Here is a 229592-nt window from a genome sequence, read left to right as displayed (position 1 = left end):
TTTTTCCATGGCATGACATGCGAAGCGCGGGACGGGATGACGTCAACACATCTGGATGCCGCCATCACCTCGCTTCTGACCTTATGGGATGCCAACGTGCTGCTCACCACGCCGTGAAACGGTCTGCCAGACATTCTCGACGGTCATCAACGCGAAGTTTGCCATGCCCCTTTGGAGAAAAGGGCCACAGACGCTCCATCTATTCGTCCGTCAGCCAATACAGGGTGCTCATCTCAATGGGTACTGAACGATCACCTAGAACGGCGATCTTTCATTGTCGGCGACCGTTATACGATTGTGGACATGTCAGCATGGGGCTGGCTGGACCGGGCAGCACGGGTCATGAAAGGTAAAGACGAGCCACTTGAACGCTGGCCCAATCTTGCCCGTTTTATGGACATGATGAACGCTCGTCCAACAGTCGATCGTGCCCATGCCATCATGAACGGGCACGCGTTCAAGACCGTCGGATCAAGACGCGCGTCAGGCCATGTATCCGACCAGTTTCTCCCTGGTGTCAAAAGGAACAATCTCATGAGCGGACCCTCCGATTATACACCCCCCAAAGTCTGGACATGGACGGCACCAAGTGGCGGTAAATTTGCCAGTACGAACCGCCCGACTGCCGGCGCCACCCACGAGCAGACCCTGCCCGTTGGCCGACACCCGCTCCAGCTCTATTCCCTTGGCACACCCAATGGCGTCAAAGTCACGATCCTGCTTGAGGAACTGCTTGCTGCCGGTCATACGCAGGCCGAATATGACGCATGGCTTATTCGCATTGGCGAAGGGGACCAGTTCGGCTCCGGCTTTACGGAGATCAATCCGAATTCCAAAATTCCGGCCCTGGTCGATCATAGCGGCAATCAGCCTCTGGCCGTTTTTGAATCCGGGTCAATCCTGCTGTATCTCGCGGAAAAATTCGGTGCCTTCATTCCCAAAAATATCGTCCATCGGACAGAGTGCCTGAACTGGCTTTTCTGGCAGGTTGGCAGTGCACCTTATCTCGGCGGCGGATTTGGGCATTTCTATGCTTATGCGCCAGAGAAAATCGAATACGCAATCAATCGGTTTGCCATGGAAGCCAAGCGACAACTGGATGTCCTTGATCGGCGTCTCGCGGAAAGCCCTTTCATAGCTGGCGAAGACTATACAATTGCCGATATGGCCATTTTCCCGTGGTATGGTGGCCTGGTAGAGGGTTGGCTCTATAATGATGCTGCCACGTTCCTGAGCGTTCAGGATTATCCCCATCTCAGGGCATGGGCGGACCGACTTCTGGAACGACCTGCCGTTCAGCGTGGTCGTATGGTCAACCGGACATCCGGAGATCTCTCAAGCCAGCTTCATGAACGTCACGACGCTTCCGATTTCGAGACAAAAACGCAGGATCGTCTCGGCAGCAAGACATAGATCATCGACGTCCGGTTTCTTTCACGCACTTCCGAAACCGGACATGCCGCTTCCCCCTAATTCGACTGTCTGCTCAAGAGAACCAGAACAGACAGGCGGCAACTGCCTCATGCCAGACATGAGCATACCGATTGGAATGCCCAGAAGCGGACGTTTGCAGAGAGTTTGGCTGGCAGACATTGAGAGCCTGCACAGCGATCTCGCCTAACTCCTGATCTCTGGCATTGATCGAGGCATGAAAGACCTTCCCGGCATTATCATTCTCTTTTCGTAACAGACAAGCTTATGCTCCCCTGATCTCGAAGGCCTAGGCGAATGACGGTCATTGGGTCCTGGCTGTCCGCATGCCCACACTGTCGGGTATCGGCCGCATGCCGGGTCAGGTTCAAGTAAGGCTGTGCGCCTATGCTCGTGGGCCGAGATACGGAACCGAATACCGATAAGGATGCACGCCGCATGTTGCCACCCCGCCTTGATGGCCGTGACGCTAGCGTCGATCGGGGGGCAGCCGCGCCGCCTTCCTCTAAAGGAACTCCCGTCAGGGCAGACGCCGGGTCGGCAGATAAATTCGCCTTGATGATGAAGCAGGAGGCGCCCCTTTCTACGAGGGAGAAAATCGCGCGAACCGAACAGCAGAACCTGCACCAGACGCTGACTTCCGTCTCGGCAATGGTGCAACGGGAAACCACGAAGAGGACGCCGACGCTTTCGTTCCTCAACCCCGAATGGTCGGCGACGCAGCGCACGGCGGCGATAAACAGCGCCTTGTCCGGAAAGATGCACGACGTCGATGCTGGACAGACTTACGACAAGCTTACTCATGGGCAGATGCCACAGCATCGCGCGCAAGTTCTGAATTACTTCGGCACGATGCCGAAAATCGATCTGCAGAAACATACCGATCTCGATACGGCCGCCCCTGTCTTCGGTGCCTACACACGGGAGAAGTATGAGAATGTGACGGGTATTGCGAACAAATTTACCAAATACGACCGTACCACCAAACTGAATCGTCCAATGCAGCCTCATGAAATCGCCGACGGTGTGGCGAGCCTCAATTCTTTGAAGCAGCACTGGCACAGCATGCCCGCCTTCGAAGGAACAACTGTCCATCGCGTGGTCCACGCCGGCACCGGGGAGGACGCGCTACACGCGGGCGCGAGCTTGACCAAGCACAACCCGACCAGCACGTCGGTGGCAACCGATCTTAGTCGTCTCGGGCCGGACAAGGTCGCCGAGAAGATCAGGATCGTCAGGGACAAAGATGCGATCCTCCCGGTCGATACGCGGCCAGTCAGCACTTATACCCACGAAGGCGAGATCCTGCTGCCGCCGGGCACGCGGTTCAGCAAGATCAAGGACAGCGAGAACGGCGCGGCGGCCGAGTTCGAGGCCCACCTGCCCACACGCTTACCGCCGACTATTTCGGGACCGAAGCCCAGTCGGACGCCCTAGATGTTCAGAGCGGTTTCTGCGCGAACTGAATCGCAAGGGATTCCCAACCTGACGGTGATCTGATTCAAGATAACGGCCGAAATAGAGGCCGGCGCTGGATGTCATCACGTACGCTGTCTCTGGATCTACGTGCCGCCTGGCCGATGGTGGCGACCATGTCGCAGTCGGCACGCTGTGACGCTTTATCGCCCGGCACCAGATTACATGGAAAAAAGAAGTCCGCTCACGCCCTCATCTCGGGCATACAGGAAACTCGCGGCATTTCCTGAAAGCGGTTACCTGTCGTCGGTCATGACATTACTGCTCATCGACAAATGTTCCGACTATGAACAGCCATACAGCGCAGCCACGACCACAATATCGGGAAGAATTTTCTCAGCCTGTTACCAGTTTATGACAAATGCCCTCAAGCTGGCTGTTCGCACTCAGATAGCCTGGCCGCCGGAGACCTCGATCCGTTGTGCATTAACCCAGCGATTGTCCTCGGACAGCAGCGAGGCGATCATCGGGCCGATATCATCCGGCACTCCAGGGCGCCCAAGTGCGGTTGCTTCCGCGATGTGCCGGGCCACGTCCGGATTGTCCCGCACTACACCGCCTGAAAAATCCGTCTGGATGGCGCCGGGTGCAACTGTATTGACGGCAATACGGCGTGGGCCAAGTTCCTTTGCCATGTAACGTGTCATGACTTCCACCGCCCCTTTCATAGAGGCGTAGGCGATCCGGCCAGGGTAAGAGAAACGGGTCAGCCCGGAAGAGATGTTCACAATCCGGCCGCCATCCGCGATCAATGGCAGTAGCGCCTGCGTTAGAAAGAACGGGCCTTTCACGTGAACACGATAAGCTGCGTCGAGATCTTCCTCCGTCACCTCGCCGAACAGACCGCTATGCGACGTCCCTGCCATGTTGATGAGGTAATCGAAACGCTCAACCCCCCAGTCGCCCAACACACGTTGAATTTCATTGGCAAAGGGCGGAAAGGTATGAGTATCGCCAGTATCGAGTTGCAAGGCCACAGCGCGGGCTCCGCTGCGTTCTACGCTGGCGACAACCGCGTCAGCAGCAGCCCTGTTGGCGTGATAGGTGAAGATCGATGAAACACCGCGTCGTGCAAGCGCCTCGACCGTCGAACGCCCGAGGCCTCGGCTTCCACCTGTGACGAGGGCAATTGTTTTGACTTCAGGCATGGGACTCTCCGTTTGGTGGGAACCCCATATTGCTCATCCCATCGCCCGTTCGATAAGATCATCCTTTCCGAAAGCATTGTTTTGCATCATGGAACAATCCCATGGACAGGCTTGCCACGCTCGATCTTTTTATCCGCATTGTTGATCGCGGCAGCTTCAGTGCTGCGGCAGCCGCCTGTGGTGTTTCACGACCTGTCGCGACCGCTGCGATCAAGGCGCTGGAGAGCAGGCTTGGCACCCGATTGCTGCAACGTTCGACCCGGCACGTCCGGCCCACGGTGGAAGGAACCGCCTATTATCGGCGCTGCATCGCGATCCTGGCCGATCTCGAGGACGCGGATCGTGAAGCGGCTGGAACTGTTTCCGGCATTTTACGCGTGGACGTCGTCGGCTACCTCGCGCGCACCATCCTGCTGCCGGCGCTGCCCGAATTTTTCATGCGGCATCCCGCCCTGACCGTCCATCTCGGAGAGGGCGAACGGTTTGTCGATCTGGTCCGGGAGGGTGTGGATTGCGTCGTGCGGGCCGGCCCTCTTGCTGACAGCGACATGGTGGCCCGCCCCCTGGGGGTGATGGAAGAAATCACAGTGGCCAGTCCGGACTATCTGGCGCGGCATGGAATGCCCACGACACCGGAGGACCTTCAAGGCCATCAGATGATCGGTTTCGTATCGTCGCGCACCGGCCAGCCCCTGCCGCTGGAGTTCACGCGCGGAGACGAAGTGATCGAGATCATACTGCCGACGCAACTCCTGGTCAGTGGCGCTGAAGCCAGTGCCGCGGCCGCGCGGCAAGGCTTTGGCCTCGTGCAGGCCCCACGTTACCGCTTCATTGATGATCTTGCGACTGGCAGGTTGATTGAGGTTTTGACCGATTTTCCGCCGACACCCACACCGCTCTCGGTGCTCTATCCGAGCAACAGGCAACTTTCTCCGCGTGTACGTGTCTTCGTCGACTGGTTGGTGGAGATTATCGGCTCCGGGCTCCTTCCGAGCGCGTGAGGTCTGCCGCGAGAAGCCCGGCATCGACAAAATCAAACCTGATGTCGTCGACCACCGCTTTCCGGAAGGATCAGCCGTCTGTTGATCGGGTTAATTCTTCCCAATCCGCAATTTCCTTTTCCAGACGAGAAAGACGGTCACGCACCAGTTGCAGAGCATCGTTCCCCAAAAGGAGTTGAGGTGGAGGCGTGTCCGACGCAACCAACTGAAGCACTGCCGCGGCGAGTTTCGCCGGATTGCCCAGTTGTCTGCCGTTCTTCTCGTGTCGAGCAGCCCGGATCGGCTCGAACAGAGTATCATAGTCTCCGATCGAGCGCTCAGTCCTCACCATCGAACGCCCGGCCCAGTCTGTGCGGAATGATCCGGGGCACAGTGCGGTGACATGAACGCCGAAGGGCGCCATTTCCGTGCGCATGACCTCCGAAATGCCCTGCAAAGCGAATTTGCTACCACAGTAAGACGCCAAACCCGGCATGGTGATCAGACCACCCATTGATGTCACGTTCACAATAAACCCGCGACGACGTTCGCGAAAGTGGGGCAGGAAGGCTTTGGCGACTGCAACAGCTCCGAAGACATTCACGTCGAACTGGTGGCGCATTTCCTCTAAAGGGGATTCTTCCAGAATACCTTCATGACCATACCCGGCATTGTTGATGAGTACGTCAACCGGACCGTGATCTTCTTCTGCCTGTGCGACGATGGCGGGAATACGATCGAACTCGGTGACGTCACACAGGACCACGCAAACATCCGGCAGTTGCTCCAGTAACGACGCTCGTGCGGTTTGCGAACGGACTGTACCAATCACCCGATGACCTGCTCCAAGGGCAGCCTGTGCGATGGCCAACCCGAAGCCTGAATTGGCGCCTGTGATGAAAAAAGTCTGCTTTGTCATGGCTCTGCTCTGTTTGATTGCATTCATGCCTTGACCAATAATATTAAAATGGTGCGCCATCTATTGCGGTTCCTCTGATATTCTTGCCTGATTCTATGATCCCTCATTCCACACCCTCTGCTCTCCCTGTTCTAGCCGCCGCACTCGCACCGCGAACTGGTTACAACGCCACGCTTTTGCCCGGTATCCGCATCCTGCGTTCCGAGACCGTCCTTGAAGATGTGCCAGTCCTTTATCGCCCTGGTGCAGTCTTTGTATTGCAAGGGGCCAAACAAGGTTTCCTCAATAGCGAGGTCTACCGCTATGACGCCGACCATTACCTTGCAGTCTCGGTTCCCGTACCTTTTCGGATGGCGTCGCAGGCCAGCTCCGACCAACCTCTGCTGGCCATCTACTTTGATTTTGACCTGCATCTGGCCGCTGAAATTGTGAGAGCCCTGGAGGGACACGTTGGTCATGACGGGGGAGTGCGAGCAAAAAGCATGGTTTCAAGTCGGATGATGCCTTCCATTGCGGATGTGCTCCAGCGTCTGCTTCACGCTCTCCACCATCAGAAGGAACTTGCCATTCTTGGTCCGGGGCTACTCAGGGAATTGCATTATCGTGTCCTGATAGGTCCACAGGGGAACGCCCTGATGGCAGCGCTGCGTGGCAACGACACGACAGACAGGATCGTACACAGCCTGACACTGATCCGCGAACGTTATAATGCCAGACTGTCGGTACCAGAACTGGCTGCCGAGGCCGGTATGAGCGTTCCTTCCTATCACGCCGACTTCAAGGCCCTCACTGGAACAACTCCAATCCAATACATCAAGGCTTTGCGGCTACACGAAGCCCGGTTGATGGTTGCACGGCGTAAGAGTTCGATGGCCATGATTGCTGCCGAAGTTGGCTATGCCAGCCCCGCCCAGTTCAGTCGGGACTTCAAACGCCACTTTCATCGCACCCCAAGCGAGGAGGCTAAATGGATGCAAGAACATCTGGGAGAGCCGACACAGGCTCGGCGCCAAAATCTCGCACCCGAGATCGGCTGACTGTACACTGGCTCTTAGGCGGCGTGGACGAATTCTGGACCGGGTACCAGAATAAAAAGGACTGTTGTGGGCAATGAAAATTCCGAATTTCCAGAGCGCGCTTCATGCTCCGCTGAAATTGCGACTGGAACACGAATAGGGCTCGACCCCACCCATTCGTTCCAGCAACTCGTGGTTTTCACGCCCCAGGCCAAGAGCAGCCCTCTCCCACGCCTGAAACGCATAGCCAAAAAATATTCAAATCCTGTACCCCATCCTCCGATAGAGCCCGTTAATTACCGAAACACTGCGTCTCGCCTCGGCCAGATCCGGCGTTTCGTCCGTATTGTCGTAGCCGAACCCCATATCGTCACCCAGCCATTGGACAACGATGCCATCTCTTCGGGAAACGACATAAACATTCTCGAAACTCATGCTGCACAGCGCCTCCGGCTGGGGAATAAGCCATGCAATCTGTCCGCGCACGGGAACAATGCTGGTGTCATTCCAAAGTGCCCGCGCACCATACCCGGTACAGTTGATGAAAACCGGCTCCGGAAGAGCCGTCAGTTCCGACGGGTGATGAAGGGTCAGGACCTTGACCCTGCCGCCCCGCTCCAGAAACTGCCGCATCAGGTAATCCGAATAACTGGCCACATTGAAAATCAGATTGGGCTTTTTGTGTACTTCCGAATAGGGAAGCCGACTGTCGTCCACCCGGATCAGATCTCCCTGCGGTTCGATGTCCCGGATACGCTCGTCCAGTCTGGCAAAACCGATGGGATCGGCATGCGGAGCCGCGGGTTCACGGGAATGCAGTCCATAGAACGTATCCCATTCCACCGGATTTCCCGGCAGCCCCTGAAGGCTCTGGTAACAGGAGAACGAATACCGGGCCATGCTCTCCCAACGTTCGGCAAATTCCGGCGTAACGGCGTCTGCGCGGGCAATACGGGAGGAAGGCGTCCAGCTCCCGGACGCCCGTGACGAGCGGACGAACGGCGGCAGAGCCTCGGTATAGATCGTCACCTGCGCGCCAGCCTGTTGGGCAACGATGGCCGTCGTCAGTCCGATCGCGCCACATCCAATCACCCCGATATTGCGACTGACAGGCAATGCCCGCTCCACAGCCAGCTTCGCACTGCCCCAGGACAGCGACCAGCCGCTTCCCCCATGCCCGTAATTATGGACGACCGTCTTGTGTCCCACATGATCGACCTCCAGACGTGGCCCGGCAGCCCTGAACGGACGCAGACAAACCGTAATCCGGTCGATCCTGTCCGTCCGCGCCCGGATCACCGGAATGGAACGGACGTCAGCATCCAGATCAGGGTTGAAAAGAGGTCTGGTCGCGCAGGCGGAGAGGCTGGAAAGGCCGACAACGGACGCGCCTCCTGCCATGACATGCCGACGGGAAAGAAGAGGCATCGTAAAACCTTCCGGCTGGGACAGGGAGTTCATGAGGCAATGAGCATCAGGGAAGCCGGATGGAAATGGAATTCTCAAAAAACCCGCAAAGCATAGCCTCAGGTTATGGGCTTTGCTGAAGAATGCTCCCAGCCACATCTCCTTTTGCAAAAGAAACGTAAAAAGGGTTTCATTCATCCGGAAGGTTCCGGATGCCCCATCTGGTGGCGCCGCGAAACATTCAGAAACCCCGCCTTCAGAACAAGGACCGCCAATGCGCCTGCGCCAGATCGAAGTTTTTTATGCGATCATGACGACGGGTTCGCTGCGACGTGCCGCGGAACTGCTGCATGTCTCACAACCGGCCGCCAGCAAGGTCCTGCGCTACGCCGAGCAGTCGCTGGGATTTGCCCTGTTCGAGCGGGCGGGAGGACGGCTTGTTCCGACGCGGGAAGCCCGCATCATGCTGCCGCATGTCAACGCCATTTTTGAAAAACTGTCCGATCTCAAGCGCCTGACCGACAATCTGCGCTATGCGCGCGACGGACACTCGATCAGTATCGGATGCGTCCCAAGTCTGGGTCTGAGTCTGGTACCGCGCGTGGTGCAGCGTTACCGCAAGGATCACCCCGGCATGGAACTGACGATTGATGCCATGCACGGCACCGAAATCGTCTCACGCATCATGAACCATGACCTCGATCTCGGGATCGTCTTCGGCGACTACACATTCGAAGGGATGACGGCGCTGCATCTTGCGGACATCCCGCTGATGATGATCGACGGCGAGGACGGCGAAGGCCCCGTCAGCGTCACCGACATCAATCCCGAGCGCTATATCGGCTTGAGCGAAAACGATCCCACGGCCCGCATGCTCGACATGCTGCTCGAAGAAGCCGGCGTCCCGGCCAAAACCCATGTGCGGGTCCGGACCCATTTCATGGCCGCCGAACTCGTGCGCCTCGGGGGAGGATGCGCCATCGTGGATGCCGTAACGGCCCTGCACCATCCGGGACTGGCACCCCCCCGCCCCCTCTCTCCGCCCCTGAGCGTCAGCTGTACCGTCCTGTTCCGGGCCGATCATGCCCTGTCACATATTTCGCAGGACATCCTCGCCCTGCTCCGCAGCGAACTGGACGTCGATCTGCGCGCCCTGAAAAAATGACGGACGCCGCTTAACCCGGAGTTAAGGGCACCCCGCATCTTAAGGCAGGACAGGCGCAGCATTTCATGCTCTGAATCGGGCATCTTTCGTCACGGCTTCCGCCTGGTCGGGAGCCGGAAAACCGCACCCAGAGCCGTCCATGATCCAGCCTCTCCGACAGTCCCTCATGCGCGCCATCCCGGTAGCGCTCCTTCTTTGCACGGCATACGCCACCCACGCCGCAACACTACCGGCGGGATTGACCGAGCAGGTCATCACCAACACGGTGGAACGCGCCCGCTCGGCCTTTAACGTGCCTGGAATTGCAGTGGCCGTGGTGCAGGACGGCGAAGTCGTGTTCAGCCGCGGCTATGGACGACGCACCCAGGACAGCGCGAGCGCACCGGTCGACAGCCGCACGATGTTTGCCATCGGCTCCAACACCAAGGAATTCACTGCAACCGCACTGGCGCAACTGGTGGATCAGGGCAGACTGGGATGGAATGACCGCGTGATCGACCATATGCCGGAATTCCGCGTGGCCGACCCCGCCATCACGCGGGACTTCCGCGTCTCGGACCTGCTGACGCATCACAGCGGCATGGGACAGGGCGCAGGAGACCTGATGCTGTTTTCACACAGCACCTTCACCCGCCCGGAAATTCTGGCGGGCCTGCCCTTCATGCCCTTCACGGCCCCTTTTCGCAGCACATACGCCTACAACAATCTTCTGTACGTCGTGGCCGGCGCTCTCGTGGAACGCATGACGGGCCAGAGCTGGGAAGAGGTCGTCCAGAAGCAGTTGATTGATGCCGCGGACCTTCCCGCCTGTCAGAGCACACCGCCCGTCAAAGGGCAGACGAACGTGGCCATCGGCGAAGGCGAAAGCAGCATCCTGCCGGACCGCAGCGCCCTGCGCCTGCCCGGCGTGGCCCCGGCAGGCGGCATCTGGTGCAGCGCCGATGGCGTGACGCGCTGGGCCCAGACCTACCTCAATGGCGGCCGCGCCCCGAACGGCCGGCAGGTCTTCAGTCAGGCCAGCCGCGATGCGCTCTGGGCACCACACGGACTGCTGCCGCTGCCCGACACGGCAGAAGCCACACAGACCCATTTCCGCGCCTATGGTTACGGCTGGTTCATGGAGGATTTCTTCGGCCTCAAACGCGTCTGGCACACGGGCACCATCAGCGGCATGGTCAGCTATGTGACGTTCCTGCCAGAACGGAAATCAGCCATTATCGTTCTGACCAACCATTACAGTCATGCGGCCCCTTTCGCCATCGCGACGGAACTCAGCGCCTATGTGGCGAACGGCAAAAGTGCCGACTGGGTCACGTATTTCCAGAACGCACAAAATGCCAAAGAGGCGGCCGACAGGAAAAAAGCCGCCGAAACCGGCCCCGGCTCGCCCGCCCGGCCTTTCATCACCCTCTCGCATGAGGCGCAGCAGGATTATGTCGGAACCTATCGCGACGACTGGCGCGGCCCGATCACGATCAGCCGCCGGGGAAAGGATCTGCGGATGTCTTTCAGCCATGCTGATGGCCTGACCGGAACGCTCTCCGCCCTGCCACATGACCTGTTCACTGTCCGCTGGGATGACCGTGCGCAGGACGCTGACGACGATTCCTATGTCCAGTTCGAACGCGACCTGTCCGGTCAGGTGAGCGGTCTGAAAATGCAGGTCATCGGCTCCGATTTCAGCTTTGATGCTCAGGATCTTCACCCGAAAAAAATTCATCCCTCTCCGGAAGCGCCCAAACCCTGACTGCCTGTTCCCATTGCAAAACAACGCCTTAACCGCAGGTTATGGGAGGATGGCCTCTTTGCATTGGCCCGACCGGTTTGGGAAATGTAGGTTTTGGTCATGATAACGGCGCAGGAGACCGCAGCATCTCCCCGCGCCCAGCCTCTGGACGCTCAGGATTTTTATGGCCGGCAAACGGACCATCACCATCATCGGCGGAGGCGTTATCGGCCTGACAGCCGCCTACGCCCTCGTCCGGGAAGGACATGACGTCACCCTGATCGAACGCCGCGAGGACGTCGGGCAGGAAGCCAGCTTCGCGAATGGCGGTCAGCTCAGCTACCGCTATGTCAGCCCGCTGGCCGATGCCGGGATCGCGCGGGACGCCCTAGGCTGGCTTTTCCGCTCCAACTCCCCGATTTCCCTGCGACTGAAAGCCGATCCGTCCCAGTGGCGGTGGCTGCTCGCGTTCCTGTGCGCCTGCAACCGGCAGACAAACCGTCGCAATGCCGCAGTCCTGCTTGATCTGGCCCTCAGCGGACAGGCGGAACTTCAGACCTATCGCGAGGAAGGCTTACGGGACTTCCTGTGGCGGCGTCCGGGCAAGCTCGTCCTGTACCGCAACGCCGCCACCTTCCGCAAAGCCGCGAAATCCGTCAGCGATCCGGAACGCCAGCGCGCGCTCTCCCCTTCCGAATGCACCGATATCGAACCGGCCTTCGCAGGTCTGCGCGGACAGATTGCAGGCGGCATTTTCTCGCCTGAAGACGAAGTCGGAGACTGCTTCCTGTTCTGCGAAGCCCTGCGCGAAGCCCTCGCGGCGGCGCCGAACTTCCGTCTCATCCACGGCAACGCCGCGCTCACGGCCGGTTCGAAAAACCGCTGCGCCGTCCTGCTTGATGGCAAGCCATTCGAGACCGATCTCGTCGTTCTCGCAGCCGGGATCGCCTCCCGCAAACTGGCCCGCCCCTTAGGGATCGACCTGCCGCTTTACGGCCTGAAAGGCTACAGCCTGAGCACACGCCCGCGCCCCGGCCTCGTCCCTTCGGTCAGCGTAACGGATTACGATAACCGCGTGGTCTATGCCGGGCTAGGCGACCGTCTGCGGGTTGCCGCGATGGTCGATATCGGCGCGCAGGACACACATCTGAACCCCAAACGCCTCCGCGAACTCCGCACGCTCGTGAACGAAACGCTTCCGGGCGCGCTGGGCCAAGGCACAGGGGGTCAGGGCGACGATACGCCCTGGGCCGGACTGCGCCCCGCCACCCCCACCGGCGTTCCGATCATCGGCCGCACACGGTATGACAATCTTCTGCTCAATGTCGGGCAGGGCGCCCTTGGCTTCACACTTTCGGTCGGCTCGGCCCTGAGACTGAAAGAGATCGTGGCCGGGTGCAATTCCCGCGCCATCAGTTGAAAAAGGAACAGGCTCTTATGCAGGCCACCCGCCGCACGGTTCTTCTTGGCGGCGTCGCCGCCACCCTGTCCGCGCCGGGATGCAAAGCCCGTGCCGCAGCGCCTCTTCAGGGGCTGGCAGGCCTCGGCCAGCCGGTCGAAATTCTGGAAGACCGCTGGGGCGTCCCCCATGTCCGCGCCCAGAGCATCCCCGACGCCTTTTTCGCAGACGGCTATCTGATCGCCCGCGATCGCCTGTGGGAGCTGGATTTCGGCCATCGCCAGTCTCTGGGGCGTCTGGCGGAAGTCTTCGGCCCGGCCTTCCTGCCTTCCGACACCGCCAACCGACTGGTGCTGTTCCGCGGTGATGCCGAGGGCGAACTCGCGGCCTTTCCTCAACTGACCCAGGACTGCGCCCGCGCCTATGTCGCCGGGATCAATGCACGCATCGCGGAAGTCACCGCAACGCCCGGCCTGCTGCCTCCGGAATTCGGCATTTTCGCCACCACACCCCTGCACTGGGATGTGCTGGACCTGATCCGCATCCGCGCCGAAGTTACCGGCAACACCCGCACCGAAATCCGCCGCGCCCGACTGGCCGCTCGTGGAGCACTGGCTTACGACGCCCTCATCACGCCGCTGGAACCCGTCCATGACCTGCGGGTGCCGGATGGTCTGGACACAGCCGCCATCAGCGAAGCCGATCTCGGACTGTTCGGCGTGCTTCAGGCCCCGCTGCCCCGCCACGACATCCGCGCCGCAGCCGATGACGGCACGCGACGGCGGAATGAGGGCAGCAATGCCTGGGTCATCGCCCCCTCCCGCACCGCAACCGGCCGTCCCATTCTGGCCAACGACCCGCATCTGTCCTTCGGCGTGCCCGGCCCGCGTCACGTCATCCATCTGACGGCGCCGGGGCTGGATGTCATCGGTGGCGGCGGCGCGGGCATGCCCGGCGTCATGCAGGGCCATAACGCGACGATCGCCTTCGGACGGACGAATTTCCATATTGATCAGGAAGACCTGTTCATTCTGCGCACCAACCCCGCCGATCCGCTGCTTTATGCCCATCAGGGCGGCTGGAAACGCATGGAACAGGTCGAGACGCGGATTGCAGTCCGTGGCGAGGCCGAGCGCGTGGTGAGCCTGTTCTATTCCGTGCACGGGCCGGTCGTCTCGCGCGATCCGGCACGCAACCGCGCCACGGCGGTCTCCGCCACCTGGCTCGCCCCCGGTGCGAACGGGCTTCTGGCCAATATCGGGATCAATCTGGCCCATGACTGGCCCAGCTTCCGCGAAGCCCTGCGCGTCCATACCAGCCCGACCAATTTCACCTATGCCGACACCAGGGGCAATATCGGCTGGCAGGCCGCAGGCGGTCTGCCCCGTCGTGCACCGGGACATTACGGGCTGATGCCCGCACCGGGAGACGGGCGGTATGACTGGCAGGGCCTTCAGCCGCTCGAAGCCCTGCCCAGCAGCTTCAACCCCGCACGCGGCTGGTTCGGAACGTCGAATGAAATGAACCTGCCCCCCGGCTATCCGGTGGAGGAACGGCGCGTCAGTTTCGAATGGCGCGACGGCTTCCGACACGAGCGCGTGGCCCAGATGCTGGATGCAACCCCACGTGCGACCCTTGCGGACAGTGTAGCCCTGCAACACGACACATTCTCCGTGCTGGCCCTGCAAATGGTCCGGCTCTTGCCCGACGTGCCGCCTGACCTTGCCGCAGAGGCCGCAGTGCTCAAAGCATGGAACGGTCGCGTGGATGCTTCAAGCGCCGCTGCCGCGCTATATGAAGTCTGGTGGACGCGCCTGGAACGCGCCCTGCACGCGCTCATCATCCCGGCCGCTCTGCACGACTTGCTGCCGGGCCCCGTGAACGCCACGGTTCAGCTCTCCCTGTTCCAGTCTCCCGATGCCCGCTTTGGCGCAGATCCGGTGAGCGCGCGGAACAGGATGCTCGTCGAACAGTTCCGGGAAGCCGTTCAGGAGTTGCGGAAGCGCCTCGGCCCGCTCCCCGCCGCATGGCGCTGGGGGGCACTCCATACCATCACGCTGCGTCATCCGCTCGCTTCCGTCCCGGCCATCGCGGCGGCTTTCCCCACGGTCGGCGGCCCCTCGGCCCAGAGCGGCGGGGACCCCTATACCGTCATGGCCCGCTGGTACAGCCCCCAGACCGGCGGTCCCGACGCCTATGCCACGACCGGAGGTGCCAGCTATCTGATGGTGTGTGACGTCGGCCACTGGGACCGCTCGCTGTATCTCAACTTCCCCGGACAGTCCGCCGATCCGAAATCGCCGCATTACGCCGATTTCCTGCCCGTCTGGCTGCGCGGCGCCATGCAGCCGCTGTCCTTCAGCACCCACAGCGTCGATGCCGCCGCGGTCCGCCGTATCACGCTGCGGCCTGAGGCCCAACCATGACCGTCAGGCGCCTCACACTCGCCGCCATCGCCGTCCTGTCATCCGCAGCACACGCCCAGACACACGCCCAGACACATGCCCAGTCCGCCACCGAAACCACCCACGCGCTGGATCGCATCCTGACACAGGGCGAAGTCCGTCCGCTGGCCGCCATCGCCGCCGTCCGTCTGCGGCACGGTCGCGTCGTCTACAGCTATTACGGCGGATTTGCACGAAGGACCCCGGACGAAACGGTTCCCGTCGGACCACAGACCCTCTTTCGCATCGCCTCAATCTCGAAAGTCGTCACGACCATCGGGCTGATGGAACTGGTCGAGCAGGGCAAGATCGACCTCGATCACGATGCCTCGGACTATCTGGGCTTCCGGCTCCGTAACCCGGATTTCCCCCAGACACCCATCACGGTGCGGATGCTGCTCAACCACACTTCCAGCATCCGCGACGCCGATAGTTACACGCTCCCTCCTGACCAGAAAATCAGCACGTTCTTCGACACCACCCGCAAACCCGGCGACCCCGGCTACCATTTCGCTCACCGCGACGGACACGCGCCGGGCACATGGTTCAGCTACTGCAATCTCTGCTACGGCCTCATCGGCACGATCATGGAACGTGTCAGCGGCGAACGCTTCGACCGCTACCAGCAGACGCATGTGCTGGCCCCCCTCGGGATCGACGGCGGTTATAACCGCACGGCCCTGCCCCATCCCGAACGCCTCGCCACGCTCTACAGCCACCAGCCCAACGGATGGGAGGCAGAAACCGACACCCAGCCCCTGACCCCAAGCTGGAGCGCCGCCTCCCTCGCCCCCTACACGCCCGGAACCAACGGCACGCTGTTTTCCCCCCAGGGCGGCCTGCGTATTTCCATGGAAGGGCTGACCCGGCTGGCCCGCTTCATGCTCGGCCACGGCACGCTGGACGGCAGGACGCTGCTTTCGGCCCACAGCATCGCCCAGATGCAGACCCCCACCTGGCAGTATGACGGACAGAACGGCGACTGCCCCTACCCGATCGCCAGCTACGGCCTGAGCATGGCCCGACTGACCGGAGCGCGGGATTCTTCGGGCCGCGAAACCCGGCCCTATAAAGGCTATTCCGGCGATCTGGCCGGCCATCTCGGGGATGCCTATTCGCTGCATTCGGGCTTCTGGTACGACCCCGCAACCGGCGACGGCTTCCTGTTCGCCGCAGACGGCTTCCCCGACGCCGGACTGGAACGTCCGGGCACCTATTCATCATTCACCCGCGTCGAGGAAGAGATCTTCACAGCCCTCGCCGGAGCCGGGAAAGACATTCCATGACCCTTCGCCTGTCCCTCTTCGCCGCCTCGGCGCTCCTCGCCACCACAGTCTCTGGCGCAGTCTCCGGCGCAAACGCCGCCCCCACGCAGGACAAAACCCAACTGGGTGCCCTTCTGGCCATGCCCTATGCCAACGGCCTGACCGGCGCTGCGAAATCGGCGCGTCTGGCCTGGGTCGAACGTCGGGACGGCATCCGCAACATCCTGATCTCGGACGGAGGCGCTGCCCCCCGCCGGGTCACGGCCTATACGCAGGATGACGGGACCGATCTGTGGGGCCTCGCTCTCAGCCCGGACGGGCGGACACTGGCCTTCGTCGAAGGCGGCGATGCAGAATATCCCAACGACCACGCCCCCAATGCCGGCAACGCGGCCATCCCGGGCAAGGAAACCGTGCGTGTCCTCCTGCCCGATGGCCGGACCATCACTGCCGGAGAAGGGCACAGCCCCGTCTTTTCCCCGGACGGACGCCTGCTGGCTTTCATGCGCGGCAGTGCCCTTCTGGTTGGACAGCCGGGCCAGACGCCGCGTGTGGTCATGACCACGCCGGGCGAGATCACCGCCTTGCACTGGTCTCCGGACAGCCGCCGCCTCGCGCTCGAAATCGACCGTGGCTCCCACAGCCTGATCGCGCTCTGGGACACCAGAAACAGCAGCGCCGCACCCGTGTTCCTGCCCGCCGCACTGGGCCACGACCAGAACGCGACCTTCTCGCCAGACGGCCGCGCCATCGCCTTCGTCCAGGCCTATCACCCCCTGATGACGGCCGAACGCGGCAAGGGACATTTCTGGTCCCTGCAGGTCTATGACACCGCCTCCGGCGCGGAGCACACGCTCTGGACCGCACCGGAAGGCACGGGAAACCGCTTCTGGGCGCCCGAAGGCATGGACCTGACATGGACCCGCAGCGGACAGCTCCTGTTCCCCTGGGAAGGCAGCGGCTGGCTGCGCCTCTGCGCCCTCAGCGTCACCTCTGGCTCTGGCGCAACACCACGCTGCCTGACGCCGGATCAGGCCGAAATCGCATCCTACCGTCTGTCAGCGGATGAAACACGCCTCCTCTACACGGCCAATATCGGCGATCCGGATCACTGGCGCGCCTGGTCCCAGCCCCTCGATAACAGCCAGCCCATAACCCTCAGCGCACCCAACGAACAGGTCATGGACCTCACACGGGCGGGACCGGCCATCGCCATGATGGCCACAGGCACAAACCAGACCGCCCATCCGGTCGTGCTCCAGAACACTGTCCGGCACCTCCCCATAACCCCCGCCGCCCCGAACGGCTTCACATTCACGCCCCCTCAGGTCGTCCATTTCCGCAGCGAGGACGGCCGCGACATTCACGGACAACTGTTCCTGCCGCCCGCCGAAACACCCGGCCCGCATCCCGCGCTGGTCTTCGTGCATGGCGGCCCCCACCGCCAGATGCTCCCGGCCTTCAATCCGATGGGCTATTATTCCAATGCCTACGCCATGAACCAGTTTCTGGCATCGCGCGGATATGTCGTGCTGGCCGTCAATTACCGCAGCGGCACCGGCTACGGCGTGGACTTCCGAACCGCCCCCGGAATCGGCCGTTCAGGTGCGAGCGAATACAAGGACGTTCACGCAGCCGGACTGTTCCTGCGCAGCCGCTCGGATGTGGTCCCTGGCAAGATTGGCATCTGGGGCGGAAGCTGGGGCGGCTATCTGACCGCCCTCGCCCTCGCCCGCAACAGCGACCTGTTCGTAGCCGGTGCAGATTTCCACGGCGTCCATGACATGACGGAGCCAGATCATTCCGGCCTTTCCCCCGAAGAAAAACAGCGGGAAAAGGACAGCGAGTGGCGCTCCTCCCCGATCGCCGAGATCGCCCACTGGCGCTCACCCGTCCTGCTGATCCACGGCGATGACGACTTCAACGTCGAATTCGAACAGTCCGTCCTTCTGGCCCGCATGCTCGTCGAGCGGAACATTCCGTTTGAAGATCACGTCTTCCCCGGTGAACGCCACGCCTTCCTGCGAACACAGGACTGGTTGCAGGCCTATCTGTGGACGCTGCATTTCCTTGACGCAAAGCTGGACGTCCAGCCTCACTGACCTTCCTGCCGGATGGGGCCTCGGAACCACCCCATCCCCCCCTCATCCGGGAAATGTTGCCCTCATGAAACGTCAGGGGATGGCGCGCACATAACTTCGGGTTATATGGCGCGCGCAGTTTCGAAATCGACGCATGCATGACAGACATGCATATTAATTCGAAACCGAAACATCACCGCCCACCGGCGCTTATCGAGGGAACAAGGGTATGACGGCCAGACTGCCCCTGAAGTCTTATTTCCTGTCCTTTGCGGCCCTGTCATCGGGCGCAGCATTCCTGATGCCGCAGCAGGCCTGCGCAGCCGCAACAGTGACAGATCCCGCCCATTCCAAGGCGGCATCTTCCCAGTCTTCGAAGCCTGCTGCAAGTCACAAAAAGACACAGAAGCAGACCGACTCCAACCGGGAAGTCATTACTGTTACGGGCAGTCACATCGCGAACTCGCACATCAAGTCCCCGACCCCCATAAGCTCCCTCAACCAGCAGGAAATCCTGAACCAGGCGCCGAGCAATAACCTCGCCGATCTGATCAACCAGATGCCGCAGTTCGCAGGCAGCCAGACGCCCCAGAACTCCGCCTATTCGCTGAGTGACGGCACGGCCGGCATCAACGCGCTCAACCTGCGCAATCTCGGCCCCGTCCGCTCCCTCGTGCTGATGGATGGCCGCCGGATCACGCCTTCCGCCATCACCGGCATCGTCGACATCAACACAATCCCCCAGCAGCTCGTCAAACGCGTGGACGTCGTGACGGGCGGTGCGTCCGCGCAGTACGGCTCCGATGCCGTCGCAGGTGTCACGAACTTCGTGCTCGACAAGACCTATACGGGCCTGAAAGTCAGCGCGGATTCCGGCATTTCGGACTATGGCGACGGTGAGAACGAACACGCCGCCATCGCCGGTGGCTTCGGCTTCGCTCATGGAAAAGGCCATGTCCTGCTCAGCGGCGACATCGCCCATCAGGACGGCATTTTCCACGTCTCCCGCAGCTGGAACGTGAACGGCAGCCGCATCGTCGCCAATCCCGACTATGTCGCAGGAAACGGCCAGCCCTATTACCTCCGCGTCAGCAATGCAGGCACCAACAACGTCATGCCCGGCGGCATCATCAACGCCTCCACGGGCGGCGTGGCCAACTCCCTGCGCGGGATCTATTTCGGCCCTGGCGGCAGCGTCAATCATTACAACTACGGCTCGTTCTCAACGTCCAGTGTCTCGGTCGGCGGCGACCAGAACCTCGCCAACAACAACAAGAACATCGGCCTGGAGCCCCAGAGCGACCGCAAAAATCTCTTCGGACGCCTGAGCTACGACGTCGCGCCCTGGATGACCCTGTATGCGGAAGGCGCCTATAACGAGAGCGAATACGTCTACAACTCAGGCCCCCAGTATATCAGCTCGGTGTCCCTGAAAGGGACCAACCCCTATCTTGTCGATGCGCTCGGCGCAGCAGCCCTTCAGAACGTCTCGAACGTCACCGTCGGTACGACCGCCCTCGACATGCCCTATCGCCGGACCGACAACCTGCGCAACGTCCAGCGCTACACCTTCGGCGGCGAAGGCAATTTCGAGATGTTCGGCAAACGCGCCTCATGGAGCGCCTATGGCCAGTATGGCGTCACCCATACGCACGAGCAGATCTATAACGTCATGAACACGGCAAAAATCGCCAATGCGACCGACGCCGTGCGCAACTCCGCCGGACAGATCGTCTGCCGCTCGTCCCTGACCAATCCGGGCAATGGCTGCTCCCCGATCGACTGGCTGGGAACGGGCGTCATGTCTTCCTCATCCATCGGATACGTCCTCGACGCCCCGTGGCGCGACCAGCGGTTCCAGGAAATCGTCTCGGGCGTGAACCTCTCAACGATCCCGTTCGCAACATGGGCAGGCGACGTGAACGTGGCCGTCGGCGGCGAATATCGTGACGAACGCTCTTCAGGATATGTCCCGACCGAATACCAGTCGGGCTGGTCCGTCGGCAATTACCGCCCGACATTCGGCCATTACAACGTCAAGGAAGCCTATCTCGAAACGGCGGTTCCGCTGGCGAAGGGCCTGTCCTTCAACGGCGCCGTCCGCGGCACGGACTACTCGACCTCCGGCTATGTCACGACATGGAAAATCGGCGGCACCTGGCAGCCGGTCCGGGACGTGCTGTTCCGCGCCACGCAGTCGCATGACATCCGCGCGCCCAACATCAACGAACTCTACAACGCCGGAACGTCCCAGACGACAAGCGTGCTTAATCCGGCAACGGGCCTGACGAACACCGTTCTTGCCACCACAACCGGCAACACCAGACTGCGCCCCGAGACGGCCAATACGACCGTCGTCGGCGCTGTCATCACGCCGCGATACGTGCCCGGTATGGCGATCTCGGTCGACTGGTTCCACACCAAGATCAAGAACGCGATCCAGCAGTTCTATCCGCAGTCCATCATCAATGAATGTTACTCGGGCTACACCACGTTCTGCTCGGCCATCCGCCCCGACCCGACAGGCACGCGCGATCTCCTGATCAACGCCTCACCCTTCAACTTCGCCAAGCTCGAAACCAGCGGCATCGACATCGACGCCTCCTACACCTTCCCGCTCCGCCGCCTGCTGCGCGACGCCGACGGCAAGATTACCATCCATGGTCAGGCCACGAACTACCTGAAATATGTCTCGGACTCCGGCGTGGGCTATACGGTCGACACATCGGGCGACATCTCTTCCGGCCCGCCGCGCTGGATCTACCGTTTCTCTGCCACCTACAGCACGGCCCGGTACAGCCTCACGGCCATCGCCCATGGCATCAGCGCAGGCAACTATTCCAACAGCTACATCCAGTGCTCCGGAACATGCCCGGCGTATAACGCCAACTATCCCACGATCAACAACAACCGCGTCACGGGCATTTTCTACTTCGACATGAACGCGACCTACAATCTGCCGGTCGAGAAAATCGGCAAGATGCAGCTTTTCCTGACCGTCACCAACCTCGCAAACACATCCCCGATCCTGCTGCCGGAAGGCGGGCTCGAAGCCGACGAAACCTACAGCAACCTGCTGGGCCGGGCCTATCGCGGCGGTATCCGCATGGAGTTCTGAGCCAGCCTTTCCGCACCTGACCTGCCTACGAGGCTGCCTGTCTCCCCGACACAGGCAGCCTCATGTCTTTTCAGCTTCCAATCCCACTCAGCCAGGGCCTTCATGCATCAGATGTCCAGTTATCTTCCGCAGCGTTTGCCCCGGCTCTTCCACAAGCTGCTCTCCCGCATCGCCGCCGGATTGCCCGTCCTCCTGAGTGCCTGCGCCGTCCAGAGCACCCCGCCCCCGCTCGGCCCGCATGCCCTTGCGAAGCAACTCTCTCCCATCCTGCAACCCTCGCAGGATCAGGGCGTCCGATGGGGCATCGTCATTGCCACCCAGGACGGAAAAATCCTGTTCTCCCGCAACCCCAGCGGACGCTTCATCCCGGCCTCGAACACCAAACTGTTCACAACAGCCGCCGCCATGGCCGAGCTTGCAGAACTGGACCACGCGGCAGCCGCACACCCCACAACGCTCCTGCTCGCCCGCCGCCAACACGGAGCACCGGACCTCATCCTGCGCGGCTCGGGCGATGCCGTCCTGTCCGATGACGCTGCCTGCAAAACCGACTGCCTGAGAACACTGGCGGACGCCGTCTCCGCGAAGGGCCTCAGACATATCCACGCCATCATCGCCGATGACCGGCTTTTCGCCGACGAACGCTGGGGCGACGGATGGAGCTGGAACAACCTTCCAACCCAGTGGGGCACCGCCGTCTCGGCCCTGACGCTGAACGACAACACCGCCGAACTGACCGTCCAGCCCGGAACCCATCCCGGCGACCGCCCAACCGCCCACTGGTCAGTACCCGACGAAGGACTGTCCCTGCTCAATCAGGCCCTGACGGTCCCGGACGGCAAACCCGGACTGAGCCTTGAAAAGAAGCCCGGCGACAGCCGCGTCGTTCTGACAGGAACACTCCCGCTCACCGCCCCCGTCCAGACACTGCAAATCGGTCTGGACGACCCGGCCCTCTCAACCTCCCGTCACTTCAGATCCCTGCTGCGCGACGCAGGCATCCGGGTGCAGACGGTGCAGGTCCGACACCGTCTGACGAAAACTACCCCTGATACGCCCACACCAGACGCAAGCATCCTCGCCACCCTGCCCACCCCGGATCTGAAAGACGACATCCGTCACCTGCTCAAAGTCAGCCAAAACCTCCATGCCGAACTCATTCTGCGCCGTCTGGCGCTCGTGCACGGAAACGGTTCAGTCGAGGATGGCCTCGCGGAACGCAGCCGGGTTCTGACCGCTTTGGGCCTGTCTGCCGCGGGCGTCGCGCTTTACGACGGCTCGGGAATGTCTCCCTACAACCGCGTCACACCCCAGAGTGTCATCCAGCTTCTCCGTCTCGCGGACCAACAGCCCTGGGGCAAAGACTGGCGCGACGACCTTCCTCTCGCAGCACAGGATGGAACGCTGGCGCACCGCTTCATCGGCACCCCCGTCGCCGATCATCTGCACGCAAAAACCGGCACCCTCGCCGCCACGCATTCCCTGTCCGGCTATCTTCGAACCACGCGCGGCCAGACGCTCCTGATCGCCATCTTCGCAAACGACATCCCGGACGACCTGCCGCATCCGACCAGAATCATGGATGATCTCGTCACCGCCGTCGCCAAAGCCGAATAGTGCAAGTCGCGTAACAAATTCCCGGGAGCCCGTCTCACATGCCCCACCCTCCTTCTGCGCCTCCTGCCCGGAAAACGTCCCTCGGCCGCCGCACCTTCATGGGCCTGTGCGCGGGAACCGCCGCCACATCCGGGGCGGCCGCTTCGGGACTGGGCACCGGATGCTTCTCCCCGACCAAAGTCCGAACCGGCTATGACGTCCTCGAAGCCGATGGTTATCAGGCCCTCAAAGGCCGGAAACTGGGCCTGATCGCCAACCCCACAAGCGTGGACCGTTATCTGCGCCACATCGCAGACCGTCTGCACGCCGCCCCGGGCGTCAACCTGAAAGCCATTTTCGGACCGGAACATGGATTTCGCGGATCGGCACAGGCGGGTCATGCCGAAACGAAAAGCATCGACCCCCGCACGGGCATCCCCGTCTATGACATGTACACGCTCTCCGGCCCGAAGCTGGATGCGCTTCTGAAATCTGCGGATATCGACCTTCTCGTCTTCGACATTCAGGATATCGGCGCCCGGTTCTACACCTATATCTGGTCCATGTTCGACGCCCTCGCCGCCTGCGCCCGCTGCGGTATCGCGTTCATGGTGCTGGACAGACCCAATCCCATCACGGGCCTGCACCCCAGCGGCCCCAGCCTCGACCCGGCCTTTTCTTCATTCGTGGGCAGGGTTCCGCTTCTTCTGCGACACGGCATGACCGTGGGCGAACTCGCACGCCTGTTCAACAGCCAGTTCGTGCCCCAACAGGCAGGACGTCCCGCCCAACTCAGCGTCATTCCCATGAGCGGCTGGCGGCCGGACCTGTATCTGGACGAAACCGATCTCGTCTGGGTGCCCCCAAGCCCCAACATGCCCGACATAACCACAGCCCTCGCCTATCCGGGGACCTGCCTGTTCGAAGGCACAACCCTCTCGGTCGGCCGCGGGACGGCATCGCCCTTCCTCACACTCGGCGCGCCCGATCTGGACGCAACCCGCTGGGTAGACAGCCTCAACGACGCCGCCCTGCCGGGATGCATGTTTCGCGAAGACTGGTTCACACCTACAGCGGACGTCGCGAAAGGCCAGCTATGCCACGGGCTTCAGCTCGCCATCACGGACCGCAAATCCTTCGATCCATTGCTGACAGGCGTAACCCTGCTTCAAAGCGTCCTGAAAATATCTGACCGCCCGATCTGGAGAAAATCCGGCGCAACCTTCGACATCCTCGCCGGCAGCAACACCCTGCGCCAGCAGCTTTCCCGGAACGTATCAGTCACCGAGATCATGGCAGGCTGGAAACCGGATGAAGCAGCCTTCACCCGGCAACGCCGCCCCTTCCTGCTCTACTGACGCCACGTCTCCCCCAACGCTCTCCACGACGCCTTATCGCCCCTGATCCAGTGGCAGAAGCCCGGTCCGCCCATACCGCCGGGCATATAGCAGCAGCGCCAGATAAGACGGCAGAACCAGCAGGGCGAACATGCCCTGAAAGCCGACGAACGGCTTGAGAAGGACATAAATCTGCGGAATGATCGCCCCGCCACTATACGCCATGACCAGCAGTGCGGATGCGAGCGGCGTCCACGCCCCCGCACCCCGGATGGCGATCGGGAAAATCGAGGGCATCAGCATGGCATTGGCCGCCCCCAGCAGCGCCACGCACAGAACCGAAACATATCCCTGCGTCAGAAACGCCGCGACCGTCAGCCCACCGCCCAGCAGACAGGCCAGTTCCATGAGCCGCTCCTGCGTCACGAGCCGCGGCACGACCAGAAACCCGAGAATATATCCCCCCAGCATTCCGGCCAGCGTCAGGGACGTGAAAAAGCGTGTCTGGCTCAACGGCAGGCCAAAACCCTGCCCATAGGTCCCAATGGCGTCCCCGGCCATGACTTCCACGCCGACATACAAAAACATCACGATAATCCCGAACACCAGATGCGGCCGGAAAATACGCCGGCTCCCCTCCAGAGGTCCCGGCAGGGCTGGCGCCTGCAAATCCGGAAGCGGGCAGAGCGCCACGCCGATGGCCGTCAGCAGCAGAACAACCGCCATCGTCATGTAAGGCGCGTAAATCGCATGCACGAATCCCGACAGAAGCGCGTTGCGCGCCACAGGGTCCGTCGTCTCCTGCGCCCGCTGGGACAGCGTCCCAATATCGCCCATCACCACGGTCGCCAGAACGATCGGGGCCAGAATTCCCGCGCATTTGTTGCACACCCCCATGATGGCGATGCGCTGCGACGCCCGCTCGGACGGCCCCAGCAGACTGACCAGCGGGTTGATGACCACCTGCATCAGGGACAGCCCCGCCCCCATCACCAGCAACCCGGTCAGGGCCCCCCCATAAAGACGCATGGCAATGAACTGCCCGAACAGCGCCACGCCCGCCGCACACAACACGAGCGAAACAGCCAGCCCCCTGCGCAGACCCAGCTTCCGCGCCAGAAAAGACGCAGGCAGGGAAAACAGGAAATACGAAAAATAGAACACCATCGGCACGAGAAAGGCGCTCGTATCGCTCAGATCAAACGCAACGCGCACGAACGAAATCAGCGGACCATTCATCCAGGTTACAAAACCCATGATGAAGAAAATGGCCGCCGCCACACCCAGCGGCGCCAGTCCATAATCCCCGGTCAGCCCCCTGCCGGGCTGGACAGGAGCCGTCACGACGTCAGCCCCGCATCACGCAGTGCAACGGACACGCGCTCAATCCACGCATCATCCACGTCCCACCCGGCCAGACGCGCGGCACTGAGCAGCCCACCTCCGACAGGCGGAAGACGCGGCGATACAGGCGCACCATGCCGAACGGCGACGCCTTCCCGCAGAAACCGGCTCTGGAACGTTCCCCCCGCATAACTCCAGGGCAGCGATGTTTCGGGAAAATGGCGCTGGGCCGCCTCGATATGAGCACAGAGATGACCCGCTGCCTCACGCATCAGGCGTCGGGCCGGTTCCAGCCCGTCCTCGGCCAGATCCGAAACAATCCGCGCCAGAGCCGCAACACTGGCCCTCGGATGACGCAGCGTCCCATACCATTCCAGAAGCGCTGTCCCACACGCCTCTTTTTCAGTCGGAAGCCCCATTGCGGTTGCAAACGGCGCGAAAAACGCATGATCCGCCTGATTGCGTCCATCCAGAAGCGCCGTCAGCAGCCCCAGTGCCTGACGCCCGATCCAGAACCCACTGCCCTCGTCCCCGAACAGGCCACCCCATCCACCAATCTTGACCTGACCGCCCCGGCCATCCGTAGCCCAGGCCACCGACCCCGTACCCGACAGGACCAGAACCCCGGCCGCGCCCGCGAAAGCCCCGGTACAGGCCATCTCCACATCGCTGCAGATGCTGAAGGGCCCTGCAAAGGCGCTCCCCACAACTTCCATCTGTTCACGCCCCAGAACCCGCGTCTCTTCATACCCCGCAAGCCCCAGAGACAGCGCCGCCGTAGTGGAGGGGAGTTGCCCCAGCAAAGACTGCAACACTTCCTGCCAGCCGGTCTGGTCAAACGGATTGGACCCTTTCCCCCGAAGCACAGGCCCCAGCGATCCGTCCCTGCCCAGAACCGCCAGAAGCGTCTTTGTTCCCCCCCCGTCTATGGCGGCGATGCAGGGCTGATGATGAGGCTGTAGGACCGGAGAAGAGACTGTCATGTTTTGACGCTTCGCTTGAGACAACAGAGGCAGAAAGAAAGACGGGCGAGCATGGCGGACGAATGATCACATATCCAGCATCGTAATGATTTTTACCGCTTTTCAGGCCGCCCTGACAGAGGCTTTTCAGTTCCAGCCTCTCCCGATCCTTCGATTAGTCCTCTGACAGACCCTATGCTGATTGATATAGCATATTGCATATCATAACGCTGATGCTTTAAGTCTGACGCTGCCCCCTGATTCCGGGTGGCTGAACCCCACGCCGCAGGCCGCCCGCATGCATTCCAGCAAATATAGCAAATACTATAACATGATCAGTTTACTATCGCACCGAAAATGCTTCCGGACCTGCGGATGGATGGCCCTCAGCCTGACCCTCATCGGAACAGGCTTCGCAAACGACACCCCATCCAGACATAAACCCCGGACCGTCAAAAAAGCCGATCCCGCGAAAAAAGCCGCCCCTTCCGAACACATCAGCGTCGTCGGGCATCTCAACAGCGAACGCGCCCGCATTTTCCCGGGTCTCGGCGCCGTGGACTACACCATCGACCAACACCAGATCACCACCACCCCTGGCGGTCAGAACGCGGCCTTCAGCCAGATCCTCCTCCGCGTCCCCGGCGTGGTTCTCGACAGCTATGGCGAGGTCCATGTCCGCGGCGAACATGGCGGCCTGACCTATCGCGTCAACGGCGTGTTGCTGCCGGAAGGGCTGAATGGTTTCGGACAGGAACTCGACACCCGCATCATCCAGTCCGTGGACCTGCTGACCGGCACGCTGCCCGCCCAGTTCGGCTTCCGCACCGCAGGGGTGGTGGACGTCACGACCAAGACCGGAGACAGCCTCAAACACAACCAGGTCTCGCTATATGGCGGCAGCTACAACACGTTCGTCCCGTCCGTGCAGTTTGGCGGCCAGCATGGAAAACTGGACTATTTCACCACCCTGTCCTTCACCCGCAACAATATCGGCATCGAAAACCCGAGCAACACGTTCCGCGCCATCCATGACGTGACCGAACAGGAAAAAGCCTTCGCGTATCTGTCCTACCATCTCGACGACGCAAGCCGGATCACGCTGCTGACGAGCGCCTCCTACGCGGATTTCCAAATCCCCAACTCGTTCAAGACATTCGATACGACCAGCCCGGACTACACGACCCTGTACAACGTCGCAGGCGTCAATCCGCATGACCCGTCCATGAACTGGGCCAATCTGAACGACAGCCAGACCGAACAGAACTACTACGCCGTGCTGTCCTATCAGCGCACGACCGAAAAACTGAACCTTCAGGTCTCACCCTATTTCCGCTACGGCCGGATCGACTACACCCCGGACCGTGACCGCGACCTGATCTATCAGGGCGTCTCTGAACATGAAGTCAACGACTTCACGACCGGCGGCATGCAGGCCGACCTGTCCTACGATATCGCCCCCCATCACACCCTGCGGGCCGGTCTGCTGGGGCAGTACACGTCCGAACGTCTGGATACCAATACGCTGGCCTTCCCCGTGGACGAGGCCGGGAACCAGACGTCCGACATCGCCAAACGCATGATCGACAATACCGGCAATTGGTCCGTCGAAGCAGGCGCGTATATTCAGGACGAGTACAAAATCACCCATAACCTGACCTTCAATTACGGCATCCGTTACGACCGCTTCGCCTCGTCCTTCAACAATGAAGGACAACTCAGCCCACGCGCGAACATGGTCTGGAAACCCAGCCGCACCACGACGCTGCATCTCGGCTATTCGCGCTATTTCGCCCCGCCTTCCCCGCAATATGTCTACCCGTCCACACTCGCGCGCTTTGCAGGCACCACCAACGCGGCCGCGAACACGATCAACAGCGCCACAAAAGTCGAGAAATCGAATTACGTCGATGGCGGTATCCTCCAGCGCATCACCCCCGAATTCCAGATCACGCTCGATGCCTACGCCAAATGGGCGCATGACCTCACCGATCTCGGACAGTTCGGCCGCGCCGTCATCCTCGCCCCCTTCAGCTACAAACGCGGCCGCGTCTATGGCGCGGAATTCGGCAGCTCCTGGCGCCACGGCCCCTGGTCGCTGTTCGGCAATTTTTCCTACGTCAAAACCTCGGCCCGCGACATCAATTCGGCGCAGTACCAGTTCGATCTGGCGGAACTCGCCTATATCCGCAACCACGCGATCCAGCTCGACCATCAGGGCGAATTCACCGCCACCGCAGGCGCATCCTGGACCACGAAACACGACATGGCCTATGTCGATTTCGTCTATGGCTACGGCCTGCGCAGCGGCTTCGCCAATCTGGAAAAAGAGCCGGAATACGACGTCTTCAACATCGGCTACCAGCACACCTTCACGAAGGTCCCGGTCGGGCATGACATCAAAATCCGCGCGGACGTCATGAACCTGTTCGACAAACGCTACCAGCTCCGCAATGGCAGCGGCGTCGGCATCTATCAGGCCCAGTACGGCCAGCGGCGCGGCACGTTTTTCTCAGTCGTTTCGGAGTTCTGAACGGATGTAAGAACCCGGCCTCACACCGGCACAACCAGCCCCCGCGCAGGTTCCACCGCCGTGCCCGGAAAGACTGTTCCCACCGCATGCTGCGGCAGATGCAGATGATCGCACAGCACCCCCGCCACGACCGACCGCAGATCGGTCGTCGGCGCAAGGTCCCGGTTCTCGAACAGCTGCCCGGATCGCAGACCGGGCCAGGTCCCCCCGACCTTTCCGCCTGCAACCGCGCCGCCCGCCAGAAACGCGACCGTCCCCGTCCCGTGATCCGTCCCGCCCGTACCATTGATCCGCACGGTCCGCCCGAATTCCGTCAAAGCCAGAACCACGGTGCGGTTCCAGCTCTCGCCCAGCCCCTGACGCAGCGCCCCGATACCCCGGTCAAGCTGCGCCAGCGGTCCGCCCAGCCGCCCGAGCTGCCCGGCATGCGTGTCCCACCCCCCGATTTCCAGCGCCGCTACACGCGGACCATGCGCCGTCGCCAGCATCTCTCCCGCTGCCGTGGAAAGCTGCGTAAACGCGTCGATTTTTCGCGGCTTGCCCGCAGCATCCACGCCCGGCGCAGCAGCCATACCCCCTTCCGTCATGGCCGCATCCGAAAATCCCCGCGCTTTCAGAGCATTCCGCAACGCCGGTCCCGTCACTGGGTCGGACGCATTCAGCGCCAGAATCTGGCCATACAGATCCGCATCCGGGTGCTGGCTCCCCGCAGGCGCATAGCTCCCAACGCGCGCCGAACCGCGCAGCAGAAGCGGAACCGTCAGCCCCATCGCCAGCCCATACCCATCTGGCCGGTTCGCCTTGCCCTGAAGCACGGAAACAGCCCGGTTCAGCCATCCGCTCCCCAGACGCTCATCCGCCCCGCTCTCCAGATAATCCTGCGCCTCGAAATGCGACCGGCTGCGATAATGCCCCGCCACGGCATGGATCGGCAGCATCTGCCCCTGACCATACAGCCCATGCAGAGCCACGAGAGACGGATGCAGCCCGTAAAACCCACCCAGATCGAGCAGTCCGCCCTCCTGCCCCGGCTCGGGCAGAACCAGCGCCCGACGATACGACGCCAGATCCGGGTCTCCATATGGCGTCACAGCCGACAATCCGTCGAGCGCGCCCCGAAGCAGGATCACCACCAGACGCGGATCATCCGGCCCACCGGAAGAGCCCGCAAAAGCAAGGGAAGAACGCCCGAGCGTCCAGGCAGACGTCAGACCCAGCAGAGCGGTACGACGGGAAATCATCATGGCTCAGCGCCTCTGGAATTCAGGGGAGGAAAACAGCAGGGCCAGCGCATCCTGACGCGACCCGGCATGATGCATGGCCGTGCGGGTCTGCGGCCGCAGGGCCGGACCAAGGGCAATATCGGCAACATCCATCGGATCGCCGGTCCGGACATGCGCCGCCACGCGCCAGGCCCAGTCCGTCCGCGCCAGCATGTCCGCAGGCGCAGACCAGTCCGCCGCATCGTCGCTCCAGCCATTGGGCAGCGGCGCGGTCCACAGCGGCTGCCCGAGCGACGCAAAACCCGAAACCAGCTGATGCGCCGGAGAATGCGGATCGCCCGGCTGGCTGGGCGCGCCCCCCACGGACAACGCCCTCAGAACCGCCGTGGCATAATCCATGGGGGAGCGGAACTTGCCCCCGCCCAAAGCCGGTTCCGGCAATGCCCCCAGAGCCAGAGACGCCGCCCGCAGATCCCCGCCACTGGCCTGCAAAACACCCTCGACATGCCGCACGGAGGCCGGCGCTGGCATATCCGAAACGAAATGCCGGACCATCTGCGTCGCGATATGGCGGTAGGTCGCCGGATGCGTGCCCAGAAACTGCAACGCCTGCACGCCGCCCTCTTCGCCTTCGGGAAAAGCCTGTCCCATAAGCGTTTTCACACCCGGCTCATGCGCCTTTTCGCGGAACACGAACCCCGGTTCGTCGGCTTTCAGATCCACACCCCATCCCGTCAGGATCGCGGCAAAGGACGTCACATCCGCCTGACTGTACCCGGAAGCAGGCGAGACGGTGTGCAACTCCAGACATTCACGGGCCAGGTTTTCGTTCAGTCCGCGATGGCTTTTGCGCCCCGCCGCGCTGTCCGGCCCGATGGAGGACGCGTTGTCCAGATACATCAGCATTGCCGGATGCCGCATGACCGCCAGCAGCATGTCCGAAAACCGCCCCGTCACATGCGGCCGGATCGCCTCGCGCATATAGGCGCCCACAACGGCACGTGTACTGCCCTGCCGCAGACTGACCGTGAAATGATTGAACCAGAACCAGACGAGCCGCTCCCGGAACGGCTGCTCCGTCAGCAGCAGACTGTCCATCTGCGTCGCGACTTCGGCCTGAAAGATCGGTTTGACCAGCGGATCGCCCTGCATCCTGGCCTTCCGCTGTTCCCGCAGCGCAACCAGCCCGTCCGCACACGGCCCCACACCCGCAAACACGGCCCTGTCCGGCCCGGTCAACTGACCCGCCAGCCAGTCCTGAACGGACAGACCGGAACTGGAGCCATCCCGCTGGCCCCACCCAAACCTGTTGATTGCGCTGACTGATCGCATAGCATCCTCGCGAAACGGGGCGATAACGGGAGTCGACACCCTACAGAACGCTGGGCCGTCCATGTGGCGAAAGATGGGCCGTAACATGTGAAGTTTTTTAGAAACGCTTCTCCAGCACCGCGCGCCATCGCGCCAGCCTGCCCGGCGCTTCGCGCACCAGATGCGGCACGATGGGCGATGTATGGCGCACGATCGGGTCCGCACTCTCCCGCATCGTCAAACCCGCAAACCGCTCCCCCACGATCCACGCCCCGACCGATGCCGTCACCCCGTCGATCCGGTGATCAGCAAATTCCTGAAAAATTTTCGGATACGCCCCATATGTCCCGCCCTCGGCACAGACCGTCCGCCCCCCGGCAATAATGCGCACATTCTCCCCACCCCGGGCATGGATCGGTTTTTCAACGTAAGGCGCCCCGGCCTTCCCCCCACGCCTGCGACGCAGATCTTCGGGCGCATATCCCGCCGCCAGCAGGTTGGGATGCCCGGGATACCGCCGCCACAATGCGGGCAAAAGCGCCTTGTTCGACAAAAGCGCCGTCCAGGGCGGATTGAGAAACGTACAACCACACTCCCGCAGATGCCGCGCTCCGGAATCGCGGAACATCAACTCCCATGGATACATGCGGATCATGCTGCGAACGATCCGCCCCCGATGCAGAAGCTGACCATCCTGCGTCACCTCCAGATCCCGCAATTCACAGTGAACCGCCTCCAAGCCCGCCTGCTCGGCCCACTCCCGATAATAAACGGCATGCGTGGTGTCTTCGAGATTGTCGGGATAGGGCACGATATGCACCGTGTGCCCTATCCGCCCCGCACGCCTCAGTGCGGCCAGACGCTCCACCAGAGCGCGCACGTCCAGAGGCGCATGGTCATGAGAGCCGCCACACTGCTGGTGCCAGAGTTCCTGCATCCGCGTGCTTTCCGGCAGTGTCGCAGGCGTATCGGCATTATATTCAATCAGACGGGGCTGCCCCCCACACCAGGCCAGATCAAACCGCCCGATCAGAAACGGGTCCCCGCGCCTCCAGGACTCCCGCACCACATCCTGCATGGCAGCCGGAATATGAAACGCGTCCAGTCCCTCAGGCCGCCGGACGGCCTCGTCCACAACCTGCAGACAGAGCCGATGCAGCGTTTCGGCCACGTTCCGAACACGCGCCACCGCCTGCGCATCGAACTCGTAACGCACGTCCTCACGCCATGCGAAACTTCCATCCGTATTGCGATAATAATGATAACCGAGCCGATCGGCCTGACGCTGCCAGTCCGGTCTCGCACAGGATGTCAGGCGGCGGATCTGCCCCACGGACCGACCCTATTCGCCCCCGCCCGCATGTCCGCCCGCACTTTCCCCAAACCCGGCATGCCCTGCCGATTCCGCCTCGCTGTCGCCATGCGAAGCACGACTGTCACGGGATCTGGACCGGGGCACATAAACGAAATGCCCCGAAGAACTGTCCTGCTCCGGGCAGTTCTGGGGCCGCTTGTCGGACGCTGCCGCACACGGGTCCTGTGCGGCCTGGGGATGTCGCATCGTCAGGCCAAGAACGCCCAGCCCGACAACCAGAGCACTCGCCCCCACACCCCACGCAATACCGTTTTTCATCATTCATCTGCAGATATGTTTGCCTGATACCGACCGTAACACATCCACAGACGAAGATAAGAGCCCTCAGAGCGTGAAGTTCACACGCCCGTAATAATATCCACCCGTCATCGGCACCTGAGACGAGAACGTATCGTAAGGATTGCCGCCAAGCTGGTTCAGCTCACCCGGCAGCTTGCGCGGACGGATATTGAAGATGTTGTTCGCCCCCACCGCCAGATGCCAGCGCGAATTCACCCGATACCCGATCTCCAGATCCGTCAGCCAGCGCGGAGAGTTCTTGAACTGCGCAAAACAGCTGCTGGACTGCTGAAGCTGCTTGCCATCAATTGGACAGATCGCCGCCGTAGGCGTCCAGTCCTGATACGTCATCATACCTGTTGTCTCGCCATAACGGGTCTGGCGCAGGTTCACGTCCCATTTCCCGATTGTCCAGAACGCATTCAGAATGATCTTGCTGCGCGGATAGGCGGTCGTGAGGTAAGCAATATTCTGCGCGTTCAGCAGCGGCGACCCGGTGGAGGACATGCCGTTATGCGTCAGACGCGTCCTGTTCAGGTCCAGCGCCATCGACAGGTTCAGGTTGCCGAAGCGATGCATGCGGACCATGTAATCCGCCTTGATATCCAGACCCTGCGTGCGTGTGCTGGCGCCGTTCGTAAAATAATAGGTCTGCACCGCATTTTCCGAAAGCTGCGTCAGAGCCGGAAGCGAAACGCCCATGCCTTCAAGTGCGGCAATTGCAGTTGGTCCCGTTACGTTGCCACCCTGCACGACGCGATCGCGGATATTGATCTGATAGACATCGGCCTCAACATGGAAACCATCTACCGGCTCAAGAACGATGCCACCTGTTGCACTGGTCGAGCGTTCGGGCTTGAGGGGAGACGCCCCTGTCGCACGCGCTTCGGAAGACGAAACCGGCAACAGTCCCAGCACCGATGTCGGCCCGACATTGATGGCACTGTAATGCTGCTCGGCCATCGTCGGCGCGCGGAAGCCATTGCTGATCGTCGCCCGCAGGCCAATGCGCCTGGTGATGTCGTAACGCGTGGAGACCTTGCCGTTCTCGGTGTTGCCGACATCCGTGTAGTGTTCGAAACGGCCGGCGAAATCGAGGTTCCAGTTCTTCAGAAGGTGGAAGTCGCCATCCAGATAGGCCGCCCAGACATCACGGTCCCACTTGCCGGCGTCCTGCGGTGTCAGACCCGCCAGGGCCGAGGTGCCACCATATTCGTAAGATGCGGGTTCGCCCGCCAGAATGGTGTACTGTTCCAGACGATGTTCGCCACCGAAGGCCACCGTGACGGGGACCACATTGGCAATCTTGAAGTTCCGGCGCAGATCAAGATTGTTCGTCCACTGTGCCAGCCGGAAATTGGACGTCCGCACGGTCGTCGGTGTGTAGCCCGTGGCAGCGTACATGTTCGGATTGGTGGTGTTCTGGTTGGAGATCTTGTCCAGATCCTCACCCCAGGTGCTGCTCAGATCCCAATCAAAGCCCAGAAGATGGCCGCCTTTCAGACCCAGCGTCGCGGCATAATCATTCTCGTCGATCGTCTCCAACGGCGAATAGCCATATGGAAACAGCTCCGGATTGCTGGCGCTGGCGCCCGACGGGACGCGGTAGTTCTCATACGCTTCCGCATGACGGTGTGCATATGTGATCTGACCGTAAAACTGGATGTTCTCGGTCAGGTTCTTGCCGAAATCAATCCCAAGATTCTCACGCGTTTCTTCGGGCGTGCTCATGATCTTATTGGAGTTCTTGGGTACTTTGACAGACCCGGTATACAGCTCGTTCGCAGCCCCTGCCGGAACATAACCCGCCAGACGGTTATCAACCGTGTTGGTTACGAAATGGTCCGTATGGTAAACCTGTGCCGATATATGCGCATACCCGTCATTACCGAGCTTAAGACCGCCATCGGCGTTGAGCTGGTATTGCCAGCCATCGCCGTTATAGGCGTTCGCCCCCGTCTGGGCGCTCATGTTCAGCCCGTGATCCTGCTTCTTGGTGATGATATTCACCACACCGGCAATCGCATCCGAGCCGTACATCGCAGCCGCGCCGTCTTCGAGCACCTCGATATGGTCGATCATGTTGGACGGGATCATGTTCAGATCCACGGGCGTCGCACCAAAATTCGGCCCCGCATCGGCATTGATGTTGGCTGTGGTGTGCCGACGCTTGCCATCCAGCAGAACCAGCACCTGGTTCGGATTGAGGCCGCGCATCCGGATGAAGGACGTGAGTGCACCGGCGTCATTGCCCATCGTGCTCATGTTGATGGACGGATACGTCTTGGTCAGCGCATCGGCGAGATTCATCATGCCTGAGCGACGTAGCGTCGCACCGGACAGAACCGTGATCGGGCTGGTGCTCTGACGGGCGTGACGGTTGGACGCATGCGTTCCGGTGACAATTACGCCTTCTTCGCTCCCGGCGATGACATCCGCAGGCCGATGCTTCGCGGCAGACTGCGTGCGCGTCTTCGGAGTTATCGTTTTGGACGGCGTTTTGTGAACGGAAGCCTTCGCCGCCCCCGGTACGGCCTTTTCCGAGGCTGCAAAAACCGATCCACTACAGACGCTGACGGAGAGGAACGTAGAGTAAAGCGCAAGTTTCCTGATGTTCATAATCGGCTCCATCACCCTGGCGCAGCACAGGGGTTCAGTCAGAAACAGTCGGATCGCATAACGGAATTATGCGGGATTTTTATTCCTTGTTCGGAACTACTCGAATTCGGAACGTAAAAGACGGGAGAGTGCCATTGCGACAACCTTCGTCGCACGACGCATATCTTCCAGAACCACATGCTCGTTCGCACGATGACCATTGGCATCCTGAAGGCGACGCGGACCGGCCCCATACAGAACGGTCGGATAGCCCGCATTGCTGTAAATTCTGGCATCCGTGAACAACGGCATGCCCTTGACGGCAATCCGTTCCCCGAACACCGCTTCGGCAGCGTCCTGCAAGGCTCCGATCAAAGGGGCCTGCCCATCATCCGGAACCAGTGGCAGCGCCAGAAGATGCTGCGTTACGACGCAACTCACGCCCGGCACATCTGCCGCATTCAGAATAAGCTGTCGCAGATCCGCTTCGACCTCGGCCGCTTTTTCGTCCGGTAAAATCCGGCGCTCAAGCCGAAACGTCGCCTGTTCGGGCACGACGTTGGCCGCAACACCGCCGTTGATCGTTCCGATCACGAGCGTCGGCGATTCAATACCCGGGATGGAACAGACCGTCTTCGCCAGCCCGTCCCGGTAAGCGTACAGAGCCGTCACCACACGGCACGCCGCCTCGATGGCGTCGGCGCCCGTTTCGGGCCATGCGGAATGCGCGGCCTTGCCCGTGAAAGCCACATCAAGCTGAAGACTGCCATTATGGGCAATCATCACATCATAGGTGAAACCGGCACTGATGACGTAATCGGGGGTGCTGAGCCCTTCCGAGAGCAGCCAGCCCGGCCCGACATGACCACCGATTTCCTCGTCATAGGTCAAATGAAGCTCGACCGTGCCGGACAGGTCAGAACCGGCTTCCTTCAGCGCGCGCAGGGCAAAGGCATAGGTTGCAAAGTCGGACTTCGAAACCGCGGCACCGCGTCCATAAAGTTTGCCACCTTCAATGACGCCGCCATAAGGATCATGCATCCAGCCCTCGCCAGGGGGCACGACGTCCCCATGCGCATTGAGCGCAATGACGGGACCGCTACCATTTCCGAAACGCTCCCGGATGATCAGGTTCGTCGCGCTCTGCATACCGTGCCGTTGCACGAAGTCCTGCGGAACCGGATGGCATTCAACTTCAAAACCGAGAGCCCGCAGTCTGTCGGCGGAAAAACGGGCGTGAGGCGCGCAGTCACCGGGAGGATTGTCGGACGGGACGCCGACGAGTTCCTGAAGGAACGGCACCTGACACAGATCGAAGTCCCGGTCGACGACATGACCCAAACATTCGCTCGCCGTTTTCTCGCAACAGGAAGTCTTTTCCAGCACAGCGCCTTCTCCTACCGGATCGTCTTACCGTCCTCAGTTCATATTCTCTTTGTATACGAACTGAATTCGATCCTGAAGCGGAATGTTGCCTGTCGCGGAAAATATTTTCCCCTAACGGGAATGGGCCGCCTCAAACCGCAGAAAAGCCTGCGCTCTAGGCGAACAATGGCCTGCGAAGAAGTCCGGTGCCGGGCAGTCATCGACGATCTCGCCAGCATCAACGAACAGAATCCGCGTCGCGACCTGACGCGCGAATCCCATCTCATGGGTGACGCACATCATGGTCATGCCCTCGCGCGCCAGCTCGGTCATGACCTGAAGGACTTCCTGCACCATTTCAGGATCGAGCGCCGATGTCGGCTCGTCGAACAGCATCACATCCGGCTTCATCGCCAGAGCACGTGCGATCGCCGCCCGCTGCTGCTGGCCGCCGGACAAAGCAATCGGATATTTATCTGCATGCTGCTCCAGCCCGACCCGGCGCAGAAGCGTTTTCGCATGCTCGCGAAGTTCTTCCTTCCCCTGCTTCTGGACCAGACGCGGGGCCAGCATGATGTTGTCCAGAATGCTCAGATGGGAAAATAGCTCGAAGCTCTGAAAGACCATCCCCGCTTTCGCCCGCAGCGCTGAATGATCGGTTTTCGCGGAACGCACGGGCATGCCATCAACGTAGATCTGCCCACTCTCGAACGTCTCCAGCGCATTGATGCATTTGATGAGCGTGGACTTACCCGAACCCGAGGGGCCACAGACAACCACGACCTCCCCTCTGCCGATCTCCGCCGAACAGCCCTTGAGTACCTGAAAGGCGCCATATGATTTCGTCACGGTGTCCAGCGTGATCATGACGGATCTCCATAAAAGCGTGCGGGAGAAAAGATCTCCAGATCGGGACGTTCGGAGCGGCGCAGAACCATATCCGCGACATGCCGCCCCATGGCCGGAGCGAGCGTGACACCATTGGCCGTTACGGCCGTGAAAAAGCCCGGCACGTCCGGACTTTCTCCAAGGATCGGAGCCCCGTCGATATCAATGTTCATCGCAGCCCAGCTCCTGACGACATTCACGGCCCCCAGCGCTGGAACCAGCCTCTGCGCAACCCAGAGATTTCCTTCCAGATTTTCCCGCAGCGGTCGCGGATGCCCGTGTACCGGATCAAGCCCCGCACTCCATCCCCCGCCGATCAGCAGCGAGCCATTCGCGGCCTGTTTGAGCGTGAGATGCCGGCTTGCATGGGCCAGAAGCGAAAAGACCAGCGGAGCCACAGGCTCGGTCACGATCATCTGCAACGGGGCACCGAAAACCGGCAGGCGACGCCCGACCAGCCCAGCGACTTCTCCGGCGTAGGCTCCGGCCGCATTCACCACCGTTCCGGCCGACCAGCGCCTTGACCCCGCACTGACATGAAACCGTGTGCCGTCGGGCTGGATTACGGACAAAGCTGTGAGTTCCTCAACCCGAACGCCCGCGTGTCGTGCCCGCGCCAGAACAGCCTGCGTTGCGGCCATGGGATTTATCTTGCCTTCCTCGGAGCAATACGCCCCGCCCAGAAAACCATCTCTCAGATTGGGCTCGATCCCGCGTAATTCGTCCGATGCCAGAATCCGCGCGTCAACGCCAAGAGCCTGTTCGACCGCGACCTTGCTGCGCAGACGGTCCACGTCGGCTTCGGTTTCCGCCACCACCAGCCCGCCGCTGACCTTGATCTCCAGATCGCGATCGAACGTTGTGCGCAGCGCCTCCCACATGCGGATGGATTCCCGCTGCAAGGCCAGCGTTCGCGCAGGCATGGACGGTCCGTCCGTATCCGCGCTGGCGTCGAACGCCATGAGCTGCGCGTGCAGACTGCCCGCATTACCGCCCGAGGCCAGCGCCCCGGCCCGACCACGTTCGAGCACCACGACACTTTTCCCGGCCTCGGCGAGAAACAGCGCCGTGAAAAGCCCAACGATCCCTCCACCCACGACCACGACATCCACGGTTTCGACAGCGCCGGAAGCCGATGGCCCCGTCGCTCCCAGCCCCGATGGAATGGGAACACGGACATGCCCCCGCCATTCCGGCTTCTGCCGCGCGAGGGCCGCAACCGGAACCGGCCGCAGCGGGATCTGGGGAGCGGTAAAATCCTTTTCGTTTTTCGGGTCCGGAAGCATCTTCATCAGTGAAGCCTGGCAGAACCGCCCCTGACAGCGCCCCATGCCGGCGCGTGTCGTCCGTTTCAGCGTCGCCAGATCGGTGATCCCGTCTTCCGACACGCGTGCCAGGACAGTCCCTGCGGTCACGCATTCGCATCGGCACAGAATGGTCGTATCCTGAGGGGACGGCAGCGAGACAACCGGATCATACAGCTTCCACAGAAGCTCCTGAAAACGCGCATTATCGCGATACATCCGCCGACTGCGTTCCAGACCGGACGGGACCGGCTTTCCTGCCTTTTCCAGAAGTCTGGCCGAGCACAGCATCCCCTGGGCCTGCGCCAGAAAAGCGCCCCCAAAACGCCCGGCCTCACCAATAACGGACACGTCCGCCTGATCGGTCTTTCCGTCGGGTTCTCGGCCCGTCTCGGGATGGGTCACGGGCCAGTTCCGGATCTCCTGTCGGCAGCCCAGAAGCCGTGGCAGTTCGCTGGCAGGAACGAACCCGTCTCCGAGGCAGACAGTCTCCGTCTCGATCCAGCGTTCTGCGCCTCCCTGCTGGTTCACCGCCACCCGCTCGACACGATCCTCGCCTTCGATGCAGGTTACGACGCTTCCCCACAGCACCGGTACCCCGGCGCGGCGCAATGTCGCGAGATGCCGCATCCCGGCGAGCGCCAGTCGGGGGGATTCCGCTGAAAGCCGCGCGGCGAGAAGCGGCCGTTTTACGGGCGCGGGCGCTGAGTCCACGACGGCCACCACATCGGCGCCATGCCGGACCAGTTCCGCCGCAAGCTGAAGATTGAGCGGCCCGTTCCCGGCAATGACGATCCGCCCTGGCGCCACCGCTTCATAAGCGCGCAGCATTGTCTGTCCGGCCCCCGTCGTGATGACACCCGGCAGTGTCCAGCCCGGTCGGGCCGCAGGCGTTTCCTGTGCGCCTGTCGCCACGATGATGTGCTGGGTGCGGATATAGAACGCCTCACCATCCCGCAGCCCACCGATGACGAGTGCGCCCTCTTCGCGATGGGCGCTCCAGACGAGCGTATCGTGCCACAGCCGCGCGCCACTGACCCGCATGGTTTCAATAAGCTGTCGCCCCTTGCGACCCTGATCATCCTGCCGCTCCGGATGCACCGCATTCTGCTTGAAATACTGGCCGCCCGGAATATGCCGTTCATCCACGACGAGAACATCCATCCCGCCACGCGCCAGTTCGGTCGCCGCCACCAGACCCGCCGGGCCCGCGCCCACCACCAACACGTCGCAGGCATGTTCGGCCAGACGTGCCTCCCCCGTCGCCAGACAGGCTGAAACAGCCGCATCTGGAAGACGGTCATTGCTGCGGACCCGCATCCCGTCCCGCACGGGCGTCATGCAGCCCCGGCGGGACATCTGCCCGTCCACCTCCAGCAGACACTCCTGACAGGCCCCGATCCCGCAGAACGGACCACGCTCCGATCCATCCGGCGCCGTCCGGTGCGCGATGCAGCCTGCGGCCATCAGCGCAGCCGTCAGGGTCTGTCCGGGTTTTGCGGAGACGGTGGTGTCATTGAACGTAAAGTTCAGATGGTCCGACATCAGCGCGCATCCTGCGTCGTAGCGGGAAGTTCGATGGCCTCAACTGCTGCGGTTTTCTGCTGGCGACGATAGGGCCGTTCCGCATAATGCTCGATCCGCCGTTGCAGGAAGTCCCATGCCGTCGTCATCAGCAGGTAATACAGGGCCGCCACGGAAAACAGTTCCAGCACCATGAACTGGTCCTGCACCAGGATCTGGCTGCGCTGCATCAGCTCTTCCATGGAGATGACGGACGTTACGCTGGTCGTCTTGAGCAGACCGTTCACCGAATTGCCCAGCGGGGGGATGATGAGCCGGAACGCCTGCGGAAATGCGATCCGCCAGGCGATCTGCCGCTCGCTCAGACCCAGCGCCCGCGCCGCTGCGATCTGGCCGGTTGGCACGGCATTCAGCCCCGCACGGATAATTTCCGCGAGATACGCTGCCTCGTTCAGTGTCAGCCCGATGATCGAACATGCCAGAACACTCAGCCGGATATCCAGCTTCGGCAGACCGGTATAGATTACGACCAGTTGCACCAGCAGGGGCGTACCCCGGAAAAACCAGACATAGAAGCGCGCGGGCCAGGACAGCACACGGTGCTGCGAGCGTTTCATGACCGCAATCAGCAGCCCTAGAAGGAACCCCATCATCATTGAGACGACCGTCATGATGACCGTGATGAGCGCCCCGCGGAAAATATAGGGGCTGCCGAGATAGGTGAAGAAGCCGTGCCAGCTCCAGATCTGCATGTCGATGCCCCGCGTTCGTATCGTGTTCGTATCAGTGCATGTCGGATGGATGGGACGGCCCCGAGACCGTGATCCGTCCGGGAAAGGGGGAGACGCCATAGGGCGCCATGAGGCGTTCCAGCGTTCCGTCCTCACGCATGTTTTCCAGAACATCCGCCAGACGCTGCGCCAGAGCCGGGTCCCGCAGCGCCAGCGCGACGGGCGTGGGGTACAGCCCCTTCAGAATGGGCTTTACGCCACCCTGAAGTGCGTTGCGCCGTGCCACCGCATCAATGGAAAACACCGCCGTCACCTGCCGCGCGCGCAGGGCGGCAAAGGCGATGCCCACGTTCTGGAACGTCTTGATATCAAAGCCCGGCCGTCCGGCGTCCCGCAAGGCCTGATCGGCCTCGCGGGCATGGTGCTCCTCGATCCCGCCCATCTCGACCCCGATCGAAGAGCCGGACAGATCCTCTAGCCGAGTGGGGTGCCGGGCAGAATCGTCGTTGAGAGACACGCTGATCGCCTGAATCTCGTAGGGGATCATTTCCATCAGCCGGGCGCGCTGGGCGGTATAGAACATCCCCGTATTGATGACGTCCCACCGTTTCTCGAGCAGCCCGAGCGTGAGCTGCGCGAAGGACGTCGAGAGCGTGACCGGCTTCAGACAGAGCCTGCGGGCGATCTCGTTTCCAAGCTCGATCCGCATCCCGGCAATCTGCCCGTCCACCGTCACATATTGCAGGGGCGGCAGCGTCGGATTGGTCGCCATGACCAGATGCTGCGGGGAAATCAGTCCCTCAACAGCCTCCGGACACGGCGCGGCCTGCGCTCCAAAAGCGAGCACCGCACAAAGCAGCCCCGCCCCCCGGATCAGACCTGACACAGGGCCGCCCGCCATATCAGGCGCGCTCTTCGAACCGCAGGTCCAGATCGCGGACGATCTGAAGGGCGCGGGCATCATCCGCTTCCGGCAGCGGCAGACGCGGCGCGCGCGGACCACCGACATCGAAGCCCATGTGCTTCAGCAGGGCTTTCGTTCCCGAGACATAACCCTGCCCACCCACGAACTGGATCAGCGGCACATGGCGGAAATACATCTCGCGTGCCTTGCCGATGTCCTTGTAACCGTCACAGAGATTGAAAATCTCGCTCATGACATGCGGCGCTACGTTGGATGCCACTGCGACCCAGCCGATTGCGCCTTCGAGGAAGCTCTCGAAGCCCATGATGCCGCCAAAGACCGAAAGCCGGTCACCACACAGCCGGATGATGTCCCGCACGCGGGTCACATCCATCGTGGATTCCTTGATGAGGCAGCAGTTGTCGATATGGGACAGACGCGCCACGAGTTCAGGCTTCAGATCCACATTCGCCGTGGCCGGGTTGTTGTAGAGCATGATCGGCAGGCCGATCGCATCCGACACCCGGCGGTAATGGACGAACAGCTCGTCATCCGTCGGCGTGGAATAGAACGGGGGGATGATCATCACGCCATCAGCCCCGAGCTTCTCGGCTTCCTGGCTGTAGCGGATCACGTCATAGGTGTTCTCCGCGCCTGTTCCAATGAAGACCGGAACGCGGCCTGCGGCCTGCTCGATGACGGTCTGCGCAACCAGCGTACGTTCGTCATCCGTCAGCGACAGAAATTCACCGGTCGAGCCCAGCGGGATCAGACCTGCGATGCCCTGCGCGATCTGCCAGTCGGTGAAACGCCGCAGTCCGGGGACGTCAATGCGCCCTTCGCTGTCATAAGGCGTGATCATGACGGTATATGTGCCACGAAACTTCATGGGTCTTTCTTTCCTCAATGTTCCGGGTCCGACCGCGATCCGGCCGGGTCCGTGGCGGCATCACCGCCATGGGTATTCATGAACGCCGCAATATCGGGCTGTTGCGCCGCATATCCGCGCCCCGTTCCGACGGCCCTGACCTGACCGTCTTCCAGAAGAACAATCCTGTCCGACAGCGATGAGACGACACCCATCGCGTGGGAAACCTGAATGATCGTCATGCCGTCCTGCGCCAGATCCCGCAGCAGCACGCCGACATCACGTACCTTGTGCGGATCGAGCGCCGATGTCGGCTCGTCCAGCAGAAGCAGCGCCGGGCGGAGCATGAGCGCGCGTGCAATCGCCACACGCTGTTTCTGGCCGCCCGACAGATCGGCTGGCAGCACGTCCGCCTTGTCCGCCAGCCCCAGACGCTCCAATAGCGCGCGCGCTTCGTGCTCGGCCTCCCGACGCGAACGCTTCGTCACAACCGTTGGTGCCAGCGTCAGGTTCCGCAGAACCGACATATGACCGAACAGTCCGTATTGCTGGAACACGATCGCAGCCTGCTCCCGCAGGATGCGGGCAGAGGCCGGGGCGGCCATGTCCACGTTCCGCCCGTGAACGCCCATCTGGCCCTGCCAGACCGGCTGAAGCCCGATCAGCGTCCGCAAAAACGTGGTTTTCCCCGAACCGGACGGCCCGATGAAACTCACGATGTCCCCGCGTTCGGCCTCAAATCCAGCGTGACGCAGGGTTTCGTTTTTCCCGTGGCGGACGCAGACGTCCCGGACATCAATGTACGGCAATGCGTTTCTCCAGCAGGCGGCTCAGGCAGGTCAAAGGATAGGAAATCGCGAAATAGAGCAGGAGGACCACACAGAAGACCTGCGCCGAGGGCAGGCCGCGATTGGTCAGGATCACCCCGGCCTGGCTCAGCTCCACAACCCCGATCTGGGAGGCCAGTGCAGTATCCTTGATGAACAGCACCAGATAGCCCACCGCGGGCGGCACAACGGCGGACATCGCCTGCGGCGCGATCACATACCGCCATCGCGCCCAGAGTGGCAGGTTCAGGACCAGTGCAGCTTCGACCTGCTCCACTGGAACCGTTTTGACCCCGCCATGCAGGATTTCGCAGAGATAGGCCGCCGCAATCAGACCGATGGAGCCAATCGCAACAGCTGTCGCCGACACATCCACGCCCATCATGCCCGTGCAGAAAAAGACGATATACAGCGTCACGATGAACGGAATGCGTCGGATGGTCTGAACATATATCACCGCCAGAACCCGCAGCGGCATCATGCCCCGCATCTCGGACAGGCGAAGCGCCGTGAGGATGACCGCCCCCACAATCCCGAGAATACCGCCACCCAGCGACAGCACGATCGTCCGGGCCATCGCCTGAAGCAGAAGGGTGATGTCATAATGCGAAAATGCGATCATACCATCCGCTCCATCGTGCGGCGGAACAGTGCAAAGACGCCCGTCAGCGCGAAAGAGAGCAGGGCATACAATCCGCCCGTCACGAGCATGACTTCAAGGATGCGGAACGTTGTCGATCCGATATCATAAGCGCGACCCGTCAGGTCCTCGACGCCGAAAATGGACGCCATGGCACTCCCCAGAATCATGATCTGAAAATGGTTAGCCAACGCCGGAAACATCGCACGCCCTGCATAGGGCAGGATGACCCGCAGATAGGTCTGACGCCGGTTCAGCCCCAGCGTCAGCGCAACTTCATGATAGACCGGCGGCACCCGCGCCATACCCGCCCCGAGAATATCCGCCAGATAGGCCGCTGCATTAAGCGTCATGCCGATCACGACTGATAAAAACGGCGAGACCATCAGCCCCATCAGCGGCAGACAGTAGAACACAGCGAAAATCTGGGACAGTTGAGGCGTATTCGTCAGGGCCGTGCTGTAACTGCGGCTGAGCCTGCGCCACGCCCCCTGATTTTCAAATCGCAGAATGGCCAGTGCGACTGCCAGCGACAGCCCGAACGCAAAGGCCAGCGTCGCAATCAGAATAGTTACGCCTACACCGCCCAGCAGAAACGGGAGATGCGCGAAAACAGGATTGAAATCCAATCCCGTCATGGCGCGTGCCCTGCACCGGCGTGATCGAACCAGCGGCGATGGATCTGCTCCAGACGTCCGTCGTGCTCCATCCCGTCAAGGATACCGTTTACATCCGCGCGCAGGGCCACGTCCTGCTGTGACATCCCAATGCAGTCATCTCCTACGGGGGGGGCAAATCCGCGAATGATCCGCCAGTGCACCTGAGCCTGCGACGGCAGGTAGTGTCCGACATATTCGATGACATCCACCATCGCATCGCCACGCCCCTGCGCCAGCGCTCGAATGGCATCGGCATAGCTCTCAAGCAGCAGCATCGGCGCCTTGGGAGCATGCTGTTGCAGATACGCAACCGCCGTCGAGCCGCGCACCTCGATCAGGCGGTGCGCGCCGGATTCGAGATCTGCAAAGGACGCGATGCCCCGGTCCGCAGGCGCAATAACCGCAAACTGTTCGGAATAAAGCGGCCGTGAAAATGCAATGACATCCGCACGTGCAGGCGTCCGTGTCAGACCGCCCAGAACGACGTCAACCTTCCCGGCCATCAGATAGGGAATGCGCCCGCTGGAAGCGAGCGTCACAAAACGCGGCTCAACACCCAGACCCTGCGCAATCGCCCGGCCGATATCGACATCATATCCGACGAGTGCATTGTGATCGTCATATTCCCCAAGTGGGGGCAGTCCGGGTTCCACACCGATATTGATGTGCCCGCTGGCCCGGATGGCGGCACTGTCTCTCGCCTGCACGCCCCCGCCCCACAGGACGACGGATGCAGCACAGACCCCCAGCAGCAGACTGTTCCGGATCGCTCTCAAGAAAGGTTTCCCTGCATGTTGTGCGACTTTGGGGTTGCGGCTACCCGATCACTGATCTAATTCAGATATACGTTCTGTATACGATAGAAAACCCTTTAAAAGAAATTTCTTCTCCGGACAGATCCTGATGGGAAACAAGATGCCTCCTGTAACCTTCACCTTCCTGAACAGCACCATCGAAGGGGTCGAGGGAGAACCGGTTGCAGCAGCCCTCAGACGCGCCGGAATTACGGAACTCGGCCGGTCCGGCGTCGACGGAACACCCCGCGGCGCCTTCTGTTTCATAGGAAGCTGTCAGGAATGCCGGGTCCGCATCGACGGCACCGTCGCCTATGCCTGCAAGGCTCCCGTCCTCCCGAACATGACCGTCACGCCCTATGTCCAGTCCTGATTTCTCTCCCGTTACCGTCATCGGTGGCGGCATTGCCGGTGCGACGTCTGCCATCGCCCTGTCCCGGCATGGCTTCCCGGTCACCCTGATCGACGAACAGCCTGTCGCAGGCGGCCAGATCTTCCGCGCCCCCTCACCCTATGCGCGCAAAATCGTTCCGCCCAATCACGAATTTTCCGGCGGCGACACCCTGCGGCAGAAACTGGCCGCATCAAACGTGGATGTCCGGTTTTCCACGCGCGTCTGGGGCCTGTCGCCCACACTAATGCTCGATCTGCTCGGACCGGACGGCATCAACCAACTGCCCGCCGCAACCCTTGTCGTCGCCAATGGCGCCACTGAGCTTTTCCTGCCTTTCCAGGGCTGGACGACGCCGCGCATCATCGGCCTTGCGGGCGCCAGCATCCTGATGCGCAACGGCGGCACCCTGCCCGGCCAGAGCGTCGTGGTCGCGGGCTCGGGGCCGCTCCTGTTTTCCGTCGCCCATCAGGTTCTTGAACTGGGCGGCAGGGTCGTTGCCATCGTGGATGCCGGTCATCGTTCGGACTGGCTGCGTCTTGGCGCCATGCTGTCGCTCGACCCGGCACGCCTGACGCAGGCCACAAGCTGGATGCTGCGTCTCAAAAAAGGTGGCATCCCGATCCATCATCGCGCCCACATTTCGGAAGCGCAGGAAACAGAAACCGGCCTGCGCCTGACCGTTACAGAAATGGATCATCCCGAACGACGCCACGTTTATGCGACTGAGGCCGCAGCCTGCGGATATGGTCTCAAGCCTTCCACTCTCATCACCCGCACGGCGGGCGTTCAACACCGTCACGATCCGGTTGGTGGCTATCTTGAGCCCGTAACGGACGGCGCAGGCCGCACCAGCCGTCCCGATCTTTATGTCACGGGGGACGCTGCCGGAATCCGTGGCATGGCCGTGGCCCGTCTGCGGGGCCTGATCACGGCCCATGCCATCGCCCATGACCGGGGCGTGATTTCCACAGAAGTTTACAAGGCGCTGACACGCGCGCCTCTCCGTCAGCGCCGTCGCCTTGAGGCTGTCTCGCGCCGGATGCTGCCTCTGATGAACGCCGGCAGCGCCATTCCCGCCCATCTTCAGGACGAAACCATCGTCTGCCGCTGCGAACGCGTGAAGGCCGCGACCCTGCGTTCCGCCATTCAGGCCGGAGCCGAAGACCTGAATCAACTCAAGGCCTGGACACGCTGTGGCATGGGCCCGTGTCAGGGCCGCATGTGTGAGGACAGCGCACGCAGCCTGCTGACAGCGGCCTGCGGCAAAACCCCGGAAGAGGCAGGCAGCTTCACAGCGCGAATGCCCTTCTTTCCCCTCCCGCTCACAGCCGTGACCGGAGATTTCACTTATTCCGATATTCCTCTTCCGAAGGCAGCCCCCCTATGACCCAGGCGCTGCACACCAGACCCGATGTCTTTGATACGGTCGTCGTGGGGGCGGGCGTCATGGGCGCTACAACTGCGCTTTTCCTTGCCCGCGCTGGCCAGAAAGTCGCCCTGATCGACCGGGAGGACATGTTCAGGGCAGCATCCGGCGTCAATGCTGGCACCCTGACCCTGCACATGACCCGTGCTCAGCTCATTCCGCATGCCATCCGCGGCCGCGAGATGTGGCTCGACAGTGCCAACTGGCTCGGGGAAGACGTCGGTGCCCTCGCCACACCCGGCCTGTCCATGGCGTTTACCGAAGCCGAAGAAGAGCTGCTGCGTCAGCGCGCGCGCGTCCGACAGGAAATGGGTGCGCCGATTGAAGTCCTGTCAGCCAAAGAGACCATCAGGATCGAACCCGGCATAAACCCGACCCTCCGGGCCGCCGCCTACTGCGCGCTGGACGGCCATATCCCGACCTATCGCGTCGGTGGGGCCTATGCCCGCGCCCTCAGGCAGGCCGGGGTCACGATCATCGAGAACAGTCCGGTCGAGGGCATCAGCCCCGCTACTGGCGGAGGCTATGAGGTCCGGATTACCAGCCGCGCGCACCCCGTACGGGGCCGCAGAATCGTGCTCAGCACCGGGGCCTGGCTCGAAAAAATGCTGGGCTGGCTCGGATATGACATTCCGATCCGCTGCCTCATCAACCAGCTTGTCGTCACGGAAACGCTGCCGCCCGTCATGAGGAGCGTTCTGAGCATTGCCAACGGCCTTCTGTCTCTCAAGCAGTTTGCCAATGGCAGCGTGCTGATCGGTGGCGGCTGGCAGGGCGAGGGCAACATCCATCAGGGCGGTACCCGCGTCATTCCTGAAAACCTGCGCGGCAATGTCCGTCTGGCTCAGCACGTCGTCCCGCGCCTCAACGAAGCGCAGATCCTGCGTGTCTGGCTCGGTCTCGAATCCGAAACGCCGGACGCCATGCCCCTGATCGGCGCCCTGACGCCAGATGAAGATGCCTTTGTCGTCGGATGCGTCCATTCCGGATTTACGAGCGGGCCATATATGGGGCGCCTGCTTGCCGAGCGCATTCTAGGGGGCGACCCGGATCTGGGCGCGTTCGACCCTACCCGCTTTTCCTCCCTTCCCGCCACTGGAACACGCCCATGATCCCCGCTTCCCCCACGCCATTCCGGGGCGTATATGCCGCAACGCTGGTGCCCTTTCTGGAAGACGGGACGCTGGACGTGGCGCGCTTTACACAGCACCTGTGGGACTGCACCCGTGCCGAAGGCATCGTAGGCATCCTGTGCAACGGTCATGCAGGCGAGAACCATCTCCTGACCCGCGAGGAAAAGCGCCGCGTCGTGGAACTGGCCGCCGACACCATCGGCAAGGACCGCATCATCGTCTCGGGCATCCTGTCCGAAGACCTCGATGAAGCCTGTCTTCATGCCCGTGATGCCATCGCGGCCGGAGCGGACGCACTGCTCGTGTTCCCGCCGTTTTCATGGGCGGTGTCGCAGGATCATGACGCCATCATCGCCCATCATGCCGCTATCTGCGAGGCCGTCGATGCCCCGATCATGCTGTATCAATCCTCCGTCGGCAGCGGCGGCATGGCCTATTCCCTCCCCATCCTTGAAAGCCTGCTCAGGCTCCCCGGCATCGTCGCCATCAAGGAAGGAAGCTGGGAAACCAACGCCTATGACAAACACCGCAGGCTGGCCGCGCGCGTGGCCCCGCATGTGGACGTCATGGCATCGGGAGACGAACATCTCCTGCCTTGCTTCGCCATTGGAACGACCGGCAGCCTCGTCAGCCTAGCGGCCATCCTGCCCGTCTCGCTCGCTAAACTGTGGCGCGCGATGGAGAACGATGACCTGCCCGCCGCGCGCAGGATCCATGATGCCATCCAACCGCTGGCGAACCTGATTTACGGTCGTGCGCCCTCGGGTCGGGCCACGCTGCGTCTGAAGGCCTGTCTGGTCATGCAGGGCAAATGGCCCTCCTGCCGCACCCGCAAGGCTTCTGATATCATCGCCCCCGAAGAATGGCAGGAGCTGTCAGCAGCCTTGCACGATGCAATGGCACTGGAAGGACCGTAATGGGCGATTATATGGTGGCCGAACGCGAGCTGAATCTCGCGGAACTGGCCTATACACAGATCCGGCGCATGATTCTTGAAAAAGAACTTCCCGGCGGAATGTCCGTCGTGGAGGGGCGCCTGGCGGATCATCTCGAGATCTCGCGCACTCCCGTTCGCGAGGCCCTGATGCGACTCGCCGCCGAGGATCTTCTGGTCAAGCAGGGCTCGCGCTCGTTTGCGGTGCGGAACGTCTCGGCTACCGAATTCTTTCAGGGCATCCATATCCGCGAGATCCTTGAAAGCGAAGCCATCAACCTGTCATTCGACAGGCTTGATCGCAAAGTTCTGGAAAATCTCCGCCGTGAAGTCATCGAACTTGGCGAGACGCCCGAGCAGACGGCTGCACAGTGGCAGCTTGATGACCGGATCCATCTGATGTTTCCCAAAGTCTCGGGCAACACGGTCCTGCTCCGTTCCATCAACGAGCTGCGGACCCTGACCCGTCTTTGCGAAGTCAGCTACCCGCTCGGGCGCGTTCCCGCATCCACGCGCGAACATCTGGCCATTCTGGACGCGCTGCTCGACGGCGACAGCACCGGCGCGCGCGAAGCCATGGTCATGCATCTGCGCAATGTCGCGACAGACTGCATGGACATTCTCAGGGGCGGCTGACCACCCCTGCCCATTTCAGGAGAAACCGTCATGACGACTTTTGACATCGTTATCCGCAACGGCATGATCGTGACCGCCACGGATAAATATACTGCCGATATCGGAATAAACGGCTCAAAGATCGTCGATATCGGTTTCGACCTGAAAGGCCATGAGACGATTGATGCCACCGGCCTGCTCGTATTGCCGGGCGGGATTGACGGTCATTGTCATATCGAACAGGAAGAAGCCGACGGCACGATCCATGAAGACGATTTCGTCTCCGCCACCGGATCGGCACTGCTGGGCGGAACCACAACGGTCGTCTGCTTCGCGTCCCACATCCCCGGCCGGGGCCTTGTGGAGCAGTTCGACGCCTATCGCGAAAAAGGCGGCAATTCCCGCATTGATTTCGCCATCCACCAGATCATCACCCGCACTGACGAACAGACCATCCGCGACGAAATTCCCGTCGTGGCCGAGCGCGGCGCTGCAGGGTTGAAGGTCTTCATGACCTATGACGATTTCCATCTGACGGACGGCCAGTTTCTTCAGGTTCTGGAAGCCGCCCGCAAAAGCGACATCATAGTATCCGTCCACTGCGAGAACTATGACGCCATCCGTCACCTGATCCTGCAGCATCTTGCGGAAGGCCGCACCGAGCCGCACGGGCACGCAACCTCGCGCCCGCCCGCCGTAGAGCGTGAAGCCACATACCGCGCCATGACGATGGGCGAACTGGTTGACCAGAAGATCCAGATCTTTCACGTCTCCTGCCCCGAAGTCGCCGAAGAGATCGCCCGCGCACAGTCCCGGGATGTGAAGGTCGTAGCGGAAACCTGTCCGCATTACCTGACCCTGACGGAAGACGACCTCAAGCGGGACGGTTTCGAGGGGACGAAATATATCTGCAGCCCGCCTCTACGCACGAAAGCCGCTCAGGACGGCATGTGGCAGTATCTCCGCAGCGGCGTCATCAGCATCATTTCTTCGGATCACTGCGGCTATACGTTCGATGGCGCTGTCGGTAAGGGACGCCACGGCCGGGATGCGGATTTCTCGCTGGTTCCCAACGGTATGCCGGGCCTCGGAACGCGCCTGCCGGTCTTCTACGATGCCGCCATCAACGGCGGAAAAATCGACCTGACGGACTTCGTGCGTCTGACCGCCACCACCCCGGCCCAGCGCTATGGGCTCTATCCCGAAAAAGGAACGATTGCTCCGGGTTCGGACGCGGATCTCGTCCTGTGGGACCCGAAGAAATCCGTCACGATCACCAACGCCCTGTTCCAGAGCAATATCGACTACACGCCTTATGAAGGGCAGCAGGTTCAGGGGTGGCCGGTCAAGGTGTTCCAGAGAGGCGTGCTGGCCATGGAGAACGGCGCCGTCACCGCCCAACCCGGCACGGGACGCTTCCTCAGGTCACGCCGGGGCTGAGGCTTTCGCCCCAGCCTCATGAGTGAAGGCCGACTTACCGGTCGGCCAGAGCCGGGTCAGCGAAGCGGCGGTTTTGCAGAACCGGAAGCACGCGCCGCGCATGGGCAATCCGCTCGCGATCCAGTGTGGCAAAACCCAGGGCGGGCGCTTCACCCAGCGCGAGCGCAATCACGCCCAGCGGATCGACCACCATACTGGCACCGCAGTTGCGCGCGCCACATTCACCGACCGCCACGACATAACAGGTGTTCTCCAGAGCCCGCGCCACGGCCATGATTTCCCAGTGCCGTTCCTTCATCGGGCCTCTGACCCAGGCTGCGGGCAACAGTATGGCCTCGGCTCCCGCCAGAGCGAGATGGCGCGCCAGTTCTGGGAAGCGCACATCATAGCAGGTCATCAGACCGACCTTCATGTCACCGATCTGCACGACGGGCGGCAACTCCAGCCCCGGTGATGTCCGCTGGGATTCCTTCATGCTGAACGCATCATAGAGATGCAGCTTGCGGTACTGTGCGATGAACGCCCCGTCGCGCAGGACGAACTGCGTATTGTAGAACCGTCCGTGCCCATCCGGCACATTCACACATCCCGCCACGGCAATGCCCTGACTGGCGGCGCGCAGTCCTTCCATGAACGGGCCGTCCAGTGGCTGTGCCGTCTGGGGCAGAAGCTCCGGATTGTTGATGTCCTGCGCCAGAATGCCTTCGGGCAGAAGCAGCAGTTCAGCGCCGCCCGCCTTTGCCTGCGCGATCAGATCCAGACATTGCCGCTGGTTGGTTTCCCAGTCCGGCGCAACAGCAAACTGTCCCAGAGCAACTTTCATCATCGCATTCCATTTTCCAAAAGAGTGGACACACGCCCAAATCCGTTCTCCCAGCATGCCCGACCCATACGTTACGGTGAAGATGCAGGAGGTTGATACTTTTTATTACAGGAACAGATTCCTCAAACAGGAATCAGGAAAAAATAAATTCTAAAACAAATTGAGATAAATGAAACATAAATTCTAAATAACGTAATGTATTAATAATATTAATCAGCTTATTTTGCTAAATTTTTAGACAAATTTTATCGAAATTCATCCTGATTTTTTCTTCCTTCAGCTCGAATCAACATTCTCATCTTTAAAAAAGACTTCACGATTCCGTTATGTTGGTCATGCCCCCTCCGAAAATATTGTCATTTTCCCGCGCATCCCTGCGGTTTCCGCGCTTCTGCCATTCCTCTGAAAATATTTTTAAGAGCTATCGGGCCCGGCTTCATGCACATGCTCGTGACATCTTTTGACACGGGGGATTACTTGATTCTGTTCACCTTTCACATGCTGCGATCCCTGCGCTATTCGGGACGCGGCTCCCTGTTTCTTGGAACGGCTCTGGGTGCACTCGCACTGAGCGCACCAGCGCGGGCAGACGACGATATTGTTTCGAAAATGGAACAGGAAATGAGCCGCCTTCAGGCCGCTCAGGCTCATGTCCAGGAAGAACAGCGCGCCATCAATCACGACATGGCCATCCTGAAAGAAGAAATCGCCCGGCATCATGCTTCCGGCGCATCTACGGCGCGTGCGAGTTCCCCCCATGCCGAACAGACCGCCTCCCAGGAAAATCGCTCAGGCCGCCTCACGACGGCCTCGCTGCACCGTCCGGGAATCAAGGCGAACGCCCCCCTCAATCCTCCCGCCTCCGAACGTGAGATGACGGCCGCCTCTGGCTATGAGCCAATGCGTGGCGCCCATGCGCGGCGCGACAGGGTCTCTCTCTCCCCGACCGGACGTGCCTTGGTCGACACCGACAGGGGATCGGAACTTGCCGTCGTGGGACATCGCGCCGAAGACGTGCTTGTTCATTTCGCGGAAAACGGCGTCGGCCCCCATCCGCGTGAAACGCTCGGCGCGCAGGCTGCGGGCGCTGTTGGCGATCATGGGGTTTTCCATCTCGGTCGCGTCACGCTCATGCTGGGTGGGTTCGTCGATACTGCCGCCGTGCTCGAAAACCGTCATATCGCTTCGGACACGTTCAATTACTGGCAGGACATGCCGTATCCGAACGAGCCGCGCTATCACACCAATAATTTCGACGGGGGTGCACGTTACAGCCGCCTGTCCCTGCTGGCGCGCGGCAATATTGATTCGGAAGCGACGATTTCCGGCTTCTTCGAGTCTGATTTCGGCGCGGGTGCGGTCACGACCGACCCTTACGAGAGCAACAGCTATTCCTTTCGTATGCGTCAGGCCTATCTCGCCTATGACGACAACAAGGAAGGGTGGCATTTCCTGGGCGGTCAGGCCTGGAGCCTCCTGACGCCGGGTCGTGCAGGTATCGTCGCACGTCAGGAAAGCCTTCCGGAAACGATCGAGGCGTCCATGCTCGCAGGCCAGACATGGTCCCGGCAATGGCAGGTCCGCATCGTGAAGGATTTCTTCCATCACCGCCTGTGGACCGGCCTTTCCATCGAAAACCCTGCCACGCTGTATGATACGACCGGCTTTTCAAACACGAACGGCGCTGTTGCGATGCCCAATGGCTCGACCGTCACGATCGGGGAAAACGGCGTCGGTCTGACCAATGATACGACCAATTTTTCCAATGAAATCGCTCCTGATGTCATTGGAAAGGTCGCTTACGATCCGGTCTGGGGTCACTACGAAATGGAAGGCATCCTGCACTTCCCCCATGACCGCGTAACCATGGGCCATACCGGCCATAACAACACCGCTGTCGGCGGAGGAGCGGGTGGTTCCATGATCCTGCCTCTCATCCCCGGCAAACTGGAACTGCGTATGGCTGGCCTCGCGGGCTGGGGCATCAACCGCTACGGTTCCGTCCTGCTCCCCGACGCCACGCTCAAGGCCAATGGCAGCCCCGATCCGCTTTTCGGCATCCAGGCGCAGGCAGGCATCATCGCGCATCCCAATCCGCGGATTGATGTGTACGGCTATTTCGGCACTCAACGCGTCGGCCATTCCTATTTCAACGAAAACGGCGGGTCTTATGGCTACGGTAACCCTGCCTATTCCAATGCTGGGTGCCTTCAGGAACTCTCCGCCCTGTCCTGCACGGCCAACACGCGCGGTGTGTCCGAAGTCACGATCGGCGGCTGGTGGCGTTTCTTCAAGGGCAAATTCGGAACTGTCGAGGCGGGCACACAGCTTGCCTATGCCCAACGCCAGATCTGGTCCGGCATTGGCGGCGATCCGCATACCAGCATGAGCCAGATCTTCTTCGACTTCCGCTACCTGCCCTTCCAGTAAGAGCCCTCCGCACCGGACAGACCTACTTCTGCTCCGGTGCTTCCTGATCGTCGCGGCCAAAGAAACGCGCATAAAGCGTCGGCAATACGAACAGCGTCAGGAGCGTGGAAGAAATCAGCCCTCCGATCACGACAGACGCCAGAGGCCGCTCGACTTCCGCGCCCGATCCCCCCGAAAACGCCATCGGGAAAAAGCCCAGACTGGCTACGGATGCCGTCGCCAGAACGGGCCGCAACCGGCTCCGCGCGGCCTGAAATGCCGCATCCGCCGCTGCCAGTCCCTGTTCCCGGAACACGCGGATCTGGCTAACCAGCACAACACCGTTCAGGATCGCTACGCCAAACAGCGCGATGAACCCGATCCCCGCCGCAATGCTGAAAGGCAGCCCACGCAGCGCCAGCATGAAAATGCCGCCCGTCGCCGCCATCGGCAGGTTGGCAAACACGAGTGACGCCGCGCCGAACGATCCCAAAGCCGCCACGAGCAGCAAAAAAATCAGCGCCAGCGCGATCGGCACGACGATGAACAGACGGTGCAGCGCCGATTGCAGATTGCGGAACTGCCCGGCCCAGACCATCCGGTAGCCCTGTGGCAGTTTCACATTCTGCACCACCGCTTTTTGCGCGGCCGCCACGAACGAACTGACGTCCCGCCCGCGGATATTGGCCTGAACGATCACCCGGCGGTGGATGTTGTCCCGGTCGATGCGCGGCACGCCATCCGACAGCACGATATCCGCGACCTGTGACAGCAGAACCCAGCCCTTCCCATCCGCACGGCGCACCTGCAGATGGCCGATCCTGTCCGGCGAACTGACCGCATCCGCCCGCAGACGCACCTGCGTGGGAATGATCGCCCCCTGCACCGTCACGGGCTTGCCGACATGACCGCCGACGGCCTCCACCACCGCCAGAATATCTGGCACCGCGACCCCGAGGCGGGCGGCCGCATCGCGGTTGACGTCGATATGCAGGAAAGGCACGGTCCCGCTTCCCTGCAACGCCACATCCGCCGCGCCCGGCACGATTTGCAGCGTCGTGACGACCTCTCCTGCAATCCGGTTCAGCTCCGACAGGTCATCGCCATAGATCGAAATCGCAAGCTGTGTCCTGACCCCGGCGAGCAAATCGTCCATCCGCATCTGGATCGGCTGCGACCACGAATACGCCGCATCCGGCAGGGTTTTCTGCAGGGTGTCATTGATTTTCGTGACCAGTTCCGTCTGGGTGGACGCCGTTTTCCACTCGTCGTGGGGACGCAGGAAAACGAACGTATCGGTCTCGTTCGTCCCCATCGGGTCGGTCGGGATCGCCGCCGTTCCCGTGCTGCTCACAACCGTCCGGACTTCAGGGAAAGAACGCAGGATCTTTTCCTCCGCCGTCACGCTAGCCAGCACCGTCTCCAGCGAGGCTCCGGGCAGGCGCGTCGAGGTCACGACCAGCGAGCCTTCCTCAAGCTGCGGCACGAACTCGCCACCCAGCCGCCCACCGATCAGCACCGCCGTGATAAATGCGACACCCGTGACGATCAGCAGTCGCCCGCTATGGTGCTCGGTCCAGCGCAAAGCGGGCTCGTAATACCGGCGCACGGTCCGTACGAAAGCGGTCTCCCGGTCCGCCTGGACATTGCGCATCAGCATTGCTGCAAGAACCGGCACGCAGACGAAGCAGTAAACCAGTGAGGCCAGCAGGGCCATAATGACTGTCTGCGCCATCGGCCGGAACATCTTGCCCTCGATGCCCTGAAGCGTGAGCACCGGCAGATAGACCATGATGATGACGAAAATCGCAAAACTCACCGGCCGCACCACGGCGCGCGCAGCCTCCGCCGTCAACGCGGCAAAGGGCTTTCCTTCCCGGTTCTCGCCGCGCTCGACCATGATGTGTTCCACCACGACGAGCGAGCTGTCCACGATCATCCCGAAATCAATCGCGCCCAGGCTCAGCAGATTGGCCGATACGCCAAACAGCCGCATCCCCGCCATCGCCGCGACCAGGGACGCCGGAATGACGGACACGATCACCAGTGCCGCCCGCCAGTCTCCCAGAACGACCACCAGCACAAACAGCACCAGAGCCGCACCGATCAACAGGTTTTCCTTGACCGTATGGATCGTCTGGCCCGTCAGATCCGCCCGGCTGTAAAACGACTCCAGCGTGACACCCGGCGGCAGGGACTGGCGGATCGTCGGCAGAACATGCCGGATCGCATCCAGCGTCGCATTTGAACTTGCGCCGGTCTGCATCATCACGACGCCAATGACTGCCTCGCCCTGCCCGTCGCGCGTCACGGCTCCAAGCCGCGTGCGGGGCCCTGCGGACACAATGCCCATGTCGCGCAGCCGGATCACATGACCATTCGTGCCAAATTTTACGGGTATGGCGCCAAAATCCGCCAGACTGCCCACGAGCGCACGCCCGACCACGACATTCTGCTCGGCATGATGCGCAATCCAGCCCCCACCCGACGAGGCATTATTCGTGTCCACGGCCTGAACGATATCGCCGATCGACACACCGAACGCCCGCATCCGCGCCGGATCAACCGCCACCTGATACGTCTCGACCGACCCGCCATTGACGTTGACATCCACCACGCCCGGCACCAGCCGGAGCTGCGGTACGACCGTCCAGGTCATGAGACGGTTCAGTTCCATCAGCGACAGACCGCCACCCCGGATCTGAAGCTGCATGATCTCGCCCATGCCCGTTGCGAGCGGCCCCATCGACACACTTACGCCCGGAAGCGTGATGCTGTCCCGCGCCGCCTGCAGCCGTTCCGACACCCGCGCCCGGTCCAGATCAATATCCGTCGCATCATCGAACTGGAGATAGACCGCCGACACGCCCGTCCGGGACACAGACCGCAGATCCGTAACGCCCGGAATTCCGGTCAGGCTGGCCTCGACGGGGAAGGTGATGAGCTTCTCGACCTCTTCCGTCGCCAGTCCGGGTGCAGTGACCGAAACCATGACCTGTTTGGGTGAAATATCCGGTACCGGCTCGACCGGCAGTCCCGGCACGGTCATAATCCCGCCGATCATCAGCGCGACAAGCAGGCCCAGCAGGACAAAACGGTTGGACTGGAAAAAATGCAGCATGAAACCCGGTCAGTCCGTATCCAGCCCGCTGACGAGCGACATGGATTTCAGAACGAAACTGCCCTCCGTCACCACGATGTCTCCCACCTTCAGAGGGCCCTGCACGACGGCGCTCTCATCCGTGGCCAGCCTGACCCGGACCTCGCGCGGCGCATAATGGCCCTCCAACGTCTGGACATAGACAAGATCGTGCCCTTCGATCGTCTGCACCGCATTGGCCGGGACGATCATGCCCTCGACGGCCTCGCTGGTTTCCAAGGTCGCGTCCAGCATGACGCCCGGTCGCAGGAAGGCAACAGGCCGGTCCACAACACAGACGACCTTGACCAGTCCCGTCACCGGGTCTGCCACACCATCAATCGTCGTAATTTTCGCATGGAACGGCTCGGCCCGCGTATTTCCTGAAGGCCGAACCGTCACGACACTTCCCACGCCCAGCCGGGACACTTCATCGGGCCGCAGATCCGCGACGATCCACACGCCCGACAGATCCACGACCGTCGCCACGGCCTGCCCCGGCGTCACGTCAGAGGCCACGGAAGTCTGGATGGACTGTACGACACCCCGCACCGGCGAAATGAGCGTGGAGGCCTCATCCTGCACGATCTTTTCCGTCACGGAGGTGAACTCTTCCGTCAGGCGATGCTCGATCAGCCCGATATCCGCTTCCCGCGCCACAACCATGCTGCGGGCCTGCTGCACCGCCGCCTGACGCCGCCGCACTTCCCCGACCGACACCGTACTGCCGACAAGCGACTGCCCGCGACGATAAGCCAGTTCGGCTTCCCCCAGCGTCGCTTTCGCCGAGGCCAGCGCGGCCTGATCCTGCTCCATCTGAAGATGCAGCACATGCAGCGAATGATCGGTGTAATCAATGAGCGCCTGTCCCGGCTCCACGGTCTGCCCTGGTGTCACCCGGACCGCCGTGACTTTGCCGTCCCCGCTCGTACGGATCACGACTGTCCGGGAGAGATCGGCGCTCACCTGAGCCAGCGCCGACACCGTGTCATGCAGTGTTCCCTGACGGACGGTCGCGGTCCGCAGATGCTCCGCGTCCCGCGCCTGCGCCCCCAGTGTCAGGGGCTGCATCCAGCCCGGCGATTCAGCCGCATGCGCACAATTCAGAGCACATGCAGCCACCCCGACGATCAGAAAACGTGAAAAGCGGCTCATGGAATGGTCCCCGTCGCAATACCCATCCGGATAACGGCCGCATGCCAGGCAATCTCCGCACGGTTCAGATCCAGCAGCGCGCGATACGCATCCGTCCGGGCCCGCAGCGCCTCGATCAGCGGCGTCTCGCCCACCCGCCAGGAACGCTCCATCCCGTCCGCCCGGTGCAGCATGGAACTGGCTTCAACGCGGGCGTTGGAGCGCGCGCCGGTCGCCGCTACCAGCCGTGCCCGGACCTGTGCCATCTCGTTCCGCACGGCCCGGCGCGCCTCGACTTCCTGTCGTGTTGCAGCAGCCATGCGGTCCCGGGCGGCGGATTCCTGCGGAGTATTCGTCACTGCACTCGGCAGCGGCACCCGCAGATTGACGCCCACCTGCGTATCCCACGGACTCCCATACTGCCCCTGATCAATCGCATCGACGCCCACTTCGGGGTTGGGCATGAAGCTCCTGCGGACCAGCTTCATCTGGTTCTGCGCCGCAATCACGGCCTGATGCGTTGCCCGCACACGCGGATCAATGTCTTCGACCCAGCGTCCGTCATTGGCACGCGTCAGCTCCAGCCAGTGGTCATCCGCCTGCGTGATATCCGGCACCCCCGGCAGGCCGGTCAGGGTCCGCAACTGGCTCGCAGTGGTTTCGATTTCCTCGGCGGCCATGTCCGCTTCGGTCCGGGCCTGGGCGAGCTGTGCTTCCACGGCCTGCTGGTCGGACATCGCAGTCTCGCCCGCATGTCCGGCCCGCTGCACATCGGCCTCGATCCTGCGCAATGCGGACACCGTCGCCAGTGCCGCAGTCTGCCGGCGCATCGCCATGATCGCGGCCCCGGTTGCATCCACGACCCGCACCGCAACGGACATGCGCTCCACATCCAGGCGAACGGTCGCGGTTTTCGCTTCGGCCTTCGCAACGTTTTCGGTGGCCGTGCCTTGTCCGGGCAGCCAGAGCGGCACCGAAACACCCCCCTGCCAGGTGATGTACCCATGATTGTCCCCGCTGATACGGTCATCATAGTATTCACCGCTCAGTGTCGGGCCACCCGCGAACCAGGACTGCGCTGCCTTCGCCCGCGCATCCGCAGACTCCTGATTGGTCTCGAGTTCGATCCGGACGGGATCATTTTTCCACGCCGCGGCAATCGCATCATGCATTGAAAGCGGTGCTGTCATACTCCCTTCGGCACAGCCATTTTCTGCGCCTGCGACACAGATGACAGCCAGAAGCCCCACGCTGGCCCACAGCCTGCACGCGCCCCCTGCAGACCGCGCAACACAAAGGAAATGAAATGCCATTCCCGTCTCATCCCCCGACCGGCGAGACGTGTCAACGGACAGAAATGCGACTGTCTCTCCGCATTCCGGGTGCGTCACGCAGCTGCTGCGTCAATTGCTCCTCTTCCCAAACAGCCTTATGACTCAAAGCTAAGAGTCACTCTCATTTAATGTCCGTCCTTACTCCCCTAGGGCCCAACATCCATGCTGATCCATATCCCGAACGTCCTTTCTCCCGAAGAAGTCCGCCATTTCCGCAACAGGCTGGAAGCGGCCGAGTGGACGGATGGCCGTGTCACGGCTGGAGAACAGTCCGCACGGGCCAAGCTGAATCTCCAGATCCCGCAGGACTCTCCGGAATGCCGCGAACTCGGGGAAACCATCCTGCGCGCCCTGGGCCGCAATCCGACGTTCAACAGCGCGGCCCTGCCGCTGCGCGTCTACCCGCCGCTTTTCAACCGCTACGATACGGGCATGCATTTCGACGCTCATGTGGACAACGCCATCCGCCCTGTCCCCGGCACGGGCATGCGCATCCGCACCGATGTTTCCTCAACGCTGTTCCTCACCGGCCCGGACGAATATGAAGGCGGCGAACTCGTCATTCAGGATACCTACGGCACCCAGAGCGTGAAACTTCCCGCGGGCGACATGGTGCTCTATCCCTCGACCAGCCTGCACAGCGTCAACCGTATCACCAGCGGCAGCCGCTGGGCTTCATTCTTCTGGTCGCAGTCCATGGTGCGTGACGATACGAAGCGCAGACTGCTCTACGACTTCGACTGCTCCATCATCGAGACCCGCAAGTCCCTGCCCGACAGCCACCCCGCCGTCCTTGGCCTGACCTCGACCTATCACAATCTTCTGCGACAGTGGGCGGAACTCTGACCCCCATATCCGTACCTGCCGACACACATAAAAACAGAAAGGCGGGTTCTCAACCGCATCACCGAGGCGTTATGAAAGATCAGATCGCCTCGGCAATCCGCTGAAAGCCGTCTCTACTGAAAGAAATTAAATAAAAGCTGACATAATCAGCGCAGAAAAGAAAAAACTCTGCAACAGAGCCGGCGAAGATTCACCCGAACACACCCGGACAGCCTTTTAACGAACGTTTAATTATTGTAGGATAATAGTCAATTCTCCTATCGAGAGAGTCAATTCGGGTGATGGAAAAGCAAAAGGATGACTTCAGGCAAAGCCTGAATTCTGTCCAGAACTGGCCACAGGGAGCCCGTGATGACTTTGTCCTTCACGCTCTGGACTGCTCCGCTATTGTCGCCATCACCGATACCCGCGGCCGTATTCTTTCCGTCAACAACCGGTTTGAGGAAATCAGCGGCTACACCCGTGAGCAGCTCATCGGAAACGATCACCGCATGCTGCGCTCAAAGCAGCATGACAAAAAATTCTTTCGCCAGATGTACCGCACGATCGCCTCAGGCAATGTCTGGCATGGCGAGATCTGCAACCGGCGCCAGGACGGCAGTCTGTACTGGGTCGACACCACGATCGTCCCTCATATCTCGGAAAGCGGAAAAGTCACGAGCTATGTGGCCATCCGCTTTGATATCACCGACCGCAAACAGGCTGAAAACCATCTCAAATCAAGCAGGCAGAAACTGCAGAAAGTCGTCAATACAGACTTCCTGACCAAGATTTCGAACCGGCTTCATTTTTCACATACCCTGCGCAGAACACTCCGTACGAGCACCGCAAGCCATATCTGTCTGGCCCTGCTCGACATAGATACCTTCAAAACGATCAACGATACGTCCGGCCACGATTCCGGCGACCGCCTTTTGCGCAAGGTTGCCGAAAAGCTACAGGAATTCGAGAGCGACAGCTGCTTCATCGCCCGCATTGGAGGCGATGAGTTTGCCGTTCTCATGACGGGCGACACTCTGGTCCTGTTCGAGACAATCCTTCAGGACATCCTGGAGCAGATGCGCTTCAGCATCCGCAACCGGACCATGACCCATGCCTGCACCGTGAGTATCGGGTATGTGTCTGTACCCCTGTCCGATGCACGGGAAAAAACCCTTCTGAAATGCGCCGATCTGGCCCTCTATGCTGCCAAAACAGAAGGCCGGAACCGCATGCGGGAATACCATCCCGTCATGGAAGAAAAGCTGGACCTTGCTGCCCGTCTCCGCCGACGCGTCCAGAGTGGCCTGCGCGACCAGAGCATCAAGGTTTTCTACCAGCCCATTTTTTCTCTGAGCGTTCCAGGACGCATTTCATTCGAAGCCCTTCTGCACTGGGACCATCCGCAGCATAAAGTGCTCTCTCCGCAATATTTCCCCGAGGTTTTCGAAGATCACAGCCTGACCATGACCCTGAATACTTTCGTGACGCACAGGGTCATGGAAGATATGAGCAGACTCCGCGAAAAGAACGTTCGTTTTGAGCGGATCGCCATTAACATCACGTCCTGTGATTTCGAGAATACCGATTTTTTTCGAAAGCTCGACAGCCTCGCGGATGGTATGAACGTTCCACTCAATTCCCTGGCGCTCGAAATTACCGAGAACATCTTCTCGCGGCCACACCATCAACAGGTCGAGCGAGAACTCGATACGCTGCATCGCAAGGGAGTCCAGATTTCTCTGGACGATTTTGGCACGGGATTTGCGTCCCTGACCCACCTCAAGACCATCACGTTCGACTACGTCAAGATCAACCGCGCATTTGTAGCCGGGCTGGAGCGTCACGGGACCGATGCGGCAATCATCAGGGGCGTGATTGACATCGTGCACAGCCTCGGACGCAAGGTGGTCGCCGAAGGTATCAGGAGCGCCTCGCAGGTTCGCGCGCTTCTGGAAATGGAATGCGATTTCGTGCAGGGGGATTTTCTGTGCGAAGCAGTGCCTGTGATGGACATCCCGGCCGCACTGGAAAAAATCCGGTACAAGGCGCTTCTGTAAAAGTCCTTGTACCGGGATGACCTGACGGGCGCTTCAGCCCGTCAGGTCGTGTTACTCAGAAACGCTGATCAATACCGGTGAGGATCGTACGGCGCAGACCGTATTGCGGTGCCCCGACGCCAATGCCACTGCCATCACGCAGCAGATAGGTCCGGTCAAACAGATTGGTCACATCCAGACGAAGCTGGGTCCGCTTGAGGAAAGGAACGTGGAACAGATCCTTGAAGGACTGGACCAGCGACAGGTTGAACGTTGCGTACTGCGGAACCGAAGCTCCGTTGGGCGTTGCACCGTCAGCACGCAGACCGCTGCCGTAAACCATCGTTGCAGACAGGCGCAGCGGATGGCCGGTTCTGTGGAAGAAGGAATAGCTGCCGCCTGCCGAAGCGGTCCAGCGCTGATCGTGGTCCAGATGGATCCAGCGCTTGCTGGTATAGGCCAGATCGTCCGGATCGAAGTTCCACTGGGCGGTCGTGATGTCCTTGCCGATCGCGCGGGACCAGGAGAAATTGCCGTAAACACTGAAGGCACCACGGGTATAGTCAGTGGCGAATTCATAGCCATGAACCTGACCGCGACGGTAATTGAACGCCGACAGGATGACGGGAGAGCCAAACTGGCCTTCGTCGATCATGTTTTTAGCGAGCTTCACATAGGCATCAAAAGAGGCATGCCAACCCGGCAGGATGGTCTGAGAGAAGCCCGCATCGAAATAATGGTCACGCTCGGCCTTGACGTTGCTGTTCAGGAACGTTCCTGGAGCGGCAGACGTATTGGCGAACTTGTTAAGCGAAGTGCCTCCCACCAGCTCGAACGGCGGCGGCGTGAAGTAACGGGAATATCCAGCATGGAACGTCCCACCATGCCAGGGCTTGTAAACAATATTCAGACGAGGGCTGACCTGCTTGGCGTGCGTATATTCATCCACGCCATCGAAACGCAGACCATAATTGACTGTCAGGTTCTTGAGCGGACGCCACTCGTCCTGGGCATAGAGCCCGTACATCCAGCCCGTACGGCCCGTTCCGTCATGAATGGTAAGCGGATTGTCGGAATAAACCGCACCCCCGTCGGCATCTTCACCCGTCTGGGGATAAACGGTTGAATCCGATTTGGAAACGTTTCGTTCGACATAGATCTGATAACCGAAGCGGACAGTGTGATCTTTCGCGGCCTGCCATGTCGCGTCGGACTGTGTTCCCGTCGAGAAGACCGAACGGGCCGCACGCTGTGCAATGCCGTTATAGACCAGGTCGCCTAGCGGATCGGGCGAATACCGCAGGGAACTGTAGCGCATCACGGCGGAGGTCTGGAAGCTCAGCTTGCCCATGTCCTTCTGCAGGGACAGGATGCCGAAATCCGTAATTTCCTTCTGATGTTCATTCAGGCTTGAGCTGTCGCCATTGCCGTAAAGCTGCTGTGACAGGTCGCTGCCAGCAAAGGACGGATTGGCAAACTGGCGCTGCTGCCCCGGATTGTTGGGGAGCTGGTATTCCGCATTGGACACACCGGCCGTAAAGCTGATGCGGGTATTTTCATCAACCGTGTAACGGCCATGCCCGAGAAAATGATACTGGTTCGTCAGATCGTGCAGGGCATTGAAGCTCGGTGTCGTGTTTTCGATACCGACACGGTTATGCACGAAATCACCCGTCGCAAACCAGTCCCACTTGCCGTGATGACCTCCGAACTGCACGGACGGAAAGAAATAATCGCGCGCGCCACCGTAAATCGAAACGTCTCCGCCCGCATCCGAATATCCGTTCTTCGTGGTGATATCGATCACGCCAGCCTGAAGGAATCCGTATTCACTGGGGAGCGCGCCGGTCGTCAGCGACATGGAATGGGCAAAGCGCGTCATGAGCGTCTGTCCAAAAACGCTCATACCTTCCGGAAGGGCCACGCCATCCAGACGGAACTGCACTTCATTATGATCGCCACGAACATGGATCTGGCCGTAACTGTCCTGCGCCACGCCCGGAGCCTGAAGCAGCAGGGCGTTCAGCGGAGCATTGTCGCCGCCCGGATTGGTCTCGATCGCCTGACGCGAGAAATTGTAGACCGTGGCCCCTGTTGAAGGCTGAAGCGCGGCCCGGGCGCGCTCGAGATGGGCGTTGACAGTAACGGCATCTTCGCCCGTGCGGCTTGTTTCCGTCGTTGTCGTCCCATGCTGGTCATCGGTGTGGCCGAAGCTGGAACGGGCAGCGGAAGCCTCATCATCCGTCTGGGCGTCAGCGGAAGCCGCAGCCGTCTGGGAAGAGGTTGCAGACGGCGTTACCGACTGCGCAAACGCGGAATCGGCAAGGGCGGTGGTGCAGCCCAGCAACAGCAGAAAAGAACGGGCAGACACAATAGACGGCATGAAACCTCCGGACGGGGATGCAGGCAGAGACGAAGGATTGTCAGAGCGGCTCTCTTATTATGTTATATCATAACGATTCAAGTGAAATCTGCCGCCTCACCCGCCATGATGCGTTGCGCGTTGGCGCTGTTGCACAAGTACAATATAAGCACCGTGAATTGCCGGGTTTGTCCGCCTTTCCGGACAGACTGCCCACGACTGACGCTGCCCTTCCCAGGAGCTCCGATTTTTCCCATGACGCTTCGCAAGGCTCTTCTCCTGAGCGCCAGCCTTCTCGGCCCATCCCTCGCCCTCGCGGCCCCGACGGAGAAACCAAAGACACTGCCCGGAAAAGCTATCGCGCCTCATCGGACGAAAGCCCTTCCGTCAATCTCGAAGTCAGTCCCGCGCAAAGCCGGCCCCCTGTCCGTTCAGGCCCGTGATACCGAAACAATCGCCGTCACCGCACGCCGCACGGATTTCGCCTTCGCCGCAGCACAGCATCTTCCCGACGCTGATACCCGCCTCAGTGCAGAGCGCCTGATCCAGCGCGGCGTTATAACCCTGCGCGATCTGGAGCGCGTCGCGCCCAATCTGACGATCCAGTCGATCAACGGGACGGCCTCGACCAATTTCTATCTGCGTGGCGTGGGCTTCAACGACTTCACCATGAACAACATTCCCACCGTCATGACCTATTTCGATGACGTGCCCTTCGCGTTATCGACCATGTCGAGCGGCCTGATGTTCGATCTGGCGGACGCCACAGTTGCACCCGGTCCCGTCGGGACCACGCACGGGCAGTCCGATACCGGCGGCGAAATCCGCTTCCGCACTGCCGACCCGACCAGCACCTGGCATTATGGGGCCAGTCAGGACATTGCGTCTTATGCCCGAAGCCGCAGCGAGGCCTATGTTTCAGGCCCGATCGCCAAGGGGCTCGATTTCCGTCTGGCCGGACAGATCCGGCAGGGTGGCGGCTGGCAGACCGACCCGCAGAACGGTGCCCATCTGGGCGATGCAGACTCCTATGCCCTGCGCGGCAAGCTGCGCTGGCATTCGGACGACAACCGCACCACGATCCTGCTGTCCGGACATTTCGTGCAGGACAACAGTCAGGTCGTGACCAGTCAGGCCGTCCATCGCCTGATCGGCACAGCCGCTCTCCCGCATCTGGGTCAGCAGCAGGCCGAATGGTCCATGCGGCCAGAGTTCGCAAACCTGATCGGACGTCCGGAAGGGCTCAAACCCAGTGAACACAACCAGTTCTGGGGCTGGGACCTGCATATGGACCATGATTTCGGGTTTGCAAAACTCACCTCCGTCACGGCATTTGAGACCGAGCGGCAGGGCGAATACACCGATCAGGACGGCACGTCGCGCGCCGATGCAGACACCTACCGCACCATCAGTGCCAACGCCTTCACACAGGAGCTGCGTCTGGGCTCCAGCAATCCCGACAGCCGCCTGCAATGGGTCGTCGGCGCGTTCTACCAGCGCAGCCGGATGAAACAGCGCTTCTTCTTCGACTACACCGACTATGCGGCCCGCGGTTACATGATGGCGACGTCTTTTTCCATGAATCAGGAAAGCACGTCCGAATTTGGCCATGTCAGCTACCGGCTGCCCCATAACGTCACGCTGTTTGCGGGCCTGCTGCACGAAATTAACGACCGCAGCCTGCCGGGCCTGACGTCTGAAATCTTCGGCGGCAAGACCACGGCCTTCCACGGTGAGAGCACGGCCTCAGCCCAGTTTGCCGGACAAGTCGGCGTCTCATGGCAGGCGACAAAAACCACGCTCGTCTATTACAAGATGAGCAAGGGCTTCAAACCTGGCGGTTTCAGCGCCAACAACACCCAGATCCAGGCCCAGCTTGATCCGTTCGGACCGGAGACGGTGCTGACCTACGAACTCGGCTTCAAGAGCGATCCCATCCCCAATGTCCTGCGCCTGAACGGTGCGGCCTTCTATAACGACTTCCACGGCCAGCAGGTCGTTGGAACAGTGATGATCCCGAATTACGGCCCGCTCAGCGAAATCACGAACGTCCCGAAATCCGAAAGCTGGGGTTTTGAAGGGACGATCGAACTCCACCCCGTGCGCCATGTTTTCGTGACGCAGAACATCGGCTGGCAGCGCGGGAATTATCAGGACTTCCTGAACGTCAACCGCGCCGCCACGAACGCGGCCTATGCCAAGACAGGCGTCTGGCGGGCCATCAACAGCAATTTCGCTGGCGTGGACAACGGACAGCCTAAACTCACCCTGAACGGTCAGGCAGAATGGCGGCAGCCTCTGACCTCAGCTCTGGGGCTCGATGTGGGGCCGGACTGGTCGTATCGTGGCAGCCAGGCCATCGCGGTTGGCGGCACCGGATTCTATCGCCTGCCGCCTTATTTCCTGCTCGGCGCCCATGCGACCCTTCGCCCCTCATCGGGAAAATGGGAAGCCACGATCTACGCTTCCAACCTGCTCAACCGCAGCTTTTTCGAAAGTGGCGGGATGGCGACGACAACCTATTTCTACATCCCCGGACCGCCGCGCTTCATCGGCGGCCGAGTTTCCTGCGGCTTCTGAAAACCTCGGGGCGGATCAGCAGGAAATCAGGCAGTGCGCGAGCGACTGGATTTCCTGAAGATTCTTCTCGGTATTCATGGGCTCGCGTCCCAGCATGTTCATTGCCCGGAAGTGGATTGTGCTGAGCAGCATGTCCAGAATCGTATCCGGATCCTGGCAGAAAACTTTCTCGCCACGCCGGCTTGCGCGCTCAAGGAACAGGGCCATCTGCGCACGGGCAGGTGCCACGCTCGTTTCCCACAGAACCTGACCGAACTGCGGATCATGCACGGCCTCACCCAGCAGGGTCCCGTAAGTACGGCCCAGCGGTGTGGCGAGGAACCGGACGCGCGCCGCGATCAGTTCGTCCACGTCCCCGGCAAAGCTTCCCGTGTCGATCTGCGGCGTCAGATCGTCGCGCCACAGACGAATGGCATCGAAGAACATCGCCTGTTTGGTTGGCCAGCGCCGATAGACCGTGGCGGTCGAAACGCCAGCGGCTTTTGCCACGCGACTGATCGTCAGGCCCTGATAGCCTTCCTCCGCCAGAACCTGCGCGATCGCCGCGAGGATATTGTCTTTCAGGCTGAGATTGATGGGCCGTCCCGGCGCACGGATCAGTGCGCGGTCCCGAACGGGAACATGCACTGGCTTTAGCGGTAAAGTGTGTGTCACTGCGGTCTGCGACATGAGTGTTCCCCTTCCTGACCATTTTATCGGTCGACATGATCTCTTGAGTTAACGCAGCTAGTCAGAGATGGACGCTTCGTTACAACACGCAATTGCGTTTATTTGATATCAAAAGATGTCCATTTTCCATCAGGGAATCACATGGCTCGCCTGAAGCGCTGTTCTCTTGGCCTGAACTGCTGCTGCATCCATCGGAACAGACCGGACCGAGGCGATCTCCTGAGCAGAAATCCCGGACGACGATCCTCCGCCAAGAGTCGCGGCATAATTCAGCACAGCGGCAATATCGTCATCGGACAGCGCCTTGAACGACGGCATGAAGCCCTTATAGGACTGCCCTTCCACCAGGATCGGACCATGCAGCCCGTTCACCAGAACCGCAGCAAGATACGCCTTCCCTTCGGATGAGGCCGCAATTGCACCAACCCGTCCCGCCAATGCCGGGAAAGCACCCGGTCGGCCTGCGCCCGCAGGACCGTGACACATCGCGCATTTCCCCGCGTACAGGGCTGCACCATCCGCCGCCATCGCCGCCGAGGTCACGAACGGCCCTACGCCGAGAAGGCCCGCCAGCATGATCCTGAACCCATGTCTTTTCGTCATGGCCCGAAGCCCTCCGGAATATGCGTTGCCGTAGCAGTTTGAAACACATTACCTCCCGGTTCGTCTGAAAGCTACCGCCTCCAGACGGCGGCCCGCGTCTTTCTCGAAACCGCAAATCCGCCTATCCTGCGCGCATCTTTCCTGCCGGGGTCCGGCACAGTTGGCAGAGGTTCCGCATGACCCAGAGCGAGACACCCCCTCCCCCGGGCGGCACGAAACGACGCGATCTGCTGACGACCGCAACCGTAACACTGGGCTGCGCGGGGGCCTGCGCCCTTGCCGTCCCTTTCCTCAACAGCCTGAAAAACCCGGCCGCCACGACCCTTTCCGACAGGACGCTGGAGGTCGATCTGTCCTCTCTTGCTCCCGGACAGGACATGACCGTGCAGTGGCAGGACTGGCCCATTTTCATCCAGCATCGCACACCACAGATGCTGGCCGCTCTACAGACGCCCGGCCACATCGCCACCCTGCGAGACGCGGACTCGAAAATGCTCCAGCAGCCGAAGGACGCCACGAACTGGCACCGTTCGGTCCGCGCCGATTATGGCGTTCTGGTGGGGATCTGCACCCATCTGGGCTGCGTCCCGTCTTTCGAGAAACCCGGCTCGGCGCCCGAGGCTGAGGGGGGATATTTCTGCCCCTGTCACGGTTCGCATTTCGACGCCGCAGGCCGCGTCGCACAACGCGCGCCCGCGCCGTATAATCTGCCGGTCCCGCCCGTGACGTTCCTCTCCGACACGAAAATCCGCATTGGCCACAGCGCGGGCGATCCGGGGTTCAGCATGTCCGACATCCAGCAGATCTGAGGACCGGCCCCCATGCCCATACCCGAGAAAACTCCCGGCTGGCTTGAACGGCGCCTGCCCGTCATGAGCGTTTTACGCCGAGAATACATCGCCTTTCCGATGCCCCGGAACCTCAATGCCCTGTGGAGCTTCGGCGCGTTCCTGATCGTGACAATGGCCGTCATGATCGCCAGCGGCCTGTTCCTCGCCATCAACTATACCCCCGACATTACGCAGGCCTTCGCCAGCGTCGAAGCCATAGACCGGCAGATCCCCTCAGGCTGGTTTCTGCGCAGCCTGCATATGGGCGGCGTGACCATGCTGTTCGCCTGCCTCTACATCCATATCGCGCGCAGCCTCTGGTACGGCTCCTACAAGGCCCCGCGCGAACTGCTCTGGCTGACGGGGCTGGGCCTGATGCTGATGGTGATGGTCACGGCGTTCTCGGGTTACGTCCTGCCCTGGGGGCAGATGTCCTATTGGGGCGCCACGGTGGTCCTGAACGCGGTCCATACCATTCCCCTGATCGGCAAGCCGGTTTCCGAACTGCTTCTGGGCGGCGAAACGCTGGGAAACACGGCCCTGCACCGCCTGTTCGTGCTGCATTTCACGATGGCTTTTGCGATCCTCGCCGTCATCGCCCTGCATGTTGCGGCCCTGCATGTAGTCAAGCCGAACAACCCTTCCGGCATTGACCCTGTCAGCCCGAAACAGACCCTGCCGTTCCATCCGTATTACACCAGCCGGGACGGCTTCGCGCTCTGTCTGTTTTTGATGGTCTATGCCGGGCTGGTCTTTTTCCTGCCCGACCTGCTGACGCTCGCGGACAATTATGTTCAGGCCAATCCGCTCGTCACACCGCGTGACATCCGGCCGGAATGGTATTTTGCACCATTTTACGCAATTCTCCGCGCGGTGCCGTCCCGCCTCGGAGGGCTGCTCCTCGCTGTGGGCAGTCTGGCCGTTCTGTTCGCCCTGCCCTCGCTGGACCGTTCACCCACCCGTCCGGCCACACGGCGCCCACTGGTGCGGCTGTCCCTGCCGCTGGCTTTTGTGTCGTTTATTCTGCTGGGCATCGCGGGAATGCATCCGCCGACCGAAACATGGCTGATCGTCAGCCGGGTGGCGATGGCCTGGTGGTTCATTCATTTTCTGGTGGTCATGCCGCTCGTTTCGGAACGGGAGATCACATCATGAGCCGCCTGCTCCGGAATCTCGTGCTTGCCGCCAGCCTCACACCCCTTCTCAGTGCCCTTCCCGCCTGCGCCAGCACCCCGGCCCAGCGCGGCCTGATCGTCTTTCAGCAGGTCTGCGCCGCCTGCCACGGCATGGACCATGTCGATTACGGCGATATGGCCGCCTTCGGACTGTCACCGGACGCCATCCGCAACTGGGCGGCCGATCAGCAGATCCCGAACGGAACGGACGACAATGGCGACCCGAAAACCCGTCCCGCCACACCCGCCGATCCCATCCTTTCGCCCTATCCCAACGAGGCCATAGGGCGCCTTGCCAATCACGGACTGCTCCCGCCCGATCTGTCCCGGCTGGCCATGACGCTGCATGGCGGCCCGGACCAGATCCAGCGCATTCTCCTGTCCTATGCTCCCACACCTGCGGGCGTAAAACTTGATGACGGCCGCTATTACAACACGGCCCTGAAATGGAAGCATATCGGCATGCCTCCACCCCTTCAGGACGGCATGCTGACCTATCCGGACGGCACAAAAGCCACCACCACACAGATGGCAACCGACGTTTCGGCCTTCCTCAACGACGTCGCACACCCGCACGCAGCAGAACGCAGACGGATCGGCCTCTACGTCCTCACCTATCTCGCCTTGATGGCGATCCTGACCTTCCTGCTGCAACGCCGGATCTGGAAATCACGCCCCTGATGACTGTCGTGCTTACAGATGCGAGGCACGATCCATACGATGCGCCTCGCGATAGGTCAGGGGCATGACCGCCAACCCCTGAACCGTCTCGATCACGTCCAGCTCCGCATTTCCAAGCAGCCGCACCAGCGCATCCCGCGGCGTATACTGCCCCCTGACGGCCACGCTGCTCCCGTCCTGCAAAAGCGCGTCGTCCATCAGAACCGGGCATCGCGTCTTGCGCTCCAGCTCTGCGACAGCCGCTGCAAGGGTTTTTGTGTCGATCTGCAAGTCGGCTTTGCGAACCGGACAGATATCAGGCGTCCGCGTCACGGTTTCTCCCCATCCAGGCACGCTGAGAACGCACACACAGACCATCACCTGCAACCCCATCCGCACAGATCCGGATGCGAGACGACACCATGTCAAATACTCAGGATACGGACGGTCTCGCATGCCCGTGACTCCTTCTGGGCGCACCTGCCTCATTTTGCTGGCAGGCCCGCCAGAGGACGGAACGCAACAGCCGGAAGGACGCCTTACCCCTCCCGTTTTTTTGAAGAGCAGACCGAAACGCTTAAAACGTCGGCGGCGTGCAGGCGCTGATGATTTCGCATCCTTCGGAACTCAGACATCGGAACCGGTGGGGCTGGCGACTATCGAAATGATACGCATCCCCCGGCCCAAGGATCTCCTGCCGGTCTCCGACCGTGATTTCCACGCGCCCGTGAAGGATGAAACCACCTTCCTCGCCCTCATGGGCATAAACCGCAGCCCCCGTATCGGCACCGGAAACATAGTTTTCCCGCAGGATCTGCAGCGTCCTGCCGAATGATGGCGCGCCCACCTGACGGAACACCACGCCCCCCTGCTCGAATGTCAGCAGTTCGTCCGCGCGGTAAAAGATCTTGTCACCGCCTTCCGGGGCGATACTGAAAAATTCGCCAAGCGTGACGGGAATCCCGTCCAGAACACGCTTGAGCGTCCCGACGGAGGGGTTCATATCTCCGGATTCGATCAAGGAAATCGTGGAGTTGGTGACGCCGGTCCGCTTGGCCAGCTCACGCTGTGACAGGTTCCTGGCCGTCCGGACAAACCGCAGGCGTGCTCCCAGATCCATCCTGTCCCATGCCCCTTATCCTGTTCCGTGTCATGAGTATGTCATATCGAAACAGAAAGGAAACCATGAAAATCGTTATACCGGGGGGTAGTATTATTTTTTCGTATTCCTGTCCGGGCCGTTCTTCGGACAAAGGCATGTGAGCCCGGAACATATGGCCCGCAAAGCCGTTCTGGAGTAGACAAACTCCCAGAACGGCGTGTGCGGACTTCCGGCTGTTCCAGTCAAGGCTCCGCGATTTTAGCAGAGACAGGATGGACGACTGATGCTGTATGTTTCGACGGGGTGTTTCACCCTCACGGTCATCATGGGCGTGTGGCTCGCCATTTTCGCGGCCCGCTACAAACGCCCTTTCCGCTTCCTCACGCCCGTTCACGTCGGATCGGCCATCGTGGGAGCGGTCTTCCTCATCATTGCCATCAGCAATGGTGACAACCGTCTCATGCTGAACGTGGCACTCGCTGTCGCCATCGCAGCCTTCGGTGTTTTGATGGCGTTTTTCCGCAGGCGCGGCGCCATGATCGCACCGCTCTATATGTGTCACATCCTGCTGGCGGTCATGTTCTATTTCTCGATGGTCTGCTTCACGATTTTTCCGAATTTCGGCCTCGACTGATGCCTTTTACAGTGCGGCAAGGCTCTTCCAGATCATGTAAGCCGCAACCGTGAAAATAACGCAGGCAAAGAACGTGGTCAGCGCAGGGCCGGAGCCTGAAAGACGCTTCGCCGCACGGGTTCCCAGCAAGCTGCCGACCACACCGCCCGCCACGAACAGCAAACCCATCGTCCAGTCCACATAGCCCGAGAGCATGTAACTCAACGCCGTACTCGCCCCCAACGCCGCCACCGCGACCAGGGACGTGCCAACCGCATTGAGAATGGGCATCCGCGTGCAGGCGATCAGCGCCGGCACGATCAGGAACCCGCCCCCAATTCCAAAAAACCCGGACAGCAGTCCTGTCCCGCCCCCGGCCAGCATGACGCGCGGCATGTTCTGGCGGTTGCACGCAGCCCCCGCCTCGCCCTTGTTGCGGCGCCCCCGCAGCATGAGGACGCCCACGACGATCATGAGCAGCGCAAAACACAGCAACAGCTTCTCGCCATTGACCGCCTTGCCCGCTGCCGCTCCGATCAACGCGCCTGCCACGCCGCAGGGCGCGAAAATGCCCGCGCATTTCCATTTGACCGTTCCCGCGCGGGCATGGCTGACCAGTCCGGCCAGAGCATTGACCGCCACCGCCATGGCGCTCGTTCCGATGGCGACATGGGCGTTTTTCACACCCACGACATAGACCATCAGAGGAACGGCCAGAATGGACCCGCCTCCCCCGATCAGTCCCAGCGTAAACCCGATCAAAACACCGCAGGCCAGCTCAAGGGCAATATGCACGATCCGCTCAGCCGCCTTTTTTCGCAGTCAGAGGCTTGGGCGCGACCATCAGTTCACGCCCCTTGAGCATCCCGTCCCAGTACATCAGCGGCATGACGTATTTCTTGAGCCACCAGGCCAGACGCGTCGGCTTTTGGCCATTGAGCAGCCATTTCGGCATCGTGGGTGCAAGTTTGCCCCCATAGCTGAACTCCGCCAGCACGATCCGTCCGTTTTCCACTGTCAGCGGGCAGGCACCATAGCCCTCATATTCCGAAACCGGCCCCTGATGCTTCAGAAATGCCAGCACATTGGTCGCCACCACGGGTGCCTGTACGCGGACGGCGGCCGCCGTCTTGGCGCAGGATGTGCCGATCACGTCTCCGATGGCGAACACGTCCGGGAAACGCACATGCTGCAACGTCGCCGGATTGACCTCAACAAACCCGTCCGATCCCGCCAGGGCGCTCTCGCGGATCACCTGCGGCGCGCTCTGCGGTGGCACGACATGCAGCATGTCGAACGTCCGTTCAACCCGCTCCACACCATCCCCGACCTTGCGCTCGAAAACGGCCTTGCGGTTCGGTCCGTCCACTTCCACCAGCTTCGATCCGGTCTGCAGACCGACGTGATAGCGCCTGATGTACTCCATCAGCGGCGGGACGAATTCCTTGACGCCAAACAGCCCCGGCGTTGCGGTGTCGAACTCGACCGAAATGCTATCCAGAACGCCCCGGCGCTTCCAGGCATCGCAGGACAGATACACAGCTTTCTGCGGCGCACCGGCGCATTTGATCGGCATCGGCGGCTGCGTGAAAATCGCAGTGCCCCCCTTGAGCTGCTGCACAAGCTGCCAGGTGTAGGGCGCCAGATCGAAACGGTAATTCGATGTCACACCATTCCTGCCCAGTGTCTCCACCAGACCCGGAATGGCGTCCCAGTTCAGCGTAATCCCCGTCGCCACGACCAGCGCGTCATAGGACACGACCGTGCCATCCGTCAGCACCACCTCGCGCACATCCGGCCGGAACAGCTTTGCCGCCTGCTTCACCCAGACAACGTCCTTGGGCATGACGTCTGCTTCCTTGCGGCGCGTCTGGGCGGCCTGAAACACGCCCCCGCCCACAAACGTCCAGCCCGGCTGGTAGAAATGCTCATTGGACGGCTCCACCACACCGATGGACAGGTTCCGGTTCCGCTTGAGCAGGCTTCCCGCAGTGGACAGGCCACCCGCACCACCGCCGATGATCAGCACCTGAAAATGGGCTGCATCCCTGCGCGGGGCGGCTGCGGGAGCGGCAACCTTCTCGATCCGCGTCCGCAGACGGCTGATATCCACCCCGGCCCGCTCCGTTGCCGCGAAAATTTCAGCGGCAGGGCGCTTGCCAGCCTCGGCCAGAGCCCAGATCTGCCCCGCCCGCGTCCCGGAGCGGCAATAGCCTACGACCGGCGCAGGCAGCGTGGCCAGAATCTGGCGCGTTTCGGCAATCTGGGCATCGCTCGGCACCGTACCGGATTTTACAGGAATTGCTGCGAACGCCAGCCCCGCTTCCTTTGCAGCGGCTTCGATCACGGCCATATCCGGCTGATCCGGGGCCTCTCCATCGGGACGGAAACACAGGATCGTATGAAACCCCTCAGCCTTCAGATCGGCAATATCCTGCACGGCAATCTGGGGGGAAATGGCATAGCTGTCGGTCAGATGACGGGTTGGCATGGGAACTCCAGAAACGAAAAACAGGGCACGGCCGTGCCGGACAGACGGATTTCAGACGCGATTGACGGGGATCTTGATGTAGCTCACGCCGTCGGCTTCAGGTTCGGGAAGGTGTCCGCCACGCATGTTGACCTGCACGGACGGCATCAGGAGGCGCGGCATCGCAAGCGTCGCGTCGCGCGCCGTGCGCATCTGCACGAACTCTTCTTCGCTCACCCCGTCATGAACATGAATGTTGTAACCGCGCTCGTGCCCGACCGTCGTCAGCCAGACATAGTCGTCCCGTCCCGGCGCCTTGTAGTCATGGCACAGGAACAGCCGCGTCTCGACCGGAAGTGAAAGCAGACGCCGGATGGAGCGGAACAGCTGGCGCGGATCACCGCCCGGGAAATCCGCCCGCGCCGTACCGAAATCCGGCATGAAGATCGTATCGCCCACAAAGGCCGCATCACCGATCACGAACGCCATATCCGCCGGCGTGTGACCCGGAACATGCAGCACCGTTACGGGAAGCTCCCCGATCCGGAAGGTCTCGCCATCGCGGAACAGACGGTCAAACTGCGACCCGTCCCGCGCAAACCGCGTTCCCGCATTGAAGATCTTGCCAAACACAGCCTGGACCAGCGTGATATCCGCCCCGATCCCCAGCTTTCCGCCGATTTTTTCCTGCAGCCACGGAGCGGCAGAGAGATGGTCAGCATGAGCGTGCGTCTCAAGCTGCCAGTCCACAGTCAGGCCTTCGCGCCCGACATAATCGACGATTGCCTGAGCCGAGCCATGCGATGTGCGTCCTGCCGCGGCGTCATAATCAAGCACGCTGTCAATGACGGCGGCGTGCTTCGTGACGGGGCAATGGACCACATGCGTCGCAGTGTTCGTGGCTTCATCGAAAAACGTACAGACGACGGGAACGGGCGTCGCGCCTTGCTCGGTCCGCCGGATCTGGTCGGTCGCGGCCTGAATTGCTGCATCGTGCATGGCGTCCACCTTCTGGCTGCGGAATGTCTTTACGACACTTTCATTAACTGTTAAGTTAATATTGTAAGTGTTGCATGTCAAGCGCCCTGATGCTTTTGGAACCGGACCATGATCGTATCCCCTCCCGCTGAATCGTCTTTTCCGTCCCTTCGCATCGGCGACCGCGCTCCGGATTTCAGCGCCCGGACCACGCATGGCGAGTTCATCATGAGCGCTCTGCGCGGGCACTGGGTTCTGCTCTTTGCCCATCCGGCCGATTTCACACCTGTCTGCACCAGCGAATTCATCGCACTGGCCCGCAGTGCGGAAGAGTTCCAGCAGCGGGACTGTGCGCTCCTCGGCATCTCGGCGGACAGTCTTCCGGCCCATCTGGCCTGGGTGAACGCGATCCGGACCCAGTTCGACGTCCATGTCCCTTTCCCCATCATCGAAGACCCGTCCCTTGCCGTCGCCAAGGCCTACGGCATGCTCGACAGCACGGCTCAGGACAGCGCAACGGTCCGCTCCGTCTTCATGATTGATCCCGCGGGCATCGTCCGGGCGATCCTCAACTACCCTGCCACGGTCGGACGCTCCGTTCCCGAACTCCTGCGTTTGCTCTGCGCACTACAGGAAGTCGACCGCGCGGGCGCTCTCACGCCCGAAAGCTGGCAGCCCGGACAGCGTACCATCGCGCCCCCGCTCCAGACGCAGGCCGCCGTGGAAAAAGCCGGGGCCAAATGGTTCTTCCAACCCATGGCACGGGAACGCTCATGACCGTTCTGCTCCCCCTTGAGAAAAGCCGGGAACTGGCGGAATGGCTGCGCATCCTTGCCCAGCCCCAACGCCTCATGATCCTCTCGGCCCTGCTCGACAGCACCCATGCCGTCAGCGAAATCGAGACCATGACCGGCATCGGACAGCCGACGCTGAGCCAGCATCTGGGCGCACTCAGACGCGCAGGCCTGATCGAATCCCAGCGCGAATCCCGCGCCATCCATTACTGCTGGGCCGACACCCCGGACGCCCGACGCGCACGGGCGCTTCTGATGAGCCTGCAACCCGGAGCCCTCCCGCCCGAACTCCCCGTCCCGGCCCCCGAAACCGCACCCGGCCCGGCTGCGTCAGCGCGGTTTGCCCGTATTCTTCACTCCTGACAGTCTGAAATCAGGATCTGGCAAGTCTTTATTGAAGAATATTGCACCATGCGGAGTTGCGATAAAGTTTCTTCAGGCTGAAACTGTAAAAAGCCCCATACGCTTACCTGAAGGTAAGGAGAAAACACATGATCCGTTATTGTATCGCTCTGGTCGGACTGGCATTTGCACTGACACAGGGTGCCTCCGCCGCCACCCGCGAAGAACAGACGAAGGCCTGCAAGGGCGATGCGCTGCGCCTGTGCGCGCTTGCCATTCCCAACGAAGCCAAGATCACCGCCTGCATGCAGAAGAAGATCGACAAACTGTCCCCGAAATGCCGCGCAATGTTCGCACCTCTCCCTCAGGCCAAAAAAGCGTCCGCACCCAAGCCGAAGCAGGGCTGAAGCAGCCCTGAAAAACAGTTTAACGGATCCGTGATTGCGAAATCGGTCATTTTCGCAATCACTCCCGCGTCCGTGACTGGTTTCTGCCCGACAGACTGGATATGGTACCTCCAGTGATTTTCAACAGAATACTGACATCACACCGCAACCGTCAGGATCGGCCCCGACAGGTCTGGTGTGTTTTGCTGGACAGACCGGAACAATGACCCGACAGTACGACCGCCGCAAAGTAACCCTCAAGGACGTGGCAGCACAGGTCGGGGTCTCCCACACAACGGTTTCCAATGCCTATATCCGCCCTGGCCAGCTCTCGGCCGCCCTGCGCGAGAAGATCCTCGCCGCCGCGCAGGAGCTCGGATATACCGGCCCCGATCCGGCGGCCAAACAGCTTGCAACCGGTCGCGCCGGGGCTCTGGGGTTCCTGTTCAGCGAAGACCTGCCCTACGCCTTCACCGACCCCGCGATCCTGAGCGTCCTCAACGGCGTCGCCCGTTCCTGCGACGATCTGGAAACCGATCTGGCCCTGATTTCCGCGGGCAGCAATCTGCGCAACCGCGCCGCGCCCGTGTCGCTCGGCAACGCGGCCGTGGACGGCTACATCCTCTATTCCGTTGCTCCCGACAGCCGCTGCGTCCTCATGGCCCAGCAGCGCAATGTCCCGCTCGTCGTGGTGGACCAGCCCCGCCTCGATGGCGTGCCGTATGTCGGGATCGACGATCGTGGCTCAGCCTATCGCGCTGCCAAAACCCTTCTTGATCTCGGGCACCGGCATTTCGGCATCCTGTCGCTCAAGACGGCCCATGACGGCTATTTCGGCCCCCTGACCGCCAAACGGCGTGCCAATATTGCCCACAGCACCATCGCCATGCGCCTCGAAGGCTATCTTCTGGCCCTGCGGGAAGCCAAAATCGCCCCCGAAGACGTCCCCGCCTGGGAAATCCCGATTAATTCCGAAGACATGGGAGCGGAAGGCGTTCGCCATCTGCTGAACCGCGCCCAGCGTCCGACCGCCATTCTCGCCATGAGCGACCGCGTCGCCATCGGCGCCATGCAGACCATCCGCGCCCTGGGCCTGAACATCCCGCAGGACGTCTCGATCTTCGGGTTCGACGACATCCCCGCCGCCGAAGGTGCCGATCTGAGCACGATCCGCCAGCCTCACGAACGCAAGGGGACGGAAGCCGTGCGCCTGCTGGGTGCGGCCAGCGGCAGCGAGAATGTCATCCTCGATACCGAACTGGTCCTGCGCGGCAGCATCGGCCCCGCCGCAACCTGACGGCGGCTTTCAGCTCCGCAGCGCCGCAGGAAGCTCGCTGAAAGAACTGATCCGCAGATGCGGGTCCAGCGCCGCGCACTGGGCTGCGGATCCATGGCCGTAACTGGCCCAGCATGAGGCAATCCCCGCATTGCGGGCGAACTGGAGGTCGGCCACAGTATCGCCCACCATCAGGAAGGCCGAGCGCGGCTGCGTCGGGAACAGCGGCACAATCCGCTCGTCCATCACGCGCGGATCAGGCTTGTGCGGAAAATGCGGTTCGGAGGCCACGACGCCCGAGAAGAACGGCGTCAGGCCAAAGCGCGCGATGCTCGCACAGACGGTCGGGGCATGTTTGTTGCTGAGAATGGTAAGGATGGTCCCCTGTTCTTTCAGCGCGGCGAGCGTGTCCACCACCCCGTCGAACAGGACCGTCTCCTCTTCGTCCGCAGCCGGGTAGAACGCCCGGTAATGGCGCACGAACGCTGCGGCGTCCTGTGCATCGCTTTCGGGGACGATCGCCTGAAACAGCGTCTGGAGCGTTCCGCCCCGCGTCAGTTCCTGCCTGAGCGCAGCCGGTGCGGGAGCGGGGACGCCCACGGCGTTGAATGCTTCTCTGAGGCTGCGAAGAATGGCCGGCTGCGTTTCCGCCAGCGTGCCGTCATAGTCGAGGAGGAGGATCGGAAAACCTGTCATGCTTTCCTTTTCCCCCGCCATGCGACGGAAATCCATCCCCTGCGGCGCATATCCGCAACGCTTATCGGCCACCTGCTGCAAGAAGCGCCCTGATCCCCGGCAAAATCGCAATCAGCAATCCTCCCGGCGGCTGCGGAGCGCGGGCGGAGGCCAGCATGCTGGCCGAATTTTCAAAAGCCGCTTCCTGATCCTGAAGCAGGCGGGTCGCATCCATCCGCCATGCCGAGCCGCCTCGCCCGTTCAGAACATTCAGCCCGGCGCGGGACAACTGCCCCACGGCATGGGATACGGGGACCACGGTCTCAAGCGCGGGGATATTTTTTGCAACGGCGACAAAGGCCGCGTCATTGTCCGCCCAGCGCTGGAGCATCTGCCGCAACGGCGCGGCCAATCCCGTCTCGCCTTGCGCGTACCGCTCCGCCATCGCGTTGAACTGTATCGCCACGAATGAATCCGGCTCCGCCACAGCCACCGGCCCCGAAAGCATGGTGCCACCACTGGCGGTGTCGAGATGGTTGAGCGCGTAATTGCGGACCGGCACCGTTACATCCGTCAGCACGTTCAGAGGCTCTGAATGCCCTGGTGCCATGGCTTCGCGCAGGGCATTGCGATGCTGCGTTGCCTGCAACCCGGTTGCCTCAAGCTCCGCCATCACAGCGGGCAGACGCCGCTCCAGATCCGGAACATCCCGCACATCCTGCGCGGACCAGAACCGCTCGGCCAGCGCCGCCATCCGAGGCCAGAGCCGTGAATCCAGCATCGGTTCGGGCACCATTTCCGCCCAGAGCGTCCCTTCCGCCCCCAGCACCAGCTTTTTCTGTGCGTCATCCAGAGGCGGGGCATTTACATCCATCTCAAAAGGCACGGAGAACTCGGGATGCTTGGGCGGAAACTTCGCCAGCTGATCTGGTGTGATGCCATCTGCCCTCGTATCGAACGGGTCGACCGCATAATGTGTGGCGGATGGCCGCAGCAGATCGAGATAATATCCCGCAGACACTACGACCGGATGGCCGGCGCGTGTGGCCGATCCCGTCCATTTCGACGCGCGCCAGGGCTCGACGACCACGTTTTTCGGGATCGGAGCCTCGCTGACCTCGTCCCATCCCATCATCACATGCCCCTGCGCCGCGATGATGGCCGCAACCTGCCCCGTAAACGCGGCCTGAAGCGCTTCGGTCGTTTCGTAGCCATGCGCCTTCATATAAGCCGCAATCGCCGGATTTTTCGTCCACTGGGAGGACACGACTTCATCGCCGCCCGCATGAATATAGCGGTCCGGGAAAAGGCGGCCCATCTCGCCATACAAAACCCTCACGAAGCGCAGGGTCTGCGGATTGGTCGGGTCGAGGGCAGCATTGTTGAGGTTCAACCCCTTGGTGCTCATGTCCGGCAAAGGCTGCGCTGCCAGTTCCGGATAGGCGCGGACGATTGCCAGTGCATGACCCGGAACGTCGAATTCCGGCACCACACGAATACCACGGTCGGCCGCATAGGATACGACATCGCGGATCTGGGCCTGCGTATAATACTGATCCGGAGCGGTCATGGCCTGAAGCTGCGGATATGCCCGGCTCTCGACCCGAAAGGCCGTTCCGTCACTCAGATGCCAGTGCAGCACGTTGAGCTTGACCATTTCCATCGCATCGAGCTGACGCTCTACGGTCGCGACCGTATCGAAATGCCGCGACACGTCCAGCAGCAGACCGCGCCACGCAAACCGGGGCGCATCTTCGATATGGATACGCTCGACGACGGCACCTTCCGGCGTGGCGCGGACAAGCTGGAGCAGCGTAGCCAGCCCATGGATCACACCCGCCGGACCATCCGCCTCCAGCCGCGCACCTTTGGCTGCAGTCGTGAGCGCGTAATGCTCCTTTTCATCCACACTCAGATAGGCCCGGTCCGGCCCGGCAGACACGTGCAGCACATACGGTGCGCCCTGTCCCGCAGGCCCGGCGATGGCGGCAAGGCGTGTCGCGAACCGCGCTGCGGCCCGTTGCAGCAGGGGTGAGGGGCGTGTGTCCCACACGATCTGCACCCCGCCACCAATTGGCGCCACACCATTGGGCACCGAAACGCTCTGCGGAACGGGCAGCAGACTCTCTTCCGCTCGCGCTTTACCAACAGAAATCCCGGCCAGAACGCTTCCCGCAAGGAGCAGCCCCACCGCGCCACGAACCCTGCGGTGAATAATCCGACCGCGTTGTGAAGCTGTCTGCGTCATCTGAAGCTGTCCCTGAGTGTGAATTTCAGTGCGTATCGGGCGCGGGAGGGCGCGCATCGAGCATAAGCTCCGCATCTCCGGCAGACAGCGCAATACCATAGAACTCATGATAGAAAGAGCGGATAGACCGGATCATCGCAGGCCGGTCCACCTGTCCGGTCTGGACGATCTGCCGTGACCACAGAACCTGAAGCAGAAGCTCCGGCCCATAACGGTCCCACGGAAACAGCCCGGTCGGATTGCGATAGACACGCCCGGACTGCACGGCTTTGACTTTCGACCAGACCGGGTCCTGCGTCAGTGTCGCCGGATCGCCCGCATTGGCACCAATAATGACGATATCCGGATTCCACGACAGGATCTGTTCGATCGAAACGGGCTGCTTGTTGCCATGAATGCCCTGTGCCGCATTCTGCCCCCCCGCACTGCGGATCCACTGGTCGATGATACTGGCATCGCCATCCACCCTGAGCGGCCTGAGGGACTCCACATGCAGCACGCGCGGCCCCTGCGGATTGGTCGGAGCCTGCGAGACGGCCTGAAGAAACGCCAGACGATAGGCCTGCGCCCGCTTTGCCGCCAATGGTGTCTGAAGCAGGGTCGCCGTTCCGTCCACGCAGTCAAGCATCGAATCAAACCGGTCGAACCCTTCGGGCACGACATTGAGCCCGGCGCGTGTCAGGGCATCGGCGGAATGGCCCGAAGCCGTCACGAACACCAGATCGGGATGCAGCGCCAGAAGCTCTTCCGCATTCAGATTGCCGGGATCCAGCGTCTCGGCCCTGGACAGCGACGGCACCAGCCTGAACATCCAGGGCAGCATCGCCGGACGGGCCACAGTCCCCACGATCCTGTCCTGCGCCCCCAGCATGACGAGCATCGCATTATGGGCGTACCACCCCTCCACGATCCGGGTGGGAGGTGCCGCGTATGCGACCGGCCCCGGCAGCGAAACCGCACCCAGCAACGTCGCCCCCAGAAATGTCAGGGCCGAAAACCGCTTCAGGGTCCGTGACAACGTCAGTCCAAGTGTCATTTCTCGTTCCTTTCCTGATGGAAAAAGCGGTTTCCGGCATGATCCATCTGCATCAGAGGCACCCCGTAAAGCGCCGACATCCGTTGTGCCGTCACGACATCCTGCGGCGGCCCGTCCGCTTCGATCCGGCCATGATCCAGAACCAGAACCCGGCTGGCGTGCGCATAGAGTTCTTCCGGCCGGTGGGAGGTGAGCATAACAAGCCGCCCCTCACGCGCAAGCTCCGCCAGCAGTGCCATCAGACGCATCTGATACCCGTAATCCAGCCCCGTCATCGGTTCGTCCAGCAGCAGCCCCCGCGCATCCTGCGCAATGGCCCGCGCCAGCACGACCCGCTGACGCTCGCCACCGGACAGCTCTGTAACGGGACGATCGGCAAAGCGCTCCAGCCCCATCCGCCCCAGCGCCGCCGACACGGCGCGGCGGTCCTGCGTGGACAAACGCCCCGTCAGGCCGGAATGCGGCACCCGTCCAAGCTCCACCATTCGCCGCACCGTATAAGGAAAGGTGGCCACATGGCTTTGCGGCACGTAAGCCAGATGCCGCGCGATGGCAGAGGCAGGCCACGCCCGCAGAGGCCGCCCCTCAAGAAAAACCTCTCCCGTCGAAGGCGCGAGAAAACCCATCAGAAGCCGCAGCAGCGTACTTTTGCCTGCACCGTTCAGGCCCAGAAGCCCAACCAGTTCGCCTTCCCGTAGCGAAAGGTCGATCCCCTCCAGCACAGATCCGGGCTGCCGCGGCTGGCGGAAACCAAGGTTCCGGCACGACAGCAGCGTCATGCCATCCCGCCCCGCAGGCGCCGCAGCACCAGCACGAAAGCCAGAGCGCCGAACAGTTGCGTGACGATCCCGAGCGGAACCTCGCCCGTCGTCAGACTGCGCGCGCAGGTATCGGCCAGCACCAGCCCCCCGGCCCCCAGCAGCGCCGTCACCGGCATCATGTTCCGGTGCTCCGCCCCGACGAGCAGGCGTGCCACATGGGGCACCAGAAGTCCGATCCAGCCGATAATGCCCGCCATTGAAATCGTCATCGCACAGGCCAGCGTTGCCAGAACAATGAGTGCCGGTCGCATGACCCGAACGGAAATTCCGAGACTGCGGGCTTCGTCATCTCCCAGTGACAGCACGTCCAGAACGGGGGCGCACACCACAAGCGCCGTGGTCAGGACGAGAAGCGGGCCGGACATCCATGCCAGTTCCCGCCATCCGCTCGGCGCCAGACTGCCTAGCAGCCAGTTCACGATAGCCGGAAGCTGATCCATCGGATCGGCCAGATATTTCACCAGAGACAGCAAGGCGGTAAAGATCGCATTCCCGATTAGGCCACCCAGAAGCAGGGCCAGAATGCCGCCCCCCGGCAGGGTCCTGCTGATCAGGAGCCCACACCCAACCGCCAGCAGCCCTCCCCCGAAGGCGCCCATCTGCACTACAAACGCTGATCCGCCACTGACGATCGCAAGCGCCGCCCCGAACGCCGCGCCACTCAGAACGCCCAGAAGATCCGGCGAAACCAGTGGGTTACGAAACACTGCCTGATAGGTCGCGCCGCCGCAGGACAACGCACTTCCCACCAGCAGCGCCGCCAGAATACGCGGCAAGCGGGCCTGCATCACCACGGCCTGCGCAAGAGGATCAACTCCGGCGGACAGATGCAGCAAATGCCCGAACACTCCAAACACCCGCAGCGGTGACAGCGGATAGCGCCCCAGACAGAGCGCGCACACCACACTCAGAACAACACCGGTCAGGGCCAGGGAACGGATCAGGGCAGGACGAACGGAAATGGCAGGTCCTCTCGGCAGAACGACAGACGAAACCCGCCGCAGGAAAATCATAAGCCAAGCCTCTCCGCGCCACCAGAACCGGTTGCACGGCAAAGTCAGGGCGTGATCCGAGCCTGTAAGGCGCGACTAGAATGGATCAAAAGCATCAGTATTTTTGGCACCGGGTGCCACAATACTTACTACAAAACATACTTGCGCTCAAAGGCCATGTAACAGGATTTTAAACAAATCCCTCAGTATCGCCCCTCTGCGTCTGCAGGATCCTTAACCGGGAATACTGCAATCAGGACTGAAACAGTCCCGGATTTACGCTGAAACATCCGGAAATCTGTGTTATTTTCATGACTCTGATTGCATTTATTTTAGGAAACGCACGGTTTTGAGATAGCGCAATCTTTCCTTTCGTGGTCCGGTGCCTTAGGTTGCACGCAACAGCCGCCTTTTGTGGCAAATGATTTCAATCCTTCCGGGACAGTCCAACCATGCTCAAACGGATAGCTGCCGCTGTCATTGGCCTTGGTGCCGTGGGAGGCATCGGCTTTCTTGCCTATGCCTGGTACCCCGCCATCGCCCCGATCCCCAAGCCAGCCGCATCGTCGTTCTCCGCTGACGCCATCAGCCGTGGCGCCATCGTCGCGAATGGCGGCTACTGTGCGGAATGTCATACCCGCGTGGATGGCACCCCCGGCCCCGAACTGGCTGGCGACTTCAAGATGGCCACGCCGTTCGGCGATATCTTCTCGTCCAACATCACTCCTGACGAGCAGTGGGGAATCGGCAACTGGTCTCTGACCGCCTTCAAACGCGCGATGAACAAGGGCATCGCCCGCGATGGCTCGCAGCTCTATCCGGCTTTCCCGTTCGACCACTTCACCAAGGTCAACGATCAGGACGTCTCGGACCTCTACGCCTATCTGATGACGCGTCCGGCCATTCATCTCAAGCCGCGCGACAACACCGTTCCCTTCCCGATCAACATCCGCCTGATCGGACAGGGCTTCTGGAAACTGCTATTCTTCACGCCGGGCCGCTATCAGAATGACCCCAAGCATGACGCACAGTGGAACCGCGGCGCCTACCTCGCCGAAGGTAACGAACACTGCGGCGCCTGCCATACACCGCGGAATCTGCTCGGCGCCGAAAAGATGAGCAAGGTCTACGACGGTGCAGTCATCGACGGCTGGATCGCTCCGCCGCTGAACGACCACAACCCGACGCCGGTCGTCTGGACCGAAGACGAGCTGTTCCAGTATCTGCGCTTTGGCGTGGCTCCGCTGCACGGTTCGGCCGCGGGCCCGATGTCCCCCGTGCCGCATCGCTTCCTGTCGAAGATCCCCGAAGAAGACGTGCACGCCATCGCTCATTATTATGCGGATGTGGACAAGGCGGCGCAGCGCAGCGGTGGCGATCAGGCCGCGATTGCCCGTGCCATGCACATGTCCGGTCTCAACCTGACCGGCCCGCAGACGCAGGACGCCGATGCCCGCCTGTATCAGGCCGCCTGTGGCGCCTGCCACTACAATTCCGGCCCGAACCCCGTGCTCGGTCGCCCGGAACTCGCCCTGAACAACGCGCTGTGGCTGGATGAGCCGAACAACCTCTATCAGGTCATGCTGCATGGCATTACCGCAGAGGAAGGTCAGGATCACATCTCGATGCCGAGCTTCTATTCCGGCCTGTCCGACCATGACATGGCCCGCATCGCCGCGTATCTGCGTCGCACACGCACCACGCTTCCCCCCTGGACGGATCTGGAAAAGAAGGCCGCAAGCGCGCGCGCCACGCTCGAAGCTCCGCCCATCACCGCTTCGCACTGATCCGGGCAGGACTGGGAATACAGGACATGACCACGAAATTTGAACTCAACGGACAGCCCGTTACGGTCGACGCCCCGGCAGACACCCCCCTGCTCTGGGTCATCCGTGACGACCTGAACATGACCGGCACCAAGTTCGGCTGCGGTATCGGCGAATGCGGTGCCTGCACCGTCCATGTCGGGGGACGCGCCACGCGCTCCTGTATCACGCCGCTTTCGGCCGTGGAAGGCGCGTCGATCACCACGATCGAAGGGCTGGATCCGGAAGGAAACCATGTCGTTCAGGTCGCCTGGCGGGACCAGCAGGTGCCGCAGTGCGGCTACTGCCAGTCCGGTCAGATCATGCAGGCCGCAAGCCTCCTGAAGGACTATCCCAACCCGACGGACGACCAGATCGACGGCGTGATGGGCGGCAGCCTCTGTCGCTGCATGACCTATATCCGCATCCGCAAGGCCATCAAGGAAGCTGCCTCAAAGCAGCAGGAAGGTGCCAACAATGGCTAAAATCGAACAGATTGCGAAGAAGAGCGACGCCGCGCGCCTCTCCCGCCGCAACTTCCTGATGACGGCGGCTGGCGGCGGACTGATGTTCGGTTTCGCCCGCAAGGCCGGTGCCGCCGTAACGCTGCCCTCTCCGATGCCGCCGGAAGCCGCGTTCGAGCCGAACATCTGGTGCGCCATCGCGCCTGATGGGGCAATCAATGTCAACATCGTCCGCGCCGAAATGGGCCAGCATGTCGGCACAGCCCTTGCCCGCATCATCGCGGACGAGATGGACGCGAGCTGGGACAAGATCAAGATCACCGAGGTCGACACCGCGCCAAAATGGGCCGGGAAATACGTCACCGGTGGTTCCTGGTCCGTCTGGGACACCTGGGACACCTTCCGTCAGGCAGGTGCCGCGGCCCGCATGGTCATGCTTGAGGAAGGCGCAAAGCTGCTCGGCACCACGCCGGAACGCTGCACCGTCAGTGAAAGCGTCGTCTCCGCTGGCGGCAAAAGCGTGTCCTTCGGCGACATCGTGGCCCGCTCCAAGCCGACCCGGACCTTTACGCCCGAAGACATGGCGAAGCTGCCGCTCAAGCCTGTCACGAACCGCCGCCTCATCAGCAAGCCGGTCCCGGCGCTCGACATCCCGGACAAGACGACCGGCAAGGCCATTTACGGCATCGACGTCAAACTGGACGGCATGGTGTATGGCCGACCGAAAATGCCGCCGACACGCTATGCCTCGAAGGTCGTCTCTGTGGACGACAGCGCCGCGAAGAAAATCCCCGGCTATGAGCGCTATGTGGTTCTGGATGACCCTTCCGGAATCGTTCCAGGCTGGGTCGTGGCGCTGGCCAAGACCTACCCCGCTGCGATCCGCGCTGCCGATGCCCTCAAGGTACAGTGGAATCCCGGTCCGACGATCCACGTCTCCGAAGCGGACATCATCGAACACGGCCGCAAGCTGACCCTCGATCCGAAGAACGGCGCACGCGTCTTCAACGACAAGGGCGTGGACGAAGCACTCGCGATCCATCCCAATCAGGTCTTCGAACGCAGCTATACCTGCGCGTCCGTCGCACATTACCAGCTTGAGCCGGTCAATGCCGTAGCGCGCCATATCGACGGCATGTGGGAAATCCATACCGGCAACCAGTGGCAGTCCCTCATTCTGCCGCAGCTCGCCAAGTCGCTTCAGGTTCCCGAAGAGCAGGTCGTCATGCGCACCTATATGCTCGGCGGTGGCTTCGGACGGCGTCTGAACGGCGATTACTGCATTCCGGCTGCCCTGGCCTCCAAAGCCATCGGTGGCGCTCCGGTCAAGCTGATCCTGACGCGCTCCGACGACATGGAACTGGACTCCATCCGTTCGCCGTCCTTTCAGAACATCAAGGTCGCGCTCGACAACGATCGCAAGAAGATCACCGCGATGGACTATGTCGCGGTCGCGGGCTGGCCGACACAGGTGATGGCGCCAGCATTCCTCGCGACGGCTGAAGACGGAAAGAAATATGATCCGTTTGCCATCGCAGGCGCGGATCACTGGTACGAAACAGGGCCGACGCGCGTCCGCGCCGTCAGCAACGACCTCGCCAACGCCACGTTCCGCCCCGGCTGGCTGCGTTCGGTCAGTGCGGGCTGGACTCCCTGGGCGCTGGAATGCTTCCTCGACGAGGTTGCTCATTCCACGAAACAGGACCCGCTGGAGTTCCGCCTGTCCATGTTCACGGCGCAGGGCCGCAACGCGGGTCAGGCTCCGAACTCCGTCGGCGGGGCCAAGCGTCAGGCCGCCGTTCTCCAGCGTCTGGCTGACAAGATCGGTTACGGCAAGGAACAGTTTCCTGCCGATACGGCCATCGGCATCGCCACCAGCTTTGGTCAGGAGCGCGGCATGCCGACCTGGACGGCCGGTGCGGCGCAGGTCCACGTCGATCGCAAGACGGGTGTTGTCACCTGCCAGAAGCTCTGGCTCGTGCTTGATGCCGGCACCATCGTCGATCCGGGCGGGGCACTCGCCCAGACCGAAGGCGCGGCGCTGTGGGGTCTCAGCATGGCCATGTTCGAGGGTACCGAAATCGTCGACGGCACGATCAAGGACCGCAACCTCAATACCTATACTCCGCTGCGTCTCCCAGACGTTCCGGATATCGACATCGAGTTCATCCAGAACACCGAAAAGCCCACGGGCCTCGGCGAGCCGGGCGTGACCGTTGTTGCGCCCGCCATCGCCAATGCGATCTTCAATGCGGTCGGCGTTCGGCTGCGGCATATGCCGATGCGCCCGGCCGACGTGCGTCGCGAACTGCAACAGCACGCGCGCTGAGCTATTGGCAAATCATGAAAGGGCCGCAGTTCCAGCCGGGACTGCGGCCTTTTTCATACCCGACGACAGGCCTGCTCCCGTCCTGCGGACAGGATGGGTCTTGCCAAGCCCCCCGGAAGTCGTGACAGACTGTACCGCTCGGGACCCGGCAGGACCCGGCACCACGATGCGCGGCCCGGAATAAGGACGAACTGTGAGCTGGTTTTACGAAGACCATGGCACCCGCAAGGGACCGGTGTCCGCAGACGGCATGAAAGCCCTCGTCACCGAAGGCATCATCGGGCATGCTACCCTGTGCTGGACCGAAGAATTTGGCGGCGAATGGCATCCTGCCGGAAGCTGCGTTTTCTGGCCGCCCCAACCCGAAGGCGTTCCTCCTGCCCTCCCTGCCAGCCTGATTTCAAACCGCTGGCTGTGGCTCAGTCTGGTCGGTCCGTTTTTCGGCAGCATGGCGGTCAGCGTTCTTCAGGGCTTCGGACTCATCCCCGATTTCGCAAGCAATTTTGCGTCCATGATCGTGAGCATCGGCATTTTCTACGTGGCTCTCGTTATGGACCGCCGCAGCCTGCTCGCTGGGGGTTTTCGCCCCGGCACAATCCTGTGGATCCTGCTGCCACCGCTTTATGTCTGGCGCCGCATCCAGATCGTCGGACACGGCATGCTGCTCTTTTTCCTGTCGATTTTGGTATTTCTGTGTGAATTCGTTCCCGCGCTCACCACGGGCTGGCACGTCTTCCCTGATGTTGGCCTGTCGGACTATGTTTCCCGCCGTTACTATGAACTGTAAGATTCAGCAGTAACGGCGATAAAAAGCCTCAACGCTGCTGGCCGCGGTCGCGATACGGTAACGGGACATGTCCCACTGACGCGGCGCCGCGGCTTCGAGACGCTGCAACCCGGCCGTCAGGGCTTCGAGGCAGCCGGACGGTAGCAAACATTCTGGCGCCTCTGCGAGAATATCCTTAACTCCGCCCGCCGCCGTTGCGCAGACCGGCAATCCAGCTTCCATGGCTTCCAGCAGCACCAGTCCGAAAGGTTCGTGACGTGAGGGAACGACGAACGCATCGAATGCGGCCAGAAGATCGGGCATGTCCGTGCGATAGCCGGTGAAAAGAATATCCGTGCGGCCCTGCGCCGCTTTTTGCAGCGCACACCGCTCCGGGCCGTCGCCGACCAAAACAAGCCGGGTCTCGGGCCTGAGGCCAGCCTGCTTCCAGGCATGGATCAGAAGCTGGAAGTTTTTCTCCTCAACCATCCGCCCGGCTGCCCCGATCACGATGCCCCCCTCTGGAATACGCCACTCAAGCCGCATCCGTTCCCGCAAAGCCGCACGACATGCGACAGTGGATTGTGGAGGAAGCGTCCAGTTGGGGATCAGGGCACAGGCTTCACGCTGTCGTTCTGGCAGAACATCGCGCTGCCAGGATGCGATGCAGACAAGTCCGTCATGCGTTCCATAACTGCGACCGCGATAAGAGGTATGAAGCGTGGCAACGACAGGCACGGAGCCCGCAAGCCCCGCCCGGCGCAGCCAGCTCGCCCGGGCGGAGGCCCGACCGAGATGGGTATGAACGATGTCGTGCCGCCCGCTGCGCAGCTCGCTGGCCAATGCGGGCAGATATCCCGCCGGCCCCGCCCGCACGATCTTTACGTCAGGGCACAGAAACCCCTGAATATCTCCGCCCGTGCGCGCATCGGTCGTCCTGCGCTCCAAAAGCAGCGTGACGTCATGGCTCTGCGCCTGAAGCGCGGACAATTCCGCAACATGACGCTCCGTTCCCGCAAATTCCCGGGTCGAGAGACAATGCAGAATTCGCAGTCGGGAAGTCACGCGCGTTTTCCTTGATGGGCGTGGCGAAGAAACGGAATGTCAGGAGTTCAGACGGCCTCCGGCCGTACCCCAGACGCCCTCAATGACCGGGCCGCTGCGGCTGGACATGCGCTGGAAAGGCGGACGCGGCTGGCAGGCCACGAGATAAAGGCCGACGGTAAAGAGAAGCTGGGAAATCGTCGTGAGCTGCGTCACCAGCCAGACAAAACCGGGCGCGCCCAGCCCGCGGAAAAGCTGGTACGCCAGAAAAGCCAGAGACAACAGCCGCATGGCCCGAAGCAGGGGCCGCAGCGGGTTGAGCATTCCGGGTCGCACCATCGGCGCGGAACGCCGCATGCCCAGAAAGAACGCCAGACTGACGCACCAGATCAGGGCGCTGTCGATCATGTTGCCCAGACTGGCCCCGAACAGCAGCATCGGCAGCACAAGGGACAGCCCGTCAAGCATCAGAGCCCCGAGCTGACAGCTCAGACCAAGATGGAGCGCCGTCAGGCGTGCGGGAAGACGGTCCGCCAGAGGCTGGAAAAGCCGGTCGAGCAGCCAGTCATCCACTTGGGCAATGCGTTCAGGTAAAGTCATCACACATACTTTATCCACCTCCCCGCTCAGCTGCACATAATTTTTTCTTCATCCGGCCGTCAGATACAGCGCTCCAGGCACGGGTTACACATGGTGGACAGAAACCGGCGCAACAGCTTTACTCTTTTGTGAAGATACGTTTCTCCTCAGGAAAGTTCTGAATCCATGTCCGCACTCTCCCGTCTCTCCCGCCTGTCCCTGCTGGCAGCCACCATGCTCGTCCCTCCGGTTCTGACGGGAGCTCACGCCGCCTCGGTCCCGGCCCCGACGGCGAGTGCGGTTCCGGAGAGTGCTGCTCCGGCCACGGTCACGCGCGCAACGCTGCCCAACGGATTGCGGGTTATTGTAGTGCGCGATACGCTCGCTCCAGTCGTGCAGACCATGCTGAATTACGAGACGGGCTCCGTGAATGCGCCGAAGGGCTTTCCCGGCACGGCACATGCGCTCGAGCATATGATGTTCAACGGCTCACAAACCCTCTCTCGCGACCAGCTCTCCACCATCAGCGCGCAGCTCGGCAACAACGACAACGCGGACACGACCTCGGACGTCACGCAGTATTATTTCAAGACCCCCGCCAGCGATCTTGACGTCCTGCTGCGGATTGAGGCCGGGCGTATGCGTGGCCTGAACATTACCGAAGCCGAATGGGCCCATGAAAAAGGCGCGATCGAACAGGAAGTCTCGCGCGATCTCTCCAGCCCGATCTACCGGTATCTGTCGCAGATCCGGGCAGCCCTTTATGCAGGCACCCCCTACGAACATGATGCCCTCGGCACGCGTCCGTCCTTTGACGCAACCACCGCTCCGCTGCTGAAAAAATTCTATGAGACCTGGTACACGCCCAACAACGCCGTGCTGGTCATCACCGGCGACGTGGACCCGCAGGAAACGCTGAAAAAGGTCGAGGCCGCTTTTGGCAGTATTCCAGCTACGACCCTTCCCGAGCGTGGCACCGTCTCCCCTACCCCGGCCAAGGCCCAGAGCATTTCCCTCGACACCGACCTGCCGATTGGCCTTGTGACGATGGCGTGGCGGATGCCGGGACAGCGTGATCCCGACTATGCCGCGACAACCCTGCTCGCAGATGCCATCAGCAGCCAGCGCGCCGCTCTGTTCGCTCTCGTGCCTGAGGGCAAGGCGCTGGATACGGGCTTCATGTATGATCCCGATGCGCAGGCCGGACTTGGCGTCGTGTACGCCGGCTTCCCCAAAGGCGCCAATCCCGACGGACTGCGGACAGCCGTTGCCGCGATCATGGAGAATTTCCGCGCGCATGGTATTCCGGCCGAACTGATCGAAGCCGCGCGCCGCAAGGAAATCGCAGCGCTTGAGTTCAACGCCAACAGCATTTCCGGCCTTGCCGAAAGCTGGTCGCAGGCCGTCGCCATCCAGCATCTGAACGATCCGCAGGACATGCTGGCCGCTTTCCGCAGCGTCACGAAAGAACAGGTCGACGCGCTGGCGAAAAAACTGCTCGACCCGGCCCATGCCATCAGCGCGACCCTGACGCCCAGCGCTTCGGGCAAGCCCGTCGGCCAGAAGGGCTTTGGCGGTGCAGAGTCATTCAATACCCCTCCAGCGGGCAAGGTTGCTCTCCCGGACTGGGCCCAGCAGGCCCTTGCCCGACTGACCATTCCTGCCGCAGCGCCGCTTCCCACGGTCTATACGCTGCCCAACGGGCTGCATCTTCTCGTCCAGCCCGAACATGTCAGCCATACGGTTGAACTGATCGGCAGCATCCGCCAGAACGCGGACCTCGAACAGCCTGCCGGTCAGGACGGCGTAGCAGGCGTGACGGAGCAGATGTTCCTCTACGGCAGCAAAACGCATGACCGTCTGGCCCTCGCCCGCGCGCTTGATGACCTCTCGGCAGACGAAGAAGCCGGTCCCTCCTTCTCTCTCAGCACACTGACGCCGAACTTCGAAAAAGGCCTCGCCCTGCTGGCGGATCACGAACTGAACCCGGCATTCCCGGAAAAAGCGTTCCGCGTCACGCAGATGCAGGCTGCACAGGCTCAGGCCGGTGAGCTTCAGTCACCCGGTTACCGCTTCGGCCGCGCCACCCGCAAGGCACTCGTCCCCCCGCAGGATCCGACCCTGCGTGAAGCCACGCCTGCCACGATCAGCAAGCTCACACTGGCCGACGTTCAGGCCTATTATGCCCACACCTATCGTCCGGATCTGACCACCATCGTCATTGTCGGCGACATCACTCCCGAGGCTGCAAAAGCAGACGTTGAGAAAGCATTTGGCGGCTGGAAGGCCGTGGGACCAAAGCCCGTCGTCGATCTGCCGGGAATTCCCCTCAGCCGCCCCTCCCAGGCCGTAGTCGAAGATCCGGGCCGTTCACAGGACGAGGTCAAGCTTGTTGAGACCATCGGCATGAAAGTGACCGATCCTGACCGTCACGCACTCGCCGTCGGCAACACGATCCTTGGAGACGGCTTCTCTTCGCGCCTGATGCAGGACCTGCGCGTCAAGACGGGCTATGTTTATGGCGCCGGAAGCGGATTCAACTATTCCCGCACCCGCAGCAGCTTCGGCATTACTTTCGGCGCCGATCCCGACAAGGTTAGCAAGGCCCGGGCGCTTGCCGTCAAGGATGTCGAGGACATGCGCACAACACCCGTCTCGCAGGAAAGCCTCGACCTCGCCAAGGCCACCCTCCTGCGCAGTCAGCCCATGTCCCGCGCGAGCTTCAGTGCCCTGGCCGGAAGCTATCTTTCCCTGATCGCGCTGGACCTGCCGCTCGACAGTCAGGCGAAAGCCGCGCAGGCCATCTATGACATGACCCCGCAGCAGGTGCAGGCGGCGTTCCGCAAATGGGTCCGCCCGACCGATCTCGCCCAGATCGTCATGGGACCTCAGCCGAACTGAAGCTCCTCTCAAACACAAAAAAGGCCGCGGAATGACTTCCGCGGCCTTTTTTGTGAGGCTCGTCCTGACGGTGTTCAGGCGATCAGGCCCTCGTCTTTCAGAACGCGCAGCGCATACTCGATACGGTGTCGGTACAGGTGTTCGGCCTGCGTCCGCGCCTGCGCCTTGCGGGCCATTTTCACACGTAGTTCATTGTTGTCGAGATAGGTCGCGACCAGCCGTTCGAAATCGACACGGTTCGAGAAGACCGGAATTTCATCCGCCGAGTAATACCGCCGGATCTCATGGGTGTCCTCATGAAATACCTGAAACGCCCCGGCCAGCGCGGCCTCGAATGTCCGCGGCCCCGGCGTGGAAGGCGCAATGACGAAACGCTTGTTCTCAAAGCTCAGGGAACGCCCCAGATTCAGGACCAGCTTGGAGCGACGGTACAGTTCCACAAGCTGCGACTTCTCGATCCGGGCATCGGAGAACCCGATCCCCAGTTCACCCCAGCCCGGCCCGACGATCTTGATGTTCAGATCCCGCAGGGCGGGGAGAAGATTGCGGACGATATCCTTGCGGTTGGTGAACGCCACACCACAGAACAGGACGTCAATCGTCTTTTCCGAATGCTCTTCGATCTCGCCGTAATGCAGCTTCGGACTGGCGGCCAGCGGCAGATGGAACACCCGCTCGCGCTGGTAGAAATTATGGCCCCAGCGGTCACAGGAGAAAATCACGTCGAAATCATCGGCAACGCGATAGTTCGCATCCTGCTCGTAGGGGTCTTCGGTCGCCCAGAACACAGTCACGGCGCCGATCTTTTTTGCCTCACGGCATACCTCGCCGAAATAGGTGCTTTCAGGAAGGTAGGAGCCGATGGCAAAGACAATTGTCGGCTTCAGAAAGCGGATGGAGCTGGCCGCGGCCGAGATGTGAACGGCTGTAACATTCTCCTCACCGAAACAGTCCGCCCAGCCATCCATGATGGACTCGCGGATCTGGGTGTTGGCCTGGCTTTCATACCGCCCCCCGCTACACACAAGGACCCGACCGGTCATCCCGGCTGTTCCGCTGTTCGTCACACTGGCGTCCCCGGCTTCCACGACCGCGTCATTCACTGCGTCCATAACCTTCCTGCTCTCCCCAAACTTCTAAAACCGGTCGTATCCGGTCCGTCATGCCATGCAGCTCTGAACAATCCCTGACAGCGCCTGCCGGAAATCGGCCGGAGAACAGTCCCGCTCGACAGCCGCGAGAGCGCCGTTGCGCAGAGTCTTCCACAGTTCCCCGTCCCGATAAAGCCGCTCTACAGCCGCCGCGAACGCCTGCGGATCATCCGCCGGAGCCGCCAGAACCTCGCTACCCTCAGCCCAGCCAACCTGCTCCTGAAGCAGTGTCGTCACGACCTGCGGCAGACCATAGGACGCCGCTTCATGAACCTTGAAGGGGATCCCTCCCGCAAACCGCGTCGGCGCGACAAAGACCCTGTGCCGGTCGAACAGCTCTCTCGGGTCTCCGACCGGCCCCACGATCTCGACCCGGCTGTTCGTCGAAAAGACCGTCATGTCCACATTCGGTCCGACAAACCCCGCGATCGTAAAATGAACTTCCGGCGGCAGAACACTGTCCAGCAGGGGCAGGACACTCTCCACGAACCAGACAAGACTGTCATGGTTGGGCGCACCCTCATCATGAATCGCGCCAAAGAAAAGGACGTTGTGACGGTTCTCGAAAGGAGCAGGGGTGGGCTGAGGATTCAGTTCATGTCCAAGCACCGAGACACTCACACAGCCCGCACGGCGCGCCAGCTCTGCATCATGCGCCGTCACCGTAATGACCTTCTGGCAGAACCGGGCACAGTCCAACTCCTGCTGCAGCATCTCGTCAAAACTGATCTCCGGAGCAGGAAGATCCAGAATCCGTATGCGCTCCAGCGTCCGTGGCGTGGCGATTACTTCCGTATCCAGAACCGGGCCGCCAGCGGGGAGGTAGCGGCTTGACTCATTGAGCAGCGGCAGAAGGCGTTCCAGATTATGCGTCCGGCCAATCCAGACCAGATCGTAATATCCGACCCGCTCCTGAATGAAATCAGCGAAGCTGGAAAAATTCCGGTCAACAATCAGTTCCACCGTTTCGGGGAAATCCCCGAACAGATCGATGGATGTCTGATCCCGCGCAAGCACAGGGAAAACCGTTACCTGATAACCCAGAGCCGTCATCTCGCGGATGATGTCGTTGGAACGGACATAGCCCGATCCCAGACGGCGCAGGGGCAGACGATCCTCGATAAAAAGGATTTTTCTACGCTGGCTCACGCGGTGTTCGCGACCAAGCACGGCATTGCGGATATGGGCAGGCTGCTGATGCCGCAGGAAATCCTGCTGCAGGCGCGCAAAGGTCTTGAGATTGCCACGGATCAGGGCATGGGAGCCCGCCGCACCGGAACTTCCGAATTCCAGATGTTCGATCACCACACTCGGATCATAAACGATCCGCATCCCCGCCTTGAGAATCCGCACACACAGATCCGCATCCTCGAAATAGGCGGGCATGTACCGTGGATCATATCCGCCAAGACGGCGCAGCAGCGCAGTCCGCACCATCAGGAAGGCGGCTGAACAGTAATCCACGTCCCGAACGAAATTGGCACTCGTCAGGTTCGGGTCATCCTCGCGCAGATATCCGTAGGTCGCGCCGTCCCGCCAGATGATCGACCCCGCTTCCTGAAGACGCATGTTCGTACGGATCAGCTTGCCACCCACAGCCCCGATACCAGGCTCCCCATGCAGGCGCTTCAAGGCGTGAAGAATGGCATCCGGGTAGAGGCGGACATCGTTGTTCAAATACAGTGCGAGCGGCGCTTCCGCTTTTTCCAGCGCAAGATTACAGCCCTGAAGATATCCGATATTGTGCCGGTAACGCAGGATCGTGGCGCCGCGCACCATCCGGCCGATATGGCGCGTCTGGTCATGAGATCCGGAATCCACGAGGATAAGCTGGATCCCCCCGCCATAATTGGCACGCAGGGACGCCAGCGCCTGCGCGGTCAGGGCGATCCGGTCATAAACCACCATCAGCACGCTGACTTCAGGCACACCATGAACGGTGAAATCCAGCGGATGGCGGACCAGCGATGGCAGAATGGCTTCGGCCTCACGCTCGAACAGGATCCGGGACTGTTCTTCGGGAATAGCGGGAACAGCTGCAAGAGCCGCCATCCGTCCCTCGCCCAGACCCGTCCGCCCCGCCACAAGATGGGCAAACGCACTGTCATACAGACGATTGCGCACATCGTTGCGGACCTGCGTCTGCGACATATGGGCCGCAAGATCCACATCCGCCTGCGGAATACGGCCTTCCTGCGCGCCGTAACGGACGAAATGATCGTAGCCGTTACGGAAAAAACCATGCTCCAGCGAGGGGAGAATGTCGGGATGGGCCGTGGCGTAGAACTGTTCGGAGAAGAATTCCTGAGGATCGAAAAGCCGTGGCGTTTCGTTCGTGAGGTAATGATGCAGGGCGCTCGAATAATGTCCGGCAGCGATCTCCTGACGGACTTCGGGATAGCGTGTCAGATACCAGACCGGATCGAAATACCAGGAAACGCGACCGGCATCGGCAACATGGGCCGGCAGGCCAAGCCAGGAACCGAACAGACCGATCCGGCTGTCGAAATGATCCGGAAAAGTCAGTGCAAGATCCCGGCAGAGCTCATCATCAAAGAAATGATGCCCGCGGTAGTAATGACTTTCGCCAATCTCGAGAAAATGGTCGTAGCCGTTAAGAAATCCGTTTTCAGTCAGGAAACGCTGCGTCAGCTCCGGATAGCGGCGGCGATAGGCGGGTTCGTCAAACAGCCAGTGCGGCGCGTGGGTTTTGTAACCCGTGGCGATGTAGTGCTCAAAACCCGACGCCCACTCTTCGCGGATGAGGCCCTGACGCACATCCTTGTGGGCCTCGCGATACCACACCTCGTCAAAATACCGATTGGGAGAGTGTCCGTAACGCTGACCCGTCTGCTGATAGAATGCATACGGCCCTTCCTGCCCCTCTTCCCGCATCCAGTCCCGCACCTCGGGATAGCGCAGCAGATACCATTGCGCGTCAAAACGGGACCAGCGGGGGGTACGGGGCTCCTCTGACAGCGGCACTTCAGCATTTTCGGACATCAGGGCAAGCCTCCCGCTCCAGGTCAGGAAACGATCTTTGCCGCGAGCAGGCGTTCAGCACGTTCGACATCATGAGGCTGCACATCCGTCCGTTCGACCGTCAGGACAGCACCATCATCAAACGTCACGGCAATATCCGTCAGTCTCGATCCGTAGACATCGCCGACGACATTGACGAGGATGAAGCGATAGACCCCATCAAGCGGACGCGCATAGCCTTCGCGCGGCATGAACGCCCCTCTGAACCCAACACAGAGAGGTGCATCACGGTAAACCTTGCCGACATCGGCACGGGCCATCCGTTCCATCGCAAAGAAGATGATTTCCTCTCCGCTTTCCGATACCAGTCCGCCATAAACCTGTCCGGCCCGGGACAGATTGCGGAAGAACATCCAGCCCCGGATCATGACGGGCGTTTCAGGACCGGAGGGCAGGGGAAGATCACCGAGCAGTCCACTGAACTCGTCAATGAAATACTCCAGGGCACCCGCCGTATATGGATGCATCGGCTGTTTGCCGACACCTGACAGCTTGACGTTCCGCATCAGACCGTCGCTGTGGGAAACGCGACGGAAGTCGGACAGGACAAGATCGTTGGACGGCGCGCTGCGGACGATACTCCGGATCTGGCCTCCCTCGACCTCGATCTGGATCGGGGTCAGCTGGAAAGCGCCCTGCCCATTGACCACATTGATCAGACCGATCCGGAAACGCCCCTCACACCACTTGCCGCGCAGGGCAACTTTGCCCGAGAAACCAGCGCGACGGGGCGCGTCGGCGAAAAGCTCTGCAATATCGCTTCTGATTTCGCGCTGGCATTCCAGAAAGATCATCGGGCTGTCGGGATCTTCGCCCACCAGAACCGTGAACATCTGCCCGGCAGAACTCACGCCGGGAAGGATCATCCATCCCCGGATATGGAACTCGGAAGCCCCTTGGAAAACCGCTTCATCCAAATCGGAAAAGACGTAGTGGCAGATATCGTCAATATAGCATTCCGCCCCCTGGACCGAGAACCAGTCCGAAATCGTGACCGGAAGTTCCACAGACAGGTCACGGGCGGTCGGAGGATCGAAAATATGGCGCGGCGGGGCCTGATGACGCCAGGAGGCGTGAGGCAGCAGATGAACCTGTCCGGCATCCAGACGCAGTTCCGAGACGCCCATTTCACGCCGGGGCGCCGTCTCGTGATACAACGCCAGAAGATCGTCGGCATAGTCCCGTGCATGCGTCCAGAGCGCGGGCGTAATGTTCTGCATGATCTGGTGGCGCAGCGGCTCGGAAGAACGCAGGAGTTCCAGCCGTTCGAGCACCATGCTCGGACGGCTGATGGGAACCTTGAAACCGTTGACGCCGTCTTCGACGCGGTCTCCCAGAGCCCCCACATCCGTCACGATGGGAATGAGTCCGTTCTGCCAGGCTTCAGAAAGCGAGATGCAGTATGTCTCGGGCCAGATCGAGAGATTCAGCGCGACATCCGCGACTTTCAGCGCGTCGATGTCTCCCATCTCGTAACGGCCATAAACCTTGACGTTCGCACGCGGAACAGCCGTCAGAACCGCCTCGTATTCCGGGCTCAGATATCCGAAAATATGGAAAACGAAATGATCCGGATGGGCGATATCGATCAGGCTGAGGATCGTGTCTGCGCCTTTGGTCCGCAGGAAGTTTCCGACGATCGCCACGCCCAGCGGGCGCTCCCCGAGAGGCTGATACGCTTTTCTCAGAACGGGAACCGTATTGTCCGGGCTCGGAATCCCCTTCACGAGGCTGCGCTTGCTGTCGAGAACCGGATAGATCTCGTGCGTCAGGTTCCGCGAATGAACCGTCCCGAACAGGATGGCATCAATCGAGTGCAGCATCTTCGCCACGAAAGCACGGCGGGTCTGCTCTCCACCATGTTCCACATTCTCTGATGCCTTAAGGGTAATGTCGGCAGCGAGAACGGAACGAACCTCGGCTTCGACATACCGCAACTCATGGTTGAGCAGGTTATACCGTGCGGAGAGCAGCCAGAAATCATGGGCGGAAAAGATCACACCCGTCCCGTTTGCCTTGGCAATGATTGGCAGCGACAGGGCGTGATGGCCCAGATGCTGGAAATGGACGAGATCAATGTTGTACTGGCTGAGAACACTGGAAAACGCCATTTCTTCCGGCGCATCACACAAGGCGTCCTGCCAGCCCACTTCCGGGACGTCAAAACGCTCCAGTTCATGACCGTTAGCCGTCGTCAGGCGGCAGAAGTTTCCACGACGCAGCCAGTAGAAATACTCCACATCCCGCGCCAGCAGCGTGCACAGCCCCTGCTGATAGACCTCAACGCCGCCCCAGGCCTGCTCGTGAATCGTTGAGTGTGTGCACATCAGCACGCGCAGGCGCCGGCGCCGGTGAAGAGGCGCAATCGCATGGGTGCGGCGCCCGAAATCTGCGCCCGTAATGCTCTGGATTTTCTCAAGCCGGTGCTCATACAGATGCTGCGACAGAACCGACTTCTGAGCAGCCTGTGCCGCAGAAAGACGCGCATCTTTCTGCTTGAGCAGCTTTGCGATGGCATCCACGACCTGATTGGCATCCCGGGCCAGCGCAATGCCGTTCACCGTCTCGAAATGGGCGGCATCCATGCTGTCCGGGGCTTCGACCACCTGCGCCGTACCCGCCAAGGCGAGTTCGAAGAAACGCGGGCCAGGTGCCGTTGCCTGACTGACTTCGCCATGACTGGCGTAATCACGGAACATGGTCAGGGTGACGGCGCTGACATTCGCAAAATCAATGAAGGCTTCATGACTGATGGGACGCTGGATGGCGAGAGATGCCAGATCGCCAGGCAGCGGCGGCAGGAACTCATTGGTCGGGCAGACTAGCTTGAGCCGGGCATCGGGGAACGCCGCAATGACCTTGCGCAGCGTATGAACACGATTGGGCCACATCGTGCCCGCGAAGAAGATATCGTATTCCAGATCGTCCCCAGGAACCACGCTCCGTTCATGGATCGACGGGCTGGCAGCCAGCGGAAGGTAATGTCCCTTACCATGATAGTATTCGGCACAGGACGGATCATTCGTAAAGACGAAGTCAAAAAGTTCGGCGTTCTCGACATTGAAATCCCGCATGAAGGGATCTTCGAACGTCCAGAGGATCATGGTCTTGAAGGCCGGGCGGACCCGACGGATGAGCGGAAGGTTGATGCGCTGGGCGTCCAGACAGATCAGGACATCATGCTCGCCGGACGCAGCGATCCCCGCAAGGCTCATGTTGTCCGCGACCGTGACATTATCCTTGCCGAAAAGCGCCTGGGCCGCCCGCTGCACGGCCAATGTCAGATAGGAATTGGGATTGTGGGTATAATTCGTATTGTAAATGACCGCCATCAATCTCCTGGGCTCTGACGCCCACTCCCATCTTCAATATTGGCCAGTCGTCCGGATTTCAGCAGGACCTGCCTCCCGTTTACGACATTTTTGTCTCGACGCACCTTCTTGTGTAGCGGATGGCACGGTCAAGAAAAAGCCCACCGCAAAAGAATGAATTTTTGATAAAAAAAGGGCCGCCGAAGCGACCCTTTATTCTCCGACCGAAAGAGGATTTCCTCTTTCGGTAACCTGAGCAGATGCTCAGGCGTCCGTGTTACGGCGGCGGATAGCGGCACCCAGGATGTCACCCAGGGACGCGCCGGAGTCAGAAGACCCGTATTCGTTGATGGCTGCCTTGTCTTCCTCGACCTCACGGCCGCGGATCGTCAGGGCCAGCTTGCGTGACGCGCGGTCAACGGAGACGACCTTGGCGTCAACCTTCTCACCGACTGCGAAACGCTCCGGACGCTGCTCGGCCTTGTCACGGGCCAGTTCAGCGCGACGGATGAAGCCCTGCAGGACGTCATCAACCTTCACTTCGATCCCGTTGCTCTGGACAGCGGTCACGACGCAGGTCACGACAGCACCCTTCTGGACGCGGGACAGGGTGTCAGCGGCCGGATCTTCCTGAAGCTGCTTGATGCCCAGGGAGATACGCTCTTTCTCGGGATCCACATCGAGGACCTTGGCCTTGACGACCTGACCCTTCTCGTAATGGGCCATAGCAGCTTCGCCAGCTTCGTCCCAGGAGAGATCGGACATGTGAACCATGCCGTCGATGTCTGCGGAAAGACCAACGAACAGACCGAATTCGGTGATGTTGCGGATCTCGCCTTCGATGATCGAACCGACCTTGTGCTCTTCCTCGAACTGTTCCCAAGGGTTGCGCTGAACCTGCTTGAGACCAAGGGAGATGCGGCGCTTGGAGCTGTCCACATCCAGAACCATGACGTCGACTTCCTGCGAAGTGGCGACGATCTTGCCCGGATGGACGTTCTTCTTCGTCCAGGACATTTCGGAAACGTGCACCAGACCTTCGACGCCCGGCTCCAGCTCCACGAATGCACCGTAGTCGGTGATGTTCGTGACACGACCCGTGAAGCGTGCTCCAGCCGGATACTTGATGGCGACGTTTTCCCAGGGATCAGCTTCAAGCTGCTTCATGCCCAGGGAGATACGCTGCGTATCGGAGTTGAAGCGGATGACCTGCACGCGAACCGGCTGACCGATCTGCAGAGCTTCAGACGGGTGGTTGATGCGCTTCCATGCGATGTCCGTGACATGCAGGAGGCCATCGACGCCACCGAGGTCAACGAACGCACCGTAGTCGGTGATGTTCTTGACGACGCCGTCGAGGATCATGCCTTCCTTCAGGCCCTGGATCAGCTCGGAGCGCTGTTCCGCACGGGTCTCTTCGAGAACGGCACGACGCGAGACAACGATGTTGCCACGGGCGCGGTCCATCTTCAGGATCTGGAACGGCTGCGGATGACCCATCAGGGGTCCGACGTCACGAACCGGACGGATATCAACCTGGCTGCCCGGAAGGAACGCCATGGCGCCGCCGAGATCAACCGTGAAGCCGCCCTTGACGCGACCATAGATCGTGCCGTTGACGCGCTGGTTGTTGCCGAATGCACGCTCCAGAGCGGTCCATGCCTCTTCGCGGCGAGCCTTCTCGCGCGACAGGACGATGGAGCCGTCACGGTCTTCGTAACGCTCGACATAAAGCTCGACAACGTCGCCCGGCTTTACGTCCGGGGCAACGCCAGCCGGACCGAATTCCTTGAGGGAGACGCGGCCTTCGCTCTTGAGGCCGACATCGACGATGGCGAATTCGTCGGTCAGGCGGACAACGCGACCGGTGACGACGGAGCCGTCAAAGCCCGTGTCGCGGCCAAGGGTCTCGTCGAGAAGAGCTGCGAAATCTTCGTGAGCGCGCTCTGTCGTGTGGGTCTGAGTGGCTGAAGCCATGTAAATACGATATTCCCGGACGCCCGTTCCACTGGCGGAGCGGATGTCCACGTCTGCGCCAGATCCAGCAATGGACCGGACGTCTCCCCGCTGCCGATGAACGGTCAGATCGGGTTTGTTGGCTGTTGGACCTGCCCGCCAGACGCGGAACAGACCATCCCCCCTCCCCTTCGGGGCGGGTGATACGGTGCACCAACACCCTGCGGGGGCGCGGTGTCAATAAAAAAAGCCGTTTTCCGGCCACCGTCGCGTCGGTTCAGTGTCGCGTGTGACGCAGGGCCACGATTTCGCAGGCCTTATCAAGAACCTCTGCGGCAGAAAGCCCGTCCGTCTCGATCAGAACGGCATCCGCAGCCTGAACCAGCGGAGCCGTTTCACGCGATGAATCGCGCGCGTCCCGCGCCACGATTTCGGATACGGCCGCGTCAAGTGAAGCCCCTTCCAGCGGAGTCTCGCCTGCAACCTGACGGTGGCGGCGCAGGGCGCGGGTGCGCGCAGAAGCCGTGATGAAGAACTTCACGTCCGCATCCGGGAAAACAACAGTCCCGATATCGCGCCCGTCCACAACCGCACCGGTTTCGGACGCAAAAACCCTCTGACGAGCCAGGAGGGCTGCGCGAACTGCGGGCTGTGCCGCAACGAGAGAAGCCCCACGATCAATCTCGGGAACACGCAGGTCCGTCCGGGCCAGATCACCCTGTTGCAGAGCCTGCGCTTCAGCGGAAGCATCGTCAGCCGGGTCCAGCCCGGCATTCACCATCCGGCGCGCAACGGCACGATACAGCAACCCGGTGTCGAGATAGGGCAGCCCCAGTTTCGCGGCCAGAGCCTTGGCGAGCGTTCCTTTGCCCGCCGCCGCAGGCCCGTCAACAGCAATGACCAGCGGACGAGCCGTCACGCCGTCAGCCCTGCGCCGAGAGCGTTCATCAGGCCCACGAAGCCGGGAAAGCTGGTTTCGATGAAAGCCGTGTCATCCACATTCACGGGCTTTGCAGCCGCAAGACCAAGCACCACCGCGCTCATGGCAAGGCGATGGTCCATATGGGTCTGGACCGTGCCGCCACCGAGAGGCGCATGAGCCCCCTTCACGATGAGATCGTCTCCGATCACCTCGGTTTCGGCACCGTTCACATTCAGCAGGGCGACCGTGGACGCCAGACGGTCACTTTCCTTCACGCGCAGTTCTTCCAGGCCACGCAGACGGGACGGACCCTCCGCAAAAGCGCAGGCTACGGCGAGGACGGGATATTCGTCGATCATGGACGGCGCACGTTCGGGCGGAACGTCCACGCCTTTGAGCTGGCTGTGACGGACATGCAGATCGCCAACCGGCTCTCCACCTTCCACGCGCTCGTTCTCGATGGAGAGGGATGCTCCCATCTCGATCAGCGTCGTGAACAGCCCGGTCCGCAGCGGGTTGAGACCCACGCCCTCGATCCAGATATCCGAACCCGGCACCAGCAGGGCCGCGACGATCGGGAAAGCCGCGGAAGACGGATCCCCTGGAACCGTGACGTCCCGAGCGGTCATGACGACCGGCCCCGTCAGAGCGATTCGGCGTCCACCCGCATCGAGCCGCGCAACATCCACTTCGACCCCGAAATGCCGGAGCATGTTTTCCGTATGATCGCGCGTGGCGACGGGCTCTTCCACGATCGTGGTGCCATGAGCATTCAGACCCGCCAGCAGAATGGCAGACTTTACCTGAGCGGACGCGACCGGAAGGCGGTATTCGATCGGCTTCGCATCTCCCGTCCCGCGAACGGCCATCGGCAGACGACCGCCTTCACGCGTCAGAAAATCGGCGCCATTGGCCGCCAGAGGCGCAGTCACGCGGCGCATGGGCCGGGACCGCAACGAGGCATCGCCGGTCATGACGCTGTTGAATGCATGGGAAGACAGAATCCCCGACAGCAGGCGGGCCGCCGTGCCGGAATTGCCCATATCCAGCACGTCCGCAGGCTCGCTCAGGGCGCCCACGCCACGACCGTCAATGGTCCACTCCGCGCCCTCGCGCGTGATGGTCGCGCCAAGCGCGCGCATGGCATCCGCCGTCCGCAGCACATCCTCACCTTCGAGCAGACCGGTCACACGGGTGCGGCCGGATGCGAGGGCGGCGAGCATCAGCGAGCGGTGGCTGATGGATTTGTCACCCGGAACACGGGTGCGGCCGGAAAGTCCCTTGGGGGACGCGGAGACGGTCAGGGGGCGCGAGACTTGCATGGTGATGTTCTTGCTGGGGTGCCCCATGCCTGTCAATCACCTCATGAGGGTGCAGTCATGCGCCTGAAAACTGTCAGGAATCATACGATGGGATTTGACAGGGAGCGCACAAGCTGGCATGGCCGCGTTCCTTATTCGAGGCATCAGCAGGTTCCCGCACAATGGCAAAACCCGAACTCGGTCTGAAACGGACATGCGTTGAGTGCAACGCCCGCTTCTATGACCTGAACCGCGTCCCCGCGGTGTGCCCGAAATGCGGCACGACCCAGCCGGACGATTCCCGTCTGAAGCGCAGCGAAGTTCCGCTGCCGGAAGAAAAAGATCCGAAGCCCCAGGCCAACGAGCATGAGGACGACGTGGATCTGGAAGTCGCCGATGACGAGGACGATGACGATGTGATCGCCCCGGACGACGATCTGGACGATGACGACGATCTCAGCAACGACATCGAAGTCCCGAATGACAAGGATGATCGCGACGACAACTGAGGTTGTCGCCAAAATCCTCTGCGCCGCTTTTCTGGCGGCACTGATGAGCGGCTGCTCTGATCCGGAAGGCATCTTCGCCCCGGACAGCGCAGCCGTTCGCGCATTCAGGGCCCGGCTCGACAGCCAGCCCAGCGCAACGGCGGTGCTTCAGGCCCGCTGCCCGTCTCCGATCCGCGTGCTGCGCCTGAGCGTGGACCGTCCCGTGACGGAAGATATTCTGGCCCTGCTGCAGGTGAGCGAGACCCATCAGGTCAACACGCGGCATGTCCGGCTGCTGTGTGGCGAGACCGTACTGTCGGATGCCTGGAACTGGTATGTGCCGGAGCGGCTTTCCCCGGCCATGAACACACTGCTTGAACAGACCGACACACCGTTCGGACGCGTCGTGCAGCAGACAGCGTTCAGACGGGAAAGACTGGAAACCCGTTTCCCCGGGGAAGCCTCCGGAATCGTTCTGGAGAACCGGGCGCTCCTACGCCGGGGCACGGATGACGCCCCCATTTCCCTCGTGGTGGAAGACTATCTCCCCGCAGCCCTCCGCCCCTGAGCGTCAGGACGCCGGAGACCAGTTCAGATGCTGCCCGCCATCCAACGCCAACATCTGCCCCGTCACGGAAGGAAGCGCGAACAGCGCAAGTGCGGCCTGAGCGATTTCTTGCGGAGAAGAGCCATGCTGCAACGGTGTGCGAGCGCACATACTGTCGAAATGCTCCTGCGTCTGCCGCACCGCCGGAAGGACCGGGCCGGGACCGATGGCGTTCACCCGGACCCGCGGTGCGAGCGCCAGTGCCATGGTCTGCGTCAGGGTCCATAATCCCGTGCGGGACAGGGTGTAGCTGACGAAATGCGGCGTCAGGTTCCATACACGCTGGTCCAGCATGTTCAGAATCAGACCCTCGGCACCCTCAGGAAGCGCCTGCGCCATGGCCTGCGACAGGACGAATGGCGCGCGAAGATTGGTTTCAAGATGCAGATCCCAACTCTCGCGGGTAACGTTGCCCATCTCGTCGCGGATGAAAGCGGAGGCATTGTTAACAAGGACGCCAACCGGACCAAGAGCGGCCTGCACCCGCGGCAGCAACGCCTCGACCTCGTCTTCGCAGTGCAGATCGGCCTTCAGAACGCAGCCTTTGCCCCCGATCTGCTCCAGCAAATCTTCGGCTTCACGGGTGCTGTCGCGACAATGGATGGCGACCGCAAATCCCTCCCCGGCCAGCATTTCCACAAGCGCTGCGCCAATACGGCGCGCGCTTCCCGTCACCAGAGCCACACGGGGAACACGCGCAGAAATCTGAAACGGCATCATGTTCAGAGAGACCGCCGGGCCGTCAGCGCGGCGGCGAGCGTCCCGTCATCCAGCACGTCCAGCGCGCCGCCCATTGGCACACCATGCCCCACACGCGTGACGCTCACGCCCGTAGAGAGCAGCCGTTCCTGAAGCCAGTGCGCGGTTGTCGCCCCCTCAACGGTGGCACTCAGGGCGAGAATGACTTCCCGCACCCCACCAGCCTCGATCCGCTCAAACAGCGGGCGAACGTTCAGATCATCCGGCCCCAGCCCCGCCAGCGCGGACAGGGTCCCACCCAGAACCTGATAGACCCCGCGATGCACGCCCGCGCGCTCCAGCGCCCAGAGATCGCCCACGGTCTCGACCACGCAGATCAGCCCCTGATCCCGCGCCATGTCCGTGCAGATCTGGCACGGATCGACCGTATCGAGATTGCCGCACCGGGTGCAGGTCTTTACGCTCGTGGCCGCGCGCTCCATCAGATGGGCAAGCGGCAGCATCCGGCTTTCCGGCTGACGCAGAAGCGCCAGGGCGGCCCGGCGGGCGGAGCGTGGCCCCAGTCCCGGCAGACGCGCAAGCATGGTGATCAGCTGATCGATATCGCCGTGGCCCATCATGGGCGTAAAATCCCCGTCAGCCGGATCAGAACGGCAGTTTCAGGCCTGCCGGAAGATCAAGACCACCCGTCACGTCGCGCATGGCTTCGGAGCTGGCAGCCTCGGCCTTGGCCTTGGCGTCCGTATAGGCCGCAACGATCAGGTCCTGAAGCGTTTCGATATCGGTCGGATCGGCCAGCTGCGGATCAATTTTCAGATCGCGCATTTCGCCCTTCCCCGTCAGCTTGACCGTCACCAGTCCGGCACCGGCGGAACCATCAACGACAAGAGACGCCAGATTGCTCTGCGCGGCTTCCATCTTGGCTTGCATCTGGCTGGCCTGCTTCATCAGTCCGGCAAGGTTTTTCATCACTATCGTCCTTCAGTTCAGGTTCAGATCGTCTTCATCAAGGGAATCGGCATCCAGAGGTGCAAATTCCAGATCGGGCGGCACATCATCGGTCAGCGGCACGGTGATTTCGGGTGGCAGACCGTATTCATCAAGGGAGTGATCCTGAACTTCCCCGATCTTTGCGCCGGGAAAGGCTTTCAGAATGGCCTGCACCAGCGGATGTTCCTCCACCGAAGCCTGATTGATGGCCACAACCTCGGCGCCCTGCTCATCCAGCGTGGGCTCGCCCGGAGCGGTCGAAGCACTGACGCGCCACTGACCGGGATAGACACGATCCAGCAGTTTCTGGAGCTGGCGTTCGATACGGGCCTGCGGCTCTTCAGCACGGATCTGGACATCGGGGGCCGAGAAACGCACGAGATGAACAGCATTGCGGAGCAGCCCGTGCAGAACGGGCTCGCGTTCCCGCGCCACCATCGCCACCATCTCGCGCCATGTCCGGGGCGGCGGCGGAAGTTCAGGTTCGGGTTCAGGCTCCGGAGCCGCTTCAGCATAACCAATACCAGGCTCGAGAATCGTTCCACCATTCGCCACCAGCCGGACATGCGCCCGAGGCGCGGGACCACCGACGCCATCGCTGACAGTGGCCGAGGCGATACCGCTGACGGCAGCTGACGGTGCGGCTGAAGACGCCCCACCTGTCGGCGTGAGAGACACAGCTGGCAGAGACAGGTCCTGGCCGCCTTCGGTCAACTGGCGGATCAGCCGGTCCGGCGTGGGCAGCAGACTGGCATAACACAGACGGATCAGCACCATCTCCGCCGCCTGACGGCGATCCGGAGCAGTCTCGACTTCCTGCACGCCTTTCAGCAGGATCTGCCATGCGCGGCCCAGAACGGCATTGGACAAACGGTCAGCCAGCGCCCCGCCGCGTGTGCGCTCGGCTTCCGGCAAATCCCGACCTTCCCGCAGGGACGGAATGGCCTTGAGACGCGAAATCAGATGCAGCAGATCCAGCAGATCCGCCAGCAGCACGCCCAGATCAGCACCCCGGGCATAGGCCTGATCGGTCAGGTCCAGCGCCTCGGCAGGCTTTCCAGCCATGAGCGCGTCCAGCAGATCGAAAACCAGACCGCGATCCGCCAGACCAAGCATGTCGGCCACGGCATCCGCATCACTGGCGCCCTGCGCGATGGCCTGATCGAGTAGCGAGAGCCCGTCACGCACGGAACCATCTGCCGCACGGGCGATCAGGGCCAGCGCGTCTTCTGAAAGGGTCGCCCCCTCCTTCAGCGCGATATTGTGGAAATGCCCGGCCAGAAGAGACTGCGGAACGCGACGCAGATCAAAACGCTGGCAGCGGGACAGGACCGTGACCGGAACCTTGCGCAGCTCAGTCGTGGCGAAAATGAACGTGACCTGCGGCGGCGGCTCTTCAAGCGTCTTGAGCAACGCATTGAAGGCGTTGCGCGACAGCATGTGGACTTCATCGATGATGAAGACCTTCATGCGGGCCTGCATCGGACGAAAACGTGTGGCTTCAATGATTTCGCGCACATCGTCTACGCCCGTGCGGGAGGCGGCATCCATTTCCAGCACGTCGGGATGACGGTCCGCCAGAATAGCGGTGCAGTTGGGGCAGACGCCGCAGGGATCAGCGGTCGGGCCACCGTTGCCATCCGGGCCGATGCAGTTCAGGGCACGGGCAATGATACGGGCGGTCGTCGTCTTGCCGACGCCGCGCACGCCGGTCAGCATGAAAGCGTGCGCCACACGCTTGAGCTCAAATGCGCGGCGCAGGATGCGGACGAGCGAATCCTGCCCGATCAGATCATCAAAGGTCTGGGGCCGGTACTTGCGGGCCAGAACGCGATAGGGCGTGGCCTCGGCGGTCAGGGGCACAGACATTTCCGGCTCTGGTGCGTCTCCGAAGAAGCCGCCGCCATTTTCGGGCGGCAGGGGGAGATCGTCGTGGTCATCAGTCATGGAAGTGTTGAACCCTCAGCACTGAGGATGGGACCGTCAGAAAACGGTCGGGGACGCTGCGGGAAAGAGCGTCCAGTGACTGTGTGAGGTAGGAGGCCGGACATTCAACCCGGATAAAACTCACTGCGGCTGCTTCCTTCCGGACCTGACCGGGTTGGCAAGGTATCCGTCCAAAGCCGACCTCCCGGCGCTCTCCTAACACGGAGAGAGGGGTGTCTGACAACCCCCAATCATCAGAGTACGCCCTCATTCCCGCGTCTTATTCGCCGACAGCCGCCCCACCCATGTGCCGCGGGTCGGCCGCACCATAGATCAGACCGGTCTTCGGAGCCTTCAGGCTCGGGCGATCGGCAAGGATGCCTTCCGCCACACCCCACGGACGATGGGGCGACAGGGCATACCCTTCGGCCTTGAGAGTCTGCATGGCCGTGTCAGACAGCGCGCCCTGCTCAAGCTCAACAGCGGAAGGCTCCCACTGTTCATGGATTCGCGGCAGGTCGATGGCCTGACGGATATCCAGCCCGTAGTCGATCACCCCGAGAATGACGGAAAGCGTGATCGTCGGAATGCGCGAACCGCCGGGGCTGCCGATCACCATGACGACCTTGCCATCGCGCGAAACGATGGAGGGCGACATCGAAGACAGCGGCGTCTTGCCCGGGGCAATCGCATTGGCTTCCGAACCGACAATGCCGAACATGTTGGGCGCACCCGGCTTGGACGAGAAATCGTCCATCTCGTCGTTCATCCAGATGCCGGTATGCCCCCCCATTACACCCGCGCCGAACCAGCCATTGAGGGTATAGGTTGCCGAAACGGCCGTCCCTTCACGATCAAGCACGGAGAACTGCGTGGTCTCATGCTTTTCCTGGGTGTCGGGAGCCGCCTGCGTCACGGGAACGGGCAGCGCCTCTCCTGCTCTGAGCGTGCTGGACGACAGCGCGCGATCGGTCGGAATGCCCTGGCGGATCTGATAGGCGTAAGCAGGGTCGATCAGGTGTTCGACAGGATTATGGACGAAATCCGGATCGCCCAGATCGCGCCGGTCGGAATAAGCATGACGCATGGCCTCTATCTCGCGCTGCGTTGCAGGCGCGCTATGCAGACCAAGGGCGTGCATATCGTAACCGGAGAGAATGTTCAGGATTTCGCAGAGTGCAACACCCCCGCCGCTCGGCGGCGGTGCCGTGTCGATCGTATAGCCCCGATAGGTGCAGCGGATCGGCTCAAGGTAACGGATGTGATAGTTTTTGAAGTCAGAAAGCTGAAGAATGCCGCCGCCTTCAGTGCTGGCGCGCACGATTTCCTTCGCGATCGGACCATCATAAAACGCCTGCGGACCTTCTTTGGCGATCAGTTCCAGCGAGTCCGCCAGATCCTTCTGCACCAGACGGTCGCCCGTCTGAAGCGGCGTACCATCGGGGCGCAGATAGAACGCGCGGGCATAGGGATCGTGCTGGAAATAGCGCGTCGAGGTGTGCAGAAGATCCGCATCGCCCTGATTCAGAACGAAGCCATTCCGGGCCAGCGCAATCGCAGGGGCCATGACCTTGGCGCGTGGCAGGCGCCCCCATTTCTGCAGAATGGAATCCAGCCCCGCGACTGTTCCCGGAACGGCGACGGCTTTCCAGCCTTCGGTGGACAAACCCGGAATGACCTTGCCCGAAGCGTCCTGATACATCGTAGCCGTCGCAGCGGCGGGAGCATGTTCGCGGAAATCAATGAAGACCGTCTGGCCCGTTTTCAGACGCAGGGTCATGAATCCGCCGCCGCCAATATTACCGGCTGCGGGATAGACCACAGCCAGAGCATATCCGACAGCCACGGCCGCATCGACCGCATTGCCACCCTGTGCAAGGATTTTCGCACCGGCATCCGAGGCGAGATGCTGCGCCGACACCACCATGCCATGACGACCGGAAGTCAGCACACCGGCACTGACATTGTCCGGACCGAAAGCCAGCGGATCATGCGCTGAACTCAGCGCCGGGGCGGCTGCGGTGGCGAGCGTCGTGCTGCTGATCAGGGCCGTGGCGAGAAGAAGCGAAAACGCTCTCATGCGGTCTCTCCATAAGGAGGCTTGGTGTAGCCTTTGGGGGACAGGGTGAAAATTTCGCAGCCATCGGCCGTCACGCCAACCTGATGCTCGAACTGGGCTGACAGGGTGCGGTCACGGGTCACGGCTGTCCAGCCGTCATCAAGGATTTTCACGTCAGGACGGCCAATATTCAGCATGGGTTCGATCGTGAACACCATCCCTTCCACGAGCTTCACACCCTCACCGGGACGCCCATAATGGAGAACATTCGGCTCGGCATGGAAATCCCGACCAATGCCATGGCCGCAGAAATCCTGCACGATGGAGAAGCGGTTGGCTTCCGCATATTCCTGAATGGCATGGCCAATATCACCAAGCGTCTTACCTGGGCGCACCTGCGCGATGCCACGCATCAGCGCCTCATACGTCACATCGACCAGTTTTTCGGCCTTCTTTGGCGCCTTGCCCACGACATACATGCGTGAACTGTCGCCGTACCAGCCGTCCAGAATGGAAGTGACGTCAATGTTGACGATGTCACCATTGGACAGCTTCTTGGAACCGGGAATGCCGTGACACACGACATGGTTGATCGAGATGCAGCAGGATTTCGGATAGCCGCGATAGTTCAGCGGAGCAGGCGTGGCACCATGGGCGATCGTGAAGTCGTGGATCAGCTGGTTCAGCTCTTCTGTGGTAACGCCGGGCTGCACATAGGGCGTGATCATGTCCAGCGCCTCCGCCGTCAGGCGGCCAACACGATGCAGATGTTTAAAATCGTCCTGATCGTAGAGAACGATACCCCGTGCGTTATCCATAATCTGCCGCCTGATCCTTTAATCTTCAAAAGCCCGGACAAAATGCGTCTGTCCGGGCTGGATCGCAAGGCGGCAGGTCAGATTTTCAGGATCAGCTGTGCCGGGAGCGCTTTTTGTGGGCGACAACATGGCGCACACTCACCATGCGTACGGCCGCACCATGGTGAGAAATCCGGCCATAACGACGCGGGGCTGTTGGCGCATCGGCAACTTCCATGGGGCGCGAAGACGCCAGCAGGAAACCGTGATGGAAGCGACCGCGACGACGGGCCGAGGCCATCAGGACACCGGATGGAGCCGCAGGGTGAAGAAGCGGCTGGGGCGCCACGCCTTCATCTGCAAACCCCTTGTCGAGCAGCGCCACCATTTCCATGGAACGACGCGCATTGCTGGGAGACCCCATGACCACGCCGATCAGGCGCACATTCCCGCGCTGGGCAGACGTGATGAGGTTATGGCCTGCCAGATCGGTATACCCCGTCTTGAGACCATCAGCGCCCGCATAGATTTTCAGCATCGGATCATGGTTCGGAACCATACGGCGATGGAAATAAAAGGAGGGAACGTTGAAATAGTGATAATACTGCGGAAAATCCGCAATCAGATGCTGGGACAGCAGGGCCAGATCATGCGCTGTCGTAACCTGATCCGGGTCAGGCAGACCGGAAGCATTGCGGAAGGTCGTATTGATCATCCCCAGAGCCCGCGCCTGCTGCGTCATGAGCTGGGCGAAGCGTACCTCATCTCCGCCGCCAAGAAATTCACCCAGGGCACAGGCCGCATCATTGGCAGACTTCGTGACGAGCCCCAGAATGCCCTGCTCCACTGTCAGCTTCGTTCCCGGCACAAGGCCCAGCTTTGACGGAGCCTGAATGGAAGCATGAATGGACACCGGAACCTGTTCGTCCAGCGTGATCTGATGCGCTTCAAGGGCGCGGAACGTCAGATAGAGCGTCATGAGCTTTGTCAGGGACGCAGGATACCGTTGCAGCTCGGCATCCGTCGCAGACAGAACAGCGCCTGTCCTGGCGTCCATCACATAGCTCGAGACATGTCCGGCATATTGTGCCTTCGCAGATCCCAGCCCCATGGTTGTCATGGCGCACAACAGAAAAGCTTTCTGGAACGGGAAACGCATCTACTGACAGCCTCTGAACGGAACGTCGTCTTGGGAAAGATCTGGGCTCTTGAGCCACCTGCATGACAGGCAGTCTAGGCGCATTGAAAACTCCCCGTCCACCAGCTTTGAAGGACTTTCCTTAATTTTTCGTAAGCAGGGCGGAAAGGAGGCAGGATCATGGCACGTGGCGCATAAAAACCTTATTTCAGGGGCTTGCAGCCCTTCTCAAGACCGAAATTCGCACCATATCATACCCGTCATGTCTTCTTATGATCTTCCCCCCTGCCCGAACGGCCTTTCCGGTGTCGCATCCTCGCGGAGTCCATCTCGCATGGGGCCGGAGTCTCCCGACTCCATTCCGCCCCGTGAGCCGGACAGGGGAGGCGGGGATCAGGACCTTGAAGTCAGCGTGGTGGTGCGTCCCAGAACCCGGACGCGCAAACCTTCCATGTACAAGGTTCTGATGCTCAACGACGACTACACGCCCATGGAGTTTGTGGTGCATGTGCTGGAGCGTTTCTTTGCCAAAACCCGGGACGAGGCAACGTCCGTCATGCTTCAGGTTCACCAGCGCGGCGTCGGAGTCTGCGGGGTGTTCACATATGAAGTGGCTGAAAGCAAGGTGACACAGGTGATGGATCTGGCACGCCAGAACCAGCACCCCCTTCAGTGCACGATCGAGAAAGACTGATCCGTCTGACAGGCAGAAAAGCCCGGGCACAGGATAATTTCTTGTTTCCCTTTGCGTTTCTGACTGGCGTTACACGTTACTCCGCGACAAGATACCTTTCCTACGAGAGGTCGAGAGGAGCGCCATCACATGCTGTCCCGTACGCTCGAACAGACGCTCCACCGCGCCCTGACATTCGCAGGTGACCGGCGTCACGAATATGCAACCCTCGAACATCTTCTGCTCGCACTGACAGAAGACGACGATGCCCTGACGGTCTTCCGGGCCTGCGGCATTGATCTCGACAAGCTGCGCTCCGATCTGACGGATTTCCTGGACAAGGATCTGGCAGGACTGGCTGCGGAACGTCCGACGGAACCCAAGCCGACCGCGGCTTTCCAGCGCGTGATCCAGCGCGCGGCGATCCATGTGCAGAGCACGGGCCGCGACGAAGTCACGGGCGCTAACGTGCTGGTCGCCCTGTTTGCCGAGCGCGAAAGCCATGCCGTCTATTTCCTGCAGTTGCAGGACATGACGCGACTCGATGCGGTCAACTTCATCTCGCACGGAATCGCCAAGGCACCCGACCGGGGAACGGGGCGCCGCTCGGCTGCGGCTTCCAAGGATACGTCCGAACGCGAGGAGCGCAAGGAAACGGCCAAGGAGGGAGCACTGGCGATCTATTGCGTCGATCTGAATGAACGTGCGCGTGAGGGGCGAATTGATCCGTTGATCGGCCGCGATCAGGAAATCGAACGCACCATCCAGATCCTGTGCCGCCGGACCAAGAACAATCCGCTTTATGTGGGAGATCCGGGCGTCGGCAAGACGGCAATTGCCGAAGGTCTGGCCAAGCGGATCGTGGAAGGCGAAGTGCCGGACGTTCTGCTGAACAGCACGATCTACTCGCTGGACATGGGCTCGCTCCTGGCTGGCACGCGCTATCGCGGCGATTTCGAAGAGCGGCTGAAAGCCGTCGTGACGGAAATGGACCAGACCCCTGGCGCCATCCTGTTCATTGACGAAATCCATACCGTCATCGGCGCGGGAGCGACATCGGGGGGGGCAATGGACGCCTCCAACCTGCTCAAGCCTGCCCTGGCCGCAGGGACCCTGCGCTGCATCGGTTCCACGACCTACAAGGAGTTCCGTCAGCATTTCGAAAAGGATCGGGCGCTCGTACGCCGGTTCCAGAAAATCGACGTGCCGGAGCCTTCGATCGAGGATGCGATCAAGATTCTGCGCGGCCTGAAGGGCAGCTACGAGAAGCATCACAAGGTCCGCTATACCGACGAAGCCCTGCGCGGCGCCGTCGAACTGGCGGCCAAGTATGTCCATGACCGCAAGCTGCCGGACAAGGCGATCGACGTGATCGACGAAGTCGGCGCGGCGCGGATGCTGGTGCCCGAAAATAAGCGCCGCAAGACCGTGACGCTGAAGGACGTGGAAGAGGCCATCGCCAAGATCGCCCGTATCCCGCCCAAGAGCGTCTCGGCCGATGACCGCGAGACTCTGCGCCATCTGGAGCGGGACCTGCGGAATATGGTCTTCGGACAGGACAAGGCGATCGACGCGCTGGCTGCGGCAATCAAGCTGTCCCGCGCCGGACTGCGCGATGCGGAAAAGCCGATCGGCAACTACCTGTTCTCCGGCCCCACGGGCGTCGGCAAGACGGAGGTCGCCAAGCAGCTTTCCAACTCGCTCGGGATCGAACTGATCCGCTTTGACATGTCCGAATACATGGAGCGTCATTCGATCTCCCGTCTGATCGGTGCGCCTCCAGGGTATGTCGGGTTCGATCAGGGCGGCCTGCTGACGGATGCGATCGACCAGCATCCGCACGCGGTCCTGCTGCTGGACGAGATCGAGAAGGCCCATCCGGACCTGTTCAATGTCCTGCTTCAGGTCATGGATCATGGCCGCCTGACGGATCACAACGGCAAGGTCGTCGATTTCCGCAACGTGATCCTGATCATGACCACGAATGCGGGCGCGGCGGACCTGTCCAAGGAGGCGATCGGGTTTGGACGGACGGCGCGGAGCGGTGAGGATGAAGAGGCAGTCAAACGCCTGTTCACGCCGGAATTCCGCAACCGTCTGGACGCGATCATTCCCTTCGCCAACCTGACGCCGGAGACCGTGGGCCGCGTGGTCGAGAAGTTCGTGCTTCAGCTCGAAGCCCAGCTTGCCGACCGCCATGTGACGATCGAGATTTCCTCGAGCGCCAAGGAATGGCTCGCCGAGCGTGGATACGACCGGCTGTATGGCGCCCGTCCGCTGGGACGCGTCATTCAGGAATACATCAAGAAGCCTCTGGCCGAGGAACTGCTTTTCGGACGGCTGGCTCAGGGCGGTGCCGTTCGGATTGGCATGAAGAACGGCGCACTCGACTTCGATATTCTCGAAGGCGGGGATAACGCCAAGGGCGAGGATGGCGCTTCGAAGAAAGACGAAGCGACAAGCTGAAGTCCTCCACTTAGCAGAAAGGCCCGGGAGACGCTGTCTCGCCGGGCCTTTTTTCTTACTGGTAGCGGGTACCGTTCACCACGACATAGCCGGGCCAGGGCCATTTTCGGCCTGTACCATGATGGGTCCAGTCCACGCCCTGACGACGCAGGCTGTCGTAATAGTAGCGCCCCTGAACCTCGACCTGGTCGCCCTTGCTGACCCAGGGCCATTGCGGTGCATTCATCTGATCCAGATCAGAGACAATCCGGATGGAGACCCCCTGCCCGACCGACAGATAGAAATAACCGTGCCAGCCGCTGCGGGTGCGTTTTGCTTTGGGGGAGACCGCCAGAACCCGTCCACAGAGATGCTCGGGCAGGTCGATACCGGTGGGGCCGCTCTGTTCCAGTCCATGCTGATCAGCGAGGAAACGCGCATTGTCACACTGCGCAGGCATGTCATGCGCGCTACGGGGCGCAGTATCCTGGCCGAAAAAGCCCTGAGCGGATGCCGCCAATGGCGCGCATAGCAGTGCCACAGCAAACGTGGAGAGCAGACGGGATGTCATGAAGGGGTTTTCTCCTGTCAGGGCGGTTCTGCCTGTTGCTCTGCCGCCAGAAGGTCCGGACCAGACACAAAAAAGCCCGCCCCGGAGAGGGAACGGGCCTTTATGCTGGTCCGCAATAAGGGATCAGGGCGCTTCGCTGGCGCCTTCACCGGGAGCGGGCTCGGACTTGGCAGTTTCGCTGACAGCCGGACGCGAAGATGCGCCATCCGTGATCATTTCGAGCTGACCCGTGATCTGACCACCATCCTCGACCTGAAGACGACGGCACTTGACCTTGCCGATGAGACGGCCGGTCGCACGGATCGTCAGGCTGCCATTGACGGTCAGGGTGCCGTCGATCGTGCCCGCCAGTTCTGCGTCCTCAACCTCGACGCCGCCCCGGAAGACGCCACCATGCGTGACCTGAAGCTCGGTCGCATGGATCATGCTGGACTCGACCGTACCCTCAACGACAAGGCGTTCGGCGTCCTGCACGGACCCCTGCACGCTGATGCCACGGCCGACAACAAGCGTACGACGCTCAGGGCCGGTCTGGCGCGGTGCGCCCGGAACGGCGGCCACACCGGGGCGCGGCGCCCCTGCCGGCGTTACGCCCGTCGGAGAATTGGAAGACGGCGGTGCCGGGAAAGGGGTACGACCCATGGGCGCGGGGTCCTTCTGCTGGTTGGGCTGCTGGGCAGGTTGGGGACTGGAGGGCGATCCGGATCCTGACGCGGGAGCCGTCTGGCTGGGAGCGTCCGGCCGGTTGGGGAAAATGGGCTGACCTGCAAGTTTGCCGTTCTCGACAGGCTTGGAGTCATCTTCCGGTTTGCGTCTTCTGAACAAGGAAACCCCGCTGCGGATCTGGAAAAGAACACTCTAATTCTGTCTTGGACGTCTCCCGGACGATCCATTGCGAGAACAGGACGCTCGCAGACAGAACATTCGGGAACCGGTCTTTCGACAAGGCTACACGCTCACGACCCGGCGGGACAAGACGCGCATTTCCATAAATGTGACGAAATCTCACGGAGGAAAACGGCGTCGGGTTAACCGGGAGTTGGCGTGAACCCAGAGGGGACCTATGATCGTGTTGATTTAATGGCGCAGTCTGCCCGTTAAATGTTTTTTTCTGAAGTTTTCAGCGACCTGACCGGAGTTCCAATGTCTGCACCCCAGCATGACCTTCTGTGTATCGGCAATGCCATCGTCGACGTTCTCGCCCCTGTGGGCCAGGACCTGATCGACGGGCTTGGCGCTGCTGCCGGGAGCATGACCCTGATCGACGCTGCCACGGCGCATGCCATTGAAAGCCGCGTGGATATCGAAAATGTGACAGGCGGCGGCTCCGGCGCCAACACGGCCGTCGTGGCGGCCCGTATGGGTGCGAAAGTGGCCTATCTCGGCAAGGTTACGGCTGACGAAGCCGGCGACCATTTCACACGCGACATGCGCGAACAGGGCATCACCTTCCCATCCGAGCCGCTTCCGGCCGCCGATGGCACCCCGACCGCACGCTGCATCGTTCTGGTGACGCCCGAAGGCCAGCGCACCATGTTCACCTATCTCGGCGCCTGCACGGAATTCACGCCCGAGGACGTGCATGAATCCGTCGTGGCGGATGCGGCCATCACCTATCTGGAAGGCTATCTGTACGACAAGCCGCAGGCCCAGGAAGCGTTCGAACATGCAGCCCGTCTGGCCCGCAAGGCTGGCCGTCAGGTCGCCCTGACGCTGTCCGACACGTTCTGTGTGGAACGCCATCGCGCCGCCTTCCACGAGCTTGTAGCGGGCCATGTGGACATCCTGTTCGCCAACGAGGCCGAGCTTCTGGCCCTGTACGAAGTCACGGATTTCGAAGAAGCCGTCACGCAGGTCTCCGCCGAAACAAAGCTGGCCGTCATCACACGCAGCGAAAAGGGTGCGGTCGTGATCGGCGAAGGCGAGCGCCATGACGTTCCGACAACCGAAGTAAAGGTCGTGGACACCACGGGCGCAGGCGATGCGTTCGCAGCAGGCTTCCTGGCCGGTCTGAGCAGGAAGCACGACCTCGTCACCTGCGCGAAGCTGGGCAATCAGGCTGCCGGTGAGATCATCACCCGTTACGGCGCCCGCCCGACCAAGGCGTTCACGCTGACGGCCTGAGACGTGTCGCTGGGCCGGTCTTACAGATTGGCCCAGCCGATGCGGGCGACCCCATACCGGTCGAATGCCTCTCGCACAGCCGGGTCCAGAAGGGCGGCCAGTTCGCCCTCCTGCTCATAGCCCGGCATGAAACGCTTCATCATGGCGTCCTGAGCCGTGGCGGGGTGAAAGTAGATTTCGCTCGTGCCCGTGGGCAGGCGCGGAACAAGACCGCGGATATGGTCCGGCGTCATATGGCCGGACCAGCGCAGCCCGAAACACCAGTCATTGGTTTTCAGCCTCGCTTTGCGGATCTGATGCCGCAGGACGCCAATCCAGTGGCGGAGGGCGCGGTCTCCCAGCGTATCGTTGGCCTCGACAGGCTCCGGCGGCTCGAAGGGTGAGCGGACAGCCCGCAATCCATGCTCCAGACCAGATTCGATCAGGAAGCGTCCCACCGTCGGATGCAGATGCATGTGTTTATGGGCGTTGGCATGATCGAGCGTCAGCCCGGTCGCAGCAAAGGCGCGGAACTGGGCTTCGATTTCGCGCCGCAGGGCACTCCGGGCCTGCGGGCTGAAGAAATACTCCACACCAAGACGCAACTGGTTGCGACCAAACCAGCCCTGCCCATCCGTAATGGCTGGAAGATCGAGGACGGACTTGCCCTCAATCGCCACCACATGCAGCCCGACTTTCAGATCCGGCATTGTCTTTGCACGCCGGATGGCATCCCCGGCAGCATCCCCGGCCACCATCAGACTAGCCGTGGACAGGATGCCGTTGCGATGGGCCTGTTCGATGGCCTCGTTGACTTCGAGGCTCATGCCGAAATCATCGGCGGAGACGATGGCGCGGCGGGAGGGGCTGGATGTCATGGCAGATCTCACGAAAAAGGGGCCATGACATGCGCCATGGCCCCCGGATATTGTCTGGTCAGGCGCACGCCGTTCAGGCGGCGTGACGGTCCTTGAGGAACTGGAAGAATTCCACACCTTCGCGCAGACGACGCTTCATCATCTGCGGGCTACGGATCATCTCGTTGACGATGGAGGCGATCTTGGAACCGCGGAAGTAGAACTTGCGATAGAATTCCTCGACGCTCTCGAAGATTTCCGTATGCGACAGGTGCGGGTAATGCAGCGGTGCGATCTGCACGCCGCTCTCGTCGATCAGTTCGGCTTCCGCTTCGTTCAGCCAGCCATTTTCCGTCGCCTGCTTGTGCAGGAAGGTGCCGGGATACGGCGCAGCCAGCGAAACCTGCAGGGTATGCGGGTTGATTTCCTTGGCGAACTGGATCGTCTCCTGGATGGTCTCCTTCGTCTCGCCCGGCAGGCCGACGATGAAGGTTCCGTGGATCTTGATGCCCAGCTTGTGGCAGTTGCGCGTGAATTCCTTGGCCGTTTCGACCAGCATGCCCTTCTTGATGTTGTGAAGGATCTGCTGGTTGCCGCTTTCGTAACCGACCAGCAGCAGGCGCAGGCCGTTTTCCTTGAGAACCTTCAGGGTCTCGTAAGGAACATTCGCCTTGGCATTGCAGGACCACGTAACACCAAGCTTGCCCATTTCGCGGGCAATGGCTTCGGCGCGCGGCAGATCGTCCGTGAAGGTGTCATCATCGAACATGAATTCCTGCACTTCGGGGAAGTACTGCTTGGCCAGACGCACTTCAGCGGCCACATGCTCGGGGCTGCGGGTCCGGTAGCGATGGCCACCAACCGTCTGCGGCCACAGGCAGAACGTGCAGCGCGACTTGCAGCCACGGCCCGTATAGATCGAGATGTAGGGGTGCTTCAGATAGCCGATGAAGTAGTCGTTGATGTTGAGGTCACGCTTGTAGACTTCCGTCACGAACGGAAGGCTGTCCATGTCCTCGATCATCGCGCGATCCTTGTTCGCGATGATCTCACCCTTCTCGTTGCGCCAGGTGATACCGTCCACTTCCGCGAGCGGCTTGCCTTCGGCAATTTCCTTGATGGTGAAGTCGAACTCGTTGCGGGCCACGAAATCGATCGGGCTGCCCTTCTCCATGCTCTCGGTCGGCTGAACAGCCACCTTGGCGCCCACCATGCCGATCATGATCTTCGGATTTGCATCCTTGATCATCTGCGCCACGCGCACGTCGGAAGCGAAGGACGGCGTGGAGGTATGGATGACGACGAGGTCGCGGTTCTTCACGTCCTCAAGGATGGGATCCATACCCATCTTGGCCGGCGGCGCGTCGATCAGGCGTGATCCGGGAACGAGAGCAGCCGGCTGGGCCAGCCATGTCGGAAACCAGAAGGACTTGATTTCGCGCTTCGCCTGGTAGCGGGAGCCCGCACCACCGTCAAAGCCGTCAAAGGAAGGAGGCTGGAGAAAAAGGGTTCTCATCATGATCGGACACTCCTTTGGGTGGCGCCGGCCTGGAGCGAGGGGGCGCAGGACACGGAATTACGTTTTCTTCGGGCGATATGGACCGTTCTGCCCCGCCATGCAACGCGTGATCCGCGGGCACTGCCCACCATGATGGCAGCAGACAGCCAGTCGCGGATGACCAGAAGCGGGATTACAGCCGGGAGCGGACAGTCCGTGGCACGGTCCATGATACGGCTTCCGATGGCGCGGAGCAGCCATGTCAGAAGCAGTAGGCTCCATGTCCACCAAGCATTCGGGCGGAACAGCACTGCCGTCACGGCCCAGAACAGGGGAAGCTGGATGGACGACAGCCCATAACCGACCGGAGCGACATTCTTGACGGTCCGCCCCCAGCGCAACTCATGCGCCAGCAACTCGCCGAGCGTGTGTTCGCCCACGGTCGTGTGGGTCAGGGTCGGCGCGATGACGATGTTCTCGCCCCGCGTCCGGATCAGCTGACCCAGTTCGGCATCATCCGCCACGTGATCGACCAGCGCCTCAAGGCCACCGATTTCCTCAAGGGTCTGCCGACGCAGGGCCATCGTCGCGCCCAGACAGTCCTGACGCCCCAGAAAGCGGGACATCATGACGCCAGGCAGGAAATTATGATTGATCTGGCAGGCGCCGAGCTGCTGCACGAGCGTTCCCGCAGCAGGACGACCTGCATACAGGGTGGTGACCAGACCGGCCCCCTGCTCTTCCAGACCCGTTACGACATGACGCAGGTAGCGGGGGCTGGCGTGAATGTCCGAGTCGGATATCACGATAATGTCATGACAGGCCTCCCCGTACATGTTCATCAGATTCCCGACCTTGCGGTTCGGACCATATTCGCGCGGATCGACCACCACACTGACCGGAACCTGCGGATAACGCCCCCGGAGTCGCTCGATCACGGCCAGTGCGGTGTCCTGCGCGTCCTGCACGCCAAAGACAATCTGGAAATCGGGATAATCCTGCGTGAAGACGCTTTCCAGCGCATCCTCCAGCAACGGCTCGTTACCGTGCAGAGGCTTCATCACAGTGACGGCGGGCCATGTCCGCTCGGACAGGCGCAGCGCATCATCCGCGCGACGCTCCGTGCGGCGGAACCGGGCGAGCAGGAGGGCGCCCGTCAGCGCCTGTAGGTTTCCAGCGGCTGAAACAAGTGCGCAGACGCTGGCTGCGACGGTAAGAGGTAAGGGCACGACGGTGTTCTAGCCTTCCCGAATGCTTTTGGGAAAGACTGCCGTCGTGAGACTGGGCTCAGTCATGCAGGAAATGGGCAGTCTTGTCGTCCAGATGATCGGCCAGACCATTGGCGCCGCCCTGACTCAGGGCCCCTCCGAAATCGGAACGCTGTGCGGCGACCTGACTGATATGGGCGTTCAGCAGAACATCCGTAATCCTCCAGCCCGATGCCCCATTTGTCATGATGTAGTCGATGGGCACGACATCGCCGCCATCCGTGCCGCCGATCGTCGTATCGACAATCACACCACCGGTCGGGTTCGGACGCGTCTGTGAGGAAATGGTAAAGGCCGCCTGCGCCTGAGGCTTAAACGACGCGGCATAATGGGCGATCGTGAACTGCCGGAACGACCCCAGCAGACGCGTACGGTCCGAAGGACTGAGACTGTTGTAGCGCACACCCACCGAACGACGGAGAATCGCTTCCAGATCAAAAGCATGGTCCACGGCAGGAGCAATCATCGTCGCACGCTGCTGGGCGGTTTTCCCGGTTTTCTGAGCGGCCTTCAAAGCGTCGTACAGGGCTGCGACAGGGGCGACGGCAGAAGCAGAATCCGCTGGCGAGGCCACAGCCGCTGCATCGGCCAACGCAGCCGGAGAAAAAGCCGCCAGCGCAACAGGGCCCGTCAGGAGGCAGGCAGACAGAAGGGACAGAGTCACTTTCGGGGAAAAACGGCAAATCATGATCGTACTTTCGTCCTGGTAGACAATTCCGGGCATAGAGATCAGGTTCATGACACAATGTATCAAGTTCCCTGTATCAGGTTCTCGCATCCATAGGACCATCTGTGCTCCATTAGCCACAGGGCCGGTACGAATTATGCAGCCTGACATTGAGGCGAACACGACAATGGGTCTATAGGCAGACAATCTAATGCCCGATGGTCCTTCACGTTTCCCGACTTCCCGGAGCCGGGACAGGAAAGAAGGCCACGGGCCATCCACGATGTGCAAGGCCCCGGGCGCCCTGTTGGACGCACCTTCCGGAGGCTAGAACCAGAGGATTATAATGGCCGTTCCTTTGATGCAGGCTGTCCGAGTCGGACGGTACGTTGTCAAGCAGCACCTCACGGGCCGCAAGCGATATCCGCTGGTCCTGATGCTCGAACCGCTGTTCCGCTGCAACCTGGCGTGCGCCGGCTGCGGCAAGATCGACTATCCCGCGCAGATCCTGAACCAGCGTCTCAGCCTTCAGGAATGCCTGGATGCCGACACGGAAGCCGGTGCTCCTGTCATTGCAATCGCCGGTGGTGAACCCCTCCTGCACAAGGAAATGCCCCAGATCGTCAAAGGTTTGATCGGGCGCAAAAAATACGTCTACCTGTGCACGAACGGGCTGCTGCTGGAAAAGAAGCTCGACGATTACGAGCCCTCCCCGTTCTTCTCCTGGGACGTGCATCTCGATGGCGATCAGGTGATGCATGACTCCTCCGTGTGTCAGGACGGCGTGTACGACCGGGCCGTAGCGGCGATCCGTCTTGCAAAATCCCGTGGCTTCCGCGTCTCGATCAACTGCACCGTCTTCGACGGAGCCGTGCCCGAGCGCCTTGCCGCCTTCTTCGACGAAGTCATGGCTCTCGGCGTTGACGGCATCATGACGGCTCCGGGCTACGCCTATGAGCGCGCACCGGATCAGGAGCACTTCCTGAACCGCCAGAAGACAAAGCAGCTTTTCCGCGACGTTTTCCGTCTCGGAAAAGGCAAGAAGTGGCGCTTCACGCAGTCCCCGCTTTTCCTGAACTTCCTGGCGGGCAACGAGAACTACCACTGCACCCCCTGGGGCAAGCCGCTGCGTACGGTCTTTGGCTGGCAGCGTCCGTGCTATCTGCTCGGCGAAGGTTATGCCAAGACCTTCAAGGAACTGATGGACGACACGGCCTGGGAGCAGTACGGCACAGGCGCATACGAGAAATGCGCCGACTGCATGGTCCACTCCGGCTACGAATCCACGGCCGTCATGGACGCCGTCGCACGCCCCTGGCACATCGCGAAGGTCGCCCTTTTCGGTCCCGAGACCGAAAAGCCGATGGTTCCGGAAATCTCGCTCGCCAACCAGCGCCCTGCCGAATACGGCTATGAAGCGCAGGTCCAGCAGCAGATGGAACGCATCTCCACAGGTGCTAAGCCGGCTCGCGGCCCCCGCGTCCGCGTCAACGGCCGCCCGGCTGCCAACACCGTTTCGGAAGCTGCAGACGCAGCAGACTGAGAACTGGTCTTCTTCGATCTGCGTAAAAAAACCGGCTCCATGCGAGCCGGTTTTTTTATGGAAAAGCCACGCGTCTACGGTCAGCAAATGAAGGGCATGGCATCCGTCAGTCGTCCTGTTATGATTGAGCCATTCATTATTCTGGCCGGACCATGCTGACCCCTATTCTTGTTATCTGTCTGCTCATTTTCCTCAATGCCGTGTTTGCCATGGGAGAAATGGCTCTCATTTCGGCAAAACGGCCACGGCTGGAGGTTCTGGCCAAGCAGGGAGTCCGTGGGGCTACAACCGCAATCCGGCTGGCGGAAGATCCACACAGCTTTCTGCCAACCGTTCAGGTCGGCATGACGCTGGTGTCCATTCTTGAAGGTACGTTTGGCGGCAGCCAGATGGAAGGTACCGTCACGCCCTGGATTGCGGACATTCCTTCGCTCCGTCCGATCGCCAGCGAAGTCTCGATGGTTCTTGTCGTTGCCATCATCACCTTCGCCATGCTGGTTTTCGGTGAACTGATTCCCAAACAGATTGCCCTGCAACAGCCGGAGACCATTGCCTCACGTCTGGCCTGGCTTCTGGTGGGCGTCGCGCGTGTGGCACAGCCGATTGTCTGGCTGCTGAGCGGGACATCCTCTCTGGTCCTCCGGGCGCTCCGTATCGGCCCCCTGACGCGCGCTGCCGTGACGGAAGAGGAACTGAAGGCCGTTCTGGCCGAAGGTGCACGGGCGGGCGTACTCGAAACTGACGAACAGGCCATGATCGAGCGCCTTCTGCGTCTGGCAGACCGACCGGTGAGAGCCATCATGACGCCGCGCAATGAACTTTTCTGGATCGACAGACATGCAGATCAGGAAACGCTGGTCCGCAAACTGCGCCAGTCTTCATACGCGCGGATTGTGGTCTGTGAAGGAGATGTCGACCATCCTGTTGGCGTCATTCTCGCCAAAGACATCATGGATCGACTGCTCCTGAAACTGCCGGTTTCCGTTGATGCCGTCCTGCGTGAGCCCCCCGTCATCCCCGACAGTCTCAGCGCACAGGACATGATCGAGCGCATGCGCGGGGTCAATCTCGGAATTACGTTTGTTCTGGACGAATACGGTTCTTTTGAAGGCATCGTCACACCATCCGATGTGCTGGAAGCGATCGTCGGTGAGGAAAAAACGGAGTCGTCATCATCGGAACTACAGGCCGCTGAAGGCGAAGACGATTATGTCTTTGAAGGCTTCATGCCTGCGGATGAACTGCGCTCGCGCCTCAACCTTCCGGAACTCCCTGGCGCCGGGGGCTATCATACCCTTGGCGGTGTCATGCTGGCACTTCTCAGGCGCGTTCCCGCACGGGGAGACAAGGTCGCATTCGGCGGATGGCTGTTCGAGGTTCTGGAAATGGACCGCCGACGTGTTGGCAAGGTCAAGGTCAGTCGGCAGATTCTCGCCGAAGACTGACCTGACGACTTCAGGCTTTACTGACGAAAAGCGCCTGTCTCTCGCTGACAGGGGCATAGGCGCCCTGATTGCCATAGTTCTGCGGCAGAGCCGCCGCTGGGGTTGATGTCAGCAACTCAATCACGCGCTTCTGGGCCGTGATGGCTCTTTGCAGAAGTTCACCATTGCGATTGCCCAGTTCGGTCATCTGGTCCAGCAAATCGCGATAGGGCAGCGCCGACGACTCCTGCTGTACGGGATTCTCTTCGTCATCCGGGCAGCAGGGGCAAAGGTCCTGTTTGCGGTCATTGGCGACCGAGACCTCCTGCTCCAGCGTTCTGGCAGCATTCTGCTTGTCGGGCAGGAGCGCCAGAGCATCCGGGATGCGCGCTTCTTCCAATGCAGAATTTTCCGCTTCCAGAATGGCAATCAGCCGCTGCATGGCCGGAATAATGGACGCGCTCATTTCTGCTCCTGCATAACCAGCATCTGACGGTTGATTGCATCCGTCATGCCAATACCACCGTTGTTTTCCATTTGTTTGGCGATCTGCTCCACCAGCATGGGCCGAAACTGCTTTTCTCCGGCTCCACCACTGAACATGCTGTCGCTGTCGTCGTCCGTTGCGAACATCGGCTGAAGCATCTGATTGATGGCCATTGATTCGAAATCCTGGGCGGATTTTAACGTCTTGGCCGGATCTGCCTTCTGGCCGTGCAACGGAAATCCCTGTGATAGGGTGCCGGTGGTCGAGGATATGGTCATCAACGCATCTCCAGTTCTGCCTGCAGGGCACCATCAGCCTTGATGGCCTGCAGAATGCTGATCATGTCTCTTGGCCCCACACCCAGAGCGTTCAGTCCCGCAACAAGCTCCCTGAGCGTTGTGCCGCCAGGGACAACCGCCAGATGCTGGTTCTTGCCCGTATCGACCTTGACGTTCGTACGGGGCACCACAGCCGTCTGACCATTGGAGAATGGACCCGGTTGGGAGACCTCGGGCGTTTCGGTCACCTGTACCGTCAGATTTCCCTGCGCTACGGCAACAGTGCTGATCCGGACATCTGCTCCCATGATGATGGTTCCGCTGGCTTCATCCACCACCACCTTGGCAGGCGTATCCGGCGTCACGAGCAGATCACCGATCCGCGAAAGTGTAGGAACGGGATCGTGGCTGCTCAGATCCAGCAGGACGGTACGGGGATCCTGAACATTCGCAATCGGCCCGAAGGTCCGGTTGATGATCGCTGCAATCCGACTCGCTGTTGTGAAATCAGGATTTCGCAGACTGAGGTGAAGATTGGATCGATGGCTGAGGTCGAAAGGCACTTCCCGCTCGACGATGCCACCATTCGCGATATGCCCGCTCGTCGGCACATTGCGGGTGATGGAGGCAGCAGCTCCCCTGGCCGAAAACGCGTTTGTTGCAAGCGATCCCTGCGCAACCGCATAGACTTCACCATCCGCCGCCATCAATGGTGTGACCAGAAGCGTGCCTCCCGTAAGGGAGGAAGCATCACCCGCAGCTGAGACCGTCACGTCAATCCGGTTTCCTCCATGAGCGAAAGCCGGAAGATCTGCCGTCACCATGACGGCCGCGACGTCATGTGTCTGAAGCTGTGTTTCCTGATCGCGGATGTTGACGCCCAGGCGGTTCAGCATGGAAATCAGCGTTTCACGCGTAAAAATTGTATTGGTCAGCCGGTCACCGGTGCCGTTCAGCCCCACGACCAGACCATAACCGATCAGCTGGTTGCTTCGCACGCCTTCCATGTCCGTAATGTCCTTGATGCGGACACTGGCTGCCAGAGCAAAACCCGGAAGCAGAAGCAGCCCAACGCAAACAAGCGCAGTAAGCCGGTGCATCAGGATGTGAAAAGATGACGGAGATCGCAGAATAAAACGCATGGGCGACGGGGGGTATCCTGATGCCTGCAAGACAGGTCTGGGGGTCTCAGGTATTGAGGATGGCCTTACAGGGTAAAGAAACCCCTAACGGAGACGCAGATTTCCGCCCTTTCCGATAGACAGACAAAAACATGTTCGGGGTTGGCGGATGCCGCTGGGGTAGCTATAAGCCGCGCGTTATCGCCTGCGGCTGTTGGAAGCGGACGTCGGCGGATCAGCCAGGGATTGGATGCGCATGATTACGCTGCCGCCGGATTATAGGCCTTCCGACAACGAAGAGTTCATGAGCCCGCTTCAGGTCGAGTACTTCAGGCAGAAACTTCTGCGCTGGCGTGTCGATCTTCTGAAAGAGGCCGATGGAACGCTTGCGAGTCTCTCGGAAGGGGGAATCCATGAATCCGATATTACCGACCGCGCCAGCGTCGAAACGGATCGGGCTTTCGAACTTCGAACCCGTGACCGGGCCCGCAAACTGATCACCAAGATCAATATGGCGCTCGAACGGATCGAGGATGGAAGCTACGGCTTTTGCGAAGAGACGGGAGAACCGATCGGTCTGAAACGGCTGGAGGCCCGCCCGATCGCCACGCTGTCCATCGACGCGCAGGAGCGTCATGAGAAGATGGAAAAGGTCCATCGCGACGATTAAGACTTGCGCTTGGCGCGCTGACCCGTTACGAAGCGCGCCAAGGCAACGGTATGCTGCTGTAGCTCAGTGGTAGAGCACTCCCTTGGTAAGGGAGAGGTCGACAGTTCAATCCTGTCCAGCAGCACCATTTTTCCTTACTTCCCTAAAAATTCTGAATAAGCCGTGGCACCTGTAAGCTGCGATGTAAGACGGCGGGGCTCCGGATACCGAAAACTGATCTTTCGCGTACGCAGCCCTTCAATCAGGCGGAAGTATCCAGTATTTACAGATTATCCTGTTGACAGGATTTTTCTTTAGGCGCGCGCAGTTTTCCGTCTCTATAGAGCTACTTCCCCCGAACCGGGGACGAGAATGAACACGCGATACAAAGCCGCCTTCGGGGCGGTTTTTTTATGCCTGGAGACCCTATGCGCCAAACTTCCCGCTGGACCATTGCCGATGCCCTCAAGGTTCATGCCGACGATCCGACAACAACCATGCCTGTCATTGCAGCTGATTTTCCGACAATGTCAGAAAGCGTCATGATCTGGGATACCGGGGCGCTTCGTGACATCAACATGACCTCCGTCACCGTAAACGGATGGCATGTCATCTGGTCTCTGGCAGCAGACAAGGTCGACCTGACCAACGCCAATATTGCGGCCGAATGGGCCAACCGCAACAATACTGCCTATATCGGCTTCTGGTATTCGAAAACTGGAAGCGGCTCTGACTGGGTCTGGGGCGGACGCCTTCTTCAGAAATCCGCTGATCTGCGGCCCTGGGAATGGTCCGGCAATCTCGTCATGCGTGAAGGCAGCGAGAACACAGTCGACATGTTCTATACATCATGCGGCTCAACAAATAATGGCTTCGAGAGTGTCATCGCCGTCAGTACTGGTCAGATTCATACGGACGATCAGAAGGTCTGGTTCACCGGTTTTGATACCACCGTCGACATGTTCGATGCAGACGGTGTGCATGAAGCCAACGAGGCTGAGGATCCGTATTTTGATTTCCGGGACCCCTGCCCGTTCCTCAATCCAGACGACGGTCGCATCTATTGCGTTTATGAGACGAACGTTGCCGGTATGCGAGGCCAGTTCGTGATCGGTGCCAATGAAACCGGTCCCATTCCGCCAAGCTATACCGTGGATCCGGGCGCGGGCTACGGCGCAGCATCCATTGGCTTGGCTATTTTGGACGACGGAGCCTATGAGGCGGGCGACTTTTCACGCGCACGCTGGACGCAGCTTGGTCCAATCGTTTCGGCGCTGGGCGTCAATGACCAGACGGAACGTCCGCATGTCGTGTTTCAGGACGGCAAGCTGTATCTGTTCACGATCAGCCATCATTCCACCTATTCCGGCAATCTGCAGGGGCCGGATGGCGTTTATGGTTTCGTATCCGATAACGGTCTTGCTGGTCCGTTCAAACCAATGAATTCGTCGGGACTCGTGCTGGGCAATCCGTCAAGCCAGCCATACTCGACCTATTCGCATTTCGTGGATGCACAGGGTTATGTACAGTCTTTCATCGACCACGTTCCTACCCCGACGGCTGCCGACCCGAATGCCGCCCGGATTGGCGCTACACTGGCACCGACCGTGAAGCTCGTGCTGGACGATGACCGCTCCTACCTGACGGAAATTCATAATTACGGGGAAATTTTCGCGCAGCGCGCATGGTCGGCCACTGCGGCGGGCTAAACCATCCGCACAGAACGGGGAGCAACTTCGGCTGCTCTCCGTCTTTTTTTGTTGTGACGATACAGACTGCGTCGCTGTTATGAAAAAAGCCGCACCTTCTTCGGAAGGGCGGCTTTTTCGTGATTCTGTGCCTGAAATCAGTCGCGGCGGTCGCGGATTTTAACATAGGCGATCGCAGCATGCTCGGCGCAGTATGGCTTTCCAGGGAGCGGCGTTGCCCCGCAGAAATGAAAACCCGGCGTACCGGGGTCGCCAATCGGCCAGCAGCATGAAGGACCACGCCGCGTGGGGCGGTCGATACCTGCCGTTGAAAACCGCGGTGGCATGGCTGGACGGGGTGCAGGAGCCACACGGGGTTCCGGTTTAGGAGGCGTGACGGCAGCCTCCCGATGTGACGCAGCCACATCCTTCTGAACCGGAGGAATGACACGAGCCGCAGCAACAGGCTGGACAGGGGCCTTGGGAGGTTCAGCGGCGGGAGCCTTGCGGGGAGGTGCTGCAGACTTCTCGGCAGATTTTTCCATAGTGCCTGAAACGGATTTTTCCAGGACGACATCCTTGCCGTCTGCAAACAGGTCCGACCCGGCAGACTCTGTCGCCTTGGCACGGGAGGGGCTTTTGCGACGGGGCGCGGCTTCTGCCGTTCCTGCTTCACCGTCCGCGGCTTTGCGATTACGGATGGGAGAAGGGCGGGGAGGCAGACCCAGACGGTGAGCCTTGCCGACAACGGCATTCTTGGTGATGGAGAGCTGGCGGCCGATTTCGGCGGTCGAAAGTCCCTGACTCCACAGATCGCGAAGTCTGGCGATCGTCTCGTCCGTCCACTCCATATGTTCGTTTCCCTGTCCCGCTTCGGTGCCTGACATGGCCCGATATGCTGTTGATTTACAGTCCCGGCCCACCGGACCCGAAACATCTTCGGGAGGCTTCTTACCAGAAACTCACCGCCGCGTCGAAGGCGGTTCTTATGCGACCGTTTCCGCCACGCGCTGAAGCTCCACAAGACCGTTCACGACGGCCAGCGCAATCTCGCCGCGCACCAGCGCCTGGGCATCCAGACCGAAGAGTTCGCGACGCCAGCCGCGCAGTGCGCCGACATCGGTCTCTCCAAGAGCAATCAGATCAAGATCTTCCGAAGAGGCGACCAATCGGGGCGCCACCTTGTGCTCTTCGCATTTGGCGGCCAGAAGAACCCGCAGAAGCGCCACCAGAGCGGCTGAGGGCCGCACCCGTTCGGATTTCGACGGTGCTTTCGGAAGTTCGGATTCCGGGCATTCCTGAGCAATACAGATGGCCTCGAGCAGCCCTCTGCCCATCTTGCCCTCGGCAAAACCCCGGGTCACACCCCGAATACGGGAGAGCGCTTCAACCGTATCCGGATGAACGGCTGCGATTTCCAGCAGGCTTTCATCACGGATGACGCGCTGGCGGGGAATATCGGCATTCTGCGCTTCCTGTTCGCGCCATGCGGCCACTTCCCGCAGAATAGCCAGCATCCGGCGGTTGCTGGTGCGGGCTTTCAGCTTTTCCCACAGGCGGCGGGGATCCGGGCGGAACGTCTTTTCTTCTGTCAGAATTGCCTGCTCGGAGTCGGCCCAGTGCAGACGGCCCTGCTCGGCAAGCTGTCTGCGCAGGGCCTCATAGACCGTGCGCAGATGGGTCACATCGGCGGCGGCATACGCAATCTGGGCACTGCTCAGCGGACGAGCCGACCAGTCGCTGAAGCGATGCGCCTTGTCGATGCTGCGACCAGTGATCGCGCCCACAAGACTGTCATACCCCACCTGATCGCCGAAACCGGCAACCATGGCGGCAACCTGCGTATCGAAGACCGAGACCGGAAGACGATCGAAAATATGAAGGAAAATTTCCAGATCCTGCCGCGCGGCATGGAAGACCTTGATGCAGTCCGGCTTGGCCAGAAGATCACCCAGCGGCGCAAGGTCAATGCCGGGAGCGAGCGTGTCTATCAGGACAACATCCTCGGTTCCCGCGAGTTGCACGAGACAAAGCTCCGGCCAGTAGGTCTTTTCCCGGACGAACTCCGTATCGATGGTCACGAAAGGCTCGTGCTGCAGTTTTTCGCAGATACGGGCCACCTCCTCGCTGGAGGTCAGGAGAACGGGAGTCGGGAAGGTCGGAGCTTTCGAGCGCATGACACGATCCTACACAAAGCGCAGGATCGTGACCACGCCCCTCACGTCCTTCCCTTACCCGTTTTCCGGGCTACTCAGGGGAGAACGATCAAAGAGACTGGTCGATCCATGCTTTGAGCTGGCTCTTCGGCAGCGCACCCATCTGCTGGGCAACCGGCTTGCCGTCCTTGAAGACGATCAGCGTCGGGATGCTACGGACGCCATACTTCGTCGGGGCTTCGGGATTGGAGTCGATATTGACCTTCGCAACCTTCAAACGGCCCTGATACTCGGCGCCGATTTCTTCAAGCGCCGGTGCGATCATCTTGCACGGGCCGCACCATTCCGCCCAGAAATCAACCAGAACCGGACCTTCGGATTTCAGAACGTCTGCGTCGAAGCTGCTGTCGCTGACGGCAACGGTGTTTGCGCTCATGAGTGTGTTCCTTGTGGCAAATGAAGTTTCTGAAAACGGATATCGGCTGCCATGCCCCTCACTGCAAGGGGCTTTTGATGTGGATCAAGACCTTTGCAACGCCTGATCCAGCAGCGAGGCCGGAAGTGTGACAACGGCAGGCCCTTCCGTCCAGACCAGCGAGCAGTGAATGTCGTAGCCGGGATGAAGTTGCTCCAGCACGGCACGATAAGCCGCCATCTGACGCAGATAGACGACAGGCGTGCGATCGGCACGCAGCTGCGGATTGCGGTTCGTCTTGTAGTCGCAGATCCAGATCTGTCCGTCCCCGATCCGCAGACGATCGACCTGCCCGAGCACGACGCGCCCGTCACTGACACCCGAAATCGGCTGTTCGGCGCGGCTTCCGGGCGCAAAGAGCGGCGCGAGATCCGGATGGGACAGAACGCCCAGGACCTGTCCGGCCAGACGATGGATTTCCGGCTCCGTCAGACCCAGGGCCCGGCGGGACAGCCAGCGCACCGCCACAGCTTCACGCTCTGCCACCGGGGTTTCCGGCAGAAGCTGAAGCAGACGGTGAATCATGGTCCCGCGTCGCATGGCCTGTTCACGCACCGGCGTGGGACGACCGGCCAGAAGCTCCAGGGGGGAACGGGCAGCGGGGAGTTCGCCAAACTCGGCCCCATCCGGACGGCTGGGCGCGAGCGGACGCGTCAGGGCATCTTCCCGCTGGGCGATGAACGGCTTCCAGTCCGGAGCACGGCCCATCCAGTCCGGCAGCGTTGCACAGGGGGCTTCGGCCGCTCCGGGCCTGAATAAAACTGGCGCCAGCGTGCGGTCTTCTTCCAACACGAACCGTTCACCTTCCCAGCCGAGATCCATCGGTTCGGAACGGGCATTCGCCAACTGCTTAAACCCCGCCTCGCACTGCCGGTACCAGCTCTTGTCATCGGGCTCCCGCTTGGCTCCGGCCCCGCAGATCACCAGCCAGTCACTGGCCCGGGTCAGGGCGACGTAAAGCAGGCGGTTGCTTTCCGCGCGGGCTTTTTCGGAATCCCGCTCGGAAAGGGCGACTGTGATCTCTGTGCCCATACCCTTCTTGGGGACCCAAAGTGGAAGTTCGAAGGCGCCTGCCTCTTCCCACAGGAAATCGCTGCCCGGTGGCGGTTTGGACGTCGTGTCCGGCATGACAACCAGACGCGCCTGAAGCCCCTTGGAGCCATGCACGGTCATGACGCGAACGGCACCCAGATCGCTCTCGGCCTCGCGCTTGCTGGTGATCTCGCTGGCCTCGAGCCAGTGCAGGAAGCCCTGAAGCGACGGCGGATGCAGCCCTTCATAGCGCAGCGCAGCCGTCAGCAGTTCGTCCACCGGCTCGGCCGCTTCCGGCCCCAGACGCAGCAGAAGCCGCGTGCGTCCACCATGCTGCCCCAGCGTTTCGGCGAGCAACCGGTACGGAGACGCATAATCGACACGTGCATAGAGCGTGGACAGCATCTCCCATGCTGCACGCCAGTCCTCCCGTTCCCGGTGACGATCCCGCAGAACGGTCCAGAGCGGCTGACCTTTCGGGCCGAGGGCATGGGCCGTGCCATTGCGGGTGGCGAGCGCCATCAGCGAGTCGTCCGTCAGCCCTCCCAGCGGCGATGTGAGGACGGAAGCCAGCGTCAAATCATCCTGCGGCAGAAGCAGGGCCGCGCAGAGCGTCATGAGATCGCGGACCGCGACCTGCTGCGTCAGCCCGACCCGGACCAGCGTTGCGACCGGCACATTGCGCGATTTCAGAGCCCGGATCAGCGAGCGCAGGAACGGCGAGCGACGGGGGACGAGGATCAGCACGTCCCCCGCTGTCAGAGGCGCCTGCCCCGGCTGGGGCGGACGCCCGATCTGCCGGTCAATCCATTCCGCAAGCGCTTCGGCGAGGCGCTGGGGCGCGCTGCGCTGCCCGGTATTGGCGGAGGGGGCGCGCCAGGGCGTCAGGCCCTCGTCATCGTCCTCGCCCTGAACGACGGGGACGAGCGGCCACAGTTCCACACGCCCTCCCTGCCCCGGACGGGCCGAGACATGCGGGCGGAGCGTCTTTTCGCCTTTCTGCAACAGGCCATGCGCGGCCAGAGGCTGGGAAAATACCGCATCCACGAAGGACAGAACAGGTGGGACCGAGCGGAAAGAGACGTTCAGTTCCGGATCGCGCCATAGCAGCCCGGCATTGCGGACCCGATCCGCGAACTCAGTCCGCCAGCGATGAAATTCTTCGGGCTGGGCGCCCTGAAACCCGTAAATCGACTGTTTGTAATCGCCGACCGCGAAAATCGTGCGCGGGCGCGGCCCCATGTCCCACGCGCCTTCCCCCGCAAAGAACTCGGAGGTCAGTGCCCCGGCAATTTCCCATTGCAGGCCGGAATTGTCCTGCACTTCATCCAGCAGCAGATGGTCGATGCCACCATCGAGCTTGTACAGCACCCAGGCCGCACCCGGATCGCGCAGAAGGTTGCGGGTTTCCTGAATGAGATCGTTGTAATCCACCAGACCACGGGCGGACTTGCCGTCCTGAAACGCCGTCAGCATCGGTGCGGCCAGACCGAGCAGGGCACGGTTCAGCAGCACCAGACGCAGGCTTTTGAGGCGGGTCTGAAGATCGAGGAGACGCTGCGCCTCCTCTTCCAGAAGCGGTGCGATCCACGGAACGGCGGTTTGCGCGGCCTTGCCGACGATGCCGTTCACTTTGCGCGGACCACCATCCTTCGTCAGCAGACATTGTGCCCACACTGTCGGCACACGCTTGGCAGGTTCCGTCCCGAGCCAGCCCAGCATCTGATCGACGAAGACACGACCGGACGCCGTCACGCTTCCAAGCGCATCGCGAAGCCCGGTCCGCAGATCCTCTTCTTTCGGCGGCTGGCAGGCGAGGCTTTCAAGATCCTCAAGGCTCTGCTGCCCGGCTTTCAGCGCCTTGCGATAGGCGCTGACCACACTGTCCGGCAGGGTCGCCCAGCGCTCCAGCAATGGCCGGGCGCGGCTTTCCTCCATGTTCAGTGTGCGGATACGCCTGAAAAAATCGTCCAGCCCCACCGTGCCAGCCACATCGGCCGCGAGCTCCGGCGCGCGGGCGAGGCCGTCTTCCATCGCCTCACGCAGCGCCAGTGTCGTGTCCGTCTCTTCCATCAGCGTGAAATGCGGATCGACCGACGCTTCCAGCGGGAAACGCCGCAGCAGCGACTGACAGAACGCATGGATCGTCTCGATCCGCAGGCCACCGGGCAGATCCAGCACACACAGGAACAGGGCCCGCGCCCGCGCCCGGGTCTCGTCCGTATTGGGAACGTCGAGGCTTTCAAGCTCCGCCCCCAGCGTCGCATCCGGCAGCGAGACCCAGCTTCCCAGCTTCTGCTGAAGGCGGTTGGCCATCTCGGCGGCGGCGGCCTTGGTGTAGGTCAGGCACAGGATGCGCGAAGGATGCGCGCCATCCGCCAGAATGGTGTCGCCGTCCTCGGTCTGGACATAGAGCGGCAGCATGAGCCGAAGCAGACGGTCGATCAGCAGCTTGGTCTTGCCCGAACCCGCCGAGGCCGAGACGAACACCGAAGCGCGCGGATCGGACGCCTGACGCTGCGTGCGGTCGGCAGCAGCAATGACTTCGTCGCGGGTGACGGGGCGGGAAACGGGGTGCATCACAGGCGGCATGTCGTTCATTCGCCCTCTCCTTCCGCATAGGCCGCGCGCCATTCATCCACGCGGGCAAGCTGCGCGTAATCCGTGTAGCGCGGGACATGTCCGGCCCAGGGCTGGGAGCGGTAGGGCTGATCGGGGGTATCGTATTCGTCCACGAGGGTCCGGAGCTTTTCCATGGCCTCGGCAATCAGGGTCGGCGCATCCGTATGAGAGCGCGAACCCGGCACTTCGCTCTCTTTGCCGGGATCGTCTCCGCCCGTCAGATGCCAGTAGAGCAGTTTCTTTGTCTCAACGGCCGGAACGTCCCTGAACGCCCCTTTCGCCAGAAGCGCACCTTCGAGCACGAGCTGGACGGACCAGCCTTCCGCAACGTTCTTTCCGCTCGGTGGCTGCCCGGTCTTGTAATCGAAAACAGTGGCCAGACCATCGGCACCGATATCAATCCGGTCCGCCCGACCGCGCAACTCGAACGGCGCGAAAGCCGCCTCAAGACGGAAAGACGCCGTGACTTCCACGAACCGGCCCAGCGCCGGGCCGCTGTCTTCCATCTCTAGGCGGTAAGAGGCTTCCTTTTCCGCCACCCAGTCCGCAATCCGGGCCAGACGCGGGCCCCACCAGTTCACAAGGGCCGGACGCATATTGGCCTTCGCCAGCTCCTCGGCAAAGACGCGGCGCAGAATGGCGCTCGCATTGGCGGGCCAGCGCTCGGGGAAGTCCCGCAGGACGCGTTCCATCGCATCATGCACGATCATGCCGAAATCGGCGTGTTCCGCGCCTTCCTCCAACGGTTTGAGAGCCCGGAGCTTCAGGACATGCTTGGCGTAGATCGCATATGGATCCTGCATCCACGTCTCAATTTCGGTAATGCTAAGCCCCCGTGGACGCAGAGCGACAGGCGGCCGTGGTTCGGGCGGCGCAACGGCTTCGGCACCCGCGAGCGGCTGATCCAGACAGCGCTGCCAGTCCAGCGCGGGATGCACCGGCAGGCTCTGCGACCGGCCGCCGAGAAACGCCTCCATCCGCACCATCCAGCGCGCCGGAACACCGGGCGCACCCTCACGCCGGGCCGAACTGGCGAACACGGCTTCCTGCGAAGCCAGAATGGTCGAGACGAAATCATGCGCGCTCACGCCCGTCTGCCGCTCCGGCGAGGGCAACCCCACACGCACGCGCATCGGGCGGCTCAGCCAGGGGCCCGGATCGGTCGCGGGTGGCCAGACGCCTTCGTTCAGGCCGCCCAGCACCACGACATCGAACGCCAGAAGCCGCGCTTCCAGCACGCCCAGGATCGAGACGCGCGGATGCGCCAGTTCCACGCCGCCCCGATGCGCGCGCAGACCGGTCAGCATCTGCCCGGCCATGGACGTGTTGAGGAACGAATCCAGATGCGTCAGCCGCTGCGGCGGCAGAATACCGGTATTGACGATCAGCGCCGCCAGATGCCGCGACAGCGCCTCACCATCCTCGCCCAGCCATAGACGCGCGCCCGGATGACGCGGCTCCTCCTCCGGAGCGTCCAGTTCATCCGCCGTGGCGGCCAGCGCCTCCGCCGTATGGATCAGGCGTTCGAGCAGGTCCGGCAGGGGAATGGCGCCCTCGATGGAGAGAAGCGGATCGAAAGCCTGCTCGATCCGCGTGATGAAGGCAGCGGGGCCTTCCGGCTCGTCCGGGGCATCCGCGCTGGCCCCGTGATCCGGGGCATGTTTCTTCTGTGCATAGTCGTGCAGCGCAGCTTTCAGTCCGGCAATGCCGGGCGCAGGGGCAGGCCCGCGCAGCAGAAGCCGCTCCAGACGCCGGGCGGAAGCGTGGCAGTCCCCCGGCGTGCGGCCCAGAGCGGCGAGCGGATGTTTCAGAACGGACAGCAGCGCGACGGGAGAAAGCTGCGCTTCCGCAGCGGTCGCGATCAGCCGCAGAAACACGGCGGCCGGGGTCTGGGACAGGGACTCGCCCGCACTGTCATCGGCATGGATCCCGAAACGCAGAAGCTCGGTGCCCACGCGTTGCGCCAAGGCCCGGTCCGGCGTGACGAGGGCGCAGGTTTTCCCGGCTTCGGACACGACATCGCGCAGGATCAGCGCAATGGCCTGCGCCTCCTGCTGCTGGTCCTGCGCCGGGAGAATGGAGAGCCTGTCGATATCGCGCGGGCGGCTGTCCTGCCCCCAATGAGCGATACCCTGTTCCGGCAACAGCACTTCGCGCAGCATCAGCTCGCGTCCGCGATCCCTGCCCCCATCCCAGTCCGTCAGTTCCTCACGGGACAGACCCAGATCCGTCAGGATTTCCTTCAGACCCGCCTGAGGATGCGACGGCGGCAGAGCAGCCCAGATCTCGTCCGCCATACCCAGATCCACACCCGGCAGGATCACGAGCCCGGCCGGCAGCCGCGCCACCACAGCCAGCACGTCCGATACCGCCGCAGACCCGTCCGCGAAGCCCACGCCCCAGACCGGTGTTAAGGGCGGCTTTTCTCCCCAGGCGCGGGCCTGCGTCTTCAGCCGCGCAATCTGCCGGGCCACCGGGTTGCACAGCCCCTCTTCTTCCAGCCATTTCGGCCAGACGGCAGTGACGATCTCCAGAAATTTCAACGTCTGCTGCCAGTGATCGGAGAAGCGCTCCTCCACCGCATCCGGCAGGCGCTCGGCCAGATCGACACCGCTGCGCTCGGCCTCGTCCATCAGGTCCGCCAGCGCTTTAGCCAGCGGCCAGGCCCGGTCGATCCCCTTGGTGCTGTCCACACCGACACTCACAAGCGGCGTCTGAAGGATCAGCATCGACAGCACAGCCAAACGTCGCTGCGGCTCCACCGCCGGAGGCAACATGACGTCGATCCCGATAGAGGCCAGCGCGTCCTCGTCCACGTCATTGATCGCAACGATACGCGGCAGGAGTGCGGCCTGCGTGTCCAGAACCCGCAGGAAGGCTTCCATCAGTGCACGGCCCGCGCGGCGGCTGGGAACAAGGATCAGGCCCGGACCATCCGTTTGGGCGGCCGGATCACGATCGAGCCATTCCCGCGCCACACGATCCAGAAACGGCTCCGTGCCCGCAATGGTAACGACGCCGCTCATGGCTTCAGTCCTGTCAGCCGACCATCGGGCCAGCCCGTCAGGTCAACAAGGCGAGCGTCCTCGGTCTTGCCGGGGGAGAATGTGAGATGCAGCGCGCCTTCCGGCAGCAGGTCTTCGGCCCGCTCTGGCCATTCGACCAGCATGATGCCTTCGCATGCCTCGTCCCATGCCAGTTCATGCAACGCATCCGGCCCATCCAGACGCCACAGATCGTAATGGTAAGCCATGCCCTTCGGCGTCTCGTATGGCTGGACGAGCGCGAAGCTGGGGCTGGGAACCTCCATCTGCGGATCCCGGGCCAGATGGCGCAGGAAAGCGCGGGAGAAGGTGCTTTTCCCCGCCCCCAGACCACCCGAAAGCGCAAGGCAGTCTCCGGGCGCACAACGGTCGGCAATCAGGGCCGCCAGAGTTTCGGTCGCAAGCTGGTCATCAAGGCGTATCTGCATGCCGCTAATGTGGACCCGACTGCCCGGTGCCAGCAAGGGCGTTCAAAGCCCGTTCAGCGACCACCGTTCCGGAGAAGCTCCATCCAGCGCGCCATGACGGCCCCTTCCTGAAACGCGGCGGCCCGCAGCCGGGAGGCGACCGACATGACCTGACGCTGCTCGGGCGCGCGCATCAACTCCAACAGGGCAACGGCCAGGGCCTCCGGTTCTTCCGGCAGGACGAGCAATCCGGTCTCGCCGTCGCGCACGATTTCCGCAGGCCCCGTCTCGCAGTCGAACGCCACGACCGGCACCCCCGCCGACAGAGACTCAAGCAGTACCATCGGCAGTCCCTCATAACGCGAAGAGGCCACGAACAGGGCCGCACGGGCATAATCGGCGTCGATCCCGCCGATAGCCGGCGCAATCGTCACGCGATGCAACCCTTGCGCCTGTTGCAGCAGGGCATCACGATCCGGCCCGTCCCCCCGGATCAGGAGATCCCAGCCCATGCTCGCCGGGTCCTGTTCCACGATCCGCCAGGCCCGCAGCAGCAGGTCATAGCCCTTCTGCTCCGTCAGACGTCCCGCCGCCAGAACCAGCCGGGACTCGGATGGATAGAGGCGATCCGTCACAGGAGGAGCCATGTTCGGAATGGCGGTCAGCCGGGCCCGGACCGTCGTCCCCTCGCGCCACAACGCCGTGTCGCGCTGCGTCAGAACCACCACATCATCGGCCCATCGCGCGGCGATCTGACGTCCCCAGACGCGTTTGCGACGATTTAACGTCACGTTGAAGTTGAAATGCTCCCAGACCACGCAGCGCACACCCGCCAGCTTCGCGGCCGCAACGCCGTAAAGCGCATGGGTGGACTCCACGACCACCAGCGTGTCGATCTTCTCCCGTTTCAGGAAACGCGACAAACGCCACACGATCCGGAACCACGAATTGAAAATCTTTACCGGCCGGACGAACAGCGCGGTCATGGGAATCTCAGGCGACAGGGCAAAGGCCGGAGCGCCCGCGCCGACCAGTTCCACCAGCCGCACGTCGCACCCCTGACGTACCAGTCCGTTCATGACGGCACAGGCCGAACGCTCGGTCCCGCCGAGGCCCTTCAGGTCCTGAATTACAAACGTATATCGTACGTTCAATGCCCTACCCCAAGCCCTTCAAACCGATTATGAAACAGATCATGACGACTGCACCTCAGACCCTCAACACCGATGTCGCGATTGTCGGCGCCGGTCCGACCGCTCTCTTCGCCGCGTTTGAATGTGGCATGCTCAAACTGTCCTGCGTCCTGATTGACGCCCTCGACAGTGTCGGCGGACAATGTGCGGCGCTCTATCCGGAAAAACCGATCTACGACATCCCGGCCCATCCCGCTATCGAAGGCGGCGCCCTGATCGAGGCCCTCGAACAGCAGATCGCCCCGTTCGACGTCCCCCGTCTGCTGGGCTCGCGCGTCGAGACGCTGGAAGGCCATCGTGGGGATTTCACGCTGAAAACCGCACGCGGCGACGTCATCATCGCCAAAGCCGTCATCATCGCGGCCGGTGCCGGTGCGTTCGGGCCGAACCGCCCACCGCTCGACGGGCTCGAAGCCTATGAACGCACGGGCGCGGTGCAGTATTACGTCAAGAAACGCGCAGATTTCACAGGCAAGCGCGTCGTAGTCGCAGGTGGCGGCGATTCCGCGCTGGACTGGGCGCTGTCCCTCTCCGACGTCGCCGAAAAAATCTATCTGCTGCATCGCCGGGATCGTTTCCGCGGTGCGCCTGAGACGCTGTCACGGATCGAGCAGCAGATTGAGGCTGGAAAGATCGAGAAGGTCGTGCCCTATCAGCTCCATGCCCTGCACGGCACGGACGGGGTGCTTTCCACCGTGGAAGTCACCACGCTTGAAGGCACATCGCGCCACATCGGGGCCGATGCACTTCTGCCGTTCTATGGCCTGTCCACCGACCTGGGGCCGATCGCGCTCTGGGGCCTGGACACACATCGCAATACCGTTCCCGTCACCCCGGCCACGCTGGAGAGCAGCACGCCCGGCATTTTCGCGATCGGGGATGTGGCAACCTATCCGGGCAAGCTGAAGCTGATCCTTCAGGGCTTCTCCGAAGGCGCCATGGCGGCCCATGCCATCCATGCCATCGTCCATCCCGACACGGCTCTGCATTTCGAATATTCGACCAGCAAGGGCGTTCCGGGCTAACGAAACGGAACAATATTTTCGTGGCGCTGAGCCGATCACGGTCAGTTCAGGGCGGTTCTACAGACGACAACACAGCAGGACAGATATGAAAGTCATCGTCATGGGCGCCGGAGTGATCGGCGTTACAACGGCCTGGTATCTCGCTCAGGAAGGCCATGAAGTCGAAGTGATCGACCGCCAGCCGGGTGTGGGTCTGGAGACGTCTTTTGCGAATGCAGGACAGGTTTCTCCCGGCTATTCAACCCCCTGGGCCATGCCGGGTCTGCCGCTCAAGGCCGCCAAATGGATGTTCGAAAAGCACAGCCCGCTCGTCGTGCGCCCGCGCCTCGATACGGCCATGTTCCGCTTCATGGGCGAACTGCTCATGAACTGCACGGAAAAGGCCTATGACATCAACAAGGGCCGGATGCTGCGGATTGCGGAATACGCCCGCGACCGCCTCGACGCCCTGCGCGCCGATACCGGCATCACCTATGACGGCGCCCAGAAAGGTCTGATCCAGCTCTTCCGCACGGACAGCCAGGTCGAATACGCCGCCGAAGACATGCGCCTGCTGGCCGAAAGCGGCGTTGAGCACAAGCTGCTGACCGTGGACGAGATTCTCGCCCGCGAGCCCGGCCTCGCCCATGCCCGACACCTGCTCAAGGCCGGTCTGCTCCTCCCCGGTGACCAGACGGGCGATGCCCATCTCTTCACACGCCGTCTGGCCAAAATGGCTGAAGACAAGGGCGTGAAGTTCCATCTCGGCGTCACGATCGAGGCTCTGGAAGCCGCCAGTGACGCCATCGTCAGCATCCGCACCAGCGCAGGACGCATGACGGCGGACCGCTACGTCCTCGCGCTCGGCAGCTACTCCCCGCGCTTCCTCAAGCCGCTGGAACTGCGCCTGCCGATCTATCCGGTCAAGGGCTACTCCCTGACCATGCCAATCACGGATGAAAGCCGTGCCCCGGTCTCGACCGTCAATGACGAGACGTACAAGGTCGCCATCACGCGTCTGGGCGACCGCATCCGCATCGGTGGCACGGCGGAACTGAACGGCTTCAACCTGCGCCTCAGCCCGGATCGCCGCGAGACGCTGGAACTGTCCTTCAGCGAAATGTATGGCGGCGGCGACCTGTCGTCCGCGAAATACTGGACCGGCCTGCGCCCCTGCACGCCGGACGGCACGCCGATCGTCGGTCCCTCCCCGCGCTATGGCAATCTGTGGCTCAACACCGGCCATGGCACGCTGGGCTGGACGATGACGGCCGGCTCCGGCCAGATCGTCGCAGACCAGATCTCCGGCCGCCAGACGGCCATTCCGTCGCTCGACCTCTCGCTCGACCGCTACTGACACTTCCCATCCGTAAGCCTGCGCGGCTTACGGATGCACAGGGCATAAAAAAACGGGGGTCTGCCATGTGCAGACCCCCGTTTTGCTTTCCGCAGTCCTTCAGAAGAACCGACAGAGACGCCTCAGTTGGACGGTGCAGCGTCTTCAGTCGGCGCGGCATCCGTAGCAGCAGACGTCTTCTTGTGGTGCTTGTGCTTGTGGTGGTGCTTCTTGCCGGAATGCTTCTTCTTGGGCGTCTCGGCTTCAGCAGCCGGAGCGGCATCGGCAGGAGCGGCCGGGGCAGCGGCGGCGGGAGCCGGAGCAGCAGGAGCTTCAGCGGCAGGCGCAGCAGGGGCTGCCGTCGTGGCGGGGTCAGCGAATGCCGGAGCAGCCGTCAGGGCCAGGGCGGAAACGGCAGCGATCAGGGAGAGGTTGAAAAGACGCATCTGGAAACGAAGCTCCATAACAGAATAAAAATGGACCAGCATTCAGGTTTTCCGAAGTGGTCTCGTCTCTGACGTTATCATTCCCACTGCGCACGGTCGCGCATTAACTTTATGAAATTTCAGTCTCTTGCGCGTGTAACGTGCGAATACGCCTCAATTCAGACAAACTTCCTGAAACCGCATAAAAAAGGCGTGTCCCGGCAAACCGGGAACACGCCTTTCTTCAAAGAACAGTCCTGAAACGGACGGTTCAGCTTGCGCGGGACTTGGTGGCGCGCTTGCGATCATGCGGGTCCAGATGCAGCTTGCGGATCCGGATGGCAGACGGCGTCACTTCAACCAGCTCATCGTCTTCGATGTAGGCGATGGCCTGCTCAAGGCTCATGCGGCGCGGCGGCGTCAGAAGCAGGGCTTCGTCCTTGCCGGAGGCACGCATGTTGGTCAGCTTCTTTTCGCGGACCGCGTTGATGTCGAGGTCGTTCTCGCGGGAATGCTCACCCAGAATCATACCTGTGTAGATCTTCTCGCCCGCATCGACGAACATCGTGCCACGGTCCTGAAGGGCGAACAGCGCGTACTGCGTCGTCTGCCCGTCTTCGGACGAGATCAGCGAGCCGTTACGACGGCCTTCGATCTGGCCGACATACGGCAGATAGCCATGGAACAGACGGTTCATGAGGCCCGTGCCGCGCGTGTCGGTCAGGAACTCGCCGTGATAGCCGATCAGGCCACGCGACGGGATCAGGAACGTCAGACGCACCTTTCCGCCACCGGACGGACGCATGTCCTGCATGACGCCCTTACGGAGCGACATTTTCTCAACGACAACGCCCGAATACGGCTCGTCCACGTCCACCAGGACTTCTTCGAACGGCTCTTCGCGCTCGCCGGTCTCTTCGTTTTCACGGAACAGAACGCGCGGACGGCCGATCGTCAGCTCGAAGCCTTCACGACGCATCGTCTCGATCAGAACGCCAAGCTGAAGTTCGCCACGACCGGCCACTTCGAACGCTTCGCTTTCCGGGCTTTCCGTCACCTTGATGGCCACGTTGCCTTCGGTTTCCTTGAAGAGACGGTCACGGATCTGGCGCGACGTCACCTTCTTGCCTTCACGACCGCCCAGCGGGCCATCGTTGATGCGGAAGGTCATGGACAGGGTCGGCGGATCAACCGGACGCGACGGCAGGGGCACATCAATGGACGGATCAGCGATCGTATCGGGGATCGTGGCTTCGGACAGACCGGCCACGGCCACGATGTCACCGGCTTCGGCTTCTTCCACAGGCACGCGGTCGAGGCCACGGAACGACAGCAGCTTCGTCAGACGACCGGTTTCGACGATCGTGCCATCCGGACGCAGCACGCGCACCGGCATGTTCACTTTCGCACGACCCTGGTCGATACGACCCGTCAGGATGCGGCCCAGGAAGTTGTCGCTCTCAAGAATGGTGGAAACCATTCCGAACGGCGCGTCCTTGTCCACGTTCGGCGTCGGCACGTGGCGCAGCACCAGATCGAACAGCGGAGCGAGGTCCTTCTTCGGTCCGTCCAGCTCCAGATCGGCCCAGCCCTGACGGCCTGAAGCATAGAGCATCGGGAAGTCGAGCTGGTGCTCGTCGGCGCCGAGGGAGGCGAACAGATCGAAGATCTCTTCGTGCACTTCGTCCGGACGCGCGTCGGAGCGGTCGATCTTGTTGACGACAACGATCGGGCGGATGCCACGGGCCAGCGCCTTACCAAGAACGAACTTGGTCTGCGGCAGCGCGCCTTCAGCAGCATCGACGAGGATGATCGCGCCATCCACCATGCTCAGGATACGCTCGACCTCGCCGCCGAAATCGGCATGGCCCGGCGTATCAATGATGTTGATGCGGGTTTCTTTCCACACAACAGACGTGCACTTGGCGAGAATGGTGATGCCACGCTCGCGTTCGAGGTCGTTGCTGTCCATCGCACGATCAGCAACATGCTGATTGTCGCGGAAAGAGCCGGACTGTTTGAGAAGCGCGTCAACCAGCGTGGTTTTGCCATGATCGACGTGCGCGATGATGGCGATATTACGGAGTTCCATGTGGTCTTCCAGACGGGAGGCATCGAAGAGAGGATTTGCGCCGTCTTCTGCACCGAATCCCGCCAATATGCAAACTCTGTCACTGTCTTTTCGTCCTGAAGATGTCTTGAGCCCACGGGAGAGCTGGGCCACATCTCACAAAACACGGCCCCTTCAAGGAGTTCAGCCCCATGTCCGACCACCAGACCGACCACCACCCGACCGGCCCCTCCGCACCCGGAACCGACGCGCTCAGCCAGCTCGGCCGCGCGACCACAACGCCGCAGAGTCCCGAAGAGGCCGTTCTCGAACGCGTCCCCTCTCCGCATCAGGGACGGCAGTATGTCGTGCGCTTCACGGCCCCCGAATTCACCTCTCTCTGCCCCGTTACGGGACAGCCGGACTTCGCGCATATCGTCATCGACTACATCCCCGGCGAATGGATCGTCGAAAGCAAGTCCCTCAAGCTCTTCCTGACCAGCTTCCGCAATCACGGCGCGTTCCATGAGGACTGCTCCATCGCCATTGCCGAGCGTCTGGTGGCACTGCTCAACCCGCAATGGCTGCGGATCGGGGCGTACTGGTATCCGCGCGGCGGCATCCCAATCGACGTGTTCTGGCAGACGGGCGAGCCGCCGAAGGGCGTGTGGATTCCCGCGCAGGACGTGCCCGGCTATCGCGGTCGCGGCTGAACCGTGACCGAAGCCGCCGCCATCGCCCGCTCCAGCGGTCCGCTCACGCAGGCGCGGCTGGTGGTGGATCTGCAACGCCTCGGCGTCCTGCCGGGGATGACGCTTCTGGTCCATACGTCCCTGAGCCGGATCGGCTGGGTCAGTGGCGGGGCACGCACCGTCATCGACAGCCTGCTTCAGGCCGTGGGACCAGACGGCACGATCGTTATGCCCGCGCAGTCCTCCGAACTGAGCGACCCGTCAGGCTGGTGCGATCCCCCCGTACCGGAAAGCTGGTGGGAGACGATCCGCACCACCATGCCGCCCTATGATCCGCATCTGACGCCGACGCGCGGCATGGGGCAGACCGCCGAAATTTTCCGGACATGGCCCGGCGTGCAGCGCAGCGCCCATCCACAGGTTTCGTTCACGGCTCTGGGGCCGCTGGCCCGGGATATTCTTGCTCATCAACCGCTGGAAGATCCGTTCGGCACCCGCTCCCCGCTTTCGGCTTTGTCAGACCAAAACGCACAGGTTCTGATGATCGGGACGGGCTGGGACACCTGCACGGCACTGCATCTGGCCGAGCGGCTCGCTGCCCCTGATGGACCCAGATTTCAGGATGGAACCTGCATCATGGCAGACGGGGAGCGCCGCTGGATCAGCATCAGTCTCCCCGAGACGCAGACGGAGCGTTTCAAGCCTTTTGGTGCAAAGCTCGACGGAAACAGCCTGCTCCGCCACGGGCATATCGGTTCGGCGGCCTCACGCCTGTTTCCGCTGGCCCCGGCCATTCACATGGCCGTGCAGGACTGGAGCAGACCGGAACAGCCGTCGGAAAACGATCAGTAAGACGCGCTGATCTCGCCAAGGAACATACGCCCGGCGGACGGTGTCGCACGGTTGGAGAACAGGCTCTGGTAGTTCAGGCGGTTCGCCAGATTGTAGCCGTTCATCGACACCTTCCAGTGCTGGTTGAAGCGGTGCGAAATCATGGCGCTGAAATCCAGATTTGCCGGGGCCCGAAGCGTATTGGCCGAATCCAGCCACACATGCTCGCGCCAGGTCAGCCCACCGCCGAACGTCACGTTGTAAGGCTTGCCAGCGAAAGCATTATAGGCCGACCACAGCGTCGCCTGGTTATGCGGCACATACTGCACGTTCTTTCCGCGGTTGGCTTTCGTGGCGGAATAGGTGGTGCTGCTGTCATACAGGGCATAGGTGGCGGACACGTTCCAGCCCGGCAGGATCACGCCACCCACCGACAGTTCGAGCCCCTGATTGCGCTGCCGGTCGGACGATCCCGTGACTTCTCCCGTCACCGGATCAGCATTCAGAGCATTGCCTTTGTCCAGCCGGAACAGCGATGCCGTAACTCCCAGCCGGTCGTGCAGGATGCTGTACTTGGCGCCGAGTTCATAAAGCTGCGCCTTTTCCGGGCTGGCGAACGAGTTGGTGCCGGGACGGATGGGCACGGAGCCGTTGGTCACATACATGCCCATCGGCGTGGTGGAATTGGCCCACGTGAAATAATAGGTCTGATGTGAATCCGGCGTCAGCACGAGGCTGGCATTGGGATTGAACACCCCGGTCACATCATGGAAATGCTGGTCCGGGTTCTTTGCGACATTTCCGCCCGTCATGGTGTAGCTCGTCTGCCAGCGATCCCAGCGGAACCCGCCCTTGAGAGACAGCCAGTTCGTGAACCAGATCTGGTCGAACAGGAAAAGACCCGTATCGAAACCGTAGCCGTTACTGTGCGACTTTGCGCCTAGAGAACCCAGCGAGACGAGACCGGCCGGGTTCATGTCCCCCGGCACCAGATCCAGATTTCCGACATGCGAATTCGGATTGACCAGGCTGGCATAAGGCTTGGGCTTCAGATAGGTCGACTGCGACCGGACGTCATTGACGCGCTCGATATCAAAGCCTGCGACGACCTGATGCCGCAGGAACCCCGTATGGAAATCCGCCACCATCGAGCCCACGTTCTGCACTGACCAGCTTGTCTGCTGATATGGCAGCGGCGCCATATAGGTTCCCGCCCCCGTTCCAGCGCCGGCACCCACCGGCCCCGAGCGCGCCACAAGCGCCTTCGACGGATCACCATTGAAATAGTTGTTCACACAGGTCGTATCGCAGGTCGCCTTGGAGGCCGCGAAAGTCCGGTAATATTCCCCGCCCCGCAGATCGTCATAGAAGGTGATGTGTTTGTTCAGTTTGAAGCTGAAACGGGCCGTTTCCATGTTGGCGTTCGTTGCGTTCTGGTCATTGTCCGTCCCGTACCAGTTGGTGCGGCGGATGCCATATTCCGTGATGGGCTGGCCATAAGCCGCACCCGGCTTCGTCACGACAGGCACACCGAAATCCGGAACCGAATTTTCCTGCTGGTGCATGTATTGCAGAACCAGCGTCGTTCTCTTGCCGATGCCGAAAGCCAGTGACGGGGCGATGCCCCAGCGATGGGAATAGAGGTTGTCGCGCCCGACGATATTGTGCTCGTCGCCCATGCCCGTAACGCGGAAGGCCGTTGTGTCATTGATCTTCTGATTGACGTCCAGCGTCCCGCGATAATAGCTGCCAGACCCGCCGGAAAACTCGGCATTGTAATGGTTTTTCAGACCGGGCGTCTTGGTGACCATGTTGATGGCGCCACCCGTCGTGCCGTTGCCGAACACTTCGGAAGACGGCCCCTTGATGACCGAAACGGTCTCGAAATTGAACGCATCGCGCGAATAGACGCCGAAATCCCGCAGACCATCTTCGTAGATGTCATTCTGGGCCTGAAAACCGCGGATCAGGAACTGATCGCCGTTCATGCCGCCCGCGCCCTCGCCGATGGACGTCGTGACACCCGGAACATTCCGCAGGGCCTCATCGAGGGATTTCACATTCTGCTGCTGCATCAGGGCCTGTGGCACCACGTTGATGTTCTGCGGCGTATGCATCACGTCCTGCGGCATCCGCGATAGGCCGGTAGAGTCATGCATGGTGTTGAAGCCATGTCCCTGCACCGTCAGATATTCCGCATCGGCACCTTCAAGGCTCTGCGTCGTGTTCAGGGACTTTGCCGCAGAAGGCGCTTTGGGGTCCGGTTTTTCGTCCTTTTTGACGGGATCCGCCGCATAGCCCTGTGAAGACATCAGCAGCGTTCCCGCAACTGATAGCGAAGTGATGTGCGCACGCAGCGAACCGGTCATCGAGGGCCTCTTGGTTACGGAGATGTCTGTTTGTGTTACAGAGGCCAATATTAGAAATAAGAATCATTCGCAACAAATTTCTGAAGGAATGCCTTTCCTTTCGCCAGAAAAACGCTTTGCCGGATCAGAAACTGCCCAAAACACATCAGGCTCCCCGCCCCAGACACAAAGGGTGGAGAGCCTGTCCGGTCTCGTCAGAATTGCGCAGGCTTCAGAGCGTGATACCGAGCTGTCCCTGGAAATACAGCAAAGGCGCATGGTTTTCGTCGAGCTCAAGCGAGACAGGACGCGCCATGAAAAGCGCATGCGTGCCACCCTGGAACGTCTCGACCAGTTCGCAGTGCATCTTCACCAGCGAATCCCGGACGAAAGCCGTGCCATCCGCCGAACGCTCGATTACGTCGGAGCCGAACTTGTCTCCCGTCCGGCTGGCGAACAGCATCGCCACGTCCTTGTGGTCATTGCCCAGAATGCTGAGGCCGAACGCCCCGGCTTCCGCAATCGCGCGATAGGTTGCGCTGGCACGGTTGAGACAGATCAGCAGCAGAAGCGGATCAAGGGACACGGAGGTCAAAGCGCTGATGGTCGCGCCCTGCTCGCCTTCGCTGCCTTTGGCCGTCACCACAGCCACACCCGTGGCGAAATGGGACATGGCCTTGCGGAAATCGGTGTCGTTCGGAGTCGTCATGCAGACTCCTTGCCATAATCCGATCGCCAGCGCACCTCCCCCTGCCCGGACGCATGACCTCTCAGAATCCGAGCGTCATATCCGCCCCGAACAGGATGCGACCCATATGATGCTGGTCATCGAACGGACGCGTGCCGTTGAGAGAACGGTCGAATCGCAGTTCCGGCCGGAACTGGAGCAGCTTGACATGATGCCCCACGTCCGGCCGCCAGACAGTGTTGAGCGTCAGCGCGCCATAGGTCGTGGCAGGAGCCGACACAGAACGTGTCGGATTGCCAAGCAGAGCCTGTGCATAGCCTTCGTTCTGCGCAAAGCTGGCCACGAAACTGCCCGTATTGTCCCGATACAGCTCGGCCCGCGCATTGACGGTCAGGTTCGGATGGATGTGCCACCCACCCCAGACAACCGCGCTCCATGTATCGGCGCGCAGCCCTTCGTCATGAAGCTGGTTCACCTCGACGGTGGCGCTCCATTTTTTCGAGAATGTCCACGTCCCGTTCAGATCGTTCCAGTACCGCATGGCCCCGTTGGCCCTCGGCCCCAGAGCGCGCACGGCGTCTTCCGGCCCAACCCGCAGCAGATAGGTGAAGGACAGATGCCCGTCCGCCAGATCATTGCCCGTCACGCCGAGATACCCGGCAGGCCGGTCATTGTTATCCCCCCGCCCGAAGGAGGTCTGGTTGCCGGTATCCGCGCCGAACTGAAGATCAAAATGCTCGTCCAGATGAAGCTGGAACATGCCCCCCACATGCTCGAAGGGCGTGGAATATTCGGTCGTATAAGCCAGCGTATAGAACGCCCGCGTCGAGGGATCGAGCGTCTCCACGCCCATGGGCGACGTCAGAATACCGATCTGCCCGTCCAGTCCCCGGCTCGTAAACCACGGCATATGAAGCGCTACATTGGCGAAAACCGGCATGGCCTGATAACGGCCATTGATCCAGCGGTCAGACACGCCTGCGATCGTGTAACTTCGCGCGTCAGAACCGTAGAGCATCCGCAGGTTCATCCCCAGCCCGTACCCGTCCCCGATCGGATCAACAGGTTTGGTGAATGTGAAAGTCAGCTGGTTCAGCGTCGCCTGATCGGCATAAGGCGAGAGAAGCTGGCCGAAATTGAGATTACTGCCAGGATGGCTCGAACTGCCCATGACGCCGCCTTCGATCTGCGCGCCGAAGGACACATCGGAAAACCACTGATCCGTCCATGCCTTGTCCTGAGTGGGCGCAGCACGCGCCTGCGTGCTCCCCAGCAGAACCGCAAAAACCACTCTCACACCCAGGCCGAAACGCTGCCTCATGCCATCCACCTTCCGGTTGCATGAGGCAGCCCATAGCACAGGCCCGGTTTTTTACTTAATGTTGCTAAAGAGGAATATTTCTCAGAATTTAGCCGTTTTCGGGTCTGCCCCCATCCGGCCATCCGCACGATCCATCCCCCCGATGGCCTGCATGTCGTCCGCATCCAGCACGAAGCCAAACACATCCAGATTTTCCGCCAGACGCTTCGGATTGACGGACTTGGGAATCACGATCAGTCCGTTCTGAAGATGCCAGCGGATCACGACCTGAGCCGGAGTGCGGTCGTGCTTTTCAGCGATCTTCCCGATCCGCTCATCGCTCAGCACACGTCCCTTGCCCAGCGGACGCCAGGCCTCGGTGCGGATGTTATGCTTTTCGTGGAATTCCCGCAGGGCGCGCTGCTGGAAATCGGGATGCAATTCGATCTGGTTGACGACCGGCACTACACCCGTCGCATCCATGATCTGCTCCAGATGCTCCGGCTCGAAATTGGACACACCGATGGACTTCACGCGGCCGGATTTTTTCAGCTCGACCAGGGCCTTCCACGTCTCGACATACTGCCCCTGATCCGGCATCGGCCAGTGGATCAGATACAGGTCCAGCACTGGACGACGCAGCAGACGCGCGCTCTCCTCATAGGCACGCAGCGTATTGTCGTAACCCTGCTCATCATTCCACACCTTGGTCGTGAGGAAGATTTCCGGATGATCTTCCAGACCTTCGCCGACCCCGGCTTCATTCTTGTAAAGCCGCGCCGTATCAACGGAGCGATACCCGAGTTTTACAGCTTCCCGAACAATATCAGCGGTCTCGTCCGGAGGCGTCTGCCAGACGCCCAGACCGATCTGCGGCATGGTATTGCCATCATGAAAGGAAATCACCGTCTGGGCGTCGGCGGATGGAACCTGTGACGACATGTCTGCCTCCTTGCAGAACTTGAAGAAAAAATCATCAGCGCGTGGGGTGCTGGCTTTTCAACGCAGGCTCCGGACGGACGGTTCAGTCTCCGTTGAGCAGAAGGGCCAGCTTGCGGTTGAATGTCTCGACCGTGAAGGGCTTGACCAGAAGCGCACATCCGGGTGCAAGAGCCTGATTTCCCAGAATGTTCTGCTCGGCATACCCTGTGATGAACAGCACTTTGAGCGACGGCCAGCGCGTCAGCATCTGCTCGCCCAGTTCGCGCCCGTTCATGCCACCGGGCATCCCGATATCGCTGATGAGAAGCGAAGGCGGCGCGCCCTCCGCCACGAGTGCCTTCGCTGACGGGCCGTCGCAGGCGCCCTGAACGATACCCCCCAGATCCGCCACCATATCCGTCACGATCATCCGCACCGCCTCCTCGTCATCCACGACGAGAACGCGAAGCCCCTCCAGAAGGCGGGGCTGCGGCGCCGAGGGCAACGGAGGCGGCTCGGGGCGCAGGGTCTCCCGTCCTTCATAGCGCGGCAGCCAGAGCGATACGGCGGTCCCGTGTCCCGGAGCAGAACGGATTTCCACCTTCCCACCCGACTGCTGGGTAAAGCCGTAAATCATGCTCAGTCCCAGCCCGGTTCCCGCGCCCTGCGGCTTGGTCGTGAAAAACGGATCAAAGGCCCGCTGCACAATCTCGGGGGGCATGCCACAGCCTTCGTCCTGCACCGTCAGGACCACATAATCGCCCGGCGGGATCGCCGTTTCAACGGAACCCGCATCCCCCAGAATCCAGTTGGCACTCTTCAGCAGCAGCGTGCTCCCCTGATCATGCATGGCGTCACGGGCATTGATGCACAGATTGAGGATCGCGTTTTCGAGCTGATTGGCGTCCACCCGCGTCCGCCACAGATCCGGCTGGAGATCCAGAACAAGGTCTATGCCTGGTCCGACCGTCCCGCGCAGCAGGCTCTCGAGCCCCCGCACCAGCACGTTCATGTCCGTGGGGCTCGGATCGAGGGTCTGCCGCCGCGAGAAGGCCAGCAGACGGTGCGTCAGCGAAGCCGCCCGACGGACCGCCTCCTGCGAGGCCGTGATGTACCGCCCCAGACCCTCCGTCCGGCCCTGCGCGATCCGCAGCCCCAGAAGTTCCAGCCCTCCGCCAATCCCGGCCAGCAGATTGTTGAAATCATGCGCCAGACCGCCCGTCAGCTGGCCGACCGCCTCCATCTTCTGGGCCTGACGGAGCTGTTCCTCAAGTTCGTTGCGTCTGGTCAGATCGCGTCCGATTGCATAGATCGCATCACCTTCATCGTTGCAGCTCCAGTTATAGGTCCGCCAGGTCCCGTCGTGCCGCCGCATCCGCACATCCAGACCCGCTGCCGGCCAGGGCGTGCCCTCCATAAGACGTGCAAACGTATCCCGGACGGTCCGCTTGTCATCAGGATGACACAGCGCATCCAGCCGCAGCCCGGCCAGCTCGTCCATCCTGTAGCCCTGCATTTCTTCCCAGCTCGGGCTGACCGCGACGTAATAGCCGTGACGGTCGATGATGACGAACAGGTCCTTTGCAATATTCCACAGCCGGTCGCGCTCGCGGGTCCGTTGCAGGATCCGCTCTTCAAGCATGACATTGAGGTCCCGGATCTGCTGCTGGGTCCGGGCCTGACGCATGGACGCATGGGTGCGGTCCGCCACCGCACGCGTGAAGACGATTTCCTCATCCGTCCAGACATGCGGCACGTCATGACAGACGAACATCAGCCCCACAAAGCGCCCGAACTTGAAAATCGGAATGGCAAGAAACGCGACGATCCCCTCGGCCGTATACCGCGCCCCGGACCCCGCCGTCAGGGTATCCGTATGGACATCGGTAATGGCAACCGGCTCACCCCGCCCCAGAGGTGACCGGAATTCCCCGTAATCGGCAAACATCCGTACACCCACAAGCGGGCGTCCCGCTTCGGCAATGCCGCCGACGGTCATACCGGTTCCGTCGTCATTGACCATCCCGTAACCCGCGCCGCTGGCATTCAGCTCCCGGCAGATGATCCGGGCCGCGACTTCTTCCATCATGATGGTATCGTCGAGGGCGCGGAGCTGGTCCCCAAGCTCAACGAGCGCAGCCTGCCGCAAAGCCTGCCGCTTGCTCCGGTCGATATCGAAAACAATCCCGGGAAAGCGCGCCACACGCCCCTCATCCCCCAGATCGCAGCGCCCGTTCCCCTCGAACCAGCGCTGCCCTTCCGGCGTCTCCGCCCGGAACTCGAAACGGCATTTTCCACCGCGCCGCGTCGCCGCCGTGACAGCCTGCACCACCGCGAACCTGTCCCTCGAGTCCACGGCGTCGTAAATGATGTTGGGCATGACGCCTTCACGCAGACAGGCCGGGTCCAGTCCCAGCGTCAGAGCCAGCCTGGCATCGCCCATCATCCGCGACGTACTGTCGTCCCACATCCATGTCCCGGCAATCGCGCCCGCATCGAGCGCAAGCTGGAGCCGCTCGGCAGACTGGTTGGCATCCGTCAGGTCGCGCCCGATCGCCAGCAGGCGCTGCACATCCCCGTCCTCACCGAGCACGGGCGTGACCACCACGTCCCAGAAACGGCGCGCGCCTTTCATGGTCATGGCATAACCCTGAAACCGCGCCGTCTCGCCTTCAAGGGCGCTCTGCACCGCCAGAGCCGCCCGCCGTCGCGGCTGCCCGCGCCACAGATCCACCCAGGGCAAGCCGTGCATGATGATCGGGCTGTCCATTTCCATGGAGCGGACGCCCCCTTCGTTGACGAAGCGGATACAGCCGTCACAGTCGAGAATATGGATGCAGTCCGGCAGGCTCGACAGCAGCAGCCGTGTAAAGGATTCGCTGGATCTCAGGGCTTCTGCCGTCAGCGACGCGGAAGAGACATCCATCGCGAGCCCGACACTCCGGCGCCCGTCAGGTCGGCTCTCGTCTTCTCGCCAGCCACGCAGCAGCACATGCCGGAGCATGGGGGTGTCCTGCGGAGCGTACTCCGCCGCAGACGGATGCGCAGACTGGTACGAAAAGCGTGAGGGCACCAGAATACGGAAACGAAGCTCGTACCCCCCCTCGTCCCGCAGTTCGTCCTCAATGCTGTCATCATAGATGAACCGGTCATCCGGATGCAGAAACTCCAGCAGTTCGTCGATGGGAACACCCACCGCCAGCCGCTCGGGCGCCAACCCCCACAGCCCGGCGAACCGGGCATCTCCCGTCACCATTCGCATCGCAAAATCGCAGCGATAGAACGCGACATCCGCCGTATCCGCTACGCGCTGCATCCGGAGCTGCATCCGCTCCACAGTCGCATGTTCAAGGGTAGCGTGTTCCTCTGGTGTCGGAGGAGCCGCATGTTCGCGCAGCAGGTCGTCCACCTGCAACGCACACAAGGCCCGGACATGCTCCAGCGCCGGAGCATTCTGCCGCACACACAGCCAGACCTCCACGGCACCGGACCGCACGGACAGCAGACATACCGTACACACACCAAGGGACTGACCATCCATAAGACAGGCCGCGCCCTCGGCAGCAATCGCACTCCCTCCCCCACCCAGCACGCGCACACCCTGCGTGTCCCGAACCAGAAGGGCAGCCTCCCCCCCGCCTTCCGCCGCGGCAAGAGCCAGAAGATGAACGCACAGAATGGAGGCACGACCGCCGGAGGGAGAAGGATGCAGCATCTGTGCTTCCGTTTCCCTGTCCGTCTCCTGCACGAGATCCATCAGCCCTCTCCCTCAGCCCTGCCCGTCCGGACACGTCTCCTGCCGGAACTGTATCACGCCATAACAGATCCGCCATTTCCCGTATCCTGTCACGCCTCATCTCGGGCATCGGGCAGGAGGCAGAACAGCCGGTCCGATGCTGCAGCGCGGGGCTTGCCGAAAAACACGGGACGGGAGAAAACTGTGGCGCAACTGCACCCGCAGAGAAAATCCGGAAAATTATCACATATGATTTTGAATATTTTCCCAATTCCATGTTATAGTTTAGGGCTAAAGATGGCGAATCATAGTGCCTGTCACAGAATAGCCCTCTCCCTCACCTCCCGGTACAGGCTGGCCTGATCCGGTTTTTTTCTGCTTTTTCCTGACAGGCCTGCCCTGCGGGTCGCCGGAGTTTCCCCGTCATGAGCGACACAGTGCTCACTTCTTCCGCCACCGCCACCAGACCACCGATGGTCGGCCGCATGATGTTCGCCGTCATTCTGGCCGCGATCGCCGGCCTGATGTTCGGGCTGGACGTAGGCGTCATTTCCGGTGCGCTCGGCTTCATCCGCGACGAATTCCACGCATCCGATTTCGAACAGTCCTGGATCGTGTCTTCCATGATGTTCGGCGCGGCTCTGGGTGCGTTGGGCGCGGGACGCATGTCCTACGCATTCGGACGCCGCCGCGCGCTGATCTTCAGCGCGTTCCTGTTCGTAGCAGGCGGTCTGGTCTGTGCGCTGGCCTCCTCCGTCTCCGAACTGATCATCGGACGCGCGATGCTTGGACTGGCCATCGGCATCGGAAGCTTCGTGGCACCGCTCTACATCTCCGAAGTCTCGGACGAGAGCCGCCGCGGAAGCCTCGTCTCGATGTACCAGCTCATGATCACGTTCGGCATCCTTCTTGCCTTCGTGTCCAATGCCATCCTGTCCTACAGTGGCTCATGGCGCTGGATGCTCGGGATCATGGCCATTCCGGGCATATTCTTCCTGATCGGCTCGTTCTTCCTGCCCGACAGCCCGCGCTGGCTGATGCTGCGGGGCCGTCATGAAGAAGCCCTGTCCATCATGAAGGAGCTGCGCCACGACCCCGAACACGCCCATCAGGAAATCCGCGACATCCAGGGACAGATCCATGACCGCCAGCGCGGTCTGGCCATGTTCCTCGAGAACCCGAATTTCCGCCGCGCCGTCATGCTGGGCATCTGCCTTCAGATCGCGCAGCAGCTCACGGGCATCAACGTCGTGATGTACTACGCCCCGCGCATTTTTCAGGAAGTCGGCTTCGGCTCCAGCGGGCAGATGTGGGGCACGGCAATCGTCGGCGTGGTCAACTGGCTTGCGACTTTCATCGCGATCGCCTTCGCAGACAGCTGGGGCCGTCGCCAGATGCTGATCACAGGGTTCGCCATCATGGCCACAGGACTGGCCATGCTCGCCGCCATCATGTCAGGCGGCCTCGGCAGCTCGGACCTGTCGCATTATCTCGCCGTTGCGGTCCTGCTGTGCTTCATCGCAGGTTTCGCCTTCTCGGCTGGACCGCTGGTCTGGGTGCTGTGCTCGGAAGTGATGCCGCTTCAGGGACGCGACTTCGGCATCACCTGCTCAACAGTTACGAACTGGATCACGAACATGGTCGTCGGCGCGACCTTCCTGGGGCTGCTGAGCTCGCTGGGCTCGGCCAACACCTTCTGGCTCTATGCGGGGCTGAATGCACTGTTCATTTTCATGGTGCTGTTCTTCGTCCCCGAGACCAAGGGCGTCTCCCTTGAGTCCATCGAGATCCGTCTCAACCAGGGTATCAAGCTGCGCGATATCGGCCGCTGAACTCCGCACTCACGACATAAAAAAGGCCCCCGTTCCGGCTGGAACGGGGGCCTTTTTTACATTCGAAGCCTTAGCCCCGGGATGAGGCGATCTTGCGATCGGTCTTGTACTGGCTCAGCGCATAGACCGACCAGATGGCAGCCGGAATCCAGCCAATAATCGTTACCTGCAGCAGCAGGCACACCAGACCGGCAAACGGACGGCCGATGGTGAAGAACTGAAGCCAGGGCAGAAGCAGGGCAAGAATGAGACGCATGGTGCGCTCCTTTCACAAAGAGACTGTATCATCAGTGATCGGTGAGAAACGCACCAGATGCAACTCCGGATCCGTCAAAGGCTCAGAGAGAAGCTCCGACCGGTTTGGAAGATGCCGTCTTGGTATGCATCCACCCGCCTTCAAATCCCGCACGTTCCAGACCGGCCCGCAGATAGGGATTTTTCTTCATGGTGTTCCAGACCAGCCCGCTACGCCAGTTCTCCAGCATCAGCAGAATCGGCCCCTGATCAATCCCGAGCTGCTGCCCATCCACCCAGTAGGATTTCTGATCGGCGAAGGACGGGTTGAAGGCGTCAAGGAAGCCATATTTATTGTAGATCCGGTCCCCGTAGCGGGAACGCATTTCCTTGAGCGCCGGCAGAGCGATTTCAGGCGCAAAGGCAATGGACCCACCCACGGCCGTCGGCGCGATCGTGCCATCATCCAAGATGTAATCCCGCCCCGCGCCACGCGCGCTGTAGGCCAGATAATGGCGCTTCTTGCCGTCATAGATCTGCTGCGCATCCCCCGGACCGTCACAGGCCGTCAGCCCCCAGATATTGGGGCCATAATCTTTCCAGTCGCCCGGATTGGCCTGCGCATAGGCGCGCTGGGCATAGGCCGCTTCACGGCCGTTCTGGAAATAATCGACGTTATGCGCGCGGTCCCAGGCATCCTGAACGCCCCGGAAGTCGATCCAGGATTCACTGTACTGATGGCCGAACATCGGCGCGAAATTCAGCATCTTGTGACCCTGAAAATCGCCCCACTGCCCTTCATAGGTCGCAGTCCAGGCCTTCCATGTCTCGGCCGGAAGCGGATGCGTGGGCGAACCCAGCGCCTGAAGATAAATGATGAGGCCTTCGTTATAGCCTTTCCAGTCGCTGGGCAGGAACGTGCGCGGCGGCATCCAGCCCATGCTGAGCCAGGGGCCATGCGCCTTCATCCACGTCCAGTCGATCCGGCGATACAGATGATCCGCAATGTCGCGGATTTCCTTCTCCTGCGGCGTGTCGCGATCGAAATAGGACTGCGAGAACAGCACGCCCCCCATCAGCAGCGCGGTGTCGATACTGGAGAGTTCGGACCAGTCCGCAACCCGCAGACCGGTATTGGGGTCGAGGAAGTGGTAGAAGAAACCCTTGTAACCCGCAGCCCCCGCCACATGATCGTTCTGCGGCAGGCTGGCCAGAAAGCGAAGCGTCGTCAGCGTCCGGTCCACGGCCTGCTGACGCGTGATGTAGTTACGCTCCACACCAATGCCGTAAGCCGTCAGCCCGAAGCCGACGCTGGCAATGCTGGCAGCCCCATTGGGCAGCGGTGCACGGTCCGGCACCAGGCCGTTCTTCGGATTGGCGGTTTCCCAGAACCAGTTGAACGTGCGCTTTTCCAGATCGTCCACAAAAGCGGCATCTGCAGCCGGAAGGTTTGCGGGCTGAAGCGCTGGTGAAAGCGCCGTACTGGCCGTCGGGGCCGCCTGAGCGGTCTGAAGCGTCAGGCTCAATGCACCCAGTGCAAATCCTGCCTGACAGAAACGGGAAATCCGGGATTTCCACCTCTGCCCTGTCGGGGCGGCTGGAGAGAAAAACGGGACTTCGGAAGTCCGCTGCGTCCGGTTCTGCATGCTCATGCGGGGAGGATAAGCAGAAGGACCGCCCACGACGCACCCACCGTTACATCAACTTTTAGTGATACCTGAAAAGTGAGGAAACTCCGCCCTTGTTCCGTAAAGCCTCACGACAGGATCGCGGGAGATGTAACATTATTGGTATCTGAAATGACACTCTCCGAAACCTGAGGCGAATCTGCCCCGCACAGCATACGGGCAGCGACTTCAGCCGTCACGAATGTAGCGATCACCTCCGGGCGCTTGTCCCGCACCCCGAAATCCCCGATCGGACAGACCAGACGGTCGATCTGCTCCTGCGGAATGTCGATCTGGCGGAACGCACTCTCGAACCGTTTGCGCTTGGTGCGCGACCCGATCATCCCGACATAGCGCAGGTCGCCCCGCTCCAGCGCCGCCCCCGTGATGAGCGCATCCAGCGTGTGGCTCTGGGTCAGAACCAGAACCCCCGATCCGGCAGGTGCTGCTTGCAGCAGCCCTTCCCAGCGGTCCGTGACATGCACCTCCACCCCGGATGGCACGATGCCGAACTCTTCTTCACGCGTATCCACCCAGACCAGCCGCAGCGGCAGAAGTGCCAGCGCGCGTGCCAACGCCCGTCCGACATGCCCCGCACCAAACAGCAGCAGTTGCGGCAGTTTCTCCCGCTCCGCGCAAATTTCCGCCTCAAGGGCTTCGGCATCCTCCACGCGCGCGATGCGGATCGTCACAGCGCCGCCGCAGCACTGGTTGATGGCCGGACCCAGCGGAATATGGCGCTCGACCGGTACCCCGCCAGAAGCGAGGAGCGCCCGCCCCTCCGCCATGCAATCCCATTCCAGACGCCCGCCGCCGATCGTGCCGGTCTGTTCGGTTCGGGTCAGGAGCATGAACGCCCCCTCTTCCCTGGGCGTCGAGCCCCGGGCGCGGATGACGGTCAGGCGCACAATCTCCTGCCCGTCCCGCCGCCAGCGCATAACATCCGCCAGCATGTCAGCCAGCCTGTTCCCGCAGCGCCATGAGGGTTTTCAGAACCCGCTCAGGCGTGGCCGGTGCATCAAGCTTCGGACAGATCCGGTAGTCGTCCAGACTGGCGATCGCATCTGAAATAGCCTGCAAAACCGCAACCCCATGCACAAAGGGCGGCTCTCCAACGGCCTTGGAACGGAAAATAGTCTCCTCCCGGTTGGGCGCGTTCTCCAGCAATTCCACATTGAAAATCCGCGGCCGGTCGGAACAGGCCGGGATCTTATAGGTGCTGGGCGCATGGGTCCGCAGACGCCCGCCTCCGTCCCAGACCAGTTCCTCCGTCGTGAGCCAGCCAGCCCCCTGCACGAACCCGCCCTCGATCTGCCCGATATCAATGTCCGGATTCAGGGACTGCCCGGCATCATGCAGGATATCCACGCGGTCAATGCTGTGCTCGCCCGTCAGCAGATCGACCGACACTTCCGCACAGGCCGCGCCATAGGCGAAATAGAAAAACGGCCGCCCGCGCCCGGTCTCAGGATTCCAGGAAATCTTCGGCGTCTTGTAAAACCCGTTCGAAGACAGCGACACCCGCGCGAAATAGGCCTGCCAGGCAAGCTGCTGAAAGGTCATGACCTCCGCGCCGACATGCACGCCATCGGGCCCGAAATGGATGTCTTCGGCCGCCATGTCCCACTTCTCAGCGGCAAAGACGATCATCCTATTCTTGATCTTGCGCACCGCATCCAGCACCGCCATGCCGTTCAAATCCGCCCCCGAAGATGCCGCCGTGGCGGACGTATTCGGAACCTTCCCGGTCGTCGTCGCCGTGATGCGGACGCGGTCTGCCGTCAGGCCGAATTCGCGCAGGACGATCTGCACCATCTTGGTGTGCAGCCCCTGCCCCATTTCCGTCCCGCCGTGGTTCACCTGAACCGAGCCGTCCGTATAGACATGCACCAGCGCGCCGGCCTGATTGTAATGCGTGGCGGTAAAGGAAATGCCGAACTTCACCGGCGTCAGCGCAATGCCGCGACGGATGATGCGGCTGGTGCGGTTGAACGCCCGGATTTCGGCCTTGCGCGCCTGATAATCACAGCGCGCGACCAGCTTTGTCAGGATCTCGGCCGTAATCGAGTCCTCGACTGTCATATGATACGGCGTAAGATTACGCGTCCCGGTCCCATAAACATTCCGCAGCCGGACCGCCACGGGATCAAGTCCGGTCGCAAACGCTACTTCCTCGATCACCCGTTCCGCCGCGACAATGCCCTGCGGCCCGCCAAAACCGCGATAGGCGGTGTTGGACTGGGTGTTGGTCCGCAAAGGCTCGGATTTCAGACGCACATCGGGATAGAAATAGGCATTGTCGGCATGAAACAGGGCCCGGTCCGTCACTGGCCCGGACAGATCCGCCGCCCAGCCGCACCGCGCCGCCAGAATCATGTCCACGGCCAGAATATCGCCCTCATCGGTGAAGCCGACGTCATAGTCGATCAGAAAATCATGCCGCTTTCCGGTCGCCATCATGTCATCATCGCGGTCCAGACGCGCCTTGACCGCCTGCCCGGTTCGGTCAGCAGCGATGGCGGCCAGACAGGCCCATGCATTGGCCTGCGTCTCCTTACCGCCGAACGCACCACCCATGCGCCGCACTTCCGTCGTGACCAGATGATGCGGCCGCCCCAACACGGCCGCCACCAGATGCTGCGTCTCGGACGGATGCTGCGTGGAGGACCAGACCCGCATTTCCCCGGCCTCTCCAGGCTGGGCGACCGCGGCCTGCCCTTCCAGATAGAAATGCTCCTGCCCGCCAATCTCGATCTGCCCCGACAGACGGCGCGGCGCGGCTTTCAGACCACGCTCCACATCCCCCCGCTGCAGGGTCAGGGAGCGCCAGACCATCGGGCTGCCATTCTCCCGCGCCTGCGCGATGTTCAGGATCGCGGGCTTTTCTTCGTATTCAATTTTCGCCAGACGCACGGCCTGACGCGCCGCCTGCCGCGAGGTCGCCACCACGGCGAACATCGTCTGCCCCCAGAAATGGACATGATCCGTCGCCAGAAGCGGTTCGTCTTCCCGGTGAACCGGACTGATCTGGTTCTCGCCCGGCACATCATCCGCCGTCAGCACACACACGACACCCGGCGCGGCGCGAACGGCATCCAGATCCATCGACACGATCCGCGCATGAGCCTTCGTGCTCAGCCCCGGCACGAGATGCAGCGTGCCGCGTGGTTCAGGCAGGTCATCAATATACGCTGCCTGCCCCGTCACATGCAGCAGCGCGCTTTCATGCTTCATGCTGGTCGAAGCGGCCCCCGGAACGAGATCAGACATGCGCCAGCCCTCCCGTCCGGGCGAGACGCGCCTGACCGCAGCCCGTCGTTTCTTCAAAAAACCGCGTCAGCAGATTGGCGGCCACGGTCTGCCGATACCAGGCACTCGCCCGCATATCGGTCAGCGGGGCGAAATCTTCCAGAATCGCCGATCGTGCCGCCTCCAGCGCGTCCTGATCCCAGACCCGCCCAATCAGTGCAGCTTCCGCACCCGATGCCCGCTTCGGGGTCGCGGCCATGCCGCCATAGGCCAGCCTGACCACAGTGATCCGGCCCTGATCGTCCGTCTCGATCATGAAAGCGCCCAGAACGGCGGAAATGTCCTGATCGAAGCGCTTGGAAATCTTGTAGGCGCGAAACTGTGCACCCGGCGCGGGCTCAGGAATGGTCAGGGCCTCCACGAACTCGCCGGGCTGCCGATCCTGCTTTCCGTAAGCGATGAAATAATCTTCCAGCGCGATGGACCGACGCTCCGTCCCGCGCCGCAGATGCAGCGTCGCATTGGCCGCAATGAACATCGGCGGCCCGTCCCCGATCGGCGAACCGTTGGCGATATTCCCGCAAACCGTCGCGCTGTTGCGCACCTGCGTGGAGCCGAGGCGACGGACCATTTCCCCCGCATCCGGCAGCAGTTGCGCAATGGCCGGGCGCGCGTCCTGATACGTCACCGCAGCGCCAATCCGCAGCCCCTCGGGCGTTCTGGTCAGACCGCGCAGTTCCGGAACCCGCCCGATCGGCACGACATGCTTCAGGCGACGCATCCCCTTCGTCACCCACAGCCCCACATCCGTGGCCCCTGCAACAATCGTCGCCTCCGGATCGGCCATCAGGATCTCCGCCAGATCATCCGCAGACGCCGGAATGCTAAGCGTACCCTCCGGCCCTTCAAGCCGCACGCTCTCTCCGTCCTGCAACGCCGTCAGACGCGCGGCAATCGCCTCCACCTGCGCATCAAAACGGTCCGGCCCCGCCGCCAGCGCCTGTTTCATGGCACGCACGATCGGAGCGTATCCGGTACAGCGGCACAGATTGCCGGCCAGTGCGTCATCAATGGCCTGATCGTCCGCCTTGGCCCCTTCAGTCTTTCGATAGGCCGCCATCGACATGACAAAACCCGGCGTGCAGAACCCGCACTGCGAGCCATGCTGCTCGACCATAGCCGTCTGCACGGGATGCGGCGCATCGGCCGTTCCCAAGTCTTCGATCGTAAAGACCTGTGCACCGTCCAGCATGCTGACGAACTGAATGCAGGCATTGACCGCCCGCCAGTTCAACCGCCCGTCTTCAAGCCGGACGACCAGCACCGTACACGCCCCACAGTCGCCTTCATTGCAGCCTTCCTTCGTGCCGGTCCGGCCACAGTCACGCAGCCAGTCCAGCAGGGTGAGCGTCGGGGACAGATCCCTGAGCGTGCAGAGGTCTTCCCCCAGATAAAAACGGACAGTCTGGCGCATCGGGCGGAATCTCGAGCAAAAAACAAGAGGGGGCGTGCAGACTTCTGTGCCCCACGGCAGACGTTGCCGTCTATATCCAAGATCGGAACAAAGCGTTGCCTTTTCTAGAGCAGGGGATAATGACAGGCGACTGTCCGACCTTCCGCGATCCTGTGGAGTTCCGGACGTTCCTGCGCGCATCGCGGCTGGGCCAGCGGACAGCGCGTATGAAACGCACAGCCCTGCGGCGGATTTATCGGGCTTGGTACGTCACCTTTAAGCGGCGGAGGCAACGGCCGGTCCGGGCGTGGCACCGCGTTCAGCAACGCCCGCGCGTAAGGGTGGGCCGGGGCTTCCAGAACAGCCAGCACATCCCCTTCCTCCACAATCCTCCCCAGATACATGACGGCAATCCGGTCCGCCATCTGCCGCACGACCGCCAGATCGTGGGAGATGAACACACACGCCACACCCAGCGAATTGCGCAATTCCCGCAGCAGATTCACGATCTGCGCCTGCACCGACACGTCGAGCGCAGAGGTCGGCTCATCCGCGACCAGAAGATCCGGCCCCAGCATCAAGGCGCGGGCAATGTTCAGCCGCTGCCGCTGCCCACCCGAAAATTCATGCGGATACCGGGACAGAACGGACGACGACAGACCAACCTGCTCCAGCAGCGTCCCGATCCTCTCCGCAATGCCGGTCCGTCCATGGATCCGCATTGGCTCCGCCAGCGTGTCACCAATGGTCCGGCGTGGATTGAACGTCGAGGACGAGTCCTGAAACACCATCTGCATCCGGGGTCGCCAGCGGCGCAACGATCGGTCCGACAGGCCGGAAATCCGCTCCCCTTCGAAGAACACCTCTCCCGAACTCGGCGCCCCCAGCCCGATCAGCGTCCGCCCCAACGTGGACTTGCCACAACCGGACTCCCCGACCAGCGCAAGCGCCTCCCCGCGATGCACGGCCAGCGACACATCGCTCACGGCCCGCAGGGTCTCCCCGTGTGACAGACGGTAGTGTTTGCTGAGGTTTTTCGCTTCAAGAAGAATGGTCATGCGTCGTACAGCACGCAGGCCACGCGCCGCCCTTCTTCCGGTTCACGCAAAGCAGGACGCACGGCACAGTCCGGTTGCACAAAGCGGCAGCGCGGCGCAAAAACACAGCCCTCCGGCCGCGAATCCGGAGCCGGCGGACGCCCCGGAATGGTGGGCAGCGCATCAGGTCTCGGTCCATCCAGCGGCGGGATCGCCTCCAGCAACGCCTGCGTATAAGGATGCAGCGGCCGCGCCATGACCGCTGCGACTGGTCCCTGCTCCACGACAAGCCCGGAATACACGACCGCCACATGCGTACACGTCTGCGCCACGACGCCCATGTCATGCGTAATCAGCATCACACCGGCCCCGCTGTCGCGGATTTCGCACAACAATGTCAGGATCTGCGCCTGCACCGTGACATCAAGGGCCGTGGTCGGCTCATCCGCGATCAGAAGCGCCGGATCACAGGACAGCGCCATCGCGATCATGGCGCGTTGCCGCAGACCGCCGGAAAGCTGGTGCGGATAGCGTTTCGCCGCGGCTTCCGGATCAGGCACCCCCATCCGCCCCAGCAGAGCCACGGTCCGCGCTCGCGCCTCACGGCGGCTGAGGCGCTCGTGCAGGCGAATCTGTTCATCAATCTGCGCACCAATGGAGCGAACGGGCAGGAACGCCGTCATCGGGTCCTGAAAGATCATGGCCATGCCCGCACCGCGCAGACGCCGCCACTCCCGATCCTTCATCCCCAGAAGTTCGCAGCCCTCGAAACGGATGGCCCCCGAAGCTTTCAGACCCGGCAGCAGCCCCATGACACTCATCGCCGTCAGGCTCTTCCCCGACCCGGACTCCCCCACCACGCCCAGCGCATCCCCGCGCCGCACGCTTAGAGACACGTCTTCCAGCAGCGCTGTTCCGTTCGGCAGTTCCAGATGCAGGTGATGCAGCTCCAGAAGAACTTCAGCGTCCATGCCGTCCCTCCCTGATCCGCGGGTCCAGCAGGGCATAAAGCCCGTCCACCAATGCATTGGCGATGACGACGAAAACAGCGGCATACATGACCGTCGCCATGATAAGCGGCAGATCGAGCGTCGCAAGAGCCTGATAGGTCAGCCGCCCCACGCCCGGCATGGCGAACACGACTTCCGTCAGAAGCGCTCCGCCCCCCAGAAGCTGCGCGAAATCCAGCCCGAACAGCGACACATAGCTCAGCCAGGACAACCGCAGGCCATGCCACAGCCACACCCGAACCGGCCCCGCCCCCTTGGCACGCGCTGTACGGATGGAATCCTCGCCCATCGCCGTCAGCAATTCGGAGCGCAGGACCCGCGCATACAGACCGATAAAACACACCGCCAGCGTCAAAGAGGGCAGGAACAGCGCCTTCGCCCAGCCCCAGGGGCTCTGCGAAAACGGCACATATCCGAGCGGCGGCACCCAGCGGAACAGAAACGTGTCATGCCAGCGGCTCTGCGTGACGAGATTGACGACCTCGCCCAGCCAGAACACCGGCATAGACAGGCCAATCAGCCCCAGAACCATCAGGAGCCGGTCCACCCAGCTGTCGCGCAGCACAGCCGCAGCAATCCCGAACACCAGTGACCCGCTAACCCAGAAAAACGCGGCCCACAGCACAAGCGAAAGCGTCACCGGGGCCGCCTGCAACACTTCAGGCACAACGCGCTGACCGTGATTGACGAAAGACGTCAGATCCCGACTGACAAACAGTTTCTGCATCATCGTCACATACTGCGCCGGCAGCGGGCGGTCGAAACCATACTCCGCCCGGATGCGCGCTACGACCTGCGGACTGGCCCCGCGGCCGGCAATCCGCGCCGTCGGATCCGCGCCCGGCGTGGCAAAGAAAATCGCGAACACCAGAACGGAAATCCCGAAAATGACCAGCAGCATCTGCCCGGTCCGGGACGCAAAACTCCAGATCATCAGACACCGCCTTTCGGATCAATCTGGTCCCGCAGTGCATTGCCCAGAACATTCAGCGCCAGAACGGTCAGAACGATCGCAACACCCGGAGCAATTGCCACCACAGGCCGCGTATAGAGCAGCCCTTCGCCATCCTGAATGATCGTCCCCCATGACGCCGCCGGCGCCTGCACACCCAGCGACAGAAACGACAGCGCGGATTCCGCGAGCATACACAACGCCATCACCAGAGGCGCGAGTACGGCCACGGTCGGCATCAGCCCCGGCAGAATCTCCCGCCATAGAATACGGAAATCCGACGCGCCCATCCCGCGCGCCGCCATTACAAACCCCGCCTGAGACAAACTCAGCGCCCGCGCCCGAAAAGGCCGGGCGGCATAGGGCACATAAACCAGTGCAATAATCCCGATCGGAATCAGCAGATTATCCGCCCCGATGGTGATGAAACCAAGCCGGATGCCATGTCCGACCGTGACAACGGACAGTGAAATTGCAAACAGGTAGACCGGAATCGCCCAGAGCATGTCCAGAATGCGCGACAGGATCAGGTCGATCCAGCCGCCGAAATACCCGGCGCAGATCCCGAGACACGCCGCCAGACACAGACAGAACAAGGCGGACGATGACGCAATCAGGAGCGAATTGCGCCCGCCATAAAGCACACGCGCCGCCACATCCCGTCCCTGCGAATCCGCGCCCAGCACATAAGGCCCCGGCCGCCAGCCCGGCCCGATCGGACTAAGACCCAGATGCAGCGGATTGTCGTTCGGCTGCATGAGATCGACGCGCTGCCCGTTACGGGTCGTGGTGCCAGCAATATCGGATGAGAAAGGATCAACGCCGTTCAGCGTGGCGTAAAGCGGGGCTGACAGGCAGGCGACAATGATGAAAGCCAGAAGCAGGGCCGCAAAAGCACCGTCACGACGCGTCAGAACAGCGCGGACAACCCGCCGGTAACTTCCTTCCACGCCTGCTCCCATTCGTTCCGGTTTGCGTTGTTTCCTGTTCTACAGCACGAAACCACCCGGACAGAAGAGGCTCTTCGCAATCAGGCGAGATCGAGGGCCGGTTTGCGCACATGCAGACGGATGCGCTGCTGGAGCGTCCCCAGATCGGGAAGGAGTTCATTATGGAGCGCGCGCACGCTGTCATGCGCAGCATAAAAGCGCCGTTTCCCGCTGCTGCTGACCAGAATGGCCGCGCCGAGAAAGACTCCGTTGATTTCGATGATGGTTGAACCAAGCATGATGCCGGACCCTGAAGAAAGAGCCCGACAATTCAGTGTCGGGCGTTATGACATGCCGGAGACAAATGCCTCCGGACCTGAAACGAAGCAGCGCGATTGCTGCGAGCTACACATTCGACACATCATCGACCGACCGGCCCTGTTGCTGTGGACGTCACTTCAGAATGTCGGATACGACACCCGGACAGGCAGCGTCAACATATAACGCATGAACATGATGTGATATCAATAAATACGTTTTAATTAAGTTATTTATATGTTGTCACAGGACCCGTCATTTACCGTCTGCCCTTCCCCCCGTTTTCCATGTTAAGTGGGAACCATGAGCAAGAAGGTTCCGTTGTCCCCCGCCCCGTTCGAGGGCTATGCAGCCCCCCGGGGACGCGTTTTCAATTCTTTCCTGGAAACGGTGGGAGGCACTCCGCTGGTCGCGCTGCCTCACCTGACCCAGCGTGAGCATCTCAACGGGCGCCTGCTCCTCAAGCTGGAATTCTTCAACCCGCTCGGTTCCGTCAAGGACCGCATCGGTGTGGCCATGCTGCGGGACGCCGAAGCGCGCGGCCTGATCACGCCGGGTCGCACGGTTCTGATCGAGCCGACATCGGGGAATACCGGTATTTCGCTGGCTTTTGCCGCCGTGGCGCTTGGCTACAGGCTGATCGTGACCATGCCGGAAAATGCGTCGACCGAACGTCGCAAGATGCTGCGCCTGATGGGTGCGGAAACCGAACTGACCGCCGCCGCCCGCGGTATGGCCGGTGCGATCGAACGCGCCGAACAGCTCAACCGCACCCTCCCCGACGCCTGGATGCCGAGTCAGTTCGAAAACGACGCCAATCCCGCCGTACATGAAGAGACGACGGCTCAGGAAATCTGGGAAGATACGGCAGGCAAGGTCGATATGGTCGTCGCCGGTCTGGGAACGGGCGGCACGGCCTCCGGCATTGCTCACGGCCTGAAGAAACATCGCAAATCCATCAAGATCTACGGCGTGGAACCGCGCGAAAGCGCGATCCTGCACGGAGACGAACCCGGCCCGCATGGTATTCAGGGCATTGGGCCGGGATTTGAACCCGATACTCTGGACCTCAAAGCGCTGGATGGCGTTTTCGAAGTCTCCGAACAGGAAGCCGTTGCCACCGCGCGCCTCTGTGCGGCGGTTGAAGGCATCCCCATCGGCATATCCTCGGGCGCTGCCCTGTTTGCCGGAATGGAACTGGCCCGCAAGCCGTCCAGCCGCGGCAAGACGATCGTGGCGATCGTGCCGTCCTTCGCGGAACGGTATCTCTCCACGCAGCTTTTCGACGGCCTGTCCTGAGGGTCATAAAATAACTTTTTTATAAAGTTATTTTATTTAATATCCATATATGTTCGTTATTAAACTCGAATCCTGTTCCGGTCTCTTGAAGAAGAGTCGGGAGGGCTGAGAGGAGATAACGTCATGAACCTGTTTTCCGGCCGTCCCACATCTTTCGATCCCGCCTGGGCCACGCATGGCCTGCCCGGGACGGCGCAGCCCAACATCGCCAGAGCATTCCACACCCTCGGACAGCAGGTCGATCTGCTTCTGGTGCCGGGCCTGTTCGGCTCGGGCCCGGATCACTGGCAGTCACACTGGGAGCAGGCTTACGGCCTGCGCCGCCTGCAGCAGAAAGACTGGGAAACACCCGATCCCGCAGACTGGGAAGCCGCCCTGACGGAGGCTGTCGAAGCCTCCGCACGCCCGGCTTTCCTGATTGCTCACAGTCTCGGCGCCGTGCTGACCGCAAAATGGCTGACACGGCATGGCGGACGGCGCGTTGCCGGAGCTTTCCTGGTGGCACCGGCCGATATCGACCAGACGACACATCCGGATGTCGCGCTGATCCGTGCGTTCGGCCCTCTGCCCACAACGCCCCTTCCCGCCGCCTCGGCCGTTATGGCTAGCAGCAACGATCCCTGGCTATCCCTGCCCCGTGCGCGCGAACTGGCCGGACACTGGCAGTCGGATTTTCTGGAAGCCGGCGCTGCGGGCCATATCGGCAGCAGCGAACCGCTGGGCCTGTGGGAGCATGGCGCAACAGCCATGCTCGATTTCGCCAGAAGGCGGCTGCCGCTCCGGGTCCAGTAACCCGGAGCAGACGCCCTCAGGCCTGACGGCTGGAAGGTTTCCAGCGGTTGAGCAACAGGGAATTGCTCACCACCGAGACGGAACTCATGGCCATGGCCGCCCCCGCCACGATCGGATTCAACATGCCGAATGCCGCCAACGGCAGGCCCAGAATGTTGTAAATGAAGGCGAAGAACAGGTTCTGCCGGATCTTGGACAGGGTAGCGCTGGACAGGGAAATTGCGTCCAGAACCCCGGTCATTTCGCTTTTCATCAACACGACATCCGCCGTATCGAGTGCCACGGCAGACCCGGCACCGATGGCAAATCCGACATCTGCCGCTGCCAAAGCAGGCGCATCGTTGATGCCATCGCCCACCATGCCCACCAGATCGCCCTGAGCACGGTATTTCGCCACGCCTTCGGCCTTGTGCTCTGGCAGAACGCCTGCCAGATACTCATCCACACCGACCTGTCGCGCCACGACCGAAGCCGCGCGTTCGTTATCGCCCGTCAGCATCACAACACGAATGCCGCGCGCTTTCAGAGCCTGCACGGTCGTCACGGCATCGGTCCGCAGTTCATCCGCCAGCGCGATGATGCCCAGAACCTCTCCGGCCCGCGCTACGGCAATGACGGTATTGCCTTCGCTTTCCAGCGCGGCGACCGGCAGGGACGACAGGTCCAGCCCGCTGTCCTGCATGAAAGCGGGAGACCCCAGCCGTGCTTCCTGCCCGTCGATCCGGGCAATAACGCCCTTGCCGGGAACAGCTTCAAAACCCTCTGCTGCTACAGACGCGCTGACACCATTGCTCTGCGTATAGTCCACGATCGCCCGGGCCAGCGGGTGCTCTGAATTGTGCTCAAGGGCGTAAGCAACGCCCAGAAGCGTATCCACGGGAATACCCGCTGCCGGATGAACCGCCGCAACAGTCGGGCGCCCCAGGGTCAGGGTGCCGGTCTTGTCGACAATAATGGTCTTCAGCTTTTCGGCCCGCTCCAGCGCATCGGCATTGCGAAACAGAATACCGGATTGTGCGCCACGCCCCGTCCCCACCATGATGGCCGTCGGCGTGGCCAGACCCAGCGAACACGGGCAAGCAATGACCAGAACGGACACGGCAGAAACGAGACTCCAGACCGCAGATCCGGTCACAGCCCAGCCGATCAGGAACGTCAGCACCGCAATCCCGATAACGGCCGGGACGAAAATACCCGAAACCCGATCGGCCAGACGCTGCACATTCGCCTTGGAGCCCTGCGCCTGTTCGACCATTTTCACGATCCGCGCCAGTGCGGTATCCGCGCCAACCCCCGTGGCCCTGACACGCAGCGCCCCATTGGCGTTCATCGTCCCGCCAAACACGTCCTGCCCGGCTTCCTTGAGAACCGGCACGCTCTCACCCGTCAGCATGGACTCGTTGACTTCGGACGCCCCTTCAAGGACCTCTCCGTCCACCGGCACACTTTCACCAGGACGCACGACGAAAATATCGCCGACATGCATGTCCGCCACAGCCCGGTCCACGATCACGCCGTCACGCTCGACATGCGCAATCTGCGGCTGAAGCTGAAGCAGGCTTTCGATCCCGGCGCTGGTGCGGTTCTTGGCCCGCGTTTCCATGAGCTTGCCGAGCGAAATCAGCGTGATGATGGACGCACTGGCTTCGAAATAGACATGCTGATGCAGCCCGAACACCACAACAACCGCACTGAACAGCCAGGCGATAGACGTCCCCAGCACGACCAGAACATCCATGTTGGCCGAGCCACCTCGCACCGCATTCCAGGCCCTGCGATACAGATGCGCGCCGCAGACGAACTGTACGATCGTGGCGAACAGGAACTGCACCAGAACCGGTACGATCATGCGCCCGAAGAACATGCCGATCATCTCGGCAAAGAGCGGCAGGGAGAGGACGAGCGTCAGGATGAACCGGTTGCGCTCCCGCTTCCAGATGGCCTCGCGCTTGGCTTTCGGGTCTTCGCGCGTTCCCTCGTCCAGTCTTGTTGCGCCAAAACCGGCCTTCTCGATCTTCCCGATCAGAAACGCCGGCTCGACCACGCCAGGAATATAATTGATATGCGCCCGCTCAGCCGCGAAATTGACGCTAGCCTGCACGGAAGGCTGACGGTTCAGGATCTTTTCGATCCGCGCCGCACAGGCCGCACAGGTCATGCCCGACAGCGACAGGTCAAGGCTCTGCTCGTCCACGGAAAAGCCCGCGCGGCGCACGGCGGCCACAACAGTCTCGATGGAGGAGGAGGCATTTTCAAAAGCGACCTGCGCACGTTCGGAGGCGAAATTAACGGTCGCACTGACGCCCTCCTGACGGTTGAGGACTTTTTCGATCCGCGCGGCACAGGCGGCGCAGGTCATGCCGCCGACGGGGAAACTGATCGTTTCTGACATCTGGAAAGGGTCCTGTCGGCTAGGGAGACGGGAGGAAAGCTCCACAAGAAATATACCCCATACCCCTATTTTTCAAGTGCAGAAAAAGCAGCTTTTCCACTCCCGAGAACAATCTCGCGATCATGAAAAACACGCAGCGCATCATGATGCGCCACACTGACGCATGTGGTGTGGGGCAAAAAGAAAAGAAGGGCCTCGTAAAGACGACGTTCATTGACGTCGTCCAGAGCAGACGTCGCCTCGTCCAGAAACAGGATTGCAGGCCGGAACAGCAACGCCCGCGCCACCGCCAGACGCTGCTGCTCGCCCGGAGACAGCACAGCATCCCAGTCCGCAGTTTCGTCCAGCCGATGGCCGTATCCCGCCAGATTGACGGCTTCCAGAGCCTGCTGACAGAATGCGGTGTCGTAATGGTCCGGCGTCGCGGGATAGCTCAGCGCCTGACGCAGGGTCCCTGACGGAACATAGCTGCGCTGGGGCAGAAACATGGCCTGTCTCATATTGAAAGAGACCTCTCCCCGCCCGTGACGCCACAGCCCGGCCAGCGCACGCAGGAACGTGCTTTTTCCGGAACCGGACGGCCCACGCACCAGCCAGCGCTCGCCAGCCTGCATCGTCAGATCGCCAATCCGCGCAATCGGCGTCCCATCCGGCAGATCCAGCGTCAGGTCGCGGATCTGCACGACAGGTGTTTCGGAAGCAGAACGTACGATTCCACTTCGGGACGACTGACCGACAACCCGCTCGAACTCGCCCAGACGCTGAAGCACCGAGCGCAGGGTCGCCAGATCGGCATAATTGAAAATGAACCATTCCAGACTGATCCGGACCTGCGTATAGGCCGAATTGATCTGCGAATAGAGCCCGAAACTCAGGGCATGGGCCATCGCTTTGGGGGCGAGCATCAGCCAGAGCGGTATCGTTGCGACTCCGGTATAGAACTCGCTGATGAAATTGACCCGCCACGTGTAGCGCACAACGCTGCGCCAGTTGGTGGCGATGTGGGCCAGATAGCCGGACAGCCGCAACTGCTCTGCATTTTCGCCCCCATAAAAGGCGATCTGCTCGGAATTACGCCGCACATCCATCAGCCCCGCACGCAGATCCGCATCGAAATGCTGCTGGCGGTAGTTCGCGCCGATCAGCGGCGCGCCGAACCGCTCCAGTATCCCGGAAGCCACCAGCGACGTGAGGACCGCTCCCAGAAAAAGATAGCCGGGAATGTGGAAATGATGACCATGCCAGTCGAAGGACAATACCCCCCCGATGTTCCAAAGAACGACCGCGAAAGACAGCAGCGTGGTCACCGCATCAATGGCGTCCAGCCCCAGTTTGAGCGTCTGGACCGTCATCTGGGACAGATCGTCCGCAATACGCTGGTCGGGGTTGTCGGCCCGGTTCGGGCCATGTTCAAGCCGGTAATACGCCTCTTCCGACAGATACTGCCGCAGATAGACTTTCGTGTTCCACAGACGCCACCGCATCGAGAGAACCTGCGTCAGATAGGTCTGTGTCGCATGAACCCCCACGGAACCGAGCGTCACCAGAAGGTAAAATGGCAGCATCCCCAGACAGCGCCCGACCTCTCCTGCAAAGAACGCATCGAAAAACCGGTGATACCAGGCCCCGAACCAGACGGCGGACTGAACGTAGAGTACGGACAGCCCGATGGTCCCGCCCAGAAGGGACCAGGCCCACCACTTCTCTTCGGACTTCCAGTAAGGAAAAAGAACCTTCCAGTCCGCAAGGGAATGTGGCGGGGTTGCGTCGTCAGTAGTTTGCACGAAGCGTCGCCATGAAGCTGCGCGGGGCAGCCGGGAAGTTGAACTGCCACTGACCGCTGGCACGCTCGTAATAATATCGGTTGGTCAGGTTTGTTGCGTTAAGCTGAAGCCGCAGGTGGCGGTTGAACCGATACCCCGCCATGGCATCCAGAGTCATGTAACCGCCCTGGATGGTCGTGGCGTAACTGCCGCGCAGATTGCTGTTCGCATTAATTCCCGCCCCCACGTTCAGGCCTTTGAGAAAACCATCCTGGACATTGTAATGTACCCAGGACTTGAACATGTGGTGCGGTGAGAAAACACCCCCGAAGTCGCTGACCTTCGAGTTCGAAACCTTCGTATCCAGATAGGTATACCCAATGGATACGTCGAGCCCCGGCAGGATCTGGCCATCAACCTGCGCTTCCCAGCCCTGACGGCGGATCGGACCGGTCGTGACGTAGAACTGCGAGTGATATGGGTCCTGCACCGGCTGGTTGATGCTTTCCATCCGGAACAGCGCGGACGAGATGTTCAGGCGTCCGCGGAAATATTCCGCCTTGAACCCGGTCTCGACCTGATTGCCTTCCTGTGGCGCAAGACCGCCCCCACCATAGGTCTGCCTGCCGACGGCCGGCGTGAAAATGCTGGCATAGCTGGCATACCATGAGATGTTCGGCGTGATCTGGTAAACCGTTCCCAGATAGGGGGTGAGCTGCCCGCGCAGATCAGCCTGATTGACCCACTCCCCCTTCGGGGCAGGAGAAATCTTCTGAAGCTTCTCATAGTAGCGTGAAACACGCCCACCCAGAATCAGGGACAGGTGCCGGATCACCTCCAGCCGAAGCTGACCATAGAACCCCCACTGATAGGCATAGTCATCCGTCCCGTATCCATCGGCATTCTGCTTGTAATCAAAGCAGCTTGCCGGAGGCTGGGAAACGGCATTGGTGTTTTCGAGGCTGATATTGTTGTAGATATTGTTGCAGTTCACATTCGCATACTGCGTAATCTGCTCATAGGAATTGTAGTTGAACCCGAACAGCGCATGATGCGTCCTGTTGAGCAGCTTGAAACTGCCCTGAGCATACACATCCGCGGAGCGGGACGTGTTGGAGCCTCTGTACTTGGCAATTCCCTGATCCCGGTACTGAAGCTTTCCGGTCGTGGGACTGATCTTGTTCCAGGGCTCGTTGTAGAAAATATTGTAGTCCTGGTCATAGAACGTGGCGCGGGCCGTCGCCGTCCAGTCCCCCCAGAGCTTCTGTGTGATGGACGCAATCGTCTGCTGCGTCATGTAGTTCGAATACCCCCAGCTCTGGCTCGGGTTCGCATCCCGGTTTCCGGACCACAGCGTATTGGCCGTGGTCAGCGGCAGACCATAATAAGGTGCCGTAATGTCCTGCTGCTGGGCAGCATGAGAGACCATGAACGTCGTCGTGGGCGTGACATCCCACTCCAGTGCGCCATAGGCCTGCCATTTGCGCGAATGGGAGTATTTGTAGAAAAAATGGTTGTCCTGATACAGGTCGGCCGTCCGGAAACGCACCGTCTTGGAGCGGTTCAGCGGAATGGTGATATCCGTATCCACCCGGTAATTGTCAAAACTGCCTACGCTGGCCGACCCGCCCGCGGCGAAGTCCATACCAGGCTTTTTCGTCACCTGGTTGACCACACCACCCGCGCCGCCTCCGCCCTGCAACAGACCGGAGGAGCCACGAAGCACCTCGATCCTGTCATACATTGACAGATCAAAGGCCGCGTTGTTCAGCGTTCCTGCAGCGTTGGGCGTCCCATCAATCGACGTCGTGAGCTGATATCCGCGTGAATAATAATTGGAATTGGCCGTAGAGCCGGGAAAGACGCGGATCCCGTTGATCTGCCGCATCGCATCCGCCATCGTCAGCATGTTGGAATCTTCCATACGCTGCTGGGTGATGACCGAAATGGACTGCGGCACGTCCTTGAGCGCCACGGGGCTTTTCCCCCAGACCTCAACGGCAGGCGCCGTATAGGTGTGGTTGGTCCCCAGAACCTGAATATTTTCTTCTGCCGCTGCGTCCAGATCCTCTGAAGAGCGCGATACGACTGCGGCAGGGGCTGCGGCGGAGACCGCAGCAGGGGCTTTCACAGACTTCGCGGCAGGAGTTTCGGCGCGCCGGGAGACGCCGCAATGCACAGGACGCGGCGCCCTGTGTGTGGCATGGCAGACAGACGGGTGGTTTCTGGCGCGCTCTGCAACCGTATCAGCCAGGGCCGCAGGGCATGCGCCCGCCATCAGGCTGCCCCAGATCAGGGCATGATGGGAAATGGCGGAAAAGCCGAGCCGACGGCGAACTGAAATGCCATGCTGTGTCATAAGGTCTGTCCTAAAGAGACATGCCAGCCCCATGCAACAACCCGTTCCACGAAAAGCGCCGTGTCGCGGCCTGAGACTGGCAATGAAACGCTCCTGTTCAGGAGGAGGCGTGCTCCTGCTTCAGGAAACGACGTCAAATCCCGTGTCTTCGACGACGCCTCTGAACGCTGCGGGCGAAACATGGGCGGGGTCGTAAGAGACCGTCACCTTGCCGCCATCCAGCACGATATCGACGCCCGTTACGCCGTTTACGGCTTCAAGTGCGCGCTGGAGCTTGCCCGAACACCCGTTGCAGGACATGCCCTCGACCGTCATGTGCGCTGTTTCTGTCATGTCACGAAATCCTTGAAAGAGAGAGAAACTCCCCCGTTGACGGGCATATCCACATACGATGCGGGGGTAGGGTTTATATAACTATTCACCATAAAACGATTCTGGCAATAGTTCCTATTCCACGATCACAATATGATATATATACCGCACCGGGGTATGCAATTTTCATATTGCCTCCGAAACAGATTCGACAAGACAATTTTTTCAGACACGGAAAAATAATCTTTTCCGATCCCCCGGCAGGGTATAGGGTCAGATCAGATTCGAACGATGAATCGCTCCGTTTCTCCCCCTTCTGTGGTGATTTCTGATGGTCAGGACACATGCCCGGATCTGGATCGGCCTGCTGGCCTGCCTGCTCATGCAGGTCGGGCTGCTGCTCGGCACATCCACCGCGCAGGCCAGGTCTGAAGCCCCCCACATGGTCATGGCAATGCACCACATGGCCCATCACCGGAAGCCGGCCGCCACGGATTGCTGCAAAACCTCAGCGTTCCATGCCATCCCCCATCCGCAACAGTCTTCCGAAGGCTGCTGCCACACCCATGTGGTCTCAACCGACCCCATGCTGACAACGGCGTCCATCCACCCGTCCGGCCCGGTCCGTGCGACCTCCCAGGCCTTTGCGTCCGGCCTGCAGGGCCGTTTCAGCGGCACGGACTGGATCCCCGCCTCTCCGCCTCCCAAACCCCGCGCGATCTGACACACGCCTGACCGGCGTGGACCCGTCCTGCTGTCTGCAATGGGCATTCAGGACCTGACCTTCTGTCATTTTCGCGGATTTATCCTCATGACCTTTCCGTCCCGCTTCCGGGACGGCCTGACACGACGGCGTTTCGTGACGGGGATCGGCGCAGGCGGCCTTCTGGCGGCCCTGCCCCGGACCTCACAGGCGCTCTCGTCCAAGGCTGCCCCCTCTGGAGGTTCTCCTCTCAGGGCCTCTTCCGGCATTATACCCCCCCACCCCTCCGATCGGTGGAATCTGAAGGTCGGCCACACGCGCATTTCGCTTGATGGCAAGACCATGCACGCCCCGACCGTCGGCGGCACGGTGCCCGGTCCGATCCTGCGCTTCAAACAGGGCGATACCGTCAGCATTAACGTGACCAACACGCTGGATGAACCGACCTCGATCCACTGGCACGGCATCCGCACGCCCGCGAACATGGACGGCGTGCCGGGGCTGAGCTTCGGCGGCATCGCACCCGGCGAGACCTTCACCTACCGCTTCAAACTCCATCAGAGTGGCACCTACTGGTATCACAGCCATTCCGGCATGCAGGAAGCGATGGGCCTGTATGGTGCGATGGTGATCGACCCGCGCCGACCGGACCCGAACGCCTGCGACCGCGATTACGTCATTTTTTTGGGCGAATGGACGGATGTCATGCCCCATGACATCGTCAGCAACCTCAAGATGCAGGACGACTATTACGTCTTCCGCCAGCGCACAGCCGCATCCTTCCCGAAGGAAGCGCGCGAGGCGGGAAGCGCCGGGGCTGCCCTCGCGGACCGTCTGGCCTGGTCAAAAATGCGCATGGCCGCGACCGATATCGCGGACGTCTCAGGCGCGATTTACACCTATACGCTGAACGGCCACGCCCCGGACATGAACTGGAGCGGCCTGTTCAAACCCGGCGAAAAAGTACGTCTGCGCTTCATCAACGGCTCGACCATGACGTTTTTCGACATCCGGATTCCCGGGCTCGAAATGCTCGTCGTGCAGGCTGACGGCAACGACATCGAACCCGTCCCCGTGGACGAGTTCCGCATCGGCGTGGCGGAAACCTATGACGTGATCGTCCAGCCCAGGGACGAGCGCGCCTATGCCATTTTCGCCCAGAGCGAAGACCGCACCGGCTACGCCCGCGGCACCCTCGCCCCGCGCGAAGACATGATCGCCCCCCTGCCCCCCATGGACCCGCGCCCGGTCCGAACCATGGTCGATATGGGCATGGGGAACATGAAGCCCGGCGAAAGCATGAAGGACATGGACATGTCGGGCGATATGTCCGGCATGAAAATGGATGGCGACATGGCCGGAATGGACATGAAAGGCATGGATATGAGCCACATGGCCATGCCGAAGATGGAAGTGGACGATCCCGGCCCGCCACCCATCAATGTCGAAAACCAGATGCGCGCCATGATGCCGATCGACCGCACCGGCAGCCCCGGCGACGGGCTGGAAAACAACGGCCGCCGCGTCCTGAACTATAAGCAGCTCCGCGCCACGCGCCCCGGAGCGGATCTGCGACCGCCGACGCGGGAAATCATCCTGCATCTGACCGGCAACATGGACCGCTACATCTGGGGCTTCAACGGCCGGAAATTCTCGGAATCCGGTCCGATCCGCCTCAAACTCGGCGAACGGGTGCGTTTCACGCTCATCAACGACACCATGATGGAACATCCGATCCATCTGCACGGTCTGTGGAGCGAGCTGGAAAACGGTCAGGGCGATTACCGCCCCTACAAGCACACCATCATTTCCCAGCCGGGCTCGAAGCTGAGCTATCTCGTGACGGCCGATACCCCCGGCATGTGGGCGTATCACTGCCACCTGATGTATCACATGGATCTGGGCATGTTCCGCACGGTGATCGTGGCATGAAACACGCCCTTTCCCTCACGGTTCTGTCCGTTCTCGCCCTGTCCGGCACGGCCCGTGCCGACCAGACGGTCTATCACGCCGCAGATGCGCCGGAAGCGACACCCGTCGTCTATATCGGCAACATCAAACCCTCGATGGATCAGGGCACCTGGCTGCACGGCATTTTCAACCAGCTTGAAGGCCGATATGCGCCCGGCGGCACCGATTTCCGCTGGGATGGCGAAGCCTGGTTTGGCGGGGACTACAACAAGATCTGGCTCAAATCCGAAGGCACGCTCGAAAAGGGCCGCCTGAGTGATGGCGATCACGAACTCCTCTATACGCGCTCCATCTCGCCCTACTGGAACCTTCAGGGCGGCGTGCGGATGGACCTTGATGACGGCCCGACCCGCACCTGGGGCGCGTTCGGCATCGAAGGTCTGGCACTGTACGAGTTCGAGTTCGAGGCCACGGCCTATGTCAGCGACCGCGGACGTTTCGCCGCCCGCGTGGAAGGCTCTTACGACTTCCTGCTGACCAACCGCCTGATCCTTCAGCCGCAGGCCGAGTTCAATTTCTACACAAAATCCGACACGGGACGGCAGGCTGGCGCCGGTCTGTCGGACGTCGATGCCGGTCTGCGCCTGCGATACGAACTCTGGCGGAAATTCGCGCCCTACGTGGCCGTGACCTACTCCGGATATCTCACCCAGGCCCGCCGGATCGCCCGTGACCAGCACGACGACACCGGCTCCGTCCGCTTCAGCCTCGGCGTCCGAAGCTGGTTCTGATTCCAACATCCCATAAAAGAAAGTCACACATCATGCGCAAGACCCTCCTCGCACTGGGCATCCTCTTCACAACCGTCGCAGCCTATGCCGATCCGTCCATGCCCGGCATGGACATGAGCCATATGGATATGGGCGGCAAAAGCACCATGACCATGTCGTCCCCCAAAACACAGGACCCGATGGCCGGACTGAACATGGATCAGCAAATGGCCCTGTGCGCGCGTCTGGAGACGCTCAGCAAACAGAACAATCCGCTGACGCCGAAAATGAAGCAGCAGCACGCCGCCTGTCAGAAAATGGACATGGGCATGACGAGCCAGTCCGCACCGGGCGAAACGCTGGACCGCTGAAGGCGCGGATTTTTCAGCGCATCATTCGGCGGACGACCTGGAGAAGCTCGTCAATCGCGTCTTCTCCACCGTCTTCCTGCACCGCCCGGCGCACGCAGCCATTGGCATGGGAGGACAGGATCTGGATCGACACACCATCCAGAGCCGACTTGATGGCGGAAATCTGGGTCAGGATATCCACGCAGTAGCGGTCGTTCTCGATCATGTTGAGAACACCGCCGACCTGCCCCTCAATCCGGCGAACGCGGTTCGTCAGGGCCTTCTTGCGGGGCTGCTCGACACGGCGGCCGTCATCGTCCAGCGGCGCACAGTTCTCGCAGACATCCACTGCATGTTCTTTCTGGGATAGTGCCATTCCTGGATCCGCCCTTTAGTCAGACATCCGAACATCACCCTGTGGGTCCATGTCCGCCCATCCGGGCCCGCCTCCTGAGCGCACCCATAGGGCGTGTGTATGCCCCGCTGCGCCGGGAATTGCCAGTCCGCAGACGCCCATCTGCCTTTTCCCGATCGAAAAAACCGAGTCTCCCGTAGGGAAACGGGCGTTCTGTTCTGCCGGAAGAGGCGAATATTCCCTTTTTGTTTGGGATGTTGGTCCGCAACAGCCCCCATCAACGCGGATTTTCGTAAAATTTATTATAAAATCCGGTAATTTTCTCCAGTCCCGCATAGGACCCCGGACAACGCTTGATGCAAATCATTCTCACTCCCCTTCCCGGACGGGCCGGATGCGCCTATCTAGAACAGAGGCCGGAGCCCGTGAGCTTCCGCCACACCACCGGGGTACGGAACTGATGTTGTATCTGGATACACTGCCCAAGGGCGGACATGCCGTGATCGAAAAGGTCGAACAGCGTGCGCCCCTGGACCCGATCGCCACACGCCTCGGCGAGCTGGGTTTCGTCCCCGGCGAGGCCGTACAGGTTGTCGCGACCGGTCCGATGGGCAGAGATCCGATTGCCGTGCGTCTGGGCTCGTCACGCTTTGCCCTGCGCCGCGGTGAAGCGGCCCGCGTTGGCCTGCGGACCGTTTCCTGACACCCCATGAGTGTAACCGCCTCTCCGCAGACACCCGCCTCCCCTCTGCATATCGCCCTCGTCGGAAATCCGAACTGCGGCAAAACGTCCCTGTTCAACCAGCTGACGGGCAGCCGCCAGAAGGTCGCCAACTATGCGGGCGTCACGGTCGAGCGCAAGGAAGGGTTCTTCACAACACCCCATGGCCGCGCCATCCGCGTGCTCGACCTGCCGGGCGCCTACAGCCTTGATTCAACCAGCCCGGACGAAGATGTCACACGCGATGTCTGTCTCGGACGCCATCGGACCGAACCCCGCCCCGAAATGCTGGTGGCCGTCATCTCGGCGACCAATCTGCGTCTGCACCTGCGTTTTCTGCTGGAACTGAAGCAGCTCGGCCTTCCCGTCATCGTCGCACTGAACATGATGGACGAAGCCCGCCGTCACGGACTTCAGATCGACGCAGCCGGATTGCAGGCCGATCTGGACATGCCCATCGTCCCGGTCGTCAGCCTCAATCGTGCGGGCGTGATGCCGCTTCTTCAGGCGCTGGATCTCCCCCTCCCGCCCGCGCCCGTACCCCTTCCGGCGGGGCTCGACCCGCATATGGAAGTCCGGCGCCTGCTCGCAACCCATGTCGTCGATCCCGCCGCTGGAACAGACCGCCTGACAGATCGGCTGGACCGCGTATTCCTGCATCCCGTCTGGGGGCCGGTCATCCTTCTTGCCGTCCTGTTCGTCATGTTCCAGACCGTCTTCGCCTGGGCGCAGCCGCTCATGGACGGGCTGGACAGCGGGATCTCCACTTTCGGGCAGATCGTCCTCAAGCCCCTGCCGGATGGCATTCTGCACAGCCTTCTGGCCGATGGCGTTCTGGCGGGTGCGGGCACCGTCATCGTGTTCCTGCCGCAGATCCTCATCCTGTTTTTGTGGATTCTGGCCCTTGAGGAATCCGGCTATCTGCCGCGCGCCGCCTTCCTATTGGACCGGCTGATGGCGCTGGCCGGGCTGAGCGGACGCTCCTTCATTCCTCTGCTGTCGAGCTTCGCCTGCGCCATTCCCGGCATCATGGCCGCCCGCACGATCCAGAACCCGCGCGACCGTCTGGTCACGATCCTGATCGCGCCGCTCATGACCTGCTCGGCGCGTCTGCCGGTCTATACGCTGCTGATCGGCGCGTTCGTGCCACATCATACAGTGCTCGGAATTTTCGGGCTTCAGGGACTGGTGCTGTTCGGGCTTTACGCAGTCGCCATCATCAGCGGCGTGATCGCCGCACGGGTCATGACGCGGGGCGTGAAGTCCGAAGAACATCCGCTGCTGCTCGAACTGCCGTCCTATCGCCGCCCGAACCTCAGGAGCCTCGCGCTCGGACTGTGGCAGCGCGCGGTAATGTTCCTCTCCCGCGTCGGCACGATTATTGTCTCGCTGAACGTGCTGCTCTGGGCGCTGTCGAGCTTCCCGCTTCCGCCCGCAGGCGCTCCGGGTGCCGCGATTGATTACAGTCTGGCGGGCCGGATCGGCCATCTGATGCAATGGGTGTTCGCACCCATTGGCTTCAACTGGCAGATCTGCGTCTCGCTCATCCCCGGCCTCGCCGCGCGTGAAGTGGCGGTCAGTTCACTGGCCACCGTCTACGCCATCGGGGCCACGGATGACGGGGCGGCCGACAAACTCCTACCCCTGCTCTCGACGCAATGGAGCATGGCCACTGCGTTTTCACTGCTGGCGTGGTATGTCTATGCCCCGCAATGCATTTCGACGCTGGCTGTCATGCGTCGGGAAACCGGGTCCATCAAAACCGTTCTGTGGGCTGCGGCGTATCTGTTCGGTCTGGCCTATCTGGCCGCGTTCCTGACCTATCACATCACCCGCGCCATTACGGGAGTTCCCTGATGCTTGAACTTGCTATTGCCGTCCTGATCGTCTGCGCGGCCGCCATTTACTGGTACGCCCGCCTCTTTCCCGCCCGATGGGGCAAAGTGCGGACGGCCGTCGGCCTCTCCGCCCCGCAACCCACAATCGGCAAGGGCTGCGGCGGCTGCTCGGGCTGTGACCGCGCGGGCAAAGGTGGCTGCCACTAAGGCAGCCACCCCCATTCTCAGGCCTTCTGCAGGCCCGGATTGCCACGCTCAACCGCAAAGCTGGCATAGGTGGACAGCCTACCCCCCGGCACCATGACCCGATCAATGGTCTTCAGATCGGCATGCCAAACTTCCGGCCCCACATCGCACAGAACGTAACCGCGCTTGTCGGTCGTGGCTTTCAGATGCGGGTTCTCGCTGCGGGCGATGCGGCTGAAATGATCGTCATCGCCCAGACCATCCGCTCCCGATGAAATGGACGTCGCGAGAAACTCCACCGAAACCGGTTTGCCGCGCCCCGGCTCGATCAGCAGATCTCCGGCGAAGTGCCGATGCGCGTCTCCGGTCACGTTCACCACATTGCCTGGGCAATGCGTGTCGATGAAGTCCAGCAGGCGCTTGCGGCTGTAAAGATAGCCCGACCACTGGTCCATGCTGTAGGTCAGCTCTGAATGGGCGGACTTCCGATGCGCCAGATCCATGACCATGACCTGATGCGCCAGCAGGTTCCATTTCGCATCCGACCGCCCCAGACCCTCAAACAGCCACTGCTCCTGTTCCGCGCCCATCATGGTGCGCTCGGGAGACCAGACGTCCTTGCCCTGCGCGGCATTTGTGTCACCATACGCCTGATCGCTGCGGTACTGGCGCGTATCCAGCACGAACATGTTCATCAGATCGCCAAAGGTGAAGCTGCGATAGAGCTGCATGTGGCTGCCATCGGGAATGGACGTCGCCCGCAGTGGCATGTTCTCGTAATACGCCTGTAGTCCGACCGCACGGCGCAGACGGAAAATCTCCGGCGGCGTGCCGTCCTGATCCGTATCGCCAGCCCAGTTGTTGTCGATCTCGTGGTCGTCAAAGCTGACAATCCACGGTGTCGCCGCATGGGCGGCCTGAAGATCCGGGTCCAGCTTGTACTGGGCATAGCGGCGGCGATATTCGTCCAGGGAGTAACATTCCGGCCCGACATGACGCCGCAGAACATGCGCCTTGCGCCCGTCGATATCCCGCAGATGATCGCCGCTATCCGCGCCTTCGTAAATATAGTCGCCATAATGGAACACAAAGTCGATCGGCTCATTCGCGATGGCGCGCCAGGCGGTGTAGTAGCCATATTCGTAATGCTGGCAACCTGCGGCTGCAAAGCGCACGCGCGACAGCGGTGCACCCGGCATCGGCAGCGTACGCCCCCGGCCAACCGGGCTCTGATAGCCTGCGATGTGAAAGCGGTACCAGTACGGCCGGTCCGGCCTCAGCCCCGCAACCTCGACATGAACCGAATGGCCAAGCTCCGGATGGGCGAGCGCCTGTCCGCTCTGCACGGGTTTCGAGAACGTTTCGTTCTCGCTGACTTCCCATCCCACCAGAACCGGTTTGAGAGCCTCCATGCCGCCTGCCTCTTCCAGCGGGTCGGGTGCAAGGCGCGTCCACAGCACCAGACCGTCCGAAGCCGGATCGCCGGAGGCCACGCCAAGCTGGAACGGAGTGGCCGTGAAAGTCGGATTTTTATCCAGATCGCGCGGGACGGCAGCCCGCAGCGCACGGACGCGCGTCGAGAGGAGGAGACCCGCACCAAGGCCGGTCAGCAGGCTTCTACGTTTCATGAACACCATGCAGCAGTTCTTTCCTACGAAGCCCGGCTCCCTGCGGAACCGGGCTTCCAGAGGTCTTTGGACACACGCCCTCCGCTCTGTGGACACATGAAATGAAGATTTGCCCACTCCCCCAAACGCCATTTCATGAAACTGTCACGAATACGGCCGTGCGAATTCCCTAAACGCTGTTGCGCCGCAGCCCGGAGGGGGTCTTCCAAGGCGTGGTGATTCGGAAACATCCAGAAACGGGAACATGGATGCGCTGTCAGCAGGAATGGTTGCGCCTTTATCGCAGGGTGCGTTCCCGGACCCGTCGGGATGATGCGGACGACCACCTTCAGAACGCTCTCATGAGCTATTTCGAGCGCCCCGAAGGCAGCGTTCAGCATCAGGATGCCTACATCACCCGAAGCGCCGTGAATTCCTCGCTCAACGCGATCCGTCGCGAACGGCAGGGATATGTACAGGCGGCAGACGACTTCGAGACGCTCGTCAATGTCGCTGATCCCGCGCCCTCGCAGGAGGACATTTACGAATCAACACAAAGACTGGCGCATTTTCATGAAGGCTGCGAACAGCTTCCGGACCGGACCCGACAGATCTTCCTGATGAACCGTGTTGAAAAAATGAAGTACAGCCATATTGCGCAATCGCTGGCGATCAGTGAAAGCAGCGTTGAAAAACATATCGCAAAGGCGCTGATCTTCCTTTCAACATGGATGGATCACTGAAATACCGATCTGATGGATGTCATCAAACTCCGTGCGGCAGAATGGATTGCACGCCTCCATGCTGAGGACTGCACGCCCCTCGACCATGACATGTTCCGCGACTGGCTGGCGAGCGATCCCCGGAACGGACCGGTTTTCGAACATCTGACGGAACTGTGGGAACTCTCCGGAGGCGCGCGCACGCCCCACGTCGTTGCAAAACCGGTTCAGACCGTCCGGCGCCCCGTCCTCAGTCGGCGTCATGCGCTGGCCGGACTGGTGGCAACGGTCTTTCTGGCCGTTCCCCCGTGGGAGGGCGCACATGCGCGCCGGATCGAGGAGACCGGGATCGGAAGCATCCGCGATGTCCACCTCACGCCCCGGACGGATTGCCGCCTCGACACCCAGACGCGCCTCGTAGTGGGGCCGAACGGACAGCAGGCGCGGCTGTGTCACGGGCAGATCCTGCTCTCGGTTGCAGGGCCGGACCCGTTTCATCTTTCCGCCGATGGCATGACGGTACAGCTTCATGACCAGACCTCCGCCGATATCCGCATCAATCGCGGCAATACGGAAGTCACGGCCATCCGGGGCAAGGTGTTCCTGACCGCCGCAACCCTGCGTGAAACGGGACGCTGGGTGATGCCCGGACAGCGCCTGCGGATGTATCGCAACGGAGGCTGGAATATTGATTACCCCGATCTGGAGACGCTGCTCTCCTGGCAGGGGGGCGAACTGGTGTTCCGCAACCAGCCGCTGGCGGACGTCATTCAGGAAATCAACCGCTACGCTTCACGCCAGATTGTCCTGTCCGCGCCGCGCCTGGCGTCGCAGCGCCTGAGCGGCGTGTATCACGTGCGTCAGGGGGATGCGTTTTTGCAGATGCTCCCGCATCTGCTGCCCCTGCGGATCCGCCCGGCCCACAACACGGATGAAATCATCGCTTTGTGACGTTTCGATGAAAACCGCTGCATAACGCTGAGGTTTTTGGTTTTTCATCTGTCTTCCTGTTGAGACCGCTTTCAGGCCCGACGACAGGAAACGAGCCCCATGACCCCGCCCTCCCGTTACCCCCGCCGCACCGTTCTGCTTCTGTCGGCAGGCGCGACCATTCTGACGCCCTCGCTGTCCAGCGCTTTCGCCGCACCCGCTGCTCCGGTGCACATCGCGCCGCAGTCCATGGCGCAGGCCCTCGTGACGCTGGGGCATCAGACGGGCCGCAACATCATCTTCACCTCCGATGCCGTGGCCCATCTGCGCGCCCCTGCCGTGGACGGCACGCTGTCACCCGACGATGCGGTCAGGCGCCTGCTGCGGGGAAGCGGACTGAAGGCCGAGGCCATGCCGGATGGCGGCGTCATCATCCGCAAGGACCCCTCCGCGCGCCCAAAGTCGCAGCGCCTGCGTGAAGCGCAGGCGCATGACATCGAACAGATCGTCGCCACCGGCCACCGCACACGCTCGGTCATGAGTGTCAGCGGCGACGAAATGCAGACGCTCATGCCGGGCCAGAGCCCGATGCAGGCGCTGGATCTGCTGCCGGGTGTCACGTTCACCAACGTCGATCCCTGGGGGAACAACGAACAGAACTCCAGCATCTACGTCCATGGTTTCAACCAGAACCAGCTCGGCTACACGATGGACGGCGTGCCGCTCGGCGCCGGGGCTTACGGCAACTATAACGGCCTGTCCCCGCAGCGCGCAGCGATCAGTGAAGACATCGGATCGACATCCCTGTCGTCAGGCGCCGGTGCGCTGGGCACGGCTTCGACCAGCAATCTGGGCGGGACAATCGAATTCACCACGCGCGATCCGAAGCAGAAGGCTGGTGCCACAATCAACCAGACCTTTGGCAGCTATTCCACATTCCGGACATTCGCGCGGGTCGATACGGGCAATTTCGGCAACGGCAATTCCGCCTATATGGCGTTTGCCCGTCAGGACGCCCGTCCGTGGAACCTCGGCAATGCCAACCGGCAGGGCGGTTATCAGGTGAACGGAAAATTCGTCCATAAGGGCGAAAACACAACCATCACCGCCTATTTCGACTGGCAGAACAAGGCCGAGCCGAACACGCAGGGTCTGACCGCCCCGACCGACCTGTATGCCCGTGGGGCCTTCTTCCCGGATCTGAACGCCGCCATGGCAGGATACCCGGCTGAAAGCTCCACCAAAGCCGGACCGGCAACGCCGAACAACAAATATTACTTCTCCGCCGCCCAGCGAACCGATTACCTGACCTATCTGAAAATTTCCCACCGGTTCTCCCCGAACCTGAACTGGGACAACCAGCTTTACTTCCACTATGACGACGGTGCAGGCGTTGTCGCGACTTCCATCCGCACGAACGCGATCCTGACGATCCTCGGCTCCTATCTCGACCCGACCGGCACAAAATACATCAAGAACGGACAGTTCACCTACAGCGTCGCAGGTATTGATCCGAAGGTCTGGAACGCCACGGGAGGAACGGGTTTCGCCGTCCGCACCACGGAATACAGCGATTATCGCGGCGGCCTGACCAGCACGCTGCATTATCGTCTTGGCCATCACAACATCGAGCTGGGTGGCTGGTATGAGCGCAACAACAACGAGCAGGGCCGCTACTGGTATCCGCTGACGCAGAATGACACGCTGACGCCCTATACACGCCCGACCAACCCGCTGTTCACGCAGTGGAACAACGCGTTCTACACCAACACCTTCGTCACGCATCTTCAGGACAGTTGGAAGGTGACGTCACGCCTGACGCTGACGGCGGGCTTCAAGTCCGAGATGGTCTATACGAACGGCACCCTCCCGGTGGCCGCCCTGCCGCAGTCCCTCGCCTCTTCGGTGAAGGGAGCGAAAACGATCGTCGATACCAGCACCCACACCGTCGCGGGCGGCACCATTCCGTCTTACAAACCGTTCCTGCCCGCCTTCGGTGCGTTGTGGAACGTCACGCAGCACGAACAGCTCTTTGCCAATATTCAGGAAAACATGAACTCCTTCGCCGCCACCGGCTACGGCTCGACGTCTCCGTGGGCCGTGTCCGATCAGGCAGATTTCGAGAAGTTCAAGCGCAGCGGCAAGCCGGAAACGTCCTGGACCTATGAAACCGGCATCCGCACCAGCCATCCGATCAATACGCGCATCCTGACCGGAATCAGCGGACAGCTCGAATATTATCACGTCGATTTCTTCAACCGCCTCGGCACCATTTCACCGCCGGGTCAGGGCATTTCAGGCGTCGGCAATACGGTGGCGAACCTCGGCAGCGTCTCGACAAACGGCATGGACATGTCGTTCACTCTGCGCTTCGGACCGCATTTCTCGATCTATGATGCCGTGTCCTATGTCAGCAGCATTTACGGCAATGACTTCATGGATGGCGCGACGCTCTATGCCACCAAGGACAAGAAGGTTCCGGCCATTCCGGCATGGTCCGACAAGTTCGCCGTCAACTACAATCAGGGCGGCTTCAATGCCCAGTTCAGCGGCAGCTATATGGGCGTCCGTCCGGGGACCATCACCAACAGCGTCATGGTGCCACCGCGCGTGCAGCTCGCCTTCAGTTCCAGCTACACGTTCCACCAGATCCCACACATGAACAGTCTCAAGCTCCAGTTCAACGCCAGCAACCTGACGAATGCGCGCTCCTGGTCCACGATCGCCGCCGGCGACGCCAACACCTATACCGGCTACCCCACGGCTCCGCGCATGTTCTTCGGGACAGTGTCCGCAGCCTTCTGAACACAACACACCCCTTCCCCGCTTTCTCCGGGGAAGGGGCACAGGTTTCAGGAACGCGCCGGCAACTGGCTGAGCTGCCAAACGCTTTCGGAGGCCGGGCACCGCCCTTTCAGGCCCCCTTCGACCTCCCGGTTTTCCAGACGCCTGATCTCGTAAGCCTCTCCGTAAACTTCGCGCACAAAGGCCTCGTCCACGGAAAACGGCGGTCCCTTCAGGCAGGACTGATCATAGGCCAGCGTCACGAGCAGTTCCGACACGGGGCCGGTCAGGGCAAGAAGACCGGCGACATAAGCCCGGCGCAGATCTTCTGGCAGGGCAATCAGCGCGGCACGGTCATAAATGGCCTCCACCGGGCCAAGGACCTCCGACGTCAGATCGAAAATATTGCCTGCAAAAACGCTGATGGCACCGGCTGAGAAACACCGGAGCAAACCTGCCTGCACAACATCGGGCGTGACGCCGAGATCATCGAAAAAACGCCTGACCGCGATATCGCTGAGTTCACATCCGATCACCCGATACCCCTGCCCCGCAAGCCAGACCATGTCCTGACTCATGCCGCACAGAGGCACAAAAATCCGCGCTCCGGCAGACAGGTCCAGCGCGGCGATATGGCGGGTCAGAAGCGGATTGGCCCCCGCTTCATGAAAGCCCGTCTCACCGCGTTCCCATTTTTCCTGCCAGAAAACGGCATTCGACGCGACATCCATAAATCCGGCTTTCTCCCTGCTTTTCACGGCTGAGACTGCGCCGCCCTGCACGGGAGAAGCAATGGCATGTGCTGGAAAAATGTGAGAAAAGCCCCCCATGGTCATGCTCACCCCCTCCCAGCGGCAGGCGCTCGATGAAATCATTGCCGCCCATGCCGCAGGCCTGCCGACGCATCTGCTGACGGGATATGCGGGCAGCGGCAAAACGACGCTGATGCAGGCCGTCGCCCGGCATTTCATGGGCGAGAAAAAGGTGGTGGTCATCACAGCCCCCACCCACAAGGCCACCGCCGTCCTGCGCTCCAAAGTAGACCGGGACGTCGATTGCCGCACGATCCAGAGCCTGCTGAGCCTCCAGCCCTCCTCGCAGGGCACGACCACAACCCTCGTGCGCTCCAAGCGGCCGCAGACGATCGCCGATGGCATCGTGATCGTCGATGAATGTTCGATGCTTTCGGCGGAACTGATGAACTGGATCCGCGATCTGCTGCGCTACTGCTTCGTGCTGTTCGTAGGCGACCCGGCACAGCTTCCGCCTGTTGGAGAAGCCGCCTCCCCCTCGTTTTCCGTGCCCTCCCGCTCCCATCTCGACACCGTCGTACGACAGGCGGCAGGCAATCCGATCCTCGAAGCCGCGACCCTCATCCGCCAGAGTCAGGGCAGTGAAGCCGACTGGAGCTGGGTCCGCGATGCCCGTCAGGAACAGACCGGCCTGTTCCTGCCCAAGGATGTGGAAAGCTGGGTCCGCAAGGCGTTCCTGTCCGATGCGTTCGACGCCGATAACGACTGGTGCCGCTATCTGTGCTGGACGAACGCACGGGTGCATCAGATCAACCGGATGGTCCGGCTCTGGCGTTATGGCGGCGAGACGCCCACGCCTTTCATGCCCGGCGAGCGTGTCGTGTCCCGCGCGCCTTTCTCCGTCCAGCAGGAAGAAAGCGGCCCCCGTCAGGCCATCGCCACGAACGAGGAAGTCCTCGTCATGCACATCAAGCCCGGTCGGCTGTCCTACAAGTTCGAGCTGTGCAAGGACGTTCCAGCCTGGGTGGCCGATCTGGCGTCATGGGAAGTCACGCTGCTAACGATGGCGGGCGAGGAAATCACTGGCCATATCGTGCAGAACCCGAAAGATCTGGAGGCCGTGGACCGGCGTCTGGTGCAGGAAGCGAAACAGCAGCACCGACGCTGGAGTCACCGTTTCGCCTTCCACAACGCCCTGCTCCAGCTTCAGGCGATCTATGCCATGACGGTCCATACGGCGCAGGGCAGCACGTTCAAAAACGTGTTCGTGGATCTCGGCGACATCGGCCGTCGCGCCCGGCAGAACCCGCTGGAGACGCAGCAGCTCTGCTATGTGGCGGTCACGCGCGCGACGGACATGGTGTTCCTCGTCAACACGGCGGGTCTTTCCGCACAATAGGCCGCGACGCCCAGAGCGACGCCAGAATGGACCCTGAAACATTGTGCCAGACCGAGAAAACCGCGCCCGGAAGTGCGGCCAGCGGGGAAAAGTAAAGACGCCCCAGCGTGGCGGCCAGCCCCGAATTCTGCATCCCGACTTCCAACGCCAGCGTCCGGCAGACACTTTCGTCAAACCCGAGCAAACGGCCGCCCCAGTAGCCCCCCAGAAGCCCGACCCCGTTATGCAGGATGACAGCCAGCAGCATGATGGGACCGGCCTCCTTCAGAGACGGCCCCACACCGGCCACGATCGCTCCGATAATGAGCAGGATCGACATCATGGCCACCAGCGGCAGAGCCGGCTCGACGCGTCGTACCGCCCGATGACAGAAAGTATTGAGAACAACACCAGCCAGAACGGGAAGTGCCACCATCGTCACGATACTGCGAAACAGCGCCCAGCTATCCACCGCAACGCCCGCCGAGACATAGAACCGCACCAGAAGCGGCGTCGCAACGATCCCGACGAGCGTTGAAAACGCACTGATGCTGACGGAAAGCGCAACATCCCCACGTGACAGATAGATCATGACGTTGGACGCCGTACCACTCGACACGCACCCTACCAGCACCATGCCCGTCATCAGCGCAGGCGACAGTCCCAGCAGATGCGCGATCCCCCACGCCGCAAGCGGCATGACGAGATAGTGCAGCCCCACCCCTGCCAGAACCGGCGCGGGCCTGCGGAGAATTCGCCCGAAATCGGCCGGGGTCAGGGAAACGCCCATCGTGAACATGACGAACGCCAGAAGCGGCGTGATGACGGGAACGAGTGTCAGAAACGGTCCGGGCAGGAGAAGGGCAAGCCCGGACACCACAATGGCCCAGAGCGGAAAAAGACGCGTCATCACTGCAGCAGAATCATTTCGGAAAAGCATTTTTCAGGAGACATATCACCCGACATCATGGAGATAACAAAAACGTTCCTATGCAGGAAGCCCGCGGATCCGTCACCTTTTTCCATCACAGACCCAAGGAATACCCAGCCTGAAAAATGCCATTAACCTCAAGGTAAGGTCGGGATGTCTTTATTATCCCCTTGAGGAATCGAAGACTGTCTATCAGCTTTTTCGGGAGTGGCCCGTGCAGCCTGTTCAATAACCCATGCATCATCAATGACTCCTGATCCGCCTACTCTGCTTGGGTACAGCACGGTTATTTTCCTGCTTCTGGGCATTCACTTCATCCTGGCCGAGTTTTCCGGCAGACGATGGTCCCGCATGGCGTGGTATGGAGCCCCGTTCTTTCTGGGGGCGGTCTCCGGCCTGTTCTCGACTGTCCAGTCCCTTCTGCCGGGACAGTGGGGACCACGGATGATCTCCCTGTTCATGATCATGGCCTACGGAGCCGCATGGCAGGCCATGCGTATCATACTCGGCTACCGCCCGCGGCTTCTGCCGGTCCTGCTGGCCTGCTTCATCTTCTTTGTCCTTTCTGTACTTTCTGCCCGAACAGGGCTGTTCCATGTGCTCAGCACGGCCTTTCGCCTGACCACGCTTGCCCTGCTCCACGTTTTCGCAGTTCGGGACCTCAGACATCCCACCCAGATCAGAACGCCCGCACGACGCAGCTTACAGAAGCTTCTGACCCTCTATGCAGGGTTTTATTTTCTGCTGGTGGCGCTCGTTGTGTGGATGCCGGCCCCGCTGGGCGCTGCTCCGGCCACCATCTGGGCGGTTGCGAGTTATAATTTCCTGACCGTCATCGAAGTGGCGCTGTTCGCTCTGGGCATGATCGCCATCCCCTGGGAGCAACTGGCCTTCCAGCAGCAGGAACTGATCCTTCAGGACCCTCTTTCAGGAGGCGGCAACCGCCGGGCCTTTCAGGCATGGCTGGAAAATGACGGAAAAAACTGCGCCCACGAAGCGCTTCTCATGGTCGATATCGACCATTTCAAAAACATCAACGACGTGCATGGCCACGCGATCGGGGATCAGATCATCATCGCCATGGGTCGTGTCTGTAAAGATCTCCTTTACCCCACAACAACACTGTTCCGCATTGGCGGAGATGAATTTGTCGTTGTTTTCCAGTGTGGCAGTGTTGACGAGATGCTCGCAACGGCCCAGCGCCTCCGCAACGCTTTCTCAGCCGAAACGCATGTGATCGGAGAGGAAGGCATCACTGCAACACTCAGCATCGGCGCGGCCCTGTGCCCCGGGACGGGTATCAGCCGGACAGATCTTCTGGCCCGGGCCGATAATGCCCTTTATGCCGCCAAGCAGACAGGCCGAGACCGCGTGGTGCATTTCGCACACGAAGAAAATCCTTCCCCGCCTGACATTTCCGACACGTCCCCACCATGCCCCTGACGGTCCGGATCTTCACTCTTTCCTGAGTGCTGCAGCCCCGACTTCGGCAGTTGTAAGCAGAAGCTCCCTGTACCGGGCCAACCCGGCCCAGCCCAGCGCGACGAGCAGCGCCGCAACCGAGAAGGTCGCAACCCAAACCGGAATTGCCGTGGAGGCACGCTCCGCAACACACACACCCAGCACCATCGGAGGCAATACAAACCGGAGAGCCCGTGTCCTCTGAAGCCATGCAGGTTTCTGAAGGCGCGCAAAACGCAGCATTTTCGGCTCATGACAGGCCTGCAGCAGCAGAAACAGGCTCCATAGAAATATGCACAGAGCGATCATCACAGCCGGCGCGCCATCTGAAATGAGACGAAGGCCAGAAACAGCGCCACCAGATCCGTTGCGGCGAAAACCGTCGGGACATGAAAAAACGCAAAACCCGGTCGGGTCGCAAGGTCTAGTGGGGTCAGGAAAAAACCCAGTCCTCCCAGACAGAAAAGCTGGATTTTCCAGCCCTGAAGCGGACGACCAAGAAGACTCCATGCCATTCCGGAAACGACACTGAGCACCCAGACAGCCAGAAAAACGTGCCCTTCAGCCAGTGGGCGGTCTGGCAAAGAGATGGGCAACAGACGGTTGGCCCAGAAAAAAGCAAGCGCGCCCATCGGCAGCCCCACAACGCTGCCAATGGCCAGCCCCTCGGCGATCCGGAACATGATCCGCTCCCCCGACTGACGGCGACGTTTCATCAGGAAAATGATGGACCCGCTCGCGAACATGACGGCGCCCATGGCTCCCGAGAGGAAATACAGCCACCGCATACCCACTCCCGTCCAGCGCGCATAATGCAGCCCTTTCAGAACCTGTTCCGTATGGGTGATGGCGCCGGGCAGCAGGACATGACGCAGAACATGACCGTCCACCGGGCTGAAATCGACATGCTCGCGCGTCAACAACGGGCCAGAAGAGTCAGTCCGCGAGACGAGGATGGTCTGCGGCTGGAACAGGATATATCCGGTCTGGCCGGCCCCAATCGTACGTTCAGCCTCCGCCACGAGCGGAGCCAGCGGCGGAAAAGCTTCTGGGATTGGAACGGCTGGTTTTTCGGGCCTGTGAGCCGCAGACGGAGCAGAGACCCGAAAAGCGTTTTCAAGGGATGCGAGATAGGACACGGGCGGAAAAAGCGTCCGTGCACGGATGAAGGTCCCGCTATAGGCCATGAGGAGAATGAACGGCAGGAACACAACAGCCGCCACCACATGCACGTCCAGCCATGCCCGCAGCCTGGCGGCAAAAGGACGCAGGAGCATCAGATCCGAGACAAGCCCCTTCAGGTGGATGATGATGCCCGAGCCGATCGTCAGCAGAAGCGCCAGACCCGCAAACGCAACAACCGTTTCTCCGTAAACGCCGGAACGCATCGTGTAATGCAGGTCGTAAAAGAACGTTCCCCCCGCCGTCGCACGGACATTCAGACGCTCTCCGGTCTGTGGATTGTACGGAACGGTCAGGAATTCATGCCCGTCATGATGCTCAAGACGCAGATAGGGATCCCGCGCGGAAGGCAGAGTTACGAACGGCTTTTCGCCCTGCGCGAGCAGGTCGTGCACGGCCGGGAGCACATGGTCCAGAGACCGGGGAGAAAATGCAGCGGTCTGCGGTGGAGCTTCGGGCTGGAGCCATCGCGTTAGTTCGGTGTCGAACACCGCCAGACAGCCTGACGTAAAAACGCAGAACAGCAGAAGCCCTGCGGCAAAACCGACCCAGGCATGCAGCCATCCCATCCGGGTGCGGAGCGTATCCTGCATCAGGAATGCAACAGGACGGCCAGAAGGGCCACAACGCCGACGGCCCCGGCAATGATCCCACCGCGCAACGGATTGGATGTTCCGAAAGCCAGCAGAAACAGCAGAGGAAACGCGGCAACGGCAATCATCTGCCCCAGAACCGTCGCATCATGCCGTACGGAGGGGCCCCATTTCAGGGCGCCCAGCGTGATGAAATGCGCCGCCATCCAGACCAGCACAAAAACCGCTACCGCACGCCAGATCCACCGATGCGCTGGCGATGACATACGGCCCCCGGAACGACGGGGGCGTACGACTGTGGAGGCTTTGACGGTCATCAGAAATTCGAGCGCAGGGTAAACATGAAATTCCGGGGCTCACCGTAATAGTTGTAATAATAGAAATTGCCGAGGCGCTGATAATAGCGCGTATTGGAGATGTTGTTGAGATTCATTGTCAGGGCCAGATAGCGGTTCCACTGATATCCGACCTGCGCCGAGGCCGTGATGTAGCCGGACTGCGTCACGAGGCGGTTGGTGCCGAATGTCCCGCTCTGTGCATTGATGCCGCCCCCGATGCTCCAGATGTTTTTCTGCGCCCCCTGGTAGGGTTCGAACCGGTAATGCGTCCAGAGTTTCCACAGATGGCGCGGCGAGTTCCCGGCATAGGTGAGCCCTGCATTCGAGGGCGTACCATCATCAACGATGCGGTTGTCATTATAGGTGTAACTGGCGTTGATGTCCCATCCCGGCAGAGGCCGGCCAATCACTTCGGCTTCCGCCCCCTGACTGCGCGTTTTGCCCGCCGCAACGTAACAGGTGGCGGTATGGCTCGGCCCACAGGTCGGGTCCAGATCGCTGTTGGCGATGGCGTCGTTGCGCTGCACGATCCTGTATCCCGCCAGAGTGAAAGTCAGCATCTGGTTGAACAGGGCGCCTTTCATGCCACCTTCAAGCTGCCCGCCCCGTACCGGCTGAAGCTGGCGCCCATCCACACCATAGGCAGACTGGGGGCTGAACGTGTCCGTATAGCTGGCATAGAGGGTTATGTGAGGCAGGACGTGGTAGACCAGCGCGGCATAGGGCGTAAGGATGCCTTGCTGGTCAATGGACGTGCTGGTCACGGCACCCGGCACCAGATCGCGCGATTTCTGTACATATCCGCTGATACGACCGCCCAGCGTCAGGAAAATGCTCGGCATGAGCTGAAAGCGCCCCTGTCCGTACACTCCCCACTGTTCGGTCGGCTGCCAGCTGCGGCTTTTGACGGAGGGAAGAATGGCGCCTGAAATTGCGCCATAGTCGCTGATCGGCAGACCGGCCAGAGCGGCGTTCGTGCGGGAATTGACGCTTGCCCCGCCGCCTTCATAGACATAGCGGTTATAATTCACGCCGATCATGAGCGTATGCGTCCGGTTCAGCAGATGCAGCGGTCCGGTCAGATACCCGTCCACACCGTCATTGGTCTCGCTGTAAATGGAGCGGGCCGCCACATAATTCGCTGTCTGGGACTTGGCATTATAGGCGTTGATATAGCTGTATTGCAGATCGGTATCGGCCGTTCTGTGCCGCCCTGTGACACGCCCGACCCAGCCCGCGCCAAACCGCCGTTCGAGCTGCGCCATGACCTCGGTCGTAGGCACCTGCCCCTTGTTCCAGTCCGACCCAATGAACGTATTGCGCGGCAGATTGAGGTCCGCGCCCGTCCCGCTCATCCGCGGCAGCCCCATATAGCGGGTCGTGTCGTTGGACTGCGACGTGACGGAAACGGTCAGTGTGGTGCGGCGGTCAATATGGATGTCCGTCACGCCATAAATCGTCCAGCGACGGTCATAGGCGTTTTTATAGAAAAAATCGCGGTCGGTCCCGGCCATGACAAGGCGGGCGGACACGATTTTCGAGTTTCCGATCGGACCACCCACATCGACCGTGGCGTGATAGTTGTCCCATGATCCGGCACTGAAAGACGCATTTCCCTGAAATGTTTCGGTCGGGCGCTTATGAACGAAATTGACACTGCCACCCGGCGCGCTCGAGCCCTGCAACACGCCATCCGGGCCGCGCAGAACCTCGATCCGGTCATAAATTGCAAGATCGAACTGCTGGGAAAACTGGAACCCCCCGGTCGCGGGCGATCCGTCATACTGCGCGGCCAGCGAAAAACCACGGGAAGAAAATCCCGCCGTACCATCGCCATACAGATTGACGTTGACGCCCGCGACCTGTTTGAGCGCGTTATCGACCGTGAAAAGATTCTGGTCCTTCATCTGCTGCGTGCTCAGGACGGAAATCGACTGCGGCACGTCCTCTGGCCGTAGCAGCATACGCGTCGTGGACACCGCACGCACGGTATAGGTGCCGGTACCGTCCGTAGCAGCGGTTGCACGATGTCCATGAACCAGAAGCTGTTCAACGCTACCGGGGACATCCGAATCAGACGCAACGGCAGAACGCCCCTGAAGGGAGGGCTTTTTCTTCGCAGGCGTCCCGTTCTGCTCCTGTCCCGTCGCAGAGAAATCCGCAGGCGCGGTCTGCGCCACAGCCTCCTCCCATCCGCCGGACAGAAGTGCGATCACATACAGGGTTTTTCTGAACCCCGTTCCCTGGCGGGAACGCGACGTCATATTATTCCCTGCCTGCATCATCCGCACTTTCAAGTGATCGTTTACCGGTGCCTTCCCACAGAAGGACTGATGCAAGCCTATATGAGAATAGTTCTTATTAACATAGAGGCATTCCGCTCATTCCGGCAAAAAAAGCCATTATGAAAACATACGAAACACTTTTAGCCCCCGATACGGGAGGCGGGTACGGAAATTCCCTTCCGGACATCTGCCGAAACGGATCACCGAATCCGGAATATCATACCGGAAAAACGAAACCGGACATCTTCATAAATCCCTGCAAAACCGGGCCCTGCGGACCATTCTGCCACCCTGCGAACAATCATGATCGCACGCTGAATTTTTAGGTTTCCGTGATGCGCCCGAAGTGCCAAAAGCCCTCGCGTTCGGGACGCTCAGGTCACCGTTCCAGTCAGGAAGTGCATCGTGTTCAAAACGCTCTCCGGTCCGACCATTGCGGGTCTCTGCGCCCTGTTCGCGTCGACCTTCATTGCCGTGACGACCGAGGTTGCTCCGGTGGGTCTGTTGATCGACATGGCTAAGTCCTTCAACATCACCGAAGGCCATGCCGGACTGGCCGTGAGCGCCTATGCCCTGCTTGTCGCTTTCGGGGCCGTCCCCATCACCATCGCCACGAGCCGCATGAACCGCAAGATGCTCATGATGCTCTGTCTTGGCGGATATGTCGTCTCCAACCTGATTTCCGCCATGGCACCAAGCTTCGGCGTCCTTTGCATCGGCCGGGCCCTGGGCGGCCTGTCCCATGCGCTGCTGATGTCCATTGCCGCCGCCTACACCGCCCATCTCGTACCCGAACGCATGACAGGCCGCGCCATTTCGTTTGTTTTTGGAGGGACGTCGCTGGGTTCGGTTCTGGGCGTTCCCGGAGCCGCCGCGATCAGCCAGCTCACAAGCTGGCGCGTGGCGCTCTACGTCATCGCAGCGCTGGCCGCGATGCTGACGATCTTCATCGCGCTCTACCTACCACCCGTTCGCGGAGCCGATACCAAGGCCCTCAAGGTCCCGACCATCCGGTCGCCACATGCCGCGCGGATTTTCGGCATCGTGATCGGCGTGAACGCCATTTTCTTCTTCGCGCATAACCTGCTCTATACTTACGTCTCCCCGCTGCTTCTGGCGCATGGCCTGCCTGAACACCTGTTGAGCATTGCGCTTCTCATCACGGGCGTTGTCAGCATTTTCGGTCTGTGGGCGACGGGACAGGTCGTGGATCGCTGGCCTGCGGGCGGACTGTTCGGCGGCGGCATCGCCATGCTGACCGGCATGACCCTGGTCTATGGACACCTGCTGTCCGCCTGGCCAAGCGTTGGGGCAGTCGGGCTGTGGTGCATGGGCTATGCCGCCATCATTCCCTTCGTCATGTCCGGCGCCATCCGTGCCCGGGCGACCAGTGCGGATGTGGCGGGCGCTGCCGTCAACAGCAGCAGCAATATGGGCATCCTGCTGGGCTCGGCGATTGGCGGCCATCTTCTCAATACACTGGGATTTGCGGTGCTCTGTCCCGCCTCCGTCATAATCGCACTGGGGGGTATCCTGCTCGCGGCTTTCAATCCGGCCGCCTTCCCCCGACGGCTTCAGCACGACTGATGCAACGTGGCTTCGATTGAGTTGGAGAATTGTTTTTCAGGATATAGTCTGAACCGAATTGATGTCAGCACCAACAGTACACAGGGTATTCGTCGTGAAAAAAGAAACATCCGCAGTAGTACTCTTTATAAAAGACGAAGCCCATGACATCATCGCATGGTTGTCCTGGCACATCTCTTTGGGGTTCGACAGGATTTTCGTCTATGATGATCAGTCCTCAGACGGCACTTTTGACATAGCAAAATCCTGCGCCGAAATTTATGGCGTCGAAGTCTTCAGGACATCTGCGATCCCCGGTTCTTACCACGACAGAAAACAGAACAGCTATTTTGACGCCATCGGAAAAGCCAGAGGCCGCTACGACTGGATCACCATGCTCGATAGCGATGAATATGTCAGCATTGATGGCTCTGATGACATCAATGCTTTTCTGGGCAACTTCAGCGAGACCGATACCGCCATTGCCCTGAACTGGTGCATATACGGAAGTTCAGAGAAAATTCTGAAGGACAGGGTCCCTACCTATCAGGCCTTCACCTACAGATCCAAAGCCGATTTCGAGGACAACACCCTCGTCAAAAGCTTCGTAAGACCCGAGGCCGTCGATCCTGCCGTCAGATCGTCTCACAGGTTCGGCCTGTCCTACGGCAATTACGTGGATGCTCTGGGACGGCCCGTTGAATGGACGTCTGAAGAAACGAAAGCGGTTGTCTGGGAAAAAGCCAGAATCAACCACTATATCTGCCGATCGCGGGAACATTTTGTCGAATGGTTCAGAAACCGCCCCGACCCCGAGACAGCACAGGGCACTGATTACTGGTCCCATTTTGATCGCAACGACAATCATGCCCCCCAGGATCCGGACCGGGTGACTGCGGCCAATGCCGTCTGTGCCAATATCAAGAAGGCCGTCTTTCATGCGTCCATGCATGATTTCCTCGTCCGGGGAAACTCTCTGGAGCGGGGAAGAAACCCCGTATTGCCCACCAGAAAAACAGAATTCTTCCACCTGAAGAACTTTCGGGGTGACGATCTTTCCGTCGACAGAATTGATGGATATCTCAGTCAGGGAGAAGGGAGCGAACAGGTTCTGGCCGCAATCCCGTATGCCGGTAACAGGATCTGGATTTTCAGAGATCCCTCTCTTGTGTCTTCAAATATCCATTTTCACATCAAAAATTCTTCCTGTCATACATATTGTTACGACCTTGAGTTCGAATCAAACGCGACGGATGCCTCCATCTTCATAAAATCTCCAAAAACCGGGAAATATCTGACGTCTCCGTCCGAGGGCAGCAGACTGGAATTCACGACGGACAGTGCCGAGGATCAGAAAAAATTCCATTTTTCGGAAAAAGTATCAGACACGACATTCCACGGCGAAAATGAATATTCTGAAGCCGACATGGTTTATTATATCCTCAATTCCGGAGGATCGTTTTCATATGAGGAATTCATCCTGAAATTCGCCAATCTGAACCGTGCGGAAATGGAGAATCTCAGGAATTTATTCGGACAGCAGATCAGGGCCATCCTTTGAAAAGACGCTCACCCGGCGTTGCGGAAACGCGCCTCAACTCCACAACGCGCAGCCCTGATGGCCTCGGGCACATCTTGTCCTCTGGCCAGTCCGGCTGCCAGACCACTGGCGAGCTGACAGCCCGTTCCCCTCAGCTCGAAGGAAAAGCGGGGTGAGCGGAAGGCCAAGGGACAAGAGCCTGCCGCGTACAGGATATCCTCAGAAACCGACGACGGCAGCTCATGCCCGCCTTTCAGCAGAACACTCCGACAGCCCCGGGACAGCAGCACATCCACAACCGCCTCACGCTCCGAGGCCGGATCCATCCCCAGGGCAGCCGCCAGCGCCGCCAGTTCCGGCAGGTTGGGAGTCAGGACAGTGGTTCGGGGCAGAAGCAGCGCGATCATAGCCTGTACGCCCTCCGGATCCAGCAGCGCATGACCGGAGCTTGAACAGAGCACCGGGTCCAGCACCACCGGCACATCTGGCAGAAGCGCTGCAACAACACGGATCAGAGGCGCATTGAACATGGCCCCGATCTTGACGGCACCGATCCCCGTTTCCAGCGCCGCTTCAATCTGCGGGGCCAAAAGAGCGGGCGCGACGGGCTCTACCGCCAGAACGCGACGATCCGTCTGGGCCGTAACAGCAGTGACAGCGAGGCGTGCGGTCTGTCCGGACGCCTGAACGGACAGCAGATCCCGCGCAAGACCAGCCCCTCCGCTGGAATCCATCCCGCCGATCAGAAGAACAGGGCGCTTCATCGTCCCGTCGTTGCAATGAAGGCAGGACCACCCGCCTGTGTGGAAAAGCGTTTAGCGGCCCGCCAAGCCCGCAGACCACTGGCACAGACGAAAACGGTCCTGCCCGTCCCCTTCGCCAGCGTTTCCGGGTGCTCAATCGGCCCGCGAACGGCCCAGGACACGGAGGGCGGTCCCTGTTCCTCCAGCCCCCGCAGATCGAAAACGCGGTCGTCCGCGCGAATCTCCTCAAGTCCGAGAATGAAGGGGCCATCGCCTTCGGAGGAAACCGCAGCATCAAACCGGAAGGACGAACTTCTCCAGCGTTCCAGATCCAGCGTCATGATCTGCCCCAGCGGAGAGGGCTGCATCTGAAGCAGAACGGAGAGCACCATCTGCGCCTGTATGGCCCCGAGCGCCGCAACAACAGGCCCCATCACACCGGCTTCCGCGCAATTCGGCAGAATGGCGGGAAGATCCGGGAAAACAGCCCGGTAATCCGGTGCCGTACCACAGAACCCACCCGCATATCCCGACCGTCCAAGCACCGAAGCACTCACGAGGGGAAGACCCGCTTCCACACACAGATCGGACAGCAGATAGGTGACGGCCACGCTGTCCGCCGCATCCACGACAACGGACACATCCGTCAGGAGGCTCCGCGCCAGTGTCGGCTCCAGACGCTCCGCCACAGGCACGATCTGACAGTCCGGATTCAGATCCGACAGCCGGTCGGCCACGCAAGCGGCCTTGAAGCGGCCAATATCGTCCATGCGAAAGAGCGTCTGACGATGCAGGTTGCTCTCGTCCACACGGTCATGATCGACCACCGTGATCCGCCCGCATCCGGCTCCGGCAAGCGCAGGCAGAACAGTCGCGCCCAGACCACCCGCGCCCACAACCAGAACATGGGCTTTCAAAAGGCGCTTCTGGTCAGCCTCCCCCTGCGGGAAAAGCCCGGTCTGCCGCACATAACGGCTCATCGTCTGTAGGCCTGCGTCGCGGCGACCCATTCCCGACAGCGCTCTACCGGGTCTTCCGCCTGCTGGATGTCCGTCACAACGGCCGCACTGTCCGCACCCGCCGCGAACACTCCTTCAAGGCGCTCCGGCGTAAGGCCGCCGATGGCGACAAGCGGCGTCTTCCCGGCGCGGGTTTTCCAGTCCCGGACGCGCTCCAGCCCCTGCGGCCCCCATTTCATTTTCTTCAGAAGCGTCGGATAGACGGGGCCGAGTGCGACATAGGCCGGCTCATAAGACAGGGCCCGTTCGAGTTCCGCCGGGTCGTGGGTGGACAGTCCGAACCGGATCCCCGCACGCCGCAGAGCGTCAAAATCAGCAGTCTCCATGTCTTCCTGCCCGAGATGGACGAAATCGCATCCCAGTTCCAGCGCAAGACGCCAGTAATCATTGATGACAAGCTGCGCGCCATGTGTCGCGCACAGCGTCCGCGCATGACGGATCTGACGGCGCAGTTCCGCCTCTGTCATGTCCTTCAGCCGAAGCTGAACCAGACGCACGCCACAGGGCAGCAGCGTTTCCAGAAACGACACATCGCCCACCAGAAGATAAAACGGATCAAGCACTGTCATCACGCCAGCTCCGCCAGACCGAAAACGGGTGTCGAGGCGCAGGCCATGTCCCGTCTGGGCATCAGCCCGGCCTCGAACGCTTCCCGCCCCGCCTGAATCGCGCGACCGAATGCCCGCGCCATGGTCGCCGGGTCCACGGCCTTGGCCACCGCCGTATTGAGCAGAATGGCGTCCAGCCCCATCTCCATGGCCTGCGCCGCCTGACTGGGCGCTCCGATCCCGGCATCCACAACCAGCGGAATCCCGGCGAAATGCGCCCGCATGGTCCGCAGACCTTCAGGATTGCGCAGCCCCTGCCCCGATCCGATGGGCGCGCCCCACGGCATCAGCACCTTGCATCCGGCTTCCAGAAGTTTTTCCCCCACGATCAGGTCTTCGGTCGTGTAGGGAAACACCTCGAACCCCTCCGCACACAACACACGCGCGGCTTCGACGAGTGCGAACGGGTCCGGCTGGAGCGTGTCGGCATGGCCGATGACTTCCAGTTTGATCCACGATGTTCCGAACACTTCGCGCGCCATGCGGGCCGTGGTGACGGCTTCGCGGGCCGTATGACACCCCGCCGTATTGGGCAGCAGGCGGCATCGGCTTTCGGACAGGATGTTCCGGAACGCCGCACCCGCAGCGCCCTCCCGCCGCAGCGAAACCGTGATGATCTCCGCGCCGGACGCCTCGATCGCCTCCAGCAGAACCGCGGGCGACGGATACTGGGCCGTCCCGAGCATCAGCCGCGACGTCAGATCAACGCCATAAAACATGTCAGCCTCCCTGCATCGGAGACAAAACTTCGACCTTCATGCCTTCGTCCAGACGGGTTGCGTCACGCATGGAGCGGGCAATGAAATCGCCATTCAGGGCCGTAGCCACGCAGGGGGCTTCAAAACCCTGTTCGATCAGCAGGTCGGCCAGCGTCCGGGCCTGTGTCCTGACGATCTCGCCGTTCAGATCAATCCGCATGGGTATAAATCTCCGCAAGTTCTGCCGCCAGCCGCTCGGCGCAGACGGGCGCCATCAGGAAACCGTGGCGGTACATCCCGTTGACGTAACTCCGTCCCCCGACATGGCGCACGGCCGGAATATTGTCCGGAAAGGACGGACGCAGTCCCGCGCCCAGTTCAAGGATTTCAGCCTCGGCAAAGCCCGGATGAAGCGTGTAGGCCGCCGAAAGCAGTTCCATCGCCGCTCGCGCGGTCACCGGGCCGGGCCGGGCGCTTTCCACCATGGTCGCCCCGATCATGTACCGATCCCCATCCCTTGGCACGACGTAACAGGGAAAGCGCGGATGCAGCAGCCGGACCGGCCGCGTCAGCGACACGTCCGGGGCATGCACGATCAGCATTTCCCCCCGCACGCCGCGCAGATCGGCGAGACTGTCCCGCGACGTCAGTCCCCGGCAGTCCACGACATGACCGCACGGCGTCCCGGAACGGAAGGTCACGCCTTTCGCCAGCAGGCTGTCGCGCAGACTGGCAAGCGCTTTGCGCGGGTCCAGATGCGCTTCGGTCGGGAAAAACAGTCCGCGCGCAAATCGCCCCTCCAGATCCGGCTCCAGATCGCCGGGGACGACCCAGTCGTGCTGCTGCGTGGCACGCGCAAAACGATCCAGTTCGGCACCATCACGCGGCGGGGCGACGACAAGCGTGCCACGCTTTGTGACATCCGGAACATGGGCCGCCCACCAGTTCACCGCCGCCTGCCCCTGCGCCACGATCAGGTCGGGCGCGCTTTCTCCCTCGCAGAACGGGGCCAGCATTCCCCCCGCAAACCGTGACGCCGCCTCTGGACTGCCCTCCGGGACGATGACTTCCACGTCAAGACCCCGGTCGGAAAGGGCCGTGGCGCAACACAGCGCCGCAACCCCCTCCCCCAGGACGGAATGGATCATTCCGCCGGTTCCGTCACGGGAACATAAAGCGCCCCGCCTTCCCGGAATTTCCCGGCCATTTCTTCCATTCCAGCCTGTTTTTCCGCTTCTGCCCGGATGTCATGGGAGATCTTCATCGAACAGAATTTCGGCCCGCACATCGAGCAGAAATGCGAGACCTTGTGCGCTTCTTTCGGGAGGGTCTCGTCATGCATGGACCGCGCCGTATCGGGGTCCAGACCCAGATTGAACTGGTCTTCCCACCGGAACTCGAACCGCGCGCGGGACAGCGCATCGTCACGCATCTGCGCGCCCGGATGCCCCTTCGCCAAATCCGCCGCATGCGCTGCAAGCTTGTAGGTGATGACACCGGTTTTGACGTCATTGCGGTCCGGCAGGCCCAGATGTTCCTTGGGCGTCACATAACAGAGCATCGCCGTGCCAAACCAGCCGATCATGGCCGCACCAATGGCGGAGGTGATGTGGTCGTAACCCGGCGCAATATCGGTCGTCAGCGGGCCAAGCGTATAGAACGGTGCCTCGTGGCAGTGCTCAAGCTGCTTGTCCATGTTGGCCTTGATCTTGTGCATCGGCACATGCCCCGGCCCTTCGATCATGACCTGACAGTCCTTCGCCCAGGCAATTTTCGTCAGCTCCCCAAGGGTTTCCAGCTCCGCGAACTGCGCGGCGTCATTGGCATCCGCAATCGAACCGGGGCGCAGTCCGTCTCCCAGCGAAAACGACACGTCATAACGGCGGCAGATGTCGCAGATTTCATCAAAATGTTCGTACAGGAAGCTCTCGCGATGATGATGCAGGCACCATTTTGCCATGATGGAGCCACCACGGGAGACAATGCCCGTCACGCGACGCGCCGTCAGCGGGATCATGTGCAGGCGGACACCGGCATGGATGGTGAAATAATCCACCCCCTGCTCCGCCTGTTCGATCAGCGTATCGCGGAAGATTTCCCATGTCAGGTCTTCCGCAATTCCGCCAACCTTCTCCAGCGCCTGATAGAGCGGAACCGTCCCGATCGGCACGGGCGCGTTGCGAATGATCCAGTCGCGGATGTTGTGAATATTGCGGCCTGTCGAGAGATCCATGACCGTATCCGCGCCCCAGCGGATGGACCACACCATTTTCTCGACTTCTTCTTCCATCGAAGACGTCACGGCCGAGTTGCCGATATTGGCATTGATCTTCACAAGGAAGTTACGGCCAATAATCATCGGTTCGAGTTCGCGGTGATTGATATTGGCGGGAATAATGGCGCGACCCGAGGCAATTTCCTGCCGCACGAATTCCGGCGTCACGAAATCCGGAATGCTGGCTCCGAAATCCTCGCCGTCGCGCGCTTCTTTCAGGGCTTCCGTCCGGCCGATATTCTCGCGGATGGCGACGAATTCCATTTCCGGCGTGATGATCCCCGCACGGGCATAGGCCATCTGTGTTACGGCGCGATCTCCAACAGCCCGCAGGGGACGACGCTGCTGCGGAAAGCTCGGTGTCAGCCGGTCACCCTGTGCAAAACCGTTATCAGCTGCCGTGATCGTCCGCCCTTCATACTCTTCCACGTCCCCACGATCGCGAAGCCAGTTTCCCCGGCTGTCCGACAGGCCCTTTGCGATGTCGATGCTGACGGAGGGATCGGTATAGGGGCCTGAACTGTCATAGACATTCAGCGGACATTCACCCGAAACCGCAATCTGCCGCAGCGGCACCGCGATGTCATGATGCATGCCACGGACATGGATCTTGCTGGAGGCCGGCAGAGGGCCGGTCGTAATAGCGGGAATGGAAGCGTTCATGTGGTGTCTCCTCAAGCGCACTCGAAAAGACCCAAGAAACGTGAGGCAGAAAGGGAGCCGCCGCCCCCAGTGCCCAATAACGGACACGGAAAAGGCCAGATCGGCCCGAGAGGGACACGCCCTCCGGTCTTCCTACGCCAGCATCAACTGGGTCAGGTTCAAAGGGTCGCCTCACCGTGGCGCCGGTTTCCCGACGTCACCAATTGGCCTCTCAGTCCCCTGGGCGGGACTCCCCTGACAGGCGCGACAGTGCTGGAGAAGCGTCCGAAGATCAAGTGCAGAATGGAGCACACATTTCCTTGATCCAATGACGAACGCTTCATCACGCGAGACCCCGGACATGTGTTGCAGACGCAGAAGAACGATCATCAAACCGTCACACACACAGAGCCAAACGCTCCCTACAAGGTCATTTCGCAAAACGTCCGATCGGATCGCCCTGCCGTGCTTTCACACAAGCTCTTATGGTCTGCTGTTCTGGGCGCGTGTGCCTGCGTTCCGCTGAAGGCCTATGCCTGGGGGGAGAGAGCGCATTCCCTCATCGACAGCACCGCAATCAACGCCCTTCCGGATGACGGACCGACTTACCTCAAAAAACAGGTCTCGCTGATCGCGGATTCGGCCAGCGTTCCGGATAGCTGGCGGGCTGCGAGCGAGCCGTTTTCAAAGATGGCCGAAGACCCCAATCATGGCTGGTTTCGCGAACAGTCCGCTTTTCTGAAAACGATCCCCCGCTCGCGCGTCGCCTTTATTCTTGCGCTGTACCGCGAACATGAACGCCTCGAAGCCCTCGGCTCGCCCGAAGCAAAACGCATGAACGTCCGCTGGGCCGGTACACTGCCTTACGCCGTGGTCGAAGGATACGAACACCTCGTCGCGGATATGCGCGCGATCCGCGAAGCGCAGGCTGCCGGACATGATCCATCGGCCCTTCAGACCGATACCGCCTTCATAGTGGCCTGGATGGGGCATTACGTCGCCGACGGATCGCAACCCCTGCATGTCACGATCCATCATGACGGCTGGGTTGGCCCCAACCCGCATCATTATACCCGAGACCATAATGTCCATGGCCGTTTCGAGTCCGATTATGTCGAAATGATCAACCTGACCGAACGGGACGTGCAACAGCACCTCGCACCACTCGGGCATCAGAGTGGCGACGTCTTCGACCTCGTTCTTGCCTATCTCGCGCAGTCACACCGGGATGTCGAAACGGTCTACGCTCTCGACCAGTCCGGCGCCCTCAAAGACCCGCAGAACAAGGCTGCGCGTCACCTGGTTTACGAGCGCACCGCAGCGGCGGCGGCCATGCTGCGCGACCTTGTCTATCGGGCATGGCGGGAGAGCGCCCTGCCGCCCGAGACGTCAGCGCAGCCCGACCCGGCAGACCCGGAAAGCCCCGGATATGATTCCGCTTCAGGGACAGTACCCGCCGCGCGCTCCCCCTCTCTTCCTCCGTCCGTCCGTCCCCCTCCGGCTGGCTGAAACCGGCCCGGTTCGGGGCAGGCATCGCCAGTCTGTCATGACGTCATTTTTTGGAGCTGTGTCAGCCTTGGATTTCCATTGCAATGACCGGATCGTCTGGATTTCGCAGCAGATCCTGCCTCACGAACCGGACGTACGCCGCTGGCTGCGCGGTTTTCGTGATATCGACACCGACGACGTCATTCAGGAGTGCTACGCCATTCTGCTCGATGTCGAAGTCGCAGCAATACAAACGCCCAGAGCCTATTTCTTCCGGATCGCCCGGAATATCGTCCTCCAGCAGTACCGCCGGGCGAAGGTTGTCTCCATTACGGCGCTGGCGGAATTCGACGTCCACGGCATCGCGGACGATGCCTCATGTCCTCACCGGACGATCGAAGCCCGGCAGGAACTCGAACGGCTTCATCACATGATGCAGGATCTCCCCGAACGTTGTCGTCAGGTCCTTCTGCTGAGGAAACTGGAAGGACTTTCACAACGTCAGGTTTCCGAACGGCTCGGCATTTCGGAAAATATTGTCGAAAAACAGGTCGCCCGTGGTCTGCGCGCACTGAGCCGACTATTCTGCGACGACCGGCCGACACCCCCGAAAACGCGCCCCGCCCCGATGAAGAAGGTTACGACCCTCCTTTGAGCCATGATGACGCGAGCATAGGCTCGATTGACGCGGTCGCCTTCGATTGGGTCGCACGCCTCGACAACGCCCCTCTGAATGTTTCCGATGCCGCAGCCCTCCAGCGCTGGCTCGCAGAAGACGTGCGCCATCGCGGAGCCTTCGTGCGTGCGCAGAGCCTCTGGATGTCAGCAGGCCGCATGGCCGCGCTTCAGGGCATGCCGCTTCGCGCTCCCGTCCCGCCCCGCGCTCTTTCAAGGCGCGCGCTTATCCGTACGGCCGTAGCGGCCGGGATCGCAGGGGCATGCCTGATCCCGCATCGCTCCGCAGATGCCTCGGAGATTTTCCACGCGGCCTCCGGGCTGATGCACGTCACCCAGCCGGAATGCGGCGAGATCGTTCTCGATCAGGGGACGATCCTGCGCATTCGCCGCAATACCGGCCGCCCTGCGTTCGACCTGCTCACAGGGCGCATGAGTCTGGCAGCACGCCGCGTGTCCCTCCCGATCAACATGAACGGGCTTTTCATCGCCTTGCAGCCTTCCAGCAAACTGATTGCTCATGCAGCCGGAACCGACAGCGATGCCCTCGTGCTGCAGGGTCACGCCCTGAGCCACTGCGCGCAGGAACGGATGGAGCGCCATCTCCATGCACGGGACTGGATCCAGACCACCCCCCGTTCCATTACGGTTACAACCCTCTGCGACGACGACATGGAGCGCGCTGTCGCCTGGAGTCAGGGCAAACTCGAATTCCAGTCCGTGGATGTCGTAGAGGCCATCTCCGAACTGAACCGTTACAATGCCAGAAAGATTATCCTGACCGGATCTGCCTGCGCGCACCGGAAAATCAGCGGTATCTTCATGCTGGACGACCCTCTCGGTTTCGCCCGCGTTCTCAGGGAAATATTTGGTGTCCGCCTCAGTATTTCCAAAGAAAACATTGCAATTTCATGACCGGAACCATGAGTTCGTGACGCCATAAAAGCTTCACACAAACACAACGGCGGATTTTTCGATCTTTTACATCTTTGAAGCGAACGTAGCCGAACGGGGATCGAACCTGCTGTGTCTCGCTTTATCCATCATACACGATTTCTTTCTGCTCTTGCCTTCTCGACAACCTGCCTCGCCAGCGGTTTCGTACCCCACAGGGCCTTTGCGCAATCGACTGCATTCAACATCGGACGCATGCCGATTTCCCGCGCGATCATTGCCTATGGTCGGCAGGCCAATATGCAGATCATTCTGGCCGATCCCGTGCGCCAGTCCATCACCGGAAATGCCGTTCAGGGCAGCATGGACAGTCAAACCGCTCTGGAGAAACTTCTGGCCGGAACCGGACTTGAAGTAATTTCCACGCATGACCGACTGATTGTCATCGGTCTTCGCAAGACAGCCGCAGCTTCCGGCGTCAAAACAGCCTCTGCCCGCCGCCTTGGGCGGGATGCAACCGTCAGCGAGAACGTGAATGTCACAGGAAAGCGGGACAACACCTCGACCAAGCGCTACGCTTCGCAGATCGTCGATACGCTCAGCGCGGCCCAGATGCGCACGGTGCCCGATCTGAGCGTCGTCGAGGCGGCCCGGCGCATCGTGGGCATTTCGGTCATGCCGAGCACGGACGACAACCGGTCGGACAACAATATCGAAAACATCACGATCCGCGGCCTCGACAATTCCTACAATCTCATCACCATTGATGGTGCCCAGCTTGCCAGCGCCAACAATACCTATCGCGGCGCACGGCTGGACCTCATCCCATCGTCCATGCTGGGCGAACTCCAGGTTCTCAAAACTGTGGACGCCTATAACGATCCGCAGGGGATCGGCGGTCAGGTCAACATGGTGACGAAAAGCGCATTCGATTACGGCAACAGTTTCGATACGCAGCTTCTCGGCGGATGGAACAATCTTGCCGGGAGTGTCGTCCAGCCGATGCACGAAAACTGGCGCGTCGACGGCGCCCTGACGCGCGTATTCGGCAAGAACAAGGAATTCGGCTTCGTCCTTTCCGGCAACTATCAGGAACTTCATTCCGCCTCGCACGCGATTTTGCCGGGCGATACGACAGGTGACGGCTGGAACTATTACAGCACCTCGGGAACATCCGTGGGCTCCCCTACCAACACGGACGCACAGGCTGCAAAAGGCAACGCTGTTCCCGTGCGTTCGCAGGATTACGCTTTTGATGACGCCTATCGGCGCTACAGCCTGACCGGGAAGTTCCAGTATCGACCGTCCAGCCGCTTCGATCTGTCGGTTTTTGGCGGCTACTTCCACACACTCGATCAGGAAACGCGCAACGAAGCGCTTTCGATGCCCTCAGGCACATGGACGCAGGGCGCAACCCCCGACACCGGTTCCGTCACGACTGGCCAGTATCAGTTCGGAATCACACAACAGCCCGAGACGCAGCGGACATGGTTCGTCAACGGCAAGATCCATTACGACATCAACGACCGGATGCACCTGAATTTCCTCGCGTCAGACTCCATCGCCTGGGACGACAGCTACCGCACCATGATCAAATACAACACCGGAATGAACGAAAACACGAACAAGACAACATACCAGTCTGCCTACGGATATAATTATTCCATCAACAACGGCGCTCCGGTCATTGCCCTGAACGACCTCTCCGCGGCCAATGACGCCAACAACTACAACCCGCGCTACTGGCGGTTTTACGGCTTCCACGTCAAGAATGACGTACGGTTTCTGAGGGGCGACTGGCGATGGGACGTCGGGCATGGTTTCTGGCTGAATGCCGGCGTCACCCAGACGATGACACATGTGGACAACAGTGAAACCTACACCCAGTGGATCCCTAAAGATGCCATAACCGCCGCTGAAATCGGGAACATGAACGAGGTACTCGCGAGCAAGGTCCTGACGCTGGAATCCGCTCCGGGGCTGAAATTTCCCATCTTCAATTATCAGGAAGCCCTCAACAAGCTCCTGAACAACAAATCTCTTTTCAAAACCACCAACACAACGTCAACGACCAAACCAGCCTACTACCACCTTCAGGAATCCATCACTGCCGCATACTTCCAGACCGGCTGGCACAACCGCTACGTTTCGCTTCAGGGCGGCTTCCGCTGGGATCACACACGCGCCGACATCGGCAATTTCAATGGCGTAACAAATTCCGGCGTCACCGATTACCAGTTCGAAACGCGAGGAGCGGGTTACGATTATCTCCTCCCCTCGGTTCTGGCCTCATTCAACGTCAGCCCCACAATGAAGCTGCGCGCGGCATTCACCGAGACGGTCGGTCGCCCCAACTACGGAGACTACGGCGCCGCGACAAGCACCACATTCGACGGCGCGACCGTCAATATTTCCCAGGGCAACCCGAACCTCAAACCCCGTCATTCCTGGAATTACGACCTGTCCTATGAATGGTATCCGCAGAAGGACACCCTCGTAACGGTCGGGATCTTCTACAAAGACATTCACGACGAAATCTATACACGCACATCATACGGCAATGTCGTGATGGACGGGAGCACTTACGCTGCAGTCGTCTCCGAACCCCTCAACGCCTCCGGTGCGGGCATGCGTGGCGTCGAAATGCAGTTCATGCGTCAACGCTTCGGCTTCCTGCCCGGAATTCTGAAGAATTTCGGTATTTCCTTCAACGCGACCTTCCTTCAGGGGTTCTACGAGGAAACCATGGACGACGGCTCGCAGCGCAGGGTACACGGTCTCTCGAACCAGCCGTCACACATCTATAACGCCTCACTGTTTTATGCCGACAAACATCTCGAGGCGCGCGTCGCCTATAACCGGATCGGAAAGTCCCTCTATTCCACGTCCGGCACGGCAAGCTGGCAGGACATGTGGCTTCAGGAGCGCGGACAGCTCGACCTTCAGGTCAGCTACCGTTTCTACAAATGGCTTTCCGCCACCGGTCAGGTCCAGAACCTGACGGGGGAAGGTTACGAAACCCGGATGGGGCCGCGTGAAAACCTGATCCAGGACCGTCATCCCGCCGGACGCAGCGTCTGGTTCGGCCTCCGCTTCCAGCCGGATTTCTGATCTCATGAAAACGCTTGTTCCGTCATTTTTCGCCCTCCTCCTCACCGCGTCCGTCAGTGCCCCAGCCCTCGCTCAGGAGGCAGCCCCCATGCTGGGTGCGGCAAAGATTCTGCGCACCGTGCCGGCACGGGAAGCCACGCAGGGTGTCGCCAACGATCCCCGGTTTCTCTACGCCATCGAAAACAGCACAATCGGCAAATACGACCGAAGAACAGGCCAGCGTGTAGGCTTATGGTCGGGTGATCGCAGGGTTTTCATCCATATCAACAGCTGCGAAACGCAGGGGACCGAACTGGTCTGCGCGATGTCGAACTATCCCAATGTTCCGATGTGGAGTTCTGTCGAGTGGTTCGACACGAAGACCATGCGTCACCTCCGCAGCCACAGTTTCGGCCCCGGACGCGGATCGCTCACCTGGATCGACTGGCATGACGGAAGCTGGTGGGCATGTTTCGCAAATTATGACGGCGATGGCGGCGAAGCTCCCCGTGACCACCGCTCCACACTGCTTGTGCGGATGGATCCGCATTTCGTCACACAGGAGCAGTGGCTGTTTCCCGAAGACGTCCTCAACAGCTTCGGCCATCACAGCGCATCGGGCGGACACTGGGGTCAGGATGGCCGCCTCTATGTCTCCGGACATGACGCCCCCAGCCTTTATGTTCTCGCCCTTCCAGCTGCTGGCGGGCGCCTCCTCCATGTCGGCACATATGATTTGCCCACCCGCGGACAGGCCTTCGACTGGGACGTTATCTCCAGCCATCACCTGTGGACCATCGACCGGCAGAAAATGACCCTGGTCGAAAGCAGCCTTCCGACACCATAAACGCTTCAGCGCATCAGATCGTCCGCAAAGCGTCGCAACAATTTTCCCAGCTGGTCGAGGTCATCATCCGTCCATGACGCGAGGATGCGATTGGCCAGCCGTTCGCGCGCCCGGTTCAGCACTGCAATCATCTCTCTCCCGCGCGTGCTGACCACGGCCTCGCGGACACGCCTGTCCTTTATCGAAGGCTGACGTTCAATCAGCCCAAGGGACTCCAGCTTCGCCATCTGGCGGCTCACTGTCGTGTGATCTCGACCCGTCCGGTCCGCAAGTTCCACCACGCCAATCGGTCCATATCTGCCGACACGGGCGAGGAGCGGAAACAATGCCCGATCAAGCGGGAGCCCCGCTTCTTCGATCAGTCGATCATCCCGGCGCGGACGGTTGATTTCGTCGACAAGGTCGATGAGCGCGCTGTGCAATTCCTGCAGGATCTTGGAGTCGTGTGTATTTTTCACGTAATTATTGCTTTATCCAATTTAATGGTGATATGTGCATATTACACGCTGTTTACTGGAGAAGCCAATGGCTTTTGATACGGACGTTCTGATATGCGGCGCAGGAGCAGCAGGCCTGACCCTGGCTATCGACCTCGCACGACATGGAATTGACTCCATCCTGATCGAGCAGAACGCGCAGCCCTTCGGTGGCTCGCGGGGAAAAGGCCTTCAACCGCGGTCACTGGAAATCTTCGAGGATCTCGGCCTTCTCGACAGGCTTATGAAGGCGGGCGGCCCATACCCCCCACTCCTCGTCTATCGTGCGGATGGAAGCCGTGAGAAAACGTCCCTGAGCGAGGACAGGACAACTCCCAGCCCGGCAGAACCTTATGCACATCCCCTCATGGTCGCGCAGTTCCGCACGGAAGCGGTCCTGCGCGAACGCCTTGCAGAACTGGGGCAACAGCCCCGTTTCGACTGCCAACTGACAGGCTTTAAGCAGGACGCAGATGGCGTCTCAGCCCGCATTCAGGATGCAACGGGATCGCACACTCTGCGGGCGCGATACCTCATCGGAACCGACGGCGGACGCAGTTTCGTCAGGAATGCGCTCGGGATCGGTTTCCCCGGCCAGTCCCTGGGCGTCCGCGCGCTTGTTGCCGATGTGGACCTCACCGGACTGGATCGGCTCGCCTGGCATCGCTTCCAGCTTGGAACTGCCGCAACCCAGATCATGGTCTGCCCGCTCGTCGGCACCGAACTGTTCCAGATCCAGGCGCCTGTACCTCTGGAAGGAGAAGTGGACCTCTCCGCTCAGGGCCTGACAAGCCTCCTCAGGGATCGCAGTGACCGTGACGATATTGTCGTGCAATCGGTCGTATGGTCATCAGTTTATTCCATGAGTTCCCGGCTGGCAGACCGCTATCGTGTCGGACGCGTTTTCCTGGCAGGTGATGCTGCCCATATTCATCCGCCTACCGGTGGCCAGGGGCTCAATACCAGTGTTCAGGACGCCTATAACCTCGGCTGGAAACTGGCTGCTGTCCTCAAAGGCGCACCGGACGCCCTGCTCGAGACTTATGAAGAGGAACGGCGGCCGATCGCCAGCGACATGCTGGATCTCTCGACTCGCATGCTGGGCGAGGCACGAGACGGCAGGATGCGCCGCAATCGTGAAGTCCGGCAGATGGACCTTGGCTATCGCGCATCTTCCCTGTCGCAGTCCGAGCGGGCTGAAACGGCGCGGATCAAGGCCGGCGATCGCGCGCCAGATGCACCATGCCGCACTCCAGACGGTCAGCAGACCCGACTGTTCACCCTCTTTCAGGGCCCCGAATGGATTTTGATGGGACAAAATGTTCAGAACCGTCCAGCCGCCAGCTCTGGCCTTCGCATCATAACCGTCGGCGACGGAGGAGATGTTGTGGACGATAACGGCTTCATTGCCGAGGCCTATGGCCTCGACGGCAACGAGTGGGTCCTGATCCGACCAGACGGCTATATTGCAGCATTTTCTTCCAGCGAAGGACTGAAAGAAACGCTTTCGCACTACCGCGAGGTGGCAATCCCCGCGTCTGCGCCTTCTCCCTCCGCTCCTGAAAAGAAACACATGGCCTGAATTACATTTTTCCCTTAAATAAGGCCTATGCATCACATCGGATTTTTTGTCTGCCCGAACCACCGGATTCTCGATCTCGCAGGCCCTGTGGGGGCTTTCGAAGAGGCCAACACCCTCATTGAGGGTGGGGCCTACCGGCTGACGGTCATCTCCGAACCCGGCGGCATCGTCGTCGGGAGCTCGGGGGTGCCCATCGACACCCAACCCATCCTCAGCACGGTTTTCGACACGGTTCTGTTCATCGGCGGAGACATCGAGGCTTTCCAAAACCCCGGCGTCATCGCAGCCGCAAAAAATCTCACGGCAAACACTGGCCGTATTGCGAGTGTGTGTACCGGTGCATTCCTCCTCGCAGAAACCGGGTTGCTCGACGGTCGCCGTGCAACGACCCACTGGCGCCTCGCACCAGAACTGCAACAGCGCTATCCCCAGATCAGGGTTGAGGCCGACCGTATCTTCATCTCGGACCACAATGTCTGGACATCTGCGGGGATTTCCGCAGGGATTGACCTGGCGCTGGCCCTCATCGAAACCGACCACGGCATCGAAATTGCACGCAACGTCGCACGTGAACTTGTCGTCCCTTATCGCCGATCCGGAGGGCAGTCACAGTTTTCGGCCATGTCCCGGATGGAACCGGAATCAGACCGGATCCGCATGGCGCTGGCATTCGCGCGCGACCATCTGGTCGAGCCCCTGCCGATCGAACGTCTGGCCGAAGCGGCCCGGTTAAGCGTCCGGCAGTTCGGGCGCGCATTTCGCAGCCAGACCGGCGAGACACCGGCCAGAGCGGTTGAACGTCTGCGCGTGGAAGCAGCCTGTGGCCGCCTGCAAAGCGGGTCGGAACCGATCGAACAGATCGCAAAAGCCGTTGGTTTTTCCGATCCGGAACGCATGCGCCGCGCCTTCGTCAAGCTGCACGGTCATCCGCCACAGGCGATCCGGCGCGCGGGCCGTCAGGACAGTGCCCTCTGAGTGATGACAAGGGCATGCTCTCAAATAGAGAGGACGCCCAGCAATGCCTCTGGCGGATCATGAATGAACCCGTCGGCCTTCAGCATGACCAGCCCATGCAACTGCCCCCACCTGACATGTGCCGAAAGATGCGAAGCCTCCGGGTCCGAAGCCGTAACGCGCTCCAGCAGCGGCTGAAAACTTGCGGTCGCTGCACGTTTGAGAGCGCTGTCGGGTGCAGCCCCGGGAACCAGACCCGATGCGAACATCAGGCGATAAAGCTCCACATTCCCTTCCCCGAACACAAGGTAGGCCATGGCCATCCGTTTCAGCGCCGTCTCTTCCGCACCGTCCGATGCGGCTTTGAGAAGAGCCTCGGCGAACCGTTCGAACCCATCCGTCGCAACGGCGGCGAGAAGGTCTTCACGGTCACTGAAATGGCGATACGGCGCCGACTGCGCCACGCCAGCCCTGCGTGCCAGCGATGCCATGGAAAGCCCCTGCGCCCCATGAGCGGCAATTTCCGCCCGGGCGGCATCGAGCAACACTTTCCGCAAATCACCATGATGATAGGTCCTGCGAGAACCGGAGGATTGTATGCCTGCGCCTTGCTTCATGTGATGACCCATAACATTTAAGTTGACACCGGATCAACAAATGATGATGTGATGAACTATCACATAGGACATCGTCATGACCCTGATCCCGAAATCCCATGCCTCCACGCACTCAGGCGCGCCCTATCTCGCCAGGAATTTCAAACCGATCGAAGTTGAAACGACCGCTTTCGATCTGGAAGTGACCGGTCGTATTCCCGAAGCACTGAACGGTCGCCTGCTTCGCATCGGTCCTAACCCCGCCGGCACCCCGGATCCCACACGTTACCACTGGTTTTCAGGCTCGGGAATGGCGCACGGCCTGCGCCTGCGGGACGGCAGGGCGGAGTGGTATCGCAGCCGTTATGTCCGGGACGCAGCCGTGGTCGCTACTCTGAAATATCCACCGCTCGGAGGGCCTGGGGCCGGTCTGCGCGATGGCAGCGTAAACACGAACGTCATCAGCGTCGGTGGAAAACTATACGCCGTTGTCGAAGCCGGCAGCCTGCCCGTCGAACTGACCTACGAACTGGAAAGCGTTGCACGTGCGGATTTCAATGGCACGCTTGAAGCCGGCTTTACCGGCCATCCAAAGTTTGATCCCCTGACCGGTGAACATCACGCCCTGACGTATGAACCCGGACAGCCCGTTCGTTATATTTCGCTCGATCAGAACGGGCGTGCCACGACAAAAGCGCGGATCAACCTGCCCCATATTCCACTGATCCACGATATGGCATTTACCGCATCGTTCATCGTCATACCGGATCTGCCCGTCACGTTTCAGCCCGAACGCTCGGAAGCGAAATTTCCCTGGCTTTGGGACGCGCGCCGGGATGCGCAGATCGGACTGTTGCCACGCGACGGAGACGTTACCGCCCTTCAATGGTTCGAAGCCCCACGCTGCTTCGTCTTCCATTTCGTGAATGCCTATGACGATGGCGACCTGACCCTCATTGACCTTGTTCGCCATCCCCGCATGTTCGACCGGGATCACAACGGCCCGAACGAAGGAGCGCCCACCCTCGTCCGCTGGACGCTCGACCGCCGCTCCGGACAGTTGAGCGAAACGCTCCTTGACGATCACGGCACTGAATTTCCACGGATCAATAACCGGTTCGGCGGTCAGTCCTATCGCTTCGGCTATACAGCCCACTGGGGCCGCGACGTGCGCTTTGGCCCGGCCATGAAACACGACATGCTGCGGGGAACCACGGAAATACATCATTACGGCCCCGACCGCATGACACTGGAGCCCATCTTCGTGCGCAAGCCAGATGCCCTTGCCGAAGATGAAGGCTGGATCATGTCTTACGTGTATGATGCAGCCCGAAATCTGAGCGATGTCGTGATTCTGGACGCGCAGGATTTCGCAGGTGAACCCGTCGCTACAATACACCTGCCGGTTCGTGTGCCGTTTGGTTTCCATGGAGAATGGATTGCCGACGACATCCCTGAATCACCTCCGGCCTGAAACCGGTACGCACCATTTTTGGGTGCGTACCAGCTCTCTACAGACTAAAGAACCGGACGCATCAAACCGTCCTGAGACCCCGGAAGTTTTTTATACACGACGTCACGAATTTCTGGGGGCGCCTCCGCAGGGTTTCCAGCATGAAACGGTGGCTGCGGATCATACTGGACAAGAAGCTGCACTTCCTGCGCAGCCTGTGCCCCACGGAGTTCAGCCGCGATCGCCAGACCGAAATCAATGCCAGCCGTCACCCCGCCGCCGCTCATGAAGCGGCCGTCTTTCACGATACGCGCAGGATCCGGAATGGCCCCATACTCCTTGAGCACGTTCAGAAACGCCCAATGACAGGCACTCCGCTGTCCCTTCAGGACGCCTGAAGCCGCAAGGATGATCGAGCCGGTGCAGACAGAGGTCACATATCTCGCAGTCTCGGACAGACGCCGGACGTGCCCCAGCATCTCGGGCTTCATCATGGCCGAAAGATTCAGGGCACCAGGCACGCAAATGACATCGACCTTGTCGATATCGGAAAGTTTTTCCGTCGGCCCGAAAACAATCCCTTTTTCCAGCGTGACGAAACCGCCCTCAGGACTGGCAAAACGAATTTTCGTATTGGGAATGCGCGAAAGGATTTCATTGGGACCCGCAAAATCGAGAAGCGTCCCGTTCGGATAAATCGCGAACAGAAAATCGATAGGCTTTTCGGCTGTACCCGGCACAGCCGCCCGTACGCTTTCCGGCAAAAGGCGCGTTGCCGCCGTGGCGGCAATCGCAGCGCCGCCCATGAGCATCATGCGCCGACGCGCACGCCCGTCCTCACTCAACTCTTCCGAGATCGTCTCGCCAATAATTCCAGACATTTCCGTCTCCTCATCTCTCCGGCCCTACAGGGCTGGTTGCTGGACGGTTCTGAGACGTAATCGCACATCAGAATTTCCAAAAGGACCTATTTCCCTTGTTTTACGCCATCTGAAACATACGGCGTCATATGTCTTAAAATAAGGGAAATACGTCCTTTAGGTCATGTCGCATTTCGCTAGGATCAACGGGAACGATGATCGCGTCCGGAACGCCTGTCACGTTTTTCTAATATGGGGATCTGATATGAGACTTTCGGGAAAAACCGCCCTCATCACGGGCGGTACGAGCGGTATCGGCCTTGCGACCGCAAAGCGGTTTATCGCAGAAGGTACCCGCGTTGCCGTGACCGGCCGTGACGAAACCCGGTTTGCGGATGTGCATGCAGAACTGGGCGGCGAAGCCCTCGTTCTTGCTGCTGACGTCCGGTCTGTCGACGCCATGAAATCCGTTGCGGACGAGGTCCGCAAATCATTTGGCGGCCTCGACATCCTGTTTGTAAATGCCGGCTATGTCATTCCGACACCATTACAGTCGATTGATGAACGTCAATACAACGACATCATGGATGTCAGCGTCAAAGGCGCCGTATTCACAATGCAGGCGGCGCTGCCCGTGCTGCGTGAAGGAGCCTCCGTTATTCTGACGACGTCCTTCATCGACCAGACCGGCAAACATGGCCTGTCTCTGGTCGCCGCCGCCAAAGCGGCAGTCCGATCATTCGCGCGGAGCTGGTCCTATGAACTGCTCAACCACAAAATTCGTGTCAACGCGGTCGCACCCGGCGGTATTGAAACGCCGCTTCTGAACAAAATCGGCCTTTCTGAAGCCGAAGTAGAAAACTTCAAAGCACAGTTCGCTGCGAGCGTCCCTCTGGGGCGAATGGGCCGGGCCGAGGAAATTGCCGCCGCCGTCCTGTATCTCGCAAGCGACGAATCCCGATACGTTATCGGAACAGAACTGGTCGTCGATGGCGGTTGTTCGCAGCTTTGAACCACAGATCCAACAGCTTCCACGCATATTTAACACCGGGACAACCATCATGACATTTACAAAGCCGCTCGCCTCTTTTCTGGGTGCCTCCATAGCCTTCGCCCTGCACTGTACCCCTGCCCTGGCAGCCAGTACGCAATCGCCTGATGCGGCTGCCGTAAAAGCTGTGACCGAACAGTTTGCTACTGACCTCGCCAAAGGAGACCTCAAGGCGATTTCACGTCTCTACACCGATGATGCCAGGCTGCTACCGCCCAATGACGATCCGGTTTCCGGTCGTGCTGCAATCCTCGCCTATTTCGAGAAGACCCTGCGTCCGGATCTCGTCGGGGGCGCCACATTCGATCACTACGAGATTTATGGCGGTGAAAACTCCGCCATCAGCCTCTCTCAGATCAGAATGCTCGATACCAGAGGTCAGGTTATTGAGCGCGGAAAACAAACAATTGTCCTGCTCAAGCAGGATGGAAAATGGAAGATCCATCGGGATATGTGGTCTGACAACGCTCCCACCAGTCCCGAAAAACCATAATATAATCCGGCGCGGAACCTGCTGTGCTCGCGGCGTCATGCCTATTCATAGCGCAGCACAGCAGATCAGACATTTTCTATCGCCAATAATCCGGATGCCCTGCGACCAGACCGAGAATCCTACCAGCATCAGCTTTCCGCCCTGGGCCTCTAACCCCATTTCACCAGTTATAGGTGATTTTTCCGCTACCACCACTCGTGGTCATGCGCCCCCCGTACTGCCCGACATAATCCACCGAAACATTCAGACGATCCGCCAGTCTGGCAGTCAGACCAGTCTGGACCACGGCAGTATTGATCGAAAGCGGCACCCCGGCCACATCCATCCCATAACCCTGAGCCTGCGGGGCCAAACGGAAGCTTTCCCGCGCTGTCATGTCCGTCATGCCAAAGGCCCGACGATAGGCGGCGCTAACATGCGGCGCCACTGTTACGCCGGCAACATCCAGACGCGTTGCCATCTTCATGCCGAAAGCGGAATAACCAATGCTCTGATCCATTCCCTTGATCCGCAGCGCCGCCACACCGCCATGCTCGCGCACGTTTTCAGAATTGTAGTTGACGTAAGCCATCCGCACGAAAGGCTCGAATTCCACCGGTGTACCCGCAGCCTGAATGGCAAAACGATAACCGGTCTCTCCATAAAGCTGCCCGGTGCCGCCCAGCGCGTTACTACTGACATGGGCGGCATATCCTGGAATACGGATGTCACGGCGGACATTCAGAACATTCCAAGTATAATCCGCCCCCAGCTTCAGCGTAACCCGCGCATCCTGCGTCAGCCCCCCCACACGCCACGCGGTCCCGCCATAAGCGCCCAGTGTAACATTGTTGGAATGCCCGCCGGAACTGCGGTCGCCCCCATCGGAGAACATGCTGCGCCCGTAAGCCAGAAGCCCGCCCACACGCCATTCTCCAACCATGGTATCTGCCCCCATGATCCAGCCGACGGAATTGTCATTCAATCCGACAGTCCCTGCGGAAGACGCATTGTGCCCCATGGCCCCGTAAACGCTGCCCCAGGTGCTCAGACCGCGTACGGGTGCGGCGTCGCAGATATTCGTATGCGCGCTCTTTGCGCCGGAAATCTGCTGTCGCAGATCATCATCCACACAATCCAGCCGGTTCAACGCGGCATTGCGAATATAAAAACTGTCATTGACCATCGCAGTCCGGGCACTGGCATGAATCTCACCCGACAGGACATCAAGCGCACGATAACGCTGCTGGTCCTCCAGCCCCGCGACCAAACTGGTCAGGGCGCCTGCCTGATTGACATCAGCAATCCCGTCCAGCCCGTATCCCGCCATCATCTGGTTGCGGGTCGAAGCACCATAACCAAAGCTCAGGGCTGTATTCCGCTGCAAGGTAATCTGCACCGCGTTCGATGCGGAATAGGTCGGCTCGGCAATCTGGATCAGCGAATGGGTCTGGACGAGGCCGCTCTGGTCATAATGGGCAAATGTTCCATTCACACCACCCGATGCCTGAATGAGCGTATAGGACTGACCTGTCCTGAGATCCGCCCCCGGCAGCGCCGTCACCACCAGCGTCGCATCCGGCCGAATCGTCAGTACACCGGAAAGGCTGGCCTGACTGGCGTTTTGGCTGGCCCCGACATTCGCCGCAAAGGTGGAACCGGTTTCCATGGTGACATTGCCATTGACGTGCAACGTACCAAACCGTGTGGAAGCCGTCTGCCCGGGCGCGAACGTCCCGAATACGTCCGCACTCCCAATCACACCCGTTCCCGTCACGGAGGCTCCGCTGGCAACCGTCACGGCGGAACTGCCAAGATTTCCCAAGACCGACAGATTCCCCTGCCCGACATCCGTCGTCCCGGTCAACGCCGAGGCGTCACCACTATAAACCAGCGCCCCCGAACCCAGCTTGGCGAACGCACCCGCGCCAGACACCGCATTGTTCAGCGTGCCATCGCCCGCCTGA

General features: G+C 61.1%; 185 protein-coding genes, 1 tRNA gene, 1 other RNA gene, 1 pseudogene and 1 riboswitch. Of the genes and pseudogenes, 79 read left to right on the top strand and 109 right to left on the bottom strand.

All coding sequences use genetic code 11. From position 1 onward, the window contains the following. Positions 1 to 303 precede the first annotated feature (303 nt). The 3 genes and pseudogenes from HK22_RS15275 to HK22_RS02955 form a co-directional block, all read left to right on the top strand. Positions 304 to 363 (top strand): annotated as a pseudogene (locus HK22_RS15275) (hypothetical protein); the annotation flags it as partial. A gap of 171 nt (positions 364 to 534) precedes the next feature. Then, entirely contained in the window at positions 535 to 1413 is an 879-nt protein-coding gene (gene yghU, locus HK22_RS02960) for a glutathione-dependent disulfide-bond oxidoreductase (protein WP_062027614.1), read from the top strand. Positions 1414 to 1869: 456 nt separating this feature from the next. Then, positions 1870 to 2868 carry a hypothetical protein gene (locus tag HK22_RS02955; protein ID WP_062109141.1) on the top strand — a complete coding sequence of 333 codons (999 nt, stop codon included), beginning with the start codon at positions 1870 to 1872 and terminating at the stop codon, positions 2866 to 2868. A gap of 425 nt (positions 2869 to 3293) precedes the next feature. On the opposite strand, the gene HK22_RS02950 is transcribed toward HK22_RS02955, so the two are convergent. Beyond that, a complete protein-coding gene (locus HK22_RS02950; protein WP_086648269.1) occupies positions 3294 to 4055 on the bottom strand; it encodes an SDR family NAD(P)-dependent oxidoreductase in 762 nt (253 codons plus the stop codon). Positions 4056 to 4156: 101 nt separating this feature from the next. On the opposite strand from HK22_RS02950, the gene HK22_RS02945 reads away from it, so the two are divergent. Further along, the gene (locus HK22_RS02945; protein WP_086648268.1) at positions 4157 to 5056 is read left to right on the top strand and encodes a LysR family transcriptional regulator; all 900 of its coding nucleotides are present in this window, start codon (positions 4157 to 4159) and stop codon (positions 5054 to 5056) included. Positions 5057 to 5126: 70 nt separating this feature from the next. Here HK22_RS02945 and HK22_RS02940 read toward each other — a convergent pair whose 3' ends face one another. Further along, positions 5127 to 6014: an oxidoreductase gene (locus HK22_RS02940; RefSeq protein ID WP_233142351.1), complete on the bottom strand. Its 888-nt coding sequence runs from the start codon at positions 6012 to 6014 to the stop codon at positions 5127 to 5129. Positions 6015 to 6049: 35 nt separating this feature from the next. Between HK22_RS02940 and HK22_RS02935 the strand changes: the two genes are divergently transcribed. Next, positions 6050 to 6991, top strand: coding sequence for an AraC family transcriptional regulator (locus tag HK22_RS02935; RefSeq protein WP_086648267.1), 942 nt, complete (start codon positions 6050 to 6052; stop codon positions 6989 to 6991). 237 nt (positions 6992 to 7228) lie between these two features. On the opposite strand, the gene HK22_RS02930 is transcribed toward HK22_RS02935, so the two are convergent. Continuing rightward, positions 7229 to 8398 (bottom strand): FAD-dependent oxidoreductase, encoded by a 1170-nt coding sequence (locus tag HK22_RS02930; protein ID WP_086648295.1) that lies wholly within the window; start codon positions 8396 to 8398, stop codon positions 7229 to 7231. Positions 8399 to 8651: 253 nt separating this feature from the next. Here HK22_RS02930 and HK22_RS02925 point away from each other — a divergent pair, with 253 nt between their 5' ends. From HK22_RS02925 to HK22_RS02885, 9 genes are all read left to right on the top strand, one after another. Further along, entirely contained in the window at positions 8652 to 9542 is an 891-nt protein-coding gene (locus HK22_RS02925; RefSeq protein ID WP_086648266.1) for a LysR family transcriptional regulator, read from the top strand. A 139-nt stretch (positions 9543 to 9681) separates the two neighbouring features. Beyond that, on the top strand, positions 9682 to 11289 hold the full coding sequence (locus HK22_RS02920; RefSeq protein ID WP_086648265.1) for a serine hydrolase: 1608 nt from the start codon (positions 9682 to 9684) through the stop codon (positions 11287 to 11289). A 163-nt stretch (positions 11290 to 11452) separates the two neighbouring features. Then, entirely contained in the window at positions 11453 to 12688 is a 1236-nt protein-coding gene (locus HK22_RS02915; RefSeq protein WP_086648264.1) for an FAD-dependent oxidoreductase, read from the top strand. Between the two features lie 17 nt (positions 12689 to 12705). Then, the gene (locus HK22_RS02910) at positions 12706 to 15093 is read left to right on the top strand and encodes a penicillin acylase family protein (protein ID WP_086648263.1); all 2388 of its coding nucleotides are present in this window, start codon (positions 12706 to 12708) and stop codon (positions 15091 to 15093) included. Then, complete coding sequence (locus HK22_RS02905; RefSeq protein WP_086648262.1) at positions 15090 to 16397, top strand: serine hydrolase; 1308 nt, start codon at positions 15090 to 15092, stop codon at positions 16395 to 16397. The genes HK22_RS02910 and HK22_RS02905 overlap by 4 nt, the downstream gene beginning before the upstream one ends. Continuing rightward, a complete protein-coding gene (locus HK22_RS02900; RefSeq protein ID WP_086648261.1) occupies positions 16394 to 18478 on the top strand; it encodes a prolyl oligopeptidase family serine peptidase in 2085 nt (694 codons plus the stop codon). The genes HK22_RS02905 and HK22_RS02900 overlap by 4 nt, the downstream gene beginning before the upstream one ends. Positions 18479 to 18686: 208 nt before the next feature. Next, on the top strand, positions 18687 to 21575 hold the full coding sequence (locus tag HK22_RS02895; RefSeq protein WP_077802238.1) for a TonB-dependent siderophore receptor: 2889 nt from the start codon (positions 18687 to 18689) through the stop codon (positions 21573 to 21575). A gap of 111 nt (positions 21576 to 21686) precedes the next feature. Beyond that, a complete protein-coding gene (dacB, locus tag HK22_RS02890; protein WP_158093533.1) occupies positions 21687 to 23192 on the top strand; it encodes a D-alanyl-D-alanine carboxypeptidase/D-alanyl-D-alanine-endopeptidase in 1506 nt (501 codons plus the stop codon). 38 nt (positions 23193 to 23230) lie between these two features. Beyond that, entirely contained in the window at positions 23231 to 24529 is a 1299-nt protein-coding gene (locus tag HK22_RS02885) for an exo-beta-N-acetylmuramidase NamZ domain-containing protein (RefSeq protein WP_086648259.1), read from the top strand. Between the two features lie 33 nt (positions 24530 to 24562). Here the strand turns inward: HK22_RS02885 and gluP are convergent, their stop codons facing one another. Next, the gene (gluP, locus tag HK22_RS02880) at positions 24563 to 25852 is read right to left on the bottom strand and encodes a glucose/galactose MFS transporter (protein WP_233142349.1); all 1290 of its coding nucleotides are present in this window, start codon (positions 25850 to 25852) and stop codon (positions 24563 to 24565) included. Further along, positions 25849 to 26835, bottom strand: a complete 987-nt coding sequence (locus HK22_RS02875; RefSeq protein WP_086648258.1) for an N-acetylglucosamine kinase — start codon at positions 26833 to 26835, stop codon at positions 25849 to 25851. Before HK22_RS02875 ends, gluP begins: the two co-directional genes overlap by 4 nt. Before the next feature lie 358 nt (positions 26836 to 27193). Between HK22_RS02875 and HK22_RS02870 the strand changes: the two genes are divergently transcribed. Continuing rightward, positions 27194 to 29347, top strand: a complete 2154-nt coding sequence (locus HK22_RS02870) for a TonB-dependent receptor (RefSeq protein ID WP_233142347.1) — start codon at positions 27194 to 27196, stop codon at positions 29345 to 29347. Between the two features lie 20 nt (positions 29348 to 29367). On the opposite strand, the gene HK22_RS02865 is transcribed toward HK22_RS02870, so the two are convergent. The 15 genes from HK22_RS02865 to HK22_RS02795 form a co-directional block, all read right to left on the bottom strand. Further along, entirely contained in the window at positions 29368 to 30591 is a 1224-nt protein-coding gene (locus HK22_RS02865; protein ID WP_086648256.1) for a DUF1501 domain-containing protein, read from the bottom strand. Between the two features lie 3 nt (positions 30592 to 30594). Beyond that, positions 30595 to 31902, bottom strand: coding sequence for a DUF1800 family protein (locus HK22_RS02860; protein ID WP_086648255.1), 1308 nt, complete (start codon positions 31900 to 31902; stop codon positions 30595 to 30597). Between the two features lie 97 nt (positions 31903 to 31999). Then, positions 32000 to 33214 carry a glutathionylspermidine synthase family protein gene (locus tag HK22_RS02855; RefSeq protein WP_086648254.1) on the bottom strand — a complete coding sequence of 405 codons (1215 nt, stop codon included), beginning with the start codon at positions 33212 to 33214 and terminating at the stop codon, positions 32000 to 32002. Between the two features lie 9 nt (positions 33215 to 33223). Then, positions 33224 to 33517, bottom strand: a complete 294-nt coding sequence (locus HK22_RS02850) for a hypothetical protein (protein ID WP_062031627.1) — start codon at positions 33515 to 33517, stop codon at positions 33224 to 33226. 63 nt (positions 33518 to 33580) lie between these two features. Next, positions 33581 to 36154 carry a TonB-dependent siderophore receptor gene (locus tag HK22_RS02845; RefSeq protein WP_233142346.1) on the bottom strand — a complete coding sequence of 858 codons (2574 nt, stop codon included), beginning with the start codon at positions 36152 to 36154 and terminating at the stop codon, positions 33581 to 33583. Positions 36155 to 36250: 96 nt separating this feature from the next. Next, a complete protein-coding gene (locus HK22_RS02840; RefSeq protein ID WP_086648293.1) occupies positions 36251 to 37516 on the bottom strand; it encodes an ArgE/DapE family deacylase in 1266 nt (421 codons plus the stop codon). A 114-nt stretch (positions 37517 to 37630) separates the two neighbouring features. Further along, positions 37631 to 38365, bottom strand: a complete 735-nt coding sequence (locus tag HK22_RS02835) for an amino acid ABC transporter ATP-binding protein (protein WP_077802231.1) — start codon at positions 38363 to 38365, stop codon at positions 37631 to 37633. Further along, a complete protein-coding gene (locus HK22_RS02830; protein WP_086648252.1) occupies positions 38362 to 41235 on the bottom strand; it encodes an FAD-dependent oxidoreductase in 2874 nt (957 codons plus the stop codon). Before HK22_RS02830 ends, HK22_RS02835 begins: the two co-directional genes overlap by 4 nt. Continuing rightward, positions 41235 to 41966: an amino acid ABC transporter permease gene (locus HK22_RS02825; RefSeq protein WP_062109172.1), complete on the bottom strand. Its 732-nt coding sequence runs from the start codon at positions 41964 to 41966 to the stop codon at positions 41235 to 41237. The genes HK22_RS02830 and HK22_RS02825 overlap by 1 nt, the downstream gene beginning before the upstream one ends. A 31-nt stretch (positions 41967 to 41997) precedes the next feature. Further along, positions 41998 to 42846, bottom strand: coding sequence for a transporter substrate-binding domain-containing protein (locus HK22_RS02820; RefSeq protein ID WP_233142344.1), 849 nt, complete (start codon positions 42844 to 42846; stop codon positions 41998 to 42000). Position 42847: 1 nt separating this feature from the next. Then, positions 42848 to 43738 carry a dihydrodipicolinate synthase family protein gene (locus HK22_RS02815; protein ID WP_062109174.1) on the bottom strand — a complete coding sequence of 297 codons (891 nt, stop codon included), beginning with the start codon at positions 43736 to 43738 and terminating at the stop codon, positions 42848 to 42850. Positions 43739 to 43752: 14 nt separating this feature from the next. Beyond that, positions 43753 to 44526 carry an amino acid ABC transporter ATP-binding protein gene (locus HK22_RS02810; RefSeq protein ID WP_086648251.1) on the bottom strand — a complete coding sequence of 258 codons (774 nt, stop codon included), beginning with the start codon at positions 44524 to 44526 and terminating at the stop codon, positions 43753 to 43755. Beyond that, complete coding sequence (locus tag HK22_RS02805; protein WP_086648250.1) at positions 44513 to 45166, bottom strand: amino acid ABC transporter permease; 654 nt, start codon at positions 45164 to 45166, stop codon at positions 44513 to 44515. The genes HK22_RS02810 and HK22_RS02805 overlap by 14 nt, the downstream gene beginning before the upstream one ends. After that, entirely contained in the window at positions 45163 to 45822 is a 660-nt protein-coding gene (locus HK22_RS02800; protein WP_086648249.1) for an amino acid ABC transporter permease, read from the bottom strand. Before HK22_RS02800 ends, HK22_RS02805 begins: the two co-directional genes overlap by 4 nt. Then, entirely contained in the window at positions 45819 to 46619 is an 801-nt protein-coding gene (locus HK22_RS02795) for a transporter substrate-binding domain-containing protein (protein ID WP_086648248.1), read from the bottom strand. The genes HK22_RS02800 and HK22_RS02795 overlap by 4 nt, the downstream gene beginning before the upstream one ends. Before the next feature lie 127 nt (positions 46620 to 46746). On the opposite strand from HK22_RS02795, the gene HK22_RS02790 reads away from it, so the two are divergent. From HK22_RS02790 to hydA, 6 genes are read left to right on the top strand one after another with little or no spacing between them, the layout of a single operon-like run. After that, entirely contained in the window at positions 46747 to 47010 is a 264-nt protein-coding gene (locus HK22_RS02790) for a (2Fe-2S)-binding protein (RefSeq protein WP_086648247.1), read from the top strand. After that, positions 46997 to 48418 carry an FAD/NAD(P)-binding oxidoreductase gene (locus HK22_RS02785; protein WP_086648246.1) on the top strand — a complete coding sequence of 474 codons (1422 nt, stop codon included), beginning with the start codon at positions 46997 to 46999 and terminating at the stop codon, positions 48416 to 48418. The genes HK22_RS02790 and HK22_RS02785 overlap by 14 nt, the downstream gene beginning before the upstream one ends. After that, positions 48415 to 49569, top strand: coding sequence for an FAD-binding oxidoreductase (locus tag HK22_RS02780; protein WP_086648245.1), 1155 nt, complete (start codon positions 48415 to 48417; stop codon positions 49567 to 49569). Before HK22_RS02785 ends, HK22_RS02780 begins: the two co-directional genes overlap by 4 nt. After that, a complete protein-coding gene (locus HK22_RS02775; protein WP_086648244.1) occupies positions 49566 to 50507 on the top strand; it encodes a dihydrodipicolinate synthase family protein in 942 nt (313 codons plus the stop codon). The genes HK22_RS02780 and HK22_RS02775 overlap by 4 nt, the downstream gene beginning before the upstream one ends. Continuing rightward, positions 50507 to 51160 carry a GntR family transcriptional regulator gene (locus tag HK22_RS02770; protein ID WP_233142342.1) on the top strand — a complete coding sequence of 218 codons (654 nt, stop codon included), beginning with the start codon at positions 50507 to 50509 and terminating at the stop codon, positions 51158 to 51160. Before HK22_RS02775 ends, HK22_RS02770 begins: the two co-directional genes overlap by 1 nt. Positions 51161 to 51190: 30 nt before the next feature. Beyond that, positions 51191 to 52579 (top strand): dihydropyrimidinase, encoded by a 1389-nt coding sequence (gene hydA, locus HK22_RS02765; protein WP_086648243.1) that lies wholly within the window; start codon positions 51191 to 51193, stop codon positions 52577 to 52579. Positions 52580 to 52613: 34 nt separating this feature from the next. Here the strand turns inward: hydA and HK22_RS02760 are convergent, their stop codons facing one another. Continuing rightward, entirely contained in the window at positions 52614 to 53405 is a 792-nt protein-coding gene (locus HK22_RS02760) for a deaminated glutathione amidase (protein WP_062031686.1), read from the bottom strand. 495 nt (positions 53406 to 53900) lie between these two features. Here HK22_RS02760 and HK22_RS02755 point away from each other — a divergent pair, with 495 nt between their 5' ends. Beyond that, positions 53901 to 55832 carry a hypothetical protein gene (locus tag HK22_RS02755; RefSeq protein WP_369827196.1) on the top strand — a complete coding sequence of 644 codons (1932 nt, stop codon included), beginning with the start codon at positions 53901 to 53903 and terminating at the stop codon, positions 55830 to 55832. Between the two features lie 22 nt (positions 55833 to 55854). Here HK22_RS02755 and HK22_RS02750 read toward each other — a convergent pair whose 3' ends face one another. Genes HK22_RS02750 through HK22_RS02740 form a run of 3 tightly spaced genes read right to left on the bottom strand, consistent with a single transcriptional unit; the run spans position 55855 to position 61274 of the window. Then, the gene (locus HK22_RS02750) at positions 55855 to 58932 is read right to left on the bottom strand and encodes an efflux RND transporter permease subunit (RefSeq protein WP_086648242.1); all 3078 of its coding nucleotides are present in this window, start codon (positions 58930 to 58932) and stop codon (positions 55855 to 55857) included. Positions 58933 to 58941: 9 nt separating this feature from the next. Beyond that, positions 58942 to 60105, bottom strand: a complete 1164-nt coding sequence (locus HK22_RS02745) for an efflux RND transporter periplasmic adaptor subunit (RefSeq protein ID WP_086648241.1) — start codon at positions 60103 to 60105, stop codon at positions 58942 to 58944. Further along, entirely contained in the window at positions 60102 to 61274 is a 1173-nt protein-coding gene (locus HK22_RS02740) for a TolC family protein (RefSeq protein ID WP_167369391.1), read from the bottom strand. Before HK22_RS02740 ends, HK22_RS02745 begins: the two co-directional genes overlap by 4 nt. A gap of 306 nt (positions 61275 to 61580) precedes the next feature. On the opposite strand from HK22_RS02740, the gene HK22_RS02735 reads away from it, so the two are divergent. Together HK22_RS02735 and HK22_RS02730 are read left to right on the top strand one after the other, a co-directional pair. After that, the gene (locus tag HK22_RS02735) at positions 61581 to 62264 is read left to right on the top strand and encodes a Fe2+-dependent dioxygenase (protein ID WP_077802219.1); all 684 of its coding nucleotides are present in this window, start codon (positions 61581 to 61583) and stop codon (positions 62262 to 62264) included. Between the two features lie 281 nt (positions 62265 to 62545). After that, positions 62546 to 64303 carry a bifunctional diguanylate cyclase/phosphodiesterase gene (locus HK22_RS02730; RefSeq protein ID WP_062031697.1) on the top strand — a complete coding sequence of 586 codons (1758 nt, stop codon included), beginning with the start codon at positions 62546 to 62548 and terminating at the stop codon, positions 64301 to 64303. A 55-nt stretch (positions 64304 to 64358) separates the two neighbouring features. Here HK22_RS02730 and HK22_RS02725 read toward each other — a convergent pair whose 3' ends face one another. Next, positions 64359 to 66665, bottom strand: coding sequence for a TonB-dependent receptor (locus tag HK22_RS02725; protein ID WP_062031699.1), 2307 nt, complete (start codon positions 66663 to 66665; stop codon positions 64359 to 64361). A 234-nt stretch (positions 66666 to 66899) separates the two neighbouring features. On the opposite strand from HK22_RS02725, the gene HK22_RS02720 reads away from it, so the two are divergent. Continuing rightward, positions 66900 to 69224, top strand: a complete 2325-nt coding sequence (locus HK22_RS02720; RefSeq protein WP_086648240.1) for a TonB-dependent receptor — start codon at positions 66900 to 66902, stop codon at positions 69222 to 69224. A 15-nt stretch (positions 69225 to 69239) separates the two neighbouring features. On the opposite strand, the gene HK22_RS02715 is transcribed toward HK22_RS02720, so the two are convergent. Continuing rightward, on the bottom strand, positions 69240 to 69893 hold the full coding sequence (locus HK22_RS02715) for a TetR/AcrR family transcriptional regulator (protein ID WP_077802216.1): 654 nt from the start codon (positions 69891 to 69893) through the stop codon (positions 69240 to 69242). A 129-nt stretch (positions 69894 to 70022) separates the two neighbouring features. Beyond that, positions 70023 to 70496 (bottom strand): cytochrome c, encoded by a 474-nt coding sequence (locus HK22_RS02710; RefSeq protein WP_077802215.1) that lies wholly within the window; start codon positions 70494 to 70496, stop codon positions 70023 to 70025. A gap of 176 nt (positions 70497 to 70672) precedes the next feature. Here HK22_RS02710 and petA point away from each other — a divergent pair, with 176 nt between their 5' ends. Genes petA through HK22_RS02695 form a run of 3 tightly spaced genes read left to right on the top strand, consistent with a single transcriptional unit; the run spans position 70673 to position 73182 of the window. Continuing rightward, positions 70673 to 71305, top strand: coding sequence for a ubiquinol-cytochrome c reductase iron-sulfur subunit (gene petA / locus HK22_RS02705; protein WP_086648239.1), 633 nt, complete (start codon positions 70673 to 70675; stop codon positions 71303 to 71305). Positions 71306 to 71317: 12 nt separating this feature from the next. Next, positions 71318 to 72481: a cytochrome b N-terminal domain-containing protein gene (locus tag HK22_RS02700; RefSeq protein WP_086648238.1), complete on the top strand. Its 1164-nt coding sequence runs from the start codon at positions 71318 to 71320 to the stop codon at positions 72479 to 72481. Continuing rightward, the gene (locus HK22_RS02695) at positions 72478 to 73182 is read left to right on the top strand and encodes a cytochrome c1 (protein ID WP_086648237.1); all 705 of its coding nucleotides are present in this window, start codon (positions 72478 to 72480) and stop codon (positions 73180 to 73182) included. The genes HK22_RS02700 and HK22_RS02695 overlap by 4 nt, the downstream gene beginning before the upstream one ends. Positions 73183 to 73194: 12 nt before the next feature. Here the strand turns inward: HK22_RS02695 and HK22_RS02690 are convergent, their stop codons facing one another. Beyond that, positions 73195 to 73494 (bottom strand): STN domain-containing protein, encoded by a 300-nt coding sequence (locus HK22_RS02690; protein WP_143412367.1) that lies wholly within the window; start codon positions 73492 to 73494, stop codon positions 73195 to 73197. A 244-nt stretch (positions 73495 to 73738) separates the two neighbouring features. Continuing rightward, positions 73739 to 74281 carry a cupin domain-containing protein gene (locus HK22_RS02685; protein ID WP_062109207.1) on the bottom strand — a complete coding sequence of 181 codons (543 nt, stop codon included), beginning with the start codon at positions 74279 to 74281 and terminating at the stop codon, positions 73739 to 73741. Positions 74282 to 74546: 265 nt separating this feature from the next. Between HK22_RS02685 and HK22_RS02680 the strand changes: the two genes are divergently transcribed. Next, a complete protein-coding gene (locus HK22_RS02680) occupies positions 74547 to 74897 on the top strand; it encodes a hypothetical protein (protein ID WP_062031726.1) in 351 nt (116 codons plus the stop codon). Positions 74898 to 74903: 6 nt separating this feature from the next. On the opposite strand, the gene HK22_RS02675 is transcribed toward HK22_RS02680, so the two are convergent. Genes HK22_RS02675 through HK22_RS02665 form a run of 3 tightly spaced genes read right to left on the bottom strand, consistent with a single transcriptional unit; the run spans position 74904 to position 78345 of the window. After that, on the bottom strand, positions 74904 to 75671 hold the full coding sequence (locus HK22_RS02675) for a sulfite exporter TauE/SafE family protein (RefSeq protein ID WP_086648235.1): 768 nt from the start codon (positions 75669 to 75671) through the stop codon (positions 74904 to 74906). Between the two features lie 7 nt (positions 75672 to 75678). Further along, positions 75679 to 77367 carry a bifunctional protein tyrosine phosphatase family protein/NAD(P)/FAD-dependent oxidoreductase gene (locus HK22_RS02670; RefSeq protein ID WP_086648234.1) on the bottom strand — a complete coding sequence of 563 codons (1689 nt, stop codon included), beginning with the start codon at positions 77365 to 77367 and terminating at the stop codon, positions 75679 to 75681. Positions 77368 to 77418: 51 nt separating this feature from the next. Next, on the bottom strand, positions 77419 to 78345 hold the full coding sequence (locus HK22_RS02665; RefSeq protein WP_062031739.1) for an MBL fold metallo-hydrolase: 927 nt from the start codon (positions 78343 to 78345) through the stop codon (positions 77419 to 77421). 108 nt (positions 78346 to 78453) lie between these two features. On the opposite strand from HK22_RS02665, the gene HK22_RS02660 reads away from it, so the two are divergent. The 4 genes from HK22_RS02660 to HK22_RS02645 all read left to right on the top strand — a co-directional run bounded on the left by HK22_RS02660 (position 78454) and on the right by HK22_RS02645 (position 81143). Further along, the gene (locus HK22_RS02660; protein WP_062031743.1) at positions 78454 to 79101 is read left to right on the top strand and encodes a peroxiredoxin; all 648 of its coding nucleotides are present in this window, start codon (positions 78454 to 78456) and stop codon (positions 79099 to 79101) included. After that, positions 79098 to 79481, top strand: a complete 384-nt coding sequence (locus HK22_RS02655) for a helix-turn-helix transcriptional regulator (RefSeq protein WP_062031747.1) — start codon at positions 79098 to 79100, stop codon at positions 79479 to 79481. Before HK22_RS02660 ends, HK22_RS02655 begins: the two co-directional genes overlap by 4 nt. Before the next feature lie 128 nt (positions 79482 to 79609). Next, positions 79610 to 79867 (top strand): hypothetical protein, encoded by a 258-nt coding sequence (locus tag HK22_RS02650; RefSeq protein ID WP_062109216.1) that lies wholly within the window; start codon positions 79610 to 79612, stop codon positions 79865 to 79867. A 202-nt stretch (positions 79868 to 80069) separates the two neighbouring features. Next, positions 80070 to 81143, top strand: coding sequence for a LacI family DNA-binding transcriptional regulator (locus HK22_RS02645; RefSeq protein ID WP_086648233.1), 1074 nt, complete (start codon positions 80070 to 80072; stop codon positions 81141 to 81143). Positions 81144 to 81152: 9 nt separating this feature from the next. Here HK22_RS02645 and HK22_RS02640 read toward each other — a convergent pair whose 3' ends face one another. From HK22_RS02640 to HK22_RS02620, 5 genes are all read right to left on the bottom strand, one after another. Then, on the bottom strand, positions 81153 to 81818 hold the full coding sequence (locus tag HK22_RS02640) for an HAD family hydrolase (protein ID WP_086648289.1): 666 nt from the start codon (positions 81816 to 81818) through the stop codon (positions 81153 to 81155). A 61-nt stretch (positions 81819 to 81879) separates the two neighbouring features. After that, the gene (locus HK22_RS02635; protein WP_086648288.1) at positions 81880 to 84045 is read right to left on the bottom strand and encodes a family 20 glycosylhydrolase; all 2166 of its coding nucleotides are present in this window, start codon (positions 84043 to 84045) and stop codon (positions 81880 to 81882) included. Positions 84046 to 84070: 25 nt separating this feature from the next. Further along, positions 84071 to 85081, bottom strand: a complete 1011-nt coding sequence (locus HK22_RS02630) for an ABC transporter substrate-binding protein (RefSeq protein ID WP_062031756.1) — start codon at positions 85079 to 85081, stop codon at positions 84071 to 84073. Continuing rightward, positions 85078 to 85860, bottom strand: a complete 783-nt coding sequence (locus HK22_RS02625) for an ABC transporter ATP-binding protein (RefSeq protein WP_086648232.1) — start codon at positions 85858 to 85860, stop codon at positions 85078 to 85080. The genes HK22_RS02630 and HK22_RS02625 overlap by 4 nt, the downstream gene beginning before the upstream one ends. Next, positions 85857 to 86915 (bottom strand): iron ABC transporter permease, encoded by a 1059-nt coding sequence (locus HK22_RS02620; RefSeq protein ID WP_086648231.1) that lies wholly within the window; start codon positions 86913 to 86915, stop codon positions 85857 to 85859. Before HK22_RS02620 ends, HK22_RS02625 begins: the two co-directional genes overlap by 4 nt. A 431-nt stretch (positions 86916 to 87346) precedes the next feature. On the opposite strand from HK22_RS02620, the gene HK22_RS02615 reads away from it, so the two are divergent. The 4 genes from HK22_RS02615 to HK22_RS02600 all read left to right on the top strand — a co-directional run bounded on the left by HK22_RS02615 (position 87347) and on the right by HK22_RS02600 (position 92279). Then, a complete protein-coding gene (locus HK22_RS02615; RefSeq protein WP_086648230.1) occupies positions 87347 to 88681 on the top strand; it encodes a cytochrome c in 1335 nt (444 codons plus the stop codon). 26 nt (positions 88682 to 88707) lie between these two features. Continuing rightward, on the top strand, positions 88708 to 89184 hold the full coding sequence (locus HK22_RS02610; RefSeq protein WP_062031771.1) for a (2Fe-2S)-binding protein: 477 nt from the start codon (positions 88708 to 88710) through the stop codon (positions 89182 to 89184). Further along, complete coding sequence (locus tag HK22_RS02605; RefSeq protein ID WP_086648229.1) at positions 89177 to 91492, top strand: xanthine dehydrogenase family protein molybdopterin-binding subunit; 2316 nt, start codon at positions 89177 to 89179, stop codon at positions 91490 to 91492. The genes HK22_RS02610 and HK22_RS02605 overlap by 8 nt, the downstream gene beginning before the upstream one ends. A gap of 193 nt (positions 91493 to 91685) precedes the next feature. Continuing rightward, the gene (locus HK22_RS02600; protein ID WP_062031775.1) at positions 91686 to 92279 is read left to right on the top strand and encodes a DUF4339 domain-containing protein; all 594 of its coding nucleotides are present in this window, start codon (positions 91686 to 91688) and stop codon (positions 92277 to 92279) included. Positions 92280 to 92282: 3 nt separating this feature from the next. On the opposite strand, the gene HK22_RS02595 is transcribed toward HK22_RS02600, so the two are convergent. After that, positions 92283 to 93323 carry a glycosyltransferase gene (locus HK22_RS02595; RefSeq protein WP_198945466.1) on the bottom strand — a complete coding sequence of 347 codons (1041 nt, stop codon included), beginning with the start codon at positions 93321 to 93323 and terminating at the stop codon, positions 92283 to 92285. A 39-nt stretch (positions 93324 to 93362) separates the two neighbouring features. Continuing rightward, on the bottom strand, positions 93363 to 93902 hold the full coding sequence (locus HK22_RS02590; protein WP_062031856.1) for a hypothetical protein: 540 nt from the start codon (positions 93900 to 93902) through the stop codon (positions 93363 to 93365). 165 nt (positions 93903 to 94067) lie between these two features. Between HK22_RS02590 and HK22_RS02585 the strand changes: the two genes are divergently transcribed. Next, on the top strand, positions 94068 to 96782 hold the full coding sequence (locus HK22_RS02585; RefSeq protein WP_086648228.1) for a pitrilysin family protein: 2715 nt from the start codon (positions 94068 to 94070) through the stop codon (positions 96780 to 96782). A gap of 74 nt (positions 96783 to 96856) precedes the next feature. Here the strand turns inward: HK22_RS02585 and HK22_RS02580 are convergent, their stop codons facing one another. From HK22_RS02580 to aroA, 6 genes are all read right to left on the bottom strand, one after another. Continuing rightward, complete coding sequence (locus HK22_RS02580; protein WP_062109393.1) at positions 96857 to 97825, bottom strand: glycosyltransferase; 969 nt, start codon at positions 97823 to 97825, stop codon at positions 96857 to 96859. 117 nt (positions 97826 to 97942) lie between these two features. After that, a complete protein-coding gene (locus HK22_RS02575; protein ID WP_086648227.1) occupies positions 97943 to 100936 on the bottom strand; it encodes a glycosyltransferase in 2994 nt (997 codons plus the stop codon). A 23-nt stretch (positions 100937 to 100959) separates the two neighbouring features. Beyond that, positions 100960 to 104307 carry a glycosyltransferase gene (locus HK22_RS02570; protein WP_086648226.1) on the bottom strand — a complete coding sequence of 1116 codons (3348 nt, stop codon included), beginning with the start codon at positions 104305 to 104307 and terminating at the stop codon, positions 100960 to 100962. A gap of 243 nt (positions 104308 to 104550) precedes the next feature. Further along, on the bottom strand, positions 104551 to 106263 hold the full coding sequence (gene rpsA / locus HK22_RS02565) for a 30S ribosomal protein S1 (RefSeq protein ID WP_062031864.1): 1713 nt from the start codon (positions 106261 to 106263) through the stop codon (positions 104551 to 104553). A 256-nt stretch (positions 106264 to 106519) separates the two neighbouring features. Continuing rightward, positions 106520 to 107161, bottom strand: coding sequence for a (d)CMP kinase (gene cmk, locus HK22_RS02560; protein ID WP_062109231.1), 642 nt, complete (start codon positions 107159 to 107161; stop codon positions 106520 to 106522). Then, positions 107158 to 108513: a 3-phosphoshikimate 1-carboxyvinyltransferase gene (gene aroA, locus HK22_RS02555; protein WP_369827195.1), complete on the bottom strand. Its 1356-nt coding sequence runs from the start codon at positions 108511 to 108513 to the stop codon at positions 107158 to 107160. Before aroA ends, cmk begins: the two co-directional genes overlap by 4 nt. Positions 108514 to 108647: 134 nt before the next feature. On the opposite strand from aroA, the gene HK22_RS02550 reads away from it, so the two are divergent. Both HK22_RS02550 and HK22_RS02545 read left to right on the top strand, forming a co-directional pair. Beyond that, a complete protein-coding gene (locus tag HK22_RS02550) occupies positions 108648 to 108974 on the top strand; it encodes a TIGR02300 family protein (protein ID WP_062031788.1) in 327 nt (108 codons plus the stop codon). Beyond that, positions 108955 to 109521 carry a hypothetical protein gene (locus HK22_RS02545; protein ID WP_233142338.1) on the top strand — a complete coding sequence of 189 codons (567 nt, stop codon included), beginning with the start codon at positions 108955 to 108957 and terminating at the stop codon, positions 109519 to 109521. Before HK22_RS02550 ends, HK22_RS02545 begins: the two co-directional genes overlap by 20 nt. A gap of 3 nt (positions 109522 to 109524) precedes the next feature. Here the strand turns inward: HK22_RS02545 and HK22_RS02540 are convergent, their stop codons facing one another. From HK22_RS02540 to HK22_RS02505, 8 genes are all read right to left on the bottom strand, one after another. Continuing rightward, entirely contained in the window at positions 109525 to 110280 is a 756-nt protein-coding gene (locus tag HK22_RS02540; RefSeq protein WP_369827194.1) for an SDR family oxidoreductase, read from the bottom strand. A 2-nt stretch (positions 110281 to 110282) separates the two neighbouring features. Further along, positions 110283 to 110879 carry a recombination mediator RecR gene (gene recR / locus HK22_RS02535; RefSeq protein WP_086648225.1) on the bottom strand — a complete coding sequence of 199 codons (597 nt, stop codon included), beginning with the start codon at positions 110877 to 110879 and terminating at the stop codon, positions 110283 to 110285. A 25-nt stretch (positions 110880 to 110904) separates the two neighbouring features. Further along, positions 110905 to 111228, bottom strand: a complete 324-nt coding sequence (locus HK22_RS02530) for a YbaB/EbfC family nucleoid-associated protein (RefSeq protein ID WP_062031793.1) — start codon at positions 111226 to 111228, stop codon at positions 110905 to 110907. Positions 111229 to 111240: 12 nt separating this feature from the next. Next, positions 111241 to 113196, bottom strand: a complete 1956-nt coding sequence (locus HK22_RS02525; RefSeq protein ID WP_086648224.1) for a DNA polymerase III subunit gamma/tau — start codon at positions 113194 to 113196, stop codon at positions 111241 to 111243. Positions 113197 to 113284: 88 nt separating this feature from the next. After that, positions 113285 to 113381, bottom strand: an RNA gene (ffs, locus tag HK22_RS02520) — signal recognition particle sRNA small type. A 74-nt stretch (positions 113382 to 113455) separates the two neighbouring features. Then, positions 113456 to 115255, bottom strand: a complete 1800-nt coding sequence (gene ggt / locus HK22_RS02515) for a gamma-glutamyltransferase (RefSeq protein ID WP_077802195.1) — start codon at positions 115253 to 115255, stop codon at positions 113456 to 113458. Then, a complete protein-coding gene (map, locus tag HK22_RS02510; RefSeq protein WP_077802194.1) occupies positions 115252 to 116052 on the bottom strand; it encodes a type I methionyl aminopeptidase in 801 nt (266 codons plus the stop codon). The genes ggt and map overlap by 4 nt, the downstream gene beginning before the upstream one ends. A gap of 91 nt (positions 116053 to 116143) precedes the next feature. Continuing rightward, positions 116144 to 117190, bottom strand: a complete 1047-nt coding sequence (locus HK22_RS02505) for a D-alanyl-D-alanine carboxypeptidase family protein (RefSeq protein ID WP_077802193.1) — start codon at positions 117188 to 117190, stop codon at positions 116144 to 116146. A gap of 313 nt (positions 117191 to 117503) precedes the next feature. On the opposite strand from HK22_RS02505, the gene clpS reads away from it, so the two are divergent. Beyond that, on the top strand, positions 117504 to 117863 hold the full coding sequence (gene clpS, locus HK22_RS02500) for an ATP-dependent Clp protease adapter ClpS (RefSeq protein WP_062109238.1): 360 nt from the start codon (positions 117504 to 117506) through the stop codon (positions 117861 to 117863). A 129-nt stretch (positions 117864 to 117992) separates the two neighbouring features. Beyond that, complete coding sequence (gene clpA / locus HK22_RS02495) at positions 117993 to 120308, top strand: ATP-dependent Clp protease ATP-binding subunit ClpA (protein WP_086648223.1); 2316 nt, start codon at positions 117993 to 117995, stop codon at positions 120306 to 120308. 55 nt (positions 120309 to 120363) lie between these two features. On the opposite strand, the gene HK22_RS02490 is transcribed toward clpA, so the two are convergent. Together HK22_RS02490 and HK22_RS02485 are read right to left on the bottom strand one after the other, a co-directional pair. After that, entirely contained in the window at positions 120364 to 120858 is a 495-nt protein-coding gene (locus HK22_RS02490) for a DUF3465 domain-containing protein (protein ID WP_086648222.1), read from the bottom strand. 123 nt (positions 120859 to 120981) lie between these two features. After that, on the bottom strand, positions 120982 to 121683 hold the full coding sequence (locus HK22_RS02485; RefSeq protein ID WP_233142337.1) for a polymer-forming cytoskeletal protein: 702 nt from the start codon (positions 121681 to 121683) through the stop codon (positions 120982 to 120984). 318 nt (positions 121684 to 122001) lie between these two features. On the opposite strand from HK22_RS02485, the gene HK22_RS02475 reads away from it, so the two are divergent. After that, a complete protein-coding gene (locus HK22_RS02475; RefSeq protein WP_086648221.1) occupies positions 122002 to 122982 on the top strand; it encodes an adenosine kinase in 981 nt (326 codons plus the stop codon). A gap of 20 nt (positions 122983 to 123002) precedes the next feature. Here the strand turns inward: HK22_RS02475 and hpnK are convergent, their stop codons facing one another. From hpnK to HK22_RS02455, 4 genes are all read right to left on the bottom strand, one after another. Then, positions 123003 to 123839: a hopanoid biosynthesis-associated protein HpnK gene (hpnK, locus tag HK22_RS02470; RefSeq protein ID WP_086648220.1), complete on the bottom strand. Its 837-nt coding sequence runs from the start codon at positions 123837 to 123839 to the stop codon at positions 123003 to 123005. Between the two features lie 73 nt (positions 123840 to 123912). Next, on the bottom strand, positions 123913 to 125337 hold the full coding sequence (gene hpnJ, locus HK22_RS02465) for a hopanoid biosynthesis associated radical SAM protein HpnJ (protein ID WP_062029858.1): 1425 nt from the start codon (positions 125335 to 125337) through the stop codon (positions 123913 to 123915). Then, positions 125334 to 126545 (bottom strand): bacteriohopanetetrol glucosamine biosynthesis glycosyltransferase HpnI, encoded by a 1212-nt coding sequence (gene hpnI, locus HK22_RS02460; protein WP_062109247.1) that lies wholly within the window; start codon positions 126543 to 126545, stop codon positions 125334 to 125336. The genes hpnJ and hpnI overlap by 4 nt, the downstream gene beginning before the upstream one ends. 58 nt (positions 126546 to 126603) lie before the next feature. Next, positions 126604 to 127323 (bottom strand): ABC transporter substrate-binding protein, encoded by a 720-nt coding sequence (locus HK22_RS02455; RefSeq protein WP_231878123.1) that lies wholly within the window; start codon positions 127321 to 127323, stop codon positions 126604 to 126606. Between the two features lie 274 nt (positions 127324 to 127597). Between HK22_RS02455 and hpnH the strand changes: the two genes are divergently transcribed. Continuing rightward, a complete protein-coding gene (gene hpnH / locus HK22_RS02450) occupies positions 127598 to 128794 on the top strand; it encodes an adenosyl-hopene transferase HpnH (protein ID WP_062029862.1) in 1197 nt (398 codons plus the stop codon). Positions 128795 to 128946: 152 nt separating this feature from the next. Further along, a complete protein-coding gene (locus tag HK22_RS02445; protein WP_062109249.1) occupies positions 128947 to 130239 on the top strand; it encodes a hemolysin family protein in 1293 nt (430 codons plus the stop codon). Between the two features lie 10 nt (positions 130240 to 130249). Here HK22_RS02445 and HK22_RS02440 read toward each other — a convergent pair whose 3' ends face one another. From HK22_RS02440 to HK22_RS02430, 3 genes are read right to left on the bottom strand one after another with little or no spacing between them, the layout of a single operon-like run. Beyond that, on the bottom strand, positions 130250 to 130684 hold the full coding sequence (locus HK22_RS02440) for a flagellar protein FlgN (protein WP_062029866.1): 435 nt from the start codon (positions 130682 to 130684) through the stop codon (positions 130250 to 130252). Beyond that, entirely contained in the window at positions 130681 to 130983 is a 303-nt protein-coding gene (locus HK22_RS02435; protein WP_086648219.1) for a rod-binding protein, read from the bottom strand. Before HK22_RS02435 ends, HK22_RS02440 begins: the two co-directional genes overlap by 4 nt. After that, positions 130983 to 132125: a flagellar basal body P-ring protein FlgI gene (locus HK22_RS02430; RefSeq protein WP_062029868.1), complete on the bottom strand. Its 1143-nt coding sequence runs from the start codon at positions 132123 to 132125 to the stop codon at positions 130983 to 130985. Before HK22_RS02430 ends, HK22_RS02435 begins: the two co-directional genes overlap by 1 nt. A 235-nt stretch (positions 132126 to 132360) precedes the next feature. On the opposite strand from HK22_RS02430, the gene dksA reads away from it, so the two are divergent. The 3 genes from dksA (at position 132361) to HK22_RS02415 (ending at position 134462) form a co-directional block, all read left to right on the top strand. Continuing rightward, a complete protein-coding gene (dksA, locus tag HK22_RS02425; protein WP_062029923.1) occupies positions 132361 to 132774 on the top strand; it encodes an RNA polymerase-binding protein DksA in 414 nt (137 codons plus the stop codon). 52 nt (positions 132775 to 132826) lie between these two features. After that, positions 132827 to 132901: transfer RNA gene (locus HK22_RS02420), tRNA-Thr, on the top strand. A gap of 280 nt (positions 132902 to 133181) precedes the next feature. After that, positions 133182 to 134462 carry a glycoside hydrolase family 68 protein gene (locus HK22_RS02415; protein ID WP_086648218.1) on the top strand — a complete coding sequence of 427 codons (1281 nt, stop codon included), beginning with the start codon at positions 133182 to 133184 and terminating at the stop codon, positions 134460 to 134462. A gap of 137 nt (positions 134463 to 134599) precedes the next feature. Here the strand turns inward: HK22_RS02415 and HK22_RS02410 are convergent, their stop codons facing one another. The 7 genes from HK22_RS02410 to HK22_RS02380 form a co-directional block, all read right to left on the bottom strand. Beyond that, positions 134600 to 135292, bottom strand: a complete 693-nt coding sequence (locus HK22_RS02410; protein ID WP_086648280.1) for a GcrA family cell cycle regulator — start codon at positions 135290 to 135292, stop codon at positions 134600 to 134602. Between the two features lie 135 nt (positions 135293 to 135427). Next, positions 135428 to 136618, bottom strand: a complete 1191-nt coding sequence (rnd, locus tag HK22_RS02405) for a ribonuclease D (RefSeq protein WP_086648217.1) — start codon at positions 136616 to 136618, stop codon at positions 135428 to 135430. Positions 136619 to 136706: 88 nt separating this feature from the next. Beyond that, positions 136707 to 137033 carry a thioredoxin TrxA gene (gene trxA / locus HK22_RS02400; protein WP_062029874.1) on the bottom strand — a complete coding sequence of 109 codons (327 nt, stop codon included), beginning with the start codon at positions 137031 to 137033 and terminating at the stop codon, positions 136707 to 136709. Between the two features lie 84 nt (positions 137034 to 137117). Next, positions 137118 to 140705: a double-strand break repair helicase AddA gene (gene addA, locus HK22_RS02395; protein ID WP_198945465.1), complete on the bottom strand. Its 3588-nt coding sequence runs from the start codon at positions 140703 to 140705 to the stop codon at positions 137118 to 137120. Beyond that, positions 140702 to 143752, bottom strand: a complete 3051-nt coding sequence (addB, locus tag HK22_RS02390; RefSeq protein WP_086648216.1) for a double-strand break repair protein AddB — start codon at positions 143750 to 143752, stop codon at positions 140702 to 140704. The genes addA and addB overlap by 4 nt, the downstream gene beginning before the upstream one ends. Then, complete coding sequence (gene tsaE, locus HK22_RS02385; RefSeq protein WP_086648215.1) at positions 143749 to 144198, bottom strand: tRNA (adenosine(37)-N6)-threonylcarbamoyltransferase complex ATPase subunit type 1 TsaE; 450 nt, start codon at positions 144196 to 144198, stop codon at positions 143749 to 143751. Before tsaE ends, addB begins: the two co-directional genes overlap by 4 nt. 53 nt (positions 144199 to 144251) lie before the next feature. Next, the gene (locus HK22_RS02380) at positions 144252 to 145331 is read right to left on the bottom strand and encodes a glycosyltransferase family 4 protein (protein ID WP_086648214.1); all 1080 of its coding nucleotides are present in this window, start codon (positions 145329 to 145331) and stop codon (positions 144252 to 144254) included. 41 nt (positions 145332 to 145372) lie between these two features. Here HK22_RS02380 and HK22_RS02375 point away from each other — a divergent pair, with 41 nt between their 5' ends. Further along, entirely contained in the window at positions 145373 to 146395 is a 1023-nt protein-coding gene (locus HK22_RS02375) for an NAD(P)/FAD-dependent oxidoreductase (protein WP_077803766.1), read from the top strand. Positions 146396 to 146480: 85 nt separating this feature from the next. Further along, positions 146481 to 147731, top strand: a complete 1251-nt coding sequence (locus HK22_RS02370; RefSeq protein ID WP_086648213.1) for a D-amino acid dehydrogenase — start codon at positions 146481 to 146483, stop codon at positions 147729 to 147731. A gap of 122 nt (positions 147732 to 147853) precedes the next feature. On the opposite strand, the gene HK22_RS02365 is transcribed toward HK22_RS02370, so the two are convergent. Beyond that, a complete protein-coding gene (locus HK22_RS02365; protein ID WP_197460431.1) occupies positions 147854 to 148198 on the bottom strand; it encodes a hypothetical protein in 345 nt (114 codons plus the stop codon). Between the two features lie 208 nt (positions 148199 to 148406). Continuing rightward, positions 148407 to 150227: a translational GTPase TypA gene (gene typA, locus HK22_RS02360; RefSeq protein ID WP_062109410.1), complete on the bottom strand. Its 1821-nt coding sequence runs from the start codon at positions 150225 to 150227 to the stop codon at positions 148407 to 148409. Positions 150228 to 150397: 170 nt separating this feature from the next. Between typA and queF the strand changes: the two genes are divergently transcribed. Both queF and HK22_RS02350 read left to right on the top strand, forming a co-directional pair. Beyond that, positions 150398 to 150898, top strand: a complete 501-nt coding sequence (queF, locus tag HK22_RS02355; RefSeq protein ID WP_062109262.1) for a preQ(1) synthase — start codon at positions 150398 to 150400, stop codon at positions 150896 to 150898. Between the two features lie 3 nt (positions 150899 to 150901). After that, positions 150902 to 151729: an aminoglycoside N(3)-acetyltransferase gene (locus HK22_RS02350; protein WP_086648212.1), complete on the top strand. Its 828-nt coding sequence runs from the start codon at positions 150902 to 150904 to the stop codon at positions 151727 to 151729. Here the strand turns inward: HK22_RS02350 and HK22_RS02345 are convergent. The 5 genes from HK22_RS02345 to HK22_RS02325 form a co-directional block, all read right to left on the bottom strand. Next, positions 151723 to 154077 (bottom strand): TonB-dependent siderophore receptor, encoded by a 2355-nt coding sequence (locus tag HK22_RS02345; RefSeq protein WP_233142335.1) that lies wholly within the window; start codon positions 154075 to 154077, stop codon positions 151723 to 151725. The two genes, HK22_RS02350 and HK22_RS02345, sit on opposite strands and share 7 nt — an antisense overlap. Positions 154078 to 154288: 211 nt before the next feature. Next, complete coding sequence (locus HK22_RS02340; RefSeq protein ID WP_086648211.1) at positions 154289 to 154765, bottom strand: flavin reductase family protein; 477 nt, start codon at positions 154763 to 154765, stop codon at positions 154289 to 154291. Between the two features lie 61 nt (positions 154766 to 154826). Continuing rightward, positions 154827 to 156065 (bottom strand): outer membrane beta-barrel protein, encoded by a 1239-nt coding sequence (locus HK22_RS02335; protein ID WP_086648210.1) that lies wholly within the window; start codon positions 156063 to 156065, stop codon positions 154827 to 154829. An 81-nt stretch (positions 156066 to 156146) separates the two neighbouring features. Next, a complete protein-coding gene (locus HK22_RS02330; protein ID WP_086648209.1) occupies positions 156147 to 156986 on the bottom strand; it encodes an aldo/keto reductase in 840 nt (279 codons plus the stop codon). 82 nt (positions 156987 to 157068) lie between these two features. Then, on the bottom strand, positions 157069 to 160722 hold the full coding sequence (locus tag HK22_RS02325) for a PAS domain-containing protein (RefSeq protein ID WP_086648208.1): 3654 nt from the start codon (positions 160720 to 160722) through the stop codon (positions 157069 to 157071). A gap of 404 nt (positions 160723 to 161126) precedes the next feature. Between HK22_RS02325 and HK22_RS02320 the strand changes: the two genes are divergently transcribed. Beyond that, positions 161127 to 162533: a sugar porter family MFS transporter gene (locus HK22_RS02320; protein ID WP_077802176.1), complete on the top strand. Its 1407-nt coding sequence runs from the start codon at positions 161127 to 161129 to the stop codon at positions 162531 to 162533. A gap of 70 nt (positions 162534 to 162603) precedes the next feature. Here the strand turns inward: HK22_RS02320 and HK22_RS02315 are convergent, their stop codons facing one another. The 10 genes from HK22_RS02315 to HK22_RS02270 form a co-directional block, all read right to left on the bottom strand. Then, positions 162604 to 162789: a YqaE/Pmp3 family membrane protein gene (locus HK22_RS02315; RefSeq protein WP_062029897.1), complete on the bottom strand. Its 186-nt coding sequence runs from the start codon at positions 162787 to 162789 to the stop codon at positions 162604 to 162606. An 82-nt stretch (positions 162790 to 162871) separates the two neighbouring features. Next, positions 162872 to 164419, bottom strand: coding sequence for a glucoamylase family protein (locus tag HK22_RS02310; protein WP_086648277.1), 1548 nt, complete (start codon positions 164417 to 164419; stop codon positions 162872 to 162874). Between the two features lie 104 nt (positions 164420 to 164523). Continuing rightward, on the bottom strand, positions 164524 to 165387 hold the full coding sequence (xdhC, locus tag HK22_RS02305; RefSeq protein WP_086648207.1) for a xanthine dehydrogenase accessory protein XdhC: 864 nt from the start codon (positions 165385 to 165387) through the stop codon (positions 164524 to 164526). 1 nt (position 165388) lies between these two features. After that, positions 165389 to 167704, bottom strand: a complete 2316-nt coding sequence (gene xdhB / locus HK22_RS02300) for a xanthine dehydrogenase molybdopterin binding subunit (RefSeq protein WP_086648206.1) — start codon at positions 167702 to 167704, stop codon at positions 165389 to 165391. After that, the gene (gene xdhA / locus HK22_RS02295) at positions 167697 to 169157 is read right to left on the bottom strand and encodes a xanthine dehydrogenase small subunit (protein ID WP_086648205.1); all 1461 of its coding nucleotides are present in this window, start codon (positions 169155 to 169157) and stop codon (positions 167697 to 167699) included. Before xdhA ends, xdhB begins: the two co-directional genes overlap by 8 nt. 104 nt (positions 169158 to 169261) lie before the next feature. Next, the gene (locus HK22_RS02290) at positions 169262 to 170194 is read right to left on the bottom strand and encodes an ABC transporter ATP-binding protein (protein WP_086648204.1); all 933 of its coding nucleotides are present in this window, start codon (positions 170192 to 170194) and stop codon (positions 169262 to 169264) included. After that, complete coding sequence (locus HK22_RS02285; protein ID WP_086648203.1) at positions 170191 to 171144, bottom strand: ABC transporter ATP-binding protein; 954 nt, start codon at positions 171142 to 171144, stop codon at positions 170191 to 170193. Before HK22_RS02285 ends, HK22_RS02290 begins: the two co-directional genes overlap by 4 nt. Further along, positions 171134 to 172117, bottom strand: a complete 984-nt coding sequence (locus HK22_RS02280) for an ABC transporter permease (RefSeq protein WP_086648202.1) — start codon at positions 172115 to 172117, stop codon at positions 171134 to 171136. Before HK22_RS02280 ends, HK22_RS02285 begins: the two co-directional genes overlap by 11 nt. After that, complete coding sequence (locus HK22_RS02275; RefSeq protein ID WP_077802169.1) at positions 172117 to 173097, bottom strand: ABC transporter permease; 981 nt, start codon at positions 173095 to 173097, stop codon at positions 172117 to 172119. The genes HK22_RS02280 and HK22_RS02275 overlap by 1 nt, the downstream gene beginning before the upstream one ends. Positions 173098 to 173165: 68 nt before the next feature. Next, positions 173166 to 173363, bottom strand: a complete 198-nt coding sequence (locus HK22_RS02270) for a hypothetical protein (protein ID WP_062029912.1) — start codon at positions 173361 to 173363, stop codon at positions 173166 to 173168. A 322-nt stretch (positions 173364 to 173685) separates the two neighbouring features. On the opposite strand from HK22_RS02270, the gene cysK reads away from it, so the two are divergent. Both cysK and HK22_RS02260 read left to right on the top strand, forming a co-directional pair. Next, on the top strand, positions 173686 to 174681 hold the full coding sequence (gene cysK, locus HK22_RS02265; RefSeq protein ID WP_062029913.1) for a cysteine synthase A: 996 nt from the start codon (positions 173686 to 173688) through the stop codon (positions 174679 to 174681). A gap of 123 nt (positions 174682 to 174804) precedes the next feature. Beyond that, entirely contained in the window at positions 174805 to 175473 is a 669-nt protein-coding gene (locus tag HK22_RS02260) for an alpha/beta hydrolase (protein ID WP_086648201.1), read from the top strand. A 16-nt stretch (positions 175474 to 175489) separates the two neighbouring features. Here the strand turns inward: HK22_RS02260 and HK22_RS02255 are convergent, their stop codons facing one another. The 4 genes from HK22_RS02255 to HK22_RS02240 form a co-directional block, all read right to left on the bottom strand. Then, positions 175490 to 177865: a heavy metal translocating P-type ATPase gene (locus HK22_RS02255; RefSeq protein ID WP_086648200.1), complete on the bottom strand. Its 2376-nt coding sequence runs from the start codon at positions 177863 to 177865 to the stop codon at positions 175490 to 175492. Positions 177866 to 177930: 65 nt separating this feature from the next. Beyond that, positions 177931 to 179649, bottom strand: coding sequence for an ABC transporter ATP-binding protein/permease (locus HK22_RS02250; protein ID WP_086648199.1), 1719 nt, complete (start codon positions 179647 to 179649; stop codon positions 177931 to 177933). Continuing rightward, positions 179636 to 181987, bottom strand: coding sequence for a TonB-dependent siderophore receptor (locus tag HK22_RS02245; RefSeq protein WP_233142333.1), 2352 nt, complete (start codon positions 181985 to 181987; stop codon positions 179636 to 179638). Before HK22_RS02245 ends, HK22_RS02250 begins: the two co-directional genes overlap by 14 nt. Before the next feature lie 120 nt (positions 181988 to 182107). Further along, on the bottom strand, positions 182108 to 182320 hold the full coding sequence (locus HK22_RS02240) for a heavy-metal-associated domain-containing protein (protein ID WP_077802164.1): 213 nt from the start codon (positions 182318 to 182320) through the stop codon (positions 182108 to 182110). A gap of 310 nt (positions 182321 to 182630) precedes the next feature. Here HK22_RS02240 and HK22_RS02235 point away from each other — a divergent pair, with 310 nt between their 5' ends. From HK22_RS02235 to HK22_RS02220, 4 genes are all read left to right on the top strand, one after another. Beyond that, the gene (locus tag HK22_RS02235; RefSeq protein WP_086648198.1) at positions 182631 to 183023 is read left to right on the top strand and encodes a hypothetical protein; all 393 of its coding nucleotides are present in this window, start codon (positions 182631 to 182633) and stop codon (positions 183021 to 183023) included. Between the two features lie 87 nt (positions 183024 to 183110). Beyond that, a complete protein-coding gene (locus tag HK22_RS02230) occupies positions 183111 to 184934 on the top strand; it encodes a copper resistance system multicopper oxidase (RefSeq protein WP_086648275.1) in 1824 nt (607 codons plus the stop codon). Further along, positions 184931 to 185704, top strand: coding sequence for a copper resistance protein B (locus tag HK22_RS02225; RefSeq protein WP_086648197.1), 774 nt, complete (start codon positions 184931 to 184933; stop codon positions 185702 to 185704). Before HK22_RS02230 ends, HK22_RS02225 begins: the two co-directional genes overlap by 4 nt. Positions 185705 to 185736: 32 nt before the next feature. Then, positions 185737 to 186054 (top strand): hypothetical protein, encoded by a 318-nt coding sequence (locus HK22_RS02220; protein ID WP_143412366.1) that lies wholly within the window; start codon positions 185737 to 185739, stop codon positions 186052 to 186054. Positions 186055 to 186067: 13 nt separating this feature from the next. Here HK22_RS02220 and HK22_RS02215 read toward each other — a convergent pair whose 3' ends face one another. Continuing rightward, a complete protein-coding gene (locus HK22_RS02215; protein ID WP_062027560.1) occupies positions 186068 to 186409 on the bottom strand; it encodes a metal-sensitive transcriptional regulator in 342 nt (113 codons plus the stop codon). A gap of 439 nt (positions 186410 to 186848) precedes the next feature. Between HK22_RS02215 and HK22_RS02210 the strand changes: the two genes are divergently transcribed. Genes HK22_RS02210 through HK22_RS02200 form a run of 3 tightly spaced genes read left to right on the top strand, consistent with a single transcriptional unit; the run spans position 186849 to position 189154 of the window. Next, complete coding sequence (locus HK22_RS02210; RefSeq protein WP_077802161.1) at positions 186849 to 187091, top strand: FeoA family protein; 243 nt, start codon at positions 186849 to 186851, stop codon at positions 187089 to 187091. Positions 187092 to 187097: 6 nt separating this feature from the next. Next, positions 187098 to 188966, top strand: a complete 1869-nt coding sequence (locus tag HK22_RS02205) for a ferrous iron transporter B (protein ID WP_086648195.1) — start codon at positions 187098 to 187100, stop codon at positions 188964 to 188966. Beyond that, on the top strand, positions 188966 to 189154 hold the full coding sequence (locus HK22_RS02200; RefSeq protein WP_062027553.1) for a hypothetical protein: 189 nt from the start codon (positions 188966 to 188968) through the stop codon (positions 189152 to 189154). Before HK22_RS02205 ends, HK22_RS02200 begins: the two co-directional genes overlap by 1 nt. Before the next feature lie 17 nt (positions 189155 to 189171). Here HK22_RS02200 and HK22_RS02195 read toward each other — a convergent pair whose 3' ends face one another. Next, positions 189172 to 190770: an alkaline phosphatase gene (locus HK22_RS02195; RefSeq protein ID WP_198945463.1), complete on the bottom strand. Its 1599-nt coding sequence runs from the start codon at positions 190768 to 190770 to the stop codon at positions 189172 to 189174. Positions 190771 to 191009: 239 nt separating this feature from the next. Here HK22_RS02195 and HK22_RS02190 point away from each other — a divergent pair, with 239 nt between their 5' ends. The 3 genes from HK22_RS02190 to HK22_RS02180 all read left to right on the top strand — a co-directional run bounded on the left by HK22_RS02190 (position 191010) and on the right by HK22_RS02180 (position 195197). Beyond that, the gene (locus HK22_RS02190) at positions 191010 to 191483 is read left to right on the top strand and encodes an RNA polymerase sigma factor (RefSeq protein ID WP_062109295.1); all 474 of its coding nucleotides are present in this window, start codon (positions 191010 to 191012) and stop codon (positions 191481 to 191483) included. A 12-nt stretch (positions 191484 to 191495) separates the two neighbouring features. Then, complete coding sequence (locus tag HK22_RS02185; RefSeq protein WP_086648193.1) at positions 191496 to 192413, top strand: DUF4880 domain-containing protein; 918 nt, start codon at positions 191496 to 191498, stop codon at positions 192411 to 192413. Between the two features lie 99 nt (positions 192414 to 192512). After that, positions 192513 to 195197 carry a TonB-dependent receptor plug domain-containing protein gene (locus HK22_RS02180; RefSeq protein WP_086648192.1) on the top strand — a complete coding sequence of 895 codons (2685 nt, stop codon included), beginning with the start codon at positions 192513 to 192515 and terminating at the stop codon, positions 195195 to 195197. A 47-nt stretch (positions 195198 to 195244) separates the two neighbouring features. Here the strand turns inward: HK22_RS02180 and tmpT are convergent, their stop codons facing one another. After that, the gene (gene tmpT / locus HK22_RS02175; protein WP_086648273.1) at positions 195245 to 195907 is read right to left on the bottom strand and encodes a thiopurine S-methyltransferase; all 663 of its coding nucleotides are present in this window, start codon (positions 195905 to 195907) and stop codon (positions 195245 to 195247) included. Positions 195908 to 196004: 97 nt separating this feature from the next. Here tmpT and HK22_RS02170 point away from each other — a divergent pair, with 97 nt between their 5' ends. Further along, positions 196005 to 197327 (top strand): ATP-dependent RecD-like DNA helicase, encoded by a 1323-nt coding sequence (locus HK22_RS02170; protein ID WP_086648191.1) that lies wholly within the window; start codon positions 196005 to 196007, stop codon positions 197325 to 197327. Here the strand turns inward: HK22_RS02170 and HK22_RS02165 are convergent. Continuing rightward, a complete protein-coding gene (locus HK22_RS02165; protein ID WP_062028530.1) occupies positions 197299 to 198219 on the bottom strand; it encodes a bile acid:sodium symporter family protein in 921 nt (306 codons plus the stop codon). The two genes, HK22_RS02170 and HK22_RS02165, sit on opposite strands and share 29 nt — an antisense overlap. A 264-nt stretch (positions 198220 to 198483) precedes the next feature. On the opposite strand from HK22_RS02165, the gene HK22_RS02160 reads away from it, so the two are divergent. Continuing rightward, positions 198484 to 199680, top strand: a complete 1197-nt coding sequence (locus HK22_RS02160) for a diguanylate cyclase (protein ID WP_086648190.1) — start codon at positions 198484 to 198486, stop codon at positions 199678 to 199680. A gap of 12 nt (positions 199681 to 199692) precedes the next feature. Here HK22_RS02160 and HK22_RS02155 read toward each other — a convergent pair whose 3' ends face one another. The 4 genes from HK22_RS02155 to HK22_RS02140 all read right to left on the bottom strand — a co-directional run bounded on the left by HK22_RS02155 (position 199693) and on the right by HK22_RS02140 (position 204075). Further along, on the bottom strand, positions 199693 to 199941 hold the full coding sequence (locus tag HK22_RS02155; RefSeq protein ID WP_143412365.1) for a hypothetical protein: 249 nt from the start codon (positions 199939 to 199941) through the stop codon (positions 199693 to 199695). A gap of 65 nt (positions 199942 to 200006) precedes the next feature. Next, positions 200007 to 201473, bottom strand: coding sequence for a PepSY domain-containing protein (locus tag HK22_RS02150; RefSeq protein WP_086648188.1), 1467 nt, complete (start codon positions 201471 to 201473; stop codon positions 200007 to 200009). After that, positions 201473 to 201790 carry a hypothetical protein gene (locus HK22_RS02145; RefSeq protein ID WP_233142332.1) on the bottom strand — a complete coding sequence of 106 codons (318 nt, stop codon included), beginning with the start codon at positions 201788 to 201790 and terminating at the stop codon, positions 201473 to 201475. Before HK22_RS02145 ends, HK22_RS02150 begins: the two co-directional genes overlap by 1 nt. Continuing rightward, positions 201790 to 204075 (bottom strand): TonB-dependent siderophore receptor, encoded by a 2286-nt coding sequence (locus HK22_RS02140; RefSeq protein ID WP_086648271.1) that lies wholly within the window; start codon positions 204073 to 204075, stop codon positions 201790 to 201792. Before HK22_RS02140 ends, HK22_RS02145 begins: the two co-directional genes overlap by 1 nt. Positions 204076 to 204498: 423 nt before the next feature. Here HK22_RS02140 and HK22_RS02130 point away from each other — a divergent pair, with 423 nt between their 5' ends. Together HK22_RS02130 and HK22_RS02125 are read left to right on the top strand one after the other, a co-directional pair. After that, positions 204499 to 205683, top strand: a complete 1185-nt coding sequence (locus HK22_RS02130) for an MFS transporter (RefSeq protein ID WP_086648186.1) — start codon at positions 204499 to 204501, stop codon at positions 205681 to 205683. A 94-nt stretch (positions 205684 to 205777) separates the two neighbouring features. After that, positions 205778 to 207223: a glycosyltransferase family 2 protein gene (locus HK22_RS02125; RefSeq protein WP_158093532.1), complete on the top strand. Its 1446-nt coding sequence runs from the start codon at positions 205778 to 205780 to the stop codon at positions 207221 to 207223. A gap of 8 nt (positions 207224 to 207231) precedes the next feature. On the opposite strand, the gene thiD is transcribed toward HK22_RS02125, so the two are convergent. The 7 genes from thiD to thiC are packed head-to-tail and all read right to left on the bottom strand — an operon-like array spanning position 207232 to position 213208. Next, the gene (gene thiD / locus HK22_RS02120; RefSeq protein ID WP_086648184.1) at positions 207232 to 207966 is read right to left on the bottom strand and encodes a bifunctional hydroxymethylpyrimidine kinase/phosphomethylpyrimidine kinase; all 735 of its coding nucleotides are present in this window, start codon (positions 207964 to 207966) and stop codon (positions 207232 to 207234) included. Then, positions 207963 to 208925, bottom strand: a complete 963-nt coding sequence (locus HK22_RS02115; RefSeq protein WP_233142331.1) for a HesA/MoeB/ThiF family protein — start codon at positions 208923 to 208925, stop codon at positions 207963 to 207965. Before HK22_RS02115 ends, thiD begins: the two co-directional genes overlap by 4 nt. Then, positions 208922 to 209533 (bottom strand): thiamine phosphate synthase, encoded by a 612-nt coding sequence (locus HK22_RS02110; RefSeq protein ID WP_086648182.1) that lies wholly within the window; start codon positions 209531 to 209533, stop codon positions 208922 to 208924. The genes HK22_RS02115 and HK22_RS02110 overlap by 4 nt, the downstream gene beginning before the upstream one ends. After that, positions 209533 to 210291 carry a thiazole synthase gene (locus HK22_RS02105; RefSeq protein ID WP_086648181.1) on the bottom strand — a complete coding sequence of 253 codons (759 nt, stop codon included), beginning with the start codon at positions 210289 to 210291 and terminating at the stop codon, positions 209533 to 209535. Before HK22_RS02105 ends, HK22_RS02110 begins: the two co-directional genes overlap by 1 nt. Position 210292: 1 nt before the next feature. Next, complete coding sequence (gene thiS, locus HK22_RS02100; protein ID WP_062109322.1) at positions 210293 to 210490, bottom strand: sulfur carrier protein ThiS; 198 nt, start codon at positions 210488 to 210490, stop codon at positions 210293 to 210295. Then, a complete protein-coding gene (locus HK22_RS02095) occupies positions 210480 to 211418 on the bottom strand; it encodes an FAD-dependent oxidoreductase (protein ID WP_086648180.1) in 939 nt (312 codons plus the stop codon). The genes thiS and HK22_RS02095 overlap by 11 nt, the downstream gene beginning before the upstream one ends. Next, positions 211415 to 213208, bottom strand: coding sequence for a phosphomethylpyrimidine synthase ThiC (thiC, locus tag HK22_RS02090; protein ID WP_077802141.1), 1794 nt, complete (start codon positions 213206 to 213208; stop codon positions 211415 to 211417). The genes HK22_RS02095 and thiC overlap by 4 nt, the downstream gene beginning before the upstream one ends. A gap of 112 nt (positions 213209 to 213320) precedes the next feature. Beyond that, positions 213321 to 213454, bottom strand: a riboswitch (TPP riboswitch). Positions 213455 to 213652: 198 nt separating this feature from the next. Between thiC and HK22_RS02085 the strand changes: the two genes are divergently transcribed. The 5 genes from HK22_RS02085 to HK22_RS02065 all read left to right on the top strand — a co-directional run bounded on the left by HK22_RS02085 (position 213653) and on the right by HK22_RS02065 (position 220181). Beyond that, positions 213653 to 214696 carry a hypothetical protein gene (locus HK22_RS02085; RefSeq protein ID WP_198945461.1) on the top strand — a complete coding sequence of 348 codons (1044 nt, stop codon included), beginning with the start codon at positions 213653 to 213655 and terminating at the stop codon, positions 214694 to 214696. A gap of 67 nt (positions 214697 to 214763) precedes the next feature. Beyond that, positions 214764 to 215330: an RNA polymerase sigma factor gene (locus tag HK22_RS02080; protein WP_062028498.1), complete on the top strand. Its 567-nt coding sequence runs from the start codon at positions 214764 to 214766 to the stop codon at positions 215328 to 215330. Beyond that, on the top strand, positions 215327 to 216265 hold the full coding sequence (locus tag HK22_RS02075; RefSeq protein ID WP_158093531.1) for a DUF4880 domain-containing protein: 939 nt from the start codon (positions 215327 to 215329) through the stop codon (positions 216263 to 216265). Before HK22_RS02080 ends, HK22_RS02075 begins: the two co-directional genes overlap by 4 nt. Positions 216266 to 216499: 234 nt before the next feature. Then, positions 216500 to 219355 carry a TonB-dependent receptor gene (locus HK22_RS02070; RefSeq protein WP_062109332.1) on the top strand — a complete coding sequence of 952 codons (2856 nt, stop codon included), beginning with the start codon at positions 216500 to 216502 and terminating at the stop codon, positions 219353 to 219355. 4 nt (positions 219356 to 219359) lie between these two features. Further along, positions 219360 to 220181 carry a hypothetical protein gene (locus tag HK22_RS02065; protein ID WP_086648178.1) on the top strand — a complete coding sequence of 274 codons (822 nt, stop codon included), beginning with the start codon at positions 219360 to 219362 and terminating at the stop codon, positions 220179 to 220181. Between the two features lie 5 nt (positions 220182 to 220186). Here the strand turns inward: HK22_RS02065 and HK22_RS02060 are convergent, their stop codons facing one another. Continuing rightward, positions 220187 to 220639: a MarR family winged helix-turn-helix transcriptional regulator gene (locus HK22_RS02060; RefSeq protein WP_062109337.1), complete on the bottom strand. Its 453-nt coding sequence runs from the start codon at positions 220637 to 220639 to the stop codon at positions 220187 to 220189. Between the two features lie 67 nt (positions 220640 to 220706). Between HK22_RS02060 and HK22_RS02055 the strand changes: the two genes are divergently transcribed. Next, entirely contained in the window at positions 220707 to 222239 is a 1533-nt protein-coding gene (locus HK22_RS02055; protein ID WP_086648177.1) for an FAD-dependent oxidoreductase, read from the top strand. A 27-nt stretch (positions 222240 to 222266) separates the two neighbouring features. Beyond that, positions 222267 to 223214, top strand: a complete 948-nt coding sequence (locus tag HK22_RS02050; RefSeq protein WP_086648176.1) for a GlxA family transcriptional regulator — start codon at positions 222267 to 222269, stop codon at positions 223212 to 223214. Between the two features lie 20 nt (positions 223215 to 223234). On the opposite strand, the gene HK22_RS02045 is transcribed toward HK22_RS02050, so the two are convergent. After that, a complete protein-coding gene (locus HK22_RS02045; RefSeq protein ID WP_198945460.1) occupies positions 223235 to 223810 on the bottom strand; it encodes a TetR/AcrR family transcriptional regulator in 576 nt (191 codons plus the stop codon). Positions 223811 to 223886: 76 nt separating this feature from the next. Between HK22_RS02045 and HK22_RS02040 the strand changes: the two genes are divergently transcribed. Then, entirely contained in the window at positions 223887 to 225263 is a 1377-nt protein-coding gene (locus HK22_RS02040; RefSeq protein WP_086648174.1) for a carotenoid oxygenase family protein, read from the top strand. A gap of 44 nt (positions 225264 to 225307) precedes the next feature. On the opposite strand, the gene HK22_RS02035 is transcribed toward HK22_RS02040, so the two are convergent. Continuing rightward, positions 225308 to 226123: a DJ-1/PfpI family protein gene (locus HK22_RS02035; RefSeq protein ID WP_062028520.1), complete on the bottom strand. Its 816-nt coding sequence runs from the start codon at positions 226121 to 226123 to the stop codon at positions 225308 to 225310. Positions 226124 to 226367: 244 nt separating this feature from the next. Between HK22_RS02035 and HK22_RS02030 the strand changes: the two genes are divergently transcribed. Both HK22_RS02030 and HK22_RS02025 read left to right on the top strand, forming a co-directional pair. Then, on the top strand, positions 226368 to 227114 hold the full coding sequence (locus tag HK22_RS02030; RefSeq protein ID WP_086648173.1) for an SDR family oxidoreductase: 747 nt from the start codon (positions 226368 to 226370) through the stop codon (positions 227112 to 227114). 49 nt (positions 227115 to 227163) lie between these two features. Further along, the gene (locus HK22_RS02025; RefSeq protein ID WP_158093530.1) at positions 227164 to 227646 is read left to right on the top strand and encodes a DUF4440 domain-containing protein; all 483 of its coding nucleotides are present in this window, start codon (positions 227164 to 227166) and stop codon (positions 227644 to 227646) included. A 160-nt stretch (positions 227647 to 227806) separates the two neighbouring features. Here the strand turns inward: HK22_RS02025 and HK22_RS02020 are convergent. Continuing rightward, positions 227807 to 229592: autotransporter domain-containing protein (locus HK22_RS02020; protein WP_143412364.1), on the bottom strand; the 1786-nt coding region annotated here is incomplete at its 5' end.

Source organism: Gluconobacter sp. DsW_056 (assembly GCF_002153595.1).
Lineage (GTDB): Bacteria > Pseudomonadota > Alphaproteobacteria > Acetobacterales > Acetobacteraceae > Gluconobacter > Gluconobacter albidus.
The sequence above is the reverse complement of the archived record's forward strand: the minus strand, read 5'-3'. Positions and strand labels throughout refer to the sequence as shown.

Bases quoted from the DNA above. Each gene is read 5' to 3' on its own strand.
- HK22_RS02585 (WP_086648228.1), top strand. From the start codon at position 94,068: ATGTCCGCACTCTCCCGTCTCTCCCGCCTGTCCCTGCTGGCAGCCACC.
- HK22_RS02850 (WP_062031627.1), bottom strand. From the start codon at position 33,517: ATGATGAAAAACGGTATTGCGTGGGGTGTGGGGGCGAGTGCTCTGGTT.
- HK22_RS02745 (WP_086648241.1), bottom strand. From the start codon at position 60,105: ATGAGCCGCTTTTCACGTTTTCTGATCGTCGGGGTGGCTGCATGTGCT.
- HK22_RS02870 (WP_233142347.1), top strand. From the start codon at position 27,194: ATGGCCCTCAGCCTGACCCTCATCGGAACAGGCTTCGCAAACGACACC.
- HK22_RS02615 (WP_086648230.1), top strand. From the start codon at position 87,347: ATGCTCAAACGGATAGCTGCCGCTGTCATTGGCCTTGGTGCCGTGGGA.
- HK22_RS02230 (WP_086648275.1), top strand. From the start codon at position 183,111: ATGACCTTTCCGTCCCGCTTCCGGGACGGCCTGACACGACGGCGTTTC.
- HK22_RS02785 (WP_086648246.1), top strand. From the start codon at position 46,997: ATGTCCAGTCCTGATTTCTCTCCCGTTACCGTCATCGGTGGCGGCATT.
- HK22_RS02050 (WP_086648176.1), top strand. From the start codon at position 222,267: ATGCATCACATCGGATTTTTTGTCTGCCCGAACCACCGGATTCTCGAT.
- HK22_RS02505 (WP_077802193.1), bottom strand. From the start codon at position 117,190: ATGCGTTTCCCGTTCCAGAAAGCTTTTCTGTTGTGCGCCATGACAACC.
- HK22_RS02550 (WP_062031788.1), top strand. From the start codon at position 108,648: ATGGCAAAACCCGAACTCGGTCTGAAACGGACATGCGTTGAGTGCAAC.
- HK22_RS02105 (WP_086648181.1), bottom strand. From the start codon at position 210,291: ATGTTTTATGGCGTTGATCTGACGTCGCGGCTGATGCTCGGGACGGCC.
- HK22_RS02680 (WP_062031726.1), top strand. From the start codon at position 74,547: ATGCTGTATGTTTCGACGGGGTGTTTCACCCTCACGGTCATCATGGGC.
- HK22_RS02435 (WP_086648219.1), bottom strand. From the start codon at position 130,983: ATGACCATATCCTCGACCACCGGCACCCTATCACAGGGATTTCCGTTG.
- HK22_RS02195 (WP_198945463.1), bottom strand. From the start codon at position 190,770: ATGGTGTTCATGAAACGTAGAAGCCTGCTGACCGGCCTTGGTGCGGGT.
- HK22_RS02660 (WP_062031743.1), top strand. From the start codon at position 78,454: ATGATCGTATCCCCTCCCGCTGAATCGTCTTTTCCGTCCCTTCGCATC.
- HK22_RS02285 (WP_086648203.1), bottom strand. From the start codon at position 171,144: ATGGACGCTGAAGTTCTTCTGGAGCTGCATCACCTGCATCTGGAACTG.
- HK22_RS02945 (WP_086648268.1), top strand. From the start codon at position 4,157: ATGGACAGGCTTGCCACGCTCGATCTTTTTATCCGCATTGTTGATCGC.
- HK22_RS02915 (WP_086648264.1), top strand. From the start codon at position 11,453: ATGGCCGGCAAACGGACCATCACCATCATCGGCGGAGGCGTTATCGGC.
- HK22_RS02155 (WP_143412365.1), bottom strand. From the start codon at position 199,941: ATGCTGCGTTTTGCGCGCCTTCAGAAACCTGCATGGCTTCAGAGGACA.
- HK22_RS02935 (WP_086648267.1), top strand. From the start codon at position 6,050: ATGATCCCTCATTCCACACCCTCTGCTCTCCCTGTTCTAGCCGCCGCA.
- dacB (WP_158093533.1), top strand. From the start codon at position 21,687: ATGTCCAGTTATCTTCCGCAGCGTTTGCCCCGGCTCTTCCACAAGCTG.
- dksA (WP_062029923.1), top strand. From the start codon at position 132,361: ATGATTACGCTGCCGCCGGATTATAGGCCTTCCGACAACGAAGAGTTC.
- addB (WP_086648216.1), bottom strand. From the start codon at position 143,752: ATGAGCGGCGTCGTTACCATTGCGGGCACGGAGCCGTTTCTGGATCGT.
- HK22_RS02770 (WP_233142342.1), top strand. From the start codon at position 50,507: ATGGGCGATTATATGGTGGCCGAACGCGAGCTGAATCTCGCGGAACTG.
- HK22_RS02635 (WP_086648288.1), bottom strand. From the start codon at position 84,045: ATGACGCAGACAGCTTCACAACGCGGTCGGATTATTCACCGCAGGGTT.
- HK22_RS02815 (WP_062109174.1), bottom strand. From the start codon at position 43,738: ATGAAGTTTCGTGGCACATATACCGTCATGATCACGCCTTATGACAGC.
- rnd (WP_086648217.1), bottom strand. From the start codon at position 136,618: ATGCGCTCGAAAGCTCCGACCTTCCCGACTCCCGTTCTCCTGACCTCC.
- HK22_RS02715 (WP_077802216.1), bottom strand. From the start codon at position 69,893: ATGTCGCAGACCGCAGTGACACACACTTTACCGCTAAAGCCAGTGCAT.
- hpnJ (WP_062029858.1), bottom strand. From the start codon at position 125,337: ATGATGAGAACCCTTTTTCTCCAGCCTCCTTCCTTTGACGGCTTTGAC.
- HK22_RS02035 (WP_062028520.1), bottom strand. From the start codon at position 226,123: ATGTCTGGAATTATTGGCGAGACGATCTCGGAAGAGTTGAGTGAGGAC.
- addA (WP_198945465.1), bottom strand. From the start codon at position 140,705: ATGAACGACATGCCGCCTGTGATGCACCCCGTTTCCCGCCCCGTCACC.
- aroA (WP_369827195.1), bottom strand. From the start codon at position 108,513: ATGGGGCACCCCAGCAAGAACATCACCATGCAAGTCTCGCGCCCCCTG.
- HK22_RS02750 (WP_086648242.1), bottom strand. From the start codon at position 58,932: ATGCTGCATTTTTTCCAGTCCAACCGTTTTGTCCTGCTGGGCCTGCTT.
- HK22_RS02330 (WP_086648209.1), bottom strand. From the start codon at position 156,986: ATGTCGTCACAGGTTCCATCCGCCGACGCCCAGACGGTGATTTCCTTT.
- HK22_RS02270 (WP_062029912.1), bottom strand. From the start codon at position 173,363: ATGCTTGGTTCAACCATCATCGAAATCAACGGAGTCTTTCTCGGCGCG.
- ggt (WP_077802195.1), bottom strand. From the start codon at position 115,255: ATGAGAGCGTTTTCGCTTCTTCTCGCCACGGCCCTGATCAGCAGCACG.
- HK22_RS02215 (WP_062027560.1), bottom strand. From the start codon at position 186,409: ATGGCACTATCCCAGAAAGAACATGCAGTGGATGTCTGCGAGAACTGT.
- HK22_RS02070 (WP_062109332.1), top strand. From the start codon at position 216,500: ATGCCGATTTCCCGCGCGATCATTGCCTATGGTCGGCAGGCCAATATG.
- HK22_RS02040 (WP_086648174.1), top strand. From the start codon at position 223,887: ATGACCCTGATCCCGAAATCCCATGCCTCCACGCACTCAGGCGCGCCC.
- petA (WP_086648239.1), top strand. From the start codon at position 70,673: ATGACCCAGAGCGAGACACCCCCTCCCCCGGGCGGCACGAAACGACGC.
- hydA (WP_086648243.1), top strand. From the start codon at position 51,191: ATGACGACTTTTGACATCGTTATCCGCAACGGCATGATCGTGACCGCC.
- map (WP_077802194.1), bottom strand. From the start codon at position 116,052: ATGGATAACGCACGGGGTATCGTTCTCTACGATCAGGACGATTTTAAA.
- HK22_RS02740 (WP_167369391.1), bottom strand. From the start codon at position 61,274: ATGACAGCACCGCTTTCAATGCATGATGCGATTGCCGCGGCGTGGAAA.
- HK22_RS02895 (WP_077802238.1), top strand. From the start codon at position 18,687: ATGACGGCCAGACTGCCCCTGAAGTCTTATTTCCTGTCCTTTGCGGCC.
- HK22_RS02845 (WP_233142346.1), bottom strand. From the start codon at position 36,154: ATGAACATCAGGAAACTTGCGCTTTACTCTACGTTCCTCTCCGTCAGC.
- HK22_RS02225 (WP_086648197.1), top strand. From the start codon at position 184,931: ATGAAACACGCCCTTTCCCTCACGGTTCTGTCCGTTCTCGCCCTGTCC.
- HK22_RS02445 (WP_062109249.1), top strand. From the start codon at position 128,947: ATGCTGACCCCTATTCTTGTTATCTGTCTGCTCATTTTCCTCAATGCC.
- HK22_RS02235 (WP_086648198.1), top strand. From the start codon at position 182,631: ATGGTCAGGACACATGCCCGGATCTGGATCGGCCTGCTGGCCTGCCTG.
- HK22_RS02140 (WP_086648271.1), bottom strand. From the start codon at position 204,075: ATGACGTCGCGTTCCCGCCAGGGAACGGGGTTCAGAAAAACCCTGTAT.
- HK22_RS02245 (WP_233142333.1), bottom strand. From the start codon at position 181,987: ATGACACAGCATGGCATTTCAGTTCGCCGTCGGCTCGGCTTTTCCGCC.
- HK22_RS02685 (WP_062109207.1), bottom strand. From the start codon at position 74,281: ATGGATCTGGGAGCACGCCTGCGGTTTGTCCGGACGGCCAGGAACCTG.
- HK22_RS02735 (WP_077802219.1), top strand. From the start codon at position 61,581: ATGCTGATCCATATCCCGAACGTCCTTTCTCCCGAAGAAGTCCGCCAT.
- HK22_RS02065 (WP_086648178.1), top strand. From the start codon at position 219,360: ATGAAAACGCTTGTTCCGTCATTTTTCGCCCTCCTCCTCACCGCGTCC.
- HK22_RS02430 (WP_062029868.1), bottom strand. From the start codon at position 132,125: ATGCGTTTTATTCTGCGATCTCCGTCATCTTTTCACATCCTGATGCAC.
- xdhC (WP_086648207.1), bottom strand. From the start codon at position 165,387: ATGCTGGCGGATGTTATGCGCTGGCGGCGGGACGGGCAGGAGATTGTG.
- HK22_RS02780 (WP_086648245.1), top strand. From the start codon at position 48,415: ATGACCCAGGCGCTGCACACCAGACCCGATGTCTTTGATACGGTCGTC.
- HK22_RS02570 (WP_086648226.1), bottom strand. From the start codon at position 104,307: ATGGCGGTCATTTACAATACGAATTATACCCACAATCCCAATTCCTAT.
- HK22_RS02375 (WP_077803766.1), top strand. From the start codon at position 145,373: ATGACGACTGCACCTCAGACCCTCAACACCGATGTCGCGATTGTCGGC.
- HK22_RS02695 (WP_086648237.1), top strand. From the start codon at position 72,478: ATGAGCCGCCTGCTCCGGAATCTCGTGCTTGCCGCCAGCCTCACACCC.
- HK22_RS02210 (WP_077802161.1), top strand. From the start codon at position 186,849: ATGTTGTATCTGGATACACTGCCCAAGGGCGGACATGCCGTGATCGAA.
- HK22_RS02875 (WP_086648258.1), bottom strand. From the start codon at position 26,835: ATGACAGTCTCTTCTCCGGTCCTACAGCCTCATCATCAGCCCTGCATC.
- HK22_RS02185 (WP_086648193.1), top strand. From the start codon at position 191,496: ATGGATGTCATCAAACTCCGTGCGGCAGAATGGATTGCACGCCTCCAT.
- HK22_RS02415 (WP_086648218.1), top strand. From the start codon at position 133,182: ATGCGCCAAACTTCCCGCTGGACCATTGCCGATGCCCTCAAGGTTCAT.
- HK22_RS02580 (WP_062109393.1), bottom strand. From the start codon at position 97,825: ATGACCGGTCGGGTCCTTGTGTGTAGCGGGGGGCGGTATGAAAGCCAG.
- HK22_RS02865 (WP_086648256.1), bottom strand. From the start codon at position 30,591: ATGATGATTTCCCGTCGTACCGCTCTGCTGGGTCTGACGTCTGCCTGG.
- HK22_RS02150 (WP_086648188.1), bottom strand. From the start codon at position 201,473: ATGCAGGATACGCTCCGCACCCGGATGGGATGGCTGCATGCCTGGGTC.
- HK22_RS02440 (WP_062029866.1), bottom strand. From the start codon at position 130,684: ATGAGCGCGTCCATTATTCCGGCCATGCAGCGGCTGATTGCCATTCTG.
- typA (WP_062109410.1), bottom strand. From the start codon at position 150,227: ATGGAACTCCGTAATATCGCCATCATCGCGCACGTCGATCATGGCAAA.
- HK22_RS02650 (WP_062109216.1), top strand. From the start codon at position 79,610: ATGATCCGTTATTGTATCGCTCTGGTCGGACTGGCATTTGCACTGACA.
- HK22_RS02545 (WP_233142338.1), top strand. From the start codon at position 108,955: ATGATCGCGACGACAACTGAGGTTGTCGCCAAAATCCTCTGCGCCGCT.
- HK22_RS02490 (WP_086648222.1), bottom strand. From the start codon at position 120,858: ATGACATCCCGTCTGCTCTCCACGTTTGCTGTGGCACTGCTATGCGCG.
- HK22_RS02320 (WP_077802176.1), top strand. From the start codon at position 161,127: ATGAGCGACACAGTGCTCACTTCTTCCGCCACCGCCACCAGACCACCG.
- HK22_RS02620 (WP_086648231.1), bottom strand. From the start codon at position 86,915: ATGATTTTCCTGCGGCGGGTTTCGTCTGTCGTTCTGCCGAGAGGACCT.
- HK22_RS02365 (WP_197460431.1), bottom strand. From the start codon at position 148,198: ATGCTGGTCCATTTTTATTCTGTTATGGAGCTTCGTTTCCAGATGCGT.
- HK22_RS02045 (WP_198945460.1), bottom strand. From the start codon at position 223,810: ATGAAGCAAGGCGCAGGCATACAATCCTCCGGTTCTCGCAGGACCTAT.
- HK22_RS02820 (WP_233142344.1), bottom strand. From the start codon at position 42,846: ATGGCGGGCGGCCCTGTGTCAGGTCTGATCCGGGGGGCGGGGCTGCTT.
- HK22_RS02725 (WP_062031699.1), bottom strand. From the start codon at position 66,665: ATGCCGTCTATTGTGTCTGCCCGTTCTTTTCTGCTGTTGCTGGGCTGC.
- HK22_RS02905 (WP_086648262.1), top strand. From the start codon at position 15,090: ATGACCGTCAGGCGCCTCACACTCGCCGCCATCGCCGTCCTGTCATCC.
- thiD (WP_086648184.1), bottom strand. From the start codon at position 207,966: ATGAAGCGCCCTGTTCTTCTGATCGGCGGGATGGATTCCAGCGGAGGG.
- HK22_RS02760 (WP_062031686.1), bottom strand. From the start codon at position 53,405: ATGATGAAAGTTGCTCTGGGACAGTTTGCTGTTGCGCCGGACTGGGAA.
- HK22_RS02025 (WP_158093530.1), top strand. From the start codon at position 227,164: ATGACATTTACAAAGCCGCTCGCCTCTTTTCTGGGTGCCTCCATAGCC.
- HK22_RS02325 (WP_086648208.1), bottom strand. From the start codon at position 160,722: ATGGATCTCGTGCAGGAGACGGACAGGGAAACGGAAGCACAGATGCTG.
- HK22_RS02335 (WP_086648210.1), bottom strand. From the start codon at position 156,065: ATGAGGCAGCGTTTCGGCCTGGGTGTGAGAGTGGTTTTTGCGGTTCTG.
- HK22_RS02805 (WP_086648250.1), bottom strand. From the start codon at position 45,166: ATGATCGCATTTTCGCATTATGACATCACCCTTCTGCTTCAGGCGATG.
- HK22_RS02910 (WP_086648263.1), top strand. From the start codon at position 12,706: ATGCAGGCCACCCGCCGCACGGTTCTTCTTGGCGGCGTCGCCGCCACC.
- tmpT (WP_086648273.1), bottom strand. From the start codon at position 195,907: ATGGATGTCGCGTCGAATGCCGTTTTCTGGCAGGAAAAATGGGAACGC.
- HK22_RS02800 (WP_086648249.1), bottom strand. From the start codon at position 45,822: ATGACGGGATTGGATTTCAATCCTGTTTTCGCGCATCTCCCGTTTCTG.
- HK22_RS02575 (WP_086648227.1), bottom strand. From the start codon at position 100,936: ATGTCCGAAAATGCTGAAGTGCCGCTGTCAGAGGAGCCCCGTACCCCC.
- HK22_RS02145 (WP_233142332.1), bottom strand. From the start codon at position 201,790: ATGACCGTCAAAGCCTCCACAGTCGTACGCCCCCGTCGTTCCGGGGGC.
- HK22_RS02625 (WP_086648232.1), bottom strand. From the start codon at position 85,860: ATGACGCTGCTGTCGTGCCGGAACCTTGGTTTCCGCCAGCCGCGGCAG.
- hpnK (WP_086648220.1), bottom strand. From the start codon at position 123,839: ATGACATCCAGCCCCTCCCGCCGCGCCATCGTCTCCGCCGATGATTTC.
- HK22_RS02370 (WP_086648213.1), top strand. From the start codon at position 146,481: ATGAAAGTCATCGTCATGGGCGCCGGAGTGATCGGCGTTACAACGGCC.
- HK22_RS02205 (WP_086648195.1), top strand. From the start codon at position 187,098: ATGAGTGTAACCGCCTCTCCGCAGACACCCGCCTCCCCTCTGCATATC.
- HK22_RS02605 (WP_086648229.1), top strand. From the start codon at position 89,177: ATGGCTAAAATCGAACAGATTGCGAAGAAGAGCGACGCCGCGCGCCTC.
- queF (WP_062109262.1), top strand. From the start codon at position 150,398: ATGTCCGACCACCAGACCGACCACCACCCGACCGGCCCCTCCGCACCC.
- HK22_RS02240 (WP_077802164.1), bottom strand. From the start codon at position 182,320: ATGACAGAAACAGCGCACATGACGGTCGAGGGCATGTCCTGCAACGGG.
- HK22_RS02200 (WP_062027553.1), top strand. From the start codon at position 188,966: ATGCTTGAACTTGCTATTGCCGTCCTGATCGTCTGCGCGGCCGCCATT.
- HK22_RS02590 (WP_062031856.1), bottom strand. From the start codon at position 93,902: ATGACTTTACCTGAACGCATTGCCCAAGTGGATGACTGGCTGCTCGAC.
- HK22_RS02345 (WP_233142335.1), bottom strand. From the start codon at position 154,077: ATGACCGGTTCGCTGCGTGCGCACATCACTTCGCTATCAGTTGCGGGA.
- HK22_RS02655 (WP_062031747.1), top strand. From the start codon at position 79,098: ATGACCGTTCTGCTCCCCCTTGAGAAAAGCCGGGAACTGGCGGAATGG.
- HK22_RS02310 (WP_086648277.1), bottom strand. From the start codon at position 164,419: ATGAGCATGCAGAACCGGACGCAGCGGACTTCCGAAGTCCCGTTTTTC.
- HK22_RS02410 (WP_086648280.1), bottom strand. From the start codon at position 135,292: ATGGAGTGGACGGACGAGACGATCGCCAGACTTCGCGATCTGTGGAGT.
- HK22_RS02710 (WP_077802215.1), bottom strand. From the start codon at position 70,496: ATGACGAAAAGACATGGGTTCAGGATCATGCTGGCGGGCCTTCTCGGC.
- HK22_RS02340 (WP_086648211.1), bottom strand. From the start codon at position 154,765: ATGACGACTCCGAACGACACCGATTTCCGCAAGGCCATGTCCCATTTC.
- HK22_RS02835 (WP_077802231.1), bottom strand. From the start codon at position 38,365: ATGATCACGCTGGACACCGTGACGAAATCATATGGCGCCTTTCAGGTA.
- HK22_RS02110 (WP_086648182.1), bottom strand. From the start codon at position 209,533: ATGACAGTGCTTGATCCGTTTTATCTTCTGGTGGGCGATGTGTCGTTT.
- HK22_RS02700 (WP_086648238.1), top strand. From the start codon at position 71,318: ATGCCCATACCCGAGAAAACTCCCGGCTGGCTTGAACGGCGCCTGCCC.
- yghU (WP_062027614.1), top strand. From the start codon at position 535: ATGAGCGGACCCTCCGATTATACACCCCCCAAAGTCTGGACATGGACG.
- HK22_RS02830 (WP_086648252.1), bottom strand. From the start codon at position 41,235: ATGTCGGACCATCTGAACTTTACGTTCAATGACACCACCGTCTCCGCA.
- HK22_RS02540 (WP_369827194.1), bottom strand. From the start codon at position 110,280: ATGATGCCGTTTCAGATTTCTGCGCGTGTTCCCCGTGTGGCTCTGGTG.
- HK22_RS02900 (WP_086648261.1), top strand. From the start codon at position 16,394: ATGACCCTTCGCCTGTCCCTCTTCGCCGCCTCGGCGCTCCTCGCCACC.
- HK22_RS02610 (WP_062031771.1), top strand. From the start codon at position 88,708: ATGACCACGAAATTTGAACTCAACGGACAGCCCGTTACGGTCGACGCC.
- HK22_RS02885 (WP_086648259.1), top strand. From the start codon at position 23,231: ATGCCCCACCCTCCTTCTGCGCCTCCTGCCCGGAAAACGTCCCTCGGC.
- HK22_RS02315 (WP_062029897.1), bottom strand. From the start codon at position 162,789: ATGCGTCTCATTCTTGCCCTGCTTCTGCCCTGGCTTCAGTTCTTCACC.
- HK22_RS02275 (WP_077802169.1), bottom strand. From the start codon at position 173,097: ATGGGAGCAGGCGTGGAAGGAAGTTACCGGCGGGTTGTCCGCGCTGTT.
- hpnH (WP_062029862.1), top strand. From the start codon at position 127,598: ATGGCCGTTCCTTTGATGCAGGCTGTCCGAGTCGGACGGTACGTTGTC.
- HK22_RS02730 (WP_062031697.1), top strand. From the start codon at position 62,546: ATGGAAAAGCAAAAGGATGACTTCAGGCAAAGCCTGAATTCTGTCCAG.
- HK22_RS02475 (WP_086648221.1), top strand. From the start codon at position 122,002: ATGTCTGCACCCCAGCATGACCTTCTGTGTATCGGCAATGCCATCGTC.
- HK22_RS02920 (WP_086648265.1), top strand. From the start codon at position 9,682: ATGATCCAGCCTCTCCGACAGTCCCTCATGCGCGCCATCCCGGTAGCG.
- xdhB (WP_086648206.1), bottom strand. From the start codon at position 167,704: ATGTCTGATCTCGTTCCGGGGGCCGCTTCGACCAGCATGAAGCATGAA.
- clpA (WP_086648223.1), top strand. From the start codon at position 117,993: ATGCTGTCCCGTACGCTCGAACAGACGCTCCACCGCGCCCTGACATTC.
- HK22_RS02160 (WP_086648190.1), top strand. From the start codon at position 198,484: ATGACTCCTGATCCGCCTACTCTGCTTGGGTACAGCACGGTTATTTTC.
- HK22_RS02775 (WP_086648244.1), top strand. From the start codon at position 49,566: ATGATCCCCGCTTCCCCCACGCCATTCCGGGGCGTATATGCCGCAACG.
- rpsA (WP_062031864.1), bottom strand. From the start codon at position 106,263: ATGGCTTCAGCCACTCAGACCCACACGACAGAGCGCGCTCACGAAGAT.
- cysK (WP_062029913.1), top strand. From the start codon at position 173,686: ATGAGCAAGAAGGTTCCGTTGTCCCCCGCCCCGTTCGAGGGCTATGCA.
- HK22_RS02930 (WP_086648295.1), bottom strand. From the start codon at position 8,398: ATGCCTCTTCTTTCCCGTCGGCATGTCATGGCAGGAGGCGCGTCCGTT.
- tsaE (WP_086648215.1), bottom strand. From the start codon at position 144,198: ATGCAGATACGCCTTGATGACCAGCTTGCGACCGAAACTCTGGCGGCC.
- HK22_RS02255 (WP_086648200.1), bottom strand. From the start codon at position 177,865: ATGTCAGAAACGATCAGTTTCCCCGTCGGCGGCATGACCTGCGCCGCC.
- HK22_RS02095 (WP_086648180.1), bottom strand. From the start codon at position 211,418: ATGATCCATTCCGTCCTGGGGGAGGGGGTTGCGGCGCTGTGTTGCGCC.
- HK22_RS02755 (WP_369827196.1), top strand. From the start codon at position 53,901: ATGCTGCGATCCCTGCGCTATTCGGGACGCGGCTCCCTGTTTCTTGGA.
- HK22_RS02790 (WP_086648247.1), top strand. From the start codon at position 46,747: ATGGGAAACAAGATGCCTCCTGTAACCTTCACCTTCCTGAACAGCACC.
- clpS (WP_062109238.1), top strand. From the start codon at position 117,504: ATGGGGCCGGAGTCTCCCGACTCCATTCCGCCCCGTGAGCCGGACAGG.
- HK22_RS02180 (WP_086648192.1), top strand. From the start codon at position 192,513: ATGACCCCGCCCTCCCGTTACCCCCGCCGCACCGTTCTGCTTCTGTCG.
- HK22_RS02640 (WP_086648289.1), bottom strand. From the start codon at position 81,818: ATGACAGGTTTTCCGATCCTCCTCCTCGACTATGACGGCACGCTGGCG.
- thiC (WP_077802141.1), bottom strand. From the start codon at position 213,208: ATGAACGCTTCCATTCCCGCTATTACGACCGGCCCTCTGCCGGCCTCC.
- HK22_RS02290 (WP_086648204.1), bottom strand. From the start codon at position 170,194: ATGACCATTCTTCTTGAAGCGAAAAACCTCAGCAAACACTACCGTCTG.
- thiS (WP_062109322.1), bottom strand. From the start codon at position 210,490: ATGCGGATTGATCTGAACGGCGAGATCGTCAGGACACAGGCCCGGACG.
- HK22_RS02030 (WP_086648173.1), top strand. From the start codon at position 226,368: ATGAGACTTTCGGGAAAAACCGCCCTCATCACGGGCGGTACGAGCGGT.
- HK22_RS02525 (WP_086648224.1), bottom strand. From the start codon at position 113,196: ATGACTGATGACCACGACGATCTCCCCCTGCCGCCCGAAAATGGCGGC.
- HK22_RS02670 (WP_086648234.1), bottom strand. From the start codon at position 77,367: ATGCCAACCCGTCATCTGACCGACAGCTATGCCATTTCCCCCCAGATT.
- HK22_RS02280 (WP_086648202.1), bottom strand. From the start codon at position 172,117: ATGATCTGGAGTTTTGCGTCCCGGACCGGGCAGATGCTGCTGGTCATT.
- HK22_RS02860 (WP_086648255.1), bottom strand. From the start codon at position 31,902: ATGCGATCAGTCAGCGCAATCAACAGGTTTGGGTGGGGCCAGCGGGAT.
- HK22_RS02940 (WP_233142351.1), bottom strand. From the start codon at position 6,014: ATGGCGCACCATTTTAATATTATTGGTCAAGGCATGAATGCAATCAAA.
- HK22_RS02115 (WP_233142331.1), bottom strand. From the start codon at position 208,925: ATGAGCCGTTATGTGCGGCAGACCGGGCTTTTCCCGCAGGGGGAGGCT.
- recR (WP_086648225.1), bottom strand. From the start codon at position 110,879: ATGATGGGCCACGGCGATATCGATCAGCTGATCACCATGCTTGCGCGT.
- HK22_RS02530 (WP_062031793.1), bottom strand. From the start codon at position 111,228: ATGAAAAACCTTGCCGGACTGATGAAGCAGGCCAGCCAGATGCAAGCC.
- HK22_RS02925 (WP_086648266.1), top strand. From the start codon at position 8,652: ATGCGCCTGCGCCAGATCGAAGTTTTTTATGCGATCATGACGACGGGT.
- trxA (WP_062029874.1), bottom strand. From the start codon at position 137,033: ATGAGCGCAAACACCGTTGCCGTCAGCGACAGCAGCTTCGACGCAGAC.
- HK22_RS02665 (WP_062031739.1), bottom strand. From the start codon at position 78,345: ATGCACGATGCAGCAATTCAGGCCGCGACCGACCAGATCCGGCGGACC.
- HK22_RS02955 (WP_062109141.1), top strand. From the start codon at position 1,870: ATGTTGCCACCCCGCCTTGATGGCCGTGACGCTAGCGTCGATCGGGGG.
- HK22_RS02950 (WP_086648269.1), bottom strand. From the start codon at position 4,055: ATGCCTGAAGTCAAAACAATTGCCCTCGTCACAGGTGGAAGCCGAGGC.
- HK22_RS02055 (WP_086648177.1), top strand. From the start codon at position 220,707: ATGGCTTTTGATACGGACGTTCTGATATGCGGCGCAGGAGCAGCAGGC.
- HK22_RS02260 (WP_086648201.1), top strand. From the start codon at position 174,805: ATGAACCTGTTTTCCGGCCGTCCCACATCTTTCGATCCCGCCTGGGCC.
- HK22_RS02220 (WP_143412366.1), top strand. From the start codon at position 185,737: ATGCGCAAGACCCTCCTCGCACTGGGCATCCTCTTCACAACCGTCGCA.
- HK22_RS02645 (WP_086648233.1), top strand. From the start codon at position 80,070: ATGACCCGACAGTACGACCGCCGCAAAGTAACCCTCAAGGACGTGGCA.
- HK22_RS02190 (WP_062109295.1), top strand. From the start codon at position 191,010: ATGCGCTGTCAGCAGGAATGGTTGCGCCTTTATCGCAGGGTGCGTTCC.
- HK22_RS02825 (WP_062109172.1), bottom strand. From the start codon at position 41,966: ATGCAGATCTGGAGCTGGCACGGCTTCTTCACCTATCTCGGCAGCCCC.
- HK22_RS02455 (WP_231878123.1), bottom strand. From the start codon at position 127,323: ATGAACCTGATCTCTATGCCCGGAATTGTCTACCAGGACGAAAGTACG.
- xdhA (WP_086648205.1), bottom strand. From the start codon at position 169,157: ATGCGCCAGACTGTCCGTTTTTATCTGGGGGAAGACCTCTGCACGCTC.
- HK22_RS02630 (WP_062031756.1), bottom strand. From the start codon at position 85,081: ATGACACTTGGACTGACGTTGTCACGGACCCTGAAGCGGTTTTCGGCC.
- HK22_RS02720 (WP_086648240.1), top strand. From the start codon at position 66,900: ATGACGCTTCGCAAGGCTCTTCTCCTGAGCGCCAGCCTTCTCGGCCCA.
- HK22_RS02170 (WP_086648191.1), top strand. From the start codon at position 196,005: ATGGTCATGCTCACCCCCTCCCAGCGGCAGGCGCTCGATGAAATCATT.